General features: G+C 65.7%; 210 protein-coding genes, 3 pseudogenes and 1 riboswitch (2 of these 214 only partly in view). Of the genes and pseudogenes, 101 read left to right on the forward strand and 112 right to left on the reverse strand.

Features of this window, described 5'->3' with window-relative positions:
• The 4 genes from ASC68_RS24115 to ASC68_RS24130 form a co-directional block, all read right to left on the reverse strand.
• Window positions 1-9, reverse strand: the start of a protein-coding gene (locus ASC68_RS24115; RefSeq protein WP_055885285.1) for a GNAT family N-acetyltransferase. 942 nt of this gene lie to the left of the window's left edge; only the first 9 of its 951 coding nucleotides appear in the window; the start codon lies at window positions 7-9; its stop codon lies beyond the left edge, outside the window.
• A gap of 6 nt (window positions 10-15) precedes the next feature.
• Window positions 16-435, reverse strand: a complete 420-nt coding sequence (locus tag ASC68_RS24120) for a SufE family protein (protein ID WP_055885288.1) — start codon at window positions 433-435, stop codon at window positions 16-18.
• A gap of 36 nt (window positions 436-471) precedes the next feature.
• Window positions 472-1,371 carry an alpha/beta fold hydrolase gene (locus tag ASC68_RS24125; RefSeq protein WP_082528437.1) on the reverse strand — a complete coding sequence of 300 codons (900 nt, stop codon included), beginning with the start codon at window positions 1,369-1,371 and terminating at the stop codon, window positions 472-474.
• 132 nt (window positions 1,372-1,503) lie between these two features.
• Window positions 1,504-1,800 carry a hypothetical protein gene (locus ASC68_RS24130; protein WP_055885291.1) on the reverse strand — a complete coding sequence of 99 codons (297 nt, stop codon included), beginning with the start codon at window positions 1,798-1,800 and terminating at the stop codon, window positions 1,504-1,506.
• Window positions 1,801-2,203: 403 nt separating this feature from the next.
• Between ASC68_RS24130 and ASC68_RS24135 the strand changes: the two genes are divergently transcribed.
• Genes ASC68_RS24135 through ASC68_RS24150 form a run of 4 tightly spaced genes read left to right on the forward strand, consistent with a single transcriptional unit; the run spans window position 2,204 to window position 6,391 of the window.
• A complete protein-coding gene (locus tag ASC68_RS24135; protein ID WP_055885293.1) occupies window positions 2,204-4,000 on the forward strand; it encodes an ATP-binding protein in 1,797 nt (598 codons plus the stop codon).
• The gene (locus tag ASC68_RS24140; protein ID WP_197421390.1) at window positions 3,997-5,400 is read left to right on the forward strand and encodes a peptidoglycan-binding domain-containing protein; all 1,404 of its coding nucleotides are present in this window, start codon (window positions 3,997-3,999) and stop codon (window positions 5,398-5,400) included. Before ASC68_RS24135 ends, ASC68_RS24140 begins: the two co-directional genes overlap by 4 nt.
• Window positions 5,401-5,441: 41 nt before the next feature.
• Entirely contained in the window at window positions 5,442-6,026 is a 585-nt protein-coding gene (locus ASC68_RS24145) for a shikimate kinase (protein ID WP_082528440.1), read from the forward strand.
• 32 nt (window positions 6,027-6,058) lie between these two features.
• Window positions 6,059-6,391 carry a DUF1491 family protein gene (locus ASC68_RS24150; protein WP_055885299.1) on the forward strand — a complete coding sequence of 111 codons (333 nt, stop codon included), beginning with the start codon at window positions 6,059-6,061 and terminating at the stop codon, window positions 6,389-6,391.
• Between the two features lie 150 nt (window positions 6,392-6,541).
• On the opposite strand, the gene ASC68_RS24155 is transcribed toward ASC68_RS24150, so the two are convergent.
• Window positions 6,542-7,684, reverse strand: coding sequence for a DUF2336 domain-containing protein (locus tag ASC68_RS24155; protein WP_055885303.1), 1,143 nt, complete (start codon window positions 7,682-7,684; stop codon window positions 6,542-6,544).
• Between the two features lie 353 nt (window positions 7,685-8,037).
• Here ASC68_RS24155 and ASC68_RS24160 point away from each other — a divergent pair, with 353 nt between their 5' ends.
• Window positions 8,038-8,844: a hypothetical protein gene (locus tag ASC68_RS24160; RefSeq protein ID WP_156387441.1), complete on the forward strand. Its 807-nt coding sequence runs from the start codon at window positions 8,038-8,040 to the stop codon at window positions 8,842-8,844.
• Between the two features lie 223 nt (window positions 8,845-9,067).
• Here the strand turns inward: ASC68_RS24160 and ASC68_RS24165 are convergent, their stop codons facing one another.
• The 3 genes from ASC68_RS24165 to ASC68_RS24175 are packed head-to-tail and all read right to left on the reverse strand — an operon-like array spanning window position 9,068 to window position 12,357.
• Complete coding sequence (locus ASC68_RS24165) at window positions 9,068-9,616, reverse strand: hypothetical protein (RefSeq protein ID WP_055885309.1); 549 nt, start codon at window positions 9,614-9,616, stop codon at window positions 9,068-9,070.
• Window positions 9,613-10,191 (reverse strand): DUF1214 domain-containing protein, encoded by a 579-nt coding sequence (locus ASC68_RS24170; RefSeq protein WP_055885313.1) that lies wholly within the window; start codon window positions 10,189-10,191, stop codon window positions 9,613-9,615. The genes ASC68_RS24165 and ASC68_RS24170 overlap by 4 nt, the downstream gene beginning before the upstream one ends.
• 3 nt (window positions 10,192-10,194) lie before the next feature.
• Complete coding sequence (locus ASC68_RS24175) at window positions 10,195-12,357, reverse strand: PBP1A family penicillin-binding protein (protein ID WP_055885316.1); 2,163 nt, start codon at window positions 12,355-12,357, stop codon at window positions 10,195-10,197.
• A gap of 192 nt (window positions 12,358-12,549) precedes the next feature.
• Between ASC68_RS24175 and ASC68_RS24180 the strand changes: the two genes are divergently transcribed.
• Window positions 12,550-13,005, forward strand: coding sequence for a YcgN family cysteine cluster protein (locus ASC68_RS24180; RefSeq protein ID WP_055885318.1), 456 nt, complete (start codon window positions 12,550-12,552; stop codon window positions 13,003-13,005).
• 272 nt (window positions 13,006-13,277) lie between these two features.
• On the opposite strand, the gene ASC68_RS24185 is transcribed toward ASC68_RS24180, so the two are convergent.
• Entirely contained in the window at window positions 13,278-13,778 is a 501-nt protein-coding gene (locus tag ASC68_RS24185; RefSeq protein WP_055885321.1) for a GNAT family N-acetyltransferase, read from the reverse strand.
• 303 nt (window positions 13,779-14,081) lie between these two features.
• Here ASC68_RS24185 and ASC68_RS24190 point away from each other — a divergent pair, with 303 nt between their 5' ends.
• A complete protein-coding gene (locus tag ASC68_RS24190; protein WP_197421391.1) occupies window positions 14,082-16,724 on the forward strand; it encodes an autotransporter outer membrane beta-barrel domain-containing protein in 2,643 nt (880 codons plus the stop codon).
• A gap of 25 nt (window positions 16,725-16,749) precedes the next feature.
• Here ASC68_RS24190 and ASC68_RS24195 read toward each other — a convergent pair whose 3' ends face one another.
• Window positions 16,750-17,613, reverse strand: a complete 864-nt coding sequence (locus ASC68_RS24195) for a LysR substrate-binding domain-containing protein (RefSeq protein WP_055885324.1) — start codon at window positions 17,611-17,613, stop codon at window positions 16,750-16,752.
• 94 nt (window positions 17,614-17,707) lie between these two features.
• On the opposite strand from ASC68_RS24195, the gene ASC68_RS24200 reads away from it, so the two are divergent.
• From ASC68_RS24200 to ASC68_RS24210, 3 genes are all read left to right on the forward strand, one after another.
• Window positions 17,708-18,718, forward strand: coding sequence for a putative sulfate exporter family transporter (locus ASC68_RS24200; protein WP_055885326.1), 1,011 nt, complete (start codon window positions 17,708-17,710; stop codon window positions 18,716-18,718).
• Between the two features lie 163 nt (window positions 18,719-18,881).
• Window positions 18,882-19,610, forward strand: a complete 729-nt coding sequence (locus ASC68_RS24205) for a PIG-L family deacetylase (protein WP_055885328.1) — start codon at window positions 18,882-18,884, stop codon at window positions 19,608-19,610.
• A gap of 232 nt (window positions 19,611-19,842) precedes the next feature.
• A complete protein-coding gene (locus tag ASC68_RS24210; protein ID WP_197421392.1) occupies window positions 19,843-20,220 on the forward strand; it encodes a DUF2147 domain-containing protein in 378 nt (125 codons plus the stop codon).
• A gap of 79 nt (window positions 20,221-20,299) precedes the next feature.
• Here ASC68_RS24210 and ASC68_RS24215 read toward each other — a convergent pair whose 3' ends face one another.
• From ASC68_RS24215 to ASC68_RS24250, 8 genes are all read right to left on the reverse strand, one after another.
• Window positions 20,300-20,680, reverse strand: coding sequence for a RidA family protein (locus ASC68_RS24215; protein ID WP_055885332.1), 381 nt, complete (start codon window positions 20,678-20,680; stop codon window positions 20,300-20,302).
• A 114-nt stretch (window positions 20,681-20,794) separates the two neighbouring features.
• Entirely contained in the window at window positions 20,795-22,900 is a 2,106-nt protein-coding gene (locus ASC68_RS24220) for an autotransporter outer membrane beta-barrel domain-containing protein (RefSeq protein WP_055885334.1), read from the reverse strand.
• A 218-nt stretch (window positions 22,901-23,118) separates the two neighbouring features.
• On the reverse strand, window positions 23,119-24,039 hold the full coding sequence (locus ASC68_RS24225; RefSeq protein WP_082528442.1) for a BadF/BadG/BcrA/BcrD ATPase family protein: 921 nt from the start codon (window positions 24,037-24,039) through the stop codon (window positions 23,119-23,121).
• A 6-nt stretch (window positions 24,040-24,045) separates the two neighbouring features.
• Window positions 24,046-24,882 carry a carbohydrate ABC transporter permease gene (locus ASC68_RS24230; RefSeq protein WP_055885339.1) on the reverse strand — a complete coding sequence of 279 codons (837 nt, stop codon included), beginning with the start codon at window positions 24,880-24,882 and terminating at the stop codon, window positions 24,046-24,048.
• The gene (locus ASC68_RS24235; RefSeq protein WP_055885342.1) at window positions 24,879-25,772 is read right to left on the reverse strand and encodes a sugar ABC transporter permease; all 894 of its coding nucleotides are present in this window, start codon (window positions 25,770-25,772) and stop codon (window positions 24,879-24,881) included. The genes ASC68_RS24230 and ASC68_RS24235 overlap by 4 nt, the downstream gene beginning before the upstream one ends.
• A 75-nt stretch (window positions 25,773-25,847) precedes the next feature.
• Window positions 25,848-27,092, reverse strand: coding sequence for a sugar ABC transporter substrate-binding protein (locus ASC68_RS24240; protein WP_055885345.1), 1,245 nt, complete (start codon window positions 27,090-27,092; stop codon window positions 25,848-25,850).
• Window positions 27,089-28,054: an N-acetylmuramic acid 6-phosphate etherase gene (murQ, locus tag ASC68_RS24245; RefSeq protein WP_055885348.1), complete on the reverse strand. Its 966-nt coding sequence runs from the start codon at window positions 28,052-28,054 to the stop codon at window positions 27,089-27,091. Before murQ ends, ASC68_RS24240 begins: the two co-directional genes overlap by 4 nt.
• 25 nt (window positions 28,055-28,079) lie before the next feature.
• On the reverse strand, window positions 28,080-29,099 hold the full coding sequence (locus ASC68_RS24250) for a Gfo/Idh/MocA family oxidoreductase (protein ID WP_055885350.1): 1,020 nt from the start codon (window positions 29,097-29,099) through the stop codon (window positions 28,080-28,082).
• Between the two features lie 342 nt (window positions 29,100-29,441).
• On the opposite strand from ASC68_RS24250, the gene ASC68_RS24255 reads away from it, so the two are divergent.
• Together ASC68_RS24255 and ASC68_RS24260 are read left to right on the forward strand one after the other, a co-directional pair.
• Window positions 29,442-30,518 (forward strand): GntR family transcriptional regulator, encoded by a 1,077-nt coding sequence (locus ASC68_RS24255; protein ID WP_082528443.1) that lies wholly within the window; start codon window positions 29,442-29,444, stop codon window positions 30,516-30,518.
• A gap of 30 nt (window positions 30,519-30,548) precedes the next feature.
• Window positions 30,549-31,106 (forward strand): GNAT family N-acetyltransferase, encoded by a 558-nt coding sequence (locus ASC68_RS24260; RefSeq protein WP_055885354.1) that lies wholly within the window; start codon window positions 30,549-30,551, stop codon window positions 31,104-31,106.
• Window positions 31,107-31,136: 30 nt separating this feature from the next.
• Here the strand turns inward: ASC68_RS24260 and ASC68_RS24265 are convergent, their stop codons facing one another.
• From ASC68_RS24265 to ASC68_RS24275, 3 genes are all read right to left on the reverse strand, one after another.
• Window positions 31,137-31,712: a TetR/AcrR family transcriptional regulator gene (locus tag ASC68_RS24265; RefSeq protein ID WP_055885356.1), complete on the reverse strand. Its 576-nt coding sequence runs from the start codon at window positions 31,710-31,712 to the stop codon at window positions 31,137-31,139.
• Window positions 31,713-31,780: 68 nt separating this feature from the next.
• Complete coding sequence (locus ASC68_RS24270) at window positions 31,781-32,167, reverse strand: hypothetical protein (RefSeq protein ID WP_055885361.1); 387 nt, start codon at window positions 32,165-32,167, stop codon at window positions 31,781-31,783.
• A 127-nt stretch (window positions 32,168-32,294) separates the two neighbouring features.
• The gene (locus tag ASC68_RS24275) at window positions 32,295-33,701 is read right to left on the reverse strand and encodes an MFS transporter (RefSeq protein ID WP_055885362.1); all 1,407 of its coding nucleotides are present in this window, start codon (window positions 33,699-33,701) and stop codon (window positions 32,295-32,297) included.
• A gap of 127 nt (window positions 33,702-33,828) precedes the next feature.
• Here ASC68_RS24275 and ASC68_RS24280 point away from each other — a divergent pair, with 127 nt between their 5' ends.
• From ASC68_RS24280 to ASC68_RS24290, 3 genes are all read left to right on the forward strand, one after another.
• A complete protein-coding gene (locus tag ASC68_RS24280) occupies window positions 33,829-34,788 on the forward strand; it encodes a LysR family transcriptional regulator (RefSeq protein ID WP_055885365.1) in 960 nt (319 codons plus the stop codon).
• Between the two features lie 175 nt (window positions 34,789-34,963).
• Entirely contained in the window at window positions 34,964-35,356 is a 393-nt protein-coding gene (locus ASC68_RS24285) for a VOC family protein (protein WP_055885368.1), read from the forward strand.
• Window positions 35,357-35,359: 3 nt separating this feature from the next.
• Complete coding sequence (locus ASC68_RS24290) at window positions 35,360-35,770, forward strand: GNAT family N-acetyltransferase (RefSeq protein ID WP_055885371.1); 411 nt, start codon at window positions 35,360-35,362, stop codon at window positions 35,768-35,770.
• Between the two features lie 21 nt (window positions 35,771-35,791).
• Here the strand turns inward: ASC68_RS24290 and ASC68_RS24295 are convergent, their stop codons facing one another.
• Both ASC68_RS24295 and ASC68_RS24300 read right to left on the reverse strand, forming a co-directional pair.
• Window positions 35,792-36,037 (reverse strand): KTSC domain-containing protein, encoded by a 246-nt coding sequence (locus ASC68_RS24295; protein ID WP_055886190.1) that lies wholly within the window; start codon window positions 36,035-36,037, stop codon window positions 35,792-35,794.
• Window positions 36,038-36,100: 63 nt separating this feature from the next.
• Window positions 36,101-36,331, reverse strand: coding sequence for a DUF2442 domain-containing protein (locus ASC68_RS24300; protein ID WP_055885373.1), 231 nt, complete (start codon window positions 36,329-36,331; stop codon window positions 36,101-36,103).
• Window positions 36,332-36,552: 221 nt separating this feature from the next.
• Between ASC68_RS24300 and ASC68_RS24310 the strand changes: the two genes are divergently transcribed.
• From ASC68_RS24310 to ASC68_RS24330, 5 genes are all read left to right on the forward strand, one after another.
• On the forward strand, window positions 36,553-36,840 hold the full coding sequence (locus ASC68_RS24310) for a hypothetical protein (protein WP_055885379.1): 288 nt from the start codon (window positions 36,553-36,555) through the stop codon (window positions 36,838-36,840).
• Between the two features lie 95 nt (window positions 36,841-36,935).
• On the forward strand, window positions 36,936-37,595 hold the full coding sequence (locus tag ASC68_RS24315) for a response regulator transcription factor (protein WP_055885382.1): 660 nt from the start codon (window positions 36,936-36,938) through the stop codon (window positions 37,593-37,595).
• Between the two features lie 95 nt (window positions 37,596-37,690).
• Window positions 37,691-39,109, forward strand: a complete 1,419-nt coding sequence (locus ASC68_RS24320; RefSeq protein WP_055885386.1) for a HAMP domain-containing sensor histidine kinase — start codon at window positions 37,691-37,693, stop codon at window positions 39,107-39,109.
• A 27-nt stretch (window positions 39,110-39,136) separates the two neighbouring features.
• Entirely contained in the window at window positions 39,137-39,625 is a 489-nt protein-coding gene (locus ASC68_RS24325; RefSeq protein WP_055885390.1) for a hypothetical protein, read from the forward strand.
• A 190-nt stretch (window positions 39,626-39,815) separates the two neighbouring features.
• Window positions 39,816-40,952 carry a hypothetical protein gene (locus tag ASC68_RS24330; RefSeq protein ID WP_055885393.1) on the forward strand — a complete coding sequence of 379 codons (1,137 nt, stop codon included), beginning with the start codon at window positions 39,816-39,818 and terminating at the stop codon, window positions 40,950-40,952.
• Window positions 40,953-41,106: 154 nt separating this feature from the next.
• Here the strand turns inward: ASC68_RS24330 and recQ are convergent, their stop codons facing one another.
• The 10 genes from recQ to ASC68_RS24380 all read right to left on the reverse strand — a co-directional run bounded on the left by recQ (window position 41,107) and on the right by ASC68_RS24380 (window position 49,484).
• Entirely contained in the window at window positions 41,107-42,933 is a 1,827-nt protein-coding gene (gene recQ / locus ASC68_RS24335; protein ID WP_055886193.1) for a DNA helicase RecQ, read from the reverse strand.
• 248 nt (window positions 42,934-43,181) lie between these two features.
• Window positions 43,182-43,982, reverse strand: coding sequence for an alpha/beta hydrolase (locus ASC68_RS24340; RefSeq protein WP_055885396.1), 801 nt, complete (start codon window positions 43,980-43,982; stop codon window positions 43,182-43,184).
• Window positions 43,983-44,307: 325 nt separating this feature from the next.
• Window positions 44,308-44,742 carry a YdeI/OmpD-associated family protein gene (locus ASC68_RS24345; RefSeq protein ID WP_055885400.1) on the reverse strand — a complete coding sequence of 145 codons (435 nt, stop codon included), beginning with the start codon at window positions 44,740-44,742 and terminating at the stop codon, window positions 44,308-44,310.
• Window positions 44,739-45,236: an SRPBCC domain-containing protein gene (locus tag ASC68_RS24350; protein ID WP_055885403.1), complete on the reverse strand. Its 498-nt coding sequence runs from the start codon at window positions 45,234-45,236 to the stop codon at window positions 44,739-44,741. The genes ASC68_RS24345 and ASC68_RS24350 overlap by 4 nt, the downstream gene beginning before the upstream one ends.
• A 3-nt stretch (window positions 45,237-45,239) precedes the next feature.
• On the reverse strand, window positions 45,240-45,908 hold the full coding sequence (locus ASC68_RS24355; protein WP_055885407.1) for an SRPBCC domain-containing protein: 669 nt from the start codon (window positions 45,906-45,908) through the stop codon (window positions 45,240-45,242).
• A gap of 28 nt (window positions 45,909-45,936) precedes the next feature.
• The gene (locus tag ASC68_RS24360; RefSeq protein ID WP_055885411.1) at window positions 45,937-46,281 is read right to left on the reverse strand and encodes a metalloregulator ArsR/SmtB family transcription factor; all 345 of its coding nucleotides are present in this window, start codon (window positions 46,279-46,281) and stop codon (window positions 45,937-45,939) included.
• Between the two features lie 15 nt (window positions 46,282-46,296).
• Window positions 46,297-47,106, reverse strand: a complete 810-nt coding sequence (locus tag ASC68_RS24365) for an alpha/beta hydrolase (RefSeq protein ID WP_055885416.1) — start codon at window positions 47,104-47,106, stop codon at window positions 46,297-46,299.
• A 5-nt stretch (window positions 47,107-47,111) separates the two neighbouring features.
• On the reverse strand, window positions 47,112-47,660 hold the full coding sequence (locus tag ASC68_RS24370) for an SRPBCC domain-containing protein (RefSeq protein ID WP_055885419.1): 549 nt from the start codon (window positions 47,658-47,660) through the stop codon (window positions 47,112-47,114).
• 80 nt (window positions 47,661-47,740) lie between these two features.
• The gene (locus ASC68_RS24375) at window positions 47,741-48,331 is read right to left on the reverse strand and encodes a hypothetical protein (protein ID WP_055885422.1); all 591 of its coding nucleotides are present in this window, start codon (window positions 48,329-48,331) and stop codon (window positions 47,741-47,743) included.
• Window positions 48,324-49,484 carry a hypothetical protein gene (locus ASC68_RS24380; protein ID WP_055885427.1) on the reverse strand — a complete coding sequence of 387 codons (1,161 nt, stop codon included), beginning with the start codon at window positions 49,482-49,484 and terminating at the stop codon, window positions 48,324-48,326. Before ASC68_RS24380 ends, ASC68_RS24375 begins: the two co-directional genes overlap by 8 nt.
• 158 nt (window positions 49,485-49,642) lie before the next feature.
• Between ASC68_RS24380 and ASC68_RS24385 the strand changes: the two genes are divergently transcribed.
• The 9 genes from ASC68_RS24385 to ASC68_RS24415 all read left to right on the forward strand — a co-directional run bounded on the left by ASC68_RS24385 (window position 49,643) and on the right by ASC68_RS24415 (window position 58,724).
• Complete coding sequence (locus tag ASC68_RS24385; protein WP_055885431.1) at window positions 49,643-51,238, forward strand: glucan biosynthesis protein G; 1,596 nt, start codon at window positions 49,643-49,645, stop codon at window positions 51,236-51,238.
• Window positions 51,235-51,378 carry a hypothetical protein gene (locus ASC68_RS28825; RefSeq protein ID WP_156384757.1) on the forward strand — a complete coding sequence of 48 codons (144 nt, stop codon included), beginning with the start codon at window positions 51,235-51,237 and terminating at the stop codon, window positions 51,376-51,378. Before ASC68_RS24385 ends, ASC68_RS28825 begins: the two co-directional genes overlap by 4 nt.
• A gap of 99 nt (window positions 51,379-51,477) precedes the next feature.
• Window positions 51,478-53,220, forward strand: coding sequence for a glucans biosynthesis glucosyltransferase MdoH (mdoH, locus tag ASC68_RS24390; protein WP_055885434.1), 1,743 nt, complete (start codon window positions 51,478-51,480; stop codon window positions 53,218-53,220).
• Window positions 53,213-54,436, forward strand: a complete 1,224-nt coding sequence (locus tag ASC68_RS24395) for an OpgC domain-containing protein (protein ID WP_197421394.1) — start codon at window positions 53,213-53,215, stop codon at window positions 54,434-54,436. The genes mdoH and ASC68_RS24395 overlap by 8 nt, the downstream gene beginning before the upstream one ends.
• Window positions 54,437-54,693: 257 nt before the next feature.
• Window positions 54,694-55,578 carry a trypsin-like peptidase domain-containing protein gene (locus ASC68_RS24400; protein WP_197421395.1) on the forward strand — a complete coding sequence of 295 codons (885 nt, stop codon included), beginning with the start codon at window positions 54,694-54,696 and terminating at the stop codon, window positions 55,576-55,578.
• A gap of 84 nt (window positions 55,579-55,662) precedes the next feature.
• Window positions 55,663-56,511 (forward strand): AAA family ATPase, encoded by an 849-nt coding sequence (locus ASC68_RS24405; protein ID WP_248310595.1) that lies wholly within the window; start codon window positions 55,663-55,665, stop codon window positions 56,509-56,511.
• Entirely contained in the window at window positions 56,453-56,680 is a 228-nt protein-coding gene (locus ASC68_RS29045) for a hypothetical protein (protein ID WP_248310596.1), read from the forward strand. Before ASC68_RS24405 ends, ASC68_RS29045 begins: the two co-directional genes overlap by 59 nt.
• Window positions 56,655-57,587: a DUF58 domain-containing protein gene (locus tag ASC68_RS24410; RefSeq protein ID WP_055885440.1), complete on the forward strand. Its 933-nt coding sequence runs from the start codon at window positions 56,655-56,657 to the stop codon at window positions 57,585-57,587. The genes ASC68_RS29045 and ASC68_RS24410 overlap by 26 nt, the downstream gene beginning before the upstream one ends.
• 48 nt (window positions 57,588-57,635) lie before the next feature.
• Complete coding sequence (locus tag ASC68_RS24415) at window positions 57,636-58,724, forward strand: VWA domain-containing protein (protein WP_055885443.1); 1,089 nt, start codon at window positions 57,636-57,638, stop codon at window positions 58,722-58,724.
• Between the two features lie 105 nt (window positions 58,725-58,829).
• On the opposite strand, the gene ASC68_RS24420 is transcribed toward ASC68_RS24415, so the two are convergent.
• The 12 genes from ASC68_RS24420 to dctP are packed head-to-tail and all read right to left on the reverse strand — an operon-like array spanning window position 58,830 to window position 68,269.
• Window positions 58,830-59,876 (reverse strand): 3-carboxy-cis,cis-muconate cycloisomerase, encoded by a 1,047-nt coding sequence (locus ASC68_RS24420; protein ID WP_055885448.1) that lies wholly within the window; start codon window positions 59,874-59,876, stop codon window positions 58,830-58,832.
• The gene (pcaF, locus tag ASC68_RS24425; protein ID WP_055885450.1) at window positions 59,876-61,081 is read right to left on the reverse strand and encodes a 3-oxoadipyl-CoA thiolase; all 1,206 of its coding nucleotides are present in this window, start codon (window positions 61,079-61,081) and stop codon (window positions 59,876-59,878) included. The genes ASC68_RS24420 and pcaF overlap by 1 nt, the downstream gene beginning before the upstream one ends.
• A 1-nt stretch (window position 61,082) precedes the next feature.
• A complete protein-coding gene (locus ASC68_RS24430) occupies window positions 61,083-61,751 on the reverse strand; it encodes a 3-oxoacid CoA-transferase subunit B (protein ID WP_055885453.1) in 669 nt (222 codons plus the stop codon).
• Window positions 61,748-62,470 carry a 3-oxoacid CoA-transferase subunit A gene (locus ASC68_RS24435; protein WP_055885457.1) on the reverse strand — a complete coding sequence of 241 codons (723 nt, stop codon included), beginning with the start codon at window positions 62,468-62,470 and terminating at the stop codon, window positions 61,748-61,750. Before ASC68_RS24435 ends, ASC68_RS24430 begins: the two co-directional genes overlap by 4 nt.
• A gap of 10 nt (window positions 62,471-62,480) precedes the next feature.
• Entirely contained in the window at window positions 62,481-63,062 is a 582-nt protein-coding gene (gene pcaG / locus ASC68_RS24440; protein WP_055885460.1) for a protocatechuate 3,4-dioxygenase subunit alpha, read from the reverse strand.
• Complete coding sequence (gene pcaH / locus ASC68_RS24445; protein WP_055885464.1) at window positions 63,062-63,808, reverse strand: protocatechuate 3,4-dioxygenase subunit beta; 747 nt, start codon at window positions 63,806-63,808, stop codon at window positions 63,062-63,064. The genes pcaG and pcaH overlap by 1 nt, the downstream gene beginning before the upstream one ends.
• The gene (pcaC, locus tag ASC68_RS24450; RefSeq protein ID WP_055885467.1) at window positions 63,805-64,176 is read right to left on the reverse strand and encodes a 4-carboxymuconolactone decarboxylase; all 372 of its coding nucleotides are present in this window, start codon (window positions 64,174-64,176) and stop codon (window positions 63,805-63,807) included. Before pcaC ends, pcaH begins: the two co-directional genes overlap by 4 nt.
• The gene (gene pcaD, locus ASC68_RS24455; RefSeq protein ID WP_055885471.1) at window positions 64,169-64,963 is read right to left on the reverse strand and encodes a 3-oxoadipate enol-lactonase; all 795 of its coding nucleotides are present in this window, start codon (window positions 64,961-64,963) and stop codon (window positions 64,169-64,171) included. The genes pcaC and pcaD overlap by 8 nt, the downstream gene beginning before the upstream one ends.
• Before the next feature lies 1 nt (window position 64,964).
• Window positions 64,965-65,396 (reverse strand): type II 3-dehydroquinate dehydratase, encoded by a 432-nt coding sequence (locus ASC68_RS24460; protein ID WP_055885474.1) that lies wholly within the window; start codon window positions 65,394-65,396, stop codon window positions 64,965-64,967.
• Window positions 65,393-66,703, reverse strand: coding sequence for a TRAP transporter large permease (locus ASC68_RS24465; protein ID WP_055885478.1), 1,311 nt, complete (start codon window positions 66,701-66,703; stop codon window positions 65,393-65,395). Before ASC68_RS24465 ends, ASC68_RS24460 begins: the two co-directional genes overlap by 4 nt.
• A 4-nt stretch (window positions 66,704-66,707) precedes the next feature.
• Window positions 66,708-67,223: a TRAP transporter small permease subunit gene (locus ASC68_RS24470; protein ID WP_055885482.1), complete on the reverse strand. Its 516-nt coding sequence runs from the start codon at window positions 67,221-67,223 to the stop codon at window positions 66,708-66,710.
• A gap of 56 nt (window positions 67,224-67,279) precedes the next feature.
• On the reverse strand, window positions 67,280-68,269 hold the full coding sequence (gene dctP, locus ASC68_RS24475) for a TRAP transporter substrate-binding protein DctP (RefSeq protein ID WP_055885485.1): 990 nt from the start codon (window positions 68,267-68,269) through the stop codon (window positions 67,280-67,282).
• Window positions 68,270-68,540: 271 nt separating this feature from the next.
• On the opposite strand from dctP, the gene ASC68_RS24480 reads away from it, so the two are divergent.
• Window positions 68,541-69,212 carry an FCD domain-containing protein gene (locus tag ASC68_RS24480; RefSeq protein WP_055885489.1) on the forward strand — a complete coding sequence of 224 codons (672 nt, stop codon included), beginning with the start codon at window positions 68,541-68,543 and terminating at the stop codon, window positions 69,210-69,212.
• Between the two features lie 13 nt (window positions 69,213-69,225).
• Here the strand turns inward: ASC68_RS24480 and ASC68_RS24485 are convergent, their stop codons facing one another.
• Window positions 69,226-70,101 (reverse strand): shikimate dehydrogenase, encoded by an 876-nt coding sequence (locus ASC68_RS24485; RefSeq protein ID WP_055886200.1) that lies wholly within the window; start codon window positions 70,099-70,101, stop codon window positions 69,226-69,228.
• A 207-nt stretch (window positions 70,102-70,308) separates the two neighbouring features.
• On the opposite strand from ASC68_RS24485, the gene ASC68_RS24490 reads away from it, so the two are divergent.
• The 15 genes from ASC68_RS24490 to ASC68_RS24555 all read left to right on the forward strand — a co-directional run bounded on the left by ASC68_RS24490 (window position 70,309) and on the right by ASC68_RS24555 (window position 84,832).
• Window positions 70,309-70,986 carry a TetR family transcriptional regulator gene (locus tag ASC68_RS24490; RefSeq protein ID WP_055885493.1) on the forward strand — a complete coding sequence of 226 codons (678 nt, stop codon included), beginning with the start codon at window positions 70,309-70,311 and terminating at the stop codon, window positions 70,984-70,986.
• Between the two features lie 81 nt (window positions 70,987-71,067).
• Window positions 71,068-72,954: a sugar phosphate isomerase/epimerase and 4-hydroxyphenylpyruvate domain-containing protein gene (locus tag ASC68_RS24495; protein ID WP_055885496.1), complete on the forward strand. Its 1,887-nt coding sequence runs from the start codon at window positions 71,068-71,070 to the stop codon at window positions 72,952-72,954.
• 233 nt (window positions 72,955-73,187) lie between these two features.
• Window positions 73,188-73,355: a hemin uptake protein HemP gene (locus ASC68_RS28490; protein ID WP_082528445.1), complete on the forward strand. Its 168-nt coding sequence runs from the start codon at window positions 73,188-73,190 to the stop codon at window positions 73,353-73,355.
• 8 nt (window positions 73,356-73,363) lie between these two features.
• Entirely contained in the window at window positions 73,364-73,789 is a 426-nt protein-coding gene (locus ASC68_RS24500; protein WP_055885499.1) for a hypothetical protein, read from the forward strand.
• Window positions 73,789-74,505, forward strand: coding sequence for a protein TolQ (gene tolQ / locus ASC68_RS24505; protein ID WP_055885502.1), 717 nt, complete (start codon window positions 73,789-73,791; stop codon window positions 74,503-74,505). Before ASC68_RS24500 ends, tolQ begins: the two co-directional genes overlap by 1 nt.
• Window positions 74,505-74,939, forward strand: coding sequence for a biopolymer transporter ExbD (locus ASC68_RS24510; RefSeq protein ID WP_055885505.1), 435 nt, complete (start codon window positions 74,505-74,507; stop codon window positions 74,937-74,939). Before tolQ ends, ASC68_RS24510 begins: the two co-directional genes overlap by 1 nt.
• A 1-nt stretch (window position 74,940) precedes the next feature.
• A complete protein-coding gene (locus ASC68_RS24515) occupies window positions 74,941-76,083 on the forward strand; it encodes a TonB family protein (RefSeq protein ID WP_055885508.1) in 1,143 nt (380 codons plus the stop codon).
• Between the two features lie 5 nt (window positions 76,084-76,088).
• Window positions 76,089-76,889 carry a DUF2470 domain-containing protein gene (locus tag ASC68_RS24520; RefSeq protein WP_349236251.1) on the forward strand — a complete coding sequence of 267 codons (801 nt, stop codon included), beginning with the start codon at window positions 76,089-76,091 and terminating at the stop codon, window positions 76,887-76,889.
• Complete coding sequence (locus tag ASC68_RS24525) at window positions 76,886-77,401, forward strand: invasion associated locus B family protein (protein WP_055885515.1); 516 nt, start codon at window positions 76,886-76,888, stop codon at window positions 77,399-77,401. The genes ASC68_RS24520 and ASC68_RS24525 overlap by 4 nt, the downstream gene beginning before the upstream one ends.
• A 165-nt stretch (window positions 77,402-77,566) precedes the next feature.
• Window positions 77,567-79,870 carry a TonB-dependent hemoglobin/transferrin/lactoferrin family receptor gene (locus ASC68_RS24530; RefSeq protein ID WP_055885518.1) on the forward strand — a complete coding sequence of 768 codons (2,304 nt, stop codon included), beginning with the start codon at window positions 77,567-77,569 and terminating at the stop codon, window positions 79,868-79,870.
• 69 nt (window positions 79,871-79,939) lie between these two features.
• On the forward strand, window positions 79,940-81,649 hold the full coding sequence (locus ASC68_RS24535; protein WP_055885523.1) for an SbmA/BacA-like family transporter: 1,710 nt from the start codon (window positions 79,940-79,942) through the stop codon (window positions 81,647-81,649).
• Between the two features lie 11 nt (window positions 81,650-81,660).
• Window positions 81,661-82,365 (forward strand): hypothetical protein, encoded by a 705-nt coding sequence (locus ASC68_RS24540; protein ID WP_055885526.1) that lies wholly within the window; start codon window positions 81,661-81,663, stop codon window positions 82,363-82,365.
• Window positions 82,366-82,594: 229 nt separating this feature from the next.
• Complete coding sequence (locus tag ASC68_RS24545) at window positions 82,595-83,374, forward strand: SDR family NAD(P)-dependent oxidoreductase (RefSeq protein ID WP_055885529.1); 780 nt, start codon at window positions 82,595-82,597, stop codon at window positions 83,372-83,374.
• An 8-nt stretch (window positions 83,375-83,382) separates the two neighbouring features.
• Window positions 83,383-83,955 (forward strand): SDR family oxidoreductase, encoded by a 573-nt coding sequence (locus ASC68_RS24550; RefSeq protein WP_055885532.1) that lies wholly within the window; start codon window positions 83,383-83,385, stop codon window positions 83,953-83,955.
• Complete coding sequence (locus ASC68_RS24555; protein ID WP_055885535.1) at window positions 83,939-84,832, forward strand: aldose 1-epimerase; 894 nt, start codon at window positions 83,939-83,941, stop codon at window positions 84,830-84,832. The genes ASC68_RS24550 and ASC68_RS24555 overlap by 17 nt, the downstream gene beginning before the upstream one ends.
• A gap of 43 nt (window positions 84,833-84,875) precedes the next feature.
• Here the strand turns inward: ASC68_RS24555 and ASC68_RS24560 are convergent, their stop codons facing one another.
• From ASC68_RS24560 to ASC68_RS24570, 3 genes are all read right to left on the reverse strand, one after another.
• A complete protein-coding gene (locus ASC68_RS24560) occupies window positions 84,876-86,411 on the reverse strand; it encodes a sugar ABC transporter ATP-binding protein (RefSeq protein WP_055885538.1) in 1,536 nt (511 codons plus the stop codon).
• A gap of 83 nt (window positions 86,412-86,494) precedes the next feature.
• A complete protein-coding gene (locus ASC68_RS24565) occupies window positions 86,495-87,466 on the reverse strand; it encodes a sugar ABC transporter substrate-binding protein (RefSeq protein ID WP_055885541.1) in 972 nt (323 codons plus the stop codon).
• 62 nt (window positions 87,467-87,528) lie between these two features.
• A complete protein-coding gene (locus ASC68_RS24570) occupies window positions 87,529-88,590 on the reverse strand; it encodes an ABC transporter permease (protein ID WP_055885545.1) in 1,062 nt (353 codons plus the stop codon).
• Between the two features lie 252 nt (window positions 88,591-88,842).
• Here ASC68_RS24570 and ASC68_RS24575 point away from each other — a divergent pair, with 252 nt between their 5' ends.
• Entirely contained in the window at window positions 88,843-89,877 is a 1,035-nt protein-coding gene (locus tag ASC68_RS24575) for a LacI family DNA-binding transcriptional regulator (protein ID WP_055885548.1), read from the forward strand.
• A 135-nt stretch (window positions 89,878-90,012) separates the two neighbouring features.
• On the opposite strand, the gene ASC68_RS24580 is transcribed toward ASC68_RS24575, so the two are convergent.
• From ASC68_RS24580 to ASC68_RS24595, 4 genes are all read right to left on the reverse strand, one after another.
• Complete coding sequence (locus tag ASC68_RS24580) at window positions 90,013-91,197, reverse strand: mandelate racemase/muconate lactonizing enzyme family protein (protein ID WP_055885551.1); 1,185 nt, start codon at window positions 91,195-91,197, stop codon at window positions 90,013-90,015.
• Between the two features lie 163 nt (window positions 91,198-91,360).
• Window positions 91,361-92,347, reverse strand: coding sequence for a transketolase C-terminal domain-containing protein (locus ASC68_RS24585; protein ID WP_055885556.1), 987 nt, complete (start codon window positions 92,345-92,347; stop codon window positions 91,361-91,363).
• Window positions 92,344-93,192 carry a transketolase gene (locus tag ASC68_RS24590; protein WP_055885558.1) on the reverse strand — a complete coding sequence of 283 codons (849 nt, stop codon included), beginning with the start codon at window positions 93,190-93,192 and terminating at the stop codon, window positions 92,344-92,346. The genes ASC68_RS24585 and ASC68_RS24590 overlap by 4 nt, the downstream gene beginning before the upstream one ends.
• Window positions 93,193-93,196: 4 nt before the next feature.
• The gene (locus tag ASC68_RS24595; protein WP_055885561.1) at window positions 93,197-93,994 is read right to left on the reverse strand and encodes an SDR family oxidoreductase; all 798 of its coding nucleotides are present in this window, start codon (window positions 93,992-93,994) and stop codon (window positions 93,197-93,199) included.
• 84 nt (window positions 93,995-94,078) lie between these two features.
• Here ASC68_RS24595 and ASC68_RS24600 point away from each other — a divergent pair, with 84 nt between their 5' ends.
• Complete coding sequence (locus tag ASC68_RS24600) at window positions 94,079-95,305, forward strand: mandelate racemase/muconate lactonizing enzyme family protein (protein ID WP_055885563.1); 1,227 nt, start codon at window positions 94,079-94,081, stop codon at window positions 95,303-95,305.
• Between the two features lie 135 nt (window positions 95,306-95,440).
• Here ASC68_RS24600 and ASC68_RS24605 read toward each other — a convergent pair whose 3' ends face one another.
• The gene (locus ASC68_RS24605; protein ID WP_055885565.1) at window positions 95,441-96,202 is read right to left on the reverse strand and encodes an aldolase/citrate lyase family protein; all 762 of its coding nucleotides are present in this window, start codon (window positions 96,200-96,202) and stop codon (window positions 95,441-95,443) included.
• Between the two features lie 242 nt (window positions 96,203-96,444).
• Here ASC68_RS24605 and ASC68_RS24610 point away from each other — a divergent pair.
• The 9 genes and pseudogenes from ASC68_RS24610 to ASC68_RS24645 form a co-directional block, all read left to right on the forward strand.
• A pseudogene (locus ASC68_RS24610) lies at window positions 96,445-98,352 on the forward strand (thiamine pyrophosphate-dependent enzyme); the annotation flags it as partial.
• 186 nt (window positions 98,353-98,538) lie between these two features.
• Window positions 98,539-98,757 carry a lipoyl domain-containing protein gene (locus tag ASC68_RS29455; protein ID WP_349236252.1) on the forward strand — a complete coding sequence of 73 codons (219 nt, stop codon included), beginning with the start codon at window positions 98,539-98,541 and terminating at the stop codon, window positions 98,755-98,757.
• Window positions 98,758-98,788: 31 nt separating this feature from the next.
• A complete protein-coding gene (locus ASC68_RS24615; protein ID WP_055885572.1) occupies window positions 98,789-99,802 on the forward strand; it encodes a C-terminal binding protein in 1,014 nt (337 codons plus the stop codon).
• The gene (locus tag ASC68_RS24620; protein ID WP_055885574.1) at window positions 99,802-100,488 is read left to right on the forward strand and encodes an E3 binding domain-containing protein; all 687 of its coding nucleotides are present in this window, start codon (window positions 99,802-99,804) and stop codon (window positions 100,486-100,488) included. The genes ASC68_RS24615 and ASC68_RS24620 overlap by 1 nt, the downstream gene beginning before the upstream one ends.
• Window positions 100,489-100,742: 254 nt before the next feature.
• Window positions 100,743-101,513, forward strand: coding sequence for a GntR family transcriptional regulator (locus ASC68_RS24625; RefSeq protein WP_055885577.1), 771 nt, complete (start codon window positions 100,743-100,745; stop codon window positions 101,511-101,513).
• Between the two features lie 288 nt (window positions 101,514-101,801).
• The gene (locus tag ASC68_RS24630) at window positions 101,802-103,124 is read left to right on the forward strand and encodes an extracellular solute-binding protein (RefSeq protein ID WP_055885580.1); all 1,323 of its coding nucleotides are present in this window, start codon (window positions 101,802-101,804) and stop codon (window positions 103,122-103,124) included.
• Window positions 103,125-103,232: 108 nt separating this feature from the next.
• Window positions 103,233-104,174 carry a sugar ABC transporter permease gene (locus tag ASC68_RS24635; protein WP_197421397.1) on the forward strand — a complete coding sequence of 314 codons (942 nt, stop codon included), beginning with the start codon at window positions 103,233-103,235 and terminating at the stop codon, window positions 104,172-104,174.
• A 1-nt stretch (window position 104,175) separates the two neighbouring features.
• Window positions 104,176-105,036: a carbohydrate ABC transporter permease gene (locus tag ASC68_RS24640; RefSeq protein WP_055885589.1), complete on the forward strand. Its 861-nt coding sequence runs from the start codon at window positions 104,176-104,178 to the stop codon at window positions 105,034-105,036.
• 8 nt (window positions 105,037-105,044) lie between these two features.
• Entirely contained in the window at window positions 105,045-105,929 is an 885-nt protein-coding gene (locus tag ASC68_RS24645; protein WP_055885594.1) for an SMP-30/gluconolactonase/LRE family protein, read from the forward strand.
• Between the two features lie 179 nt (window positions 105,930-106,108).
• Here the strand turns inward: ASC68_RS24645 and ASC68_RS24650 are convergent, their stop codons facing one another.
• From ASC68_RS24650 to ASC68_RS24660, 3 genes are all read right to left on the reverse strand, one after another.
• Entirely contained in the window at window positions 106,109-106,798 is a 690-nt protein-coding gene (locus tag ASC68_RS24650) for an amino acid ABC transporter permease (protein WP_055885597.1), read from the reverse strand.
• Between the two features lies 1 nt (window position 106,799).
• A complete protein-coding gene (locus ASC68_RS24655; protein ID WP_055885601.1) occupies window positions 106,800-107,465 on the reverse strand; it encodes an amino acid ABC transporter permease in 666 nt (221 codons plus the stop codon).
• 78 nt (window positions 107,466-107,543) lie between these two features.
• The gene (locus tag ASC68_RS24660) at window positions 107,544-108,344 is read right to left on the reverse strand and encodes a transporter substrate-binding domain-containing protein (protein ID WP_055885605.1); all 801 of its coding nucleotides are present in this window, start codon (window positions 108,342-108,344) and stop codon (window positions 107,544-107,546) included.
• Window positions 108,345-108,632: 288 nt separating this feature from the next.
• On the opposite strand from ASC68_RS24660, the gene ASC68_RS24665 reads away from it, so the two are divergent.
• Entirely contained in the window at window positions 108,633-108,959 is a 327-nt protein-coding gene (locus ASC68_RS24665) for an NIPSNAP family protein (protein WP_055885610.1), read from the forward strand.
• A gap of 152 nt (window positions 108,960-109,111) precedes the next feature.
• Here the strand turns inward: ASC68_RS24665 and ASC68_RS24670 are convergent, their stop codons facing one another.
• The 4 genes from ASC68_RS24670 to ASC68_RS24685 form a co-directional block, all read right to left on the reverse strand.
• Entirely contained in the window at window positions 109,112-110,428 is a 1,317-nt protein-coding gene (locus ASC68_RS24670) for an alpha-glucosidase/alpha-galactosidase (RefSeq protein ID WP_055885613.1), read from the reverse strand.
• Window positions 110,429-110,492: 64 nt separating this feature from the next.
• Window positions 110,493-111,368, reverse strand: coding sequence for a carbohydrate ABC transporter permease (locus ASC68_RS24675; protein ID WP_055885617.1), 876 nt, complete (start codon window positions 111,366-111,368; stop codon window positions 110,493-110,495).
• Window positions 111,365-112,255: a sugar ABC transporter permease gene (locus ASC68_RS24680; RefSeq protein WP_055885620.1), complete on the reverse strand. Its 891-nt coding sequence runs from the start codon at window positions 112,253-112,255 to the stop codon at window positions 111,365-111,367. Before ASC68_RS24680 ends, ASC68_RS24675 begins: the two co-directional genes overlap by 4 nt.
• Before the next feature lie 144 nt (window positions 112,256-112,399).
• The gene (locus ASC68_RS24685; RefSeq protein ID WP_055885623.1) at window positions 112,400-113,653 is read right to left on the reverse strand and encodes a sugar ABC transporter substrate-binding protein; all 1,254 of its coding nucleotides are present in this window, start codon (window positions 113,651-113,653) and stop codon (window positions 112,400-112,402) included.
• 175 nt (window positions 113,654-113,828) lie between these two features.
• Here ASC68_RS24685 and ASC68_RS24690 point away from each other — a divergent pair, with 175 nt between their 5' ends.
• The 3 genes from ASC68_RS24690 to ASC68_RS24700 all read left to right on the forward strand — a co-directional run bounded on the left by ASC68_RS24690 (window position 113,829) and on the right by ASC68_RS24700 (window position 116,921).
• Entirely contained in the window at window positions 113,829-114,752 is a 924-nt protein-coding gene (locus ASC68_RS24690; RefSeq protein ID WP_055885626.1) for a helix-turn-helix domain-containing protein, read from the forward strand.
• Window positions 114,753-114,854: 102 nt separating this feature from the next.
• Window positions 114,855-115,991, forward strand: coding sequence for an alpha-D-ribose 1-methylphosphonate 5-triphosphate diphosphatase (locus ASC68_RS24695; protein WP_055885629.1), 1,137 nt, complete (start codon window positions 114,855-114,857; stop codon window positions 115,989-115,991).
• 126 nt (window positions 115,992-116,117) lie between these two features.
• Window positions 116,118-116,921: an alpha/beta hydrolase gene (locus tag ASC68_RS24700; RefSeq protein WP_055885632.1), complete on the forward strand. Its 804-nt coding sequence runs from the start codon at window positions 116,118-116,120 to the stop codon at window positions 116,919-116,921.
• Window positions 116,922-117,220: 299 nt separating this feature from the next.
• Here ASC68_RS24700 and ASC68_RS24705 read toward each other — a convergent pair whose 3' ends face one another.
• Window positions 117,221-118,264, reverse strand: a complete 1,044-nt coding sequence (locus tag ASC68_RS24705) for a LacI family transcriptional regulator (RefSeq protein ID WP_055885637.1) — start codon at window positions 118,262-118,264, stop codon at window positions 117,221-117,223.
• Window positions 118,265-118,546: 282 nt separating this feature from the next.
• Between ASC68_RS24705 and ASC68_RS24710 the strand changes: the two genes are divergently transcribed.
• The 9 genes from ASC68_RS24710 to ASC68_RS24750 all read left to right on the forward strand — a co-directional run bounded on the left by ASC68_RS24710 (window position 118,547) and on the right by ASC68_RS24750 (window position 131,496).
• A complete protein-coding gene (locus ASC68_RS24710) occupies window positions 118,547-119,860 on the forward strand; it encodes an extracellular solute-binding protein (protein WP_082528452.1) in 1,314 nt (437 codons plus the stop codon).
• 109 nt (window positions 119,861-119,969) lie between these two features.
• Entirely contained in the window at window positions 119,970-120,860 is an 891-nt protein-coding gene (locus tag ASC68_RS24715; RefSeq protein ID WP_082528453.1) for a sugar ABC transporter permease, read from the forward strand.
• A complete protein-coding gene (locus ASC68_RS24720; RefSeq protein WP_055885646.1) occupies window positions 120,860-121,672 on the forward strand; it encodes a carbohydrate ABC transporter permease in 813 nt (270 codons plus the stop codon). The genes ASC68_RS24715 and ASC68_RS24720 overlap by 1 nt, the downstream gene beginning before the upstream one ends.
• A 5-nt stretch (window positions 121,673-121,677) precedes the next feature.
• Window positions 121,678-124,860, forward strand: a complete 3,183-nt coding sequence (locus ASC68_RS24725; protein ID WP_055885649.1) for a glycoside hydrolase family 38 C-terminal domain-containing protein — start codon at window positions 121,678-121,680, stop codon at window positions 124,858-124,860.
• 636 nt (window positions 124,861-125,496) lie between these two features.
• Window positions 125,497-126,804, forward strand: coding sequence for an extracellular solute-binding protein (locus ASC68_RS24730; RefSeq protein ID WP_055885652.1), 1,308 nt, complete (start codon window positions 125,497-125,499; stop codon window positions 126,802-126,804).
• An 83-nt stretch (window positions 126,805-126,887) separates the two neighbouring features.
• Window positions 126,888-127,793: a sugar ABC transporter permease gene (locus ASC68_RS24735; protein WP_055885658.1), complete on the forward strand. Its 906-nt coding sequence runs from the start codon at window positions 126,888-126,890 to the stop codon at window positions 127,791-127,793.
• Complete coding sequence (locus ASC68_RS24740; RefSeq protein WP_055885662.1) at window positions 127,790-128,629, forward strand: carbohydrate ABC transporter permease; 840 nt, start codon at window positions 127,790-127,792, stop codon at window positions 128,627-128,629. Before ASC68_RS24735 ends, ASC68_RS24740 begins: the two co-directional genes overlap by 4 nt.
• A gap of 18 nt (window positions 128,630-128,647) precedes the next feature.
• Window positions 128,648-130,396 carry a glycoside hydrolase family 36 protein gene (locus ASC68_RS24745; RefSeq protein WP_055885664.1) on the forward strand — a complete coding sequence of 583 codons (1,749 nt, stop codon included), beginning with the start codon at window positions 128,648-128,650 and terminating at the stop codon, window positions 130,394-130,396.
• Window positions 130,397-130,410: 14 nt separating this feature from the next.
• On the forward strand, window positions 130,411-131,496 hold the full coding sequence (locus ASC68_RS24750; protein ID WP_197421398.1) for a LacI family DNA-binding transcriptional regulator: 1,086 nt from the start codon (window positions 130,411-130,413) through the stop codon (window positions 131,494-131,496).
• 498 nt (window positions 131,497-131,994) lie between these two features.
• Here ASC68_RS24750 and ASC68_RS24755 read toward each other — a convergent pair whose 3' ends face one another.
• Together ASC68_RS24755 and ASC68_RS24760 are read right to left on the reverse strand one after the other, a co-directional pair.
• Window positions 131,995-133,314 (reverse strand): mandelate racemase/muconate lactonizing enzyme family protein, encoded by a 1,320-nt coding sequence (locus ASC68_RS24755; protein ID WP_055885668.1) that lies wholly within the window; start codon window positions 133,312-133,314, stop codon window positions 131,995-131,997.
• An 81-nt stretch (window positions 133,315-133,395) separates the two neighbouring features.
• Window positions 133,396-134,319 carry a dihydrodipicolinate synthase family protein gene (locus ASC68_RS24760; protein WP_055885671.1) on the reverse strand — a complete coding sequence of 308 codons (924 nt, stop codon included), beginning with the start codon at window positions 134,317-134,319 and terminating at the stop codon, window positions 133,396-133,398.
• Between the two features lie 139 nt (window positions 134,320-134,458).
• On the opposite strand from ASC68_RS24760, the gene ASC68_RS24765 reads away from it, so the two are divergent.
• The 3 genes from ASC68_RS24765 to ASC68_RS24775 all read left to right on the forward strand — a co-directional run bounded on the left by ASC68_RS24765 (window position 134,459) and on the right by ASC68_RS24775 (window position 137,226).
• Window positions 134,459-135,157, forward strand: a complete 699-nt coding sequence (locus ASC68_RS24765) for a GntR family transcriptional regulator (RefSeq protein ID WP_055885674.1) — start codon at window positions 134,459-134,461, stop codon at window positions 135,155-135,157.
• Window positions 135,158-135,318: 161 nt separating this feature from the next.
• The gene (locus ASC68_RS24770; protein WP_055885677.1) at window positions 135,319-136,116 is read left to right on the forward strand and encodes a FadR/GntR family transcriptional regulator; all 798 of its coding nucleotides are present in this window, start codon (window positions 135,319-135,321) and stop codon (window positions 136,114-136,116) included.
• A 21-nt stretch (window positions 136,117-136,137) separates the two neighbouring features.
• Window positions 136,138-137,226, forward strand: coding sequence for a glycoside hydrolase family 88 protein (locus ASC68_RS24775; RefSeq protein WP_055885681.1), 1,089 nt, complete (start codon window positions 136,138-136,140; stop codon window positions 137,224-137,226).
• 158 nt (window positions 137,227-137,384) lie between these two features.
• On the opposite strand, the gene ASC68_RS24780 is transcribed toward ASC68_RS24775, so the two are convergent.
• Window positions 137,385-138,284, reverse strand: a complete 900-nt coding sequence (locus tag ASC68_RS24780) for an SMP-30/gluconolactonase/LRE family protein (RefSeq protein ID WP_055885686.1) — start codon at window positions 138,282-138,284, stop codon at window positions 137,385-137,387.
• Between the two features lie 12 nt (window positions 138,285-138,296).
• Complete coding sequence (locus tag ASC68_RS24785) at window positions 138,297-139,070, reverse strand: SDR family oxidoreductase (protein ID WP_055885690.1); 774 nt, start codon at window positions 139,068-139,070, stop codon at window positions 138,297-138,299.
• 151 nt (window positions 139,071-139,221) lie between these two features.
• Between ASC68_RS24785 and ASC68_RS24790 the strand changes: the two genes are divergently transcribed.
• The 8 genes from ASC68_RS24790 to ASC68_RS24825 all read left to right on the forward strand — a co-directional run bounded on the left by ASC68_RS24790 (window position 139,222) and on the right by ASC68_RS24825 (window position 147,648).
• The gene (locus tag ASC68_RS24790) at window positions 139,222-140,202 is read left to right on the forward strand and encodes a substrate-binding domain-containing protein (RefSeq protein WP_055885694.1); all 981 of its coding nucleotides are present in this window, start codon (window positions 139,222-139,224) and stop codon (window positions 140,200-140,202) included.
• Window positions 140,203-140,267: 65 nt separating this feature from the next.
• The gene (locus ASC68_RS24795) at window positions 140,268-141,767 is read left to right on the forward strand and encodes a sugar ABC transporter ATP-binding protein (protein WP_055885699.1); all 1,500 of its coding nucleotides are present in this window, start codon (window positions 140,268-140,270) and stop codon (window positions 141,765-141,767) included.
• Window positions 141,768-141,782: 15 nt separating this feature from the next.
• Window positions 141,783-142,838 (forward strand): ABC transporter permease, encoded by a 1,056-nt coding sequence (locus tag ASC68_RS24800; protein WP_055885702.1) that lies wholly within the window; start codon window positions 141,783-141,785, stop codon window positions 142,836-142,838.
• A 2-nt stretch (window positions 142,839-142,840) separates the two neighbouring features.
• The gene (locus tag ASC68_RS24805) at window positions 142,841-143,722 is read left to right on the forward strand and encodes a hypothetical protein (RefSeq protein ID WP_055885704.1); all 882 of its coding nucleotides are present in this window, start codon (window positions 142,841-142,843) and stop codon (window positions 143,720-143,722) included.
• A 15-nt stretch (window positions 143,723-143,737) separates the two neighbouring features.
• Entirely contained in the window at window positions 143,738-144,526 is a 789-nt protein-coding gene (locus ASC68_RS24810; RefSeq protein WP_055885707.1) for an enoyl-CoA hydratase/isomerase family protein, read from the forward strand.
• A gap of 12 nt (window positions 144,527-144,538) precedes the next feature.
• Window positions 144,539-145,780, forward strand: coding sequence for a CaiB/BaiF CoA-transferase family protein (locus ASC68_RS24815; RefSeq protein WP_055885710.1), 1,242 nt, complete (start codon window positions 144,539-144,541; stop codon window positions 145,778-145,780).
• The gene (locus tag ASC68_RS24820) at window positions 145,780-146,547 is read left to right on the forward strand and encodes a glucose 1-dehydrogenase (RefSeq protein ID WP_055885715.1); all 768 of its coding nucleotides are present in this window, start codon (window positions 145,780-145,782) and stop codon (window positions 146,545-146,547) included. The genes ASC68_RS24815 and ASC68_RS24820 overlap by 1 nt, the downstream gene beginning before the upstream one ends.
• A gap of 81 nt (window positions 146,548-146,628) precedes the next feature.
• Window positions 146,629-147,648, forward strand: coding sequence for a hypothetical protein (locus tag ASC68_RS24825; protein ID WP_055885719.1), 1,020 nt, complete (start codon window positions 146,629-146,631; stop codon window positions 147,646-147,648).
• Between the two features lie 234 nt (window positions 147,649-147,882).
• Here ASC68_RS24825 and ASC68_RS24830 read toward each other — a convergent pair whose 3' ends face one another.
• From ASC68_RS24830 to ASC68_RS24840, 3 genes are read right to left on the reverse strand one after another with little or no spacing between them, the layout of a single operon-like run.
• Complete coding sequence (locus tag ASC68_RS24830; protein WP_055885720.1) at window positions 147,883-150,519, reverse strand: glycoside hydrolase family 38 C-terminal domain-containing protein; 2,637 nt, start codon at window positions 150,517-150,519, stop codon at window positions 147,883-147,885.
• A gap of 25 nt (window positions 150,520-150,544) precedes the next feature.
• A complete protein-coding gene (locus tag ASC68_RS24835) occupies window positions 150,545-153,160 on the reverse strand; it encodes a hypothetical protein (protein WP_055885725.1) in 2,616 nt (871 codons plus the stop codon).
• A gap of 36 nt (window positions 153,161-153,196) precedes the next feature.
• Window positions 153,197-154,288: a lactonase family protein gene (locus ASC68_RS24840; RefSeq protein WP_055885729.1), complete on the reverse strand. Its 1,092-nt coding sequence runs from the start codon at window positions 154,286-154,288 to the stop codon at window positions 153,197-153,199.
• Window positions 154,289-154,514: 226 nt separating this feature from the next.
• Here ASC68_RS24840 and ASC68_RS24845 point away from each other — a divergent pair, with 226 nt between their 5' ends.
• The 6 genes from ASC68_RS24845 to ASC68_RS24870 all read left to right on the forward strand — a co-directional run bounded on the left by ASC68_RS24845 (window position 154,515) and on the right by ASC68_RS24870 (window position 160,770).
• Window positions 154,515-155,738 carry an enolase C-terminal domain-like protein gene (locus ASC68_RS24845; protein ID WP_055885732.1) on the forward strand — a complete coding sequence of 408 codons (1,224 nt, stop codon included), beginning with the start codon at window positions 154,515-154,517 and terminating at the stop codon, window positions 155,736-155,738.
• Window positions 155,739-155,746: 8 nt separating this feature from the next.
• Entirely contained in the window at window positions 155,747-156,835 is a 1,089-nt protein-coding gene (gene ugpC, locus ASC68_RS24850; RefSeq protein ID WP_055885737.1) for a sn-glycerol-3-phosphate ABC transporter ATP-binding protein UgpC, read from the forward strand.
• Window positions 156,836-156,868: 33 nt separating this feature from the next.
• The gene (locus ASC68_RS24855) at window positions 156,869-158,107 is read left to right on the forward strand and encodes an extracellular solute-binding protein (protein ID WP_055885740.1); all 1,239 of its coding nucleotides are present in this window, start codon (window positions 156,869-156,871) and stop codon (window positions 158,105-158,107) included.
• 63 nt (window positions 158,108-158,170) lie between these two features.
• Window positions 158,171-159,115: a sugar ABC transporter permease gene (locus ASC68_RS24860; protein ID WP_055885744.1), complete on the forward strand. Its 945-nt coding sequence runs from the start codon at window positions 158,171-158,173 to the stop codon at window positions 159,113-159,115.
• Window positions 159,116-159,122: 7 nt separating this feature from the next.
• Window positions 159,123-160,010, forward strand: a complete 888-nt coding sequence (locus ASC68_RS24865) for a carbohydrate ABC transporter permease (protein ID WP_055885749.1) — start codon at window positions 159,123-159,125, stop codon at window positions 160,008-160,010.
• A 13-nt stretch (window positions 160,011-160,023) separates the two neighbouring features.
• Window positions 160,024-160,770 (forward strand): GntR family transcriptional regulator, encoded by a 747-nt coding sequence (locus ASC68_RS24870; protein WP_055885752.1) that lies wholly within the window; start codon window positions 160,024-160,026, stop codon window positions 160,768-160,770.
• 206 nt (window positions 160,771-160,976) lie between these two features.
• Here ASC68_RS24870 and ASC68_RS24875 read toward each other — a convergent pair whose 3' ends face one another.
• From ASC68_RS24875 to ASC68_RS24895, 5 genes are all read right to left on the reverse strand, one after another.
• Window positions 160,977-162,314, reverse strand: coding sequence for a GH1 family beta-glucosidase (locus tag ASC68_RS24875; RefSeq protein WP_055885755.1), 1,338 nt, complete (start codon window positions 162,312-162,314; stop codon window positions 160,977-160,979).
• 170 nt (window positions 162,315-162,484) lie between these two features.
• Entirely contained in the window at window positions 162,485-163,789 is a 1,305-nt protein-coding gene (locus ASC68_RS24880) for a sugar ABC transporter substrate-binding protein (protein WP_055885758.1), read from the reverse strand.
• A 74-nt stretch (window positions 163,790-163,863) separates the two neighbouring features.
• On the reverse strand, window positions 163,864-164,742 hold the full coding sequence (locus ASC68_RS24885) for a carbohydrate ABC transporter permease (RefSeq protein WP_055885763.1): 879 nt from the start codon (window positions 164,740-164,742) through the stop codon (window positions 163,864-163,866).
• Complete coding sequence (locus ASC68_RS24890; protein WP_055885766.1) at window positions 164,742-165,650, reverse strand: sugar ABC transporter permease; 909 nt, start codon at window positions 165,648-165,650, stop codon at window positions 164,742-164,744. The genes ASC68_RS24885 and ASC68_RS24890 overlap by 1 nt, the downstream gene beginning before the upstream one ends.
• A 265-nt stretch (window positions 165,651-165,915) precedes the next feature.
• On the reverse strand, window positions 165,916-168,012 hold the full coding sequence (locus tag ASC68_RS24895; RefSeq protein WP_055885769.1) for a beta-galactosidase: 2,097 nt from the start codon (window positions 168,010-168,012) through the stop codon (window positions 165,916-165,918).
• Window positions 168,013-168,208: 196 nt separating this feature from the next.
• On the opposite strand from ASC68_RS24895, the gene ASC68_RS24900 reads away from it, so the two are divergent.
• Window positions 168,209-169,228 (forward strand): LacI family DNA-binding transcriptional regulator, encoded by a 1,020-nt coding sequence (locus ASC68_RS24900; RefSeq protein ID WP_055885773.1) that lies wholly within the window; start codon window positions 168,209-168,211, stop codon window positions 169,226-169,228.
• A gap of 12 nt (window positions 169,229-169,240) precedes the next feature.
• Here the strand turns inward: ASC68_RS24900 and ASC68_RS24905 are convergent, their stop codons facing one another.
• The 5 genes from ASC68_RS24905 to ASC68_RS24925 form a co-directional block, all read right to left on the reverse strand.
• Window positions 169,241-170,422: an FAD-dependent monooxygenase gene (locus ASC68_RS24905; RefSeq protein ID WP_055885777.1), complete on the reverse strand. Its 1,182-nt coding sequence runs from the start codon at window positions 170,420-170,422 to the stop codon at window positions 169,241-169,243.
• Window positions 170,412-171,122 (reverse strand): methyltransferase, encoded by a 711-nt coding sequence (locus ASC68_RS24910; protein WP_248310603.1) that lies wholly within the window; start codon window positions 171,120-171,122, stop codon window positions 170,412-170,414. Before ASC68_RS24910 ends, ASC68_RS24905 begins: the two co-directional genes overlap by 11 nt.
• Window positions 171,123-171,138: 16 nt before the next feature.
• On the reverse strand, window positions 171,139-172,221 hold the full coding sequence (locus tag ASC68_RS24915) for a type III polyketide synthase (protein ID WP_055885783.1): 1,083 nt from the start codon (window positions 172,219-172,221) through the stop codon (window positions 171,139-171,141).
• Between the two features lie 164 nt (window positions 172,222-172,385).
• Window positions 172,386-172,829, reverse strand: coding sequence for a riboflavin kinase (locus tag ASC68_RS24920; protein ID WP_055885787.1), 444 nt, complete (start codon window positions 172,827-172,829; stop codon window positions 172,386-172,388).
• Window positions 172,807-173,295, reverse strand: coding sequence for a flavin reductase family protein (locus ASC68_RS24925; RefSeq protein ID WP_197421401.1), 489 nt, complete (start codon window positions 173,293-173,295; stop codon window positions 172,807-172,809). The genes ASC68_RS24920 and ASC68_RS24925 overlap by 23 nt, the downstream gene beginning before the upstream one ends.
• A gap of 98 nt (window positions 173,296-173,393) precedes the next feature.
• On the opposite strand from ASC68_RS24925, the gene ASC68_RS24930 reads away from it, so the two are divergent.
• A complete protein-coding gene (locus ASC68_RS24930; RefSeq protein WP_055885790.1) occupies window positions 173,394-173,999 on the forward strand; it encodes a PadR family transcriptional regulator in 606 nt (201 codons plus the stop codon).
• Between the two features lie 23 nt (window positions 174,000-174,022).
• Here ASC68_RS24930 and ASC68_RS24935 read toward each other — a convergent pair whose 3' ends face one another.
• The 19 genes from ASC68_RS24935 to ASC68_RS25025 form a co-directional block, all read right to left on the reverse strand.
• Window positions 174,023-175,372 carry an NtaA/DmoA family FMN-dependent monooxygenase gene (locus ASC68_RS24935; RefSeq protein WP_055885794.1) on the reverse strand — a complete coding sequence of 450 codons (1,350 nt, stop codon included), beginning with the start codon at window positions 175,370-175,372 and terminating at the stop codon, window positions 174,023-174,025.
• A 40-nt stretch (window positions 175,373-175,412) separates the two neighbouring features.
• The gene (locus ASC68_RS24940) at window positions 175,413-176,228 is read right to left on the reverse strand and encodes an ABC transporter permease (RefSeq protein ID WP_197421402.1); all 816 of its coding nucleotides are present in this window, start codon (window positions 176,226-176,228) and stop codon (window positions 175,413-175,415) included.
• On the reverse strand, window positions 176,221-177,051 hold the full coding sequence (locus tag ASC68_RS24945; RefSeq protein ID WP_055886216.1) for an ABC transporter ATP-binding protein: 831 nt from the start codon (window positions 177,049-177,051) through the stop codon (window positions 176,221-176,223). Before ASC68_RS24945 ends, ASC68_RS24940 begins: the two co-directional genes overlap by 8 nt.
• A gap of 8 nt (window positions 177,052-177,059) precedes the next feature.
• Window positions 177,060-178,172 (reverse strand): ABC transporter substrate-binding protein, encoded by a 1,113-nt coding sequence (locus tag ASC68_RS24950; protein ID WP_197421403.1) that lies wholly within the window; start codon window positions 178,170-178,172, stop codon window positions 177,060-177,062.
• 527 nt (window positions 178,173-178,699) lie between these two features.
• A complete protein-coding gene (locus ASC68_RS24955) occupies window positions 178,700-179,470 on the reverse strand; it encodes an ABC transporter ATP-binding protein (RefSeq protein WP_055885800.1) in 771 nt (256 codons plus the stop codon).
• Window positions 179,467-180,498, reverse strand: coding sequence for an iron ABC transporter permease (locus ASC68_RS24960; protein WP_055885804.1), 1,032 nt, complete (start codon window positions 180,496-180,498; stop codon window positions 179,467-179,469). The genes ASC68_RS24955 and ASC68_RS24960 overlap by 4 nt, the downstream gene beginning before the upstream one ends.
• Window positions 180,495-181,481: an iron ABC transporter permease gene (locus ASC68_RS24965; RefSeq protein ID WP_055885807.1), complete on the reverse strand. Its 987-nt coding sequence runs from the start codon at window positions 181,479-181,481 to the stop codon at window positions 180,495-180,497. Before ASC68_RS24965 ends, ASC68_RS24960 begins: the two co-directional genes overlap by 4 nt.
• Window positions 181,482-181,483: 2 nt before the next feature.
• Window positions 181,484-182,407 (reverse strand): Fe(3+) dicitrate ABC transporter substrate-binding protein, encoded by a 924-nt coding sequence (locus ASC68_RS24970; protein ID WP_055885809.1) that lies wholly within the window; start codon window positions 182,405-182,407, stop codon window positions 181,484-181,486.
• 291 nt (window positions 182,408-182,698) lie between these two features.
• On the reverse strand, window positions 182,699-184,285 hold the full coding sequence (locus tag ASC68_RS24975; RefSeq protein WP_055885811.1) for a peptide ABC transporter substrate-binding protein: 1,587 nt from the start codon (window positions 184,283-184,285) through the stop codon (window positions 182,699-182,701).
• Between the two features lie 58 nt (window positions 184,286-184,343).
• Complete coding sequence (locus ASC68_RS24980) at window positions 184,344-185,345, reverse strand: ABC transporter ATP-binding protein (protein WP_055885814.1); 1,002 nt, start codon at window positions 185,343-185,345, stop codon at window positions 184,344-184,346.
• Window positions 185,342-186,358: an ABC transporter ATP-binding protein gene (locus ASC68_RS24985; protein ID WP_055885815.1), complete on the reverse strand. Its 1,017-nt coding sequence runs from the start codon at window positions 186,356-186,358 to the stop codon at window positions 185,342-185,344. The genes ASC68_RS24980 and ASC68_RS24985 overlap by 4 nt, the downstream gene beginning before the upstream one ends.
• On the reverse strand, window positions 186,355-187,542 hold the full coding sequence (locus tag ASC68_RS24990; RefSeq protein ID WP_197421404.1) for an ABC transporter permease: 1,188 nt from the start codon (window positions 187,540-187,542) through the stop codon (window positions 186,355-186,357). Before ASC68_RS24990 ends, ASC68_RS24985 begins: the two co-directional genes overlap by 4 nt.
• Window positions 187,543-187,550: 8 nt before the next feature.
• Window positions 187,551-188,480, reverse strand: coding sequence for an ABC transporter permease (locus ASC68_RS24995; protein ID WP_156384759.1), 930 nt, complete (start codon window positions 188,478-188,480; stop codon window positions 187,551-187,553).
• A 91-nt stretch (window positions 188,481-188,571) separates the two neighbouring features.
• The gene (locus ASC68_RS25000) at window positions 188,572-189,066 is read right to left on the reverse strand and encodes a hypothetical protein (protein ID WP_055885819.1); all 495 of its coding nucleotides are present in this window, start codon (window positions 189,064-189,066) and stop codon (window positions 188,572-188,574) included.
• A gap of 125 nt (window positions 189,067-189,191) precedes the next feature.
• Window positions 189,192-189,968, reverse strand: a complete 777-nt coding sequence (locus ASC68_RS25005) for an ABC transporter ATP-binding protein (protein WP_082528459.1) — start codon at window positions 189,966-189,968, stop codon at window positions 189,192-189,194.
• Window positions 189,968-190,756: an ABC transporter ATP-binding protein gene (locus ASC68_RS25010; protein ID WP_055885820.1), complete on the reverse strand. Its 789-nt coding sequence runs from the start codon at window positions 190,754-190,756 to the stop codon at window positions 189,968-189,970. Before ASC68_RS25010 ends, ASC68_RS25005 begins: the two co-directional genes overlap by 1 nt.
• Window positions 190,757-190,763: 7 nt before the next feature.
• Window positions 190,764-191,906, reverse strand: a complete 1,143-nt coding sequence (locus tag ASC68_RS25015; RefSeq protein ID WP_055885826.1) for a branched-chain amino acid ABC transporter permease — start codon at window positions 191,904-191,906, stop codon at window positions 190,764-190,766.
• 2 nt (window positions 191,907-191,908) lie between these two features.
• A complete protein-coding gene (locus ASC68_RS25020; RefSeq protein WP_055885830.1) occupies window positions 191,909-192,937 on the reverse strand; it encodes a branched-chain amino acid ABC transporter permease in 1,029 nt (342 codons plus the stop codon).
• Between the two features lie 72 nt (window positions 192,938-193,009).
• Complete coding sequence (locus ASC68_RS25025; protein ID WP_055885834.1) at window positions 193,010-194,359, reverse strand: substrate-binding protein; 1,350 nt, start codon at window positions 194,357-194,359, stop codon at window positions 193,010-193,012.
• Between the two features lie 180 nt (window positions 194,360-194,539).
• Between ASC68_RS25025 and ASC68_RS25030 the strand changes: the two genes are divergently transcribed.
• The 12 genes and pseudogenes from ASC68_RS25030 to ASC68_RS25080 all read left to right on the forward strand — a co-directional run bounded on the left by ASC68_RS25030 (window position 194,540) and on the right by ASC68_RS25080 (window position 209,194).
• Window positions 194,540-196,162: a helix-turn-helix transcriptional regulator gene (locus ASC68_RS25030; protein ID WP_055885839.1), complete on the forward strand. Its 1,623-nt coding sequence runs from the start codon at window positions 194,540-194,542 to the stop codon at window positions 196,160-196,162.
• A 52-nt stretch (window positions 196,163-196,214) separates the two neighbouring features.
• Window positions 196,215-196,598, forward strand: a complete 384-nt coding sequence (locus ASC68_RS25035) for a response regulator (protein ID WP_055885841.1) — start codon at window positions 196,215-196,217, stop codon at window positions 196,596-196,598.
• A 4-nt stretch (window positions 196,599-196,602) separates the two neighbouring features.
• Complete coding sequence (locus tag ASC68_RS25040) at window positions 196,603-196,836, forward strand: hypothetical protein (protein ID WP_055885845.1); 234 nt, start codon at window positions 196,603-196,605, stop codon at window positions 196,834-196,836.
• A complete protein-coding gene (locus ASC68_RS25045; protein WP_055885848.1) occupies window positions 196,836-199,511 on the forward strand; it encodes a sensor histidine kinase in 2,676 nt (891 codons plus the stop codon). The genes ASC68_RS25040 and ASC68_RS25045 overlap by 1 nt, the downstream gene beginning before the upstream one ends.
• A gap of 89 nt (window positions 199,512-199,600) precedes the next feature.
• A complete protein-coding gene (locus ASC68_RS25050) occupies window positions 199,601-200,557 on the forward strand; it encodes a sugar-binding transcriptional regulator (protein ID WP_055885852.1) in 957 nt (318 codons plus the stop codon).
• Window positions 200,558-200,888: 331 nt separating this feature from the next.
• Entirely contained in the window at window positions 200,889-202,196 is a 1,308-nt protein-coding gene (locus tag ASC68_RS25055; protein ID WP_055885855.1) for a sugar ABC transporter substrate-binding protein, read from the forward strand.
• A gap of 254 nt (window positions 202,197-202,450) precedes the next feature.
• Complete coding sequence (locus ASC68_RS25060) at window positions 202,451-203,323, forward strand: sugar ABC transporter permease (protein ID WP_055885859.1); 873 nt, start codon at window positions 202,451-202,453, stop codon at window positions 203,321-203,323.
• 196 nt (window positions 203,324-203,519) lie between these two features.
• Complete coding sequence (locus tag ASC68_RS25065; protein ID WP_055885863.1) at window positions 203,520-204,344, forward strand: carbohydrate ABC transporter permease; 825 nt, start codon at window positions 203,520-203,522, stop codon at window positions 204,342-204,344.
• A 10-nt stretch (window positions 204,345-204,354) separates the two neighbouring features.
• Window positions 204,355-205,356: an ABC transporter ATP-binding protein gene (locus ASC68_RS25070; RefSeq protein WP_055885866.1), complete on the forward strand. Its 1,002-nt coding sequence runs from the start codon at window positions 204,355-204,357 to the stop codon at window positions 205,354-205,356.
• A gap of 18 nt (window positions 205,357-205,374) precedes the next feature.
• Window positions 205,375-206,853: a mannitol dehydrogenase family protein gene (locus tag ASC68_RS25075; protein ID WP_055885871.1), complete on the forward strand. Its 1,479-nt coding sequence runs from the start codon at window positions 205,375-205,377 to the stop codon at window positions 206,851-206,853.
• Between the two features lie 64 nt (window positions 206,854-206,917).
• Window positions 206,918-207,541, forward strand: a pseudogene (locus ASC68_RS29250) (HAD family hydrolase); the annotation flags it as partial.
• 66 nt (window positions 207,542-207,607) lie between these two features.
• Complete coding sequence (locus tag ASC68_RS25080) at window positions 207,608-209,194, forward strand: FGGY-family carbohydrate kinase (protein ID WP_055886232.1); 1,587 nt, start codon at window positions 207,608-207,610, stop codon at window positions 209,192-209,194.
• Between the two features lie 460 nt (window positions 209,195-209,654).
• On the opposite strand, the gene ASC68_RS25085 is transcribed toward ASC68_RS25080, so the two are convergent.
• The 6 genes from ASC68_RS25085 to ASC68_RS29460 all read right to left on the reverse strand — a co-directional run bounded on the left by ASC68_RS25085 (window position 209,655) and on the right by ASC68_RS29460 (window position 214,943).
• Window positions 209,655-210,497 (reverse strand): GNAT family N-acetyltransferase, encoded by an 843-nt coding sequence (locus ASC68_RS25085; protein WP_055885876.1) that lies wholly within the window; start codon window positions 210,495-210,497, stop codon window positions 209,655-209,657.
• The gene (locus ASC68_RS29410) at window positions 210,494-210,625 is read right to left on the reverse strand and encodes a hypothetical protein (protein WP_282569973.1); all 132 of its coding nucleotides are present in this window, start codon (window positions 210,623-210,625) and stop codon (window positions 210,494-210,496) included. The genes ASC68_RS25085 and ASC68_RS29410 overlap by 4 nt, the downstream gene beginning before the upstream one ends.
• Window positions 210,626-211,447, reverse strand: a complete 822-nt coding sequence (locus ASC68_RS25090; RefSeq protein ID WP_055885878.1) for an ABC transporter permease — start codon at window positions 211,445-211,447, stop codon at window positions 210,626-210,628.
• A gap of 1 nt (window position 211,448) precedes the next feature.
• Window positions 211,449-212,363, reverse strand: a complete 915-nt coding sequence (locus ASC68_RS25095) for an ABC transporter permease (RefSeq protein WP_055885881.1) — start codon at window positions 212,361-212,363, stop codon at window positions 211,449-211,451.
• Window positions 212,364-212,534: 171 nt separating this feature from the next.
• Window positions 212,535-213,830 (reverse strand): PotD/PotF family extracellular solute-binding protein, encoded by a 1,296-nt coding sequence (locus tag ASC68_RS25100; RefSeq protein WP_055885885.1) that lies wholly within the window; start codon window positions 213,828-213,830, stop codon window positions 212,535-212,537.
• 27 nt (window positions 213,831-213,857) lie between these two features.
• Window positions 213,858-214,943, reverse strand: coding sequence for an ABC transporter ATP-binding protein (locus tag ASC68_RS29460; protein WP_055885888.1), 1,086 nt, complete (start codon window positions 214,941-214,943; stop codon window positions 213,858-213,860).
• A 265-nt stretch (window positions 214,944-215,208) separates the two neighbouring features.
• Here ASC68_RS29460 and ASC68_RS25110 point away from each other — a divergent pair, with 265 nt between their 5' ends.
• The gene (locus tag ASC68_RS25110) at window positions 215,209-215,943 is read left to right on the forward strand and encodes a GntR family transcriptional regulator (RefSeq protein ID WP_055885892.1); all 735 of its coding nucleotides are present in this window, start codon (window positions 215,209-215,211) and stop codon (window positions 215,941-215,943) included.
• Between the two features lie 358 nt (window positions 215,944-216,301).
• Here ASC68_RS25110 and ASC68_RS25115 read toward each other — a convergent pair.
• The 8 genes and pseudogenes from ASC68_RS25115 to ASC68_RS25150 all read right to left on the reverse strand — a co-directional run.
• Window positions 216,302-216,691: pseudogene (locus tag ASC68_RS25115) on the reverse strand (hypothetical protein); the annotation flags it as partial.
• A gap of 29 nt (window positions 216,692-216,720) precedes the next feature.
• Window positions 216,721-220,254 carry an urea carboxylase gene (uca, locus tag ASC68_RS25120; protein WP_055885898.1) on the reverse strand — a complete coding sequence of 1,178 codons (3,534 nt, stop codon included), beginning with the start codon at window positions 220,252-220,254 and terminating at the stop codon, window positions 216,721-216,723.
• Complete coding sequence (locus ASC68_RS25125) at window positions 220,254-220,874, reverse strand: urea amidolyase associated protein UAAP2 (RefSeq protein WP_055885901.1); 621 nt, start codon at window positions 220,872-220,874, stop codon at window positions 220,254-220,256. Before ASC68_RS25125 ends, uca begins: the two co-directional genes overlap by 1 nt.
• Window position 220,875: 1 nt before the next feature.
• The gene (locus ASC68_RS25130; protein ID WP_055885904.1) at window positions 220,876-221,691 is read right to left on the reverse strand and encodes an urea amidolyase associated protein UAAP1; all 816 of its coding nucleotides are present in this window, start codon (window positions 221,689-221,691) and stop codon (window positions 220,876-220,878) included.
• Window positions 221,688-222,524: an ABC transporter ATP-binding protein gene (locus ASC68_RS25135; RefSeq protein WP_055885908.1), complete on the reverse strand. Its 837-nt coding sequence runs from the start codon at window positions 222,522-222,524 to the stop codon at window positions 221,688-221,690. Before ASC68_RS25135 ends, ASC68_RS25130 begins: the two co-directional genes overlap by 4 nt.
• Window positions 222,521-223,339 carry an ABC transporter permease gene (locus ASC68_RS25140; RefSeq protein WP_055885911.1) on the reverse strand — a complete coding sequence of 273 codons (819 nt, stop codon included), beginning with the start codon at window positions 223,337-223,339 and terminating at the stop codon, window positions 222,521-222,523. Before ASC68_RS25140 ends, ASC68_RS25135 begins: the two co-directional genes overlap by 4 nt.
• 91 nt (window positions 223,340-223,430) lie before the next feature.
• The gene (locus ASC68_RS25145; protein ID WP_055885914.1) at window positions 223,431-224,498 is read right to left on the reverse strand and encodes a putative urea ABC transporter substrate-binding protein; all 1,068 of its coding nucleotides are present in this window, start codon (window positions 224,496-224,498) and stop codon (window positions 223,431-223,433) included.
• A 75-nt stretch (window positions 224,499-224,573) separates the two neighbouring features.
• Window positions 224,574-224,686: riboswitch (guanidine-I (ykkC/yxkD leader) on the reverse strand.
• Between the two features lie 152 nt (window positions 224,687-224,838).
• Window positions 224,839-225,734, reverse strand: partial view of an urea carboxylase-associated family protein gene (locus ASC68_RS25150; protein ID WP_055885915.1) — the 3' portion only. The gene runs 28 nt beyond the window's last position; only the last 896 of its 924 coding nucleotides appear in the window; its start codon lies beyond the right edge, outside the window; the stop codon is at window positions 224,839-224,841.

The raw sequence follows: 225,734 nt of genomic DNA on the forward strand, positions 1-225,734 counted from the left end.
CTCTGGCATAGTGTCTCAGGCCGCCGTCAGCGACCGCGCTTCGCTGCGCATCCGGTTGACCATGGCGACGAGGCCGTTGGAGCGCTGCGTGGTGAGGTGCTCGCGCAGCCCCAGTTCGTCGAAGATGGCGATGGCGTCGGTTTCGGCGATCTCGCGGGCCGGGCGGCCGGAATAGAGCGCGATCAGCACGGCGACGAGGCCGCGCACGATCATCGCATCGGATTCGCCGCGGTATCCGAGGTGAGCGCCATTGTGATTGGAGACCAGCCAGACCTGCGAGGTGCAGCCATGCACCTTGTTCTCAGCGTTCTTCTCGCTCTCGGCGAGCGGCGGCAGCGCCTGCCCAAGCTCGATGATGTAGCGATAGCGGTCTTCCCAGTCGTCAAGGAAGCTGAGGTTTTCGGCGATCTCGGCAAAGGCGGCAGGATGAGTCATGTCCGATAGATAGGCGATTAGCGGCCGAGATTGAAGCTATGCCGCGGCAAAGAAGTCCGCGAGCGCAGCAGCGGTGGCGGCCGGATGCTCCTCGGGAAAGAAGTGGCCGCCGGGTACCGCCCGGCCTGCCACCTGGTCGGCCCAGCGGCGCCAGATGCCGAGCGGTCCGCCATCGGGCTCGTACCACTCGGCCAGGGCGCCCGATTGGCTCCACAGCGCCAGCAGTGGCGCGCCGATGCGGCGGCCTGCCTGCCGGTCGGCGCGGTCGTGTTCACGGTCGATGCCAGCGGCGGCGCGGTACTCCTCTGCGATCGCATGGATGTGGTCGGGCGCGCTGAGCGCGGCGATGTAGGCATCGCGGATGTCGGTGCCGAAACTTGACGGCGGGCTGCCCCAGCCGGAGAGGGCAGCGTCGATGATTGCGGCGGGATCAGCGGCAATGAGGCGTTCGGGGAGTGGCGCCGGCTGGGCGAGCAGCGACCAGGGCCAGAAGGCCAGGGCAAAGCGGGCGTCCGCTGCCTCCCAGGTATCGAGCGTCGGGACGATATCGAGGACGGCCAGCCGTTCGATACGGTCGGGATGGTCGAGCGCCATGCGGTAGGCGACGCGGCCGCCGCGGTCGTGTCCGGCGACAGAGAAGGACTGGTAGCCGATGTCGCTCATCAAACTGACCAGCGCGGCCGCCATGGCTCGCTTGCTGTACGGCGCATGGGCTCGGTCGGTCGGCGGGCAGCCGCTCTGGCCGTAACCGGGAAGGTCGGGGCAGATCAGGGTGAAGCGAGCAGCTAGCCGCGGAGCGATATCGCGCCACATCAGATGCGTCTCAGGGAAGCCGTGCAGCAGCAGCACCGGCGGACCGGCGCCGAGACGACGCGCGACGATATCGAATGGAGCGGCGCCGAGGCGGAGCGTCTCGGCCTCTGCGAAAAAAGCCATGGCGGCAGAACTCTCAAGCGCCGCCTATGGTTTCCCGCCAACAAAGAGAGAGCCGCAGTGCGGGGCAGCGCACTGCGGCTCGGCCAGGGATCGCTGCTGGAGTAGCGTCGGGGAAATGACGCAACCCCTGGCTCAACCCATCCGATCCGGTCGCGGTCGGGGGAGCGGGACCGGGATGTTCGACGTCATTTGCATGGGTGTGTCGACGGACGGGAGCTTGCTGCCGGCGAGCATCGTGAGCGCGGCCTTGCTGCCGGCGCATTCGAGGGTGCTGCAGTCGCTGGCGAGAACCTGAGAGACGATCACCTGCTGGCCGGCCTTGAGCGCCTCGGCCGAAGCATCGCTGGCGGTCTTGCCCAGGTCGAAGTCCTTCGGCGCGATGATGAGGAACATCACCGTCAGCCAGAATGCAGACCTCAACACGAACATCGTCGCCTCTTCCCGTACCGGCAGTCCACCTGCCTTTGTGTGGTGAGAAGGCTAGGCGGGGCGGCTTAAGTCCGGTTTCGAGATTTCGATAAAATTGTAGGCAAATGCCGCCAATCGCATCGCTGCCGGTAGCCCGGACGCTCCACCCGAATCCATCGGCGACAGGGCAGTCAAGCTGTAACCGCCGGCCCGTCGGAAGCCCGCGGTCGGCGCAACGAACTGTTTACGCTAACCCCAGAAAGCCCCTGCGCAACGCCATGGATCGGGTGCGCAACCGCCTCGCGGGCTCTTCCCCTTAAACCCGCATTAGGCGTTCGGGTGGAAGCTCCGGACAACAAGAAAATGGGCGGCGGGGCGGTTGGTTAGAGTTATGCGTAGCCTCTGGACATGGTTGAGCGATGCGATGCGTCGCGCTTGGCGCACCGAGCCGGTGCGGGGCGCGGGTGGGCGTCCTGAAGCCTTGCGCCGACAGGCCATTGCCACCAATGCCAGGCTCATCCTGATCCTCAGCCTGATCGGCATGCCGGCGGCGCTCTATGCGCTGACCCAATCCATGCTGCTCCCCTTTGTCCTCGCGACCATCGGTGTCGCAGCGGGCGTCCTCAGCATCGCGCTCTGCCAGCGCGGCCAGTATGAGCGCGCCGCCGCGGGGCAGGTCTACGCCACGTTGCTCGGCGGCGCACTGCTGACCGTCGCCGATCCCGTGCTTGCCGATTTCGGTCTCGCCGTGGCGGTGCTCGGCCCGGTGCATGCCTCGCTCCTGACCCGCACACCGGCCAAGAAGCGCGCCTGGGCCATCCTCGTTGCCGTGGTGGCGCTGGGGGTGCTGGCGAGCTTCAGCATCTTTGTCTGGCCGGAGCCGTTCCACACCAGCACGAGGCTGATCGGCGGCCTGGTGTTCACCATCACGGCCGTGATGGTCGCCTACTCGGCCAACCGCCTGAACACCGTGTTCGAGGTCTACGAGAAGGCGCAGATCAACGCCTACCGTCATCTGATCGAGCACGTGCAGGACGCGGTGATGCGCTTTGCCAGCGACGGCACGGTGCTGTTCACCTCGCGCTCGGCGGAAAAGCTGTTCGGCTGCCGCCGCTTCGAGCTCAGCGGCAACGGACTGGTCGAGCGCATCCATGTGATGGATCGGCCGACCTACCTCACCGCCTTCGCCGAGGCCAACCAGGACGGTCGCACCCGCCGCGTCGAGATTCGCATGCGCCGCGACGAGCCGGGCCCGTCGGCCGCCGCGCCGCGCTATGTCTGGGTCGAGGCTTCGCTTTCCCCGGTCGTCGATGCCGATATGCCAGGGGCCCGCAACGAGGTCGTCGTGCTGCTGCGCGACGTCACTGAGCGGCATGACTACATGAACGAGCTGCAGCGTGCCCGTAAGCTTGCCGAGGAGGCCTCGAGCGCCAAGTCGCGCTTCCTCGCCACCATCGGGCACGAGCTGCGCACCCCGCTCAACGCCATTGTCGGCTTTTCCGAAATGATGACCTCGGGCGTCGTCGGCGAGCTCAGCCCGCAGCACAAGGAATACGCCACGCTGATCCAGCAGAGCGGCCATCACCTGATCGACGTGGTGAAGATGCTGCTCGATATGAGCCGGCTGGAAGCGGGCAAGTTCGAGCTCACCACCGAGGCGATTGCGCCCGAATCGCTGGTCGAGCCCTGCCTGAAGATGGTCGACGCCATGGCGCGCGACAAATCGGTGCGGCTGATGACCGATATTCCGCGCAGCCTGCCGATGCTGATCGCCGATGAACGCGCCTGTCGCCAGATTCTGATCAACCTGCTGTCGAACGCGGTGAAATTCTCCAACGAGCACTCGGTGGTGACGCTCGCCATGAAGCGGCAGGGCCGCCATCTCGCCATCTCGGTGGCCGACCACGGCATCGGCATGGGCGAGGAATCGGTCAGCCGAATCGGCGAGCCGTTCTTCCAGGCACAGGATGGGCTCGCGCGCCGCTACGAGGGCACGGGCCTCGGTCTTTCGATCGTCAAGGGACTGGTCGAGCTGCATGAGGGAACCCTGCATGCCAGCTCGTCTCCGGGAGAGGGGACAGTGATGACTGTTCTGCTGCCGATAAACGGTCCGGAAACCAAGGTGGAGGAAACTGCTGCCGTTACCCCGCTTCATCGGGATCCGGTCCAGCAGCAAATGCCCACCACATGGCACGACGACGAAAGAAAAAGAGCCCTATGACGGCAGCAACTCTTGCGCACCTGCCTTTGCAGGTCGGCAGCGTCGCTATGGCCCACGCGGGCCGCGCAGCGCTCTGGGTCATTGCGCGCTACATGCGCTCCCCCCTTACCAATTCCGCCATCGCCGCTCTGGTGGTGACGTCGGCCATGGCCGGCTCGAACGCGCTCTATGGCCAGCGCCATGAACACCCGTCGCCGCTGTTCGATGCAGGGATCGAATCAACGGCCGAGCTCGCCGACGTCGAACTGGTGATTCCCAAAACCCGGCCCAAGAGCTTCGTGCTGAGCGCGCCCGCCAAGGTGCAGCGCCAGGTGGTCGCGGCTGCCGCCCCGCTCGACACGCAGGGCGGACCGATCGGCAACAAGGAAGTGTTCGAAGTGCAGCGCAAGCTTGAGCGGCTGCAGCTCTTCACCGGCACGGTCGATGGCTATTACGGCCCGCAGACCGCCCGGGCGCTGAAGAAGTTCGAGGAGCAGCGCGGGCTGAAGCCGACCGGCGAGCTGACGCGCGACATCATCGAGCTGGTGCTGGCCGCGCCGCTGTCGACGCCTGCGCCGCAGCCTGTGGCCCCGGCGCCTGCGCCTGCAGTCGAGCAGAAGCCCGCGGCGGCGGTGACCCTGCCCAAGGTCGAGATCGCACCAGTCGCAGCCGAGCTGCCCAAGGCTGAACAGCTCAGGGCGGAGCAGCCCAAGCCTGAACAACAGAGGACCGACGCGGTGAAGCCGCAGTCGCTGGCGGTGATGGAGCAGCCCAAGCCGCTCGTTGCCGATATTGAGACCGGCTCGATCGCCCCGGCAAAGCAGGCGACCGGCAGCACGCTTTTGGGCCGGCCCGTGCCGAAATCGCCTGAGGCAGCGCTTGAGATGGCTGCAGAAACCGCCGGCGACGCCATCAGCACCATCGTCAACGGCGTGCAGTCGATGAGCATGACGACGGCGCCCAAGGTGCTGCCCAGAAAGCCAGTGGCGCAGCAGCAGTTCGCTGCGGAGTCGAACACGCTGAGCACTGCCGAGGCGGCCCCCGCCGTGGCCCTCGTGCCCAAGGCGGCGGCGGCGCGAACCGAACTCGCTGCCCTGCCGGACAAGCCGCAGGTCGGCGTGCCCTTGAAGATCGAAGAACCCGCGCCGCCGGCGCCGGGCGAGACGATCGCGGTGCTCGACACCGAAGCGACGCCCGAACAGCTGATGGCGCCGTTCTCGGTGACCGACCCGGTGATCGTCGCCAAGGTGCAGCGCGGGCTGGGGAGCCTCGGGTTCCTGCATGGCCCGGCCGATGGCGTTGCTGGCGAGGCGACCGCCAAGGCGATCCGCAACTTCGAGGTCTACTTCAACTACAAGGTGACCGGTCGGATCTCCCCCGAGCTGCTCGACCTCTTGGTCGACAACGGCGCGGCGATCTAGCACCCCATTGCGCCAGCCGGCCGCTCGCGGTCGGATGGCGTATGGATGCAGGGGTGATTCACACCGAGATCAGGCGACGCTGGCGACCGGGCGAGCGGCTCATGCTGCTCGGGCCTGGCGGCGTCGGCAAGTCGACGCTGGGCCGGGCGCTGGCTGCAACCCTCGGTTGGCCGCTGATCGATCTCGATCTCGAGTTCTGCGAACGGATCGAGGTGATTGGCCCGTTCATCGCCGCGCAGGGCTATGAGCGCTACCGGGCCGAAAATCTCGCGCTGGCCGAGCGGCTGGCGCGCGAGGCAACCCCATCGACCGTCTTCGTCACATCGTCGGGTTTCCTCGTGGCGGCGTCGGGCACCGAGGATCGCCGCCGTGCCGACCGGCTGGTGGCCACCGGTTATGGCGTCACGCTCCTGCCTTCGCTAGAGGTCAACCTCGCGACCTCGGTCGTGGTGGAGCGGCAGCTGACGCGCGGCTTTGGCTTTGAGCGGCAGAGCGAGGACAGGAAGTTCCGCCAGCGTTTCGCGATCTACCGCGAGACCGGAGACATGCTGATCGCGGCCACGGCCTCGCCGGAACGGATCGCTGCAGCGGTCATCGACGGCTTGGGCCTCACGGCAGCAGCCTAGCCAGGCGCCGGGTTTTCCGGCACAGGTGGCGGATGTTTCGCACTGACCTCTGGGTTTCGGCGTTCGTGCGCCGGCATAACGATATCGGCCACCTCTGCGTGGTGTCGCGCCGCGGCGATCCGATCGCCGGGCAGATCTTCGTCGAGGTCGATCACCTCAACGGCGAGGTGTCGCTCTATACCCCGGCGCCGGCGACCAGCCTTGGCGACAACCCCGAGGACCGGGTGTTCCAGCTGCGCTTCGACCATGTCGAACCGGACAAGGTGCGCGAGCGGATCGAGAGGGAACACGATTTCGACCCCGACCTGTGGGTGGTGTCGCTGGAGCTGCGGAAGGGTGAATTGGGGCTGGAGGTGGCGGGGTAGGGTGCAGTGTCGTCCCTGGGCTATCCCGGAGGCACGGTGTCATCCCCGCGAAAGCGGGGATCTCCGTTTGGGAGCCATCGCAAAACGGAGGTTCCCGCTTTCGCGGAAATGACCCGGTGCGAGTGGCTGCAGCAACTCCGCCGACAGGACTTAGCTCGCTCGCGCCCCGATCCGGGCCAGCGCCTCGATCGCCTGGTCGACCACCGGGTTGCGCTCGCGGGTCTGCGGCGGCGGGATGCGGCGGCGTTCGATCTCGAACGGCTTATATTCCGGCTTGGTCATGTCGAGCAGGTTTACCTCGCCGCGCCAGGCGCTCATCAGGAACGCCGTGGCGTCGACGCTGACCGTTTCGAACAGCTTTGAAAACTGCGCCAGCGCCTTGGACCGATCCTCGTCGTGCGAGGTGGCGTGGATCAGCACCTTGAGCCCGTCCTGCGCATCGCAGCCGAAGGCGCGCAGCACCACGAACAGCGCCGCCCCGGAGGTGTCGTGGGCGATCTGCCCGCAACGGACCTCGTCGAGCCCGGTGATCTGATGCAGCAGCTTGGTGACTTCCGGCCGGCGGTTCTCGGAGAACAGCTTCATCAGCGCCCGGGTGAGCTCGCCGGTGGCGACCGACAACTGCTCGAGCGTGCGCTTGATCGGCGCGGCGGGGGTCTGGCGCTGCGAAAACGCGTTGATCACTTTCACCCGATCGGTCTCGCCCAGATCGAAGAAGGCGGGCGCCAGCAAAGCCGCGTCGAAATCCTCGCGCGCGGCAAGCGACCAGGCGACCTGGTGATCCATCTGCGCCGAGCGGGCGAGGGCGCTGAGATAGGGGCCGCGCGGCACGATCGCCGTATTAGTGGCGATGGCGCGATAGACCTTGCGGCTGTTCATCTGGAACAGCCGGCCCAGCACACCGTTGGAGAGATCTGCCCGGCGGGCGAGGGCAGCGCCGAGGGTGACGTCATTCGACGAGATCACCTTGAGCATGGTGCTCTCGGACAGCCTGGGCGCCGAAACCAGGAAATCCGGCAGGTCGTCGCCGAGGTGGCGCACCACCAGTTGCTCGAGCTCGGGAGACAGGTCCTCGGAGCGGCCGAGCGTCGCCGCGGCCTTGGCGCGAGCGGCGGGGGCCGCAGCCGGGAACAGGCGCTGGGCGAGCGCCGCAAACTGTTCCATTTCGGCACCGGTCGGCCGCCCGCGACGCGCAAAGGCATCGCATGCCGCGCACAGCAGCGTGTTCGTTCGATCGACGCCGCCCGTCTCGATGAGGAGCTGGAACGTCTCGTAAGGCTGGAAACCGATCATATTTTGCCCTGAAAGGCCCCAGGATTCGGGCCTCAACCACAGGTCTGACTATTTCAGGGAAATCGTTAGCGAACTGTTAACCTTGACGAACTCTTAATGGCTTTCATCGGGTCCCTGCGTCGTTCCCGATTTGCCGCTGGAAATGGGTCCCCGGCAAATATCGCCCGCCCGCCCGGAGGCAAGGTTGGGAAAGCTGGTTCAACTACCAAAGCGTGGACGCACGAGAACGCGCGCCCAATCGGCGGGCACGGGCGAAGTCCTGCTGTTCACCGGGGTCCGTTATGAGCGGGGCGGGGGCTCCTCTCCAATGCCGGACAAGCCGGTGGGAACAGCCTCGGGCGGCAAGCGCCGCCGTGGCTGATATGGGTATGGTTCGGGCGCTGGGGCTGGCGCTGCTGCTCTGCGCCTCGCCGGCGGGCGCGCATGAGCTCGGCGATTTCGGCCGGGTGAAACCCGGCGTGCTCAATGACAAGATCATTCCCGAAACCGACCGGCTGATGCGGCGGCTGGGCAACCAGCCGGTATCGGATTTCAACATCACCGACCAGGAACGCGAGATGCACGACCGGGTGTACCGGTTCCTCATCGCGCGCCATGCCAGGGATTGGGCCTTCGACTACGAGCAGGTGATCTTCGTTGCCGGCGTGTTCAGCGCGCGACCGGACAAGTTCGACCTCTACTACCGCTGGCTCACCCACGAGCCCTACGCCTCGTCGCGCGTGCGCTTCAACACTATTGCCGACGATGTGGGGGCGGACCTCCTGACCCTGCCGACCACCTTCAAGGCGATCTGCGCGGTGATCGAGATCGACCGGCAGCGCGCCGTCGCAGCTGCCGAACTCGATGACATCGAGCCGGCGATGCTCAAGCAGATGCGGCTGCGCAAGGCCGAGAACGACCTCTACATCGGCCGCTTCATTGCGGCGCTCGGCTACCGCTACGGCTCCTACAGCTACGCGCTCGACCACTTCCTCGTCGAAACGCCGCATGGCGAAGCCGTCGAAGTCGACGAGCGGCTGAGCCGCCTCGCCATCTGGGTCGACCGCGCCGAGGCGCTGGATTTCTGCGGCGATGGCTGGAACGACGGCAACGGTGGCGACGGCGCCATCCCCGGTCGCGTGCTGATGGACGCTCCCAGTGAGGGCGAATACCGGAAGTAGGGGGCGCCCATCGAGCTCATCCGCGAAGCGCTAGATCACATCACAGATGAATTGAACCACTACCGTTGCCCCACCCACGATGTCATCCCAGCGAAAGCTGGGACCCATCTATCCGCTGGCTCGGGCTGCGAGTTGGGTCCCAGCTTTCGCTGGGATGACAGCCGGTGGGAGACAACAATCAAGCCCCATCAGCTTCTGCAATGCAGTCCAACCGAAAAGCTCTCTACGTGGCGATGGTGCCGCACTTGAGGCCGGCGAGCGCCTTCTCGTAGCGGGCGCGCATTTCCGGGTGCGGCGGGGCGAGGCGGACGACGACGAACAGGTCGTCTTCCTTGGCCTCGACGATCAAGAGGCCCTCCGCGATATCGAGCTTCTGCTCTGCGAGGAGCCGTGTCTGCCCCGGGTTAAAGATGCCGAGGTCGAGCGCGGTGCCGATGCCGTCGCGATTGGTGGTCGAATAGACCACCGTGCCGGCGCGGCTGTAGACGGCGACCGACCAGAAAGATTGCGGCAGCGTACCGGTGACCGAGGCGGGGCCGTTACGCAGATCGATGCGGCACACCGCATAGGCAAGTTCGGGGTCGAGCCGCAGCGGGTTGGGCTGGCTCGCCGTGGCGGCCGACAGCACGGTGGGGCCCGGGCCGGCGCCGGCGGCAGCGACATGGTCCCAGGCGGACGTGGCTGAGAGTGCCGGCAGGCTGAGGATCACCGCGATGTGGATGATGCCGCCCAGCACCACGCCGCCAAGCAGCCAGAGCAGGGTGCGGATCATGCGCAGGCCTCGCGGATGATCGAGGGCAGGGCGGCGACATCGGCGCCCACGCCCGACAGGCTCGAGGTGTCGTAGAGCGTCAGCACCAGGTCGAAGGCGCCGTCGCCGGTGATTTCGAGCCAGTTCTGCGGGGCCAGGGTTTTCGACACATAGAGCTCGACCGAGCCGTCGCCGGCCCGGCTGAGCCGCGCACTGTGGAAATCTGTGGGGCCATCGGCGCGGGTGATCGGAGCCCCATCGCCGGGGGCCACCGGCACCAGGGTCCAGAAGCGGGCGGCGGGTGTCGTGCCGTCGATGCGATAGCGGCAGGCGCGGTCGAGGCGGCGGTTGTCGCTGTCGGTAGTGGCGATGAACTGGATGCCCTCGCTGGCGCCGAGCTCGAGCGCACCCGAACGGGCGATGAAGGCGCGGGTATAGGGGTCGGGCGCCGGCACGCCGACATCACGCCACGCCGACCACGGGCCGATCTCGATGGCGCCGAACAGCCGGCCATCGCTCAGCGCGTACCAGCTGAGGCCGAAGCCGACCAGCAGTGCAACCAGCAGCATGCTGCCGAGGTGAACGAGAAAGCGCAAGGGTTACAGCGCCTTGGCCGGAGCGGGGGAAGTAATGGCGAGCGCCGCCTGGTTGCTGGCGCCGCCCAGCGCGTTGCGCAGGCGCTCGGCAACCTCCAGCAGCTTGTCCGCCGCGCCGGGCTTCAATCCCGGAGGGCGCTCGACGGTCGGGGCGACCGGCTGGCCTTCCTCGGCATTGGCGATGACGAACGGCGCCGGCGCGAAATCCACGCCCTCCACGGGTTTGATCTCGATATTGGTGTGGGCGTAGGCCATGAACTTTTGCCAGGCGGTGGTGGGCAGGGTGCCTCCGGTCAGGTTCTTGGTCGGCCGGTAGTCGTCATTGCCGAACCACACCGCGGCGACATAGTTGCCGGTGAAGCCGCAGAACCACGCGTCGCGATATGATGACGTGGTGCCGGTCTTGCCGACCGAGGGTACGCCTTCGATCAGCGCGCGGCGGCCGGTGCCGCTCTCGACCACGGCGCGCATCATCCGGTTCATGTATTTGACCGTCTGCTCGCTGACCACGCGCTCCTGCTGCGGCTCGGAATCCGCGTCATAGATCGGATCGCCCGACAGCGTCGTGATGCGGGTGATGCCATAGGCCGGGGTCTTGTAGCCATGGTTGGCGAACACTGCATAGGACGACGCCATGTCGATGACGCTGACCGAGGCGGCGCCCAGCGCCAGCGAGCGGGTCACCGGAAAGTCGTTCTGCAGTCCGATCTTGTGGGCGAAGTCGGCGATCGGCTGGCGGCCGGTCTTGATCGACAGGTTCACCGGCACGGTGTTGATCGACTGCTGAAACGCCGAGATCAGGCTGATGCGGCCGACCGAATTGCCCGAATAGTTGCGCGGGCACCAGTTGCCGATGCACTGGGTGGCGCCCGAGACCACGGTGTCCGGGTCATATTCCGGGATCAGCTCGAAGGCGGTGGCATAGTCGAAGAGCTTGAACGCCGAGCCGGGCTGCCGGTTGGGGACGATCGATCGGTTGAACTGGCTCTTGCCGTAATCCATGCCGCCGACCATGGCGCGGATCGGTCCTGTCGGCTCCAGCACCACCATGGCGGCCTGGCTGACATTGAACGCCTCGCCCTGCTCGCGCACCACCGAGGTGACGGCATCCTCGGCATAGGACTGCAGCACCGGATCGATGGTCGAGCGCACGACGAACGTGTTCGAGGTGCTGCCCGAGGTCTCGATGATCTTCTTGGCTTCCTCGAAGGCGTAATCGAGGAAGTAGTTCGGTGAGTTGGCCTCGGCCGAGCGATCGATCGGCACGGCCGGGTTACGGCGCGCCGCGGTCACCTGCCCCTCGGTGAGGAAACCGGCATCGACGAGGTTCGACAGCACCAGGTTGGCGCGGCCGCGCGCCGCCGCCAGATCGACATGCGGCGCGTACTTGGTCGGCGCCTTGAACAGCCCGGCCAGCATCGCCGCTTCGGCGAGGTTCACATCGGTGACCTTCTTGCCGAAATAGAACTCGGCTGCCGCCGCAGCGCCGAAATTGCCGCCGCCCATATAGGCGCGGTCGAAATAGAGCTTGAGGATCTCGTCCTTCGTATAGTGCCACTCGAGCCAAACCGACAGGAACGCTTCCTTGATCTTGCGCTCGAGGGTGCGCTCGGACGAGAGGAACAGGTTCTTGGCCAGCTGCTGGGTGATCGAGGAGCCGCCCTGCGTCGAGTTCTCGCCCTGCGCGTTCGACACCAGCGCGCGCAACGTGCCGACCACGTCGATGCCCCAGTGCTCGTAGAAGCGCCGGTCCTCGGTGGCGAGCGTCGCCTTGATCAGGTAGTCGGGCAGCTTGTCGAGCGGGTAGGAATCGTCGGACCGGATGCCGCGCCGGCCGATCTCGTTGCCGTAGCGATCGAGGAAGGTGACGGCGAAATCCTCGGCCTTGTTGAAGCGGCCGGTGACCGTGGCATCGAACGCCGGCAATGCCAGCGCGGTGACCAGCACCATGCCGATGGCAAGGAAGCTGAAGCCGTCCGAGAGGATCTCGACGAACAAGCGCTTGATGCCGGAAACGCGGAAACGCGAGAAGAAATCCTCGACCCGGGTGTAGCCGCGCCCCAGCGATTGGCCGAACTCATAGAGCGCCGAGTCGAGCCAGGCGTCGGCCGCCAGCATGCGGGTTTTCTTGCGCCGCTTCTCTTTGTGGTAGAACGGATCTTGCACCGAACACTCCGCGGCGTGCCAACAGCGCCCCTATGGTCTTGAATCTCCCCAATTTGGGGCGCATTGGCAAGGCAGTCGCTCGAATATGATCAGCGGACAGTTTGCGCAAGCGCAGTTGCTTTGCGTAGCGGGACCCAAACGGAAGAGTCCACGGCTTTTCCCGGGTCCCGTTCAGCCGTCACAGGAACCTGAATGGCCTTCTGGGAAGAAAAGACGCTCGAGGAAATGACTGACGTGGAGTGGGAATCGCTCTGCGACGGCTGCGGGCGCTGCTGCCTGATGAAGCTCGAGGACGAGGATACCGGCGACATCTACGTCTCGGACGTGCGCTGCCAGCTGCTCGACGGCGAAAGCTGCAAATGCTCGGACTATCCCAACCGGCTGAAGCTGGTGCCCGACTGCATCAAGCTGACGCCGGAGAACGTCCGCACCATCGAGTGGATCCCGAGGACCTGTGCCTATCGCCGCATCGCCGAAGGCAAGGGCCTCGCCTGGTGGCACCCGCTGGTCTCGGGTGACCCCGAAACCGTCATGGCTGTCGGCGTCTCGGTCCGCGGCCGCACCGTGCCCGAGCAATCGGTAAAGCCCGGAGAGTGGGAAGAGCATGTGGCGGATTGGCCGAACTGGGAGCCGCCGGAGGAGATCTAAATGATCTCACGATTGGGCTGCACCGGCGAAACTGATGGGCTCGGCCTTTGAGCCCCGGCTGTCATCCTGGCGAAAGCTCACGTGCGCTAAGTTACCGGATTTCCCGCCCTGATGCGGGGGCCATCGGCGAACCTGTCACCAGAAGGCGCCCCAAACTCGGTGTAACCGGGGTGAGCGCGGTGGTCTGCTCGACCTCGGCGCGTCCCGACTCTCCACCGGCCGGGATTCGCAGGGATGGCCCCGCAGGTAGCTCAACTCACCTGTGAAGAGATCTAGAGCTGCTTGGTCAGCCACAGCAGCAGCTCGTCGTCGATCGGGAAGGTTGCGCCCGGCACGACCGGGGCGTGGCGGTAGGTGATGCCGTGGCCGTCCGGTCTGTAGCCGAGGCGGGTATAGAGCCGTTGCGCCGGGCCGTAGTCGGCGTAAAGGCCGACGCCGAGGCCGGTCACATGGTGGCCGCGCTGGCGCGCCAGGTATTCCAGGGCGGCGATCAGGCTGGTGGCGACACCCTTGCCGCGGTGCTGCGCCTGCGTTGCGAGGTCGTGGACTTCGGGAATGTTGGCGGCGGCGAAGCCTGGGTAGCCCGAGCGCCACAGCAGGCTGCCATAGCCAACCACCTGCGCGCCGAGCACCGCCACCAGTGTGGTGCGCTGCCCCGTCTCGATCTGGGCGAGCACGCCCAGCCAGTGCTCCTCGCGCCGGTTCCAGCCGTTGCCGCCGTCCTGAGCGATGATCGACGCCGCGCGGGTCGGTGTGAGGGGAAGGATGTTCATGCTGTGCCGAAGCTAGCCCATGACAGGCGCACTCGAAAGCAGCCGTCCTCACCTCCAGGCACACGCTCTGCACCGCGCGGTGGCGGATCGAGAACTGATCGGCGGCGTTTCCATGCGCTCCCAACTTGCCGTTGTTTGATCAGTCAAAGCTTTCGTTGCAGATCCGCGGCGGGTGCAGCGTCGTCGCAAAGCTTTCTTAATTATGACAGTGCTTTAGCTCGAAAGCTGTGCTTGTCTAAGCTTCGGGCTCGCGGCAGTTTGAGTCGACACTTTACGTCATATCTTATGGATTTTGAGGGCGGCATGTCTGTTGGGGCAACCGGGCGCGGCTACGCTGATCGCGGCTGGAACCTTGGCAGGGCGAGGCTGCTATCGGGCGTTGGCTTGGCAGCGCTGGCGCTGGCGGCCCTGTGGGCGGGTCCCGCGGCGGCCCAGAGCTGGACGGGAACCACCAGCGACGACTGGACGGTCGGGAGCAACTGGTCCGGAGGAACGGTGCCAGTTGCCGGCACTGTCAACATTGATCCGACTTCGCCAAGCCCGACTGTCCTCGGTAAGAACGGTCCCGCTGTCGGCACGACGGGTTCCCTGACGGTCGGCAATACGCCTGGCAGGTTCGGCAATCTGACAATCCAGAACGGCAGCACGCTGACAAGCACTGGCGCCGAGCACCACATCGCCGACGGCAATGGGACCAATGGCACAATCACGGTCACCGGAGCCGGATCGCAGTGGATCGTGTCCGGTGCCCAGATTGAAGTCGGCGCCGGCGGCGAGGGTGTTCTCAACATTGAGAACGGCGGTAAGGTCGTCGCTCAATCGGGAGTCACTTTCGGGAGCTTTACGAATGGCGACGGCACGATCAACATCAGTGGCGGGAGCACGCTCGAGACCAATAGACTTTCACGTGCCTCTTCCGGCACCGGTCAGGTCAATTTCGACAACGGCATTCTGCGAGCACGGGCCGACAACAACTTCTTCATCTCCGGATTTTCGCCAGGCACGCTCAATATTGCGGCAGGCGGCCTGACCGTCGACACCCAGGCCTTTGAGGTGCGTGCGGGCTCCGGTTTTTCCGGCATCGGCGGGCTAACCAAGACCGGTGCGGGCATCCTCGATGTCCGGGCCGTCAATAGCTATGCCGGGGAGACCGTGCTCCAGGCAGGCACGCTCGAACTGGTGGGCAATGGCTCGATCGCCGCCTCAAGTCGGGTGGTGGTGAACGGAATTTTTGACATTTCCGGTGTCAGTGCGGCCGGTACCAGCATCCAGAGCCTCGCCGGCAGCGGCGTCGTCACGCGCAACGCCAAGAGCCTGACGATCACAGATGCGAAGAACGATGTGTTCTCCGGCATCATCTCGGGCAGCGGCACACTGACCCTCACTGGCGGCACGCAGACGCTGTCGGGCGCCAATACCTATACCGGCGCTACCAGCGTGAACGGCGGCACGCTGCGGGCCGGGGCCGCCAACATCTTCGGCACGACATCGGCCTTCAACGTCGCCTCCGGCGGCACGTTCGACCTTGCCGGCTTCAACCAGACCCTCGTTTCGCTCAACAATGCCGGGATCGTTCGCCTGGGCGGTGCTGGTCCTGGCACCAAACTCACGGTGACCGGCAACTATGTCGGCAACGACGGTACCGTCTATCTCAATACGGCGCTTGGCTACGACAATACCTCGGCCACCGATCAGCTCGTCGTCAACGGCTCCACCTCGGGCAACTCGTCGCTGGTTATCACCAATGTCGGCGGCGCCGGCGCACAGACAGGCAATGCAGGCATCAAGGTCGTCGATGTTCTCGGCGCATCGAACGGCACCTTCTCGCTGCTCGGCGACTATGTGTTCGAGGGCGACCAGGCGGTGGTTGGCGGGGCCTATGCCTACCGGCTGTACCAGGGCACCCAGACCACAGCCGACGGCGATTGGTACCTGCGCTCCGAAATCATCGACGCCGGCCCGCTCTATGCGCCGACCGTGCCGCTCTACGAGAACTATGCCAACGCGCTGCAGGCGTTCAACGAACTGGGCACCCTGCAGCAGCGCGTCGGTGGCCGGCAATGGCTGAATGGCGGGGAGGGCAGCACCGATGGCGCGCTGGCGCCCAACGCCATCTGGGCCCGCATGGATGCGTCGCAGGGGCATTTCGAGCCCGGTGTCTCGACCACCGGCGCCAGCTATGACGTGACCACCTGGCGGCTGCAGGCTGGGCTCGATGGCGTGCTGCACCAGGGTGAGGCCGGCACGCTGGTCGCCGGGGTGAACGCGCAGTTTGGCACCGTCAGCTCGGATATCACCTCGATCTATGGCGCGGGCTCGGTCAACGCCCTGGGTTTTGGCGTCGGCGGCACACTCACCTGGTACGGCGCGGGCGGGCTCTATGTCGACGGCCAGGCGCAACTGATCGGTTATTCGACCGATATCGTCTCCGACGACACCGGCGCCACGCTGGTCGAGGGCAACGATGCCTTCGGCTACGGGCTCAGCCTCGAGGCCGGCCAGAAGATCGGGCTCAACGACAACTGGTCGCTGACGCCGCAGGCCCAGCTCAGCTATTCGGCCGTGCGCTTCAGCGATTTCACCGACCAGTATGACGGCACGGTCTCGCTCGACGATGGCGGCGACACCCTGGTGGGCCGGCTCGGGCTTTCCGCCGACTACGAGAGCGAATGGCAGGACGCGGCCGGCGAGACCAAGCAGACCCACCTCTACGGCATCGGCAATCTCTATTACGATTTCCTCGACGGCTCGACGGTCGATGTCTCCGGCACCAAATTCGCCTCGCAGAACCAGGGGGTGTGGGGCGGTGTCGGTGTCGGCGGTTCGCTGAGCTGGGCCGACGAGCAGTACAGCGTCTTCGGCGAAGCGCTGGTGCGCGGCAGCCTCGACGATTTCGGCAATAACAACGCGATCGGCGCCAAGGTCGGGTTCAACGGCAGGTGGTAAGGGCGCTCAACGGCGCCCACCCACCTCATTCGCGATCCGGCTCCCGGCACAGCGCTTCGAATCGTGCCGCAGCGGCCGAGAGGCGGCGTTCGCGGTGGCGGAGGATCGAGAACTGCCGGGGTGGCAGCTCGATATCGAGCACCTGCAGCTCGCCGCTTCTGACAAACGGGGCGACCACCATCTCGGAGAGGGCGGCGGCGCAACTGCCCGAGCGGACAGCGCTGAGCACGGCCTCGTTGGTGGGCAACACCAGGGCAACCTGCAGTTCGGCCGGATCATAGCCGGCGGCGCGCAGCCCGGCTTCGAACACTGCCCGCGTGCCTGAGCCGCGCTCCCGCATGATCCAACTGAGGTCGCTGAGTGTCGTGCGAGCACCTGCTGTCGCAACCACCACCAGCCGGTCTCGCACCACCGGCGTGCTGGCCAGCACCGGCTCGTCGATACTGCCTTCGACGAGGCCGAGTTCCGCTCGTCCGTCGACCACGGCCGCAGCGACGGCGCTGGTATTGCCGACCTCGAAATTGATTGTGACGCCGGGGTATTGCCGCTGGAAGGCCAAGAGGCGCGGCGGCAGCCAGTAGTTGGCGACGGTCTGGCTGGCCAGCACGTCGAGGATACCAGTCCTGAGGCTGCCCAGTTCGCTGAGCACGGATTCGGTGTTGCGCACCTGCGCCAGGGTGAGCCGCGCCTCGGCCAGCAGCACGCGCCCCTCACGGGTGAGCTCGATCCGCCGCCCGACGCGATCGAACAGGCGCACATCGTAATAGGCCTCGAGCGACTTGATCGCCGCGCTCGCCGCCGACGGCGAGAGGCCGACGGCATTGGCGCCCTGCGTCAGGTGCTCGCGTTCGGCGACGGCGATGAATATCGAGAGCTGCTCCAGCGTCATCGTGCGATCCAGCAGAATGAAACATGCATTTCTATGTCATTATTCAGAATGATCGCAATGCCTATGCTGTCCGCGACTTGGTCTGGAGCATGCTGTGCTAGCGAGGCGGAAAATCGTGGCTGTCCTGCCTGGGCTGGGACTGGCCCTGGGCGTGACGGCAGTGGCCCTGGGCGCGGAGGCGCTGCAGGAGCGGTTGCTGGGCGCGCGCTGCGTTGATGGCCTGGTCATCGCCATCCTCGCCGGCACGCTGATCCATACACTGATGGGCCTCGCGCCACGCTTCGTCGCCGGCGTACAGTTTGCCTCGAAGACCATCCTGGAAATCGCCGTCGTACTGCTGGGTGGCACGATCAGCGCAGCTGCCCTGGCGCAGTCGGGCATCGAACTGATCGCCGCGGTGGCGGTGGTGGTGCTGCTGGCACTGACCACCAGCTACCTGGTCGGCCGTTGGCTCGGGCTGGACGAGCGGCTGGCGACGCTGGTCGCCTGTGGCAATTCGATCTGCGGCAACTCGGCGATCATGGCGACGGCGCCGGTGATCGAGGCGCCGGCCGAGGACGTCGCCGCCTCTATCGCCTTCACCGCGGCGCTGGGTATCGTGGTGGTGCTGCTGCTGCCGCTGGCATTCGGCGCGCTCGGGCTGACGCAGTGGCAATACGGCGTGGTTGCCGGCCTCAGCGTCTACGCGGTGCCGCAGGTGCTCGCTGCGACCGGGCCGGTGGGCGTGATGAGCACGCAGGTCGGCACCCTGGTGAAGCTCATGCGGGTGCTGATGCTGGGGCCGGTTGTGCTGTTCGTCGGGTTGCGCCACGGGCGGAAGGGGGCGGTGCGACCGTCCTTCTCACTGCTGCTGCCCTGGTTCATCACCGGCTTCCTGCTGATGATGGCGGCCCGCTCGCTCGGGCTTTTGCCGGAGGCGACGTTGCAGCCGCTGCAGGCGGCCTCGTCGCAGCTGACTTTGGTCTCCATGGCAGCCCTCGGCCTGTCGGTCGACCTGCGCAGCGTGCTGTCGTCGGGCGGCCGGGTGCTGGCCGCCGGCTTCATCTCGATCCTGGTGCTGTTGGGCCTCGCGCTGGCCACAGCGTTGATGCTGCAGGCCGGCTAGCCGGCCGGGGACTCGATTGGCACGACCGACGCAATCTCCCGCCGGCACACCCATCAGCAGGCGCGGCGTCATTGCAGCACACATCGGGTTCATATACGGGCTACCAGCAGAGCCGCCGGCGCCCCAGGCGAAGATTACTGTCCGTCTGGCAAAGGACAATCGAATGGCAATGTCTTGGGCCCCAAACGGCAATATTTACCTTTCTCCGCATCATGACGACATTGCCTTCTCGCTTGGCGCGCGGATTGCGGCGGAGCCTGGTGGCCGGCTGGTGAACCTCTTCACACGCAGCGGTTATGTCGCCGGCGCGCCGCTCGCCTTGCCCCCGGATGTCGCGACGATCGAGCGGGTCACCACGCTGCGGGTCGCCGAGGACATGGCGTTTGCCGAGCGCTTTCGGTTGGAGCGGATCGATCTGGGGCTGGAGGATGCGCCAGTGCACGGCCGTTCGCCGTGGGACCTGGATGGACTGGCTGACGACATCGTGCAGGTGCGGGCGCCGCTGGCCGAGCTGTTGCGGGAGACTGAAGGCGCCCGGGTGTTCTGCCCCGCGGCGATCGGCGGGCATGTGAACCACCTGGCCGTACGGGCGGTGGTGATCGAGCTGCTGCCGGAGCTGGAGCGGCGTGCCGAGGTGCTGTTCTATGAGGACCTGCCTTATGCCAGCTCGAGCCGGGCGCGGCGGCATTGGCTGCCGGATTTCAGGGCAGCATTGGGCGTCCGGCGACTGCGGCGACGCACCTCGGCAGCGGGACCCGAGAAGCTGGCGGCGGTGAACCTCTACCCTAGCCAGCATACCAGCACGGTGATCTCGTTGCGGCAGTTCTCGCCGAGGACACTGTGGCCGATCGGGCCGCATGAGGCGGTCTGGCGGGCGTTCACGACTTCGTGATCGGAACTTTATCCCCGCCTTGCCGTTCCGCCAAGGCGAGATTGTGGCAGCGCGGCTGCTCGCAGACTCCTGACGCGTAAAGCAAGTCAGCATCGCTGCCATTTCAGGGCCCGTGCCTCGCCGCAAAGATGAACGGCAGATGAACGGAGCCTTTATTCAAGATTCAGCCAAAGTTCCCCTTTATCCGGCCAACCAACCGAACCGACCCGAAATTTTCCGGAGACGCATGACCATGCACCTCGCGACCAAACTTGCCGCCGCCGTGTTCGCCACCCTCTGTGCCGCGGCCCCCCTATACGCTATCGCTGCCGATCCGACCGGCACCTGGCAGGCCGATGACGGCAAGAGCCGTTACAAGATCACCGAGTGCGGCAGCGGCGCCCTGTGCGCGCGCCTGATCTGGCTGCGCGACAAGGATGATGTGAACCGGCAATACCTGAACCAGGTCATCGTGCAGGGCACTCAGTCCTCCGACAACAAATGGACCGGCACGGTCAAGAACGCCGGCGACGTCTATTCCGGCACGATGATCATGACCGGCAGTGACAGCCTGAAGGTCAATGGCTGCCAGGGCGTCTTCTGCCAGACCGTCAGACTTAGCCGCGTTTGAGGCGCTGCTTGAAATAGGCAGCCTTCAAGAACTGCCGTACTTGAAACCCGCGCCTCCGCCGGCGCGGGTTTTTTGTTGCCTACGCCTCTGCGATCATGGCGATCGAGATCTTGAGGCCAGGCACCCGAACCGGCAGCTTGGCGCCCTGCCGCGCCGGCGGATCAGCCGGAAACCACTTCAGCCACTCCTCATTCATCCCGGCGAAGTCGTCCTCCTCGGCGAGGATGACGGTCGCGCTCACCGCCTTGTCGAGGCTCGTGCCCGCGGCCGCGAGGATGGCGCTGATGTTGCGCAGCGCCTGGGCGGTCTGTTCCCCGATGGTTTCGCCCACGATCTTGCCGGTCTCAGGCGAATAGGGGGCAGTGCCGGAAACGAACACCAGCCCGGCGCTCTTTACCGCATGGCTGAAATAGGGGGATGGCTTGGGCAGGTGTTCAGAAGAAACGATGGTGCGCGGCATCCGCTTGGCCTCCAGCCGTGATCTCGGACGCGGATAGCGAGCGCGCCGTGAACCGTGGCTGAACGGCTGAGGAGCAGCCCGCCGAACCGTGTCGGCGGGCTCTCGTGCTTCTGGCTAGAGCTTGCCCCGGATCCCGGCGGTGACGCCGAGGCTGTAGCTGTCGCCGAGATGGTTGAGGCTGCTGCCGAGATTGGCCTCGCCATAGAGCGACAGCGCGTCGCCGGCCCAGTTGACCGAGCCGCCGAGCCCGATGCTGCCCCACAGCGGGTCGACCTTGCTGCTCAACGTGTCGCCACCGACGCTGGTCGACGTGCCCTGAAGGAACTCATAGGTCAGGTTGGCGATACCGTAGAGGCGGGTGCTCCCCGTCTCGCCGGCCGCGTCCTGCCACTCGCTCTCGTGGTCGACCGAGAGGCCGAGGCGGCCGAGCAGGCTGTCGCCGCTCTGGAGCGCTACGGTCGAGCCGTAAGAGACGAACTCGTTGAAATCCACCGCGGAATAGGCGAGCTGTGCCTGCGGCGTCACCGACCAGTTGTCGCCGAGCGCCACCTCCTGGCCGGCCTCGAGGCTGAGCGCGTAGCCGAACCCGGCATTGCCGGAGACGATGGTAGTGCCGAGGGTCTCCGAGTCCAGCGTGCTGTCGAACCAGGTGAGCTTGCCCTGGCCATCGAGATAGAAGCCCTCGTCGCCGTACCAGGTGAGCGTGGCGCCGAGGCCATAGCCGTTGCTCGCCACGCTGCCGCGGCCCGAGGCCGAGCTAATATCGGCGGAGATGATGCCGAACTGCGCATTGACGCCTGCGACCAGCGTTCCCGCGTCGGACTGGCTGAGCACGCCATCGAAGCCTGCCTGCAACTGCCAGGTGGTGACGTCGTAGCCGGCGCCGGTGCTCGAATCCGGCGCAATCGAGACACGGCCGGCTTCGATGCGGCCCCAGAGCCCGTTGCCATCGGACATGGTGCGGTTGCCGATGCGCTGCAGGAGGCTCTCGGTGGTGTTGAAGGCCTGCAGCGCTGCGCCGACATAGGCTTCGATGACAGGGGCGGCCGGCTGGAACACCGGCCCGTCGTCGATAATGTTGCGCAGGTGCCAGTCGCCATCGTCAACGTCCTGGTAGAGGCCGTAGAGATAAGCGCCGCCGATCACCGCCTGCTCGCCGTTGTGGACGATGTCGCCGCTGAGGTTGAAGGTGCCGGCAGAGGTGCCGCCAACCTCGATGATCCTGATGCCGGTGGTGGTCACACCGCCGACGCCACCGATATTGGTCACCTTGACGTCGGTCGTGCCGCTGGTGTTGCCGTTGACGACGAGACGGCCGGTCACGGAATTGTCGTCGCCGAGGGCGGTCTGGATCTCCAGCAGTCTGCCGGTGCCGATATGATCGCCGGTGAGGACAAGGGTGCTGTTGATGCCGATCCGGGTATCGCCGGCATAGGTGCCGGCACCGGTAAGAGTAAGCGTGCCGGGATTCGCACCGCTGTTCATCACGCTGAGATCGCCTGCGCCGCCGAATCCAACGGCGCTGATCGCGAAACCGTTGGTGTCCACGGTCAAGCCGCCCGCCGCGATGGTGAGTTCGTTGACGGCCAATGTGCCGGTGAAGGTGGCAGTGTTCGCCAGCGCGCGAAGCGTCGCATTATCGAACGTGAACAGAGCGCCGCCAGCGCCTTTGGTCAGGCCGGTCGTTTCCAGCACGCTGCCGCCGTTTACGTTGACCGATCCAGTGCCAGCAGCATTGAAGCCGAGGCGCACGCCGCTCAAGGCAGTCACGGTGCCACCGGACCAGATGTTGAGCGTACCCGAACCGGTGCCCCCTACAGTCAGTTGCCCGCTGGTTGTCCAGTGCGAGCCGCTTCCGGTCACGGCGACGGCCGCAAGGCTTCCATTTGCCGCGCCTATCGCCGCAGTCGAGCTGGAGAGCGTGCTGCCGTTCTTGACGGTTAGCGAGCCGCTCCCGTTGAGGATGACACCGTTGGTGGCACCAGACACCGCACCGCTGTCACCCAGCGCTGTAGGGCTGGCGATGGTCGTACCATCGCTGCTGTCCGGAACGCCGTTGGTCCAGTTCGATGCGTCTGTCCAGTCGGTGCTGGTCGCTCCGGTCCAGACCGTCTGCGCCGCGGCCGGCGCTGCAACAAGCATCACGATCATGCCGACCGAGGTGGCAGCCAGCGCCCTCTTGGTGGTCGCAGCCGAGAGGCAACTCAGATGGCGTAGCAAAACGTCTCGCTGCTCCGATGCAGCGCCTCTATCAATGATCACATCATTCCTCGTTAGTTGACGAGCGGCCTCGCCGGTGGTCTGCCCCACGTATCGCCAAGCTTAGGCGCGATAAATCGCTCAATCTGGGCAATGACTTATTCGCAATGACGACAACGTTAGCTCATGCTGGCCGCCTTGAAAATGACGTTATTGATCACAGTTTCGACGACTTTCGACTAAGCTTGCAGGGCGACGCCCAGCGTGTTGGTTTGTAGCCGCGCTGCAGCCAGTGCAGCGTCAGTGCGGCGGACGTGAACTGTCTCCGCGGCAAGCATCCGGACGACCTGCTCTCTCACGACCAGATGCAGGTCGAGCACCCGGCCCACCAGCGCAACCGGGAGGCTGCCCGCGCGCCCGACAAGTGCGGTGGCGAGGCGAGCCAGCTCGGTGCCGGCGGCCCGCAGGATCGCCGCCGCCGCCGCATCGCCGTGGGTGGCGGCGCGAGCCACGGCAACAGAAAGCGTGCCAATGCGGCCGCGGTCGCCGCCATAGACGTACTGGCGTACATCATCCCAACTGTTGCCGCCGATGGCGCCAAGCAACTCCTCGGCCAGCACCGAGTCGGCGCCGAATGAAGCGTGGCGGTCGTACCCGCGGAAGATGTGATCGAGGGCCCTGAGTGCAATCCACGCGCCTGAGCCGGCATCGTCGATCAGGATGCCCCTCCCACCGACGCGGATTCTCGATCCATCCGCCGCAATGTGGAGCCCGAACGAGCCGGTCCCGGCAGACACCAGGTGCCCCTCGCCCGGCGCGAACTGCTCAAGATAGGCGAGCGTCATGTCGTCGACTGCGAGGACACTCGTATGCGCAAGCGCCAGCGGCTGCGCCAGCACCGCCTTGACCTCGTCGGCAGCGCCGGGTCCAAACCCGGTCAGGCCGGCAATGACTCGTTCGGCGACCAGGCCCTGTTGCGCCAAGGCCTGGGCGGCGAGATGGGCGGCAGCGGATAGGCGGTCGCGTTCGAGCGGGTCGAACACGCGGCCCGATGCCCCGCCTGTTTCACCGCGAGCCACCACCGCGCCGGAGGGGTCGCACGCGACCCAACGGCTAGCCGTCCCGCCGATGTCCAAGCCAAGCCGAACCGGGATGCCCACGAGCCCCTAGCCCTTGACGGCGCCGGCCGACAGCCCGGCCACCAGGTAACGCTGTACCACCAGGAAGAAGGCCAGTGCGGGCAGGGCGAAGATCACTGCAGCCGCCATCATCTGACTCCAGTCGAGCGTATACTCGCCGCGGAACGAGGTGAGGCCCACCGACAGCACCCACTGGTCCTGCGAGGCGATCAGCGTGCGGGCGAGGAAGAACTCGTCCCAGCCCGAGATGAACGACATCGCGACCACCACGACCAGGCCGGGCAGTGATAGCGGCAGGATCACCCGATAGAAGGCGCCCAACTGCGAGCAGCCGTCGATCATCGCCTGCTGCTCGATTTCGACCGGGATCTGATCGAAGAAGCCTTTCAGCAGCCAGATGGCAAGCGGCAGGACGAAGGCGGTGTCGGCGATCGCCAGACCGACAAGGCTGTTGTAGAGCCCGATCTGCTGGAAGATCACGAACAGCGGCACGACGATCAGCGCGGCGGGTAGCAGTTGCGAGAACAGGATGATGACGGTGAACACCGAAGTGGTCCTGGTCTTGAAGCGTGACAGCGCATAGGCCGCATTGATGGCGATGATGCTCGAGAACAGCGAGGTGCTGCCGGCAACGATCAGGGTGTTCAAGAGCCAACGGCCGATGTCGCGCTCCTCGAAGATGGTCCAGTAGGAGTCGAGGCTGAACCCGCTCGGGATCAGGTTGGGCGGCCAGGTGAAGATGCTGTCGGTTTCGACCGAGGAGACGAACATCCAGTAGTAGGGAAAGAACACGATGGCTGCGAAGACCAGCGTCAGGGCAAACCAGAATGCGTTGAGGATCGACTTCTTGCGCGCCGGGGTCATTTGGCCTGGTTGCTCCGCATGATGCTCCAGAAATAGACGAGGCTGAAGGCCAGGAGGATCAGCAGCAGCACGGTGCCGACGGCGGCAGCGTAGCCGACGCGCTGGTACTCGAAGGCGGTATTGTAAGTGAGAACGGACAGCGTTTCGGTCGAACGGGCGGGGCCGCCGCGGGTCATCGCATAGATCATGGTGACGCGCCGGAACGAGTTGAGGATCAGCAGCAGGATCAGGATGACGTTCACTGACCTGAGGCCGGGAAGCGTCACATGCACGAAGCGCGTCCACGCCCCGGCGCCGTCCATCTTGGCGGCTTCGTACTGCTCCTCGGGAATGGTCTGCAGGCCGGCCAGGAGGATCAGCATGGCCAGGGGGAACTGTTGCCAGGCAGTTAGTACGACGAGCGCAGGCAGGGCGAGGTGCGATTGCGACAACCAGGCCTGCGGCTGCTCGATGACCCCGATCATCACCAGCAGGTAGTTGCCGACGCCGAACTGCGGGTCGAGCATCCAGGCAAAGATCAGGACCGCGACAACCTCCGGGATCGCCCAAGGCAGGATGAAGATCGTTCGGATGAAGCCACGGCCCTTGAAGTCGCGGTTGAGCAGCAGCGCGAAGCCAAGGCCCAGGGCATAGGTGCAGATGACCGAGGCGGCGCCGTAGATTGCCGTCACCCTGAGCGAATTCCAGAAATATTCGTCCTGGAACAGGGCATTGAAGTTGGCGAGGCCAATGAACTTGCCCGCGGAGTAGTTGAGGATCCGAGTGTTGAAGAAGCTCAGGGCGACGCCCTGCACGATCGGCCAGATCAGGATCACGGCCAGCAGGATCGCCACCGGCCCAAGCAGCCAGATCGGTAGCCAGTTGATGCGTTGCGTCATAGGTCTCGGCATTGGCGTTCTTCATATTGGATCGAGGGGCGTTTCGGGGCGGCCTGCGCCACCCCGAAACACGGGGGTTGGACGTTGCTAGAGTGTCGCTTTCCAGTTCTCCAGCTTGCCCTGCAGGCCGTTGAGCCCGTCCTCCACCGAGGTCTTGCCCGAATAGATTTCAGACAGGGCGTCGACCACCATCTGACGGAACTCGGCAGCCTGGATCAGGTAGCCCGGAGGGGCGTAGCCAATGCCGCCCGGATACTGGGCCGCGATGTCGGCCATCTTGCCGACCCAGGCGTTCTTGGCGAGGAACTCGGGGCTGGCCTGCACCTTGGTGCCGGGGATCTGCAGCAGGTCCTCGAGCCAGTGACGCTGCGCGTCTTCGCTGAGATAGGCGGTCAGTAGCTTGCAGGCCGTTTCGGGGTTGGGCGACTTGGCCGGGATCACGTAGAAGGCGCCACCGGTGATCGCCGCGTGGGTCGGCGTCGGCACCACCTCGAAGTCGATATCGGCCATCATTTCGGGTTTCTGGCTCTGCACCTGAGTCATCAGCCAGGGGCCTTCGAACATGATTGCGACCTTGCCGTCGAGGAACAGATCCCGCGCCTGGATCACCCCGAGGCCGACCGGAGCGAGTTGCTCATCCATGAAGCGCTTGATCCAGCCGATTGCCTCGACGTTCCTTGGGTCATTGGCCGTGATGGTGCCATCGGGCTGCGACCAGTCCGAACCAAAGCCGAGCACCCACTGCATCGAGTTGATGTAGACGTGCAGCGGCGCGGCCATGTCGTTGCCGAAGGCATAGCCATAGGCGCCGGTCTTCTCCTTGACCGCTTTGGCTGCGGCGTAGAGCTCTTCCACGGTCTTGGGCATCTCGGTGATGCCTGCATCGGCCAGCAGCTTCTTGTTCACCACTACCGACCAGGGGCTCATGGTGAGCGGCACGCCATAGGTCTTGCCGTCGACCTGGGCAAAGCTCACCGAGGGCAACAGGCGGTCACCGAAGCCGCCGTCGGCGATGCACTGGTCGAGTGGCGCGAGCGTACCGGCGTCGATCATCGGCGGGAGCATGGAGGTGAAGGCGGTCATCAGGTCGGGAACCGCGCCGCCGGCGATTTGGGTGGTGACGACCTTCTCGAAATCGGCAGACGGGATCTGGGTTGGGGTGACCTTGATGCCTTCGGCGGCCTCGAACTGGGCGGTGTTGGTCTTGAACCAGACGCCCACATTGCCCTCTTCCCACATCCAACTGGGCACGCTGAGGGTCTGCGCCTCGGCGGCGCCTATGCACAGGCTCAACATCACGGTTGCTGCCGCGGATAACAGAATGCGCTTCATTTGCTAGTCTCCCTTGCTTGTAGTGATTGGGGCCCCCGCCCCGCATCAATGCCCGCGTCCAAAGCGACGCGGAGAATTCCCCCGGCATCCACCAGTCGTGCCTTGGCCTCAGCGGTGGGGAGGCCTGACAACCGGACGAAGATCGCGAGCTTGGTGTCATGCCCGGCATCAACCAGAGCCTCGCCGGCCTCGGCGATCGAGCACCCGGTGGCCTGCGCCACGATGCGCACCGCACGAGCCCGCAGCTTCTCGTTGCTGGCCCTGAGGTCGACCATGAGGTTGCCGAAGGCCTTGCCCATCTGCACCATGCTGGCGGTGGTCAGCATGTTGAGGATCAGCTTCTGCGCCGTACCCGACTTCAGCCGGGTCGAACCGGCCAGAACTTCCGGCCCCACCTCGGGGGCGATCGAGATATCCGCCTCGTGTGTCATCGGCGAGCCGGGGTTGCAGGTGACTGCGATGGCCGTCGCCCCGAGGCTCCGCGCATAGCGCAGGGCTGAGGCGGCATAGGGTGTGCGGCCCGAGGCGGCGAGCCCCACCAGCACGTCCTTGCAGCTGAGCGTGATGCGCTGCAAGTCGGCCACGGCGGCGGCTTCGTCGTCTTCGGCCCCTTCGACCGCGTGACGCAGGGCATGGTCGCCGCCGGCGATCAGCCCCACCACCATCGATGCGTCGACACCGAAGGTGGGCGGGCATTCGGATGCATCCAGCACGCCAAGCCGGCCGCTGGTGCCGGCGCCGGCGTAGACCAGCCTGCCACCCTCGCCAAAGGCGGTAACGATACGCTCGACCGCCACCGCGACCTCGGGCAGGACCTTGGCGACCGCAACCGCAACGGTGCGGTCCTCGTCGTTCATCGCCTGCACCAGCTCAATGGCGCTCATGCGGTCGAGACGGTCGGTGCGGGGGTTGCGCGCCTCCGACACCAGGCCATCCAGCTCCGACAGTAGCCTCGGTTCCACCTTGCTTTCCTCCCGCGACACCGTTCTAGACCGACAGCTGCACCGGCTGGCCGAGGCGAGCCGCCTCGATCAGGGCGCTGATGATCCTGGTGTTGGCGAGGCCATCCTCGCCAGTTGCCAGTACGGGCTTGTCGTGCAGCACCGCCTCGACGAAGTGCACCACGGCGTCGAGCACGAAGCCGGTCAGATGCGGCCCGAACGGGGGTACCAGCATGTCCGGGAAGGAGCCCTTTTCGCTGGTATAGAGTTCCATGGTGCGGTTGTGCGACCCGTCGATATTGATGGCGCCCTTGCTGCCGAGTAACTCGAGCTTGAGGTCTTTTACCGTGTTGTAGGTACGCGGCAGGATCCAGGCGTGTTCGAACACGGCGACCGTGCCCTTTGCATACTCCACAGTGGCGACATGGAAGTCAGGCGCATCGACGCCCAAGTCCTTGAGTACCCCGTCGCGCGAGACGACATAGGCGCGCACCGGCTTGTCATCGAGAATCCAGCCGACGACGTCGATCATGTGGCTGCCCAGGAACCACAGGGCCGACGAATTGCTCGACCACTTCAGCATGTCCTGCGGCACGGCGACGGTGTTGCTCAAACGCGCGTAGACGTAGGACGGCTTGCCGATATCGCCGCGCGCCAGGGCGTCGCGTGCCGCCACCATCGGGGGGTTGGCCCGGTTGTGGAAATCGACCATCAGCTTGACGCCGGCCTTGCGGGCGGCCGCGATCATCGCCTCGGCGTCCTCGATGGTCGTGGCCAGCGGCTTTTCGACCAGGATGTGCTTGCCGGCTTCGACCGCGGCGAGGGTGGCGGCGCGGTGGGCGTGATCGGGCGTGGCGATCGAGACGGCCACCACCTCGGGATCGGCGAGCACCTCGTTGATATCAGTGGTGTACTTGCCGGCGCCATAGGTCTCAGCGATGCGCTTGGCGCGAGCCTCGTCGAGGTCGCAGACGTACTTGAAGTCCACCAGCGGATGGCGGCTGTACGCCTGAGCGTGCCTCTCTCCAAACAACCCGGCACCAACCAGGGCAAAACCGTTCTTCATAGTTTCCTCGTTTCGACATTCAGCGGCGCTTTTGGGTCGCCGGGGACTTCACTTCCAGAATTCGATATGATACCGGTATTATATCGCGGTATCAGGCGCAGAGCGAACAGTTGCGGCAGAAAGTATCGATCTCCGGAGGCTGGTTGCGTCGCTCCATCTCGCGCGGGATGGCGCGACTTGCCTGCGGCTGCGGGATTCCTCGGGAAACTTCATGCGCCCCACCCGGCGTTGCGTATTCCGTGCTATCCGCGGGGGAACTGGTGACCTCGTACTCGGTCATTCCTCCCTCGCGGTCTGATTGTGGTATGATACATGTCTTACAAAACTCGTCAATAGAGCGTCATGGATAAGACCGGTACTCTTGTTGGTCTGCTATTGGAGCGGATCGAAAGCGGCGAATACCCGGCCGGCGAAGCTGTGCCCTCTGAGCGACAGCTCGGTGAAGAACTCGGCCTGTCGCGTACGACGATCCGCCGCGCCATCGACGACCTGGTGCAACGGGGGCGGTTGCAGCGCCAGCCGGGGCGCGGGACTTACGTTACCGGCGGCAGCGCGCCCGCCGAGGCGGTAGCCGGCGCCCAGCGCATCGTTTCGGTGATCATTCCGACATTCTCGAACCCGTATTACGGCGAGATGGTCAACGGCATCGAGAAGGAAGCCCGGCGCTACAATCTGCGCGTCATGGTAGGGCAGTCCGAATACTCGACTGCCAGCGAGAGCTTGCAGGTCGGCCAATCTGCCGCCGACCCGACGGTGTGCGGTGCGCTGGTTGTGCCCAACTCGGTCGAGCAGTCTTCGAGCGGCGTGCAGCAGTTCATCGCTGCGGGCAAACCGCTCGTCTATATCGGCCGCTGGCCCAGGGGAGTGAACTGCGACGGGGTCTGTGTCGACTACCGTATAGCCGCCCACCAGGCGGTCGAGCACCTGATCGGGCTGGGTCACCAGCGGATCGCCTATGTGGAGGGCCTGCCGCACCTGCCGGGGTTCTCGCCGTACGACGGCTACGCCGACGTATTGCGAGAGCATAAGGTTGCTATCAAGCCGGAGCTGGTGCGGTCTTACGATCTGCCATCGGAGGCCGCGGGCCAGCAGTCCGTAGCCGATCTGGTCTCGCGTGGAGCGGAGTTCACGGCGATCTTTGCCCGCAACGACGTGACCGCGATGGGAGTGATTCAGGGCCTCCGCCAAGCGGGACTGCGCGTGCCCCAGGACGTTTCGGTCGTTTCGATCGCCAATAGCCTGTGGTCGCGTTCGCTCGACCCACCGCTGACCAGTGTTAACCCACACCCGGGTGCTGTCGGGCAGCTTGCCATGCGCATGCTGTGCGATCGGCTGGAAGGCACCTATACCGGGCCGGCGATCCGCACGACCGTGACGCCCGATTTGATCGTTCGGGCGTCGACAGCTGAACCGTCATAGTTGGCTGGCGAAGCAGGATAGAGGATCGACATGGCAGCGATCAGCATCGTCCCGTTCACCGATCTCAGCTCGTCGCAGCGGGAAACCGCCGCCGAGATCCTGGTCGCGGCGCTGGCGCATGTGCCGGCCGCCTGGAAGACGCTGGACGAGGCGCGCGAGGAGATCGAGAAGCTGATTGCCGACCCGGAATGGGCTGGCCTCGCGGCGGTGGAGGGCGATGCGGTTTGCGGCTGGGTCGGCGCGATCGCCAGCTATTCACACGCTTCGGAGCTTCATCCGCTGGTCGTCGCGACTGATCGGCAGGGGCAGGGGATTGGCAGCCAACTGATCGTCGCCATCGAAGACCGGGTCCGCGCCACCGGCGCGCTGACGTTGTTCCTCGGCAGCGACGACGATTTCGGCGGTACCACGGCGTTCGGCGCCGATCTCTATGCCGATACACCTGCCATGCTGCGCGAGCTGGCCGCCACACCGGGCGGCAAGCACCCGCTCGAGTTCTACCGAAAATGCGGGTTTCGGGTGATTGGGTTTATCCCGGACGCCAACGGCCTCGGAAAGCCCGACATCTGGCTGGGGAAGCGCCTGTAGGACCGGACTCGTCGTCGTGAGGCGGTCCCCTCACCTCGGTTGCAGCGACGCCAGATAGAACTCCAGCATCACTGCAAGTGGCGCAGGGTTACGTTTCAGGCGGCTGCGCAGAGCCGCGCCTTCCCAGCAGTTGACCAGCAGCTCGGCGAGCTCGCGCGTGTCGCTGTCGGGAGCAATGCTGCCATCGGCCTTGGCGGCGTCGAGGCAGAGCTGCAGGCGATCGGCGATCGAGGAGAAGCACCACTCGATCTTCTGCCGGAAGGTGTCGCTGACTCCGGAGAGCTCCTGACCAAGGCCGCCCATCAGGCAACCGAGATAGCCCTCGCGCTCGTAGGAATTCTCGACGTTGCGGAAGAACGTCCGTATGCGGTCGAGCGGCGCAAGCGCCGCGTCGTGGACACAGCTGTCGAGCACGGCATGCACATCGGCGACATAGGCATCGACGACCTGGAGGGCGAAATCCTCCTTGTCGGCGAAGTGGTGATAGAATGACCCTTTGGGCACGGAGGCGGCATCGAGCACCGCCTGAATACCGAGGCTGTTGTAGCCCTGCTGCAGCAACTGCTGCAGCCCGACATCGATCATCCTTCGCTTGGTGGAATGCATGATCTGCGATGACCGCGTTCGATTCACGCGGTCACCCTGCGCGCTCGCCTGCCAATATCCAAGTGCTCTCAGCCCGAGGTCCGGGCGATCATGTGGTCGATCACCTGACTATGCTCGTGCTCGGGGCTGAACATGATGATGCTGGCGTCGCAATCGACCCGCACATTGTGGCCAGGCGGCCAGTAGAACAGGTCGTTCTCCTCGACGGTTTCCTCGTTGCCATCAGCATCGGTGGTGGTGAGCCGGCCGCGCAGCACATAGCCCCAGTGCGGGCATTGGCAGAGGTTGCCATCGAGGCCCTCGAACAGTGGTGCGGTGTCGACCCCGGCGCTGAGCGTGAAATGCTCGCCGCTGATCCGGCCATAGCCGCTGACATCGCCGAAGCCGCGCCGCTGCCGGATGATCGCGCCCGGCAGTTCCAGCCGGATTTCGACGTCGCCTTTCGAAACGTGCATCCTCTCCTCCGTTAGACCGAGTGGTCTAGACTGACTGGTCTAATTGTGAGATCCCACGGAGTCAATCGGCTGGAGTGGCGAGGCCGAAAATGTGATCGGGGAGGCGTTGATGCCTCCCCGATGGTCCTTATTCCGCCGCCTGCGGTACGGCGCTGGGGACGCGGCTGGTCGCCGACCGCGGCCCCACTGCTGCGATCAGCGTGGTGACCACTGCCAGCGCCGCAACGAACGCTCCACCGGCAATGTAGGGCTCCCAGCTGAAGCCCGGCGCTGCCGTGAAGATGGCGGAGACCGCCGCGAGGACAATGCCGCCGCCGATCTGGAACGAGGCGAACAAGAGCCCCGAGGCAAGGCCCGACTTGTCGTCTTCGACGTCGGCGAGGGCCGCGACCTGCACCGAGGGGTAGGTGGCGGCGTAGCCGAGGCCGAGGAACAGCTGGGTGATGATGACCAGGGCGATCGGATCGAACCGCCCGATGGCCAGCACCCAGAAGACGTAGCCCACCGCCTGCAGCGCCACGCCGATGGCCATCACCTTGGTCGTGCCGTTGCGTTGTGCCACGCCGGCGAGGCGCGGGGCGAGGAACATCACGCAGGCGCCGCCGAGTGCGAAGCTGAAGCCGGTAGCGAAGGCCGACCAGCCATAGACATGCTGGTAGTAGAGCGTCGCGAGGAACTGGAAGCCGACATAGACCCCCTGGAACAGCGCGGCGACGATGTTGGCGTGGCTGAGCTTACGCCGCTTGAAGATCGACAGCGGCACCATCGGATCGTGATGGCGGGCCTCGACGACAAGGAAGATGACGATCAGCGCGATGGACGCGGCCAGCGGTCCCCAGGTGAGCGGGGCGGTAAAGCCGGCGGCCGAGGCGTTGGTGACGCCGAACACGAACAGCAACAGGCCCGGCGTGATGGTGATGGCGCCGGCCCAGTCGAACGAGGCGCGTGACTTGCCGCTAGCCTTATCAGGCGGCAGCACGAACGGCGCGATGAGCAGGACGAGGATGGCGACCGGCGCCGCCATCACCAGCGTGGCGCGCCAGGTGAAGACGGTGACCGCGCCACCCAGCACCATGCCGAGCACGAACCCGGCAGCCCCGGTGGAGGCGAAGAGGCCAAGCGCCTTGGCCCGGGCCTGGCCCTCACCGAACACGCTGAGCAACAGGGCGAGCGCCGCTGGCGCAGTGAAGGCGGCCGCAATGCCCTTGATCAACCGGGCGGCGATCAGGGTCGGACCAGAGTCGACGAAGGCGCCGGCGATCGAGGCGGCGGCGAAGATGCCGAGCGCCCAGAGGAAGACGCGACGGTGGCCGAAGATATCGGCGACCCGGCCGCCCAGCAGCAGGAAGCCGCCATAGCCCAGCACATAGGCGCTCACTGCCCATTGCAGCACATTGGGCTCGAGCCCGAGTTCGGCCTGGATGGCGGGCAGGGCGACGCCGATGGTGGAAACGTCCATGGCGTCGAGGAAGTTGGCGGCGCAGAGCAGGAACAGAGCCAGCCCGGCGACACCTCCGATCTTGGTAGAGGTCATCGAAATTATCCCTTTCGCAATGCCGCCGTCGCGTGAGGGAGGAGCGCCGGCCGGCAGAGGGAGCGGAAACTGACGAGCTGCCATCCATATTGCAAATTGATAGTGATCATGCGAGGTATCACTGGCAATGATGAATGATACCGCCCTCCGCAAGATCGATCTGAACCTGCTGCTGGCCTTTTCGGTGCTGATGCAGGAGCGCAATGTTAGCCGCGCCGCCGAGCGGCTGCTGCTGGGTCAGCCCGGCCTCTCGGCGGCGCTGAAGCGGCTGCGCGAGGCGCTGGACGACGAGCTGTTCGTGCGGGTGGGGCGTGGCTTGCAGCCCACCCCGCGGGCCCTCGATATCGCTCCGGCGATCGAGGACGCGCTGGGCTCGATCGAGCGGGCCATCCGCATGCCGGATGCGTTCGACCCGCTCAGCTATGAGGGCACTTTCCGCATCGGCATGTGCGACAACCTCGAAACCGCGTTCTTCGGGCCGCTGGCGGCGCGGATCCGCCGCGAGGCGCCCAGGGCGAAGCTGGTTTCGGTGGCTTCTCACACCCACCACCCGGGCCAGCAGCTCGATGATGGCGATTTCGATCTCTCGGTCTCGGTGCACCCCGAGCCGGCCTCGTGGCATGTGCGCCAGCCGCTGTTCCACCAGAGTTCGGTTTCCATCTATGATCCCGATCAATTGAAGCTGACGGCACCCCTCACCTTGGCCGATTTCACCCGCGAGGCGCATATCGCGGTCTCCTTCGAGGGCGACATGGCGGGCGATGTCGATGCGGCGTTGAAGAAGGTTGGGCGGACCCGCTCGGTGGTGGCGACAGTGCCACGGTTTTCGGCCCTGCCGACGGCGCTCAGCGCCATGCCGGCGATCGCCACCATCCCCGAATCGATCGCCCGCTGCATGGCATCGCTGCATGGCCTCGCCATCTCAAAACCGCCAGTGGAGCTCGAGGCCTCGCCGGTGTCGCTGCTCTATCGCCGGGTCGACCGGGCCGACGGCCGCGCCCAGTGGTTCCGCCGGGTGTTCGTCGAGGTGGCGCGCGAAGCGCTGAAAACCAGCGGCTGCAGCTGCGATATTGCGGTGGCGGCTTGAGGCTGACCGTGCGTAGGCTGGTGGGCCGGCGAGGGCTGCCCCCCACCCCTGTCCCCTCCCCGCAAGGGGGAGGGAGACGCTAGTCTCGATATCAGTGTGGGGGTCTCCCTCCCCCTGGCGGGGAGGGGACAGGGGTGGGGGGCCACACGCACCGGATGCAATGGAGGCAAACAGTATGACCGACACCGTCCGCGAACTGCGCCTGGTGATCACCGTCGACGATTTCGAAGAGGCGCTGGCGTTCTGGCGGGACAGCATGGGGCTGAAGGAGCAGATCTCGGTCGGTGACGATGACGGGCATGTGGCGATCCTCGGCGCCGGGATCGCGACGCTCGAGATCAGCGACAAGAAGCATGCCGAGTTCATCGACAAGATCGAGGTCGGCCGAACCGTCGGCGGGCAGTTCCGCGTGGCGCTGCGCTTCGACGACGTGCCCGCGGCCACCGACCGGCTGGCGGCGGCGGGAGCCAAGGTATTGGGGACGCCACGGCCGACGCCCTTCCGCTCCACCAACTCGCGGCTCGAGGCGCCCGATGGCGTGCAACTGACCTTGTTCGATGCGGAGTGAAGCGTGAGCGACTACCAACTGATTGAGCGGATCCCGACCATTGAGGAATATCGCGAGCTGCGCCGGCTGTCGGGGCTGAGCGGCAAATCCGAGGAGGCAGCGGCACGCGGTCTGCCCAACACCATCCATGCGGTGGTGATCGAGCACGCCGGCGAGACCATCGGCATGGGCCGGGTGATCGGCGACGGCGGCACCGCCTACCAGGTGACCGACATCGCCGTGCTGGAAGCGCATCGCGGCAAGGGGCTGGGCAAGCAGATCGTCGCGGCTTTGGTCGATTGGCTCAAGGCCAACGCGCCGCCGACCGCCTATGTCAGCCTCATCGCCGACGGCCCGGCCAAGGCGCTCTACGCCCAGTACGGCTTTGCCGAAACGGCGCCAAAATCCGTCGGCATGTACCTGTGGGTGAAGTGAAGCGGTCGCGGTCCTCGCACCTCAGCGGGCGGCGACATGCGGCTGCAACCGGGGGCGCGGCTCCGCCCGGTCCGATTGGGTGAACGGATAGCTGTCGCGGATATGGGCGTTGAAATACCGCCCCTTCGATGGCGAGAGCCGGAGTGCGTCGTACTCGACCGCGGGGACTTCGAAATAGTCGTAACGGCGGCCCGAGGGGCGGAACCAGACCGAGAGCGTCTGGGTCTCCGGGTCGTAAGCCATGTCGGCGATCACGGTGGATGGCATGTGGAATTCCTCCATGCCCCTCACAACGCGCCGCACGACCGTCCGTTGCCCAGTTGGCGGGGGCTATTCCAGCTCCGCCACCGAAATATCGACGTCGAGGTCGGGCCAGCGCAGGCCCGTGCCGCCCTCGGTGAAGCGCCAGTTGAGGCGGGCGGCGGGCGGACCGTCGCGGAGGCGGGGATAGCGGGTGAGCGGAGCGATCAGCTCGCGCCCGTCCTCGAGTTTGACTTCAAGCGTAGCGGTGCCGAAGCGGACGTCGATGGCCCGGGAGCCGGTCTTGGTCGTCGTGCTCATTGGTCCTCCTCCTCAGAGCATCCAAGGCGCTGTCCGGCAGGATTGGAGCCTCCCGCCTTGAAAGCGCAACAGATCAAGGCCAGCCTAGCTGCGTTCCGGCGAGTGGAGAAGGTGCGAACTGCGGCTGTCCCGTCCATCGCCAGCGCCATGTCGGCGCCATCGTGATTCCCTTCCGGTCCCTGTTCATCCCACATTCAGCCATCTTCCCGCATAACCCTCCGATGAAACAGAAACTGACATTGGCGGCCGGCGTATTGACGCTGGGGCTGGCGTTCGGTGTTGCCGCTCCCGCGGTGGCGCAGGAATGCCTGTCGAAGCGCGAGATCCAGCAGATGATCGACAATGGCGAGCTGGTGCAGCTGTCGCAGGCGATTGCGCAGTCGGGCGTCGACGGCAAGATCATCAGTTCGCAGGCGCGCGTCTGCATGGTTGGCGGCCAGTGGGAATGGCAGGTCAACGTGATGGACGAATATGGCGAAAGCAAACCTGTGAGCTTGCCCGCTCAGTGAAGCCTCACATAAAATCAACGTCGGACACTTCTCGCGCGTAGGGCCGGCCGTTGCCGGGCGCGGGAGTTGTCGTGGCGGCAATAGGGGACTTTTCGATGCGCATTCTCGTCGTGGAAGACGACACTAATCTCAACCGGCAGCTGAAGGATGCGCTGACGGAAGGCGGCTACGTTGTCGACGTGGCGTTCGACGGCGAGGAAGGCCATTTCCTCGGCGACACCGAACCCTACGACGCCGTAGTGCTCGATATCGGCCTGCCGCAGATGGATGGCCTTTCGGTGCTCGAGGAATGGCGCCGTGCCGGCAAGAAGATGCCGGTGCTGCTGCTGACCGCGCGTGACCGCTGGAGCGACAAGGTGCAGGGCATCGACGCCGGCGCCGACGATTACGTCGCCAAGCCCTTCCACATGGAAGAAGTGCTGGCCCGCGTTCGCGCGCTGGTGCGCCGGGCCGCCGGGCAGGCCTCCAACGAGATCAGCGCCGGCTCGGTGCGGCTCGACGTCAAGGCCGGCAAGGTGACGGTGGACGGGCACTCGGTGAAGCTGACCAGCCACGAACTGCGGCTCCTCAGTTACCTGATGCACCACAAGGGCAAGGTGATCTCGCGCACTGAGCTGACCGAGCACCTCTATGACCAGGATTTCGATCGCGATTCCAACACCATCGAGGTGTTCGTCGGGCGGCTGCGCAAGAAATTGCCGGACGATTGCATCCAGACGGTGCGCGGGCTGGGCTACCAGATCGCCGAGGACTGACACCATTCGTAGCGGGAGAGCACCGGCGGACTATCGGCCCGAGTGCCTTCTCCCGTTGTGGAAGAAGGCGCGACTGAAAGCTCGGGGGCAGGGTGGTGACTGACGCGCCGGTGCAGCCCGTATCGCAGCGCAAGGGGTCGATTGCCGCCTCGCTGTTCCTGTTGTCGGCCGGCTGGCTGATCGTAGCCTTGGTGGCGACGGCGTTCCTGCTCACCGAGCTCTATTCGCGGGCGCTCGACAACAGCCTGGTCGAGACGCTGGAGTTCCACGTCGAGACGCTGACCGACCTCAGCCTCCTCTCCGACACGCCGAAATCGGACCAGATCAAGGTCGCCGATCCGCGCTTCGACCGCACCGGCTCCGGCTGGTACTGGGCGATCCGCGACGAGACGGGCGAACTGCTCAACTTCTCCAACTCCTATGTCGGCATGGTGCTGGGGCCGCTGCCGGGGCCGTTCGACGCGACCAACTCGAAGTCGGCGGTGCTGACCGACCCGTTCAACATCAAGATCCGGGTGATCGAGCGGGCCGTGACGGTGAACGGCATGCCGCTCCACATCATGGTCACCGGCTCGCTCGACGAAATCCTGTCGCTGGTCGACGAATTCCGCGGCCAGACGCTGATCGTGCTCGGCGCGGTGGCGATCATGCTGGCGGTGATGTCGACCATCGTGGCGCGGCTGGCGCTGCGGCCGATCGGGCGACTGCGGCGCGAGGTGGAGCAGGTGCGCGAGGGCGATGCGGCCTCGCTCACCGGCGCCTACCCGGCCGAACTGGCGCCGCTCTCCGAAGAAATCAACGAACTGCTGCGCTCCAACGCGCAGATCGTCGAGCGGGCCCGCAATCAGGTGGGCAACCTGGCGCATGGGCTGAAGACGCCGATCGCCGTGCTGCGCAACGAGGCCAACGCCGACAAGAAGAACGGCCTCGCCAAGGTGGTGGCTACCGAAACCGAGAAGATGAGCCAGCTGGTCAGCACGTATCTCGATCGGGCCCGGCTGGCGGCGCGCTCGACCGTGGTGGGCAAGAAAGCCGACGCAACGCATGTCATGCTGCGGCTGACCCGGGTGATGCAGAAACTCAACCCGCAGGTGACCATCGCCATGGTGCGCCCCGACGCCTCGCTGCCCTGGTTCCGCGGCGATGAGGGCGATCTCGAGGAGATGGCCGGCAACCTGCTCGACAATGCCTGCAAATGGGCAAAGTCCTCGATCGGCGTCACCGTGGTGGCTGAGCGCAGCGGCGGCGCTGCGAACCTCCTGATCAAGATCGACGACGACGGACCGGGTCTGACTGAGGAGGAAGCGACCAAAGTGTTGCGCCGCGGTGTCAGGCTGGACGAGAAGACCCCCGGCTCGGGGCTGGGCTTGGATATCGTCAAGGAACTGGTTGACGTCTACGGCGGCTCCCTGCAATTGAAGCGCTCAGTGCTGGGGGGCCTCCTGGCAGAATTGCGGCTTCCGGCCGCAAAGGTTGCGGGTTTCCGCACTTTTGCCTCAATACGTAAGGAATAAGGGCCCCGGCCACCCCTCGAGACCGACATGCAGCAGATCGTCCGCGCCGTTCCCCTCTTCGCCATGCTCCTGCTTGCCGGTTGCAGCATGGGCCCCTCGACGTCCGACGTCGCCCTGGGGCCGACGCTGCCGCAGCCGAACTCGACGCTGGGGACGCAGCCAACGATTACGCCGGCTTCGCTGCCGGCGCCGGGCGCGATTCAGTCTGCCAACACCACGATGAACGACGTGAGCGCTTTCCTCGACCCATCAGTGCTTGGCCAGCTCTCAGCCAAGGACAAGTCGGAAGCCGCGAGCGCCCAGTTCAACGCCCTGACCTTTGGTCGCCCCGGCGCGCCGCGCGCCTGGACCGGCGACAAGGGCACATCCGGCAACGTAACCGTCGGGCCCTATGTCCGTGTCAACAACATCGACTGCCGCGATTTCACCCACACCGTGACCATCGGTGGCGCGCCGCACGCTCGCAAGGGCACGGCCTGCCGCGAGGTCGACGGCACCTGGAGCGTCGCCGGCTGAGGTCGGCGCGGTCGCTGCATGCATCGTCGCCTGACAGCGATGTGATCGGCAGCGGGCTTTCGGATAGTCTTTTGTTTACCGTCGCGCGCTAGGTTCGAGGACTATCCTCGGACCCTGATGCCCGCCGGTTTTCATGCCCAATACTGCCACTCGTCTTTCATCGTCTGAGACTGCTCGGTCGCAGCGGGCCGTGCGGCCGTTCTTCGGGCTGATCGATGCGGTGATCGTTCCCGGTACGGCCGGTTTCGATTTCGACGGCGGCATCGCCGAAGCGCATGCGCGGGGCATCTGGACCTGGATGGTGCGCGATGTGGCGCCCGACCTGATCGACCCCAATGCGGCCGATGATGACCAGGCGGCGCGCCAGGCGCTCGATCCCCTCGTGCCCGAACTGCTGCAACGCGCCCGCGCCGCCATCTCGGCGGTCGGCACCCCTGACGCGGAGCGCCGGATCCAGCTGCAGATGGGCGGCGATGACGCCTTTCGCCGCGTCGGCGTGGTGCTCAATGCGCTGAAATGCCGAAGCCTGCTCGACAAGGCCCAGGCCTTTGGCCGGGCCGCCAACGGCATGACCGACGAGATGGCGCTGGGCGTGGCGCTGCAGTCGATGCCGCTCAACGATCATGCCGTCTCGGCGCTGCTGTTCCAGGCGGCGATGGGGCAGGTGAGCCACCCCGGCCGGATGATGGCGGCGGCGATTCGGCTGGCCGGCTCCGCCACCGAGGCATCGATGCAGCGCGCCGGCTTCGCGCCGCTGATCGAGGCGATGCTGTCGCATGCGCAGGCCCAGATCCCGGCGCTCGACCAGCACGGCGCCTTTGCCGATATCGATCTGACCTGCCGCGCCATCGACCGCTTCCATCGCTTGATGCGGGCGGTGACCGGCTATGTGGAACTCGGTCGGCTGACCCGCTGGTCGACGGCGGTCGCCGCATTGACCAAAACCGTGTCGGAGCTGGTCGAACCGAAGCTGCGCGACGTGTCGCCGAACGTGAACCTGGCGCTGCGCCGCCATTCCGGCCAGGACCGGCTCGATGGCGACCAGGTGCTGGCGGCGCTCAATGGCTGCTACGTGCTGGCGACGATCCGCGATTGCCGCGATTCGCTGGCGCTCAACGCCATGTTCGACCAGACCTGGACCCAGGTGGGTCAGGCGCTGGAAATGCACGTGCAGCGCAACCTCGAGCTGTTTCGGCAGAACCCGGGCGACCGGGTGATCGGCGCCCGGCTCGATGCCGCCATCAAGATGGCCGAACTGCGCTTCAACCCCGATTATGCCGACGTACTGCGCCGGGCGCGGGAAACGGCTGAGAAGCGGGCGAGCTGAGGCAAGCGGAAGCTAGCGCCGCCGGTGCGCGCTGACTCCCACCCCTGTCCCCTCCCCGCAAGGGGGAGGGAGACCAAAACACCGGCGTCAGTGGGAGCGTCTCCCTCCCCCTTGCGGGGAGGGGACAGGGGTGGGGGTCAGGCCGCACCGGACCCTATGCCGGCCCCGCTGCCCGCAGCACCGCCAGGAACTCCGCCCCATAGCGCTTGAGCTTGCTCTCCCCGATGCCATTGATGGTGCCGAGCTCGGCCATGGTCTGTGGCCGTTCCAGCGCCATGGCGCGAAGGGTGGTATCGTGGAAGACCACGTAGGGCGGGACGCCCTGCGACTTGGCGAGGGCGGCGCGTTCGGAGCGCAAAGCTTCGAACAGCGATTGCGCGGCCGGCGGCAACTGGACGGCGTTCTGCAGCGCGCGGCGGGTCTCGGTGGCCTTGCGCGGACGGTCGCGGCGCAGGGTGATCTTGCGCTCGCCCTTGAACACTTCGCGCGAGCCCTCGCCGAGGTGCAGGGCGCCGAATGAATGGTCGACAGTGATCAGACCCATGGCGGTGAGCTGACGGATGACCGATTGCCAGGAGCGCTGGTCGAGATCCTTGCCCTGCCCGAACACCGGCTGGTCCTGGTGGCTGAACTGGGTGACCTTGTCGGTCACCTTGCCCAGGAGCACGTCGACGATGTGCCCGGCGCCGAAGCGCTGGCCGGTGCGGTAGACGCAGGCCAGCGCCTTGATGGCAGCGTCGGAGCCATCCCAGGTTTCAACCGGCACGAGACAGGTGTCGCAGTTGTTGCAGTTGCCGGGGTGCGGCTCGCCGAAATGCGCGAGGATAGCCTTGCGGCGGCATTCCGGGGTTTCGCAGACGGCGAGCAGCGCCGTGAGCTTCAGCCGCTCGACGCGCTTCACCTCATCGGGGGCGCTGCCCTCGTCGATCATGCGGCGGCGCTGCGCCACGTCGGCCATGCCGTAGCACATCCAGGCCTCGGCCGGCAGGCCGTCGCGTCCGGCGCGGCCGGTCTCCTGGTAATAGGCCTCGATGGACGACGGCAGGTCCATGTGGGCGACGTAACGGACGTCCGGCTTGTCGATGCCCATGCCGAAGGCGACGGTGGCGACGAGGCAGAGCGACTCTTCCTTGAGGAAGGCATCCTGGTTGGCGGCCCGGTCGCGGGCGTTCATGCCGGCATGATAGGCGAGCGCACGGATCCCCTGCTTGTTCAGCCATTCGGTGGTCGCGTCGACCTTGGCGCGGCTCAGGCAATAGACGATGCCGGAATTGCCGGTGTGGCGGGCGAGGAAGCTTTTCAACTGCGCCCGGGCATTGTCGCGCTCGACGATCGCGTAGCTGATATTGGGCCGGTCGAAGCTGGTGGTGAAGATGCGCGCGTCGCTGAGGCCGAGCCGCTCGACGATATCGTCGCGGGTGGTGGGGTCGGCAGTAGCGGTGAGTGCGATGCGCGGCACCCCGGGATAGTCGGCGGCGATCGAGGCGAGCTCGCGATACTCGGGGCGGAAATCGTGGCCCCACTGGCTGACGCAATGCGCCTCATCGATGGCGATGAGCGAGATCTCGACGCCCTGCATCATCGACTTGAAGCCGGGGAGCACCAGGCGCTCCGGCGCAACGTAGAGCAGGTCGAGCTTGCCGGATTTGAGATCGCGGAGGGTGCGTGAGGAGTCTTCGGACGAAACCGAGGAGTTGAGCGTTGCAGCGTTGACGCCGGCCTGCTTCAGCGCCTCGACCTGATCGCGCATCAGGGCGATGAGCGGCGAGACGACGATGCCGACGCCCTTCCGGGCCAGCGCCGGAACCTGAAAGCACATCGACTTGCCGGCGCCGGTCGGGAACAACACCACCGCGTCGCCGCCGCCAGTGACGTGGCGGACAACATCCTCCTGCTGGCCGCGAAAACTCTGGTGCCCGAAGACGGTGCGCAGGATTTCGGCGGGGTCGCGAGCTGGCGTGTCGAAGAGCGACTCAAGCATGGCGGCATAGAGCCAAGCGCCGGGGTGCGGGGTCAAGGGTGTTGAATGCCGCGCTTGCGGCGCACCCCCTCCGAGCTGCGCTAGTTCGCTATCGCTCACAAGCTTCGCTTGCCTCCCCCATCAAGGGGGAGGTGGGGGCCGGCGAGTGGGCGGGGATGGTGCCTCACTCACCGGCGGGCACCTCCCCCTTGATGGGGGAGGCTGGGAGGGGGTGGGGCCGACCCGTCGATCTGGCCCACCCTGTACCGTTACTTCGCGTCGATGAACGCCAGCGCCGTCTCGACCAGCTTGGGCGAGTTCATCATGGTGTAGTGGGTGACGCCGGGGAGGATGGCGAGGCGGTTCTGGTTCATGCCGGAGCCATCCCACAGCGCATCCTGCAGGCCGCCGCCGAGCAGCTCGAAGAACTTCGCGACATGGCTGGTGCGGACCGCATCCCAATCACCATAGACCAGCTGGGTTGGCACCTTGAGGTTGGGGACATCGGCCGAGAAGTCGTAGTCCTTGCCCATATATTGCATCTGGTCGAGCAGCTTGGGGAAGTTCACCTCGGGGTCCGGGTTCACCGCGGCGAAGCCCTGGTAAAGCGGCGAGGGCTTCAGCATCTCAAACTGGCTGGCGTTGAGGCCACGCATGCCCTGCTGGTTGTAATCGTGCCAGCCGGAGAAGGCGAAGGGGGCCGAGGCGATGACCAGCTTGTTGATCAGCTCGGGATGCGCCAGCGCCAGACGCAGGCCGATGGTGCCGCCCATCGAATAGCCGACGACGTCGACCTTCTCGAGCCCCAGCGATTTGATCACTTCGGCGACGTCGCCAGCCATGTTGTCGAAGCTCATCGGCCGGTCGAGCGGGCCGGTGTGGCCGTGGCCCTGGGCTTCGACGGCGATCACCTGGTGGGAGGCGGCGAGGCCGGAGAGCACCGGGCCGAACGCGTCGATGGTCATCAGGCCGCCATGCAGCAGGACGAGCGGCGCGCCCTCGCCATAGGTGGCGTAGTAGACCTTGCCGCCGGTGACGGGGACATAGCCGGACGTGGTTGCGGTGAGCATGGGAGCAGTTCCTTCTTGAGCAGTTGCAGTGAGGACCGGCAGGGCGGAAGCAAAGCCGGTGAGAATGGCGAGGGCAAGGACGGTACGACGTAACATGGGAAGTCTCCGTGGGTTGGCAGGCGTTTGGGTATGGCTTCGCCGATGCCCGCGATTGCGAGCTGGCTCGACTGATGGTTCTGTGGTTCCTCCCCTCACCCGTCCCGGCTTCGCCGGTCCACCCTCTCCCCGACGGGGAGAGGAACAGAGGCGGTCACACGGCACTCTCCGGATTCTTCTCCCCGTCGGGGAGAAGGTGGCGCGTAGCGCCGGATGAGGGGTCTTCTTGCTAAGTGGTCAGCATTTCGATGGCCTTCTGCACGCGGCGGAGGCGGGTTTCGGGGGCTTTGGCGCCTTCGATGGCGGTGACGTGGGCCTTCTTGTGGCTGGGGGCGAGCTTGGTCCAGGCCGCCAGCGCGACGGGATCGGCATCGAGGGCGGCCTGCAGGTCGCCCGGGGCCTCGACGACGCGAGGCTTATCATCGAGGGTCAGTTCGACCTCGTGCGTCTCGTTGCCTTTGACCCCGGTGATGCCGCGGATCTCGGCGCTGACGCCGACCAGCAGGTGTTCACCCATGGTGGCCACTTTGCTGCGCCAGGTGTGGCCGGCGAGGCTGACGACGACCAGCGGGTTCTTGCCGCCATTGAGCGCATCGCGCACCTGAGGCGGCACGATGATGCCGGTATTGTTGCCGGACAAGAGGATGGTGGTCACGAACTTCATCTCGTTGCTCCAGTCGTGAGGTGGGCGGCGAGCTTGTCGAAGCTCTCCAGCACACCTTCGCGGAAGCCGCGGCGGACGACGGCGTCCTTGTTGGCGGCGGTATCGAAATAGGCGTCGAGCGTCAGGCGGGTGCGGCCGTTGCCGAGGTCGGTGAGGGTAATGACCCGCAGAAAGCTCGGCGGCGGGTTGTTACCGAAGGCTTCCGCCTCGAGCTGGCGGTTGCGGTAGACGATGCGCTCGGGCGGGCTCACCTCGATGAACTCGCTATCGGCCGGGTAGTCCTTGCCGTCCGGGCCGCGCATCACGTGATACCAGCGGCCGCCGGGGCGAAGGTCGAGCTCCACCACCGGGTTGGTGAAGCCCTTCGGACCCCACCACTGGCTCAGGTGGTACGGATCGGCGAACATCATCCAGACCAGGTCGCGCGGGGCATCGAATTCGCGCTCGATCTCGAGGCGACGGTCGCTGGGGATGCTGGTGGGGTCGGAGAGCATGGTTCAGGCTTCTTGAGTGAGGTCGGCGAGCAGTTGGTCCATGATGGCGAAGCCGTGGCGCATGCCCTTCTCCATCCCGGAGGCGACCATGCCGTCGCGATCGGCAACGCTGTCGTAGTTCGAGACTGACCGGTAGTGCGTGACGGCGCCGTCTTCCTCGAAGGTGTGAGTCTCGACCAGGGTCTTGCCGATGAACATGTTCTCCATGCCAAAGGTCCAGACGAACTTCTCGGGCTCGTTCACCTCGCGGTACTCGCCGATGAAGATGTAGACCTTGTCGCCATCGTGGGACTCGATGCGCCACTTGCCGCCGGGGCGGACATCGAGCGCGGTGATGATGGCCTTCTGGCCTTCATTGCCCCACCAGCGGGCCACGTGTTCAGGCTGGGTCATGACCTTCCACACCAGGGCGCGTGGGGCGGCGAAAGTGCGGGTGGCGATGACGATGGGTTCGTTCGCCGGGGCTTCGATCTTCAGGTCGTCGAGCGGCATTTTCAGCTCCTTGAGTTGCTTGAGGTAGGCGTCGAGGCGATCGAGGCTTTCGGCCCAATACCGCCAGTAAAGTACGAACCAGTGTTCCGTTCCGGCGCTTTGCCCTTGCCGTTGGCGCAAGGCTTCGCCGTCGCGCTGTCGGCGGTAGTCCGAGAGCGCTATGACCTTGGGTCGCTGCATTGGGTTTCAGCCCAAGCGGGCTACCGGATCAGTTCCGGGAGCCGCCGGGGTCTCCCTTCTGCAGTTCGGCCAGGTAATCGCCGAGGCGATCGAGGCTCTCGTCCCAGAAGCGGCGGTAGTTCTCGACCCAGTCCGCGACCTCGGCCATCGGGGCGGCCTCGAGCCGGCACGGACGCCATTGGGCTTCCTTGCCGCGGGAGATCAGCCCGGCCTTCTCGAGCACCTTGAGGTGCTTGGAGACGGCGGCCATCGACATGTCGTAGGGCTCGGCCAGTTCGCTGACCGTGGCCTCGCCGAGCGCCAGCCGGGCCAGGATGCCGCGACGGGTGGGGTCGGCGAGGGCAGAAAGCGTGGTGGACAGGTGGTCGGTCATTTCGGTCTCTTGGGGTCAGGCAGCGGCGCGCGCGGTATCGGCGCCGGAGAAGAAGTCGATCAGCACGGGAGCGACGAGCTCGGCCGCCGCGTCGTGGCTCTGGCCCGGCAGCGAAGCGAAGCGGGCGCCGGGGATAGTTTCGCGGGCGAGGCGGACCGGTTCCTTGAGCTGCTTGAAGGTCTTGTCGCCGCTCATGATGATGGTCGGGACGCGGATCGAGCGGGCCGCCTCGGTGGGGAAACCGTAGCCTTCCATCACCGCGGTATCGTGCGGCAGGCTGAGGGCATTGTGCAGCATCGCCTTCCAGTGCGGGTTGAGCCGCATCATCGGCATCATGATCGAGGGCATGCCGATCATCTTGACCATGAAGTACTTGGCGAGGTCGGGCCGGCGGTTCTCGGCGGCGAGACGCTCGACTTCGACCTGGTAGCCACGCGGCATCGGCCTGCCGCCGGGGACATCGGTGAAGGGCGGCTCGAAGATGGCGAGCCGATCGACCGGCAGGCCGCGGGCGGCGGCGAACAGTGCGATCGCACCACCGGACGAGGTGCCGTAGAGACTGGCCGAGCCGCCGGCGATGTCGATCAGCGCGGCGAGGTCCTCGTACTCGCGGTCGGGCGAATAATCGGTCGAGACATCGCTGTCGCCGCGGCTGCGCCGATCATAGTTGTAGACGGTGAAGTGCGGGGCGAGCAGCGGCGCCAGCTTGGGCATCGGGCCCATGTTGCGGCCGCACCAGGCGCCGTCGATCAGGATGACGGCCGGGCCGGAGCCGCGCACGTCGTAGGCGATTTTCGTGCCGTCGCGAGAGGTGAAGGTGTTCATGGCGGTTACTCCTGCTGGAACGCCGCGGTGGCGCTGAGGGTGAAGAGGTAGAGGTCGAGCTTGTCGCTGCCCTCGCTGACGGTGGTGGCGAAGCCCTGCTTGACGGCCTGGTCGCGGGCGAGCAGCGAGGTGAAGCGGACGGTGACATGGACGCTGGTGAGGCGGCCCGTCTGGGTGAGGGTCAGCTCGGTGACCATCTCGGCGGGCGGCAGCTCGTCGCCGAAGCGGTAGCCCTCGGGGGCATCGCGCCAGACCAGCCGCTCGACCGGTGAAATCTCAAGGTAGGCGCTGGTATAGCCGTACTCGTGGCCGGCGCCGAAGCGCATCACCTGGCGCCAGGCGCCGCCGACGCGCAGGTCGACCTCGCTCACCGGATTGGTGGCGCCTTTCGGGCCCCAGAAATGCACCAGGTGGCGCGGCTCGGTGTAGCAGCGCCAGACCAGGCTGCGCGGTGCCTCGAAGCTGCGGGCGATGAGGATGACAGGATCGTTCGCCGGCGTGGTGACGGCGGAGGTCTTGGTCGGCGCAGTGCCGGTGAGTTCGACGCAGTCCATTGCTCAACCCTCAAGTTGATAACTTACTGGTTGAATACACCTCGCAATGATGGTTGTCAACCGATCGGTTAAGGAAAGTTTCAGGCGGGGAGAAGCGCCGCGGACAGCAGCTTGATCGAGCGCAGGCGGTTGTCCGGATCGGTCGGGCCCATCTGCACTGCATCGGGGAAGCGCAGCTCGAGCTCGAGCTTGCCATCGGCAGGCGCTGGGAGCGGCAGTGAGAACTGCTGCGGGGTGGGCGCATTGAGCGAGACGGTATCGAGCAGCGTGCCGTCGGCAACGATCTCGACGCGCTGCGGGACAGTCGCGCCCCCTTTCTGGATCGCGACCATCGATAGCTGCAGGGTCAGCGCCGTGGCGGGCTCGGCATAGGCGAAGCGCAAGCGGGCGCTGGTGCCGACGGCATGGTTGCCGTCGCCGGTCGGACCCTCAAGACCGCAGACCCGGATCAGCTTGGCGGCGTCCTTGTCCTCAGGGGTGAAGCGGACGGTCGTGCCAAGGGTGTAGCTGCCACTGACCGGCTGGTTGAGGCAGGTGGTCGTCTTGTCGAGGTAGTAGGCGCGGTAGTCGGGCGGCACGTTGGGGTGCAGCATGAGCCAGACCACGCCGAGTTCGAACAGCGCGACGAGACCGACGAGGATGTAGGCGGCGAGGCGAAGCGGATTAGACAAGGCTCAGATACCCCGTCAGCCAGCCGATGGTGGTGAAATAGCCGCCGGCGAGCAGGCCGAGCAGCGCCACGGCGAAGAGCCAGCGGCGGCTGGCCAGGAGTTCGGTGAGCATCAGCGGCATCGGCGCCAGCGCCGCGGTGAAGCGGAGCACCGAAGCCATGCCGGCGAACAGCGGCAGGGTCAGGCAGATCAGCGAATAGACCGCCATGCCGTAGCGCTTTCGCACCAGCAGCACGATCGACAGCGCATAGCCGACCAGCACCGCTACGGCGAGCTGCTGCGGCGGCGTCGGCATCCACCCTTCTCGCGGGAAGCTGGTGAGGGCGTTCCAGACGAACACCAACGGGTTGCCCGTCGGACGGGACCAGGCGCGTTGCACATGGCTGAAGGCCAGGGCGTCGCCGATGTGGAAGTGGAGGTAGGCCATGTAGGCGAAGAGGCCGAGCGGCGCGATGAACAGCGCCAGCAGCTGCTCGGGACGCTTCAGCACGGCCGGGATGAAATCGCGCCAGCTGCCGCCATTGGCGCGGTGGGCCTGCCAGATCGCGATCAGGATGGCGAAGACGATGAACACCCCGACGATACGGGTGGCCGAGAGCAGTGCGGCGAACAGGCCGGCCAGCAGGAACTGCTTGTTCTGCAGCGCCGCGAAGACGCAGAGGCTGAGGAACAGGAACAGCACCTCGGTATAGAAGGTGGTGAGCCAGATCGAGAACGGGCCGGCCAGGAGGAAGGCCGAGAACAGCGTGTAGGCGCGCAGGTCCTTGCCGAGCAGCGGCCAGGCGACGCGGGCCGAGGCGACACACAGAAGGATCGAGAGGCCGGTGGCAGCGACGATGGTCTGCAGGCCCGTCAGCGTGCGGACGATGGCGACGAGGATTGGGTAGAGCGGGAAGAAGGCCCAGTTGCCGGCGTTGATCATTGTCGGCACCGGGAACGGATCGTAGCCGGTCTGCGACAGCTTCACGTACCAGGAGCAATCCCACCGGCACATGCCCTGCGCGAAATTGGCGATCGAGGCATCCGGGACAGTGGCGGCAAAGGCCAGGTAGCGGATGGCGAGCCCGGCAATGGCCAGAGCCAGCGGGATCAGGATCAGGACGACGCCAAGCGGCAGGGTTCGTGGGGGACGCAGTGCGACAGCGTCGCTCATTGATGCATTCCGGGTGCGGAAACGGCCAGAACTCGTAACGCATTGCGGCGAAATCATATCCATTCCGCCGGTGCATAGCTCCTATGCGACAACTTTCGGCGCTCAACGGCGTTGCGGAATTCGTGTTTGGTATCCCGATCCCTCCATAGCGATAGTGCATGTTTTCTGTTTCTCACCATCGGCTCGATCGGCGAGCCTTTCTCCGGGCTGCTGCCGCAATGGCGGCGCTCCTCTCCACCACCTCCCTCACCCGTGTCGCCTTCGCTCAGGAGAGCGAGACGGAAGCGTTTGACTATGACGTGCTGACCGAGCGGATGCGCTTAATGGCGGCGGAGCCGTTCAACCCGGCCGTGCCGGAATTGCCCAAGCTGTTCGCCGGCCTCGACTATGACGGCTACCGCAAGATCCAGTTCGACGCGCAGCACGCGCGCTGGCTCGACAACAATTCGGGCTTCCAAGTGCACGCCTTCCCGATGGGCTGGCTGTTCAAGGAGCCGGTGGGGGTGTTCGAGGTGGTCGACGGCCAGGCATCGCCGTTCGGCTTCTCCAACGCCGATTTCATGTTCTACGACCAGGCGATGGGCCAGGAAGCGGCGGCCGAGGCGTTCCCCGGGATCGCCGGCGTGCGCATCAATTACCCCGTCAACGTTGCCGACAAGATGGACGAGCTGGTCTCGTTCCTCGGCTCGAGCTACTTCCGGGCGCTGGGGCGGAACAACATCTACGGCCTCAGCGCCCGCGGCCTCGCGATCAACTCGTGGCAAGCGGGACCGGAAGAGTTCCCACGCTTTTCGGCGTTCTGGCTGGAGCGCCCGAGCGAGGGCAAGCCGCTGGTCGCCTATGCGAGCCTCGAGGGCCCGAGCGTCACCGGCGCCTATCGCTTTGAAATCACTCCGGCGAGCGACAGCGCGCAGGAGACGGCGATCGACATCACGGCGCGGCTGTTCTTCCGCGCCGATATCGGCGAGATCGGCATCGCGCCGCTCACCTCGATGTTCCTGTTCGCCGAGACCAACCGCTCGAGCTTCGACGACTACCGGCCGCAGGTGCATGACAGCAACGGGCTGATCGTCGAACGCGATGGCGGCGAGGTGTTCTGGCGGCCGCTCAACAATACGCCGCAACTGGGCAACTCGTACCTGTGGGAGAACAACCCGCGGGCCTTCGGGCTGTACCAGCGCGATCGCAGTTTCGAGACCTACCAGGATGCCGGCGCCCATTACGAGCGGCGGCCGTCGGCTCGGGTCGAGCCGGTCGGCGACTGGGGCCAGGGCAATGTGCGGCTGATCGAGGCGCCGTCGCGGCTCGAGGCCGAGGACAATATCGTGGCGTTCTGGGTGCCGTCCGAGCCGATCAAGGCCGGCGACGCACGCGAGTTCCGCTACCGGCTGATCTGGGGCGACCTGTTGCCCAAGGACGATGCGCCGCTGGCGCATGTGGTGGAAACTAGGGCCGGCCAGGGCGGCGTGTCGGGCGTTGCCAATGACGCGAAGCTCAGAAAGTTCGTCATCGACTTCGCCGGCGGCGAACTGACGGCCATGCCGACCGAGGCCAAGCTCGATGTCGTCGCGACGGCAAGTTCGGGCGAGATCACTTCGACGGCGCTGTCGAAGGTCGACGCCAACGGCGTGTGGCGGCTGGCGCTCGATGTGATGATCGAGGGCAGCGAGCCGGTCGAGCTCAAGGCCAATATCGTCAGCACCGGCCGGACGATCAGCGAAACCTGGCTCTATCAGTGGAGGGCACTGGCATGAAGCACGACCGTTCCGACGTTTTCTCGGGCGCGCTTCCCGATGCTCCGCTGGCCATGCCCAAACAGGTGCTGGAGCGGCGGCGCAGCTCACTGTTGCTGACGTTGCGGGCCGCCTTCGCCGCCGCGTTGCCGCGGTTCTGACGGTTTTGACTTGTCGCGCGTTCGAGCCGGAAAAGTCTCACAACTTTTCCTGAACGCGCTCCAGGAGCCTCACCCATGCCGACCACAGGGCCCCGATAGATGGCGAAAGCCCACCTGACCCGAGCCCTGGCTCTGGGCGCAGCAGCGCTCTTGAGCCTTGGCGGCGGCTGGCTGTACATGCGCTTCATCGGCAATGACGGCACCAGCCCGCTCGACGTGCTGCGCACGACGCTGTTCACGCTGGTCGGATTCTGGCTGGTGTGGGGTGGTGTTGCCGGGGTGCTGGGGATCCTCGCGCCACCCAGGCGGGTTACGGGCAGCGCCGGACGACCGCTCGGCATGACGGCGATCCTGATGCCGGTCTACAACGAGGATGCGGCGGCAAGCTTTTCGCGCGTCGCAGCGATGAACCGCAGCATCGTCAACCTGGGGCTCGCCGACCGCTTCCATTTCGCCATCCTGTCGGACAGCAACCGAGAGGAAGTGGCCGCAGAGGAGATCGTCTGGTTCGAGCAGCTGCTGAGTGAACCGATGGCCGAAGGCCGGGTGTTCTATCGCCGGCGCGAGCGGAATATCGGCAAGAAGGCCGGCAATATCGAAGATTTCATCTCGCGCTCGGGCGGTGCCTACGACTATGCGCTGATCCTCGATGCCGACAGCCTGATGGATGGCGCGACGATCGCCGCGATGGCCAGGCGCATGGATGACGATCCGCGGCTCGGATTGCTGCAGACGGTGCCCGAGGTGATCCACGCCCATAGCCTGTTCGGCCGGGTGATGCAGTTCTCGGCGGCCTATCTCTCCCCCTATTTCGCCCGCGGCACGGCGCTGATGCAGGGCGAGGAAGGGCCATACTGGGGCCACAACGCCATCGTGCGGGTGCCGGCCTTCGCCGCGAGCTGCGGGTTGCCGGTGCTGTCGGGCAAGCCGCCGCATGGCGGGCACATCCTCAGCCACGACTATGTCGAGGCGGCGCTGTTGTCGCGCGCCGGCTGGAAGGTCGAGGTCGACCCGTATCTGGGCGGTTCCTATGAGGAGGGCCCGGAAAACCTGATCGAGTATGCCAAGCGCGACCGGCGTTGGTGCCAGGGCAACCTGCAGCACCGGCGGGTGCTGGGCGCGCCGGACCTGAAAGTCTGGAGCCGCTTCACCTTCATCCAGGGCATCATGGCCTATGCCGCCTCGCCACTGTGGCTCGCGCTCATGGCGGCCAGCATTCTCGCGGCGGCGCTGCCGAGCAAATACTGGTGGCGCGACAATGAGACCGGCATCTGGGTGCTGGCCGTCGCGGTTGGCGTGGCGCTGCTGTTGCCGAAATTCCTGATCCTCGTGCGCTCGACGCTGGGCGGTCGCAACCGTGGCTTCGGCGGAACGATCCGGGCGGCGCTGTCGGTGGTCGCCGAGATCGTCATCTCGACGCTCCTGGCGCCGATCATGCTGTGCTTCCAGAGCAAGGCGGTGATCGAGATCCTGTTCGGGCTCGACGGCGGCTGGCCGGCGACCAATCGCGACGAAGGCCGGGTGAGCCTTTCGACGGCGTTCGCGGCGAGCTGGTGGGTGATGGTGGCGGGCGCCGCGGTGCTGGCAATCTCGACCGCCTTCGCCAGCGACCTGGTGCCCTGGCTGCTGCCGGTGGCGCTGCCGGCGATCGGCGCGCCGCTGTTGATCGCGGCCACCTCGCACGGCATCGCCAGCGGGCGGAAGCCGATCCTCTTCACCACCACCAGCGAGAGCGCCCCCGCGCCGATCATTGTCGAGCAGCAGCGGATCTTCCTCAGTTGGACGCAGCCGGGCCCTGCCCTCGCCGAGCCCATTGCCGGAACGGCCACCGTCCATGCCTGAGACCCTCGCCACGCTGAAGCGCGCTCCGCTCATGGAGCGCCTCAAGGCCTTTGCCGGCTTCGCCGTGACCGACGAGCGGGCGACACCGCGCGCTGGGCGCGATGCGCGGCTCGACATGTTCCGCGGGCTGGCGCTGGTGATGATCTTCATCAACCACGTGCCGGGGACCTTTTACGAGACCCTGACCAGCCGGAATTTCGGTTTCTCGGATGCCGCCGAGGCGTTCGTGTTCATGTCGGGGCTCGCCGCCGGCCTCGCCTATTCCGGACGTTTCGTCAGCGGCCCGCTGTGGCCGGCGATCGCCAAGGTGTGGGCGCGGGCGCGGCAGCTCTATTTCGTGCACCTGAGCATCACCATGATCGCGCTTGCCATTTTCGCCGGCGCGGCGTGGTGGTTCGGGCTCGACGAGGTGCTGGAAAAGAACAACATCGCGCCGATCTTCGGCTTCCCGCTGCAGACGATGATCGGGCTGCCGCTGCTGACGCACCAGCTGGGCTATCTCAACATCCTGCCGCTTTACATGACGCTGCTGCTGGCGACGCCGCTGGTGATTGCACTGGGCTTGCGCTGGCCGGTGCAGACGATGCTCGGCTCGATCCTCGTCTGGGCGGTTGCCGGCCAGTTCCGGCTCAACCTGCCGAACTTCCCGACGCAGGGCGGCTGGTTCTTCAATCCGTTCTCCTGGCAGATCCTGTTCGTCATCGGCCTGCTGTCGGGCATGGCGATGAAGCAGGGGCGGCGGTTTGTGCCGAAAAGCCCGGTGCTGTTCGGGTTGGCCGCAGCGTTCCTGTTATTCGTGCTGCTGTGGGTGAAGGTTCCGCCGCTCGGCGATCTCGGCCGGCAGGGGCTTAGTTTGCTCAGCAAGCTCGGGCTGCCGTTCTACGTCACCTGGTTCGACAAGACCTTCCTCGCCCTGCCCCGACTGCTGCATGCGCTGGCGCTGTTCTATGTCGTCGCCTCGCTTGGCGTGATGTACCGGATCGCCGAGTCGCCGCTCATGACGCCGCTGCGGCTGATGGGGCGGCAGGGGCTGGCGGTATTTGCGACAGGGACGGTGCTGAGCCTGTTGCTGCAGGCGGTAAAGACCGGCGTCGGGGGCGGCCTGCTGCTCGATACGCTGCTGCTCGGCAGCGGCCTGCTGCTCCTGGTCGGGCTCGCCTATGTGCTGACGCGCACACAGGAAATGACGCGCGCCGCGACCCGCCCGGCGGGTTGACACAACTCTCACATTTCAGAGAGCGGCCACAGCTGATGCAACCTTGCGCCTTGCTGCATGGCTACGGCTGGGACTAGCCTGCTGATCGAGGGAGGGGATGGCCTGTACTCGAGCGCGGGAGCGTTTTGGTGACCCGACGGCGACCACTCTATAGCCGGTCACAGAGGCCGCGGAACACGGCCGGTTCCGCTTGGGTGGCGCGCGACGGTGTCAGTCCGGTCTATCTCGATGATCCCCAAGAGACTACCCAACCGACATTGCGGTTTCGTGTCAGTCAGTGGTGGAGTGCGCTCTACCAGCGGCACCAGGGCCCGGTGCTGGTGGGCGCCGGAGCGCTGGTGACGCTTGCGCTGATCGGCGCCTATGATCTCGTCGCCCCCGACCCGCAGCGGATCAGCGACTGGCAGTTCATGACCGCGGTCAACAAGGTGGTGGACGAGCGGCCGCGCGGACCCTCGATCGAGTCGGTAGCCTATGCGACGGTGATCAAGTCGGTGGTGCGGGTCGACGGCTACGAAGACAGCACCGACGACCCGTCGGTCGCCAAGCCCGAGGGCCAGGCCGAGATCCCTGCCGAAGGCAAGGTGGAAGAGGATTTCCACGAACGGTTCACGGCGGTCGGCACCGGCGTCGTCATCGACGACCAGGGCACCATCCTCACCAACCTCCATGTGGCGGGGGCTGCCAAGAAGCTGCGGGTACAGTTCTGGGATGGCAGCGAATCCGAGGCGATGATCATCGGGGCACGGCCGGAGAGCGACCTGGCGATCATCCGGCCGCTGAACCTGCCCGACGAACTCGAGCCCGCGACGCTGGCGACCAGCGCCGGCCTCAACCCGGGCGACGAGGTGGTGGCAGTCGGCTTCCCGTTCGGCATCGGCCCGTCGGCTTCGGCCGGCGTCGTGTCGGGGCTCGGGCGGGCGCTGGCTGAGAACGGCGAGCCCAAGCTGCAGAACCTCATTCAGTTCGATGCGGCGGCCAACCCGGGTAACTCGGGCGGACCGCTGGTCAATGGCGACGGCGAGGTGGTGGGGATCGTCACCGCCATTCTCAACCCATCCGGACTTCGCACTTTTGCCGGCATCGGCTTTGCCGTGCCGATCGAAAACGCCGCCGCGGCGGCAGGAGAAAACCCGCTCTAGTTCAGTTGTTTTTTGTCGCGCGGTCGAACCGCAAAAGTCTGCAACTTTTGCTGACCACGCTCCACCCGAACCCCGACGGAGAAAATGGTCGACACATCGAAAGACTCCGGCACCGCCGCCGCTTCACTGATGGAGCAGGTGCTGTACGAGGTGAAGAAAGTCGTGGTCGGGCAGGACCATTTCCTCGAACGGGTGCTGGTGGCGCTGCTCGCCAAGGGGCACCTGCTGGTCGAAGGCGTGCCGGGGCTGGCCAAGACGCTGACCGTCAACACGCTGGCCGACGTGATCCAGGGCAAGTTCAAGCGGGTGCAGTTCACCCCCGACCTGGTGCCGTCGGATCTGGTCGGCACCCGCATCTACAACCAGAAGACTGGCGACTTCTCGACCACGCTGGGCCCGGTATTCTGCAACCTGTTGCTGGCCGACGAAATCAACCGCGCCCCCGCCAAGGTGCAGAGCGCCCTGCTAGAGGTGATGCAGGAGCGCCAGGTCACTATCGCCGGCGAGACACACAAGGTGCCCAACCCGTTCGTCGTCATGGCGACACAAAACCCGATCGAGACCGAGGGCACCTATCCGCTGCCCGAGGCGCAGGTCGACCGGTTCATGATGAAGGTCCTCGTCGGCTATCCGAGCGAAGAGGAGGAATTCGTCATCGTCTCGCGCGTCACCGGCCTCATGCAGGCGGTGACGAGTGGCGACCACCGAGCAACTGGTGGCCCTGCAGGCCAAGTGCCACAGCCTGTTCGTCGACCCCTCGCTGATCCAGTTCGCGGTCAAGGTGGTGAGCGCCACCCGCAACCCGGCGGCGGCCGGGCTCGGCGACATGCAACGCTTCCTGACCTATGGCGCGAGCCCGCGCGCCTCGATCAACATGATCGAAGCGGGGCGGGCGCTGGCGTTCCTGCGTGGCCGCGAATACGTGCTGCCTGAGGACGTGCTCGATGTCACCCCGGACGTGCTGCGGCACAGGATCGTCCTCTCCTACGAGGCGATCTCGGAATCGATCACGCCCGACCAGATCATCGGCCAGGTCCTCAAGGCCATTCCCGCTCCCGAAAAACCCCTGGAGGCGCATGTCCGCATCGCCGCAGCAGGCTGAAAAGCTCCTCGGTCGCCTCGAGTGGACAGTGATCCGCAAACTCGACGGGTTGCTGCAGGGGGATTATCGCACGCTGTTCCGCGGCTTCGGGCTCGATTTCGCCGACCTGCGCGAATACCAGACCTATGACGACGTCCGGCATATCGACTGGAACGTCACGGCGCGCACCCAGGTGCCGCATGTCAGGATCTACAACGAGGACCGCGACGTCACCGCCTGGTTCCTGCTCGACCTCAGCCCATCGGTGGATTTCGGCTCCGACCAGGTGACCAAGCGACAGATGCTCACCGAGTTCGCGGCGGTGCTGACGCGGCTGTTGACCCGGCAGGGCAACAAGGTTGGGGCGATCCTGTTCAACGGGCAATCGGACTATGTGATCCCGCCGCACACAGGTCGGCGGCATGTGCTGCACCTGATCGACAAGGTGCTGGCCAACCCGCGGCTGCTGCGCTCGCCCGAAACCGATCTCAACGCCTTTATCGGCCGGGCGATGTCGGTGATGCGGCGGCGCTCGATTGTCTTCGTGGTCTCCGATTTTATCTCGCAGCCGGGCTGGGAGCGCGGGCTGTTCCGGTTGAGCCAGCGGCATGAGGCGGTGGCGGTGCGGCTGCTCGATCCGCTCGACATGGCGCTGCCCGATGTCGGCATGCTGCTGTTCCAGGATGCGGAAACCGGCGAGCAACTGTTCGTTGACACGGTGGACAAGGGGTTCCGCCGGCGCTTCGTCGCCGCGGCGGCCGCCAATGAGGAGGCCCAGATGGAAGCCTTCGCGGCGGCGGGGCTCGACGTGCTGGAACTTTCGACTTCGGACGACCTGGTCGATGCGGTGCTGCGCTTTTCACATATGCGCAAGGTGCAGTCGCGGCTGGGTGGTGGTGGCAATCTGCCCGCGATGGCGGGCGCCTAGGCCCCGACCCCATGGCGGGGGTGGGACGGTTTTGACGGTGGTGACGCGATGACCTTCATCTGGATGGACATGCTCTGGCTGCTGCTCCTGGTGCCGCTGCTGATCGGCGCCTATGTCTGGATGCTGCGGCGCCGGAAGAGGGCGGCGTTGCGCTACGCCAACCTCGCCATCGTCAAGCAGGCGATGGGCAAGGGCGTCGGCTGGCGCCGGCATGTGCCCCCTCTGCTGCTGCTGGCAGCGCTCACGGTGCTGATCGTTGCCGTGGCCCGGCCGGCCGCGGTGGTGGAGCTGGCTTCGTCGCGGGCGACAGTGATCCTCTCGATGGATGTGTCGGGCTCGATGCGGGCCCGCGACGTCGAGCCATCGCGCATCGTCGCGGCGCAGGAGGCGGCCAAGGAGTTCATCCGCAAGCAGCCCGCCGACGTGCAGGTCGGCATCGTTGCCTTTGCCTCGGCGGCGGTGCTGGTGCAGGCGCCGACCATCGACCGCGAGGCGCTGTACCAGGCGATCAACAGTTTTGATCTGAGGCGGGGCACCGCGGTGGGCTCCGGGGTGCTGGTGGCGCTGGCCACCATCTTCCCCGACCAGAACTTTGACCTCGACGGCAGCGGCAACCAGCGCGACCAGTTGGGGCTGCCGAGCTTCGGCGGCGAACGCTTCGGCGCGACCAGCGGCGCCGACGGGCTGCTGAGCGGGACAGCGACGGAGCCGCCGGCCAAGCATATGCCGGTCGAACCCGGCTCGTACGAAAGCGCGGTGGTGATCCTCCTCACTGACGGCGCAACCACCACGGGCCCTGACCCGGTCGCCGCCGGCCGGCTGGCCGGCGACTATGGGGTCAAGGTGTTCACCGTGGGCTTCGGCTCGGCCTCGGGCGACGTGGTGGATTTCGGCGGCCGCTCGATGCGAGCGCAGCTCGATGCGACGACGCTGCAAGCAATCGCCGACGCCACGGAGGGCGAGTATTACGAGGCGACCAGCGCCTCCGACCTCGCCGGGGTCTACGACTCGCTCTCCACCCGGCTGATCAGCGAGAAGAAACTGACCGAGATCGCCTTCGTCTTCGCCGGGGTTGGCGCGCTGCTGGCCATGGCCGCCGCGGCGCTGTCGATGCTGTGGTTCGGGCGGATCGCCTGAGGCACGGCAGCGCTGCCAGCGGCCCACCAGACTGGGTGTCATCGCAGCGAAGGCAACTGGGCCGGCGCTCTAATCGGTAGACGTCACCGCCCCGGCCGTGCCGGACTATGGGGCCGCCTCTCCAAAGCCGACAACCTCCTGTAACAGCGCAGACGCCAGCCTCAGGCTGGCGCCGGTGCTGACGAGCAGGGCCGGCAGGGTTAGCCATTCCAGGGTCCAGGCGGCGCCAGACCGTTCGTTCTCGTGCAGCATCGCGTGGGTGAGCGTGCCGGAGAGACCGGCGGTGTGGTGCGCCAGCGCCACCAGCAATTCGGCCTTCACTGGATTGTTCTTGTGCGACATCGCTGACGACGTACCGCCCGCAGCGAGGGTTACCGCGCCGACCTCGCTCTGCGCCATCAGCGCGAGGTCAGTGCCGATCTTTCCCAGCGTTCCAGCGAGCATTGCTACCCGCGCGCCGAGGCCGATCAGCCGATCTCGCACCGTGTGCCAGCACGGTGCGGCGCCGAGGTCGAGGCGGCTTGCCAGCGCTTCGGCAACGCGGTCGCCCTGCCCCTCAAAGCTGGATCGATTGCCGATCGGACCGCCGAGCTGGACAACGAGCAGATCCGGGGACAGTGCGGCAAGTGTCGCCCGGTGCCGCGCCAACGCCTCGTCCCAACTGCGGAGCTTGTCGGCTACGGTGAACGGCAACGCGGCCTGCATCCGCGTGTGCGCCATCACGGCGGTGGCACCGTGTTGCTCGACGAGGCTTGCGAGTTGCATCCTAACTGTGTCGATACGGCTTTGCAGCACCGGCAGAATATCCCGGAGCTGCAGCACGAGGGCAGTGTCGATCGCGTCCTGGCTGGTCGCGCCCCAATGCAACGCTGGCCGGCTTGACGCCGGGAGGGCGGCGCGAAGCTGTGACAGCAGCGCCGGCACCACCACGCCATCCCGCGCCATTCCCGCCAGCAGCCCGGGCCAGTCGGGGACGAACTGCTCCACAGCCAGCGCGATCTCCTGGGCCGCAACCTCATCGATCAGGCCGGCCTCCGCCTCAGACTGCGCCAAGGCAACCTCGAAGCGCAGGATTGCCGTGAGCTGCACCTCGTCCGACAGCAGCGCCTCGAGCTCCGGATCGCCCGCCAATGCCCCGAGCAGCCGAGACATCAGACTGACCCAAGGGCCATGGCGATGCCCTGTCCGACACCGATGCACATGGTCGCAAGGGCCAGCTTGCCGCCGCTCAGCGACAGCTCGAGCGCGGCAGTGCCAGTGAGACGGGCGCCGGACATCCCGAGCGGGTGTCCCAGGGCGATGGCGCCGCCGTTCGGATTGACGTGCGGGGCGTCCTCGGCAATCCCCAGTTCACGCAGCACGGCGATGCCCTGGCTGGCAAACGCCTCGTTGAGTTCGATGATGTCGAAATCCTGCGGCGTGAGGCCGAGCCGAGCGCAAAGCCGCCGGGTCGCCGGGGCGGGACCGACGCCCATAATGCGCGGTGGCACGCCGGCGGCGCAGCCGCCGAGCACCCGGGCAATCGGAGTGAGGCCGTACCTCGTCGCAGCTGCCTCGGACGCGATGATCAGCGCAGCGGCGCCATCGTTGACACCGGAGGCGTTGCCGGCGGTGATGGTGCCGCCCTCGCGGAACAGCGTCGGCAGTCGAGCCAAAGCCTCGAGCGTGGTATCGGCGCGCGGGTGCTCGTCGCTGTCTACGAGCAGCGGGTCGCCCTTGCGCCTGATGATGCTGACCGGCACGATTTCCCTCGCCAACCGTCCGTTGCCCTGGGCCGCGACCGCCCGCTGCTGGCTGCGCAGCGCGAAGGCGTCCTGGTCGGCGCGGCTGACGCCGAAAGCTTCGGCGACGTTCTCGGCGGTTTCGGGCATCGAATCGACGCCGTACTGCGCCTCGAGCACCGGGTTGATGAAGCGCCAGCCCAGCGTGGTGTCGTAAATCTCGGCATGGCGCGAAAACGCGCTCTCGGCCTTGGGCAAAACGAACGGCGCGCGGCTCATCGACTCGACGCCACCGGCGATGATGAGTTCAGCCTCGCCGGCCTTGATGGCGCGGGCGGCGGTGATGACCGCGTCCATGCCAGAACCGCAAAGCCGGTTGATGGTGGTGCCGGAAATCCCGACCGGCAGGCCGGCCAGCAGCAATGCCATGCGAGCGACATTGCGATTGTCCTCGCCGGCCTGGTTGGCGCAGCCGAAGATCACGTCGTCCACAGCGTCCCAGTCCACGCCGGTATGTTCCGCGAGCAGTGCCTTGAGCGCCACGGCACCCAGGTCGTCGGGCCGGACGGAGGCGAGGGCGCCGCCAAAGCGGCCGATCGGGGTGCGGCGGAAGGCGCAAATGAAGGCTTCGGCCATCTCACAGCTCCGGGGTGACGAGGTCGCCGACATTGGCGGTAACAAGCAGTTCGGCGCCGGTCACCGCCTGTAACTCGTCGATGCTCATCCCGGCCAGCTTCTCGCGCAATACGAAACGCCCAGCTTCGATGTCGATGACGGCAAGGCTGCTATAGACCCGCGTCACGCAGCCGACGCCGGTCAGCGGCAGACTGCAGCGCTTGACCAGCTTGGGCCGGCCATCCTTGGTGACATGGTCAGTGATCACCGCCACGCGCTTGGCTCCATGCACCAAGTCCATCGCGCCACCGACCGCCGGCACTCCCTTCGGGCCGGTCGACCAGTTGGCGAGATCGCCGTTCTCGGCCACCTCGTAGGTACCGAGGATGGCCACGTCGAGATGGCCGCCGCGCACCATGGCAAAGCTATCGGCGTGGTGGAAGAAGGCGGCGCCCGGCCGCAGCGTCACAGCCTTCTTGCCGGCATTGATCAGGTCCCAGTCTTCCTCGCCCTCGGCCGGGCTCTCGCCGAAGTTGAGGATGCCGTTCTCGGTGTGGAAAATCGCCTGCCGGCCCGGCGGCTGGAACTTCGCCACCATTTCGGGAAAGCCGATGCCGAGATTGACATAGGCGCCGTCCTCGATGTCCTGCGCTGCCCGCCAGGCGATCTGGGCGTTGGAAAGCTTGCTCATTGGTAGGCTGCTCCGACGCGGATCAGCGCCTCTTCCTGTTGCGGGGCGGGAACGACGACCACCCGCGTGACGAAGATGCCGGGGGTGATCACCTGCTCGGGGTCGATTTCGCCGGGCGCCACCACCTCGCTTGCCTGGACGATGGTGAGCCTCGCCGCTGCCGCCATCAGGGGCGAGAAGTTCCGCGCCGCCTTGCGGTAGGTGAGGTTGCCCATGGTGTCGGCACGCTCGGCCTTGAGCAGCGCCGCGTCGGCCTTCAGCCAGCGCTCCTCGACATACATCCGACCCTCGAACTCGGCAGTCGGCTTGCCTGCTGCGAGGTCGGTGCCGAAACTGGTCGGGGTATAGAACGCCGGAATGCCGGCGCCACCGGCCCGGATGCGCTCGGCCAGCGTGCCCTGCGGCACCAGCTCCAGGGCGATCTCGCCGGCCAGATACTTCTCGGTGAAGGCGCGCGGGTCGGACGAACGCGGAAACGAGCAGACCATCTTGCTGACCATCCCGGCATCGATCATTGCGGCGATGCCGATGCGGCCATTGCCGGCATTGTTGTTGATGAGCGTGAGGTTGCCGGGCCTGCCGGTCGCCTTGAAGCGGTCGATCAGGGCGTGGATCAGCTCGATCGGCGCCCCGGCCCCGCCGAAGCCGCCGATCATCAGCGTCATGCCATCGTCAATGCCGGCGATGGCCGCGGCGAGATCGGGAACCGTCTTGTCCATGGCAAAAGTCCTAGAAGTCGAAGAACACCGTCTCACCCTCGCCCTGCAGACGAATGGCAAGATCATAGCGGGCTCGGCCGTCGACCTCCGATCGCCTGGCGATCAGCGTTTGGCGCCGGCGCGGGTCCATGATGCGGCTGAGCACCGGGTCAACCGCATTGGCGGCTGTCTCATCGTCGAAATAGAGCCGCGTCTGCAGCGCCATATTGATGCCGCGCGCTACGATCCACAACGAGACATGTGGCGCCATCGGCTGGCCGTCGGGACCGATGACCCGACCGGGCTTCACCGTATCAAACGCGAACGCCCCTGCCCCGTCGCAAGCGGCGCGCCCCCAGCCCTGCCGATGCACGCCGTCGCTGTCGGCCTGCCAGAGTTCGACGACCGCATCACCGAGCGGCGCACCGGACCCGTCATGGATCGACGCGGCAATGGTGACGCGCGGACCATCACCGGCGGCGATCGGTCCCGAGCCGAGGTCGGGCCGGTTCGGGCCACCTATCCCCTCGAGGCTGGGCGTCATCCCGATGTGCACATAGGGGCCGGCCGTCTGCGACGGGCTCTCCTTGAGCGGCGGCAGCCGGTTGAGCATTAGTTGCCCTCCATCCGGTTCTCAAACAGCGTGGAGCGGCGCCCTCGCAGCACGATGTCGAAGCGGTAGGCCAGGGCGTCCATCGGCGTGGTGTTGTACCGGTCCAACCGGGCGATCAACTGCTCCACCGCAACGCGATCCGGGATCGCCAGCGCAATCGGATCCTGCCAGATCATCGGGTCGCCCTCGAAATACATCTGGGTGATCAGCCGCTGCGCGTAGGCGTGGCCGAACACCGAGAAATGGATATGTGCCGGCCGCCAGTCATTGCCGCCATTCGGCCATGGGTAGGCGCCCGGCTTGATGGTGCGGAAGTGATAGTAGCCGTCATCGTCGGTGATGGCGCGGCCGCAGCCGCCGAAATTGGGGTCGAGCGCCGCGACATAGCCCTCGCGCTTATGCCGGTAGCGGCCGCCGGCATTGGCCTGCCAGAATTCCACCAGCGTGCCGCGCACCGGCCGGGCGTTCTCGTCAAGCACCTGGCCGTAGACGATCAGGCGCTGCCCGATCGCCTCACCCCCGTCCTGGCTGAAATTGCGGATCAGATCATTGTCGAGCGGCTGGATGATGCCGTGCCCGAAGGTCGGGCCGGTGAGTTCGGATTTCGTTTGCCCCAGCGCCAGCAGCGCCTGTCTGGGCGCCCGCAGTGTCGTGCTCTTGTAGCCCGGGGTGTCCGCTGGTGGATGCCAGGCGCGGTCGCGCTGGTAGAGCTGACCTTCGTCACCATAAGGCGGGACGATGCTCATGGCCGCGTCTCCAGTTCTCGCTTGGCGATGCGAAACGCCCGGTTGGCGGCCGGCACCCCCGCATATGCCGCCACGTGCAGGAGCGCCTCCTTGATGTCATCGGGCGTCGCGCCGGTGTTGGCGGTGGCGCGCACGTGCATCGCCACCTCCTCGTCGTGGCCGAGCGCGGCGAGCAGCGCGATGGTGACCAGCGAGCGCTCGCGCTTCGTCAGCCCCGGGCGCGCCCACACCGAGCCCCAGGCGCCCTCGGTGATGAAGGCCTGGAAATCGGCATCGAACGGCGTCTTCGCCGCTTCGGCACGGTCCACATGGGCGTCGCCGAGCACGGCGCGGCGGGTCTGCATGCCGATGTCGAACGGATCAGGCATGGCCGACCTCCAGGAGATAGTCACGGATGAGCCCAGCCACGCGCTGCGGCTGGTCGATACACGGCAGGTGGCCGGCATCTTCGATGGCCGCAAAGTGCACGGCGCACAGACGCTCCGCCATGGCGCGCACCAGTTCGACCGGGGTCGACTGGTCGGCAGCGCCGGCGAGTACCAGTGTCGGCTGCTTAATATCGCCGATCTCGGCGGTGAGGTCGGCATCGCGCAGCGCGGCGCAGGTGCCGAGATAGCCCGCTTTGGGCGTGCGGAGCAGCAGGTTGCGCCAGCCTTCTATCTCGGCCGCGCGGCCGGCGCGCAGCGCGTCGGGGAACCAGCGCTGCATCACGCTATCGGCGATTGCGTCGAGTCCGTCGGCCTCGACCGCCGCAATACGACCCGACCACAGGGCCGCGTCGCCGATCTTCGTCGCCGTGTCGCAAAGGACAAGGCCGGTGATCCGCCGGGGATGATCGAGGGCGAAACGCTGGGCGATCAACCCGCCGACGGAAATACCGACCAGCGCGAAGCGGTCGATCTCCAATGTGTCGACCAGTTCGCGCAAATCGGCGGCGAGTTCGGCGATACTGTAGGGACCGGGCGGTACGCTCGACAGGCCGTGCCCCCGCTTGTCGTAGTTGACCAGCCGGTAGTCCGGCGCCAACTCGTCGACCACCGCATCCCAGATGCGGATGTCGGTACCGAGCGAGTTGCAGAAGACGATCGGCAGGCCGCGCGGCTGGCCGCTGAGCCGATAGTGGACGGTGCCGAAGCTGGCAGCGGCGAAGGCCATCTCAGGCCGCCAGCCGCGCCAACAACGCCTTCACCGCAATGGGGTATCCGGCTGCCCCGAACCCGGCCATCACCGAGGTCGCGACCATCGATACATAGGAGCGGTGATAGATCGGCTCCCGCCGATGGATGTTGGAGATGTGGAGCTCGATGATCGGACCATCGAACTGCTTCAGCGCATCGAGCAGCGCCAGCGAGGTGAAGGTGAAGGCCGCCGGGTTGATGATGATCCCTGCCCCTTCGTCGATCGCCTCATGCACCAGCTCGATCAGCGTCTCTTCGCTGTTGGTCTGGTGGAAGGCGACCGGCGTCGCCCCCGCTGCCTCGCGGCACATCGCCTCCACCTCCGCCAGCGTGGTCGTGCCGTAGATTTCCGGCTCGCGTTTTCCCAGCCGGTTGAGGTTGGGACCGTTGAGGACATAGATCGGCTTCATGGCGTGATACTCGGGGAGACGTAACCGAACAGCTTGGGCAGCCACAGCACCGTGTCGGGCACGAAGGTGAAAACGAACAGCGCGATGATCAGGCCGACGAGGAACGGCGCCACATCGGCGACCAGCGCCCGCATCGGCGTATTGGCGATACGCGTCATGATGAACAGCAGCAGCCCATAGGGTGGTGTGATCAGCCCGAGCATGATGTTGACCACCACGACGACGCCGAAATGCACCATGTCGATGCCGAGCGCCTGCGCCGTGGGGATCAACACCGGGACGATAACGAGGAGGATCGTCGTCCCCTCGAGCACGCAGCCGATCAACAGCAGCAGGATGTTGACGGCGATGAGGAACATCACCGGGTCGAGATCCCAGGCCAGCAGCGTGGCGCTGATGGTGCGCGGGATGTTCTCGATAGTGACCACGTAATTGAAGACCAGCGCGCCGGCGATCAGCATGCCGATCGAGGCTGTGGTCTTGGCGCTGGTCAGTACCGAGTTGTAGAGGTCCGGCAGTTTGACCGCCCGATAGATGAACACCGAGACGATCAGGGCATAGAAGGCAGCGACGGCTGCCGCCTCGGTCGGCGTGGTGACGCCGCCATAAATGCCAAACATCAGCACTGCCGGCATCAGCAGCACCGGCAGCGCCTGCCAGGTCATGCGCGGCAACTGCCGCAGCGGCACCGGCTCCTCGACCGGGAAGTTCCTGATACGGGCAGTGATGGCGACCTGCAGCATCATGACGCCGGCCATCAGCAGCCCGGGCAACACGCCGCCGAGGAACAGGTAGCCGATCGAGGTGTCGGCAACGAGCGCATAGAGCACCATGGGAATGGAGGGCGGGATGATCGGCCCGATAACCGCGGTGACGGCGGTGAGCGCCGCGGCGTAGCTGGGCGTGTACTTGCCGTCCTTGGTCATCATGTACTGCATCATCTTGCCGGAACCGGCAGCGTCGGCGATGGCCGAACCGGACATGCCGGCGAAGACAATGGACTGCAGGACATTCACCTGCGCCAGCCCGCCGCGGAAGCGCCCGACGACAGCATTGCACCAGTTGAGCAGACGCGTCGACAGACTGCCGGAGTTCATGATCTCGGCCGCGAGGATGAACAGCGGCACCGCCAGCATGATGTAGTTGGTGTACATGCCGTTGAGCAGCTGCTCGGCGGCGATGCCCATGTCCTGGCCGCGCATCAGCAGGTAGAGGATCGAGCCGGTGATCATCGACACGCCCATGGGCAGGCCCATGAAGGCCAGCACGGTGATGAGGCCGAGCGAAAGGGCGAAGGCGAGCGACATCGGCTCAGATCCCGGACTTGATTTTGGTGACGTCGATCGCCTCGCCCGGCCGGCCCCAGATCGCCTGGTAGCCCAGCCAGAGCTGGCGCACGATCATGGCGATCGCGAACAGGCCGTAGATCGAATAGAGCCAGTCGAACCGGATCTTGAGGTAGGCGGTTTTTTCCACCTTCATGAAGCCGATGTAGTCGAGCACCGCCGGCAGCGAGATGGCAAAGAAGAACACCACCGTCACCGCGCAGATCACCACCATGGCACGACGGGTGCGCTCGCTGACCGTCGAATAGAGCAGATCGAAGCGGATCTCCTCATAGTCCCGCACCACGAAAGCGGTACCGAACAGCACCAGCCACACCCACATGATGACGCTGATCTCGTGGGTCCAGCCGATGGGGAAATTCAGCAGGTAGCGGAAGATAATCTGCACGATGAAGACGACGAACATCGTCGCCAGCATTGCTGCGAGCAGGTTCTCCGCGCGGGCATGCAGCCAGGCGCCGATCCGCGTGAGTGAGGCCATCTGCCGCTCCGGACAAAAGGATGGGCAGCGCCACGAGGCGCCGCCCATGTAAAGCACTAGAGCGCGTTGATCTTGTCGAGCGCCCCTTCGGGCCAGCTCTTGGCGAGCTCGGACTCCAGGTAGAGCTTCTGCGCATTGGCGCGGAAGGCGTCGACGTCGGGCGTGTGGATCTTGAGGCCGTCGGTCTCGAACTTCTTCAAGAGCTCTGCCTCGCGCTCGACGTGCTTGGCCTGGCTGAAATCGATCGCCGCCGTGGCTGCCGCCTGCAGGGCATCCTGGTCGGCCGGCGCCAGCTTGTCCCAGGCCGCCTTCGAAATGACCAGCAGGTCGTAGCCGACGAGGTGGGAGGTGAGGACGATCTGCTTCATCACCTCGTAGAACTTCATGTTCTCGACATTGGGCAGCGGATTGTCCTGCCCGTCGATCGCCCCGGTCTGCAGGCCCGTATAGACCTCGGCATAGGCCATCGGCGTCGGATTGGCGCCCAGCGCCGTGCCGAGGAACTGCCAGGCATCGCCACCCGGCATGCGCAGCTTCACGCCGGCCATGTCGGCGGGGGTCTGGATTTCCTTGTCGATGCGCAGGCCTACCTGGCGAATGCCGAAATAGGTCGGTCCGAGGATGCGAATACCGAGCTGGTCTTCGGCCATCTTCTTGAACTCGGCACCCAACTCGCTGTCGAAGAACTTGCGCAGGTGCTCGGCGTCGCGGAACAGGTAGCCTGAGGTCAGCAGCGACCAGGCCGGGATCTGGTTGGAGACGTCCTGCGGCGCGATATTGCCCATTTCTAGGTTGCCGCGCTGCAGCGCTACCAGCTCGGTGCCCTGCTTGAACAGGTTGCCGCCGTAATAGGGCTCGAGCGTCGAGAACCCAGCCACGCCCTCGCCGAACTGCTTCATCATCTCGGCGCGGATATCCTGCTCCGAGAACACTGCCGAAAAGCGCAGCACCGGCTTGTCCTGTGCCAGCACCGGTGTCATCGCGCTGACTGCCAGAAGCGCTACGGCGCCGAACAGGGTTGCTCGCCGTTGAATACGGAACGTCATGTCCATCCTCCACTTGGGAACCTGTCGGCCCCGCTACCCGCGTCGCGGGCAATCCCTCGATCAACCCGCCTGAACGGGCACTCCCTCGCCTTCAGGATCTTGTTGTCCATCCAGCTTCAGTCACTTTGTACGAAATGGTTCGTACATGTCAATCGACGGCATTGCCTGTCGACCGCTCGCCATCCGGCTGGACACTGAACCTACGTCTTGTCATTCGTCAATATCCATTTTATCGGATGATCGTGGTATTATCCGATATCAAGAGGTGGGCATGGACGACGCGGTTGCGGTGGACAGCATTGGCGAGATGACCTTCCGGACCATCCGGAGCGACATCATCCATGGCGTGCTCCGCCCGGGCGACAAGCTGACGCTCGACCGGCTAAGGCAGCACTACGAAGTCAGCGTCGGCACGCTGCGCGAAGTGCTGACGCGGCTCGCCAGCGAAGCTTTCGTCGTTGCCGAGGGCCAGAAGGGCTTTGCCGTCGCGCCGGCCTCCGAAGCCGACCTGCGTGAACTGGGTGCCCTGCGCCTGCTGCTCGAGGAGCATGCCCTGGCGCTCTCGCTCGCCACTGGCGATCTCGAATGGGAGGGCCGTGTCGTTGCGGCGCACCACAAGCTGGCGGCCATCGAAAAGCGGCTGCTCGCCGGCGAGAGCAACCGCACCCCCGAGTGGATCCGCTACGATCGCAGCTTCCACGAGTCGCTGATCTCAGCCTGCGGCTCACGCTCACTGATGGCGATGCACACCTCGGTGTTCGATCGCTTCGTGCGCTACCACATGCTGGCCGGCAGCTTCCGCGGCAAGCCGGTCGCCGACGATCATCTCGCTTTGCTCGAAGCCGCCCTCGCCCGCGACGGCAAGACCGCGCAGAGGCTGCTCGACGCGCACGTGAACAAGGGCATCGAGCACGTGGTCCGGAGCGGCGCGATCGGCCGGTAGATCACCTCGACGATCAGGCCGGGGCGCGGAAATGCGCCATCATCGCTGCGCGGTCGGGCGCCACCCCCGTGAACAGCTCGAAGGCTTTCACCGCCTGGTAGACCGCCATGCCGGTACCGCCCAGGGTGCGGCAGCCCAGCCGGCGCGCCGCCTGCAGCAGCGCCGTATCGGCCGGGAAGTAGATGATCTCGGCGACCCAGTGCGAGGCACGCAGCAGTTCGCCTGGAAACGCCAGCCCCGGGTACTTGGCCATTCCCACCGGCGTGGTGTTGACCACTCCGCTAGCGCCCGCAAGCGCCAGCGCCGGATCGTCCGTTGCGTCGACCTCAGCGCCGAAGCGCTCGCTCAGCCGTTCGGCGAGGCCCCTGGCGCGACCGAGCTCGGTTTCGCACAGCGTCAATTTGTGCCCGCCCAGCGACAGCAACGCGTGCCCCACCGCCGCGCCGGCGCCCCCTGCCCCGAACTGCACAATGGCCTCCATCGACGCTCCAGCGAGCCCCTCGCGAAAACTCTCGGCAAAGCCCCAGCTGTCGGTGTTATGGCCAGTGCGGCGGCCGGCCTCGAGCACCACGGTGTTCACCGCCCCGATCGCCGCGGCCTCCGGGGCAAGGTCGTCGAGCTGCGGCAGCACGGCCTGCTTGAACGGGTGGGTGACGTTGAGGCCGGCAAAGCCCAGCGCCTCGGCCAGCTCGATCATCGCCCCGAGGTCATGATCGGCCAGACCGAGCGTGTCGAAGTCTATCAGCACATAGTTGTAGCCGACGCCGAGGCGGCGGCCCTCGAGCTCGTGCATGCGTGGCGTCTTCGAGGCTTGGATACCGCGTCCCAGCAGCCCGACGACGAATTGGCGACCACCCGCTGATTGTGCCTTGCGGCGCGTCGCGACCAGGTCGCCCAGCTGCCTCCGGGCCTCGTCGACAACGGCTGAAATCACGTTCGTCTCCACCAGCCGCCCGGGGCGCCGCCCGGATCGGACGTCACACCCTTGTCATTCGGCCCGCCCCACCGATAATGGTCTGGCTACGTACGCGCAGTGATGTACGAACTGGTTAGTTTAGTCAATCTCTCCGTCGGGAGGGACGGAGGAACGGCTTACATGGCGCCCAAGGCCGCAAAACCCGAGGCTCAGAGCGGGGTCCGCACCCAGGACCCTGAGGGGACGCGGCACAACATCATCGAAGTCGCCTCGGAGGAGTTCGCCCTCAACGGCCTGTCGGGCGCCCGAATCGACGAGATCGCGGCGCGCACCCGGTCGTCCAAGCGGATGATCTACTATTACTTCGCCGACAAGGAAGGCCTCTACCTGGCCGTGCTGGAGAACGCCTATCGCAAGGTCCGCGAGGGCGAGGCCAAGCTCGACATTGGCGGGCTCTCGCCGCTCGATGCGCTGCGCCGGCTGGTGGAATTCACCTTCGAACATCACCACAAGCATGAAGATTTCATCCGCATGGTGATGATCGAGAACATCCACCACGCCGAGTACCTGGAGAAATCCAAGGTCATCCGGCAGCTCAACGTCACCGCCATCGGCACCATCGAGACGCTCTATGAGCGTGGCGTGGCGGAAGGGCTGTTCCGCCCCGGGCTCGACCCGATCGAACTGCACTGGCAGATCAGCGCCCTGTGCTTCTTCAACGTGTCCAACCGGGCGACGTTCTCCAAGCTCTTCGGCCGCGACCTGAGCGCACCCAAGGCCCAGGCCGCATTGAAGCGCAACGCGGTCGACATGGTGCTGCGCTACATCGTTCGGCCGGAGAAGCTGCCCACCGAGTAGGGGCCGCCAGCGGCAACTTGACCGCAGCCCGATCAGCCTCTACCGATTATGTACGAACTAGTTCGTTTATTGGAGGAGACGATGCGGACCTCGATTGCCACGGTCTCGATCAGTGGCGAGCTCCCCGACAAGCTGGCTGCCATCGCGGCTGCCGGCTTTGACGGGGTCGAGATCTTCGAGAACGACTTCCTCGCCTTCGACGGCAGCCCGGCAGACGTCGGCCGGATGGTGCGCGACCACGGCCTCGAGATCAGCCTGTTCCAGCCGTTCCGCGACTTCGAGGGTATGCCGCCATCGCACCGGCAACGCACCTTCGATCGCGCCGAGCGCAAGTTCGACGTCATGCAGGAGCTCGGAACGGACCTGCTGCTTGTCTGCTCCAATGTCTCTACCCTGGCGCTGGGCGGCATCGACCGGGCGGCCGACGACTTTCGTGAGCTGGGGGAACGTGCCGGCATGCGTGGGCTGCGCGTCGGCTATGAGGCGCTGGCCTGGGGCAAGCACATCAACGACCACCGCGATGCCTGGGAAATCGTGCGGCGAGCCGACCGTCCCAATATCGGCCTCGTGCTCGACAGCTTCCACAGCCTGTCCCGCCGCATCGAGATCAACTCGATCCGCTCGATCCCCAGGGAGAAGCTGTTCATCGTTCAACTGGCCGATGCGCCGCAGATCGACATGGACCTGCTGTACTGGAGCCGCCACTTCCGCAACATGCCCGGCGAAGGGGACCTGCCGGTGGCCGAGTTCACCGCGGCAGTGGTCGATACCGGCTATGACGGCTACTTCTCGCTGGAGATTTTCAACGATCAGTTTCGCGGCGGGTCTGCGCGATCCATCGCCGCAGACGGCCACCGATCACTGATTTACCTCGGCGATCGAGTGCGCCGCTCGACCGGGTCGGAGACGTTGCAGCTCGAGCCGATTCCCGACCGCATCGAGGTCAAGGGCGTGGCTTTCGTCGAGTTTTCAGCCGATGCGACCGATGCCCTCAACCTTGGCGCACTACTGACCACGCTGGGCTTCACGAGGATCGCCGAGCACCGCTCTAAGCGGGTAACCCTCTACCAGCAGGGCGAGATCCGGATCGTCATAAACACCGAGGGTTCCGGCTATGCGCACACCGCCTTCAAGTTGCAAGGAACGTCGGCCTATGCACTGGCCCTCATCGTCGACGACGCCAGCGCTGCCATGGCACGGGCGCTTGCCCTGGGCGCCGAGCAATTCCAGCAAGCCGTGGCACCAGATGAACTCGAGATCCCCGCCATCCGCGGCATCGGCGGAAGCCTGCTCTATCTCGTCGATGGCGCCAGCAAGCTAGGCCGGTTTCAGCAGATCGATTTCGAACCAGCCGGTCTCGATTTCGAGGAACTGCCGCGACCAGCCGGCCTCAACAGCATCGACCACCTGGCGCAAACCGTTCCCTATGACCAGATGCCGACCTGGCTGCTGTTCTACAGCTCGATCTTTCTGGCCGACAAAACTCCGATGGTAGATATCGTCGACCCTTCGGGGGTCGTCCGCAGCCAGGTGATCGAGAATAGCTCGGGGGCGCTTCGCATCACTATGAACGGCGCCGAGAACAGTGCGACCCTCGCCGGCCACTTCCTCGCCGACAAACTCGGTTCGGCCGTCCAGCACATCGCCTTTGCAACGAGCGACATCTTCGCCAGCGCCGCCGCGCTCGACAGCAACGGCTTCCGCTCGCTGCAGATCTCGCCGAACTACTACGACGACGTGGAAGCCCGCTTCGGCCTCGAGCCGGAGTTCACCGGCCGGCTGCGCAAGCACAACATCCTCTACGACCGTGATGAGTGGGGCGAGTACCTGCAGCTCTACAGCACCACCTTCGGCCAGGGCTTTTTCTTCGAAGTGGTGGAGCGCCGTGGCTACCGCGGCTACGGCGCCGCCAATGCCATCTTCCGGATCGCCGCGCTGAAGAAGGCTATCCGCCGGCTTGCCGGCTAGGGGGTCATCGCGCCCGTTCGCGCTGATTGTACTTTCGAGTGCCAGACTGGCGCAGTCGGGAAACCTCCCACGCGCCGGCGGGGAGACCCGACCGCTATGGCCCGCGCCCCCTCCCAATGACCGGCGACATTGTGGCGCTTGCGTGTCGATGTAATTCTGATAATCACACTCATGTTTTGAACAGACGGCAGGCGGTCGGGGTGACCAGGGTGCGACTTGAGGATTTAGAGGACATGACGGCGCTGCCGGAGGCGACGGCCAAGACCGATGCGCAGGTCGGCGTGCCGAGCTTCACCACCGAGGAATTGTTCGGCGGCGCCACCGAGATCGGCATCGCGCACCAGGGCCTCACCTACCGGCTGCGGATCACGCGGCAGGGCAAACTCGTCCTCAACAAATAGGAGCGCCCATGCGCCTCACCCATGCATTGCTGCTGGCGACGCTGTGCGCCACGCCGACCCTGGCGCAGGACGCCCCGGCGGCTCCCGGCCTGGCGCTCGAACTCAACGCGCTGACATCAAGCGAAACCGGCTGTCGCGTCACCTTCCTCGCCACCAATAGGCTCGGCACCGAGCTCACCCGCTCGGTCTTCGAAATTGCGCTGTTCGGCGCCGGCGGCAGTATCGAGCGGCTGGTGTCGCTGGATTTCAAGGCGATGCCCGAGGGCAAGACCCGGGTGCTGCAGTTCGATATCGGCGAGCTCGGATGCGACAAGGTGAGCCGGGTGCTGATCAATGACGTGGTGGCCTGCGAGGGCACGGGGCTCGACCCCAAAGTTTGCCTCGCCGGCCTCAGCACCGTGTCGCGCCTCGACGGCGTGGAGTTCGGCATCTGATGGAAACGGTGATCGAAGCGGTGGAGCCGGTTGCGGCGGCGCACGACATGTCGATGTTCGCGCTGTTCATGCAGGCGGATTGGGTAGTGAAGTCGGTGATGCTGGGGCTGCTGTTCGCCTCAATCGCCTGCTGGGCGGTGATCTTCGCCAAGGCCGCCGCCTATGCCCGCGCCAGACGCGAAATGAAGGCATTCGACAAGATCTTCGCTTCGGGCGAGCCGCTGAGCCAGATCTACGCGCGGCTGAAGGATGGCCCGCGCACCGGGCTCGGCGCGCTGTTCGCGGCGGCAATGGAAGAATGGAACGGCAGCCATGCCGAGAACGCCGCCAATTCGGGCGGCCTGCAGGCGCGGCTCCGCATCGTGCTCGATACCACCGTGGCGGCCGAGAGCGAAAAGCTCGATCGCAGCCTGTCGCTGCTGGCGACAGTGGGGAGTGCAGCGCCATTCGTCGGGCTGTTCGGCACGGTGTGGGGCATCATGAATGCCTTCACTTCGATCGCCGCGGCGAAATCCACCAGCCTCGCCGTGGTGGCGCCCGGCATCGCCGAGGCGCTGTTCGCCACGGCGCTCGGGCTGCTCGCCGCCATTCCGGCGGTGATTGCCTACAACAAGCTCAGCGGCGACGCCGGGCGGCTGATCGGCCGGCTCGAGGCGTTCGCCGACCGGGTTTCGGTGCTGCTGTCGCGGCAGCTCGATGCGCGAGGCAACGCCTGATGAGCATGTCGCTGCAGAGTGCCCGTGGGAAGCGCGGCCGCCGAGGGGCGATCAGCGAGATCAACATGACGCCGCTGGTGGACGTGATGCTGGTGCTGCTGATCGTCTTCATGGTGACGGCGCCGCTGCTGACCTCGGGTGTACCGATCGACCTGCCGCAGACCAACGCGCCGGAAATGAAGGTCGAGGGGACGAAGCCGCTCACCATCTCGGTGACGCCGGAAGGCCAGGTCTATCTCGGCGAAGACGAAGTCTCGCTCGAGACGCTGCTGAGTTCAGTGGCGGCAGCTGCGGGCGACGCCGGCACGCAGCAACGGCTCTACATCCGGGGCGATGCGACCGCCGATTACGGCCTGATCATGCAGGTGATGGGCGACCTCAGTCGCGCCGGCTATGCCCGCATCGGGCTGATCACCCAGCAGCGCGAACCATAAGATGAAGAAGGCCGCCCTCGCCTCTGCCAGCATCCATATCGGCCTGATCGCCGGGGCGTTCGTGTTCCTGAACCTCGAACCTTCGATCGACGAAACGGCGGCGGAATCGGTGGCGGTCGAGATCATCTCGGTCGACACGGCGACGAGCAATCCGACCGAGGAAATCAGCGAAGCGACGGAGACGCTGGTCTCGGCCGGCGCCGAGGTCGAGGCAGAAGAAGTACCGGAGACTGCCGACGCCGAAATGGTCGAGGTGGTGGAGGCCGAACCGGCCAAGGCGGTCGAAGCCGTGGCGGCGCGGGTCGAGGTCGCCGAGATCACGCCGGTCGAGAGTGAAGAGATTGCTTCGGCCGAGGTGCTGACTGCGGCGGCGGATCCGATCGCGCCGGTCGAAGCAGCGATGCCGCAGATGGTGGATGCGGCGGCGACGGTGGTGGCCGACAGCGTGGCGCCGTCGCAGTCCGATCCGCTCGAAGAGGCGCGCACCGCGACCATAGCTCAGCTGACACCGGAGCCGGCGATGCAGCAGATCCCACCGGCACTGGTGCAGCCGGTGGAGGTGGTGAAGCCGCTGGAGACGGCAAGCCTCGCACCGGTGGTCGAAGACGAGCTGCAGGTGGCGCCGATCCCCAAGCCGCGCATCGTGCGGAAGGCGGTCGAGGCGAAGGCCGAGCCGGCGAAGGAACCGCCCAAGGACCAGCCGGCCGAAAAGCCGAAGCAGGCGAAAAAACCGGCCGAGAAAAAGCCGGAGAAGAAGAAGCCGTCGCAGCAGGCCAGCCTCGGCAATGGCGGCGCGGCCGAGGCCGATACCGCGGCAAAGAAATCCGGCGGTGGCGCCGGCAAGAAGAATGACGGCGGCAGCGCGGCGGAGAGCAAGTACCCCGGCCTGGTGCAGGCCAAGGTCACCCGCGCCGCCAAGTACCCTTCGAAGGCGCGCGGCGACGCCGGCGAAGCTTTGGTGAGCTTTACCGTCGGCGCCAGTGGTACAGTGACGAAAGTCGCGCTCGCCCGCAGTTCGGGAAACGATGCGCTCGACAACGCCGCGCTGGCGGCCGTCGACCGCGCCGCGCCCTTTCCCCCGATTCCCGAGGCAGCGGGACGATCGAGCTGGTCGTTCACCGTGCCGGTCTATTTCAAGAAGTGAGTTCGATGATGACCGAAGACAAGAAGAAGGACGTGCTGCTCGAGACCACCGCCGAGGCGGTGCGCGAGGCCAAGACGCTGATCCGCTCGGCGCGCTCGGGCTCGATCGCGACGATCGAGCCGGGGACCGGCTGGCCGATCGCCACCCGCGTCGGGGTCTCGACCGATTATGACGGCGCGCCGATCATCCTCGTCTCGAAGCTGGCCGCCCATACCGGCGCCCTGCTCGCTGATCCCCGCTGCTCGCTGCTGATCGGTTATCCCGGTAGGGGCGACCCGCTGGCGCATGCCCGCGTCACCATCGCCGCAGAAGCGCGCGAAGTGGAGCGCGACAGCGAGGAGCACCAGCGGCTCGATACGCGCTACCTGATCCACCAGCAGAAGGCCAAGCTCTACTCGGGCCTCGGCGATTTCCGCTACTTCCGTCTGGAGCCGAAGAGCGCCTCGTACAATGGCGGGTTCGGTCGCGCCTATGCCCTGACCCGCGACAACCTCCTCAACGCCAACCCGGCCAATCCGGAGCTGGCAGCGAGCGAAGCGGATGCCATCGAGCACATGAACGACGACCACGGCGAGGCCGTGGGGCTTTATGCCGAGCACTTTGCCAAGGCGGCGCCCGGCAAATGGCGGCTGATCGGCGTCGATGCCGAAGGCATGGACCTCGCCGACGGCGACGACATCCGCCGCATCTGGTTCGAGAGCGAGCTGACCTCGTCCAAGGACATGCACATGACGCTGGTGAAGATGGCCGGCGAAGCCCGCCGGGCGCTCAACCGGCCGCTGAAGGACGCGAGGGTCGCGTCGTGAGGGCCCTGATCTCCGCCGCGCTGCTGCTGATGGCATCACCGGCACTGGCACAGCAGGCGAGCCTGCCGGGCGGCGCCTCGGCGCTCAACGAAGCGCATGGCAGTTGGACGGTGAACTGCGCGCTGGTCGAAGCCGGCAAGGACTGCGCCTTCTCACAGACCGCCGGCAACCCGCAGACCGGCAGCGCGCTGGTGGCGGTCGAACTGGCGGCGCCGACCGGCAACAAGGCCGAGGGCATGCTGCTGACGGCGTTCGGGCTCAGGCTCGATGCCGGGGTGCAGCTCGGCATCGACGGCCAGCAGTTGGGGCAGGCCCGGCCGTTCCTCACCTGCGTGCAGACCGGCTGCCTGGTGCCGCTCGATTTCGACGAGGTGGCGCTCAGCGCCATGAAGGTCGGCACGGTGCTCGAAGTCACCGGCGTCAAGGTCGACGATGGTCAGCCGGTGACGGTGACACTGTCACTCGCCGGCTTCACTGCCGCCTACAACCGCACGGCGGAACTGGCGCAGTAGCGTTTAATCTTGACTCAGATACTCATCTTTCATAGAGCGTGAACATCGGTCCATTTAGACCGTGGAACAGCCAGCCAAGCGGCGTGCGGCGCGCCGACAGCCAGCCAACAATTTCGGTTTCTTTTGGGGGCAGGCATGTCTTATCGGCCGCTTGTCGCGCGTGCGTTGGCACGCGCGAATATCTCACCTTGGCATCTCATCGGCATCAGCGTGGTGGCGCTGCTCTGCGCGGTTCCGCAGCCGGTCGCGGCGCAGGAACTGACCAATGCGCAGACCACCATCCTCAAGCGCATCACGGTCACGGCGACCCGCTCCGCGAAAAGCGTGCTGGACGTTCCCGCGACGGTCACGGTCATCGACAACGAGACCCTGAAGAAGCGGATGGTCCGAGACATCCAGGACCTGGTCCGGCTCGAGCCGGGCGTACAGGTTGATCGCTCGTCCTCCGCCACTCAGCCGTGGGCGCAACTGGGCGGCTTCACCATCCGTGGCGTCAGCGGCAACCGGGTCAAGATGCAGGTGGACGGTTCGCGCACCATCGAGAGCATCATCGACGGCGGCCGCGACGTGATCGATCCGTGGAACATGAAGCAGGTCGAAATCGTCAAGGGCCCGGCCGGCGTGCTTTGGGGTGCGGATGCGCTCGGCGGTGTGGTGTCGTTCCAGACGCTCGATCCCGAAGACCTGCTCTATGACAGCGACAAACCCTGGGCCGTCGAGGTGAAGACCGCCTATGACAGCTACGACCGGAGCTTCCGCCAGCAGATCAACGCCGCATACGATTTCGGTAACGGCTTGCAGGTTTTGGGGTCGCTCGGCCATGTGTCGTCGCACGAGGCTACCCTGTCGAACGCGCGCGCGGATGGCGGCATCTGGGGCTGCGCCCGCGCCCCCAAGTGGTCATGCGACAAGTTCTTCCCGACCGATGCCGAGGCCTACAATGCCATGGCGAAGGCGGTGTGGACGCCCAATGACGAGCATCGCGTCGAAGTTACTGCGGAGTTCAACAACCGCCAGACCGATGTCGAGCAGGTGGATACGTCGGCCAATGCCGTCACTGGCGTGCCGGCTACCTCCAGCCAGTACATCTCGCTGCAGTATACGCGCTCGGTGATCGTCGAACGTCCGCGCTTTGCCATCGAACACGAGTGGCAGGTCGGCGCCGATTGGCTCGACAGCGTCAAGTGGAACCTCAGCTATTCGCCGCAGCGTCGCGGCACCGACAGCTTCAGGCGCCAATACTATGCCCTTGCCTTGCCCCGCACGGTCGAGACCCATTCGGTCCGCGACTACGGCGAAGCCTTCCTCGAGGCTGAAATCCAGGCGATGTCCAGCTTCGATGTGGGCGGAACCAGCCATTCGCTGACCTATGGCTTCCAGGGCGACATCGCGAACACGTACTACGATGACTACACCGACACCGTTACCAAATATGTCGGGCCCCCTCCCACCAGCAGCAGCTCGCACGCCACCTATAGCGGCTTCAGCTTCCCGGATGTCGAGACGGTTCGCGCCGACCTCTACATCCAGGACGAAATCAGGCTGTTTGACGAGAAGCTGACGATCACGCCGGGCTTGCGCTACGCCACCTATTCGATCGACCCGACCAAGGGCAAAGCGCCCCCATATCTGCCCGGCTTCAAGCCTGAGAAGATCGACTCGCAGACGCTGATCAAGAGCCTGTCGGCCAAGTACCAGTTCACCGACGCCGTCTCGGCCTACGTTGCCTACAACGAAGGCTACAAGATGCCGACCAGCCAGCAGCTGTTCGTCTCGAGCCTCGATCCCTTCTCCGGCGGCGAAGTGATCCCGAACCCGAACCTGCGCCCGGAGACAGTGAGGAGCTACGAGGTCGGCGTGCGCGGCGAGTTCGAGAAGGGTTGGCTGAGCGCCACCGCATTCCACTCAGACTATACCGACTTCATCGAGCGTCTGCAGGAGGTCGCGCCAAATACAGACGTCTACACCTCGATTAACCTGTCCAAGGTGAAGCTGTCGGGCATCGAGCTTGCGGGAGAACTCGAGGTCTACGAGAACCTGTTCTTCAACGCGGCCGTTACCTACCAGTATGGTCGCCAGCAGACGTCGCCCACCGCAGCGGAGAACTGGTACGAGCGGGCGACACCACTGACGGCAGTGTTGGGCCTGCGCTACGAACTGCCCGAGAACAACCTCGAGTTCGAGGTATTCGGCACCTTTGCCGATGGTGTGCAGCACCGGAACGACCCGAACGCCTTCAAGCCGGGCGGTTACGCGATCTTCGATGCTTTCACCACCTGGAAGCCGACCGAGGACATCGAGATTACCGCCGGCATCCAGAACCTCTTCGACACCCGATACTTCCCCAACACCATCGCCAGCTACAACATGCCGGGTTTCCCGGGTGGCACCAACGCCAGCAACGCTCCTCCGGAGCTGCAGACGGGTCCGGGCCGCACCTTCAAGGTCGGCGCATCGGTGAAGTTCTAACCACACCCACTCCGCGGGAGGGCCTCGTCCATGGCTCTCCCGCTTTTTTGTTCTCCGGAGATCCTCGTCATGATCCGCGTGCTTGGCCAGTTCTGGCGCCTTCTGGGGCTCTGCATCAGCGGGCGCGGCGGCAAGCTCGGGCTGGCACTGTTCGTCGCCGTGGTGGCGCTGAAGCTGCTGGGCGTCTATGCGACGCTGAGGATCATCTCCTGGACCAAGGATTTTTACTCGGCGCTGGAGGCGGTGGACGCCAAGGCGGCGCTGACGCAGATCGGCATTTTCGGCATCATCGTGCTGCTGAACTCGATCCGTGAGCTCAGCTCGCAATACCTCAACAAGCTGGTGCTGATCCGCTGGCGCAGGTCGCTGACCGAGGCGGTGCGCGACCGCTGGCTGCGCGGCAAGGCCTATTGGCGGATGGCCGACGGCAGCGCGGTGGACAACCCCGACCAGCGCATCGCCGATGACTGCCGGCTGTTCGTCAGCGGTGTGCTGTCGGAAGCGCTCGATCTCATCACCAATATCGTCGCCATCTTCTCCTATGTGGCGCTGCTCTGGCAGCTGTCGTCGTTCCCGCTGTCGCTCAACTTCATCGGGCTCGATTTCGAGATCCCGCGCTACATGCTGGTCGCCGCCTTCGTCTATGTGGCGCTCTGCTCGCTCCTGACCCACGTGCTCGGCAGCCCGCTCAAGAACCTCTATGTCGAGCAGCAGCGGCGCGAGGCGGACTTCCGCTTCGCGCTGGCCCGCATGCGCTCCAATGTCGACGAAATCGCACTGCTCAATGGCGAGGCCGCCGAGCGCCGCACGCTCGACCAGCGCTTTGGCGGGATCATGAGGAACTGGCGCCAGCTGATCAACCGCGAGCTGATCCTCAGTTGCTTCACCCACCCCTACAACCACACCGTGCTGCGCATCCCGCTGTTCGTGGCGCTACCTGCGTTCCTCGCCGGCAGCGTCAATTTCGGCGGGTTGATGGAGGTGAGCAGCGCCTTCTCGAGCGTCGTCACTACGCTCTCCTGGTTCATCTTCTCCTATAAGGACCTCGCCGATCTCGTCGCTGCCTCGTCGCGTCTCGACGGCTTCCTGCGCTCGACGGAAGGCAATGCCGGACCGGCACCGGTGATGCAGCCGGGAAATGGACCGCTGCGCATCTCGGGGCTCAATCTGACGCTGCAGGATGGCCGGGCGCTGCTGGGCGTCGACAACCTCACCGTCAATCGCGGCGAAGCAGTGTGGCTGGCCGGTGCTTCGGGGCTGGGCAAGACCACGCTGGTCAAGGCGGTCGCCGGGCTCTGGCCACATGCCAATGGCCGGATCGAGACGCCGCAGGGCAGCATGCTGTTCCTGCCACAGCGCACCTATGTGCCGATCGGCGACATCATGGATGCGGTGGCCTATCCGGCGACCGCCGAGGCGTTCCTGCCGGAGGCCCGCCAGGCGGCGCTCGAAGCCGTCGGCCTCGGCGATCGGCTGAACGTGACGCTCGGCACCGGCGAGACCGGCACGGGCGGCCTGTCGGGTGGCGAGCTGCAGCGGCTGGCGCTGGCGCGGCTGCTGCTCCATCGGCCGGATTTCGCCTTCCTCGATGAAGCGACCAGCGCGCTCGACGTCGCCGCCGAGACCGATCTCTTGGCACTGCTGCGTCGCGAACTGCCCGACAGCGCTTTCATCCTCGTCGCCCATCGGAAGCCCCAGGGCCTCGGCACGCTCACCACCGTGGAACTGGGCGCCGCTCCGGCTGCTCCGGCCACGCCTCTCGAACCCATACTTGCCTAAGGAATTTTCAAATGCTCGACAAACCGGCTTCCCTGCCTCGTGCCCGCCTCGATGCCAGCGCCCGGGATGTGCTCGCTACCCTCCCCGCCATCGGCAGGCTGATGGTGACGGCGCGGCACCTCGGCGCCACGCATGAGCGGATCGGCGCGGTCGAGAGCGTCAGCTTCGAGGACGGCTGGGCGGTGATCGGCGGGGCCGAGCACGAGAGCCGGATCGAACTGGCGAGTGTCGCCGAAATCATCGTCGACCGCACCAGCGTGATGAAGGACAAGGCCTATCCGCGCATCGACCTCAACCGCGCCGATGGCAGCTATATCTGCGGCATTGTCGGGTTCGACGGGATCGAGCCGTTCGACGCGGCGGTAGCGCCGCTCGGCATCGGCACGGCGATCGAAGCCAAGCCCGACACGCCCCCGGGCGAGCGCATCGAGGCGAGCGAGACCGACCCCGGCCGGCTGCCGCTCGAGGATGCGCAGGCGGCGCGAGCGCAGGTGGTGATCGGCTTCAGGCGCCCCGGCTTCCAGCAGTTCTGGCGCGGCACCATCGAGACGGTGAAGTCGGCAATGGGCTTCATCAACGTGATGCGCTCGGATTTCCACCTGCACCTCAAGGCGGGCGCGGTGGCCGAGTGGCACCGCGACTCGGTGACGGGCGAGCGCGAGGCATTCAATGCCGACGGCGAACCACTGGGCCTGACGCTGCTCAGGGCGAACTGAGGGGTGCTCCCCTCCCCCTTGAGGGGAGGGGCGGGGGTGGGGGTGGTGAGGCGGCCTCGGTGCTGACTGCACCACCCCTCCCTCAATCCCTCCCCTCAAGGGGGAGGGAAGCGACGACTGAGGGGCTGGTGTCATAAGGCAAGAGCGCACCCCCTTAGCCCAAAGCGCAATTGCCGCTTTGGGCAAGATATTATAATAGCATTGGTGCGGGGCTGGAGGAGTCGTGCCAATGCAGGTGGAGTTGAACGGGCGGGTGGCCCTGGTCACCGGCGCGGCGGGGGCGATCGGCCGCGCCATCGCGCGGCGGCTAAGCGATAACGGCGCCAGCGTGGTGGTCGCCGACATCAACCGGGAAGGGGCCGAGGCGTACGCCGCTACCCTGCCCGGCGCGATGGCGGCGGTGATCGATATCTCCAGCCGGGATTCCGCCGAGGCGGGCGTGGCGGAAACGATCGCCCGCTATGGCCGGATCGACATCCTGGTCAACAATGCCGGGATCAACAGCTTCGTCCATCGGGTGAATATCGACAGCTTTCCGCTCGAGGAGTGGGAGCGCATCACCCGCGTCGACCTCGACGGGCTCTACCTGATGAGCCATGCGGCGCTGCAACCGATGGTGCAGCAGGGCGAAGGCGGGCGGATCATCAACATTGCCTCGGTGGTGGGGCTGGCGGCGATGCGGCTGCAGAGCCCCTACGTTGCGGCCAAGGCCGGCATCATCCACATGACCCGCTCGATGGCGCTGGAACTGGGGCCGCAGGGCATCCTCACCAATGCCATCGCGCCGGGCTCGATTATGACCGAGGGAACGCGCTCGCTGTTCTATGGCGCCGATGGCAAGTTCGCCGGACGCACCGCCGAGTTCATGCAGCATTTGCCGCTCGGACGCCCCGGCACCCCCGAGGAAATCGCCGAGGCGGTGCTGTTTCTGAGCTCACCCGGTGCCGGCTACATCAACGGCCAGGTACTGGCGGTCGATGGCGGCTGGACCGCCGGCTACATGATGTGAGGCCGGACATGCGGATCGAACTCCAGAACACATTCGTTGAGTTGCGGGGTGAGCAGAACCCGGTTGCCATTGCGGTGCTCGATGCGCTGAGGAGCAATGGCGCAACGATTGGCGCGGTGGCGCCGGTGCCGGATATCCTGATCGTGTCGCTGCCGCTGCTGCCGGTTGCCGGGTCCGATCCGGCGGCGCAGCTGCAGTCGGCAAGGGCCACCGGCGAGGCGATGTTCGCGCGTGGCAGTGGGCGCGTGCTGTTTCTCGTTTCTGCCGCGGCGGGGATGCCGATGCGGCGGCATGCCGAATTCTCGGTGGCAATGGCCGGGGTGCTGGCGACGGTGCGCACCATGGCGATGCAACTGGGGCCGAAGGTGCTGGTCAACGCGCTGGGCGTCGGCGCGATCGGCGAACCGCTGCTGGCTGGCGATGCGGCGATGCTCGGGCATGCGTCGGTGAAGCGGCCGGGATCGGTGGCCGAAGTTGCCGATACGGCGCTGTTCTTCTGCGACCCGCTCAACAGCTACACCACGGGTCAGATGCTGTCGGTCGACGGGGGATGGAGTACCGGCTATGGCCGCAATTTCTGAGCATCTCGAACTCAGGACCGGGGCGCTGGCAATCGATCTCGCACCGGCGATCGGCGGCAGCATTGCGCGTTTTCGGATCGACGGCATCGATGTGATGCGGCCGCTCTCGGACGCCAACCGCAGCGCCGGCAACGTGCTGGGTATCGCGTCCTTTCCGATGATCCCGTTCGCCAACCGGATCGGCGGCAATGCCTTCACGTTCGAAGGGCGGCGCTATGGCTTTGCCACGAACAACCCGCCGGAAATCTACCACGTGCACGGCACTGCCTGGCATCGGCCATGGACGGCGGAGCAGACCGGACCGGGCAGCGCGGTGCTGACGCTGGAGGTGGCCGACCCGTCGTCCTATTCGTACCGCGCCGAGCAGCGGTTCACGCTCACCGATACCGGGCTCGAACTGGTGACGCGGGTGACCAATTCAGGCGAACGCCGGATGCCGTTCGGCTTCGGGCATCACCCCTGGTTCGACCGGGATGCGGATACGAGGCTGCAGTTCGGGGCCACCAGCTTCCATCTCAACGAGCCCGAGGGAATGATCGGGCAGCGGGTGTCGCTGCCGCCCGAGGTGTCTTTCAACACGGCCGCGCCGCTGCCGATCTACTGGCGCTGCAGCGACTATGGCGGCTGGGATGGCAGCGCGACGCTGCGCTTTCCGGGCCGCGGCGCCGGGATCACCATGAAGGGCGATACACCCTACAAGCATGTGATGTTCTACGCCGATCCGGCGTTGAACGTGTTCTGCGTCGAACCGCAGACCAATGCGTCGGGGGCATTCAACCGGCCGGATGGGTTCGGCGATCCGGAGGATGGGGTGATCGTGCTGGGGCCTGGCGAGAGCACCGTGGGGACGTTGCGGTTCGAGCCGTTTCGGATTTGACATTGCTGGCGTCGGTGCGGGCTGACCCCCACCGGATAATCAGCTAGGACGCCGCCCGCACCGTCTCCGCCTGCGCCGCCGCCACCGCGCGCAGCACGCGATCTTCACCGCCTTCGCCGCGCTTGAACGTGTCGACAATGCGGCCATCGGCGATGGTGAGGCAGCGGTCGCAGAGGCCGAGCACTTCTTCGAGCTCCGACGAGACGACGACCAGCGCTACGCCCTTGTTGGCGAGCTCGACGACGAGCCGGTAGATCTCCTGCCGGGTCGCCGCATCGACACCCTTGGTCGGCTCATCGAGCAGCAGCACTTTTGGGGCGCGCATCAGCACCCGGGCGAATAGCAGCTTCTGCTGGTTGCCGCCCGAGAGATGCGCCACCGAGGCCTGCGGCGACGACGCCTTGACGTTGAGCTGGCGCATCGCCTCGAGGATGGCGCTCCGCTCCCGATCGCCGCGAACCATGCCGCGGGCCGAGAGCGGGTCGAGATTGCCGATGGTGATGTTGGCGCCGACGGGCAGGTTGAACAGCAGGCCATCGCGCTTTCGATCCTCGGTGAGCAGCGCAATGCCGGCGTCGCGTGCATCGCGCGGCGAGCGGATGGCGATGGCTTGCCCATCGACTTTCACCGTGCCCTCGGCGGGGACGCGGCCAAAGATGCCGTGGAGGATCTCGCTGCGGCCCGAGCCGAGCAGCCCGGCAAGGCCGACGATCTCACCCGCGGCCACCGAGAAGCTGACATCGCGCGCGCCGTAGATGGCCCCGGGCTTGCCGGCGACGCTCAAGTGCTCGACTGCCAGCATGGGGCGCGCGCCGACCGGCGCCTCGTGCGGGGGGAACAGCTTTTGCAGCCGCTGGCCCGACATGGCGAAGATGAAGCGGTCTTCCTCGAATTCCTCGCGCCCCAGCTCGGCGGCAACGCGTCCATCGCGCAGCACGGTGGCGCGGTCGCAGACGGCGAGCACCTCGGGCAGCCGATGGGTGATGTAGATCATGGTGACGCCCTGCCGTTTCAAACGGCGCAGCACCTCGAGCAGTGCGTCGACCTCGGTGCCCGAGAGCGATGCGGTCGGCTCATCGAGCATCAGCACGCGCGGTTTCAGCGCCAGGGCGCGGGCGATCATCACCAGATGGCGCTGGGCCGAGGTCAGCGAGGCGACGATGGCCTTCGGGTCGATCGTGAGGCCGAGATCATCGAGAATGGCGCGGGTACGATCCTCGAGTTTGTGTCGGTAGATCAGCACGCCTTCACCCAGCCCGGTATGGCCAGCGAAGACGTTCTCGGCCACCGAGAGCTGCTCCAGCACCTCGATTTCCTGCGGCACGTAGCCGACGCCGGCGGCGCGCGCTGCGGCCGGCGAGGCAAAGCTCACCGGCTGACCAGCGAGGGTGATCTCGCCAGTATAGGAGCCAGCCGGATGGACGCCGTTGAGGATCTTCACCAGCGTCGACTTGCCGGCGCCGTTCTGGCCGAGCAGCGCATGGATTTCACCGGCCAGCACGTTGAAATCGACGCCACGCAGCGCCTGCACGCCGGCGAACGCCTTGACGATGCCGCGGGCGGAAAAGATCGGGTCCATGGGTGCTGCCTCCGCGACAAATCAAGAAAGGAAGAACCGCGCCGACCCCCGGGTCAGGGGAGGCCGGCACGGTGGGAGCCGGTTTACTGGCCGGCGCTTTCGAGCATGGCGTAATAGGGGTCGAGATCGGTCGCGGTGATGACCTTGGAGGGCAAGACGTTCATGTAGGTGACCGTTTCACCCTTGGCCAAAGCACCCAGCAGTTCGGCAACCTTGGCGCTTTCCTCATAGAGCGGTTGCGCCACGATGCCGTAGGCGGCGCCGGACTTCACCAGGTCGAGATTCTGCCGGATGTAGTCCATGCCGATGATCACCACGTCGCGGCCGGCCTTGCGGGCCGCGCCCGACCAGGTCTGGATCGAGTTGCCGGTGGTGCCGAAGGCGGCGTTGACGTCCGGGTTGCCCTGGAGAATGGCGATGGCCTTGCCCTCGGCAGCAGAGGGCTCGAAACCTTCCATCTGGGTCTCGAGCACTTTGATGTCCGGGTACTTTTCCGCAATGGTCTTGCGGAAGGCATCGGACATGGCGTTTTCGGTATCGTTCGAGGCGCCCTGAGTGAGGGCGACGGTGCCCTTGCCGCCGAGCTTGTCGCCGATGGCGATGGCGGCATTGGTGCCGGCAGCGGCGATATCCTGCGCGGCGGCGGCCTTCAGCCCATCGACCGTGCCCTCGGGCGGCAGCACGTGCCAGGTGACGACCGGCAGGCCCTCCTTGGCGAGCTTGGTGATGTACGAATAGATCGCCGGATCGGGGCCGTAGACGCCGACGGCGTTGAACTTGGTGCGCGACAGGGCCGCTTCGGCGAGCGGCAGAGTGGCCGGGATATCCCAGTTGGTGGCAGAGGGGTCGCCCACCACTTCGCAGGTGTAGCCGAGCTCCTTGCACTTATCGAGGAAGCCCGCCTGCATCAGCCGATGCACGGGATGATCCTTCATCGCCTGCACCCAGAGCAGGTTGACCTCCTGGGCATAGCCGGCGCCGACGGTGCCGAAGCTCGCAACCAGCGCCGCGGCGCCGAGCAAGCCTTTCACCAGTGTCCTCTTCGAGATGTTCATGGTTCCTCTCCTCCATTGGCCCGCGGGTTGCCGCGTGGCGTGAACGGTTGCGCAGACGCCCCTCAGGCGCCCGATGTCTTGCTGTCGGATTTCTTTCTTGCTGCGGTCTTGGCGCCGGCGCCGACGGTGAAGTAGCGGCGGCGCAGGATATCGAGGCCTACCGCCAGCACCATGATCACGCCCACCGCGATCTGCTGCCAGTTGGAGTTGACGCCGATGACCACGAGGCCGGACTGCACCACCTTGAGCATCAGGATGCCGACCACGCCGCCGGCAATGGTGCCGGCGCCGCCGAACAGGCTGACGCCGCCAACCACCACGCCGGCGATGACGATGAGCTCCCAGCCCGAGCCGATCGAGGTGGTGCCGGATTGCAAGTCCGCCATGACGAACATGCCGGCCACGGCCGAGAGCGCGCCGACGGTGATGAAGGCACCGATCTTATAGATGGTGGTGTTGATGCCGACGAGGCGCGCCACTTCGGGGTTGCCGCCGGTGGCATAGAGGTTGCGGCCGAGCACGGTGCGGCGCAGCACGAAATCGGCGACGATGGCGGCGACGATGAAAAAGGCGAAGCTCCAGCCCAGCCCGAAGGCAAAGGTGCTCATGCCGAAATCGGACACTTCCTTGGGCAGCGGGTAGACCGGATAGCCGCCGGTGACGAGCTGGATCAGCCCCTGCCCGATGAACAGCATGCCCAGCGTCTGGATGAAGGCCGGTATCCTGAATTTTACGACGATGATGCCGTTGATGAGCCCGATAAGGGCCCCGACGCCCATGCCACCGAGAATGGCCAGCGGCACCGGCCAGGCGAGCGCCGTCATCAGCTGCGCGGCGATCACCGCGGAGACGCCGGCGACGGAGCCGACCGACAGGTCGAACTCGCCGGCCACCAGGAGGATGGTCTGGCCGATGGCGATGATGCCGACGAACGACACGACGTTGAGGATGGCGCGGATGTTGCGCTCGGACAGGAAGGCCGGCTGCATGAAATAGAAGAACGCCACCAGCAGCAGCAGCGCCGCGATCACCCCCACCTCGCCGATGGCGATGAAGGAGATCAGCCGGTTGCGCAACGAAGACGTGGTTGGTTGCTCGGTCGTGGCGGGCGCCGCGCTGTTCATGCTTTTCCTCCCTGAGCGGCGGCGCTGTTGCGGAGTGATCCGGTCAGCGCTTCGCCATGCCCTCATCAGCTATTATACTATTATAAGTGTCAAGACCTCTCGTGCACTGGTCTGACCAGTTATCCGGCGAGCCACGATCTGCATCGATGGTACCGGAACCATTCGATGACGTCAAAGGAAATGGTACCGGAACCAATGCTGGCGCGAAGCGCTTGTGACGACTATGATTCCGCGCGTTTTCGGGAGTAGCGCATGGCCAGGTCGGAAGACGGCGGCGACAAGAAGCCGCTGGAGCGGTTGGGGGTGCGCGAGATCGCCAAGCGGGTCGGTGTCGCGCCGATGACCGTGTCGCGCGTACTCTCGAACCCCGACATGGTCGCCCCGGCGACCCGCGCCAAGGTGCTGGAAGCCATCGAAGCGGCCGGTTTCGTGCCCAACCGCCTGGCCTCGAGCATGAAGGGCAATGGCCGGATCATCGGCACGGTGGTACCGCCACTGATCAACTCGGGCATTGCCGAGCAGGTGCAGGGCATGTCGGACGAGTGCCAGCTGGGCGGCTACTCGATGCTGCTGGTGCAGGGCGAGTTCACCACCGAAGCCGAGGAAGCCTCGATCCGCACCCTGCTTGGCTGGCGGCCGGCGGGGATGATCCTGCAGAGCTTCGTGCAGAGCGAAGTGGCGCGGCAGCTATTGGTGTCGAGCGGCGCGCCGGTGGTGGAGATCTCCGAGATCAAGGGGCGCCAGCCGATCGACATGGTGGTGGGCGTGTCGAACTTCGAGACCGCCTATGCCATGACCATGCATCTCGCCGCCAAGGGCTATAAGCGCATCGGGTTCGTCTCGACCCCGATCCACGGCAATGACCGACTGCAGCAGCGGCGCACCGGCTACCACGCGGCGCTCACCGAACTCGGGATCGAGAACCACGCGTCACTGGAAGTGGAAGTGCCGATCACCGCCGCCGGCGGCGCCGAGGCACTGGTGACGCTGACCGGGCGGCACGCCGATATCGACGCGATCTTCTTTTCCTCCGACACGCTGGCGATCGGCGCGGTGCAGGAATGCCACCGCCGTGGCTGGGCGATTCCCGGTCGGATCGGCATTGCCGGCTATGGCGACATGGACCTGGCGGCGCAGCTCTATCCGCCGCTGACCACGGTGAAGGTCAACCGCTACGAGATGGGCCGGCGCGCCGTGCGGCAACTGCTCGACCGGCTGGGCGGCAAGCAGAAGCTGGCGACGATCACCAGTTTGGGCTTTGAGATTGTCGATCGGGAGAGCGCTTAGCGGGGTCTGCCCCTCACCCTAACCCTCTCCCCTCCGCAGGGGAGAGGGGACGTACTTTGCACTGCCGGTGCCACATCGCCCCCTCTCCCTCTGGGGAGAGGGTCGGGGGTGAGGGGCTGTCGTTCAAAAACACCCCTACCGCTTAGCCTTAGCCTTGTTCTGCGCGTCGGTGCCCAGCCGCTGTTCCCAGCCCTCAGTGTGCACATTGAGATAGGCATGCGGATCGTAGGGGTGCTGCTTGATGGCGTCGATGTTGAGGTCGATGCCGAGGCCCGGCGCGTCGGGCAATGACAGGTGGCCGTTCTTCGGATCGATGCTTGGCCGCCAGGTGACGAGGTCGAAGGTCCAGGCGTCGTTGAAGGCGTCGAAATGCTCCTGGATCAGGAAGTTCGGCACCGCGGCCGCCAGTTGCAGGCAGACCGCCGTCGCCACCGGGCCGCCGCTCTGGTGCGGCGCGATGTGGCTGCCATGCGCCAGCGCCAGGTTGGCGACCTGCATGGACGGGCCGATGCCGCCCAGCGACATCGGCTCGGGCTGGAAGATGTTGACGCCACCGCCGGCGGCGAGCGCGTAGAACTGGCCGACCGTGTCGAACATTTCGCCGGTCGCCACCGGAATCGGCGAGCGATGCGCCACCTCGTGCACCGTCTCCTGCCGATCCCGCGAGGTCGGCTCCTCCCACCAGTAGATATCGAGGTCGGCGAAGCGCTCGGCCGCCTTGATCGCCGCGATCTCGGTGAAGCGGGCATGCACGTCGATGAGGATGCGGGTATCGGCGGGCAACTCGTCACGCAGCTTGCGGCAGATATCGTAGCTGAGCTCCAGTTCCTCGCGGGAGATGAAGCCCTGCGCGGTGCCGAAGGGGTCGAGCTTGAACGCCTTGAAGCCCTTGGCGAGCACGGCTTTCGCCGCCTCGAGGAAGTGCTCGGGGGTCCGTTCGGTGCGATACCAGCCATTGGCGTAGCCAAGCACGCTGTCACGCACCTGGCCGCCGAGCAGCTGGTGGATCGGCACGCCGAGGCTCTTCCCCAGAATATCCCAGCAGGCAACTTCGACCGCCGCCATCACGGTGCGATGGATATGGCCGCCATCGAGCGACACGCTGTCGAGCATGCGCTTCCACAGCGCGCTGATGCGGCGCGGGTCCTGGCCGATGGCGAGGTGCTTCAGCTCATGCACCCCGGCCTCGGTGGTGGCGATGAAGCCGTTCAGCGTGCCTTCGCCGATGCCGTAAATGCCAGCGTCGGTGTGCACCTTGACGAACAGCCAGTTCTTCCAGCCGGCACCGACGGTGAAGGTTTCGATCTCGGTGATTTTCATGTGCTTTTCCTCCCCTCGGCGCGGGGGCTCCACCCCACCCTTGATCCCTCCCCATCATGGGGAGGGAGAGACGACTGCGAGTCCGGACCCCTGCCCCATCAGTCAGATCTCCCTCCCCCTTGTGGGGAGGGATCAAGGGTGGGGGTGGCCGCAAACTCGATCGCTATTGCAGCCCCACTATCCTCTCAACCACCGCCTCGACCGTCAGCCCATACTTTTGCTGCAGGGTCGGGACGGCGCCGCATTCGATATAACGGTCGGGCAGCCCGATGCGGGTGACCTTCCTCACTATCCCGGCATCGAACAAGGTCTCAACCACCAGGCTGGCGAGGCCGCCGACGATCACATGGTTCTCGGCGGTGACCACCTGCCCCACCGAGGCGGCGAACGCGGCGACCGTCTCCGCATCAAACGGCTTGATGGTCGGAACGTGGAGGACCGCGACGGAGATGCCGCGCTTTTCCAGCAGCGCCGCGGCATCGATGGCGCGCTCGCTCATCATGCCGGTCGAGATGATGCCGACATCCTTGCCGTCACGCAGCTGCCGCGCCTTGCCGATCTCGAACTTGTAGCCGGGCTCGAGCACCACCGGCACGGCGCCGCGCAACAGGCGCATGTAGACCGGCCCCCGATGGTCGGACATCGCCACCGTGGCAGCGTCGATCTCGGTGGCGTCCATCGGATCGATGATGGTGAGCCCGGGGATCATCCGCATCAGCGCCAGATCCTCGATGGCCTGGTGCGTGCCGCCATAGCCGGTGGTCAGCCCGGGCAGGCCGGCGATGATCTTCACATCGAGATTGGAGTGGGCCAGCGCGATGGCGACGAAATCGAAAGCGCGACGGCTGGCGAACACGCCATAGGTGGTGGCGAAGGCCTGCTTGCCGGTGCGGGCGAGCCCGGCCGCCACCGCGACGAGGTTCTGTTCGGCCATGCCGACATTGAAGAAGCGGTCCGGATGCGCGTCGCGAAACGGGTGGATATCGGTGTATTTGCCGAGATCGGCGGTGAGCCCGACAATGTTCGGCCGCTGCTGCCCGAGGCGGGCCAACGCCTTGCCGAATGGCGCATCGACCGATTGGCGGCCACCGCCGGCGGCTTCGTTCTCCCCCATTGCCAGCGTGCGGCCGGCTTCCATGGCCCGGCTCATCGCCCGGCTCCCACGCTGTGCTCGAACTCGTCGATGATCGCATCCCACTGGCCGACATCGACGCGGAAGAAATGCGACTTCTCGCTCTGCTCGATGCGCCGGACGCCTTTGCCGGGCAGCGTGCGGAGCACGATGGCCTTGGGTTTGCCGTTGCGCTGGCGCGCCTTGGCGAGCGTTGCGACCACGGCATCCATGTCGTTGCCGTCGATCTCAAAAGTCTCCCAGCCGAAACTCCGCCATTTGTCGGCCACCGGCTCCATGTCGAGCACCACCGGGCCATCGGCCTGGATGCCGTTGCAATCGACCAGCGCCACCAGCCCATCGAGCCGGAAATGACTGGCGGACATGGCGGCTTCCCAGGTCGAACCCTCCTGCAGTTCGCCATCGGAGAGTTCTACGAAGACGCGGGCCTCCGAACGATCGAGCCGCAGCCCGAGCGCCTGCCCGACCCCCTGCCCCAGGCCATGGCCGAGCGAGCCGCCGATCACTTCGACGCCGGGTGTCGTATCGAGCGTCGACATCTCGAGCCGGCTGTTATCGGCGCCATAGGTGACGAGCTCATCGACCGGGATAATGCCGGCTTCGGCGAGGGCGGCCCAGAGCGCGATCGAGTAGTGCCCGGTCGACAGCAGGAAGCGATCGCGGTCGGCCCAGCCGAGATTCTCGGGGTCGTAGCGCAGCTCGTGGAAATAGAGCGCGGTGAGCGCATCGGCGATGCCGAGGCCCTGGCCGATATAGCCGGCGCCCTGACCACGGGCCATGGTCAGCATGTGGCGGCGCAGCTGTGTGGCGCGCGCCTTGAGCGCGGCGATATCGGCCTCAGCCGGAGGCGAGTTGCGGGTCATCAGATCAATCCTTGTCGAGGCCGCCGGACATGTTGAGCCGCTCGGCGGTCATGTAAGGCGGTGAATCGAGGCAGAGCCACACCACCGACTCCGCCACCTCGGCGATCTCGGCGCGACGGCCCAGCGGCACGCGGCGGGTGCGCTCGTCGAGGAAGGCCTGCAGGTCGTTGCTTCGGCCGTTGACGCGGGCCAGCTCGACTTCGGTCGAGCGCTGCATCTCGGTATCCATCATGCCGGGCGCCAGCGAGTTTACCAGCACGCCATAGGGGGCCAGCGCCACGGCGAGGGCGCGGGTGATCGAATCCACCCCGGCCTTGCTGGCGGTGTAGGCGGTGTAGTCGGGCAGCGCCATGCGCGAGCCCGGCGAAGTGATGTTGACGATGCGGCCGGCGCGCTGCTCGCGCATCACCCGCCCGGCGGCCTTCGAGGCCATGGCGAGCGCCGTGACGTTGAGCGCCAGGGTGCGGGTCCAGGATCTGTAGCTCGACTCGAGGAAGGGCTCGATGACGCCGTAGCCGGCATTGTTGACGAGGATGTCGATGCCGCCCCAGCGCGCCACCACCTTGTCGACGGCTGCTTCGGGCGCCCCCTCGAGGGTGAAATCACCGACAATCTCGAGCACCTGACCGCCGACGGCTTCGACCTGGCGTGCCGTTTCGGCGGTGCCGGCGGCATTGATATCGGCAATCCCCACGGCGCAGCCGCGCATCGCCAGCTGGATCGCAACTTCACGCCCCAGCCCGCCGGCGGCGCCGGTGACCAGCGCACGTTTCAGGAATGCCTCGTTCGTATTCGCGGCCAAGACGGCGTCCTCCCCTCGGACATCTTGACGCGACTGATACCGGTACCATAAATTGAAGTCAACGGACTTGCCGAAGGGGATTCAATGAAAGTCACCGCGTTGGAGACACTGACGATCGCCGAGTTCCCGTTCCTCTGCTGGCTCAGGGTGCATACCGACGTGGGGATCGTCGGGACCGGCGAGACCTTCTGGGCGCCGGGACCGGTGGCGAGCTACATCCATGACAATGTGGCGCCCTACCTGATCGGCAAGGACCCAAGGGATATCGAGCTGCACGACCGGACGCTGGGGAGCGTCTATGTCGGGGCGCGCGATTCCGGCGCCGAAGTGCGCGGCAACTCGGCGGTGAACATCGCGCTGTGGGATATTTATGGCCAGGCGCTGGGCGAGCCTCTGTGGCGGCTATTGGGCGGGCGGACGCACCAGACGGTGCCGATCTACAATACCTGCGCCGGCTACAGGCATGTGCGTGCCAGCAAGAAGAACTCGCTGTTCGAGCGCACCGAGGACTGGTCGCTGCAGGCAGGCGACTCGAACGATGGGCCGTATGAGGACCTGCTGGCCTGGCGGTTCGATGCAGGGAAGCTGGCGAAGAGCCTCCTCTCCGAGGGTATCGGAGCGATGAAGATCTGGCCGTTCGACATCGCCGCCGAGGCCTCGAACGGCACCCGCATCTCGCTCAGCGACCTCGACACGGCGCTGGAGCCGTTCAAGCGGATCCGCGACGCGGTCGGGCGCGACATGGAAATCATGGTCGAGCTGCACGGCCTCTGGACCCTGCCCCCGGCGCTCCGTATCGCCGAGGCGCTGAAGCCCTATGATGTGGCGTGGCTGGAAGAGCCGATCCGCTACAACGAGCTCGATGCGATGGCCGAGCTGGCGCGGCACACCTCGACGCCGATCGCGGCGAGCGAACGACTGGCCTCGCGGCAGATGTTCAAGCAGCTGATCGACAAGCGCGCCGCCTCGGTGATCATGATCGACCTCGCCTGGTGCGGCGGGCTCTCCGAAGCCCGCAAGATCGCCAACATGGCGGAAGCGAGCGAGCTGCCGGTGACGCTGCACGACTGCACGGGACCGATCGTTTATGCGGCGAGCTGCGCGCTGTCGGCGACGCTGCCGAACGCCATCTACCAGGAGGCGGTGCGAGCCTATTTCACCGGCTGGTACACCGAGATCGTCGCCGACCTGCCACCGGTGACGGCGGGCCGGGTAGCGCCGCTCGATGGCGCCGGGCTGGGGATGCGGCTGCGGGAGGAATTGTTCACGCGGCCGGATGCGACGGTGCGGCGTACGGGGGCTGCCGGCTGAGCGTGGGGCCCCACCCCACCCTTAATCCCTCCCCATCGAGGGGAGGGAGAGACGACTGATAGTTCAGCGGACTCGATCGGCCTCCCTCCCCCTTGTGGGGAGGGAATGAGGGTGGGGGTGCCCCACGCGCCGAACTCAGGGTTGGCGCAACTCCCCCACCGCCGCCTTCAACCCCCTGAGCACCAGTGCGGTATCGACCCCTGCCCCCACCAGCGGCACGCCGCGAGCGATCCAGCGGCGGGCGGCTTCGGCGGTGCCGGCGAAGATGCCGGTGGTGACGCCGGCGGCTTTGCAGGCATCGATCACCTGCTCGATCGTCGCGACGACCTTGGGGTGGCCCATTTCGCCCGGCACGCCGAGGGCGTGCGACAGGTCGAGGGGGCCGAGAAAGATGCCATCGAGGGTGGGGAGCTTGAGGATCTCCGGCAATGCGGCGACGCCGCCGGCGCCTTCGACCATCAGCAGTACGGCGACATCGCGGTTGGCCTCAGTGAACCACTCGGCGCGGCCGGAATAGTCGGCGCCGCGGACGAAGGAGTTGGCGCCGCGATTGCCATCGGGGGCGAAGCGGGCAGCGCGCACGGCGCGCTCGGCTTCGGTGAGCGAGCCGATCTGCGGCACGATCACCCCGGCAGCGCCGGCATCGAGCGCAGCACCGATTTCGGTCGGTTCGCTGCTGCGCACCCGCACCAGCGGATAGATGCCGCGCGCCATGGCAGCGAGGATCAGCGGACCGAGCGCTTCGCTGCCATGCGCGCCGTGTTCGAGATCGAGGATGATGCCGTCATAACCGGCGAGCGCCACCAGTTCGACCAGCTCCACCGACGGGATGATCGAGAACGGCGCCAGCAGCGGCGCCGCGGTTTTGAGGCGCGCACGAAGCGGCAATAACGGCATGACAAACCTCCCTCATTCGCCCCTTTCCTAGCCCGCGCGGCCGGCCGAGGCGACAGGAACTTTCCGCCTAGACATTATGCTATTATAATCTATGCTCGATTGTGAGGATGCGAACAGTACCCGGAATCGGGACGACGCAGGGAGGCTCAGCGGTGGCGATTTCGGCGATGCGCAAAGGCGCACAGCAGACTGGCGCGGGCAATCTGCCCGACAAGCAGGTGCTGATGGGCCTGTTCGAGCAGATGGTGCTGCTGCGCAAGTTCGAGAGCGTCGCGCAGGTGGCCTGCCGCAAAGGCGAAACCCCGGGGTTCCTGCATCTCTATATCGGCCAGGAAGCGACCGGCGTCGGCGTCTGCGCGCATCTGCGCCGGTCCGACTGGGTCACCTCTACACATCGCGGACACGGGCACGCGCTGGCCAAGGGCGCCGACCCCAGGCGGGTGATGGCGGAGCTGTTCGGCAAGGCCGATGGCATCTGCGGCGGCCGCGGCGGCACCATGCATCTCTACGATCGCTCGGTCGGGCTGTTCGGTACCAACGGCATTGTCGGGGCCGGCATCGGCCACGCCGTCGGCATCGGCATGAGCGCCCGGGCGCAGGGCCGCGACGATATCGGCGTGGCGTTTTTCGGCGACGGCGCGGCCAACCATGGGGCGTTCCACGAGGGGCTGAACTTCGCGGCGGTCAACCACGCGCCGGCGATCTTTGTGTGCGAGAACAACCTCTACGCCACAGCGACGCCGCTCAAATCCATCACCCTCAACCCCGAGATCGCTACGAAGGCCGACAGCTACGGCATGCCGGGCGTCGCGGTGGACGGGAACGACGTCTTCGCGGTGTGGCTGGCGATGCAGGAAGCCACCGAGCGCGCGCGCTCCGGCAAGGGGCCGACGCTGATCGAGGCCAAGACCTATCGCACCGTCGGGCACCATGAAGGCGACCCGGTGATCGGCACCTACCGCACGCAGGAAGAGGTCGACGCCTGGATCAAGCGCGATCCGATCGACATGTTCCGCAAGCGCCTGGTCGAGGATTACGGCATTGCCGATGCCGACGATCTTGCCGATATCGAAAGCCATATCGACAAGGTGGTGCAGGAGGCGCTGGAGTTCGCGCGCAACTCGCCGGAGCCCGATCCGGCGACAGTGCGGCGGCATGTCTATGCCAACCCGATCAACCCGCCCGAAGCGCTCAAGGCACGGCCGGCCGGCGAGACGCGGGTGCAGGGCTGGCTCGAAGCGGTGCGCGACGGCATTGCCGAGGAAATGCGGGCCAACTCGGCCATTCTCTATTTCGGCGAAGGCACCGGCGAGCGCGGCGGCAGCTTCGCCCATACCAAGAACCTCTGGCACGAGTTCGGGGCCGAGCGGCTGGTCGATACGCCGATCTCCGAGCAGGGCTTCACCGCTGCGGCAGTCGGCGCTTCGGCGACCGGCACCCGCACCGTGTCGGACCTGATGTTCGCCGACTTCGCCTTCGAAACCACCGGGCAGATTTTCCTCCAGGCGGCCAAACTCCGCTACATGAGCAATGGCGAAATGAGCGCCCCGATGGTGGTGCGCGCCGGCGCCGGAGCACTGCGCAGCTCCGGCCCGCATCACTCGGGCATGTACCATCCGCTGTTCGCCCATATGCCGGGCCTGATCGTCTGCGTGCCGTCCAACCCGGCCGACGCCAAGGGCTTGATGAAGACGGCGCTGCGCGGCGGCGATCCGGTGATCATGCTGGAGCCCAAGGCGCTGTTTGCCTCGAAGGGCCCGGTGCCGGTGGGCGAGGATCACTATGTGCCGTTCGGCTCGGCCCGTATCGCCCGCTCCGGCACGGACATCACCATCGTCGCGGCCGGCCAGATGGTGGCGCGGGCGCTGGAGGCAGCCGACCTCCTCGCGGCGCAGGGCACCGACGTGGAAGTGGTCGACCTTCGCACCATCATGCCGCTTGACGTGAACACCATTGTCGAGAGCGTCAAGAAGACCCACCGCCTGCTGGTGGTGGACGAGGCGTGGGCGATGTGCGGCATGGGCGGCGAGATCGCCCAGACGATCAACGAGCTGGCTTATGACGAGCTCGACGGCCCGGTTGGGCGACTGCACACCGCGCCGGTATCGCACCCGTTTGCGCCCGTACTGGAGCGCGCCATGCTGGTCGACGCCGCCAAAATCATGGACGGGGTGCGCAACATCATCGCCGGCAAGGCGCCGGTGCCGGACCATTGGCACACCACCGGCATCGTCGCCGAGGCGGCAACTGCGGCTCCAACCCCGGCCCCGGCCGCAGCACCGGCGCCCGCCGCGGCTCCGGCCCCCGCGGCCAAATCCGACGACGAGCCGATCAACATGCCGTTCGGCGACCTCACAGTGTCCGAGGGCACGCTGGTCAAATGGCTGAAGGCGGTCGGCGATGCTGTGAAGGAAGGCGACGTGGTCGCCGAGATCGAAACCGACAAGGCGGTGGTGGAGATCGAAGCGCCGGCTTCGGGTACACTGAGCGCCATCGACCAGCCGGTCGGTGCGGTCGTGCCGATGGGCGGCCGCATCGGCGGCATTCGGAAATAATCAGCGACTGCCGAGGGCAGCGGAGGAAGCGATGAAGATTCTGTGCGTCAACTGGCAGGCTGCCGACGATGCCGAGCTGGAACGCCAGCACTACCCGGATGTCGAGTTCATTCTCGCCCGCTCGACGGCAGATGTCGCGGCGGTGCTCGACCCCGAGGTAGCCAAGACCGTCGATGCGGTGATCAACCATTCGCCGACGCTGAACGTACCGCTGCCGCCGACGGCGTTCCCCAATGCCAAGATCGCGGTGCGCTCTGGCGTCGGCTTCGACAATATCGACACGGCCGGCTGGGGCGCCCGCAACATTCCGGCCTGCAACGTGCCCGATTATGGCACCACCGAGGTGGCCGACCACGCCATCGCGCTGATGCTGGCGCTGACCCGCGGCACCTATAGCTACCCGGCCGAGATCGCCGTCGACGGGCTCGAGGGCTGGCATTTCTCCAAGGCGCCGCTGATCCGGCGGCACAAGAACGCGACGTTCGGCGTCATCGGGCTCGGCCGCATCGGGCTTGCCGCGGCACGGCGCGCCGCCGCTTTTGACATGAAGGTGGTGTTCTACGATCCGCATCTGTTGTCGGGCGTCGACCTCTCGACCGGCTATGAGCGGGTGCATTCGCTCAACGAACTGATGGCCAGGGCCGACGTGGTGTCGGTGCATGCGCCGCTCAGCACCGAAACGCGTGGGCTGCTCGGGACCGAGGCGTTTGCCGCGGCCAAACCCGGGCTGATCGTCATCAATACGGCGCGCGGCCCGATCATCGACGTCACGGCACTGGAAGCCGCGATGCGCCAGGGGACCGTGGTGGGCGCCGGGCTCGACGTGCTGCCGAATGAGCCGGGGGATCTCGACCACCCGCTGATCAAGGCCTGGCGCGCCAATGAGCCGTGGATCAAGGACCGGTTGATCGTCACGCCGCACGCGGCGTTCTACAGCCCGGCCTCGATGATCGACCTGCGGCTCAAATCGATCGAAGTGATCCACGCCTACCTGACCGAGGGCCGGCTCACCAACTGCGTCAACCGCGAATACCTGAAGCGCTGATGGCCGCCACCGCACTCCAGCCCCGCCGCGCCGCCTCACCCTATGCCCGCCGGCTGGCGCGGGAGCGCGGCCTCACGCTGGAGGTGCTGACGGGCAGCGGACCGAATGGCCGGATCGTCGCTGCGGATGTTGCGGCCTACACCGCCCGCCCCCTTGCCCCGGTGGCAGCCAGCGGTCCGCAGGCGTCGGCGCTCGGCACGACGATCCAGCTGGCAACGCTCTTGCAGTTGCTGGCCGGTTTCGCCGACGCCGATACGCCGTTCACACTCGAGGACGTAGTGCTGCGGGCGGCCGGATGTGCGCTGGACGATGTGCCGGAGAGCCATAGTCTCGCCGGAGCGCCGGTGGCGCTGGAACAGCAGGTCGGGCAACTGGTGTTCGCCGATATCCGCGGGGGTTCGCTCGGGCCGTTGCGGGCGCGACGGCTTGCGGCGGTCGAGGCCGGTGGCGACCAGTCGGAGGAGCCGGCGGCGCTGTCGCTGAAGCTGCTGGCGGCCTCCGATATCCGCCCGGTGGTGATGCCGCTGAAGCCCGGGCGCAACATGCGGCTGGTGCTGGCGGCGGGTCCGGCGGCGGGGGAATGCCTGTTGTCGTTCGACGCGGCCGCAGTCAGCGAGGATGCGGCGACGGAGTTCCTGACGCGGTTCAAGGCGTATCTGGAGTTGCCGCTGCGGTTGTTGGCTTAGCGAGTTCGGTGGATAGGTACCAAACCATCCCCACCCACCGCGTGTCATCCCAGCGAAAGCTGGGACCCAACTCGAAGGCGGCGCAGGTGGATGGATGGGTCCCAGCTTTCGCTGGGATGACACCGAGTTTTGGGTAAGCGCCGGGTGTCACCTCAGCTGCCCCCCACATAGACGGGGACGACGTGAACGCGCCGGTTCGCTGCAACGAGTTCGTGCTATTATCATAGCCACACCTATGGGGCATGGCTGAGTACATGGACGACCTGAACGCGACGATTGATCTGTTGCCGAAGCGCGCGCTGGCGCGGGCCCAGGGGCCGCTGTACCGGCAGCTCGCGGATATCCTGCGCGAGCCGATCACTTCGGGCGCCTTTCCGGTCGGCGGCGAGTTACCCAAGGAAGCCATGATCGCCGAGCGGTTCGGGGTCAGCCTGATCACGGTGCGCCAGGCACTGCGCGACCTCGAGGCCGACGGGCTGATCAAGAAGCGGTCGGCGAAACCCGCGGTGGTCACCTCGGCCGCACCGCCGGTGACGCTGAGCTGGACGTTCAAGAACTTCGCCGACATGGCGGCCTTCACCAAGGACGCGTCGCTGAAGATCAAATCGTACAAGAAGGAAAGCTCGCCACTGTTGCAACGGCATTTCGGGCTCAGCAAGGATGAGCAGGGTTATTGCCTGCGCTCGATCCTTGGCGTCGGCAAGCAGAAGAAGGCGCAGATCACCACCTACTTCCCGCCCGATATCGGCTCGCAGTTGAAGAAGGAAGATTTCAACGACGTGCTGATCTTCCGCGCGGTGCAGCGCCGGCTCAACATCCGCATGGCGGTGGCGCATTGCACCATTCGCGCCGAGATCGCTGACGCGGTGGTCGCGGCGGACCTGGGGGTGGCGGAGGGCTCGGCGATCCTCGCGGTGGAGATGATGTACCAGTCGTCGGACCAGCGGAACGTCGAGTTCTCGATCGCCCGGCATCCGGCCGAGATGTTCTCGATCACTTACGACGCGCCGAACGACCTCGCCTGACCGGCCGTCGAAAAGTCTGATGCGCCAGCCAGCATCGGCATGGACAGCATTATAGAATTATAATAGCATCATAGCTGTTGGATGAGTTGTTTCCGCTCGTCCGGCCGGAGCGCGACAGTTGAGGAGCTGCCGCGTCACGAGGGGAAGCCTGAACACATCGTTTCTGTCGCTGGTGGCCATCGCCGCCGGTGAACGGATAGTGATGCTTGATACCGGTATCAACGTGGTCGGACCTGGCGCAGAGATGGCGAATGACCGTCGCGCCGGGCTCCATGAGGAGGAACAAACATGAACAAGCCAGGCAACGGCCTGTTGCTCCCGCGCTCGATGAGCATGGGGCGCCGTGACTTCCTGAAGCGGACCGCAGCGGCAGGGTTCGCTGCGGCCCTGGCGACGCCAGCGCTCGCCCAGAATGCGAAGATCAAGATCCCGCTGGTATCGTGGATGTGGAACGAACCGGGCCGCGGCGACGCCTGGCGGGCGATCCTCGCGAAGTTTCACGCCGAACAGAGCGATGTCTTCATCGAGGAAGCCGGCGCGCCGTTCAACGAATTCACCAACAACATGCTGATCCAGTCCCAGTCCGGGAAGATCAACGGCGCCCTGTTCCACACCACCCCCGACCTGGTGGTGCGTCTGCTGCGCGGCGGACACCTGGAGCCCTTGCAGGATATCGTCGACAAGCTCGGCATCGGCGACAAGCTGAGCGCTGCACATGACCACCTGCGCATCGATGGCAAGGTGCACGGGCTCGACATCGTCACGGTGAAGTTCGGCCTGCTCTACAACTCGGCCATGTTCGAGAAGGCCGGACTCGGGGCGCCAGCCTCGGTCGAGGAATGGGTGGAGACATCGACCGCGCTGACCAAGTCGCCGGACCAGTTCGGCATTTACTCGCCCCACCTGATGAGCGAGCCAGGCGACTTCTGGTTCATCCTGCAGCAATGGGCGGTGATGTTCGACGGCGTCTGGGCAGATGGGCGGAAGCCGCTGGTCAACACGGCTCCGGTGATCGAGGGGCTGAAGCTCTTCAAGACCATGTACGACAAGGCGATGCCGAAGGGCACCGACACGGCAACCGCCAACCAGATGTACGCCAATGGCCGCATCGGGCAGCAGTTGATCGTCTCGGCCGCGGTCAACATCTGGTCGAGCTCCGGGCCGGACATCTATCCGTCGTTGCGCAGCGTGGTGCCGCCCGGCCCCAGCGGCAAGGCGATCACCCGCATCCATCCGATCTGCGTCAACGCCAACGCCTCGGACGACGAGAAGGCCGCCGCCAAGGGCTTTGTCGAGTGGCTGTACAAGCCCGAGAACTATCAGGAACTGATGGAACGGTGCCTCGATGTGGTGCCGCCCTATCCGGAGGCGATCCGCCAGGAATACCTCGACAAGCAGTTCTGGGCCGAGGGCTACCTCGCGGGCAAGGCGATCACGCCGCTCGAGATCATGGGCGACTACATCTTCTTCAACCAGGAGTTCGGCAACGTCGTCATGGACAAGTTCTCCGAAGTGCTGGTCGCGGACCGGCCGGTCGAGGACGCCATGGCCGATGCCCAGCAGGAGCTGGAGAAGGCATCCGAGCGGCTGTTCGAAGGCTTCACCCTGTAACGGCTGAACCGAGCGTGTCGGGGGCGTTCCACGGGAGCCGCCCCCGACGGTGTCTGGGGCGAGATGCTGCACGCGCCCCTTATGTCGACCTCCGGGAATATCGAGCGCATGTTTCAATCAGCGACTGCAGAGGCGGTGGAAGAACGCGCGAGGCAACGGCGTGGGTGGAGCCGACACCACTCCCTGCCCTACACACTGGTCTTCCTGATCGTCGCCTATCTCGGCGTCTTCATCCTGTTCCCGATCGCCCAGCAGTTCCTGACCAGCTTTTCCAACAACGTGGTCGGCGTCGACAAGGTCACCTGGGTGGGCCTGCGCAACTACGAACGCCTGTTCGAGGACGAAGACTTCTGGTTCGCCGTCCAGGTCACCTTCACCTACATGGCCTTCGTGGTCGTTGGAGCGGTGTCGCTGGGGCTGCTCGCCGCTTTGTTGCTGAACCGCAAGTTCCGCGGCCGCAACCTGGCGCGGAGCGCCATCGCGGTCCCCTGGGCCTTCCCGGAAATCTCGGCCGTTCTGGTCTTCCTGTGGATGTGCAATCCGACCTTCGGGGTGATGAACGTCTTCGCCCGGCTCATTCCCGGCATCGAAAACAACCTGAACTGGCTGTCCGACCCCAAGCTGGCGATGCCGTTGGTTATTGCGCTGTCGATCTGGAAGGCGTTTCCGTTCACCTTCCTGGTGATCCTCGCGGCGCTGCAGGCCATCCCGCGCGAGACCTACGAAGCAGCAGAGGTCGACGGCGCCAACCCGTTGCAGGTGCTCCGCCACATCACCATCCCCGAGATCACCCCGACCCTGCTGCTGATGGCAGTGCTGATGTCGATCTTCTCGTTCAAGCAGTTCACGCTGATCTGGCTGACCACCGGCGGCGGCCCGTATGGCGGCATTACCGAAACGCTGGTGCTGCGCATCTACCAGACGGCCTTCCGGTTCTTCGACCTGGCCTATGGCGCCACCCTGGGAGTCTCGGGCTTCGTCATCGTTCTCGGGCTCACCCTGCTGTTCGTCTATGCCCAGCAGCGGCAAGACCGTGCGAGGAGGCGCTGAGATGGCGGCATCCTCGACTGCTGCGGTCCACAAGCTGCGCCGGCTTGGTAAGGGGGTGGCGTTCTACGCCCTCATCCTCGGCTTCTGCGCCGCAGTGCTGTTCCCGGTCTACTGGATGATCGTCAATTCGATCCAGCCGCTGAGCCACGGCATGCAGTTTCCGCCGCCACTGATCCCCAAGGAGATCAGCTTCCTGCCGTTCATCACGCTGTTCGAGAACTTCCCGGTGGCGCGCTGGCTGGTGAACTCGCTGCTCCTGGCGGGGATGACGACGCTGATTGTCCTGGCGCTGGCGGTCTTGGGCTCGTTTGCCATGACTTTCCTCAGGTGGCGCGGCAAGGCGGCCTTCGGCTTGCTGCTGCTGATGACCCAGATGCTGCCCGAGGCGCTGGTGGTCATTCCGGTTTACGCGATGTACCGCAACCTCGGTCTGTCGGACAGCCTGCCGGCCCTGTCGCTGGTGGACGCGGCGTTCATCCTGCCGATCTGCATCTGGATCCTGAAGAACTCCTTCGACTCCATCGCCGAGGAAATCTATGAAGCCGCCCTGATCGACGGCTGCTCGCCGCTCGGGGCGCTGGTCCGCACGCTCTTGCCCTTGTCCGCGCCAGGGCTGGTGGCGATCAGCGTGGTGTCGTTCTTCTATGCCTGGAACGAATACCTGTTCGCGGTCACGCTGGTCACCTCACCCGACATCCGGCCGGTGGCCGTGGGCCTCGCCTCACTCAAGGTGATGCTCGATACGCCGATCGACCGCGTGCTGGCGGCGGCGCTGTTCTTTTCCATCTTCCCGGTCATCTTCTACCTGCTGATCCAGCGCTACATCGTCGCCGGGCTCAGCGCCGGGGCAGTCAAAGGGTAACCATTTACATGACCTGGGACATCACCTGCGTCGTCGACGCCAAGGCCGAGCTCGGCGAAGGCACCATCTGGGACCCCAAGGCGGGGGTACTGTGGTGGATCGACATCTGGAGCAAGCTGATCCACCGCTACAACCCGAAAACCGGCGAAGACGACACCTGGGAAGCGCCGGAATATCTTGGCTGCATCGGGCTCAGGCAGAAAGGCGGACTGGTCGTCACCATGGTGTCGGGCTTCTATTTCTTCGACCCTAAGAGCGGAGCGTTCGAAGCGATCGTCGATCCCGAAGCACACCTCGCCGATACCCGCTTCAACGATGGCAAACCGGATCGGCAGGGACGCTTCTGGTCGGGCTCGATGTTCGAGGCGCCGGGCAAGCCCGTGCAGTTCATCGGTTCGCTGTACCGGATGGACAAGGATCTCTCGGTGCACCGGATGATCGAAGGGGTCGGCTGCTGCAATGGCCTCGCCTGGAGCCCCGACAGCAAGACCATGTATTTCTCCGACAGCCACACGACGATCGTCCGCGCCTATGATTTCGATCCGGTCACGGGCGACATCGAGAACCAGCGCACCTTCATCGACCTCAACGGCAGCGGCGGCATCGCCGACGGCGCCACGGTCGACGCCGATGGCTGCTACTGGGTGACCATCCCGGTGACCAGCAAGGTCAACCAGTACGACCCGCAGGGCAAACTGATGCAGTCGATCGTGTTGCCGACGGACCTCCCCACCTGTTGTGAGTTCGGCGGCGAGAACCTCGACATTCTCTATGTCACCACCGCGGTGCTGAAGCGGCCGGCCGAGCATTTCGTCGGCCAGAGCAATCCGGGCGGGCTGTTCGCCATCGATGTGGGGACCAAGGGGTTGATGCTGCCGGCGTTTGGAGGGTGAGACTCATCCTTGGAAGGGAGAGCTGCCCGGGGTCTCGGCAGTGCGCTTCCGCCACCACCGGGTGTCATCCCAGCGAAAGCTGGGACCCAACTCGCAGCTGGCGCAAGCGGTGAAATGGGTCCCTGCTTCGCAGGGATGACATCGAGTACGTGGGCACGGACTGTGCTCCCGCAAACGCCTCAACTCGCCAGCAACAGCGGCTTCTTCGTTTTCACCTGCAGCCCCTGCCCGACTTTGCGCTCGAGGTAGCCGGCATAGAGCGACAGCGGCCAGCACAGCATGAAGTAGATCAGCGACACCGTGCCGAACACCAGCACCGGCTGGAAGGTGACGGTGTTCACCTGTGTTGCGGCGCGGGCCAGTTCGGTGAGGCCGATCAACGAGGCGACAGAGGTGGTCTTCACGATCTGCACCATGAAGCCGACGGTGGGCGGCAGCATCAGCCGTATTGCCTGCGGCAGGATCACCAGCCGGAGCGTCGGCAGGAAACGGAAGCCGAGGGCGGTCGAGGCTTCCCACTGCCCCTTGGGCACCGCATCGATCGACCCGCGAAAAATCTCGCCGAAAAAGGCGCCGCCATTGAGCGAGAAGGTGATGGCGGCGGCCGCCCAGGGGTCGGGCCGGAAGCCGAGCAGCGACGAGCCGTAATAGGCCATGAACAGCTGGATGAGGATGGGCGTGCCCATGAAGAACTGGATGTAGCCGGCCGCCAGCCAGCGCAGCGGCGGCAAGGGCGCGACACGGAACGCCGCGACGACAAGGCCGATTACCCCGCCCCCGGCGAAGGCGATGAGCGCCAGGAGGATGGTCCAGCGCGTCGCCATGATCAGGAACATCAGCTCGTTGGGGCCGAAATCGCGGAGGCTCATTTCAGCTCTTCCAACGGAACAAGAGGCGCCCGATGCCGGCGAAGATCAGGCTCGCGGCCTGCACCAGGACGAAATAGATCACCGCGATGACGATATAGACCTCGAAGCTGCGGAAGGTCTCCATCACCAGGTTGTTGGCGATGGCGGTGAGCTCCTCGGCGGCGATGGCGCCGACGATCGAGGTGCCCATCAGTTGCAGGATGAACTGCGCCGAGAGCGCCGGATAGACGGCGCGCACCGCCGGCACCAGGACGACATGGCGGATGATGCGATAGCTGCTGAGGCCCAGCGACTTGGCCGCCTCGATCTGGCCTGATGGCACCGACTGCACGCCGGCGCGGAGGATTTCGGTGGCGTAAGCGCCGAGGTGGATCGAGAGCGCCAGGATCGCCGCGGTGCCGCTCGAAAATTTCAGCCCGATCAGCGGCAGCGTGAAGAAGACGAAATAGAGCTGGATCAACAGCGGCGTGTTGCGGATCAGCTCGACATATGCGGCGATCGGCCAGGACACCCAGCGCGGGCCGAAACTGCGGCCGATGGCGCCGAGTATGCCGATGATGGTACCGCAGAGGATCGACAGCACGGCGAGCTGGACCGTCTGCCCGACGCCGACGAGCAGCCGGTCGAGATGGATGAGGACCGGTCCGAACTGCAGGGCCGTTTGCATGCGCGTCCTGTCGAAGTCGGTGAAGTGGCGGGGCCGCTGTCTGGGCCCCGCCCGCGGAGTTCAGGATCGATGATGCGATCAGAAGACCGGCAGGGCCGGCAGCGGCTGGTTGCGGTACTTCATCGACAGCGCTTCGAGCACACCATCGGTCTTCTGGGTAAACAGCCAGGTGTTGATCCACTGGCGCAGGTTGTCGTTACCCTTGGCGACGCCAATGCCGAAGTAAAAGGTCTTCAAAATGTACTTCTGCTCGAAGTCATCGCCGTTCTGCGCCTTCTTCAGGTAGATCTCGCCGTAATCGCCGCCACCCATGGCGTCGATCTGGCCGGAGACCATGGCCTGAAGCAGCGACGAGTAATCGTCGAAGCGCAGGATTTCGATGCCCGGGTTGGCTTCGGCGGCCGCGGTCAACAGGCCATCTTCACCGGTGCCGCGGGTCAGGCCCACCTTCTTGCCGACGAGATCGGCGTGGCTCTTGATCGCCGTGCTCTTGGGGGCGATCACCACTGCCGACTGGCCGGCATAGGGGATCGAATAGTCGATCTGGATGGCGCGGGCCGGGGTGATCGAGAAGATCGAGATCACCACATCGACCTGCTTGGTGAGCAGCGACGGAATGCGGCCCGGTGAAGTGACGGTGACGAACTCGACCGGCACGCCCAGCGCCTCGCCCATCTTGGTGGCGACTTCGATGTCGAAGCCGGTCGGCTTCAGTTCGGCATCGAGAAAGCCGTAGGGCGGTGTAGTGGTGTCCACCGCGACGATCAGCTTGCCGCGTGCGATGATCTCGTCGACGGTCTGCGCCAAGGCAGCCGCCGGCAGCATGGCGACCAGCCCTAATACGAGCCCGGCTACCACCCGCTTCAATCGATTTGGCATGTGTTCCCTCCCAGATGCCCAAAATGCGCCAAGTCATCCCCCGTCGTCCGGTGGCGCAGGGCCGCCGACGGCGATAGTCACGTGTCCCGACGATCGATATCGAGCCCTCTGCTCCGCCCCTCAGCGAAGCATCCTCCGACGGACTTGGTCCGTTTCTTATAATGGTATGCTATTATAATCTTTAGTGAACGTCTATGCTGCTAATGGCGGGGCCGGAGTGTTTGTCAATCACCCCCGCAGTAGGCTAATTGCGGCGGGCGCGAGAAACAGGCGCCGAGGGACAAGAGCATGATCTACGAGTTGCGCATCTATACCTGCCTGCCCGGCAAGCTGCCCGACCTGCAGCGCCGGTTCGAAGACCACACGCTTGGTATCTGGAAGCGGCACGGCATTGAGCAGGCCGGGTTCTGGACCACGGTGATCGGCAACTCGATCAACGACCTCACCTATATGGTGCGCTGGAACTCGATGGCAGAACGCGAGACCAAATGGGCGGCATTCCTCGCCGACCCGGACTGGCAGGCGGCACGCAAGGCGTCAGAGGCGAACGGACCGCTGCTGGGCAATGTGTCGAGCCAGTTCCTGACGCCGACGAGCTATTCGAGCGTGAAGTAGTAGACTGCGAGGCCGGTGGGAGCTGCCCCCCACCCTTGATCCCTCCCCGCAAGGGGGAGGGAGACGCAAACTGAGATGGCCGTGAGAGGGTCTCCCTCCCCCTTGCGGGGAGGGATCAAGGGTGGGGGTCAGCCCGCACCGGCCCTGCGAGTTCACCGATAAGCCGGCAGCCAGTTGCCGTGCGCTTCGATCAGCCGGTCGACCAGGCTCCAGATCTCGTCGAGCGACAGCTCGGCCGCGGTGTGCGGGTCGAGCATGGCGGCGTGGTAGATGTGCTCGCGCTTGCCGGTCACCGCCGCCGCGACCGTCTGGCGCTGCACGTTGATCGAGAGCTGCATGATCGAGGCCAGGTGATCGGGGATGCGGCCGATGCGGGTGGGCTGGATGCCATTGCGATCGACATGGCAGGGCACTTCCACCACCGCATCGTCGGGCAGGTTCTCGATCAGCCCGCGATTGGGGACGTTGCCGTAGATCAGCCCGGGCTCGCCGGTGGTGAGTGAGCGGATGATGCCGGCGGCATACTCGTTGGATTGTTCGACCTCGAGCGGTGCATCGCCTTCGAGGTCGCGGCGCAGCTGGTGCCAGTCGGCGATCTGCTCCTCGCAGCGGTAGAGATATTCGCGGATGCGCAGGTTGTACTGGTCCAGCAGGTCCGGCCGGCCGCGCTTCAGGAACCACGAGTTGTATTCGGAGAAGTGGACGCTCGACTCGGTGACGAAGTGGCCGACCCGCTTCAACAGGTCGAAGCGCACCCGGTCGTCGTCGGGGATCGGGCCATGCTGGGCGATGGCCTTCAGACGCGGATAGAGGTCCTCGAAGGCGCCATCGGGCAGCACCTTGCCGAACTTCAGGTAGAAGGCGACGTGGTTGATGCCGGCACAGAGATAGCTGAGGTCGGCGGGGTTCTCGCCCAGGAGCTCCGCCAGCTGGTGCGAGGTTTCCTGTACCGAGTGGCAGAGGCCGACGGTCTTGATGTGCGGGAACTGCTGCTTGATGGCCCAGCAGTTGATGGCCATCGGGTTGACGTACTGCAGGAGCGTTGCGTCCGGGCACACCTCCTCCATGTCGCGGCAGATGTCGAACAGCACCGGAATGGTGCGGAGGCCGCGGAAGATGCCGCCGATGCCGAGCGTGTCGCCGATGGTCTGGTTGAGCCCAAAACTGTCGGGCACCTCGAAATCGGTGACGGTCGCCGGCTTGTAGCCACCCACCTGCATCATCAGGATGACGAAATCGGCATCCTGCAACGCGGCGCGCCGGTCCATCGTGGCCTCCACCTTGAGGTTGGTGAGCCCCAGGGTCTGGCCGATGCGGTTGGCGACGACATAGGATGTGGAGAGCCGGGTTTCGTCGATATCGAACAGACTGATGGTGGCGTTCTGGAGCGCTGGATTGGAGAGCACGTCGCCGAGGATCGACTGGGCGAAGACGGTGCTGCCGGCGCCGATGAGACAGATTTTGAGCATGAGTTTTTCCTTCATCGCTAAGCGATGTTGAGGGGGTGGCTGGTTGGAGGCTGCGGGTCAGGGGTTACTTGATGCCGGTCGCGGCGAACCCCTGGATGAACTGCTTCTGGGCGAAGAAGAACGCCACGATGATCGGGGCGATCGAGATGATCACGGCGGCCATCATCAGCGCCCATTGCGCACGATAGAGCCGCTGGAACAGCGCCAGCCCGACCGGCAAGGTGGTCTTTTCGAGGTCGGACGGCAGGTAGATCAGCGCGCTGAACAGGTCGTTCCACGAACTCATGAAGGCGAAGATGGCCAGGGCGGCCAGCGCGGGCTTCGCCAGCGGCAGGTAGATCGAGAAGTAGATCCGGAACAGGCTGGCGCCATCGAGCCGGGCCGCTTCGAGCAGCTCGAGCGGGATGGTGCGGAAATACTGGCGCAGCAGGAACACGCCGAAGGCGCCGCCGAGGAAGCTCGGCAGATAGAGCGGCACGTCGGTGCCGTAGAGCCCGAAGGTTTTGAAGATGATGAACTGCGGGATCACCGTCATCTGGTAGGGCACCATCAGCGTTGCCAGCAGCACGAGGAAGAGCAAGTCCCGGCCTTTGAAGCGGACGATGGCGAAGACGAAGGCGCCCATCGAGCAGGTGACCACCTGGCCGATAGTCGAGAGCGCCGCGATGCGCAACGAATTCCAGACCAAATGCTGGAACTCCATCAGCTCCCAGGCCTTGCCGAAATTCTCGAAGGTGATCTGGCGCGGGATCAGGTCGCGGGTGAACTGGTCGGCCGCTGGCTTCAGCGCCGTCGACACCATCCAGACGAACGGCGCGACCATCAGCACCCCGCCAGCGATCAGCACGAGATAGAACCAGAGGTTCTCGCGCAGGTGCTTGGCGAGGAAAGCCGTGGTCGGCAGCTCGGTGGCCGGGGCAGAGGCGGTGACGGCGCTCATCCCTGTTGCCCCCAGCGCTTGTTGAGCCGCGAATAGATCAGCGTCAGGCTCAAGACGATCACCGCCAGCACCACCGACTGGGCCGACGCGTTGCCCATGCGGAAGTAGTTGAAGCCCTCGCGGTAGATGTTGAACACCAGCATGGGCAGGCTCGAGCCGCCATTGCCGGTCTGGGTGAGGATGTAGACGTAATCGAAGGCCTGGAAGGCGTGGATGGTGCAGAGCACGGCCTGAAAGAAGATCGAGGGCAGCAGCATCGGTATGGTGACGGCGAGGAACTGCTGGAAGCGGCTGGCGCCATCGATGGTCGCGGCTTCGTAGACATCGCGCGGGATGGCCTGCAAGCCGCCGAGGAAGATGATCATCCCCTCGCCGATGGCGCCCCAGACATTGACGATCACGACCGAATAGAGCGCCATGTCGGAGCCGAGCCAATGCACCGGATCGCCGCCGAACGTGGTGATGATGGCGTTCAGGACGCCCTTGTCCTTGGAGTAGATCCAGGTCCAGACGAGGCCCACCGCGGTGGGCGAAGTGACCACCGGGATGAAGTAGATCAGCCGGAACAGGCTGACGCCGCGAATGCGCTGGTTGAGCAGCACCGCCACCACCAGCGAGATCGAGAGCGTCGCTGGCACATAGATGGCGGAGAACAACGCGGTATTGCCCAACGCCTTAAGGAAATTGCGGTTCTCGGGTAGCGCCAGGTAGTTGTCGAAACCGACCCACTTGGCCGGACTCAAGAGGTCCCATTGGAACAGGCTGATGCCGATGGTGGCGGCGATCGAGCCGAAGGCGCCGAGCGCCAGCCCCAGCAAGGTCGGCAGCAGCAGCACGATCACCCAGAAGCGCTCGGCGCCGCGCGGCGATACTCCGATCTGCGACATCTCAGCTGCCCTCGCCCTGCCCATCAGCATCGTGAGACTTGATCTTGTCGCGCTTTCGAACCGGAAAAGTCTGCAACTTTTCCTGAAAGCGCTTGGCCCGGGCGGCCGGCAAGCCGGTGGAGGTCGCCCGGGTCCCCTGGCGGGTTACTGGTTGTTGGCGAGCGCCGCGTCGGCGTTCGGCACGATCTCGGCGAGCGCGTCGTCGATGCTCATCTCGCCGGTCCAGACCAGCGCCAGCGTATCGCCGACAGCGGCCGACCATTCCTCATAGCCGCGGAAGCTCGGCTTGGTGTGGGCGTAGGCCAGCGCATCGAGGAATACCTTGTGGGTGCCGCGCGCCTTCTGCTCGAGGAACACCGGGCTGTTGGCGACCTTGTCGATGACCGGGATGGCGAAGCCGAGTTCGGTGAGCTTCGACTGCCCCTTCTCGCTGATGACGAACTGCACGAATTTCCAGGCCGCATCCGGATTGGGTGTCGTGGCGCTGACGACAATGCCGGCGCTGTTGACCAGCGTGGCGCGACCGGCCGGGCCCTTGGGGAACGGCGCCACGTCCCACTCGAAGGCGAGCTCGGAATAGGCCGGAACCACCCAGTGGCCGGAGAAGGTCATTGCCGCAACGCCGGCAAGAAAGCCATCGCTGCCATAGCTTTCGAGGTCTTCCTGGCTCATCACCGAGCCATCGTTCAGGCGGAAATCGGCGAGGAATTTCCAGGCGTCGGTCGCCGGGGCGTCACCGAGCGTGGTCTTCTTGAAATCCGTGCTGATCGGCGCGCCGCCATAGCTGTAGACCACCGGGCCCCACATCGGCTCCATGTCCCACAGCTCAGTGCCAAGCCCCCACTGGTCGGTCTGGCCGTCGCCATCCTTGTCGATGGTCAGCTTCTTGGCAGCGGCGCGGAGGTCGTCGAGGGTCCAGCTGTCATCGGGATAGGCCACGCCGGCGGCGTCGAACATCGCCTTGTTGTAGAACAGCACGATGGTCTGGAAATCGCGCGGCAGCCCGAAGGTGCCGGCGCTCAGTTGGTAGGCGGCGAGCGGGCCGGGATAGACGCCATTGAGCGTCTCCGGGGCCGCCGCGAGATAGGGCGAGAGATCGAGCAGGCTGCCGCGCGACTGCCAATCGGGGTAAAGCGGCGCATCCATGGCGAAGACGTCGGGCGGGTTGCCGCCCACGGTGGTTACCCGCAGCTTGTCCCAGTAGCTGTCCCAATCGGAGACCTCGACCTTCACCTTGATATCGGGGTTGGCAGCCTCGAATTCGGCGACGATCGCCTCCCACACGGCGATCTCCGGCGGATCGCCCCACATCATATAAGTGAGGTTGGTCTCGGCGAAGCTCGCCGTTGCCGACAGTGCCAGCGCGGTGAATGCGGTGGCCGAAAGCAATGCCTTCATAGGTGCAACCCTCCATCTGATCCCTGTTGCCGGAGAGCGCTTTCCCTCTCGCCATCCGGCCGTGGAACCCACTGTCTGGCAAAGCGGACGCGTAATCTTCCGGAATTTCGGTGTTATTCTTCCGGAAAAGTAGCGACTATGAGGGTTGTCGTTGCCGGCATCAGGGAGGGACGCCATGCCAAACGCACTGCGCACCACTCCCAGCGACGTGCCGATGTCCGACAATAACGAAGAGATCCTGCGGCACGAGTTCTGCGTCGAGACGCATCTCGCCGACGCTATGCCCGAGAGCCACTGGCACGACCATATCGAGCTCAACTACCTGTGGTCGGGGCAGCTCACCTACCTGATCAACGGACGCCGGCTGGTGCTGAATGCCGGAGAGCTGGCGATCTTCTGGGCGGCGACGCCGCACCAGGTGGTGGCGGTGGAGGAGCAGCAGCGGTTCAGCTGCGCCTATATGCCGTTATCGTTCTTCCTCAGCCTGCCGCTCGAGCCCGGCTTCCGCCAGGCCATCCTCGATGGCGAGGTGTTCTACAGCCACGAGCATGACGAGGGCGACCGGCACATGTTCGCGCGCTGGACGCGCGAGTGGCAGGATGCCGACACGGCACAGCGGCACATCCTCGAGGAGGAGGTGCGGCTGAGGGTACGGCGCCTCTCCTGGTCGCAATCGATCGCCCGGGCGGGAGGACGCGCCCCGGCCCCAGCCATGTCGCCCTCGGGCCACCGGGCGGTGGCAATGGCGGAGCGGATGACGCGCTTCATCCACGACCATCTCGATACGCCGGTGAGCGTGCGCGACGTGGTGGCGGCATCGGGGCTGCATGCCACCAATGCCGGGGCGGCGTTCCAGAAGGTGCTGGGCATGTCGATCGGCGAGTATATCCGCCGGCATCGGCTGCAGCACGCGATGCGGCTCCTGGTCGATACCGACATGGAGATCGCCGAGGTGGCGTTCGAGTGCGGCTACACCTCGCTGGCCCGACTCTATGATGCGTTCCAGAAACGGCTGGGCAAGACGCCCCGGCATTACCGGCTGGAATTCCATGAGGGGCGCAGTGCTGCGAAACGGGAAACGGCACGGCTCGTTCTTTGACGTCAATTCGTCATGGACATGTCATATCACGCCTCGGTTTCGCCCTCCCCGGGCGCGGTGAGTCTCCCGCCCGCGCCGCCCGCCACATCGGAATCAACGCCCGTGAACACCACCTTCAGGAATGCCCGCCTCGTCTTGCCGGACGCTGTGATCGAGGGAGAGCTCGGCATCGCCGATGGCCAGATCAGTGCCGTGGGCGAGGCGAGCGGCGGCGCCGAGATCGATCTCGAAGGCGACCTGCTGCTGCCGGGGCTGATCGACCTCCATACCGACAATATGGAGCACCACTTCCAGCCGCGGCCGGGGGTGCGCTGGCCATCGACCCTCTCGGCGGTCCTCGCGCATGACTGGCAGATGCTGGGCGGCGGTGTCACCACGGTGCTCGATGCCCTGTCGCTGGGCGATTATGACAGCGGCGGCGCGCGCACGGCGATGCTCGATGCGGCGATCACCGGGCTGACCGAAGCGCGCGACGCCGGGCTGGTGAAAGCCAACCACTACCTGCATTTCCGCTGCGAGCTGTCGGATCCGGCACTGCTGGGGATCGTCGAGCGCCATATCGACAATCCGGCGCTGCGCCTGCTCAGCGTGATGGATCACACGCCGGGGCAACGGCAGTGGCACAATACCCAGCTCTATCGCGAATTCCGGCGCAAGAAGAACTCGCAGGTGTGGACCGACGAGGAGTTCGACGCCTATCTCGCCGACCGCCGCGCCGACCAGACCACCTATGTGGTGCCCGGACGCGCGGCGATCGGGGCGCTGGGCCGGGCGCGCAACCTCCGCATCGCCAGCCATGACGACACTTCCATTGCCGATGTCGAGGAATCCTACGCCGACGGCATCGCGATCAGCGAGTTTCCGACCACGCTGGTGGCGGCGCAGCGGGCGCGTGAACTCAAGATGCAGATCGTCATGGGGGCGCCCAATGTGGTGCTCGGCCGCTCGCATTCAGGCAATGCCAGCGCCACCAGCCTTGCCGATGCCGGGCTGCTCGACCTCCTCACCTCGGACTATGTGCCGGCGAGCCTGCTGCATGCGCCGTTCATCCTCGCTGGGCGCGGCATGCCGCTCCACGAGGCGATCGCCAAGGTCACCGCCAACGCCGCCGATGCCATCGGCATGGCCGATCGCGGCCGGCTGGCGCCGGGCCTCAGGGCGGATCTGCTACGGGTGCGGCTGGTCGGCGATCAGCCGGTGATCCGCGGCATCTGGGTCGGCGGAAAACAGCTGGCCTGAGCTTCCGGAAAGTCGCAGACTTTTCCAGTCCGAAAGCGGGACCGAATTAGTGACTCCTGAATGTCGAATGGCTCCGAGCTCGCTCGACCAGTTGCGTTGCCAACCGGAAACGAGCAAGCAGGGACCATGACGTTCAGCGATGACGAACTGAAGCATTTCGAGGATGTGGGGGCGGAGCTGCCATCGGGCGGCGTATCGGCCTATGTCGAAAATGACGGGGCGCAGATCTGGCACGCCAGTTTCGGCGCCGGCCCGGCGGTGATCCTGCTGCATGGCGGGCTTGGACATGCCGGCAACTGGCAGCACCAGGTGCAGCCGCTGGTCGATGCCGGCCACCAGGTGGTGGTGGTCGACAGCCGCGGCCATGGCCACAGCTCGCGGGACGGCCGCCCCTACAGCTACGAGCTGATGGCGACCGACGTCTTTGCGGTGATGGACGCGCTGGGGCTGAAGCGTGCGGCAATCGTCGGCTGGAGCGACGGGGCGGTGATCGGCCTGATCATGGCCGACAAGGCGCCGGAGCGGGTCAGCGGGCTGTTCTACTTCGCCTGCAACGTCGATGACAGCGGCACCTACCCGTTCGAGATGACACCAGTGATCGGCCGTTGTTTCAACCGGCACGTAAAGGACTATGGGCGGCTCTCAGCGACGCCCGACGCGTTCCAGGCATTTGCCGATGCGGTTGGGCTGATGCAGCGGACCCAGCCGAACTACAGTGCGGCGCAGTTGGAGGGAATTCGGGTACCGGTGACGGTTGCCCAGAGCGAGAAGGAAGAGTTCATCCGGCCGGAACATGCGGCGTATCTGGCGCGGACGATTCCGGGGGCGGAGCTGGTGCTGCTGCCTGTGGTGAGCCATTTCGCCCCGCTGCAGCGGCCGGAGGTGTTCAACGCGCAAGTGCTGAGGTTTCTGGGTCGCGTTGGCGCCTAGACCACGCGCTCACAGTTTTCGCTTCCCTCCCCCTTGAGGGGAGGGATTGAGGGAGGGGGTGGTGCGGTGATCACCGATGGACCCGCACCCCCAACCCCTCCCCACAAGGGAGAGGGGAGCAGCAAGTCAGCGCTATGGGCTGAGATGGCTCCATAAACTCGATGTCATCCCAGCGAAAGCTGGGACCCATTTCACCGCCCGCGCCAGCCGATAGTTGGGTCCCAGCTTTCGCTGGGATGACACCCGGTGGGGGTGGAGAGTTGGTGGGTATCGGTCGAGGCTGGTGAGGAAGGCAACCCTCAGCTCCGCCAGTGCGCCACCGGTTCGCTCAGGGTCTGCAGCGATTCCGCCGCCTCGCCGTCGATGCGCCGCAACAGCAGGCGGGTGAGTTCCAGCCCCGCGGCGTAGACGTCTTCCTCGATGGTATCGACGTTGGGGAAGACGGTCGACAGGATGTCCGAGGTCTGCTTGCAGATGAAGCGGATGTCGCGGCCGAGCAGGACGCCGCCATCCTCGAGGCCGCAGAGCATCGAGATGGCGCGGGTTTCGCTGTCGCAGATGATGCCGTCGGGCCGATCCGGCTTGTCGGCGAGATCGCGGCCGAACTGGCGCATCTCGGCCGAGGCGGGGCGGATGCCATCCTGCACCACGACGCGCCCGGTGATGCCGCGGCGGGCCACGGTGCGCTCGAAGGTGCGGACGATGTTGTGGTAGTTGTTGGTGGTGCCGTCGCCGACTGAAATCAGGATATCGCGCGCCCCGGTATCGGCCAGCCGCTCCACCGCCAGTTCGGCAAACGCCTCGGAATGGAAATCGTGGAAGGCGTGCGGCGTGAAGAACTCGGTGCGGCCGTGGCTGACGAACGGGAAATCGTGATCCATCATCAACTGCACCCGGCGGTCGCGCGCTCCGGTATGGGTGATGATGACGCCGTCGGCGGTGCGGTTCTCGAGGATATAGCGCACCGTTTCGACTGAGCGGCTGCGGTCGAACTCGGGCATCACCGTCAAGTGGTAGCGGGTACCGCCGATGGCATCGCCGATGCCGCGGATCATGTGGCGTGAGAAGTCGATGGCTTCGTCCGAGCCATCGAGCACCAGGGCGATGACGTTGGTCTTGCCGGTCCGCAGGCGCACCCCGGCGCGGTCCGGCACATAGCCGACCTGCGCTGCCGCTTCAGCCACCTTCTGGCGAGTTTCTTCCTTCAACGACGCGCCGCCACGCAGCGACAGCGACACCGTCGACAGGCTCAACCCGGTCAGTTCCGAGATGGTCTTCAGCGTTGCCCGCTTGCCCGACGGCTTGCGGATGCCCCTGCTGGCTTCTGGCCTGAACTTCGTCATCGTCGCTTCTTGGACCCCGCCTCCTCATACACCGGCCACCGGGTGGCGGGAACTGCAGAAAATTGCATCGATGCAAACGATGCAGACGACGAACCAACCGTCTAATCAGCGTCTATCACATTGAATTTGCTATGAAAACTCAACATGACGTACGTCACTCGAAGAATTCTGCACCAATCATTGCAACGTTGCAATAAATGCGCTTAGCTCTCCGCGCACTCAGGAGGTGCCGCGCAGCCCACGCATGAGGGTTGCGACGCCAAACCCTTGGAGGAGGAATTCATGCTTAAACGGACTCTCTTGGCGTCTGCGGCGGCGCTGGCGCTGCTGGCAGCCACTGCCCCCGCACAGGCGGTGAGCATCATGTACGCCGAGTGGCTGGCCTCTCTGGTCGAGCCCGGTATCGCCAACTACGAAGCCGCGACCGGCGAAAAGGTCGAGGCGATCAAGCTGCCGGGTGCCGCTTACGACCAGCGCACCTCGCTCGATCTGGCTGCGGGCACCGCCGCCGATGTGATCCAGCTCGACTCGTTCATGGTCTCCGAGTTCGCCTCGTCCGGCTATCTCGAGCCCCTGACTGAGTCGGCCAAAGGCTGGGACCAGTACAAGTATTACATGCCTGGCCTCTTGGACGTCGCGTCCTATGACGGCGCGGTCTATGCGCTGCCGACCGACACCGACGTGCGCATGCTGTGGTACGATAAATCCAACTTCGAGAAGGCCGGCATCACCGTGCCGTGGGAGCCCAAGAGCTGGGCCGACGTGCTCGACGCTGCACAAAAACTCAAGGACGCGGGCGTGCAGTATCCATTCCAGCTGCCGGCCGGCATCAAGCAGGGCGAAGGCGCCACCATGCAGGGCTTCTACATGGCGCTGCTCGGCGCCGATGTGCCCGAGGGGGATCGCAACCGCCTGCTCAACCGCGAGACCGGTCAGTGGATCGGTGACAGCCCGGCGATCCGCAAGACGCTCGAACTCTACCGCAAGGTCTACCATGACATCGGCCAGCCGGCCGACCTTAACTACGCAGCCGATCCTGGCGCCGCGGTCCGCGAGGCGCTGGCCAACGACCAGCTCGGCATTCTCGCTTCCGGCTCGTGGGAAGATGCGTGCCTGTGGGATTGCAACGGCGTGAACCTGCCGAGCCGCGAAGAGCGCGACGCGATGGTGGGCTGGACACCGTGGCCGGGCTCGGGCGATCCGGGCAACAAGGCGACCACCAACATCTCGGGCGGCTGGACCATCGCGGTGAACTCCAAGGCCGCCGACAAGGCCAAGGCGTTCCAGCTGCTCACCACCATCTTCGACGTCGGTAACTTCAAGGACTGGACCATCAAGAACCACCGGATGGGCGTCCGCACCGACATCTCGGAGTCGCCCGAGTACATGGCCGATGCCTACCTCGCCAAGGCGACGTCGCTCGCAGCCGACACCACCGGCCGCGACACCATCCCAGGCTACCAGACCGTTTCGGCGCTGGTGCAGACGATGACGACGGAAATCCTCGACGGCGCCAGCGTCGAGGACACCGTGAAGAACTACCACGATGCGCTCGTCGACGAGTTCGGCGCGGAGAAGGTCATCACGTACGAATAAGCGGATCCTCCCGACGCGGCGGCGCCCCCCACTGGGGTGCCGCCGTGACGGTTGATGTCGGCCCTGCCGGCGCGGGTCCAGTTTCGTCCTCTATTCGAACGAGCCGTCCATGAGACACCAGGCCAACCCCTGGATCACCAGCAACCTATGGTTGCTCAGTGCCGCAATGCTGCCGGCGATCATTCTGGTCGGTGCGCTGCTCTTCTTCACCGGCTGGGCCGTCACCTTCAGTTTCACCGACCTCGGCCTCACCGGCCGCAAGGCTGTCGAGTGGTCCTGGGTGGGCCTCGAGAACTACGAGCGGCTGTTCACTCGCAAGGGCTTTCTCGAGTCGCTCTGGACCACGGTGATCTTCGTCTTCTTCTCGGCGATTGTCGGCCAGTCGGTGCTCGGCTTCCTGCTCGCAGCGACCCTGCGCGGCACCGTCTCCACTACCCGCAGCGTCGTCGAAATCTGCATCATGCTCGGCTGGCTGCTGCCCGACATCGTCGCGGCCTTTCTGTGGTCCGCCACTACGTCGCAGACCGGGCTGATCAATTCGCTGTTCGTCGTGCCGTTCGGCCTCAAGCCGATCAACTTCATCAACGATTTCGCCCTGCCGGTCGTCACGCTCGCCAATATCTGGAAAGGCACGGCCTGGAGTTACCTGCTGTTCGTCGCGGCGCTCGACTCAGTGCCGAGGGAGATCATCGAGGCAGCCAAGATCGACGGCGCGACCCGCTGGCAGCGCGCCTGGTTGGTGGTGCTGCCGATCATCCGGCCGCACATCGCCACGAACCTGTTATTCATCACCATCTGGACCTTCACCTACTTCCCGCTGATCTTCGCGATGACGGGCGGCGGGCCGGGCCGGCAGACGGAAACGCTGGCGCTGTTCCTCTACAACCAGAGTTTTGCCCGCGGCAATCTCGGCTTCGGCAGCGCCATCTCGGTGGCCATGCTGCTGATCGTCGGCGCCCTTTCCACCGTCTATCTACGCATGCTGCGGGAGCCCAAGTAATGGAACGCACGACGCTCTCGCGACCGATGGCGATCGCGCTCGCCTTCATGGCGGTGATCTGGGTCAGCCCGTTCGCCTGGCTGTTCAGCAATGCCTTCGACACTGCCGCGACCGGGCGGCTGGTCTGGCCGCAGAACTTCGGCATAGGGAACTTCACCGGCGCCATCGGTGGCGATGCGGGGCGAATGTTCCTCAACTCACTGCTGATCGCCGCAGGAACGGCAACCATCAGCGTGGTTGTCGGCGCCGCCGCCGCCTACCCGTTGTCGCGGCTCAGGATGCCAGGCAAGAACGCCTTGCTCTGGACGCTGGTGCTGCTGCGCATGCTGCCGTCGGTCGGCGTGCTGGTGCCGCTCTATTTCGCCGCCCAGCGATCGGGGCTGTTGAACCAGTTCGGCGTCATGCTGGCGCTGAGCTGCCTCAACCTGCCGTTCACGCTGCTGCTGCTCAAGAACTTCTTCGACACGGTGCCGATCGAGCTCGAAGAGGCGGCTTATGTCGATGGCGCGTCGCTCTGGCAGATCGTTACCGGCATCGTGCTGCCGATGTCGCGGGCCGGCCTGGCAGTGGTCTGGTTCTTCAGCTTCACCGGCGCCTGGAACGAGTTCCTCTTGCCGCTGATCTTTTCGCGCGTCGAGGCGGCCTTCCCGATGTCGGTGGGCCTTTACGGCGCGTTCGGGCGGATGGGGGCCATCGACTACGGGTTCCTCGCCGCCTTCTCCATCATTTATGCGGCGCCGGCGGTCGGCGTGTACTTCCTGCTGCGGCGGAACATGAACACCGGGTTCGCCGGTGTCGGGGTCAAAGGATAGCCTCAATGAACACTCTCGCGACCAAGCTCGGTCTCCTCGACGATGACATCAAGCAGGAGGAGAAGCTCTTTCGCCTCTGCGCCGACCTCAAGGCCAAGATCCTGACCCCGATCGAGGGTGACTTCGCCTGGCGCTACACCGAGGCCGAGCTCGACGCGGAGGCCGCGCTCAAGGCGGATATCCGCAGCTGGCAGCCCTTTACCGACAAGACGGTGTGGGCGAAGAAGCAGGGGCACACCTGGTTCGCGGCAGAGGTCACCGTGCCGCCGGCGGCCAAGGGCAAGACCTTCGTGTTGCGCTTTTCCTCGCAGTGGCAGGACCGGCCGGGCACCACCGATCCGCAGTGCCTCGCCTATCTCGACGGCCACGTGGCGCAGGCGATCGATGGCAATCACACCGAGCTGGTGATTGCGCATGACGCAAAACCCGGAACCAGGCGCGCGCTGCTGGTCAACGCCTTCACCTTCTTCGACCGGCCGCTGGTCGGCTTCAAGGTCGAACTGCTGGTGCGGCACGAGCGGGCGGAGAAGCTCTATTTCGACCTGTTGACCCCGCTCGAAGTCGCGACCCGGCTGACCCAGATCGATGGCCGCCGCCATGCCATCATGAACCTGGTCGAGCAGTCGCTGCGGGCGCTCGACCGGCGTGGCGGGGTGACGCCGGAATTCGAGGCTTCGCTCGGTGCAGCCGAGAAGATCGCCAAAAAGATCTACGAGCTGGTCGATACCGAGGTGCAGCCGACGGTTTCGGCGGTGGGACATACCCATCTCGACGTCGGCTGGCTGTGGCGGGTGATGCATACCCGGGACAAGACCGGCCGCAGCTTTGCGACGGTGCTGGCGCTGATGGCCGAGTACCCGCAATTCGTCTTCATGTACAACCAGTCGGTGCTGTTCGACTTCTTGAAGAAGGACTACCCGGAGATCTGGGCCGGCGTGGTCGAACGGGTGAAATCCGGGCAGTTCGAGATCGAAGGCGCTATGTGGGTGGAGCCCGATGCCAATATCGTCTCGGGCGAATCCATGGTGCGCCAGATCATGCGCGGCCGCCGCTTCCACCTCGAGCATTTCGGCGTGGTGCCCAAGACCGTGTGGCTGCCCGACACGTTCGGCTATTCGGCCAACATGCCGCAGATTCTCGAGCGCTCGGGGCTCGAGTATTTCATCACCTCAAAACTCAGCTGGAACGATACCGACCGGCACCCCTATGACACGTTCTTCTGGCGCGGCATCGACGGCACCAAAACCAAGGCGCAGCTGATCACGGCGCAGAAGTTCGACAGCGAGCGGATCTTCACCACCTACAATTCCGATCTCTCGGTGTCCGAGGTGATGGGGGCCTGGAAGCGCTATGAGCCGAAGTCGGTGAACGACGAGGTGCTGGTCTGTTACGGCTATGGCGACGGCGGCGGCGGGCCGACCCGCGCCATGATCGAGCGCGGCACAAGGCTCGAACGCGGCATCCCCGGCGCGCCGAAGGTGAAGCTCGAAGGCATCGGGCCGTTCCTCAAGCGGCTCAGCAAGCGCATGGACGAGAACGCCATGCGCTTCCCGACCTGGAACGGCGAACTCTATCTGCAATACCACCGCGGCACGCTGACCAATGTGGCGAAGAACAAGGCCAATAACCGCCGCGCCGAGCGCGTGCTGCGTGAGCTCGAGTTCCTCAGCGCCATGGCGATGCGAACCGGGGCGCCCTACCCCAGCGAAAAGCTCAACGAGTTCTGGGAGCTGGTGCTGATCAACCAGTTCCACGACATCCTGCCCGGCACCTCGATCGCCGAAGTCTATGTCGACAGCGATGCCGAATATGCCGGACTGTTCTCGACGCTGGCGTCGGGCAACGGGCCGTGGCACAGCGCGGCGAAGGCCATTGCGCCTACGGCCAAGGGCGGGTTGCAGCTGTTCAACTTCACCGGGCACAAGCGCGACAAGGCGCTGGTCCGCGTCGCGGGCGCATCCGAAGGCTCGGCACTGAGCCAGGGCGGTGCAGCCCTGCCGCTGCAGAAGCTGGTTGGTGCCGATGGCAGCGTGACGCTGGCGGCGCCGGCCGACTTGCCGGCGCTCGGCTGGGCCTCAGCCTCGCTGGTAGCCGGCAGCGCTGCGCCGAGATCGAGCCTCTCGGCTTCGGCCAAGCAGCTCGAGAATGAGCTGATCCGGGTCAGCTTCGACAAGCATGGCGAAATCACCTCGGTGGTCGACAAGCAGCATAGCCGTGAGCTGATCGCCAAGGGCGAGACGGCGAACCGGCTCGTCGCCTACGAGGACAAGCCGCTCAACTGGGATGCCTGGGATATCGACCGCTATTTCGAGGAGCAGTTCTGGAGGCTCTCAGAAGGCAAGGCGAAGATCGAGGTGGTGGAGACCGGTCCCTATCGCGCGGCGCTCCGCATCGAGCGGCAGTATCTCAACTCGAAGGTGGTACAGGTGGTCTCACTGGAAGCCGGCGCCCGGCAGGTGGAATTCGACACTTTCGTCGACTGGCAGGAGCGCCAGACCGTGCTGAAGGCGGAATTCCCGTTCGACCTCAACATTTCCGAGATCCGCTCGGAGATCCAGTTCGGCCATGTGAAGCGCGCCACGCACCGCAATACCAGCTGGGACCGGGCCCGGTTCGAGGCCAGCATGCATCGCTGGGTGGATATCAGCGAGCCGGATTTCGGCGCCGCGCTGCTCAACGACAGCAAGTATGGCTATGACGCGGTGGAACAGCTGGTGCGCATCACGCTGCTACGCGGCGCCACCTTCCCCGACCCGGCATCGGACCGCGGCGAGCACCGCATCAAATATGCGCTCTTGGTGCATGACGGGGTCAGCGACCTCTCAGACGTGCCGGTGGCGGCCGAGCGGTTCAACAACCCGGTGGCGGTGATCGGCGATGTCTCAGCACAGGCCTCCGCGCCCGCGGAAAGCACGAGCTTCTCCTTCGCCTCGGTCGACAAGCCGAACGTTACGCTGGAGACGGTGAAGAAGGCCGAAAAGAGTGATGCGCTGGTGCTGCGGGTGTTCGAGCACGCCAATGCCCGCGCCACCGCCACGATCAGTTTCGGCGTGCCGGTGAAATCGGCGAGGCTGGTCAACCTGATGGAAGAAGGCGGCGAGCCGATCGCACTCAACGGCAACAGCGTGACGCTACAGCTCAGGCCGTTCGAGATCGCGACGCTGCTGCTGGACGTAGACGCCAGCTGATCCCGGATATCTTCGCGGATTCTCGCTCCCCCTTGAGGGGAGGGGTTGGGGGTGGGGGTCCATCGGTGATCACAGGACCACCCCCTCCCTCAATCCCTCCCCTCAAGGGCAGGGCTATCGCATATGGCGGCGATGGGCAGCTCTTGCCTTCTCCCCTTGTGGGAGAAGGTGCCCGAAGGGCGGATGAGGGGTCCGCGCAACGAAGTGTAGCGCTCATCCGGCCTTCGGCCACCTTCTCCCACAAGGGGAGAAGGCCATCCAACTACTGTCAGTGCTCCATATGCGATAGCCCTGCCTCAAGGGGGAGGGAGGCGATCACATCGTCACTCAGCTGGTGAGCCCGACCACTGAGCCGGCACCGCCAAATGATACCCTAACTTACTTCCCACGTTTCATGCGGCCGCCTCCCACCCGGAGGCGGCCGCTGTCGTTCGTGCAACCTCCAGCCAGCGTTGTCCAGATTTCTGCAAATTTGCAATGAACTATTGCAAGACTGATTTTCGGCTGCTAGCGTTCGGCACGATCCGATCCCGGCAGCACGGTGAAATCAGCCAGCGAAGTCTGGTGGCCAGTTGCAGGGGGCGATCGGGACCGAGGAATCCTGAGGAGGAAAAACTGGACAACACGGTAGGACGTTTGTTTGCGGCAACCGGGCGCCTGGCGCGGCTTGCCCTTGCCACCACGGCGCTCGCCACACTGGCGACGGCCGCTCCGGCCGAGGAGCTGACCGGCACCATCACGGTGTGGAGCTGGACCGCTCCCGCCGATGGGCTGGAAGCGGCGGTTGCCGGCTTCAACAAGCTGCACCCGGGCGTGACGGTGAAGGTGGAAGACGTCGGCAACCCAGCGATCTGGGACAAGATCACCGCCGGCATGGCGGCGGGCGGCGCCGGCCTCGCCGACGTGCTCAACATCGGCATCGACTATATCGGCAATTACATCGAGACCTTCCCGACCGGGCTCGTCAACCTGAGCGAGGTCGGCGCCGACGACCTTGCAGCGCAGTTCCCCTCAGGCATGTGGGCCAGCGGCTCGTCAGCCGATGGCGGGGTCTACGGTATCCCCTACGAGGTCAACACCTCTGGCTTCTTCTATAGGAAGGACCTGTTCGACCAGGCGGGCGTGGACATCAACACGATCGCCACCTGGGATGACCTGCTGGAGGCCGGCAAGAAGATCAAGGAGGCGACCGGTGCGCCGCTGATCTCGATGGACAAGGCAGCGACCGTCGCCGACTCCGCCGGGCTGTGGCAGCTGCTGACCAACCTGCAGGGCAGTTTCTACTTCAACGCTGCCGGCGAGATCACCATGAACGGGCCGGCTGGCCTCCGCTCACTCGAGTGGATCAAAAAGGCCAATGATGCCGGTGTCGTCGCCGATATCCCGGGCGGCTGGGACAACTTCATGCTGCAGATCAAGGGGCAGACCAATGTCGCGGTGATCCCGGCGGCCTCCTGGGCGGCCGGGGTGTTCGAGAACGAAGCTCCTGACATGGCCGGCAAGTGGGGCCTGAGGCTCCCGCCGGCGGTCGAGGCCGGCGGGCTGACCGCCGCGATCTCGGGCGGTACTTACCTCTCTGTAGCGGGCACCAGCCCGAACAAGCAGGCGGCCTGGGAGTTCGTCAAATATGCGATGGGTACGCTCGAGGGCCAGCAGGCGACCTACGCGGGCGGCGGCATGTTCCCCGGCTTCAAGCCGATGCTGGAGAGCGACGGCTTCGTCAAGAAGAGCGCCTATTTCGATGCCGAGGTGAACAAGTTCTTCATCGATGAGCTCGGCCAGAACACCCCGACGGTGAACTACACCACCGATTATGCCCGGGCGCTCAAGGCCTATACCGATGCCCAGACCCAGGTGCTGCTGAGCGGCGCCGACCCCAAGACCGTGCTCGATGAGGCCGCCGCGCTGGTTGCCGGCCAGACCGGCCGGACCATCGCCAACTGATACGCTCCGCCTGAGCGTTACGGCGGCAGGATTATGGACTTTCCTCCCGGTCCTGCCGCCACCCTTCCCTTCCGGTGAACCAGATGACGTCGTCCAAGCTGCAGCCGGCCACGCGCCGGCGCTGGCGAGGCTCCTCGCCGCGCCTCACGCCCTACCTGTTCCTGTTGCCCATGCTGGTGCTGTTCGCCGGCTTCAAGGTCTACCCGTACCTCTATGCGGCCTGGCTGAGCCTCACCAAGATCATCAAGGGCCAGACGACCTTCGTCGGGCTCGGCAACTACGGGCGGCTTGCCACCGATCCGATCTTCTACAAGGCGCTCAGCAACACGCTGATCATCCTCATCACCCAGGTGCCGCTGATGCTGGGGCTGGCGCTGCTGCTGGCCGTGGCCTTCAACTCGGCGCTGCTCAAATTCCGTGCCTTCTGGCGCACCGCCTATTTCGTGCCGATCGTCATGGGGCTGGTGGCCTACGGCATCCTGTTCTCGACGCTGCTCAACAGCCACCACGGGCTGGTGAACTTCCTGCTCGAGGCCGTTGGGTTGCCGCGGGTGCCGTGGCTGGCCGACCCGGTGTGGGCCAAGGTGTCGATCATCATCGCGCTGACCTGGCATTACACAGGCAACAGCGCGGTGATCTACCTGGCGCAGCTGCAGTCGATCCCGGGGGAGCTCTACGAGGCGGCCGAGATCGATGGCGCCACGGCGTGGCAGCGCTTCTGGCACATCACCCTGCCCGGGCTGCGTCCTGCCATCACCCTCACCGTGGTGCTCTCGACCATCGGCACGCTGCAGCTCTTCGACGAGCCCTACGTGCTGACCAATGGCGGGCCCAACAACGCCACGCTGACCATCGGCATGTACCTGTACCAGAACGGCTTCAAGTACTTCGACTTCGGCTACGCCTCGGCCATCGGCTACGTGCTGACCGGCATTATCGGGGTGATTGCGCTCATCCAGTTCCGGTTCCTCAGGGAGAAACAGGCATGAGAACCGACCGCAGCCCTCAGACGCGCGCCGCGAGCCTCGCCGTCAGCATCGTCATCGCCATTGGCGGCCTGCTGATGCTGGCGCCGTTCTACTGGCTGATCGTCGCCAGCACGCACCGCACCAGCGACATCTTCTCCAACCCGCCGAACCTCGTGCCCGGCGACCAGCTGTGGGTCAACCTCACGAACCTGTTCGTCGGCGAGGGTTTTGGCCAGGCAGTGCTCAACTCCACCCTGGTGGCGACGATCTATGCGTTGCTGGGCGGGCTCGTCTGCACGGCGGCCGGCTATGCCTTCGCCAAGTTCCGCTTCCCCGGACAAGGGGCGCTGTTCGGCATCGTGCTGGTGATCCTGGCGCTGCCCTCGCAGGTGACGCTGGTGCCGCTGTTCCAGATCATGGTGCAGCTCAACTGGCTCAACACCTACCAGGCGCTGATCCTGCCCAACCTGGCGCTGCCCTTCGGCATCTTCCTGATGCGCCAGACCATGCAGTCGGTACCGGATGAACTGATCCAGGCGGCGCGGGTCGATGGCGCCGGTGAGTTCCGGATCTTTGCGCAGATCGTCCTGCCGACGATGCGGCCGGCCCTGGCGGCGCTGGGCATCTTCCTGTTCCTCGCGCAGTGGAACGACTTCGTCTACCCGCTGATCGTGCTCAGGACCTCGGACGCCTACACGGTGCCGGTGGCGCTCGCCTCGCTGCAGGGCCTCAGCGACACCGACTATGGCCAACTGCTGGCCGGCACCATGGTGTCGGTGCTGCCGGTGCTCGGGGTGTTCCTGTTCCTGCAACGTCATTTCGTCGCCGGCATCCTCGCCGGCGCGGTCAAGCAATAGCATTAGGAGACTGGCACCGTGCTGCTGGAAGACTACGCATCCGTCATGGCCCCTGCCGTCACCGGCATCCCCGGCGTCGAGGTGACAATCGGCACTGGCTGCCGGGTGATCGGCAAACAGAGCCTCGGCGAGCTCGAGATCACCACGATCGAGACCGATGGCGAACTGATCCGGGTGTCGCTCGAAGTGCCGCTCGGCGATATCGAGGGCTATTGGTACCCCAACGCTTCCATGCGGGCGCTGCCGGCCGACTGGAGCGGGCGAGACAAGACCAGCATCATTTCCTCGAGCCCGCTCGGCTGTGTCTATGACCGGCACTGCAAGGCCATCCTCGCCTTCTGCTTCGACCAGCAGATCGAGGAGAGCCAGTTGCGCTTCGGCGTCTCGGAAGAACACAAGAGCTTCGTCATCTATTACGAGCACGACCCCAAGGGACCGCGCACCATCCGGCTCGCCACGGCACGGGCCGGGCTCGATCATGCGGAGGCGGTCGGGCTGCTGCGCGACTGGCTGCGCGACGATATCGGTGAGCCCTTGCCGGTGCCCTTCGCCGGGACCGTGCCGGTCTACTGCACCTGGTATGCCTATGCGCAGAACATCGATGCCGAAAAGATCGAGCGCGACGCGGCCCTGGCCACTGCCCTCGGTTGCAAGGCGGTGATCATCGACGACGGCTGGCAGAAGCTGGCCACCGGCCGTTGGTATGCCGGGTGCGGCGACTGGATGGCCGACCCGCAAAAGTTCCCCGATATGCGCGGGCATATCGACAGGCTGCACGGGCTTGGCCTGTCGGTGATCCTCTGGGTGGCGCCGCTGCTCCTGGGCGAGAAGAGCGATGCCTATGCCCGGCTGAAGCCGTTTGCGCCCTACCACAATGCCGACGGCTGGCGCGCCTCGGCGCTCGATCCCAGGTACCGCGAGGTGCGGGAGCACTTCGTCGCAACCTGCATCCGCTTGATCCGCGACTATGGTGTCGACGGGCTGAAGATCGATTTCCTCGACGGCGTCGTCGCCTATCAGGGGACGCCGACCGGCGGCGATATCCCCGATGTGGGGCAGGCGCTGCATGCCACGTTGCAGCAGCTCAAGACGGAGTTGAAGGCGGCCGGGCTCGACGAGGCGCTGATCGAGTTCCGGCAGGCCTATGTCGGGCCGGCCACCGCGCCTTACGCCAACCTGCTGCGGGTCGGCGACTGCCCGGTCGATGCCAACCAGAACCGTCGCGCCACCGTCAATATGCGGATGATCGCGGCCGGCCAGGTGATCCATTCGGACCCGACCGTGTGGGACCACCGCGCCGGCGCGGAGCCGGCGGCGCGGCAGTTGCTCAACGCCTATTTCAGCGTGCCGCAGGTCTCCATGGACCTGTCGAGCCTGCCAGCAGTGCAGCGCGACGCGGTGCAGGCGGTGCTGCAGAACTGGATGGAAGACCGCGAGACGGTGCTGTTCGGTGAGGTGAGCGCCGGGCTGCCGTCCGAGGGATATCCGGTGGTACAGGCGCGGCACCAGGGTCGGCTGGTGGTCGGGGTGTATCAGCCGCTGGTGGTCGAGATCGACCTCGACGGCGTCACCGAGTTGCGGCTGCTCAACGCGACTTCCCACGAGCGGATCGTTGTGCGATGGACCGGCAAGTCTCGACGGCTGAGCGGCATCGCTCACTCCGCCCGCGGCGATGTCGGCATGCCGCTCGAAGTGGACACTGAGGGGCTTACCGAACTCAGCATTCCGGTGTCTGGTATTGCGACGCTCAGTGTCTTGAACGAGTAGCCACAGGGGAGCCAGTGGACAGGTCCGACGACAGCAATGGGCCGCGCAGCCAACGTGGCCGCAGCAGCGGCACCGAGGGTGCGGCGCACCGGCCACGCCCCCGTTCGCCGGCCGCCAATATAGGGCTTGCCGCGGTCGCCGAACTCGCCGGGGTCAGCGAAGCGACAGTCAGCCGGGTGCTCAACCGCAAGTATGGCGTATCGACCGCAACACGCGAGGCAGTCGAAGCGGCCCTGCGCAAGGCGGGCTATGAGCGGCAGCTGAAGGGTGAGCTGGTGCTGCTGCTGGTGCCCGGTGTTGCTGAATCGATCTTCGCCGACCTCTGCGAGGCGATCGAGAACGAGATCGCGCCTTATGGCTTACGCGCGGTGATCTGCCCCGGCACGCAGCGCGAGCGCGACTATGTCGAGGCGATGATCGATGCCGGCATCGCCGCGGTGGTGTTCCTGTCGTCGAGCAATACGGTGCGCAATGCCGATCCGGTGGCACGGCAGCTGCTGCAATCGCGCGGCATCCCGTTCATCTGCGTCAATGGCGGCTTCCCCGATACACCCTCGCCGGTGTTTTCGACCGACGACTGGCGCGCCGCCGAAATGGCGGTGGCGCATCTCTACGACCTCGGGCATCGCCGAATCGGCATGTGCGCCGGGCCGGTGGGCAACACCCCGGCCGATCGCCGCGTCGAGGGGTTCGTCCAGGCGATGGACCGGCGTGAGCTGCCCAATTCCGAGGATTTCGTGGTGCGGCAGTACTACAATGTCGAGGGTGGCCGGCACGCGGCGGAGGAACTGCTGCAGATGGGCGTGACGGCGATCGTGGCGTCGAGCGACGACATGGCGCTGGGGGCGATGCGCGCCATCCAACGCGCTGGGCTTCGGATCCCCGGCGACATCTCGGTGATCGGCTACAACGATTCCTACATGCTGGATTTCACCGACCCGCCGCTGACCGCGGTGCGGCAGCCGGTCGAGCGCATTGCCGAGAACACCACCCGCGCCATCGTGGCGCTGACCGCGAACCGTTCGCTGCCGCTGGCCGAAGTGCTGATCGATCCGGAATTCCGGCTGCGCGGTTCGACCGCGCCGGTGACGACGAAGTAACCCCGGAAATTAGAGAGGCCCAGACTAGGAGGTGGAACTCCAGCTGGGCCTCAGTCATCGGGCGGCGAAGCCCGACAACGGGGTTCACATAGACCCATGAGACCGATGAGTCCAGCAGCGATTGGTGCGGCAATGCGCCGGGGCGGGCAGTCGGCGCGCCCTCTCCCGCTTGCGGGGGAGGGGGACCAGCCGAAAGGCTGGTGGAAGGGGGGGCCGCAGACACTGAGCCTGCCCCGTCCGCCCACCNCTCCCGCTTGCGGGGGAGGGGGGACCACGCGAAAGCGTGGTGGGAGGGGGGTGCCCACGCACTGATGGTAGGCGGTGAGCTACGCACTGACGGTGGGCGGTGCCCCACGCTCCAATGGTGGGCGGACGGGGCAGGCTCAGTGTCTGCGGCCCCCCCTTCCACCAGCCTTTCGGCTGGTCCCCCTCCCCCGCAAGCGGGAGAGGGCGCGCCGACTTCGCGGGCCGGCTCACTTGATGGGACCGTCCAGTAGCCTACTCAGGCCAGCGATCGTCCGGGCGCCAGAAGCCGAGTTTGGGGGTGTTCCACTCGTCGGTGGGGAGGAACATCGTGCCGGGAGTGCGGAGGTTCGCTTCGATCGCCTCGAGGTTGAGGTCGATGCCGAGGCCCGGCTTGTCGGGCACGGTGACGTAGCCGTCGGCCATGTAGTTGGGCTCGAGGCCGGTGACGAGGCTCTCCCAGAACGGCAGGTCGAGGCCGTGATGCTCGCAGGCGAGGAAGCTCGAGATCGCGGCGGCAGTGTGGATATTGGCCATGAAGCCGATGGGCGAGCCGGCGCAGTGCAGCGCCGTCGGGATGCCCTCTTCTTCGGCGTCGTCGGAAATGCGCTTGGTTTCCATCAGGCCGCCCGAGGTGAGCAGGTCCGGGTGGACGATGTCGAAGGCGCGGGTGCGGATCGCCTCGCGGAAACCATCACGCAGATAGAGATCCTCGCCGGCGGCGATCGGGGTCAGCAGCGCATCGGCGATCTTCTTGTGGCCCGGTATGTCGAAGCGCGACACCGGGTCTTCCATCCAGGCGAGATCGAACTTTTCGAGCGCCTTGCCGAGGCGGATGACCTCATCGGAGGTGAGATAGCCTTCGCCGAAGTGATCGACGCAGATCTGCACGTTGGGGCCGACGGCCTGGCGGACTTCGCCGACGACATGCGCGGCGCGTTCGATGGTGGCATCGGTGAGCTTGACGCCGCGGCCATGCATCGGTGCCTTGAACGGCCGGCCCTCCTCGTAGGCGAAGTCGTATTTGGCGTCGTTGCCGATCAGCGGGCTGTCACCGGTCTCGAACAACGACGGCCTCAAATCGAACTTGATCCAGGTGAGGCCCCGGTCACGACGGCCGAGCACCGCGGCAACGAAGTCCTCAGGGGTCGGATCGTCGGGGGTCGGGGTGTCGCCGTAGAGGCGGACCTTGTCGCGATGCTTGCCGCCGAGCAACTGGTAGCACGGCACACCATAGACCTTGCCGATCAGGTCCATCAGCGCGATCTCGATGCCCGAGACACCACCGCCTTCGCGGCCCCAATTGCCGAAGCGCTTGATGGTGCGGAAGATCATGTCGACGTTGCAGGGGTTCTGCCCGACCAGCATCGACTTGAACTGCAACGCGTTGCTGGCATGGCCGGCGTCGCGCACTTCGCCAAGGCCATAGACGCCCTGGTTAGTGTCGATCCTCAGGATCGGATAATCGTAATTGGCTGCCACCACGGCGAGCCGCATGTCGGTGATGCGAAGTTCGGACGGGTTGGAGTGGGTGGTTATGGCGTTTTCAATCCGCCCCAGCTGCTTGTCGGTCATCTTGCTTCTCTAGGTTATCGTTTATTTTGGTCGCGCTTTCGAACCGGAAAAGTCTGCAACTTTTCCTGAAAACGCTCCGTTTCAGCGGCGGTGCGTATAGGCGGGGAGCATCAGGTCGGCGAGGTCGTCCATGATGGCGGCGGCCTCGGCGCGGGCGGCAGCGTCGAGCGCGCGGAAGCCGGATTGGCGGACCGCAGCGCTGGGGATGACGCCGCGCTGCTTCAGCACCTCCTTCATCAGCGGCATGCCGTAATTGCTCTCCATATCGAGCAGCGGCAGCAGGCGCTGGAAGATGTTGCGGGCGCGCCTGTCGTCCCCGGCTTCGATGGCGTTCCACAGCGCCACGTGCACGTCGGCGATTTCGCAGGCCGGCATGGTGCCGGAGACGCCGTGACGGACTTCCTCCATCAGCGTCTTGCCGGCCTTGCCGCCCATCACGCCCTCGAGCTTGTCGCCGCAGAGCCGGATGATCTCGCCGACGGTCTGGGCCGGGTAACCCGACTCTTCCTTGACGAAGCGAGCGGTGGGGATCTCGCTCACCAGCTCGGCGATGAGGCCGGCGCTCAGCGGCGAGGCGCCCTGCCCCGAGACGTTCTGGATCACCAAGGGCAGCGTGGTGGCGGCGCCGATGGCCTTGTAGTGCGCCTTGATATCGGCCGGGCTCGAGGGATGCAGCGTCGGCGGCAGCGACATCACCGCGTCGGCGCCGATCGTCTCGGCATGGCGGGCGAACTCGACGGCGAGGTGGTAGTGCGGCGCCGACACAGCGACGATCACCGGCACCTTTCCCTTGGCCTTACCGACGACGATCTCGGCGGCGCGCCGGCGTTCGGCTTCGCTGAGATAGAAGCCTTCGCTGGCCAGCGCGTTGGCGACGACGCCATGGACGCCTGCGGCAAGACAGAAATCGAGCGTGCGCTCGAGGGCCGCCTCATCCAGCCGGAAGTCGTCGGTGAACGGCGTCGTGACGATCACGAAGATGCCGCGGTAGTCGTTGCGATCCATGGGTATTGCCTTGTGTTTTGGATCAGGCGGCGATGCGCGGCCCATCGGGAATGCGCTGGACCTCCCCGTCCTGCGCAACGTATAGGACGATGCAAGATCGTATCAAATGTGTCAACATCGTATACGATGTGAGGTTGCCATGCTCCAGGACAGTTCCGCCCCCCGCAAGCGCCGCGGCGATTCCGACCCCAAGACCGAGACCAGCTACCAGCGGGTCACCAATCTGCTGCGCAGCGAAATCCTCGCCGGCGATATCCCCCTCGGTGGTCGGCTGACCATGACGGCGATTGCCGACCGCTTCGGCGTCAGCGTGCAGCCGGTGCGCGAGGCGTTGCAGCAGCTCGAGGGCGAGGGGCTGGTGGAGATGATCCCCAATCACGGGGCGCGGGTTCGCCAGCTCGACCGCAACCGGCTGGTCCACTCCAGCGAGATCGGCGAGGCGCTTGAATGCTACCTCGCCCGGCAGTTCGCCGAGGAGGCGTCGCTGTCGTCGCTGCGCCAGCTCGAAGCCTTGCAGGTCGAACACGATGCAGCGATCGAGGCGATGGACTGGGCCCGCATCGACGCCGGCAATCGCGTCTTCCACCGCTTCATCAACACGCATGGCGGCAATCTCGAAGCGGCCGATCTCATCGCGCGTTATTATGGCCTCAGCGAAGGCCTGATGAACAAGCACGGTCGCGACAAGGCGTTCGCCGAGCGGGTGCGCGCCGAACACCACGCGCTGCTCGAAGCGTTCCGCCGCCGCGATCCGGAGGCCGCCGCCCGGATCAACGCGGAACACGTCCGCGGCACCGTAGCCGCGGTGCTCGCGGCCTTCGAGACGACCCAGCGCTGAACGGCGGATAGTTGGGGGCAATGCTCACTTGGGTACCTCCCCCACATGCACCCTTGTCATCTCTCCGAGACTTTGTATGATAAACAGACATTCTTGCAAGCCCTCGTACAAGCGGGAGCACGGACTCGTGGTCCGGGGCGGCCAAAAGGACGGAGCAGTTCATGTCGGTAGTTTCGCGTCAGCCGGGCGGCACACGGGGCAACAGCCTCGGCGGCCTCATGCAGGTGCGCGGCATATTGGGGGGCATCGTCGCCGATCTCGGGCGGCGGGTGGTGGCGGGAGAATGGAAATCCGGCGAGACCCTGCCCACCGAGGCGGAACTGATGGCCGAGCTCCAGGTGGGCCGGTCGGTGGTCCGCGAGGCGATGCGCATCCTCAATGCCAAGGGCCTGGTGCGCAGCCGGCAGATGGAGGGCACGACAGTGATGCCGCGCGCCAACTGGCGGCTGCTCGACCCCGACCTGATCCAGTGGCGGATCGAAGCTGCCGACAAGAAGACGCTGCTGAAGGACCTGTTGCAGGTGCGCCTGGCGCTCGAGCCCGGCGTGGTCTGGATCGCCACCGCCACCGGATCGGACGAAGCCAAGGCGCGCATCCATGCCGCCTGGAAGGCCAAGACCGATGTCCTCACCGAGTCGTCGTCCCCGCAGGAACAACGCGACCATTTCATCACTCACGATCTCGAATTTCATCGCGCGTTCCTCGCAGCGGTTGGTTCGGAGATCCTCGAGCAGCTCTTTTCGGTGATCGAAGCGGCCCTGTCGCTGATGATCGACGGGCAGATGCAGGCGAGGGGTTCGACGACCACCCTGGTGGGGATGGAGGAGACCAACCAACTGCATCAGGACGTCTATGACGCCTTCGCCGCCGGGGATGCCGACAAGGCCGAGCGGGCGATGCGCTACCTGATCCAGCGCGCCATTATCGACGCCAACGAGGGCTTCGCGCTCAGCGAGTGACGGGCCCCGCAAAGGGACGACATGACAGAGCCGACAGGGGAGCAACGCCAGCTGTTCAAGCGGGTGGCGGAGCGGCTGCAACAACACGATTTCAAGGGCTGGTTCTACGGCGACTCGGTGGGTTTTGAAGGCCTGATCGCTGCCGGCGACATGCTCGGGGTAAAAACCTGGCAGGATTTCTCGCAAGGCTTCTTCCGCGCCTGGGCCACCCGCATGGAGCCGTTCCAGCTCGACGACAACACCGCGCCCGGCCACGCCATGTGCGAGATCGTCAGGCGCACCGACGACCAGGTGCTGTTCGCGGCGGTCAAGAAGCTTGCCGAACACCTCTATGCGCGCCGCCGCGTGCGCGGCGTCAGCATCACCTTCGAGGATACGCTGCGCGCCCTGCGCCAGCCCTATGGCGGGGTGCTCCTCTCAGCCGCGGACCAGCAGTTCATGCAGGACCCGGGTGCCGGCATCTGGCTCGACTGCATGCATTTCGATCCGCCGTTCTACGCGCATCTGGCAGCGATCGGCGGCGGCGGCGAGTGGTCGCAGCGCGCGGTCGACGAAATCCTCGGCTATTGCGACCTGCTGTTTGACCCCGAACTCGGCACCTACAACCACTACTGGCTGGAAAAGACCGAGCGCTCCTATATCCGCGGCTGGGGTCGCGGCCAGGGCTGGGCGCTGCTCGGGCTGCTCGACGTGGTCGAGCATGCCAGCGAGAGCTCTGGGAATTACGACGAAGTGGTGTGCCGCACGCAGAACCTGGCGCTGGCGATGCGCGACTGGCAGCTCGATGACGGCAACTGGTGGGCCATGGTGCACGAGCCGGCTTCCGGCCCGGAGTCGTCAACCGCCGCCTTCATGTCATGCGCGCTCTACCGGGGTATTCGGTTGGGCATTCTGCCGGCGGACGAGTTCCGGGCCGCGGCGGACAAGGCCTATGATGCGATGGTCAAGAACCTCGACGCCGAGGGTAACCTCCAGGGTGTCTCAGCGGCGGTCTATGCGGCGCTGGTGCAGCAGCATTACTGGCACGTGCCGCGCGGCTACATCGTGCCGTGGGGCCAGGGGCCGGTGCTGACCGCGGCATTGGCGCGGGTCAGGGTGGATGAGCGGTAGGCTGCTGGCAGACGGCCCCCTCCCATCCTCCCCCAAAAAGGGGGAGGTGCCGCACCGAGTGCCTGGCACTACCTAGCCACAAACTCGACTCTTCACCTTCCCCTTTATGGGGGAGGCCGGGAGGGGGCCGTCTCTATCAGTCGACTAGCCGTCCACCCTCACCCAAACTCCGGCGCCGCCATCCCCTTCACCCCGGGCCGGCAGACCAGCACGTTGCCCGACTCGGGCGCTGCCGCCAGCTCGGCCTCGGTCGCGCCATAGCTCGCCGTGGTGATGTACAAATCGCTGAGGTCCGGCCCCCCGAACGCGCAACTGGTGGGCTTGGCCACCGGCACCTCCAGCACCAGGTCGACGTCGCCGCGCGGCGTGAAGCGCACGACACAGCCGCCGTCCCAGCGGGCGTTCCACAGGCACCCTTCGGCATCGACGGTGGAGCCGTCCGGCACGCCGCGATCGAACCTGGCAAAGGGGCGCTTGTTGCTGATCACGCCGTCATCGAGGTCGAAATCATAGGCCGAGATTATCCCCGAGGCGGTGTCACAGAAGTACATGGTGCGGTTATCCGGGCTCCAGCACACGGTGTTGGAGATCCAGATACCGGTGTCGTGGGCGGTGAGCGTCAGGTCCGGATCGAGCCGGTAGAGGGTCCCCGCCGCTTCGAGCAGATCCATCCCGCCACCATTGGGCTGCAGGTTGTTCTGCATGGTGCCGAACCAGAAGCGGCCTTTCGCGTCGGTGCCGCCGTCGTTGGAGCGATTGTAAGGTTTGGCCGGGTCGGGATCGAGCAGGTGGGTCAGTTGCTTCGTGGTGAAATCGAAGCTCGAGATGCCGCTATGGGTGGCGACGATCAGCCCGCTGCCGTCGCGTCTGGCTCGGACGCTCATCACCATCTGCGGCATGGCGTAAGTGTCGCTCTTGCCGCTGGCCGGATCGTAGCAATGGAGCTTTGCCGGTTGCGGCACATCCACCCACCAGAGCTTTTGCCGCCGCGCATCCCAGAAGGCGCCCTCCCCCAGGAGGTCATGGCTTTCGACGGCAGTTGAAACCGAAATGGACACGAACGTTCCCCTCTATTCGTACATGCGGATGGTGACGCCGCCATCGATCACGATGTTGGCGCCGACAATGAAACGAGCCTCGTCGGAGGCGAGCATGGCAGCCACTGCCGCCACTTCGTCGGGCCGTCCGAGCCGCCCGACGGGCTGCTTCGCCTCGACCTTGCGGCGGGCATCGGGGTCCGGGTTCTCGGCGAACATCCGCTGGTTCAGCGGCGTATCGATATAGCCGGGCGAGATGGCGTTCACGGTGATGCCACGGTCGGCATATTCGAGCGCCAGCGACCGGGTCAGCCCCAGGAGGCCATGTTTGGCGATCGGATAGGGGAAGGTGTTGCGGATGATCTGGAACGAGTGGTTCGAGGCGATGTTGACGATGGCGCCGCTGCCCCGCGCCAGCATCGCCGGCAGCACGGCGCGGCAGCAGAACCAGGCGCCGTCGAGATCGACCGACATGCAGCGGGCCCAGTCGGCATCGGTGATCCCGAGCGGATCGCCGAACACCGCGATGCCGGCATTGTTCACGAGGATATCAGGGGCGCCGAGGGTCGCGGTGGTCTCCGCTACCATGGCCTCGACGCTGCTGGTATCGGCGACATCGCAGTGGATGTATCGCGCCCCTGTACCGGTCTCCGCCCGCAGCGCCGCAGCCGTCGCCTCGCCCAGCGCCGAGCTGATTTCGGCGACGGCCACATGCGCGCCTTCGGCTGCGAAACGGCGGGCAATGGCCTCGCCGATACCCTGACCGGCACCGGTGACAATGGCGACCCTGTCGCGCAAACGCTCCAAAACGATCCTCCCCAACTCGTCCACACCCGTCATTAGTGGGGCGCGTTGACTTTGTCAGATAAACAGATAAACATCCCAGTCGTCAACGGAGACCATCCCAATCAAAGGGCGGGCCCGTTCCGAGGATTTCACATCGGTCAGGGAGGACCAAATGACCAAAACGTCTCGCATGCTGGGGCATGCGATGCTGGCTGCCGGCATGTTCGGCATGGCTTTGAGCGGCGCTGCGCTGGCGCAGGAGAAGCTGATCGTCGGCATCTACAAGTCGGGGACGCAGCAATACTTCATCGATGAGGCCGCGGGCTTCACCAAGGCGGCGGAAGCGGCCGGCTACACCGCCAAGATCATCAATGTCGAACTCGACGCCAACCTCGCGATCAACGCCATCACCGATGCGATCGCCTCTGGCGCCAAAGGCATCGGCATCACCGCGCCGGACCAGGCGATCGGGCCGGCGGTGACCAAGGCTGCCGCCGATGCCGGCGTGCTGCTGGTCGCCACCGACGACTCGCTGAAAGACGGCGCCGGCAACGCGGTCCCCTATGTCGGCTTCGACGGCAAGGACATGGGCACCAAGGTCGGTGTCGCCGCCGGCGGGCTGCTGAAGGGTGCGGGCTGGCTCGAGGCCGGCAATTACGGCATCCTGTCGGTCGAAGTGCAGACCCTGTCGGTCTGCAACGACCGCACCAACGCCTCGCGCGATGAAGTGACCAAGGCCGGCGCCGATGCCGCCAGGATCTTCCCGGTGGCCTATGACGGCACCACCAATTCATCCCTCGAAGCCGCCGGCCCGGTGATCACCGCGCATCCGGATGTCGAGAAATGGGTGGTGTTCGCCTGCAACGACGAGGGCGCGCTGGGCGCCGTCAACGCACTGGCCAATGCCGGCTTCTCGCCCGACAACATCATCGCAGTGGGGCTGGGCGCCTACGAAGCCTGCCGGCCCTGGGCAGCGGGCCAGCCGTCGGGCTTCAAGGCGGCGCTTTATATCAGCGGCGTCGACGTGGGCGAAGCTGCAGCCAACGCGCTGATCAACGCCATCGAGAAGGGCGAGCCGCTGCCGCCGAACACGGTTGCCGCGACCTCGATCGTCGACCCGACCAACTACAAGGATGCGATGCCCTGCACCTGATGCAGCGCTGAACGCTCGGGCGGGCCACCTTGGTCCGCCCCCTTCCCCCACTGGTATCTCTCGTGATGACCGATACACCTGTTCTTGACATCCGCGGCGTCGGCAAGGCGTTTCCCAATGTCCGCGCCCTCAGCAATCTCAGCTTCGACGTCCGGCGCGGTGAGGTGATGGCGTTTGTCGGCGAGAACGGCGCCGGCAAATCCACCCTGCTCAAGATTCTCTCCGGCGATTACCGGCTCGACGAAGGCACCGTGCTGCTCGATGGGCAGGAAGTCAGCCATGCCAACCCACTGGCGGCGCGGCGCGCCGGCTTCCGCCTGGTGCGCCAGGAGCCCGAGATCGTCCCGCATGTCAGCGCGGCCGAGAATATCTTCGTCGGCGAGTTGCCGCAGCGCGGCGGGGTCGTCGACTTCAAGCAGTTGCGCGCCGAGGCCAAGGCGTTGCTGGTCGAATGCGGCTTCGACGGCCTGCTCGACCTCGACGCCCAGGGCGACAGCTTTTCACCGGCGCAGCGCCATATCGTCGAAATCGCCCGGGCGCTGAAGCCCGGCGTCAAGGTGATCGCCTTCGACGAGCCGACTTCCTCGCTCACCGCCGACGAGACCGAGCGGCTGTTCGCGCTGATCCGCAAGCTCAGAGCGCGCGGCCTCGCGGTGATCTACGTCACCCACCGCCTGCATGAGGTGATGGCGATCTCCGATCGTATCGTGATTCTGCGCGATGGGCGGCTGATCGGGGTCAAGGAAACCACGGCGACGACGCCGGACGACGTGGTGCGGATGATGGTCGGGCGTGACCTCTCCTATGGCTTCTCGCGCGCCGAGACGACGCGCGACGAGGTGGTGCTGGAGGTGCGCGGCCTCAAGAGCCGCTGGCACCGCGACATCAGTTTTCAGATCCGCGCCGGCGAGATTCTCGGCTTTGCCGGACTGGTCGGCGCAGGGCGGACCGAGCTCGCCAAGGTGATCTTCGGCGAGTACCACCGCAGCGCCGGCGAGATCCGCATTGCCGGCAAGCCCGCCCATATCCGCTCGCCCTCCGACGCCATCCGCGCCTCGATCGGCTTTGCGCCGGAAGACCGCAAGGGCGAGGGACTGATCCTTGTCCGCTCGGTGATGGAGAACGCCTCGATGGCGGTGTTCTCGTCGCTCGCCCGCTGGGGCGTGCTGCGCAACCGGATAATGGTCGAGACGGTCGAGCCGCTGATCAAGAGCCTCGAGATCAAGACGCCTTCGCTCGAGCAGGAAGTCGGCAAGCTCTCGGGGGGCAACCAGCAGAAGGTGGTGCTGGCCCGCTGGCTCGCCGCCAAGCCGAAGGTGCTGATCCTCGATGAGCCGACGCGCGCCGTCGATGTCGGGGCCAAGGCCGAAATCTACCGGCTGATCGACAGCCTCGCCCAATCCGGTATCGCCATCATGCTGATCTCGTCGGAAATGCCGGAGCTGCTGGCGCTCGCCGACCGCATCGTCGTCATGCATGGCGGCACAATTTCCACGCCGATCGAGAAGCACGACGCTTCCGAAGAGGTGATCCTCAACCACGCGCTCGGCCAGCGCGCCGCCTAAGCACCAGAGGGCGTAATGACCAACATGACCAACTCTTCCATCCAGCCGACCAGCAGCAGCAACCCGCTGAAAGCGACCACCCGCTTCGTCGGCGCCGAGAACCTGTCGCTGATCATCGCGCTGGTGCTGCTGGTGGCCCTGATCGCCTCACAGACGCCGTTCTTCTTTGCACCGCGCAATCTGATGAATATCGGCATGAACCTGAGCGTCGTCGGACTGCTCGGGGTTGGGATGACCATCGTCATCGTCTCGGGTGCGCTCGATATCTCGGTGGGCTCGATCGCCGGCGTCGCCTCGGTGGTCTCGGCCATGCTGGTGACCTATGTGGGCACGGTGCTGGGCGGTGTGGCAATGGGCGTCCTGGCCGGCGCCATCCTCGGCGTCGTCAACGCGGCGATCATCACCTACCTGAGGGTCAACGCAGTGGTCGCGACCCTTGCGACGCTCTCGGCCTATCGCGGACTGGCGTTCCTCATCGCCCCGGAAGGCCGGCCGATCGGCGTGCTGGACCAGAATTTCGCCTGGCTCGGTTCCGGCCGCATCCTCGAAGGCGGCGGCTTTCCAGGCGTTCCGGTGTCGCTGATCCTCCTCATCATCATCGCCGCCATCGGCCACTTCGTGATGAGCTCGACGGTGTTCGGCCGCTCGGTTTATTCGATGGGCGGTAACCCGGCGGCGGCGCGACTTGCCGGCATCAACCTCAACCGGATGAAGTTCTATATCTTCACCATTTCCGGTGCGCTGGCGGGTCTTGCCGGTGTGCTGGTGACGGCGCGTACCAGCTCGGGCCAGCCGGCCTCGGGCACGCAGGGGCTGGAGCTCGAAGCGATCACCGCGGTGTTTCTCGGTGGCGCCATTCTTGCCGGCGGCAAGGGCACCATTGTCGGCACCATGCTGGCCGTGGTGCTGCTGGCGACGCTGTCGAACGGCATGAACCTGTTGGGCATCCCGACCTTCTACCAACTGGTCGCCAAGGGCTTCCTGCTGGTGGTGGCCGTGGCGATCGGACAGTGGCGCATGGCGCGGGCCGAAAAGGCCCAGGCGCGTGCTGCCGCCGCGACAGGGAGCTGAGGATGAGCACAGTCCTCCTCGAAAACGACCGGATGCGCGTGGTGGTGGAGGCGGGTTACGGCGCTCGCGTCACCAGCCTCTTCGACAAGCTCGGTGGGCGCGAGTGGATCGCGCAAGGGCGGCCGAGTCCGAATACCGGCGAGGACGCCGACTATGGCGCGGGCGAGGCGGTCGGCTGGGACGAGTGCTTCCCCACAGTCACGCCGTGGGACGCCAGCCACACCGCGTGGGGGCGGAAGCTGCGGGACCATGGCGACCTGTGGGGCCGGCCGTTCACGGTGGAGGAACAGACGCCGACGGCGCTGCGCCTCAGCTATGCCGACCCGCAGTTCCGCTTCAGCCGCGAACTGCGGCTCGACGGGGCGTCGCTGATCGCGCGTTACCGGGTGGAAAACCGCGCCGACACATCGCTGCCCTATCTCTGGGCCCTGCACGGCCTGCTCGCTGTCACCGACGCCGACAGCATCGAACTGCCTGAGGTCGAGACGGTATCAGCCACTTACCTGTCGCTCGGCGACACGTTCCTCAGCGTGCCTGAGCTCGCCTGGTCGAAGCCGAATGGCGTGCTGCCGTTCACGCTCGACAAGGTGCAGCCGGCATCCTCGATCTTTGCCGGCAAGTTCTACGCCGGCGTGCCGAGCCGCACCGCCCGGGTCGGGCATGCCGGGCAATGGCTGGAACTGGCTTGGGACAGCGCGATCGACCAGCTCGGCGTCTGGCTGACCTATGGCGGCTGGCCGGGCCCCGGCGGCCACCACGAGATCGCGCTCGAGCCCACCAATGCCGCCGCCGATACGCTCGGCGAAGCCATCGACGCCGGCGCCAAGCCGCTCGCCCCAGGCGAGCGGCGCGACTGGCGCGTCACCCTCTCCCTCACATCCTAATCACCGGACCCCGAGATGACCGAAGAACCGCACATCCTCTACAGCGTCGAAAACGGCGTCGCGCATATGCAGATGAACCGGCCGAAAAAGCTCAACGCCATCACGGCGGCGATGGGCGGCGAGTTCGTGCGCATCTGCCGCGAGGTCGACTATCGCGACGACATCAAGGTGCTGGTGATTTCCGGCGCCGGCGAGCGCTCGTTCTCGGCCGGCAGCGATGTCGGGGCGCTCGACGACCTGGGCGAACCGTGGGAACAGCGCAACCGCGCCGAGTATGACCGCGACTATATCGCGCCGCTGCTGAAACTGCGGAAGCCGGCGATTGCAGCGATCGACGGCTATTGCCTCGGCGGCGGGCTGGAAGTGGCGATGAGCTGCGATATCCGCGTCGCCACCGAGCGCTCGAGCTTCGGGGCGCCGGAAGTGCGGCGCGGCTGGCATGCCGGCTCGGGCAATACCTCGATCCTGCCGCGGCTGATCGGCTATGGCAATGCGGCGCGCTGGGTGCTGACCGGCGACATCTTCCCCGCCGCCGAGGCGCATCGCGTCGGCTTCGTGCAGGATCTGGTCAGCGTCGAAGAGCTGTGGCCGCGCGTCCATGCCATTGCCGACCGGCTGGCGAAGAACCCGCCGATCGCCGTGCAGTCAGCCAAGAACATCATCAAGCAGAGCCAGGGCACCTCGATCATGCAGGGGCTGGCCTGGGAGAATGACGGCTACACCCTGTGCATGGGCACCGAAGATGCGGCCGAGGGCATCAAGGCCTTCGCTGAAAAGCGCGACCCCGTGTTTCGCGGGCGCTGAGAGACCACTGACATGAACGACCACGCTCCCCTCAATCGCGGCCCGCTCACCGGCCTCAAGGTGCTCGACCTCACCATCGCGCTGGCCGGCCCGATGTGCACGCAGCGCATGGGCGAAATGGGGGCCGACATCATCAAGGTGGAAGCCCCCGGTGGCGGCGACTTCTCGCGTTACTCGACCATGGCGGGGATCACCAAGTTCGGCGACGCCACCACTTTCATCACGCTCAACCGCAACAAGCGCTCGCTGATCCTCGACCTCAAGTCGGATGCCGGGCGCGAGGTGCTGTACCGCATGGTGAAGGATGCTGACGTGCTGGTGCAGAACTTCCGACCGCGCGTCGCCAGCAAGCTTGGTATCGACTTCGCGACGCTCAGCGCCATCAACCCGCGGCTCGTCTATGGCTCGATCAGCGGCTATGGCGAGGACGGGCCGATGAAGGATCGGCCGGGCCAGGACCTCTTGGTGCAGAGCTTTACCGGCCTCACCATGAATGCCGGCCGGGCCTCCGGCCCGCCGCACCCCTCGCCGCTCTACATGGTCGACGTCTCGGCCTCGCACCTCCTCACCGAGGGGGTGCTGGCGGCGCTGGTGGCGCGCGGCAGCACCGGGCGCGGGCAGGAGATCAAGGTTTCGATGGTCTCGGCGATCATGGAGATGCAGATCCAGGAGCTCACCTCCTACATGTCGACCGAGGCCCCACCGACCCGTTCGGCGAGCCCGCAGGTATCGATCTGGATGGAGCCGCCCTACGGTATTTATGCCTGCACTGACGGCCACCTAGCGCTGGCGCAGGTCGACCTCAACGTGCTCGCCGAGGTGATCGGCGTGCCCTCGCTGAAGACGCTCAAGACGTCGCGCCCGAAGCAGACCGACAGCGCGGCGCTGATGCAGTGGCGCGACGACATCTACGATGCGGTGGCGGCAAAGCTCGCGACCGATACGGTGGCGCACTGGGATGAGCTGCTCACCGAGCACGGGCTCTGGTGCGGCGTCGTCAACAATTACGAGCGGTTCCTCAGCCACCCGCAGACGCAGCGTTATCTCACCACCATGACCCACTCCAGCGGCGGCGAGTATCGCACCGTGGCGCCGGCGATCCGCTTTTCGGAGCAGCCGGCCCCCGAACTGCGCGGGTCGCCGCGCTATGGCGAGCACAGCCGCGAAGTACTGCTCGGCGCTGGCCTGTCGGTGGCCGAAGTGGATAAGCTGATTGCCGACCGCGTCGCGGTGACCGAGGTGGAGAAGGCGTGATGGCTGGGCGGCTCGACGGCGAACATGTGCTGGTCACCGGCGGCAGCCGGGGGATCGGCGCCGCCATCGTCGAGAAGGCGCTGACCGAGGGCGCGCGGGTATCGATCGTCGATATCGAAGAGCAGGCGGGGAAGGCCTTCGCCGCCTCGCTCGGCGCCGACGATCAGGTGTATTTCGGCCGCGGCGATATCCGGATGGCCGACGAAATCAAGGCGTTCCACACAGCGGCGGTGGCCAGGCTCGGGCCGGTGACCGGGCTGGTCAACAATGCCGGACGCAACTCCAACGCCGATCCCGTGACGATGACCGAGGCGCAGTGGGATGATGTGTTCTCGGTCGACCTGAAATCGGCGTGGCTCTGCGCCCGCGAGGTGCTGCCGGCAATGCTCGCGGTGCAGCGCGGCAGTATCGTCAACATCGCTTCGGTGCATGCGGACCACACCTTTCGGGGCTACTTCCCCTATGCCGCGGCGAAATCCGGACTGGTGGGGCTGACGCGCTCGCTGGCGCTGGAGGTGGGACCGCAGCAGATCCGGGTGAATGCGCTGTCGCCGGGCTGGACCGAGACCCGGCTGGTGGCCGAGTACTTCGCGACGCAGCCTGCCGCCATGCGCCAGCAGGTGCTCGACGTGCACCCGATGGGCCGCATCGCGACACCGATGGAAATCGCCAACTGCGCGGTGTTCCTGCTGTCTGATGAGGCGAGCTTCGTCACCGGCGCCAACTGGCGCGTCGATGGCGGCATGGGGGCGCGGTTCGCCGGCTAAGCGGCTCGAAAACCTCGCTTCTTCTGTTGTCGCTCGCGGCCCGATGGGCCACTGTCAGGCCAATAGAACAAGGGAGTGACGATGACCGAACTGGGTGAAACGCGGTCACTGGTCTGGGCGCATGGCGTGGTCAGCGTCGAGAGCCTGGGTGGGATGATCGGGCCGACGCTATTCGTGTTGCCCGATGGCCGGCAGGTGGCGCCGTTCCAGGTGGCGCCGTGGGCGAACGAGCCCGGCGGCGAAGCGTTGCCCGGCATCCTCAAACGGCTGCGTGGCGAGTGGCCTTGCGTGCCGTTCGGGGTAGACGGGGACCGCCCGGCGAACAACGACTGGCCGGGATCGACGGCCCGCCCGACGGTCGACACCGACCCGCATGGCTTCAGCTCCAACCATGACTGGCAGTTCGAGGCCGCGGCTGATGGCAGCATCGGGCTGAGCATTGCCTATCCCGAGACGCATCCGATCAAGGCCCTGCACCGCCGCGTCACGCCGGACCCGCAGACGACGGCGCTCGACTTCGAACTCGTGATCGAGGTGCGAGCCGACTGCACCTTGCCGCTGGGCCTCCATCCCTCGTTCCGGCTGCCGACCAAGGTCGGGGCCATGCGTATCGAAGTCGGTGACGAGATCACCGGCGCCACCTTCCCCGGACCGGTCGATGACACCTCGATCTTCGAACAGGGCCGGTTCCAAACGCCGTGGCGCGATGTGGTGCTGAAGGACGGGACGCGGCTCGATGTTGCCCGGGTGCCGCTGGCGCAGGCGACCGAGGAAATCCTGCAGCTGCTCGACATGCCGGGGACGGCGTCGCTGTGGAACAGCGCCGAGGGCTACCGGGTACGGCTGAGCTGGAACAAGGAGCACTATCCGAGCGCGCTGCTCTGGATGTCGAACCGCGGCCGGCAGATGGCGCCGTGGAACGGCCGGCATTTGGCGCTGGGGTTCGAGCCGATCTGCTCGGCCTTCGATCTGGGGCCGCAGGTGTCGGCGGCCGACAATCCGTTCTCAAGGCGAGGCACGAAGACGGCGCGGCGGTTCAGCGCGGGCGAGCGGTTCATAACGCGGTATCGGATTGCGGTGGAGGCGGCGGACCTGGTTTAGGGCCGGGTCGCCCCTCGCCCACCGGCCCCCACCTCCCCCTTGATGGGGGAGGCAAGCGAAGCTTGTCGCTTCAGCGACTTAGCGAAGCTCGGAGGGGGTGGTGCCGCACGAGCGATCTGGGTGTGAACAACCACCGCGATGCCGGAGCTTGGGGCGCCCCCCTCCCAACCTCCCCCACAAGGGGGGAGGTGCCGTTCGGCGCGTGGGGGACGATACAGCCAAACAGGCCGACCCTCACCCCTCCGGCGAAAACCGCACCAGCACCGTCCGGATCGCCCGCGGCTGCACCTCCACCGTAAGTGCCTTGCCGTTGAGCTCCAGCGCCGCACCCGGATGCTCGGTCGGGTCGGCACTGCGAGCCGCGGCCGGGTTGCCGGTGAAGGTGACGGTCTGGCTCGCCGGCTTGGCCGAGAGGTTCTGCAGGCGCAGCGCCACCCAGCCGCTGTCCTCGCCGGGTTTGGCAGTCACGAGCACCGGTGATGTCTCGTCGGTGCCGAAGAAGCTGTCGCTCAGCTTGCCCGTCGGCTTGATGTCGCGCATTGCCACCGGCGGGGTCGCGACTTCGGCGGCGAACTTCGCCGCGGCGGCTGCATCGGCCGGACCTTCATGCGTGATGAGGCGATAGCGCAGCGGGATGCGGCCGGATTGCGCCGACTTGAAGTTCACCAGCCAGTGGTTGTTGAGCGCCCAGCTCATGATGGTCGGGCTTTCGGGCTCGAGCGTGCGGTTCCACTTGCCGGTGGTGATGCCACCCAGATGCACCAGCGGTGCGTCGAGCGGCACGACGGTGACGCCGCGTTGCTTGTCGCTGACATCGACCCAGCGTCCCACCGGGTACCAGTCCTTGGCGGCGCCATCGAGCTGGTCGGCGTTGGGCACGGCCGGGATGCCGTTGAGATCGAGCAAGAAATCCGGCTTGCCGAGGTTGAACGGGAAGGCGACGAATACCGCCTCGGCATCGGCGTGCTCGAGCTTATCGATGCTCCAGTCGACGACGACGCATTTTGTATCGGCGTCGAGCGCATAGACGACCGTTGCAGCAGAGACGCCCGGGGCTTCGATGTGGACAGTGATCGAGGCGCGGCCTTCGAAGAGCTTGGCCGCATCGAGCGTTACCCGGGTGGCGGTTTCGCGCTTCCAGGGCGTGTCCGTGTGGCCGGTGAAGAATTCCGGCTTGTCGAAGCTGATATCGGCGATGGCCAGCCGATCGTCGGGGGAATCGACGGTCTCGTAGACGTACTCGCCCGGGCCCCAGCCCTGGTACTTGCCGGCGAAATCGTGGCCCTGCGCCTTGTCGAACAGCTCGGCAATGGCGCCGGTCTTGCCGTCGATGCGGATGCGGTAGTGCCGATTCTCGATGGTATCGCCATTGGCCTTGAGGTCGCCGGCGGGGACGCCCGTTTTGAGATCGAGGAAGGCATAGCCCATCGGCGGGATGGTGCCGGCAACGCGGCGGATCTCCGGATAGGGACGCGGGCCGCCCCAGGTGCTGCGGCGGTTGAAGAAGGTGTCGAGCATGCCGACCGGCGCGGCGCCGCCGCGTGGCTCGGGTTCCTCGACGATCACCTGGCGCTCCCAGGGCAGCGTGTTGAACACCAGCACTTCGTCGATGCCCGAGGCCTTGAAGGCTTCCTTGGGATCGAGGTTGCCGAGGTTGAAGATGCCTTCCGGACCCTTCGTACCGAGCGGCGCCGCCAGCGCAGTGGCGGCCTTGGCGACGGTGCTGTGGCCTTCCATCGCGGCGGTGTAGGCGAAACCGGCCTTGCGGTTCCACTGCGCCTGGCTGAACAGCGAGTGCGGCGCTTCCACCGACGAGTAGGCGCCCCAGGTATGCTCGTCGAACAGCGTCATCGACTCGTAGATGTTGGCCGCGCTCTGGGCGTTCCAGTCGCCCTGCCCCTTGCTGCGGCGCCAGGCTTCGAGCGCTTCGCCGATGCCGACGATCTCGTGCGCAGCGCGGTTGACGCCGACCTCGAAGGCCGAAGAGCCGACCCCGTCGGCCCAGTGATCGGTCCAGTCGCCGCGCTGTGTGCCGATAACCTTGGCGTACTTGTCTTCGAGCAGCCGGCCGAAATCGGTGACGGTGATGAACTCCATCCGGACGTTCTTGCGCTCGTCGTTCCAGCGGCGGACGAAATCCGGCATGCGGGCATCGGGCGGACCGTTATCGACGCGCACCGGATGGGTGGATTCGCAGTAGAGGAAATCGAACGGATAGCTCGCGTCGTTCTCGAGCTCGTCGATCCAGCGCGGCAGCAGCCGATCGACCAGATCCCAGTTGCCGAGCCCGGCCTGGCTGCGGCCGAAAAGGTAGTGGTAGCCATTCCAGGCCAGCACCTTTTTGCCGCTTGGGCCTTCCCAGCGGAAGGCGCCGGGGAACGGTTTTGGGCGAGCGCCGCGGATCGGGTTGATGGCGGCAGTGTAGAACTTGATGCCGAGCTCGGCCAAGAGGTCGGCATAGAGCCAGCTGACGCCATTGACGTCGTCCTGCATGGCGGCCTCGACATGGAAGCCGAACTCGTCGCGCAACGCCCGCAGCGGGTAGAGCGAACGGTGCATCTGCTCGACATTGAGCAGCGGCGTCATGTTGTACTGCATGCCGGCAATATCGATACGGCCCTGCTCGTGCCAGTGGCGGAAGCGGGCCACTTCGGCGGGGCTCGCCTGCCGGAGGTAACGGAGGAACGGCCCGGTGGTCTCGACGGTCCAGCGATACTGCGCTTCGGCCGGATAGCGATCGGTAGCCTCGATCAGATCGAGCGCCTGGCCGACGAACTCGCCGTGCTGGCGCAAGGCCAGCTCCTGATAATCGGTGAAGCCGATATCGGTGTGGGCATGGTTGCAGATGTAGATCGTCTTGATCTTGCTCACGGGGTTTCTCCTCCAGAGAGTCGACTTAGCTCAGGGCGATGCGGGTCCAGGCGCGCGGCGCGATGGTGAAGGCGACCGCGCCACCGGTTACCGGCAGGGCTTCGCCGGCGCCACCCGAGAGCAGCGTGCGGCTGGCCTTGCCGGGCTTGAAACTGCCGGCCCCGACCTTTGCCTGCACTTCGACATCACCGGGGTTGAGCACGGTGATCGCGACCCCATTGCCGTCGGCCTCGAGCCGCGTCAGCAGCGCGGTGCCGAGGTCGAGCGTCAGCAAGCTCGCCGCCGTGCTGCGGACCGCCCCGCGTTCGGCGTAGACATGAGTCGCCAGCGGCTGGGCATAGCTCAGCGCCGCCTGGGCCGAGGCGCCGAGCTCACGACGCGGCGCCGGCACCAGGGTGAAGCGGTACTTGGTCTGGCCACCCTGGTCGGCCTGAAAATTGGTGCTCCAGTAGTTGTTGGTGAGCCAGGCAACCAGCGTCGGGCGTTCGCGGGTGACGCGGCCATCCGGATCGCCGAAGCGGCCGAACGTGTAACCGCCCACCTGCCAGAGCGGCGCATCCGGGCAGGCGACCGTCACCTCGGACTTGGCATCGCCGATGCGGATGAAACGCTGCGCGGTGATGTAGTGGCGGCTGGCATAGGGCAGTTGCTCGTCGTCGAGCTTGGCGACGGCGCCGCCAGTCTCGTAATGCGCGTCCCAGCCCGCGGCGAGCGCCGTCGGCATGGGCAGGTAGATGGCGTGCGGTTCGACGATCGGTTGCTTCTTGACCGTGGCCTCGACATGCAGCACCGGTTCGTCGCCGACGAGGCGGTAGAGCACGTCGACCTTGTCGCCATTGGGCAGCTCGAAGCTCTGGACGATGCGGGCATTGCCGCGCTCGACCGCCTCGCTGCTGCCGACCAGCTTGCCGTCGAAGCGCTCGGCCTGCCACTCGCGGTGCCAGGCGAGGTGCCAATCAGGCGACTCGAGATCGGGCTGGCCGAACATATCGGTGCGGATGCCGGAGGCGACGCGCTCCAGCACCGGCACACCAAACTTCAGGTGCTCGGTCGCGGCGCCGGCATATTCGGTGTCGTCGAGCTTGAGCGAGGTCAGCCCGCCGGCAGCATCGAAAGTGACCACGAGGCGGCCGTTGGAGAGCACGCCATCCCTGGCCGAGAGCTTGCCATTGGGCATCACGGCGGCCTTGGCGGCCGGGATGGTGATGTAGCTCAGCGAGGGGATCTCGATCGGCGCGGTGTAATAGGCGCCATGCTCGGGCAGGTCGGAGGTCACCACGTCCTGGCGCTGGATGCGGTGCGACGAGGGGCCGGTGGGGACCAGATCCTCGAGCCCGAAGCCGCGCTTGGGGTCGGGCGCATCGGTCATCGGCGGCAGGTAAGGCAGCCGCACCGACTGCTTCACCGCAAAGCCGTGCGGGTTGTAGACCAGCAGTGTCGGCTCGTCGCCGCCGGCCTCGATGCCGAGGCGTTCGAGGCCGTCGCGGCGCAGCATGCGGGCGACGCTGGCGCCTTCAGCAACAGTCGCGAGCTTCAGCAGTTGCTGGGTGCGGGTTTCGGGCGAGTATGGCTGGGTGATCGAGCGGTCGGCGCCCCAAGTGTGCTCGGCATAGAGCGCGAGGCCCTTGCGGGCGACATCGTGCAGCATGGCGCGACGGCGCGGCGCCTCGGCTGGATGCCAGGCGTCGAGGCCGGTCGCGGCATCGAGATCGCGCTGGCCGCGCATCGCCTGCGCGGTTTCGTGCGCCGTGGAGCCGGCGCCGAAATTCCACCAGTCGGTCCAGTCGCCGCGCAGCGTCTGCATCGTTTCGGCCGGCTGCTGACGGACACGGTCGAAGAACTCGCTGATCGTCCCGAGCCTGAGCTTGATGCCGCCGGTCGAGGCGTTGCCTTCATTGAAGTTGCGGATGAAATCGGGCAGCGCCGCCTGCGGCGAGCCGTTGTCGTGGTAGCGGACATTGGTGATCTGCATCATCAGGAAGGGGTGCGGATAGCCGGTCGCCTCCCACTTCCTGGCCCAGCGCGGCACGCGGATCCGGGCCTCTTCCATGTTGGTCGGGATCTGCAGGCTGCGATCCGAGGTCACGCCGTAGATGAAGCCATTATAGGCGGTGATGCTGCGGCCGCCCGGCGCCTGCCAGTTGAAGGCGCGCGGCCAGGGTTTCAGCGCATGCCCATAGTGCTCGTTGATGGCCATCGAGATGCCGGTGATGCCGTGATCGAGCAGCGCATCGACCACGCCCCAGGGCAGGCCGTTGACGTCGGTGTTCATCGCCGAGCGCACCGGGATGCCAAGGTCGCGGAAGAATTTCAGCGGCTTCAGCACATCGAGGACCATTGAATGGTCCATCAGCGGGGTCATGTGCCAACCCATGCCAGCGACTTCGATCTGCCCGCGTTTCACTGCGGTGAGGAAGCGGTCGCGGTCGGCATTCCCGGCGTGCACCCACCAATCCATGGTTCCGCCAGTGACCTCGCAGGTCCAGCGGAATTTTGCGTCATCGGGATAGTCGGCCGTGCGCTCGGCGATATCGAGCGCCTCGTCGATGAAGCGGCGGTGCAGCTCCATCACCACCGGCTGCGGATGGGTGTAGCCGATGTCGGTATGGCTGTGATGGACGAAGAGGATTTCGTTGATCATGGGTGGCTCTGATGAACGGGGTGAAGAGGGAGCCGCCTAGAAGGCGGCGAGTTTGATCGACATCGGCGTGCCGACATCGAAATGCTGCAGGGGTTCGGACAGGGTGCCGGTGGCGTGATCGACGGCGAAGACCGTCAGCCGATCGGAATCCTGGTTGGCGACGACGAGGTGCCGGCCCGAGGGTGAGAAGGCGAGGTCACGCGGGGTCGTGCCGCCGCTCGGCCGGCGGCCGGTCTGGGTGAGCTTGCCGGTGGCGTCGTCGATGCGGAGCGCCAGGATGTCGTTGCAGACGCGCAAGCCGACGAACAGGTGCCGGCCATCGGCGCTGAGCACGATGCCTGATGGCTGGACGATGCCGCCATCGAGCGAGGGGATAGTGAAGGCGTCGCGCTGGGTCAGCGCGCCGGTTGCCGGGTCGACGGCGAGGCTGACCACGGTGGGGATCAGCTCACTGACCATGAAGATGGCGCTGCCATCGGCCGAGAACACCAGGTGGCGCGGGCCGAGACCGGGCGGCAGCGTAAAATCGCGAGACGGCTCGGGGCTCAAACTGCCGTCGGCGCCGAGCCGGTAAGCGACGAGTTGGTCGATGCCAAGGTCGGCGACATAGACGATGTCGCCTGAGGGAGCGGGCAGCACGCAGTGGGCATGCGCCGTGGTCTGGCGCGCCGCGTTGGGACCGCTGCCGCTGTGGCGGACACTTGCCACCGCAGCGCCGAGCGAGCCGTCGCTGGCGATGGGAAAGACGCTGAGCGCCGCGTCGGGCCAGCCCTCGGGGTTGGCGCCATTGTAGTTGGCGACCAGCAGGAATTTTCCGTCGGTCGAGAGGCTGGCGTGGCAGGCCTCGTTGCCGCGCGTCGGCTGGCGGTTGATCAGTCGTAGTCCACCCGGCTCCACGGCGTAGGCGGCAATGGCGCTTTGCTGGGTGCCGGTGATCTCGCAAGTCGAATAGAGCCGGCCACGCGCCGCGTCGGTCACCAGCCAGGCGGTGTCGTCGACGCCGCCGACCAGATCCACTGCACTCAGCCGGCCGGTTTCGAAGCTCAACCGGGAAATGCCTGCGCCATTGGCCGCGCCGTATTGCGGCATGGCACGCGTCAGGCTCCCGGTGAATGCGTAAATCGGCACGACGTCCCTCCCGCTTTCCCCGTCATTGCCCCCTCGCGCCCGATCGACGCTTGCCAAGCCCGTTCGTTTGGAACAGGATCGAGGGCAATTGACACAACTAGTATGGTAGACCTACAACGTCTTGGCAAGGGCGGACGACGCCGACGCGGGATGCGACAAAAGCAGCACCCGAATCGATCAGCGAACCACCGCCCTGCCCGTTCGAAACGCCGAAAGCTGCACCCGAATGAAGATTGTCGACATCAAGGCCACCACCGTCGCCGTGCCGCTCGAGGCGCCGCTGCGGCATGCGTCGGGCGCCCATTGGGGGCGGTTCGTGCGCACCATCGTCGAGGTAGTGACGGACGAAGGGATTTCCGGCTGGGGTGAGCTCGGCGGCGGCGGCGAGAGCGCCGAAGCGGCGGTCAAAGGCCTGCTGCCCTACCTGAAGGGGCATGACCCGCTGCAGCTCGAGCAGCTGCGCTGGAAGATCATGAACCCGGTGGCGAGCCTCTACAATTCACGCATGCAGCTGCATGCGGCACTGGAAATGGCCTGCATGGACGTGGCCGGCAAGGCGCTGGGCATCCGCGCCTGCGACCTGATAGGCGGGGCGCTGCGCGAGTCGATCCCGTTCGCGAGCTATCTGTTCTACCGCTACGGCAACGAAGAGCAGGGGTTTGGCGACGAGTTCTCGGCCGACGCGCTGGTGGCCGAAGCCAAGCGGCAGAAGCAGTTGCATGGCTTCAAATCGCACAAGCTGAAGGGCGGCGTGTTCGCTCCAGAGCACGACGTCGAAGTGTTCTCGGCGATTGCCGAGGCGCTGCCCGGCGACCGCTTCCGGCTCGACCCCAATTCGGTGTGGTCGGTGGAAGAGTCGATCTGGGTGGCCAACCAGATCGGCCATATCCGCAACGACTATTTCGAGGATCCGTGCTTCGGGCTCGAGGGGATGCGGCGGTTGCGCGATCGGATTTCCATTCCCACCGCCACCAACACCGTGGTGGTGAATTTCGAGCAGCTCGCCGCCTGCATCAAGCATGACGCAGTGGATGTGATCCTCCTCGACACGACGTTCTGGGGCGGCTTGCGGCAGGCCTACAAGGCCGGCCAGGTGCTGGAGACCTTCCAGTTCGGCGCCAGCGTCCATTCCTCAGGCGAGCTCGGCATCCAGCTTGCCTCGATGCTGCATCTCGGCGCGGCGCTGCCCAACATGAGCTTTGCCGCCGACGCGCATTACCATCACCTGCTCGACGACATCATCGTCGGCGGCAAGCTCAAATATGTCGACGGCGAGATCGCGCTGCCCAAGGGGCCGGGGCTCGGCGTCGAGGTCGACCGCGAAAAGCTCGCCCAATACGCCGCCTATTACCGCGAGGTCGGCGGCTACACCTATGACCGCGATCCGCAGCGTCCGGACTGGTACTCGATCCAGCCCGAGATGCGCTACGCCGACCCAGCCGGACGATAAGAGGCGCCATGGCAACCGTTACCCTCCGGGACATCATCAAGATCTACGGCGAGTTCGTCGCCATCAAGGGTGTTGACCTCGACATTGAGGACGGCACTTTCGTGGTGCTGGTCGGGCCCTCCGGCTGCGGCAAATCGACGATACTGCGGATGATCGCCGGGCTCGAGACGATCTCCCATGGCGAGCTGAGGATCGACGGCAAGCTGGTCAACGACCTGCCGTCACGCGACCGCGGCATCTCGATGGTGTTCCAGTCCTACGCGCTCTACCCGCACATGAGCGTGAGCGACAATCTCGGCTTCGGGCTTCGCATCAGCGGGGTGCCAAAGGACGAGATCGCCCGGCGCCGCGGCGAGGCGGCGAAGATGCTGGGGCTCGACCCCTATATGGATCGCCGGCCGAGCCAGCTGTCCGGCGGGCAGCGGCAGCGCGTCGCCATCGGCCGCGCCATGGTGCGCGAGCCCAAGGTGTTCCTGTTCGACGAACCGCTTTCCAACCTCGACGCCAAGCTGCGCAACCAGACCCGTATCGAGATCAAGCGGCTGCAGCGCCAGCTCGGCGCCACCGTGGTGTTCGTCACCCACGACCAGGTCGAAGCGATGACGCTGGCCGACAAGATCGTCGTGCTGAACGACGGCCGCGTCGCGCAGATCGGCACGCCGCTCGAGGTGTTCGAACGCCCGGCCAACATGTTCGTTGCCGGCTTCATGGGCGCACCCTCGATGAACATGCTGAAGGCCGAGGTCGGGCCGGGCAATACCATACGTGCAGCGGGACTCGACATCCCGGTGCCGGCGGACCGCTTCACCCTGCCGGCAGCGGGTACGGCGGTGACGCTGGGCATCAGGCCCGAGGATATCGTGCCGGAAGGGCACGGCACGCGACCGGAGCTGGGCGCCAATTTCAGCGCCGAAGTGAGTTTCGCCGAGATGCTCGGCAACGAAAGCCTGCTGTTTGCCGAGCTCGGCGGGACCGAGATCGTCGCACGCATGCAGCACCCACGCGCCCTTGAGCCCAACCAGCAGGTGCGGTTCCGCATCGACGGCGCGCGCGTCCACGTCTTCGACAACGAAAGCCAGAATTCGCTGCTCCGCTAAGGCGCAGCGGGAACAACGACAAGGGAGAGAGACATGTCGTTACTAAGGACTTTTACAGCAGCGGGCCTTGCCGCCGTACTGTCGGCGGGCACCGCGTATGCTCAGGATCTGATCCTCAACTCGGACAAGACCGAGTGGAATCCGGGCATCACCGCGATGATGGACGCCGCCGGCACCGCCGCGGGCGTCAAGGTCACGGTGCAGGACATCACCCCGACCGACAAGTATCAGGCCTATATGCAGACCTCGATCGCCGGCAACAATGCCCCGGCGTTCTTCACCTGGTGGAACGGCCAGCAGCTGAGCGACCTGGTGGCGACGGGCATTCCCGCCGACCTCAGCGCCAACTGGGATGCCGCCATCGCCAATGGCGACTATTCCGAAGCGCAACGCGAACTGGTCAGCGTCGACGGCAAGCCCTACGGCGTGCTGCTGAACGTCGCCAACTGGGTGGTGTTCTACAATACTGCGGCCTTCGAGAAGGCCGGCATCGCCGCCCCTCCCACCACCTGGGAAGAGCTGATGGCCGACGCCGACAAGCTGAAGGCGGCGGGCTACACCCCGTTCAACGGCCCGACCTCGGGCGGCTGGATGCCGTTCATCTGGTTCAGCCAGTTGGTGCTGGGCGGCGATCCGGACGCCTTTGTCGGGCTGACCGACGGCACCGTCCCCTATGACGGCCCGGCCGTGCAGAACGCCTTCAAGGTGTGGGGCGAGATGTATGCCAAGGGCTACTTCACCGACCCGCGCGAGCAGGACGACCAGAAGTTCTTCGTCGATGGCACGGCCGCCATGTATCTGATCGGCGACTGGCACTCGGGCTCGTTCGCCGAAGCCGGGATGGAGCCGGGCAAGGACTTCAAGACCTTCCTGATGCCGTCGCTGTCGCCGGATGTGCAGCAGTCGGTGATCGTCGAAGCCTCGCCGATCGTCGTCTCGAAGGCAGCGCTCGATGCCAACCCCGAACTCGCCAAGGCCGTGCAGTCGATGATGGGCGTCGATGCCTCGAACGCGCTCGGTACCAAGATCCAGGTCTACAACGGCAACCTCAAGGCTGCCGCGCCGAACGCCACCATCCAGGCCAACAAGGACATGGTGGCAGCCGCCAAGCCGCGGGCGCTGGTGCGCTGGTGGGAAGCCGTGCCGTCGCAGATCCAGGGTGACCTGGTCGCGGCCATGGGCGCCTTCATGTTCAACCCGACCCCCGAACAGGCGGCCGAGTCGATGAAGACCATGCAGACCATCAACGCCGACTACTGGGCCAGCAAGTAAGCAGGTTCCTCCCAGCCGGTCGCGCTTTCGGGCGCGGCCGGTCCTTCGATTGGAGCGTCTCGGATGATTGCCACCGCCTCGGCCCTGCTCTCGCCGCAAGTGTTGAAGGAAGCGCGCCAGCGCGAGCGGCGGGTCGCCTGGCAGCAGACCCGCATCGCCTGGCTGTTCATCGCCCCGGCGGTGCTCATGGTGACGCTGTTCCTGCTGACGCCGGTGGTGTTCAACGTCATCCTGAGCTTCACCAAGTGGCAGAAGTTTACCGGGCTCGACCAGTTCGCCGGCTTCAATAATTACGCGCGGCTGTTCCGCCTGCCGTACTTTTCGGAAGCGCTGGCCAATACCGCGGTCTGGGTGGTCGGCGCCGTGGTGTTCCCGCTGGCGGTTGGCCTCGGGCTGGCGCTGCTGCTCAGGAACATCCCGTTCCAGGAAACCTTCAAGAGCCTGTTCTTCCTGCCGCGCGTGCTGGCGCCGACGGCGGTTGCCGCCATCTGGTACTATGTCTACGCGCCGCGCGGGGTGCTCAATTCGGCTGTTTCGGGCATCACCGGCACGCCGTTCGATTTCGGCTGGCTGTACGATCCGGCGACCATCACCGGCTCGGTGATCGTCACCTTCGTCTGGCAGACCGTCGGCATCACCATGGTGCTGCTGCTGCTCGGGCTCGCCGCCATTCCCAAGGACCCGATCGAAGCAGCGCGGGTCGATGGCGCATCGAACTTCCAGATTTTCCGCCACATCGTCTGGCCGCTACTGCTGCCGACGGTGCTGGTGGTGACCATTCTCAACGTTGCCGCGGGCTTCACCACCTTCGACCTGCTCTGGGTGATGGCGACCTCATTCCCCGGCAAGCGTACGCTCTCGCTCGCGGTCTACATGTATTACGAGAGCTTCTCCAACGGCGCCTGGGCCTATGGCTCGGCCGTCGCCGTGGTGCTGGGCGCCATGGTGATCACCGTCAGCGCGCTGCTCGCCGTGGTGCAGGCGCGCGTTAGCAAGAACATCCGGTAGGCAGATCATGGCAGTCGACATCACCGACAAGGCGTTTATCTCGGGCCTGATCGCCAAGGAAAAGCGCACGCAGCGCCAGGGCGGCCGCTGGCTGGTGCTCCCGATCCTGGCGCTCACCATCGCCTACCTGACGCCGCTCTATTACCTGTTCGTCACCATCTTCAAAACCTCCGAGGAATACGCCAAGAAGGGTGTGCTGGAGCTGCCGGACGGCCTCGCGCCGCTCGCCAACAACGTGGTGCAGGCCTGGACCATCGCCAACCTCGGACAGGCGGCGATGAACTCGTTCAGCTACGCACTGGTCGGCGCGGTGCTGTCGGTGTCGTTTGCCGCGGCGGCGGCCTACGGGATGACCCGGCTGCACCTGCTCGGGTCGAACGGCTGGTTCATGCTGATCTTCACCGGCACGCTGTTCCCGTTCCAGATGTACCTGGTACCGCTGCTGTTCGGTTATCAGCGGCTCGGACTGGTCAACACCTGGTTCGGCATGCTGCTGGTCTATGTGGCGATCTGCATTCCGTTCCCGCTGCTGGTGCTCAGGAACTCGTTCTCGGCGATCACCCGCGAGGTCGACGAGGCGGCGCGGATCGAGGGCGCCAGCGAATGGCGGGTGTTCACCTCGATGATCGTGCCCAATGCGATGGGCCCGCTGATCGCGCTGTTCCTGCTGCAATTCACCTTCATCTGGAACGACCTGCTGTTCTCCTCGATCCTCGCCAACGGCATCGAGGTGCGCTCGATCATGGTGGCGCTGCAATCGCTGCAGGGCACCTATTCGACGCTCGGGCCCAATGTGGTGATTACCGCGACGCTGATTTCGAGTATCCCGACGGTCTTGCTGTTCATCGCCCTGCGGAAGTACTTCATGGCAGGATTGCAGCTGGGGACCAAATGACGGCAGAACGACCATGAAAGCCCCCAAGGGGATATCGGCGACGGAGTTCGGAAGCGAAGCCAGCTACGGCACGCGGCAGGATGGCGGCTCGATGGCCAGCCAGGTCTATGACCGGCTGATGCAGCAGATCCTCGATATGCAGCTGCCGCCGTTCCAGGAACTCTCCGAGGCGCGGCTCGCCGCCGAGTTCGGGGTCAGCCGCACGCCGGTGCGCGAGGCCTTCGCCAGGCTGGCACGGCGCGGGCTGGTGGAAATCCTGCCGCAGCGCGGCACCATCGTTTCGCCGCTCAGCGAGAACCTGATCGCCAAATCGCGATTCATCCGCGAGGCGCTGGAGCGCCCGCTCGCCCGGCTTGCCGCCGAGCGGCTGACGCCGGAAATCGCGGCGCTCCTCAAGCGCGAGATCGTCCTGGAGCAGACCTTTGCCGGGCTTGGCGACGACCAGGACTTTCTGCAGTCGGATGACCGGTTCCACTCCCTGATTGCCAAGGCAGCCGGATTCGAGACGATCTGGGACGATGTGCGCGAAGCCAAGTTCCACATGGACCGCATCCGCCGGCTGTCGCTGCTCAGCCAGGAGCACATGTATTTTATCGTCGGTGAGCACGAGGAAATCCTGGCGCGGCTGCAGGCGCACGACGCCAAAGGCGCCGACGAAAGCATGACCGTGCACCTCGCCTCGGTGATGCACGAACTCGACGTGATCCGCTCGGCGCATCCGGAGTATTTCGTGCGCGAGGCGGCTGGGGTGGAGCAGTAGGTCGGGGTTCGAACCCGATGATAGGCCGGTGCGGGAAGAGCACCCCCACCCCTGTCCCCTCCCCGCAAGGGGGAGGGAGACGCTCTCACCGGCGTCAGTGTTTTGGTCTCCTCCCCCCTTGCGGGGGGAGGGACAGGGTGGGGGGTAGTCTTCCCACACCAAGCTATCCACGCGCGTGACGCCGTCTCCCCAATGCGGTGAGCCCCCTAAACCCCGCGCCGCTTGATCACATCGCGGTACCACAGCGCCGAGGCCTTGGGCGTGCGCTGCATGGTGTCGAGGTCGACGTGGACGATGCCGAATTTCTGGGTGTAGGCGGCGGCCCATTCGTAGTTGTCGAGCAGTGACCAGAGGTAGTAGCCGCGCACATCGGCGCCTTCGTCGATTGCCTTGGCGATCCACTCGAGGAAGGCCCCGACATAGGCGATGCGCTCATCGTCCTGTAGCGGATCGGCCAAGGTCTTGCCGTCGGAGACGCCGTTCTCGGTAATGAAGATCGGGCGGTCGAAGCCATAGTCGGTCTTGACCATCTGGATCGCGTCGTAGACGGCCTTGGGGTAGAACTCCATACCGTTATCGAGGAAGTTGCCGCCCGGGTGCCACTCGTCGGCGACCCACCATTTCGGGTTGTAGTGCTCGGCGCTGACCACGACGCGCGAGTAGACGTTGAGCCCGACATAGTCGATCGGCGTGGCGATCAGCTCGAGGTCGCCGGCCTCGAGCTCAGGCATGGTGCCCTCGGCGGTCAGCCGCTGGGTGAGACGCTCGCTGTAGCCGCCGCCGAGCAACGGGTCGAGAAAGAAGCGGAAGCCGCTATCCTCGTCCTGTTCGGCTAGAGCCTTGTCCTCGGGCTTGTCGGTCGCCGGATGGCGCTGCCAGATATCGAGGACGATGCCGATCTCGCCCGGGCTGCCGGCAGCGCGGAACGCTTCGACGCCGCGGCCATGCGCCAGCAGGGCATGGTGCATCGCCTGGCGCGCCGCCTTCTCGTCGGTGCGGCCGGGGGCGAAAGCGCCCATGCCGTAGCCGACCCAGATGGATATCGGCTCGTTGAGCGTCGCCCAGCGACGGACGCGATCGCCGTAGCTGTCGAACACCAGCGCCGCATAGTCGCCGAACCAGCCGACGACGTCGCGCGTCACCCAGCCGCCCCGACCCTCGAGCGCCTGCGGCAGGTCCCAGTGATAGAGCGTGACATTGGGGGCGATGCCCTGCTCCAGCAACTCATCGATCAGCCGTGAATAGAAATCGACGCCGGCCTGGTTCACCCGGCCAGTCCCCTCGGGCATCAGCCGCGACCAGCTGAGCGAGAAGCGGTAGCTCTCGATGCCGAGCTCGCGCATCAGGGCGACATCCTCGCGGTAGCGCCGATAGTGCTCGACGCCGCGATTGCCGGAGACATCGCCTGCCACCTTGCCGGGGGTCTGGGTGAACGTGTCCCAGATCGAGGGGCCCTTGCCGTCCTCGTTCCAGGCGCCCTCGATCTGGTAGGCGCTGGTGGCGACGCCAAAGGTGAAGTCCTTGGGCAGCAGAATTTTTGGCAAAGCAGAACCGTCCTGTGAAACGGGAGGGGAAAGACTGAACTGATGTGAGTGGGAGAGAACCGCGACGCCGGTGCGCGCGGACCCCCACCCCTGTCCCCTCCCCGCAAGGGGACGCGGTAGCGCCCTGAGGGGAGGGAGACGATGGAGCGGAAGCCCCCGTGTGTGCGGGCTTACTTCGCCGTGACAGTAAAACCTTGCTCGGTGGCGTAGTCGGCGATGCGCTTCTGCCAGGCGGCAAAACCTTCGGCGATGCTGGTCTTGCCCGAGATGGCCTGGCCGACGGTGTCCTTGTAGACGCTGCCGACATAAGGCTGGAACGGCAGCCAGCTCCAGCCGACCACCGAGTTCTTGGCCGACTCGGCGAAGATCTGGCGCGCCTTCTGGCCGCCGAGATAGGCGATCTCCTCATCGAGGAAGGCCGGGTCTTCCCAGGCAGCATTGGTGGTGGGCAGCAGGCCCTGGTCGTTCTTCAGCGAGGTGACGCCTTCCGGGCTGCTGTTCATCCACAGCGCGAACTCGACCGCCGCTTGTTTGTTGACGCTCTGCTCGAGGATCACCGTGCCGGAGCCGCCGAACTGGCTGGTGCCGACATCGCCCTCGTTCCACACCGGCTGCGGCGCGACCCGCCACAGGCCTTCGTTCTGCGGCAGCACCCCGGTGAGCGCCTGGAGGCCCCAGGCCCCGACCACCCAGGTGGCCATCTGGCCGGCGCCCAACTGCTTGAACCAGGCATCCGAACCCATGACGGATTCGATCGTCAGCCCCTTGGCGTTGAGATCGGTCCAGTAGTCGGCCCACTGCCTGGCCTTGTCGGAGTTGAAATCGAGCGTCACGTTGGTGCCGCCCTCAAGGGTCCACGGCGCGGCACCGAGCTGCCACAGCCCCATATAGGCGGCGTCGACCAAAGCCGGATCGATGAAGGTGATGAAGTGCTCGGGGTTCTTGGAGTGGATCGCTTCGCCGGCGGCGGCGAACTCGGCCCAGGTGCGCGGCACCGCGACGCCGGCTTCATCGAATACGTCCTTCCTATAATACATCACGCCCGGACCAAAATCCTGCGGGATGCCGTAGATGCCGCCATTGATGTCGACCAGCCCGACCACGCCGGGCAGGAACAGCTCGCGCACGCTCTCGCCGCCATGCTTGGTGACATCGGCGAGCGCGCCGGTGAGAGCGAAGTTGGGGATCGCGTCATACGTCATGTGGGCGACGTCGGGGCCGCCGGAGCCGGCGTCCACGGCGTTCTGGATCTTGGTGTACTGGTCGGCGCCGACACCGACATTTTCCACCTTCACCTTGATGTTGGGGTGACCAGCCTCGAACAGGTCGACGGTCTTCTGGATGTCGGGCAGCCAGGTCCAGAAGGTAATCTGCACCGGCTCCTGGGCGTTGGCGGCGCCGGCGAACAGGGCCGCTGCCGCGATCCCGGCGGCGAGGGCAGCCCGGACGAGGCTGCCGGTCTTCAATCCGATCATAACGACTTCTCCCTTTGTCATTGTTGTCGTCGTTGGCGCCCCGCGCCGGATGGCGCGGGGGATTGGAAGCGCGCTCATTGCTTGACCCCGCCGGCGGCGATGCCGGACTGCCAATGGCGCTGCAGGAACAGGAAGGCGACGATCAGCGGCAGCACCGCGAGGAGCGAGCCGGTGATCACCAGCGGATAGAGCGGCTGCGATAGATTGACGCCGCCGGCATTGGCGAGCTTGTTCCACAGGCTCAACCCCACGGTGAGCGGGAACTTGTCGGACTGGTTGAGGACGATCAGCGGCAGGAAATAGTTGTTCCACGTGGCGACCAGCTGGAACAACAGCACGGTGACGAAGCCGGGCGCCAGCAGCGGCAGTGCAATGGTCCAGAAGATCCGCGCCTCGCCCGCCCCGTCGATGCGGGCGGCCTCGATCATCGAGTCCGGCACCGCGTCCTGGGCGTAGACCAGCATCAGGAACAGCCCGAAGGGGCTGGCCAGCGCCGGGATGATCACCGCCAGCTCGGTGTTGATCAGGCCCCACTGGCTGAACAGCATGTAGGTGGGGACAGCGAGCGCCGTACCCGGCACGGCGCTTGCGCCGAGCACCGCCATCAGCACGCCGCGGCGGCCGTGGAAATCGAACTTCGCCAGCGCGTAGCCGCCCATCGCGGCGATCACCGCGGCGCCGCCGGCCCCGACTACGGCGTAAAGAACGGTGTTGCCGAACCAGCGCAGGAAAATGCCGTCCTGGAAGGCGAAGAGGCTCTGGATATTGTCGAACAGCGCAAAGCTCGGCGCGAAGGCGAGGCCGAAGGTGGCGAACAGATCGACATTGGACTTGGTGGCGTTCACCAGCAGCCAGCAGAGCGGCAGCATGAAATAGGCGAGCAGCATCCACATGACGATGCTCAGCACCACGGACTTGCGCGGCTTGAGGCCGGTGTTCTCGCTCGTCGCCATCAGATCAGCCGATCCCGGCGGGCGATGCCGAGCTGCACGACATAGGCAATGGCGACGGTGAAGCCGCCGAGGATCACCGCGATCGCCGCAGCGTAGTTGGTCTGGCTGCCGGTGAAGGCCAGGTTGTAGGCATAGAGGTTGGGCGTCCAGTTGGTGGTGATGACGCTGGGCCGCAGGGCCTGCAGGATGCTCGGCTCGTTGAAGAGCTGCAGGCTGCCGATCACTGAGAAGATCAGCGCCAGGGTCAGTGCGGGACGGAGCGCCGGCAGCTTGATCGAGAAGGCCTTGCGCCACTCGCCAGCGCCATCGATATCGGCGGCCTCGTAGACCTCGGTCGGTACGGCGCGCAAAGCGGCGTAAAAGATCAGCATGTTGTAGCCGACGAACGACCAGGTCACGACGTTGCCGACGCTGCCCAGCATCAGGCCGGGGCCGAGAAAATCCGGCGCCGTCGCGCCGAAAAAGCCGAACACCTGGCCGGCGAGGCCGAACTGGCCGCCGAAGATGTAGCCCCACATCAGCGCCGCAACCACCGCCGGCACGGCATAGGGGAGGAACAGCCCGATGCGGACGATACGGCTGCCGGCGAGGCGGCCACTGTCGATCGCCAGCGCCACGAACATGGCGACCGCCAGCATGATCGGCACCTGCAGGAAGAAGAACAGCAGCACCCGCAGCACGCCGTCATGCAGCAGCGCATCGCCGAAGGCGCGCGCATAATTGCCGAGCCCGACGAACACCGTGCCGCCGACCATCTGTTTGCGGAAGAAGCTGATGACGATGGCGTAGCCGAGCGGGATCACCACGCTAATCGCGAACACCGCGATGAACGGCGCGAGGAAGAGATAGGCGGTGACCGAAGCGCGCGCCTTGGCCTTGGGGCGGTGGAGGGTGGTGGGGGCGGTCATGGCCCGAACACCCTGGCGTTGGCCTGTCGCCGACTGCCGGCAGACGGCCCCCTCCCTCGCCATTCGAGCGTAGCTCTCATGGCCTTCTCGCCTAAAATCGCTCCACCGGAGCGATTTTCCCTGCGGGACGGCTCGAAGTCCCCCATGAAGGGGGAGGTGAAGAGTCGAGGCTGTGGCTTGATCGTGCCCAATACTCGATGCGGCACCTCCCCCTTCATGGGGGAGGATGGGAGGGGGCCGTCTCTCTCGGCTTTCGCGTGAAGGATCATCGCCCTGCCCCGCGTTCGCGCAGCACGCGCACGTCCCAGGGCCCGAGGTCTAACACCTCGACCGGCGCGCCGCTTAGCACGTCCTCAACCGGCATCGGCGGGGTGATCGACCGAGCTTCCCAGCCAAAGTTGTGGACGAACCACAGCCGCTCGCCGGCAGCGTTGCTGGCGCCATGGACGGTCAACGCGCCGGGGACGAGTTGATCGGCCCAGGGATGATCCGGCGCCAGCCATCGCGCCAGCGACTCGGCGAGGTCGAGGCCGGGGAAGCTGCCGAGATAAGTGACGCGCCCGGCGCCGTGCCGGTGCGTGGTGGCGGCAGGCCAGCGGCCGAAATGCGGATGCTGATAGCTGGCGAGCACCGTTGCACCATCGGGGATCAGGCCTTCGACAAGGCCTTCGGCGGCGCCCGAGATGTCGCCGCTGACGGCGACCGGCTGCACCAGGTTGCTGAACTCGTCGTACCAGGCGCCGGCGGCGGCAGCGAGGCCGGCCGGCTGCCGGTCGAGTTTCGGCCGGCCGATCTCGTCGGCATAGCCGGTGCGGATACCGAGGACGAGATGACCGCCCGCCGCGGCATAGGCGGTCAAATTGGCGATCAGCGCGTCGGAGGCGAGATAGAGCGCCGGCACCACGAGCACCGGCAGTTCGGCCGCGAGTATCGTGGGGTCGGTGATCTCGAAATCGGCAGCGTGCATCACCCGGACCTGATGGCCGGCGCGGTTCAGCCCGCCATAGAAGCGATAGACGATGCGCTCATAGGCGGCGCGATCCGGCGGCCCCTGTTTTTCGGGCTTGGCGCCCGGGTCCTGCATCGGCGGGTGGTATTCGAAGGCCCAGCGGGTAGGCATCGAGAACAACAGCCCGGTCGTCGCGTCGGGCACGATGCCTTCGACCGCCTGCCCTGCCTGCTGGATCTCGCGGCCAAGCGCTGCAACCTGCTCGTAGACCCGGCCGGGCACGAAGCTATGCGGCAGCACGCCACCCCAGAATGTCTCCCAGGAGCCGTGCATGGTGTGCCAGTGCCAATATTCGACAGCGCGGGCGCCGCGGGCGATCATCGCCCAGGCGACCTGCCGCCACTGGCCATCGAAGGCGGGATAGTTGAACCACGGGAAACCGACACTGGTGGCATTGGTCTCGGTGACCATGAAGCGCTGCTGGCCGATGGCCCAGGTGCGATCGGAAATGAAGAACGGCGCCCAGCTGCCGGACGGCGGGAAGGCGTAGTCGCCGACGATGTCGGGACCGAGCTGGTCCTGGGTGGCGAGGTACTGGTTGGAGGCGATGACGTCACCGGTGGCGCCGATGGCACGGTCATCGACCGCAGGCCGCATCGGGTCGATGCAGGTGGTGATGAACTGGTCGGGCGTGGCGTATTCGCGAACGATCGCCGTCTGCCAGGCGATGTACTCGGTGGTCAGTTCAGCCTGATAGCGGCGCCAGGCCAGATCGTATTGCGGCACGTGGTTGCCGTCTGGCACCCATAGCTCGTCGATATCGTTCAGCCGGTGCGCCCAATGGGTGAGGTTCCAGGCCTGGTTGATGGCCTCGACGCCGTTGTACTTTTCGAGCAGCCAGCGCTTGAAGCCGGAGAAGACATGGGGGTTGTGCGGCACCTGCTGGCCGGGCTCGTTGTCGACCTGAAAGCCGACCACCGAGGGGTGCGCGGCATAGCGGCCGACCACGGCGCGGATGATGCGCTCGGCATAGCGGCGGAACACCGGATGCGAGCAATCGGTCTCCTGCCGGGCACCCCACGGCACACGCACGCCGGTCTTCTGTTCCGCCGCGATCTCCGGGTGCTTGAGCATCAGCCAGGGCGGCACGGCGTAGGTCGGGGTGCCGAGCACCACCGAGATGCCATGCGCGTGGGCGCCGTCGAGCACCGGCTGCAGCCACTCGAGCTCGAACTCGCCTTCGCGCGGTTCCCAGGTGCTCCACACCGACTCGCCGACGCGGATCAGGTTGAAGCCGGCTTCCCGCATCAGGCGGAAATCCTCGGCCAGGCGCTCGACCGGCTGGTACTCCGGGTAATAGGCGGCGCCAAACAGGATGCGGTCCCCGATCCGGAGCCCTGACTTCGATTCCACGCCTCACTCCCTCGTGGAGACGCGGTTGGTCGCGCCATTGGGGCAAATTGTTTGCGCAAACAATTCTGATGTCAATACGACTCGCGGACGATCGCGATAAGGACAGTCATCATGTCGTTTCCGCTGGTGATGCTGGATGTCCGGCTTGCGTCAGCATGGCGGCGTGCATATTGTTTGCGATAACGAAAGGCAGCCGATGGCACGACCGGACAGCAAGGCGCGCGCGCCGACAATGATGGATGTGGCGCGGCTGGCGCGAGTCTCACCGCAGACGGTGTCGCGGGTGCTGAACGACTACGCCTTCATCAAGGCCGACACGCGGCAGCGGGTGCTGCAGGCGATCGACAGCCTCGACTACCGGCCCAATATCGCGGCGCGGACCCTCGCCACCAGCCGGTCGCGCACCATCGGCGTGGTGGCTACCGATTACCTGAGCTTCGGGCCAGCCAGCGCGCTGTGGGCAGTCGAGCAGGCGGCCCGGGAAGCGGGTTACGCGGTGTCGATCGTCAGCCTGCCCGAGTCCAACTACCGCACCATTTCGGACGCACTGCAGCGGCTCGCCAGCCAGGCGGTCGAGGGCATCGTAATGATTGCGCCGCAGGACGTCTCGGCCAGCGCGGCGTTCATGTCGTTCGACAATGTGCCCGTGGTGACGCTCAGCTCGGTCGATACCGGCGAGCACACCTCGATCATGACCGACTCGGTGGAAGGCTCGCGCCTTGCTACCCGGCACCTGATCGAACTCGGACACACCGCGATCGCGCATGTCGCCGGCCCTGCGGGGTTCACAGTCTCGGACTCGCGCATCCATGGCTGGCGCAAGGCGTTGGGCGAAGCGGGCCTCGTGGCGGTCGAGCCGGTGGTGGGGGACTGGTCGGCGGCGAGCGGCTATCGCGCCGGCCTCGAAATCGCTGCCAATCGCGAGTTCACCGCAGCCTACGTCGCCAATGACCGGATGGCGCAGGGGGTACTGCTGGCACTGCACGAGAGCGGTCGGCGGGTCCCCGAGGCGTTCAGCGTGGTCGGCTTCGACGACGTGCCGGAAGCCGCCTATTTCATCCCGCCGCTCACCACCATGCGGCAGGATTTCGCCGCGCTGGGCCGGCGCTGCATCGAGGCGGTGCTGGTCCGCATCAACGGCGAGCCGCCGCTGGAGGCGGACCCGTTGCTGCCGGTGCTGGTGGTGCGCGCCAGCACGGCGCGAGCGCCTGGCTGAGCGGTTGCCTGATCAGCCGATGCCGGGGACCGGCGAAACCTTGCCGCTGAGCCGCGCGCCGACGAACAGGCTCGCCGGGAAGGCGCTGACGAAGCGGTGCATCAGGCCGGCGGTGAGCGGGCGGGTGGCGAGGCCGGCCAGCACCGACGCAGTGAGGATGCGCAGCGGAAACTGTTTGTGCCAGGCGGCCGCGTAGCGCTGCCCGGCGAGTTCCCGCCCGGCCCTGCTCCACTCGGCGACGCGCGCCAGTTCTGATGCCAGCAGCCAGCCCGATTGCAGCGCCATGGAAATGCCTTCGGCAATGATCGGGTGGGATTCGCCGGCGACGTTGCCGACGCTGAAGGTGTCATGCGCATAGCAGTCGCGAATACCGGGCCAGATCGGACCGGCGGCCAGCCATCCCCCATCGAGCGTGGCGTCCCGCAGGACCTCGGCGACGCTCGGGCAGGCTGCTGTGATGTGCCGGAACACTGCTTCGCCTGCCGGCAAGCCACGCTGTGCCGCCCGGATGGCATCGAGCCGGTCGCGGCGAATGCAGCACGAGAGCGACATGCGGCCCTGGTCGGCCCAGACCATGCCGCCATAGCCGCCGGGAAAGACCAGCAGCGGCATCAAATCGGGCGGCAGCGCGGAGCCGCGAAAATGCGCCTTGAAGCCTAGGAAATCCGACGGGAGGTGCTGCCGCCTCGGCTGGCTCGAGAGCCCGCCTGCCTCCCACGAGCCATGGGCGACAATAAGCACCGGCGCCAACAGGGCGCGCCGTTCCCCGGAGCGCTCGATGCTGACGGCCATATCGTCGCCGTCGCGAACCGCGGCGGTGGCCTGCCAGGGCTGCAGCAGCGTGGCCCCGGCCGCCGCCGCCGCCTCGAGCAGCAGCAGGTCGAGCACGTCGCGACCGAGCGCACGGCCGAAGGCGTCGGTTTGGCCGCGCGGCATCCGGGCTTCGATGCTCGGTCCGGCGGCGAACAGGGCAAGACGGCGGATCTCGGGGCCGGCGAGAGCGCGCGCCCGGGCGCCGACACCCAGCCGGTCGAGCAATGCCAGGTTCACCGGGGAGATGAACTCGCCGCATACCTTGTTGCGCGGAAATGCGCTCTTTTCGACAAGAGCGACAGCGCGCCCCTGGGAGGCCAGGGCGATAGCGGCGGAGGCCCCGGACGGACCACCGCCGATGATGACCGCGTCATATCTCATCGTGCAGCACCGGAGGCGTGGAGCGCGCGGAGAAGACATGGGTGAACAGCCCGACCGTCCCCTCCCGAGCCGTCATCGCCTGGCCACCGGGCCACAATCGAGAGAGCTCCTGCCCGGCAAAACCGGCGCGGACACTGGCGGCCGCATCGTGCAGTGTCACGGCGTTGGCGCCGATGGCGCGCAGCAGCCCGGTCGCGGTGAGTGCGGCAGCGTTCCGGCTCGGCTCGGTTGCAACGAACACCGGCGCGAGCCGCGATGCGGCCGCCAGCAACCGCGTCAGCCCGGCCTCGGCAAAGTGATGCAGGAACAGATTGGCGGTGACGAGATCGAACCCGGTGCTCGGGGACTGTTCCATCCACACGAGCGCATCGGCGGTCACCGTTTCGGCCTGCCAGCCCAGATCGGCGAACGCGCCCAACCGCCGGGACGGCACCAGGTCCTGCTGGTCGAGCAGCACGATCTCGCCGCCCGGCCAGTGCCGCCGCATGCGTTTCAGCACCGCGAGCATGAAGCCGCCGTCGCCGCAGCCGATCTCGAGGATGCGCCGCGGCGGCCGCTGCAGGTCACGCCGCAGGCGCCTGCACATGATCGCCGCCTGAAACATGATAGCGTTGATCCGGGCCAGGTCGCGGCGCGACCCGATCGCCTCGGGATCGCTCGCCGGCAGTTGATCGAGCAGTTCCGGCGACAAGCGGCGCACCGGCATCCCGGCCATTTCAGGCGGCGTCGGCGGTATGGAACATGAAGGTCTCGGCGGTGAGGCCGGGACCGAAGGCCATGCCACAGCCGATCTGGTCGGCCTGTCGATGGGCCAGCATGTCGGCAAGCACGAACATCACCGTCGCCGAGGACATATTGCCGTTCAAGCGCAGCACCTCACGCGATGGGCGCAAAGCCTCGCCGTCGAGGCCCAGCGACCGCTCGACCGCATCCAGCACGGACTTGCCGCCCGGGTGGACGGCCCAGAGGTCGACATTGTTGAGCCCCCGATTGCCCAGAATGTCGGTGATGCGGGTGCTCAGCGTGTCGTGGATGGCGGCGGGCACCTGGCCGGACAACACCATATCGAAGCCGTCATTGCGCACCGTCCAGGTCATCAACTCGCGGCTGTCGGGGGCAACGACGGCGCGGAAACTGTCGAGCGCGATGCCGGTGGGCTCGGCCGTGACCAGCGCCGCAGCGGCCCCGTCGCCCCAAAGGATGAAGGTCAGCAGCCGTTCGATATCGGTGGTCTCTTTCAGGTGCAGGGTGCAGAGCTCGACATTGACCGCCAGCACCCGCGCCTCAGGATCCGAACGCACGATGTGATGGGCGAGCTTCAGGGCATTGACTGCCGCATAGCATCCCATGAATCCGACGATGGTTCGCTCCACCGAGGGCGACAGGCCGCAGCGCTCGATGATCTCGAGGTCGATCCCGGGCGAGGCGAGGCCGGTGCAGGTGGTGACGATGAGGTGGGTGATCCGGGCGGCATCAGGCCCGAGCTCCAGCCGGTCCACCGCCTTTTGCGCCAGCACCGGGGCGGCTTGGGCGAAGAGGTCCATCCGGGTAGCGGTCGAGGGAAAGTTGCCACGGGTGAACCGGCCGGCGCCATCGACCGCCGGGCCGTTGGGGTCGTCGGCGGAGGGGAAGCAGCAGTAGCGGTGCTCAATGCCGCTTCGTTCTGCCATCCGGGTGAACACCGCCTGGCGCCTGGGGTCGTCGGCAAGCTGGGAGGCGGCGAAGCCGATGGAGAAACGGTGCACATCGTAATCCGGCACCGCGACAGCGATCTTGTTCACATAGGCCTTGGCAGACATGATGGCTCCTCGGTTGAGACCCAAGGGAGCGGAGAGCACTGTTCCCTGGGCACTCAGGGTCAACACTTGCCGTGGTGGTTTATTCCATCAAACCGACACCAAGGCGTGGCGGCGGCAGTCCCTGGGCCCGTCGCGGCACGAGTGCCGCCGCAGGTCTTCAGCCCCTATCCCTGCCCTGGCGGGAGCCGGCCAGGCACCCGGTCCACCAGCAGGTGCCGCGACTGCCGGACATCGCTTTCCATCTGGGCGATCAGCGCGTCGACACTGGCAAAACGGCGCATGTTGCGCAGGCGGTGCAGCAGGCGAAGCTCGGCGCCGAGGCCGTAAAGCAGTTCGTCGAGATCGTGGATATGGGCTTCGACGCGGATCGAGGCGATATCGGGAAAAGTCGGGTTGGCGCCGACGCTGACGGTGGCGCCATAGAGCGTGTCGCGATGCGAGAACCGCGCGACGCTGCAATAGACGCCCTCGGGCGGGAACCGGCTGCCCGGGGCCAGCGCAATGTTGGCGGTGGGGAAGCCGAGGGCGCGACCGCGCTTCTCGCCGTGAACGACGTTGCCGCTGATGATCAGCTCGGCGCCCGGATCAGGAAGCGTTGGAAAGGGCAAGATACTGGCTCTGGTGGAAGACCAGCGGCGGGATGTGCGGGAAGAGGCTGGTCTCGCGCACTTCGAGCAGGATGATCTCGTGGTCGCCGCCCTCGAGCCGATTGCTGATGGCGCAATCGAGCCAGAGCGCCGCGCCCCTGACGAACAGCGCGCCATCGGGGGTCGCCTCGAACTCGACGCCCTGGAAGCGATCGCCGTTGCGCGACGACAGCTGGCGCGAGAGCCGCTCCTGGCTCGCGCCCAGCACACTGAGGCCGATGCGCGGCAGGCGGTCGAGCCGCGGCCAGGTGGCGGACTGGCGCGCCACGCAGACCGAGACCAAAGGCGGATCGAGCGACACCGAACTGAACGAGTTCACCGCCATGCCGACGGGCGCCGCGCCATCCATGCCGCACATTGCGACGACACCGGTCGGGAACATCGAGAAGGCCCTTCTCAGGGCCAGCGTCGCCTCACCTGCCTGCACCGCGATTTCCTCCCATATAGTCAAGTTTGAATAATTGGACTGAAGCTAGTCAATTTGTTAGAGGGAGACAAGCGCCTTCCCCGGTTTCAGGAGCCAGCATGTCGAACATTACCCGCCTGGTGGTGCTGGGTGCCGTGCGCCAGTTCGAGCCGGTGCATGGCTATTTCCTGCGCCGCGAGCTGATGACGTGGCATGTCGACGAGTGGGCCAATATCCAGCCCGGCTCGATCTACAACGCACTCAAATCGCTGAAGCAGGACGGCTACATCCAGGAGAACGGCACCGAAGCCGCCGGCAAGCGGCCGGAGCGGACGATCTACCAGACCACTCCGAATGGCGTGGTCGAGCTGATGCGGCTGTTGCGCCAGACGCTGTGGACGGTCGAGACCTTCGACACCAAGCCGGTGATGGCGCTGACCTCGTTCATGTTCCTGCTCAGCCGCGCCGAAGTTGTGGCGGCGCTGAAGGTCAGGATCGCCGAGATCGACGCCAAGGTAGCGAGCAACGGCTTTGATATCAGCGACGTGGCCAAGTCGAGCACCACGCCGGCCTATGTGCGCGAGATCTTCGAACTCTCCTCGTTGCGGCTGAGGGCCGAGCAGGAATGGGCCCGCGGCCTCTACGACCGCATCCTCAGCGGTGCCTATACGTTTGCCGACGAGATCCCCGCCGGCACGCAGCCGACGGCAGGCCGGGACAGCTAAGTCACGGCCCGCCGCAGCGGCCATCACTGCAGCTGGCGGTGGCTGGCGCCGGGATGATCGGGGCTGAGGATCGGGCTTTCGGTGCCCACCAGCCGTTCGCGCAGGCTTTCGCCCTCGTAGTCCGACGCCGCCACGCCCCGGGCGCGGAGCACCGGCATGACCTGTTCAACGAAATCGAGGGTGGACGTCGGCTGGATCAGCGGGGTGAAGAGGAAGCCGTCGAGGTCGGCGCCTTCGGCCATCTCGCACATGATGTCGGCGATCTGCTCGGGTGTCCCGACGAAGGGGTTGGTGCGTACGCCATGGGCATGCCAATCCTTCAGCACGTCGCCGACGGTCTTGTCGCCGAAGCGGGCGACCTGGGTCTGCGACAGCTCGGTGTGAAGCGCGCTCATCTTGGTTGCGGGATCGTAAGACGACAGGTCGAGGCCGGTGAACCAGGCATAGGAGGCGACGGCGACATCCGGGGTCTGGGCGTCGAGGATGGCCTGGTGCTTTGCGCGCGCCTCGGCTTCGGTCGGCGCGACGACGCAGGAGAAGGCGCTCATCAGCTTGATCGAGTTGGGGTCGCGGCCATTGGCCTCCGCCTCGTCACGGATGGCCTTCACCTGCCCGGCGAGCTTTTCGATCGAACCACCGCCGAGGAAAATGCACTCGCCATGCTTGCCGCCGAACTGCTTGCCGCGGTCGGACGAGCCGGCCTGGAACAGCACCGGGGTGCCCTGCGGCGAGTAGGCGGTGTTGCCGAAACCATGCGAGCGGAAATACGGGCCGTCATGGGCGATGCGGTGCACCTTGGCCGGGTCGGCATAACGACCCTGCTTGTTGCGCTCGAGCGCATCGCGTTCCCAGGCGCCTTCGAACAGCTTGTAGACGAGGCTCATGAAGTCGTCGGCCATGTTGTAGCGCTCGTCATGCGCCACCATCGGCACGCCGAAGGCGGCGACGGCGGTCTCGGCGGTGCCGGTGGTGACGACGTTCCAGCCAATGCGGCCATTCGACAGGTGGTCGAGGGTCTGCATGCGCCGGGCAAAGGCATAGGGCTGCTCGAGCAAAGTCGAGCCGGTCATGACGATCCCCAGCTTCTCGGTGGCGCCGATCAGCGCCGCGCCGACAATGGCAGGGTCGAGCCGCGGCAGGTCGAGGCCCTCGGTGGTGCTGATGTCGGGGCGCGTACCCTTGACGTCGGCCCAGCCCCAGGCATCGGCGAGGAACAGGAAATCGAGCTTCGCATCTTCGCAGATGCGGGCGATCTTCACCCAGTAATCGAGCCGGTCGAAATTGTGCCGTTCGCTGTCGGGATGCCGCCAGGTGGACGTGCCGGAGTCGTTGGTCTGGGCGTTTTCAAACAGCCCAAAGCGTAGCTTCTTCATAGCAATGTCTTTCGTCAGAGTTGGGTCCGGATCGGGCGCCTCAGCGCCCGATGACGTCCTCGTCGCTCCACCACAGGAGGCGTTTGCGGAGCAGGGCCAGCAGCGACACGAGAAGTACGCCGAGCAGGCAGAGCAGGGCGATACTCGCCCAGGTCACGGGCAGGTTGGCCTGGGCGGCGGCGATGGTCACCAGCGAACCCAGCCCTGCCTGCTGGCCGGCGGCCACGAATTCGGCCACCGCTGCGCCGACCACCGCCAGTGGCATGGCGATGCGAAGGCCGGCGAAGACGAAGGGCATGCAGCCGGGGAGCCGGAGATCGCGGAAGATCTCCCAGCGGCTGGCATGCAGGGTCTTGAACACGTCGAGCGCCTTCTGGTCGACATCCCTGAGGCCGGCCAGCGAGTTGACCAGCATGGGGAAAAACACCACGAGGCCGGTGACGATGTACTTGGGCAGCATGCCGAAGCCGAAGGCGACGACCAGCGCCGGGGCGATGGCGACGACCGGCGTCACCATGATCACCACGATCAGCGGCATCACCGCCTTCTCGACGATCGGCAACTCGCTCATCGCCACGGCGAGGAGGAAGCCGCAGATGATACCGGCGCCGGCGCCGATAACCACCTCCTGGCAGGTGACGAGGAGGTTGGCCCAGTACATCCCGGGGTCGCTGGCGAGGCTGTTGCCGATCGCGTCGAGCGTTGGCAGCACATAGGGATTGTTGATCGCCACCAGCTGCCAGAGCACGGCGACGATGACGAAAGTCAGCGCCGGCGGGCCCCAGTCGAAAACGATGCGGGCCATGTTGAAACCGGATGAATTGCGCCGCGGCGCGGTTGCGACAGCGTCAGACACGGGCAGCCTCCATCACCTTGCGCAGGGCAGAGCGGACATAGCCTTCGAGGTCGCGGAAGGCGTCGGTGGCGTAGAGCGCCTCGTTGCGCGGCCGCGGCAGGTCGACATCGATGATCTCGGCAATGCGGCCGGGATGCGAGGCCATCAGCACGATACGATCGGACAGGATGATCGCCTCGGGCACCGAGTGGGTGACGAACAGCACCGACTTGCGGTTGGACTGCCAGAAATCGAGCAGGCCCATGCGCTGCTGGTCGCGGTTCATCTCGTCGAGCGCCGAGAACGGCTCGTCCATCAACAGGATCTCGGGATCGAAGACGAAGGCGCGCGCGATGGCAGCGCGCTGCTGCATGCCCCCCGAGAGCTGGGCCGGGTAACGGTCGAGCGCATGGCCGAGCCCGAAGCTCTGCAGAATCTCCCGGGGATCACGCAGTTTCCGCCCGGCATTGGCGCCGGGGTTGATGCTGATCGGCAGGCTGACATTGTCGAGAATGGTGCGCCAGGGCAGCAGTGCGGGAGACTGCGGGACGAGGCCGATGGCCTTGTCCTTCGCCGCCTCGCGCACCGATTTGCCGTTGATCGAAACGCTGCCGCCATTGGCTTCGGAGAGCCCGGCGACCAGCTTGAGCAGAGTGGACTTGCCGCAGCCGCTCGGCCCGATCAGCGAGACGAACTCGCCTTTTTTGATCGATAGCGACACGCCGTTGAGCACCGTCACCCGGGACTCGTCGCCACCAAAACTCTTGGTCACGTTGGAGACCTCTACCCCGATATCATCGGGGTAGGGGGCCGGCGCGCTCTGGAGATGAGAGACTGCAGGCATCGTCGCGATCACTTCTTTTCCGGCCAGATCAGCTTCCCGTCGGCATAGAGCGCGGCGACGAGGTCAGGATCCATCATGTCGGCGAGCGGCGGCGGGTTCTTCAGGCCACCGAAGCTCTGCACCATCTGGTACTCGCTCTCCCACTCGGCGATGGTCTGGACGCCCGGCGCGCCATACTGGCTGGTGCGCACCCACTCGGACTCGACGCCCCAGGTGCGGGCCTGCTGATCCCTTGGGAAGGCCGAACCCTGGTTGTTGTCAGCCGCGAGCTGGCTGATCATGTCGACGCATTTGTCTTCCTCGGTGAGGCAGAACTCGAGCGCCTTGAGGCTCGCCCGCATGAAATCGGCCACCACCTCGCGGTGCTCAGCGAGGAACTTCGAGTTCACTTCCATGACGTTGTAGGTGCCCTGGAGGCCGAGATCGGCGGGCAGGAACTGGTTGAAGGGCAGACCCATGGCCTTCAGCGTCTGCGGCTGGTTCGAGGCATAGCCGACGATGGCATCGACCTGGCCGCGAGTGACCACGGTGGGGTCGTAGTTGGTCATCTTGATCAGCTCGACCTTCGAGATATCGACGCCGGCGGCATCGAGCATCGCCGCGGCGATCGGGGTGATGTTGATGAAATAGCCGAGGCGCTTGCCTTCGAGATCCTTGAGGCTTTTCACCGCTTCATTGGTAAAGATCGAGAACGGCGAGGTGCTGCCATAGGTGGCGACGGCGGTGAGGTTGCGGCTGTTGGCGGCCGCCAGCATCACGTCGGACGCCGAGCCGAGCGCGGTGAACTGCGCCTGCCCCGAGGACACCAGCAGCTGGCCGTTGCCGCCCGCCGCGTTGATATCGACGGTGAGACAGAGCGCATCGAAATAGCCGAGCTCCTTGGCGAGGAACACATCGACCTGGCCGGCGCTGGCCGAATAGCCGTAGCCCGAGATGTAGGTGATGGTGCCGGCAGCCTGGTTGCGCGCGCACTCGTCGGCGCTGATCAGCACATGATCCGGCAGCTCGCCGGCAGCCTGCGCCGCGGTAGCGCCAAAGCCGCCGATGGTCAGCGCCAGGGTTGCCGAGCTCAGCAGCAGGCGAGCGTGCATCCGCCCTGCCCGATTGGTTACGTGAGACAAAGAGTCCTCCCAAAGTCACGTCCGTTACCTCCAACGGACGCACATTCGTAACCAATCAAATTTGACTATGCAAACTTTTTGATTTTGGGATGGGGATAAGCGGGGGTGGGGATGGGAAATGAGGTGCTGGTGGAGGTGGTTAGGTGGACCGGTTGGCTAGCCGCTATCGCTGGTGCGGGCTGACCCCCACCCTTGTCCCCTGCCCCTTGCGGGCAGGGCTATCGCATATGACGGCGCTGGGCACCTCTTGCCTTCTCCCCTTGTGGGAGAAGGTGCCCGAAGGGCGGATGAGGGGTCCGCGCAACGAAGCGATGAGTACGCGGAGAGAACCCCTCATCCGGCCTTCGGCCACCTTCTCCCACAAGGGGAGAAGGCCATCCAACTACTGTCAGCGCCACATATGCGATAGCCCTGCTAAACAAGGGGAGGGAGACCAAAACACCGGCCTATCAGTAAGCGTCTCCCTCCCCATGTTTAGGGGGAGGGATCAAGGGTGGGGGTCAGCCCGCACCGGCCATCCAGTCGGACTACCGCGGCGTAACCACCGGGGTGCCCGAAACGGGATCCGCGTAGACCTCGCAGTCGAGCCCGTAGACGTTGCGGATCAGCTCGGGCGTGACAACGTCCGTCGGCTTGCCCTCGGCGACGATCCGCCCTTCGTGCATCACCACCAGGCGGTCGCCATAGCGGGCGGCCTGGGCGATGTCGTGGAGGACGACGATGCTGGTCCGCCCTGCCCCATGCAGCTGGCGCACCAGGTCGAGGGTTTCCACCTGGTGCTTGATATCGAGGAAGGTCGTCGGCTCGTCGAGCATGACGTAAGGCGTGTCCTGCGCCAGCGCCATGGCGATGAAAGCCCGCTGCCGCTGCCCGCCGGAGAGCTCGGCCACCGGCTTGAAGCGCAACTCGGCGAGCCCGGTGGCGGCGATGGCCTGGTCGACCAGCTCGATATCCCGGGGCGAGCGGAGACCGAGCAGCGACTGATGCGGGGCGCGGCCGTAGCCCACCAGTTGCTCGACGGTGATCGCCGTCGGCACGACCGGGCTCTGCGGCAGGTAGGCAATGGTGCGTGCGACGCGCTTGGGATGATTGCGCAGCACGTCGAGCTCATCGGCATGGATGGTGCCGGTGCGCGGCTTCAGCAGCCGGCCGATGGTCTTGAGCAAGGTGGATTTGCCGCAGCCGTTGGGGCCGATCAGGATGGTGACCTCGCCGGTGGCGATGGTCAGGTCGATGTTCTCGACGATGGCGCGGTCGCGGCCATAACCGGCGGTGACGCCCTTGACCAGGATGCTCATGAGTCCTGCTCCGAAGTCGTCGTCAGCATGATGTAGATGAAGAACGGCGCGCCGATCAGCGCGGCGAGGATGCCGGCCGAGACCTCGATCGGCGGGGCGATGGCGCGGCCGATGCCATCGGCCAGCACCACCAGCAGCATGCCGACCAGCGCCGCCACCGGCAGCATCAGCCGGTGCGAGCCGCCGACCAGCCGGCGGGCAATATGCGGCGCCATCAAGCCGATAAAGCCCATGACCCCGACCACGGCGACGGAAACGCTGGCGAGGAGCGTGGCGACGAGCAGCAGCAGCAGGCGCTGGCGCGGCACGTTGAGCCCGATCCCGGTGGCGGTGGCCTCGCCGAGTGCAATCAGGTCGAGCCGGTAGGAGAGCAGCAACGCCACCGCGCTCAGCACGACGAGCGGCAGCCAGCTGACCGCGACATGGGCCCAGGTACGACCCCAGAGCGAGCCGGTGAGCCAGATCATCGGGGCCGAGCTTTCGCTGTCATTGGAGACGATCAGCAGGTAATCGACGCCGGCCTCGAAGACGAAGCCGACGGCGACGCCGATCAGCGCCAGGTGGATGGCCGAGAGGTTGCGATAATGCGCCACCACCATGACGAAGGCGGCGGCCACGAGGCCGCCGATACAGGCGGCGAGCGGCATCCAGACCTGCGGGATGTCGGGGAACACCAGCACCAGCACCAGCGCGAACAGCGCAGCGCCGGAGTTGATGCCGATGATGTTGGGGCTGGCTAAGGGGTTACGGATCACCGCCTGGATGATGGCGCCCGACAGCGCCAGCGCGGCGCCCGCCAGCAGCGCCAGCACCATGCGCGGCAGGCGCGACTTCATGATGATGTAGGTCTGCTGCTCGCCATCGAGGTTGAACAGCGTGTTGATGATGGTCTGGGTCGGGATCGGCACCGCGCCGACGCTGAGGCTCCAGAGCGCGGTGGCAATGACCAGCACGATCAGCGCGGCGATCAGGACGAGGCCGCGAAGCGTGCTGCGAGGTCTCGCGGAAGCGTGCACCACGGTGCTCATGCCATGTGCCTCGCGCGGAGCGTGGCATAGAGGAAATACGGCGCGCCGATCAGCGCGCAGATCACGCCGAGCGGGGTTTCGTAAGGAAAGCGCACCAGCTTCGACACCACGTCGGCTGCCAGCACCAGCCCTGCCCCGCCCAGCGCCACCGCCGGCACCAGCAGCCGATGGTTGGAGCCGAACCACAGACGGCATAGATGCGGGATCACCAGCCCGACGAACATCACCGGCCCGGCCGCGGCGACGCTCGCCCCGGTGAGCACAGCGGCGAGCATGGCGCCGATGAAGCGCATGCGGCGCGGATCGACGCCCAACCCCTGCGAGGCGCCATCGCCGAGCGCCAGGATGTTGAAGCTGTGCGCCATGAAGGTGCTGACGGTCAGTCCGCCAGCGGCCCAGAACACCAATGGCAGCGCCTGGTCGAAACGAGCGGCGGAGATATCGGCCGAAGTCCAGCTGAGGACGAGCCGGGAGAGGTTGTCCTCGAGGGTGAAGGTAAAGCGCACGAAGGCGAAGCTGAAGGCGCCCACGGTGACGCCGGCGAGGATCAGCCGCATCGAGTCGAGCCGGCCGCCTAAGCCGCCGGCGATGCCGAAGGTGACGGCGCCGGCCACCACTGCGCCGATGATCGCCATGGTGTCGAGATTGCCGATCACCAGCGCCGGGAACACCAGCGCCAGCGCCACCCCGAGGGCCGCGCCCTGGTTGATGCCGAGCACCGATTCCGAGGCCAGCGGGTTGCGCGTCACCGCCTGCAGCGCCAGCCCGGCGAGCCCCAGGTTGATACCGATCAGCCCGGCGATCAGGGTGCGCGGCAGCCTGAGGTCGACCACCGCCGAACGCGCGAGGCTGCCGTCATCGACGAACAGCAGCTGCAGCACGTTGCCGATACCGACATCGCTGCGCTGCCCAATGGTCAACGACAGCAGTGCTGCGATGAGCACTGCTGCCGCAAGGAGCGCAAAACGGATGGCGACGGGCAAGCTTATTTCTTGAGGTTCTTGACGATCTCGACGAGGTTGGCGCCGCTGACTTCCGAAGCGATGACGCCGCGCAGGCGCGACCACTCGTGGGCGTTCACGTCGAACAGGTTGCCGGTCTTGACCGCTTCGACATTGTCGTAGAGCGGCTGGCCGACCCAGCTGTCGGTGAGGCCGGGATCGGCATATTTGCCGCGGATGATCACCTGCGGGTTGATCTCGGATAGCTGCTCCAGCGAGGTCTTGACGATGGCTTCCTCGTAGGTGTGCCCGTCCGGCGTCGGCATGTTGTTCTTGAAGCCGAACCAGCTGAGCAGCGAGCCGTTATAGCTCACCGGCGAGTGGAGGAAGATGCCTTCGCCATTGTCGACGATGAACTGCGCCGACCAGGCGGAGACATCGCCGATGGCGGCCTTGAAGCCCTCCATCTTCGTCGTGTGCTCGGCCAGCCGCGCCTCCATTTCCGCATCCTTGCCAACCGCATGGGCGATGGTTTTGGCGGCCTCGAGCGCCACCTGGTAGGTGCCGGTGAGGCTGTCGAAGGCGATGGTCGGGGCGATCTCGCTGAGTGCGCCGTAGATCGCTTCGTGCCGGCTGGTATCGGCGATGATCAGGTCGGGCTGCAGCGAGGCGATAACCTCGAGGCTCGGCGACTTACGGGTGCCGACCGATTTCCAGTCGTCGCCGATAACAGCGGTATAGGCAGGCACGATCGACTCTCGCGTGTCGTCGTCGGCGATGCCGACCGGCGCGACGCCCACCGCAGCGAGGCTGTCGACGAAACTGTATTCGAGCACGACGATGCGCTTAGGCGCATCCGGCACCTCGGTGGTGCCGAGGTCGTGCTTGATTTCGACGGCCTGCGCCAGGGGCGCGACGGCCAGCATGATGGCGCCGGCAAGAACGGCGAGAATGGCTCGGTTGAACATGGACGACCCCGGGGCTGATTGGCGGCATGTTCTCTGGCCGAAAACATGATTTGTCAAATCATGTTTGATTGGCGCGAACACGGAGTTCGTGGGACCTTCCCCTCACCCTGACCCTCTCCCCAGAGGGGAGAGGGGACGCACTTCGCACCGGCAGCGCCACATCGCCCCCTCTCCCCTCTGGGGAGAGGGTCGGGGTGAGGGGCAGAGCACCAAGAGTCACAATCTGACGTGCACAAACAAAAACCCGGCCTCTCGCGAGACCGGGGGTGGTAGCAAGCAGCGGCAGTGCGCTTACTTCTCGATGGTGACCGCGTCGAAATACGGCACGTTCAGCGGCGAGCGCCAGAAGCCTTTCACGTAGGGCTTCATCATCATGTACTGGTTGCGGTGATACTGCGGCAGGATCACTGCATCGTTCATGATCAGCGCCTCGGCGGCGCGCATGTCGGCCAGCGACTGCTTTTCGTCATTGGTCGACTTGGCGTCGGCGATCAACTTGTCGTAGTCGGCGTTCGACCAGTTGGCGAGGTTGTTGGCGCTGCCGGTGACGAAGTTGTCGAGGAAGGTCATCGGGTGCGGGTAGTCGGCGCCCCAGCCCATCTGGGCGATCTGGTACTCGACCTTCTGCACCTCGGGGTAGAACACCTGCCACTCCGACGCCTGGATTTTGACGTCGATGTTGAGGTTCTTCTTCCACATCTGCTGGATGGCTTCGAGGAGCTTTTCGATCGGCGGCGACGAGTAGGTGACGAACACCGTGTCGGGGAAGCCGGCGCCATCCGGATAACCGGCCTCGGCAAGCAAAGCCTTGGCGGCATCGACTTCGGCGGTCGGGGCGAGGCCGAAGCTGTCCGAGCCGTCACGGAAGTCTTCACCGGCAACGTTCATTCCGGGCGGGACCAATGCCATGGCCGGGATATCGGCCGACTGCAGCACGAACTCGACGATCTCCTCGCGGTCGATCGCCATCGACAGCGCCTTGCGGACGCGGACGTCGTCGAGCGGCTTCTGGTGCGGGTTGAAGAAGGCGTAGGTGGTGCCGAGCGCCGGCACGACGAGGAAGCCATTATTGTCTTCCGAGGCGAGGCGCGGGATTTCCGGCGCAGGCACCGCCTCGACGCCATCGACATCGCCGGCCTCATAGGCGGCGAGCGCCGTCGCGGGATCGGGGATCAGGCGGAAGGTCAGCTTGTCGAGGCTGACATTGGCGGCGTTGTAATATTCCGGGTTCTTCTCGAGGACGATGGATTCACCAAAGTTCATCGCGGTGACGCGGAACGGGCCGGTGCCGATATAGCTGGCTGGCTTGCGGGTCCAGCCTTCGGGATCGGCGGCAACGATATCCTCGCGCACCGGATAGAAGGTGGAAAAGCCGAGCAGCTGCAGCATGTAGGGCACGCGCTGCTTCAGGGTGAAGGTGAGCGTGTGGTCGTCGGTGGCCGAGATCGCCACGTTGTCCTTGCTTTGGTCGGCGTAGAACTCTTCGGCGCCGGCGATGCCGTAGAGCATCTGGCTGTTCTTGGCGCCCGAGGCCGGGGTCAGGACGCGCTTCCAGGCATAGACGAAATCACCTGCGGTCACGGGCTTGCCATCCGACCACTTGGCGTCAGCGCGCAGCTTGAAGGTGTAGGTGAGGCCATCATCGCTGATGGTCCAGCTCTCGGCCAGAGCCGGCACCACGGCGCCATCCGAGGCGTATTTCACCAGGCCCTCGAAGGCGTTGCCGATGATCGGCGTGGCAAAGGTCTCGGCAGTGGTGCCCGGATCGTAGGCGGCGGATTCGTTGTTGACCACGTAGGTCAGCTCGCCGGCGGCCCAGACCGGACCGACCGAGGCCAGCAGAGCCGCGGCAACCAGCGGCAGCAATCGCTTCAGCATAAGTTTCTCTCCTGTTTTGCGGGCCGTTGTCCGGCCCTGTTGAAAGTCAAAAAACGGTTCAGGCGGCGACCGCCTGGCCGGCCATCACCTCGGCCGCATAGTGGCAGGCGGCGAGGTGACCGCCGCCGACATCGCTGAGCGGCGGCTCGACGCGAGCGCAGAGTTCGGTGGCAAAGGGGCAGCGGGTGCGGAAGCGGCAACCGGATGGGATATCGATCGGGCTTGGGATCTCGCCGCGCATCGGCTCCACGTCGCGGCGCGCCTCGGGGTCGGCCACCGGGATCGAGGCCAGCAGCGCCTGGGTGTAGGGGTGGGCCGGGGCGCGATAGAGCGTGTCGTTGGAGGCGAGCTCGACGATCTTGCCCAGATACATCACCCCGATGCGGTCGGAGATGTGGCGCACCATCGACAGGTCGTGGGTGATGAACAGGTAGGTGAGGCCCAACTCCGCCTGCAGGTCCTCGAGCATGTTGACCACCTGGGCCTGGATCGACACATCGAGCGCCGAGATCGGCTCGTCGCAGATCACCAGTTCGGGGTTGAGCGCGATGGCGCGGGCGATGCCGATGCGCTGGCGCTGGCCGCCGGAGAATTCGTGCGGGAAGCGATGGGCGTGGTCGGCGTTGAGGCCGACCCGCGCCAACAGCTCGGCGACCCGCTGCGCCCGCGAGGCAGCAGTGCCGATGTCGGCGATTTCCAGCGGCTCGGCGATCAGGCTCTGGACCGTCATGCGGCCGTTGAGCGAAGCATAGGGATCCTGAAAGATCATCTGCATGCGCCGCCGATACGGCACCAGCTGCCGCTCGGGCAGATCGGCGATATCAACGCCATCGAACAGCATCTGGCCGGAGGTCGGCTGGAACAGCCGGATCAGGGTGCGCGCCAGGGTGGATTTGCCGCAGCCGCTTTCGCCCACCAGCCCGAGCGTCTCGCCCCGGCGGATCTCGAGGTCGACGCCGTCGACCGCCTTCAGCAGTGGCCGGTTGCGGCCGAGCAGATCGCCCGGCAGCGAGAAGTGCTTGGTGAGGTTCTTGAGTTCGACCAGCGGGGTATCGGTCATGCGGGAACGAGCTCGGCGGTGATGCCGGCGACACGCGGCGCTTGGGGGTGGTGCAGCCAGCAGCGGGCGCGATGCGCCGGACCAGCATCATAGAGCGGCGGCAGCGCGGCGTTGCACTGCGCCATGGCGTGCGGACAGCGCGGCGCAAACGGGCAGCCTTTGGGGGGGCGCAGCATATCGGGGGGCGAACCGGGGATCGGGGTCAGCCGGTGGTGGGTGTCGTCGCGGAGATCAGGGATCGAGGCGAGGAGACCCTGCGTATAGGGATGCGATGGGCGGGCGAACAGCTCGCGCACTGGCCCCTCTTCCATCACCATGCCGCCATACATCACCAGCACCCGGTCGGCGGTTTCGGCGATGACGCCGAGATCGTGGGTGATGAGGATCACCGCCATGCCGAGCCGGCCCTGCAGCTCCTTGAGCAGCGCCAGGATCTGGCGCTGGATGGTGACGTCGAGAGCCGTGGTTGGTTCGTCGGCGATCAGGAGTTTCGGATCACAGGCGAGCGCGATGGCGATCATCACCCGCTGCCGCATGCCGCCGGAGAACTCGTGCGGATAGGACTTCAGGCGCTTGGCCGCTGAGGGGATGCGGACCAGTTCGAACAGCTCGATGGCGCGGGCACGCGCCGCGGCGCGACTGACCTTGCGATGCCTGAGGATGGTCTCGATCACCTGCTCGCCGACGGTGAGCGTCGGGTTCAGTGAGGTCATCGGATCCTGGAAGATCATCGAGATGTCGTTGCCGCGCAGGGCGCTCAGCTCGTCCTCATCGAGGGTCAGCAGGTCACGGCCCTCGAACAGCGCGCTGCCGTCGATGACGCGACCGCTGCTGCGGAGGAGGCCCATCAGGCTCATGCAGGTGATCGACTTGCCCGAGCCGGACTCGCCGACAATGCCGAGGATCTCCCCGGCGCGGAGCTCGAACGAGACGCCGCGGACCGCCTTCACCTCACCGCGCGAGGTGAAGAAGCTGGTCGAGAGGTTGCTGACCGAAAGCAAGGGCGTGCTCATGTGCGCAACCGTGGATCAAGGGCATCGCGCAGGCCGTCGCCGAGGAAGTTGAAGGCGAACATGGTGAGGCTGATGGCGGCGGCCGGGAAGAACAGCTGATAGGGATAGGCGCGCAGCGTCTCCACCGCCTCGGAGGTCAGCGTGCCCCAGCTGGCTTCCGGCGGGGTCACGCCGAGCCCGATGAAGCTCATGAAGCTCTCGATGAAGATGGCGCTCGGGATCAGCATGGTGAGCGTCACAAGGATCGGGCCGACCGAGTTTGGCAGCAGGTGCCGGACCAGAATGCGCGGCGTCGAGGCGCCCATGGTGCGGGCAGCAGCGACGTAATCCTGCTGCTTCAGGGTCAGGATCTGGCCGCGCACGATGCGCGCCATATCGACCCAGTAGACCGAGCCGATGGCCAAGACCACCGACAGGAAGCCGGAGTTGAACACCACCATGATCAGGATGACGTAGAGGGTCAGCGGGATGGTCGAGATCACCTCGACGATGCGCATCATGATGGTGTCGGCCTTGCCACCGAGATAGCCGGCGAGACCGCCGTAGAATACGCCGATGAAGAAGTTCACCAGCGTGGCGACGAAGGCCACGGTCAGCGAGATGCGGGCGCCATAGAGCTGGCGGGCCAGCACGTCGCGGCCGAGCTGGTCGGTGCCCAGCAGGTTGCTCATGTTCCACTGCCAGCCGCTGGGGGCGAGCGCCGTGCCATCGGCAAAGCTCAGCTGCTGCTTGGCGGTATCGAGCACCACCTCCCGATCGCCGAACTTGAACTGCTGCTGCTTCTTGATCAGGTCTTTCTTGGCCGGCCGGAGCAGCCCGGCAACTTCGCCTGATGGCGTCACCTCGTAGAGGTTGAGGTTGCCCGAGTTGAAAAAGAAGCGCGTCGTCGCGCCGGCGCTGTCGGTGACCTCGTAAGTCTGGAACAGCGGCGGCACGTTGGAGAGTTTGAGGTTTTGCTCGAAATAAGTGTGCCGCGACAGCATCGGCCCGAAGATCGCGGCGAGCACCAGGAGGATAATGAAGCCGAGCCCCAGCATGGCCGGCTTATTGGCCCAGAGGCGCTTCCGCACATCCTGCCAGAAGGTGAGGCTGGGTGCGGCAATGTATTCCGCAGCGGCGCCGTCGCGCGTCGCCGGGGCCCACATTTCAGGCGCGATCTCAATGGCGACCGTTTGGTCGGTCATTCGGTCGGTCATTTGGCGTCGGCCCGGTATTTGATGCGCGGGTCGAGCACGAGGTAGAGCATGTCGACGATGAAGATCATCACCATCAGCACGGCGGCATAAAAGATGGTGATGCCCATGATGGCGGTGTAGTCGCGGTTGGTGATCGACAAGACGAAATGCCGGCCGATGCCGGGCAGCGCGAAGATCTGCTCGATGACGAAGGAGCCGGTGAGGAGGTTGGCGACCACCGGGCCGAGCACCGTCACCACCGGGATCAGCGAATTGCGCAAGCCATGCTTGAACAGCACGGTGCCGCGCTTCAGCCCCTTGGCCTTGGCGGTCATCATGTAGTCCTGCTGCAGCGTCTCGAGCAGGCTCGAGCGGGCCAGCCGGGCGATGAACGAAATCCAGAACCCCGACAGCGCAAACACCGGCAGGAAGTAGCCGCGCCAGTCATCGAGCCCGAAGGTCGGTACCCAGCCGAGCCGCAAGGCGAAGACATAGAGCGCCACGGTGGCGATGACATAGGAGGGAACGGCGACGCCGATGGTGGCGATCACCATCACCAGCGTATCGGGCCAGCGATTGCGGTTGAGCGCCGCGACGATGCCAAGCGGCACGCCGAGCGCCACCACGCAGATCAGCGCCAGGGCGCCGGTCTTCATGGTGACCGGCAGGCCCTCGGCGATGATCTCATTGACGCTCATCCCGGCATATTTGAACGACGGGCCGAGATCGAGGCTCAGCACACCCCGGAGGTAATTGAGGTATTGCAGCCAGAGCGGATCATCGAGGTGATATTTGGCGTTGAGCGCCGCCTGGATCTCGGGCTGCAGCATCTTTTCGGAGGTGAACGGGCCTCCGGGCACGGCATGCATGAGAAAGAAGGTCAGCGTGATGATGGCGAACAAGGTCACCAGCATCAGCAACAGGCGCTGCACAACATAGGCCGTCACTTGGACAGGCCCGCTTGGCCCCGGACTCGCAAAACTTTAGCCCCACTATAATCGGGACATATCAGCACCTTGGCGGCGCCGGCGCAACTGGTCAGATGGTGAAGCGGCTGCGCAGGATCAGGAAACAGGCAGCGGCAGGGACGACGAGGGCACGGGCGGCTTCGACCTTTTCGGCCGGATAGGCGCCCTCGACCTCGAGCAGGTTGACGCTCCCCAGCATTTCGCCGCCGGCGACCACCGGGATGTTGATGGCCGAGCCGCAGCCGAGTGAGCGGATCAGCGTCAGGTCGGGAAAATCCTGCTCCATCGCCTTGACCGAGTTGGCCGAGTAGATGAAGCGCTCGGTGCGCATCTTCTCATAGGTGTCGTCGAAGACGATCGGCTTGGTGCCGAGCACCGGATAGGCCACCTCGTCGCTCGAATAGACCCGTCGCACATAGCCGCCGGCCGGGTTGTCGGCGGTCATGGTGAAAAGCTTCACCCCGACCAGCGCCTCGGCCAGCCGATGCAGCGCCAGCCCGACATCGCGCTCGGTCTTGTAGGTAGCGAGCGCTTCGGCAAAGACGTCATGCGGCGACTGGTGCAAGGCTGGGTCTCCCGGGAAGGCGTTGAACGCCCTTCTCAAATCAGACTCGGGTCGGAAAGGGAACCGGGGTGCGGCAGGAACGCACTCGCTTACACGCCGCTCACCAACTCGATGCGGGCGGCCCGTCAGATTGCCAGATATTCGCGCCTCAACGCTTCGTCGGCGAGCACATCTCTGGCAAGGCCGGTGAAGGCGACTTCGCCGGTGTCGAGGATCACCGCGCGATCGGCGAGGCGGAGCGCGGCGACGGCGTTCTGCTCGACGATGATGGTGGTGATGCCGAGCGCCTTGATCTCGTTGAGGATGCGTTCGATCTCCTCGACGATGACGGGGGCGAGCCCTTCATAGGGCTCATCGAGCAGCAACAGCTTCAGGTTGCGGGCCAGCGCCCGGGCGATGGCCAGCATCTGCTGCTCGCCGCCTGACAGGGTCACGCCTTCCTGGCGGCGGCGCTCGGCGAGCCGGGGGAAATGCGAGTAGATGCGCTCGAGCTCCCAGCCGCGTCCGGGGGCGACCTGGGCGATGGTGAGGTTCTCCTCGACCGTCAGGCCCTGGATGATGCGGCGATCCTCCGGCACCAGCTGAATGCCGGCGCGCGCCGCTTCGAAGGACTTCATTTTGTGGATCGGCTGGCCGTCGAGCCAGATCTCGCCCGCCTGCAGGGCCGGGTTGTCGACCCGGGCGATGGTGCGCAGCGTCGAGGTCTTGCCGGCGCCGTTGCGGCCGAGCAGCGCGAGAATTTCGCCATGCCGGATGTCGAAGCTGACGCCCTGCACGATGTAGCTCTCACCGTAATAGGCGTGGATGTCCTTGGCGGCAAAGAACGGGCCGTCATGCGGCACGACGCGCTCGGCGCTGCGGGCGGTGGTGCTGAGATCAGTGTCCATGGCGATCGCGCTCATCAGTGCACCGCCTCGAGCCGGTGGGCGCCGCCGAGATAGGCCTCCTGCACCTTGATATTGCCACGCACCTCATCGGGCAGCCCCTCGGCAATGATCCTGCCGCCCGACAGGACGGAGATCTTGTCGGCCAAGGAGAACACGACATGCATGTCGTGTTCAATGATCACCTTGGTCATGCCGCGCGCCTTGATCTTCTGTAAGAGGTCGATGGTGGTGTTGGTGTCGTGCCGCGACATGCCGGCGGTCGGCTCGTCGAGCAGCAGCAGGCGCGGATGCTGGATCAGGCACATGGCCAGTTCCATGCGCCGCTTGTCGCCGCGGCTCAGCGCCCCGGCATGGGAAAGCCGGCGATCGGCCAGGCCAACATCCTCGAGGATCGCCTCGGCTTCGTCGCGCAGCGCCGCTTCGCGCTCGACGCTGCGCAGCACATTGACGCGGAAGGCGCCATCGCGCTTGGCGAAGGCCGGCACCATGACGTTCTGCAACACCGTCAGATCGGGGAAAATCTCGGGGGTCTGGAACACCCGGGCGACGCCGAGCTGGTTGATCTGGTGCGGCTTCTTGCCGGTCAGCACCTGGCCGTCGAACACCACCGCCCCGCTGGTCGGCGCCAGCCGCCCGATGATGACGTTGAGCAGCGTGGATTTGCCGGCGCCGTTCGGCCCGATAATGGCGTGGGTCTGGCCCTCTTCGACCTCGAGGTCGATGTCGGACAAAGCATGCAGCCCGCCGAAGTTCTTGCTGACGTCATCGACATGCAGGACGACATTGCGTTCGGTGGTTGTCATCTTGGCGCTACTCCGCCGGCTGGACGCGCATGGCGCCGGCTTTGGGTGGGTTGCCTCGGCGGAACAGCGCGCCGATGCGGCGTACGCCCTCCATGATGCCGCCGGGCAGGAACACCACGACCAGGACGAACAGCAGTCCCAGCGTCAGCTGCCAGCCTTCGCCGACGAACTTGCTTGATATGGCGACGATGGTGTCGTGCAGCGGGGCGGGAATGAAGTCGAAGAAGCGGCTCAGGATGCCCTCGTTGAAGGACGAGAAGATGTTCTCGAAATACTTGATCAGCCAGGCGCCCATCACCGGCCCGATCAGCGTGCCGACGCCGCCGAGGATGGTCATCAGCACCACCTCGCCGGAGGCCGTCCACTGCATGCGTTCGGCGCCGGCCAAAGGATCGGTGACTGCCAGCAGCGCCCCGGCGAGCCCGGCATACATGCCCGAGATGACGAAGGCGGTGAGCGCGTAGGGACGGGTGTTGAAGCCGGTATAGCTCATCCGCATCTGGTTGGATTTGATGCCGCGCAGCATCATGCCGAAGGGCGAGGCGAAGACCTTCTGGGCAAAGAAGAAGGCGATGAGCAGCACCGCGGCGCAGAAATAGAAGCCGCTGAGCCCGCTCAGCGTCACGCCGAACAGGCTTGCCGTCGGCAGCCCGGCGCCGCGAGTGGTGAAGGCGAGGTCGATGAGGCGCGGATCCTGCAGCGTCAGTTGCAGCGAGGTCTCGCCATTGGTGATCGGGGTCAGCACCGAATAGGCGAGATTGTAGCTCATCTGGGCGAAGGCCAGCGTCAGGATCGAGAAATAGATCCCCGACCGCCGGAGGCTCAGGAAGCCGATGACCAGCGCGAACAGCCCGGAAATCAGCACCGCGAGGAGCAGCGCCGGCAGCGCGTCCATGGTCAGGAGCTTGAACGACCACACGGCGGTATAGGAGCCGACCCCGAGGAAGGCGGCATGGCCGAAGCTCAGGTAACCGGTGAGCCCGAACAGGATGTTGAAGCCGATGGCGAAGATCGCGTAGATCGCGAATTTCTGCATCAGGCCCGGATAGTTGGCGCCGAACGGCGCCGTCCATACCGGCATGGTGACGACCACCAGGGCGAAGAGCGCGAGGATCAGCGCGTCGCGGCGGGAGAGCTGGAACAGCGCCATGGTCAGTTCTCCATCATGCCGCGGCGGCCGAACAGCCCGCGCGGCCGGACGAGGAGGATCACCACTGCCGTCAGGTAGATGATGATCTGGTCGATGCCGGGCAGGATCGACTTGATCTGGTTCATCGAGGCAAAACTCTGGAGGATCCCGAGCAGGAACCCGGCGGCCACGGCGCCCGGCAGCGAGCCCATGCCGCCGACCACCACGACGACGAAGCTCAGCACCAGGAAATCCATGCCCTGGTGATAGTTGGGCGGCAGCAGCGGCGTGTACATCACGCCGGCGAGGCCGGCGACCACCGCGGCAAGCCCGAACATGATGGTGAAGCGGCGGTCGATATTGATGCCGAGCAGCCCCACCGTCTCGCGGTCGGCCATGCCGGCCCGCACCACCATGCCGAATGTGGTGAAGCGCAGGAAGCCGAACACCGCGGCGATGACGCCGGCCGAGAACAGGAAATACACCAGCCGCCACAGCGGATAGGTCAGCGCGCCCGGCGCGAGGCCGATCAGCGCCCCCACATCGGCGGCGCCGCGCAGCGCGGTGGGCATGGCCTGGCTGATCGGGTTGGGCCCGAAGATTGCCTTGACGATCTCCTGCAGCACGATGGCGAGGCCGAAGGTCACGAGGATCTGTTCGGCGTGCGGGCGCTTGTAGAAATGCTTGATCAGCCCGCGTTCCATGACGATGCCGATGACCAGCATCACCGGGATGGCGAGGAGGATCGAGAGCGGCACCGACCAGTCGATCAGCACCGCCCCCCAATCGCCGAACCAGGTCTGGGCCAGCGGCGTGCGCACTTCGAGCGCGGTGCCCCAGGCCGTGGTCTGGGTGGGGTCGATGGTGACGGTTTCAAGGGTGATCAGGTAGCGGAAGGTGACGGCGCAGAAGGCGCCGAGCATGAACAGCGCGCCATGCGCGAAATTGACGACGCCGAGGGTGCCGAACACCAGGGTCAGCCCGAGCGCGATCAGCGCGTAGGCGCCGCCCTTGTCGAGGCCGTTGAGAAGTTGCGCGAGTATGGCGTCCATGGTCCGCTGCCCTGTTGGTGCCAGAGTAGCCGCTCCGGCTGGATCGCAGCCGGAGCGGGCCTCAGGTGTCGGTCAGCAGGCGACCGCGGTATCGGGACCGAGCTCGCCGCCGAAGATCGCCGGGTCGTAGGTGACGCTTTCCTTGGAGGCGGTGGCGACCACTTCGAGCAGGTCGAACGGGTTGGCCGGCGCTTCCTTGCCCTTCACCACATAGACTTCCTTGAAGCACTGGTGGTCTGTGGCGCGGTAGCTGGTCGGACCATTCCCCATGCCGTCGAACTCGAAGCCCTCGAGGGACTTGATGACCTCTGGCGGATAGAAAGTGCCGGCGCGTTCGCAGGCATCGGCATAGAGCAGCGCCTGGACGTAGGAGGTGTGGGCGGCCTGGCTCGGCGGCTGGCCGAACTTGGCGCCGAACGACTTGGTGAAGGCCTTGCTGGCGTCGTCGGGCAGCTGCCAATCCCAGTTCGAGGTGCCGTAAATGCCCTTCATGGCATCGCCGGCGCCCTTGGCCATCAGGTCGGAGACCAGTGGCACGACAATCTCGAACTGCTTGCCGTTGGCCTGCTTGTCCTTCATGCCGAACTGCACCGCCTGGGTGAGCGAGTTCACCATGTCGAAGCCGTAATGGTTGAGGATCAGCACGTCGGCGCCGGAGTTGAGCACCGGCGTCAGGTACTGGCTGAAATCGCCGGCGCCCACCGGGGTGCGAACCGGCGCCAGGGTCTTCCAGCCGAGCGCCTCGGTGGCGTTCTTCATCGACTCTTCCTGGGTCCAGCCCCAGGTGTAGTCGGCGGTCAGGTGGTAGGCGACGCGATCCTTGCCGTAGGCATCGCCGAGCACTGGCCCCAGTGCGATGCCCGACTGATAGGCGTTGAAGAAGTGACGGAAGCCGTAGCGCTTCTTGTCCTTGCCGGTGGTGTCGTTGGAGTGGGTGAGCGCCGCCATGAAGATGACGCCCTTTTCCTGGCAGAGCCCCTGCACGGCGATCGCCACTGCCGAGGAGGAACCACCGGTGATCATCACCGCGCCATCGCGCTCGATCATGCGGCGCGCCGAGTCGCGGGCCGCATCGGCCTTGGTCTGGTCGTCGCCGGTGACGCCCACCACCTTCTTGCCGAGGATGCCGTTGCCCTTCAAAGTCTTCGACGAGAAGAACGGGATCAGGCCGCCATCGCCGCCGCCATTGAGGTGCTCGACGGCAAGCTCGTAAGCGCGCTGCTCGTCGGCGCCCTCATCGGCATAGGCGCCGGTCAGCGGCATGTTGAAGCCGATGGTGACAGTGTCACCGGTCGGTGCGTTGCAGAATTCCTGGGCATAGGCGCCCCGGGTGAAAATCAGCGGCGAGACACCGGTCGCCAGAATGCCGGCAAGGCCGCCCTTCAGCACGCCACGGCGGCTGAAGTTCCCAGAATTGGTCATTAGCTCCTCCTCATGCGCGGCGGGGCACGGTGCATTGCCATGCGCCTCACAGCGATGCGCCACTATCCGGCGACCTGCAAAGCTGCGCAACAGGTGACTGATATTGCTCAGCAATTCTGTAAATCATTGGCCTTGCCTGACTGCATATGTGTCAATAGATTGACAATCCAGGGGGGATGAATGCGCGCGCCGATCGGCCTCAAGATCAGTTCACGTCGCCGGGCCCTGGGCGTGTCGCAGGCTGCGCTCGCCCGTCGGGCCGGGATTTCCGCGAGCTACCTCAACCTGATCGAGCGCAACAAGCGCCATGTCGGCGGCTCGCTGCTGATCCGCCTCGCCGAAGAGCTGGGGGTGGAACTCAGCGAACTCAGCGGCGATGCCGAGCACCGGCTGATTGCTGAACTCGACGAAGCTTTCGCCGATCCGGTGCTCGAGGGCATCGACATGCCGGCTTCGCGTGATCTGGTGGCGCAGCAGCCGGCCGCTGCGCGCGCTATCGCCCGCCTCCGCCGCGCCTATCTCGGCGCCACCGCCAATGCGGACAGCTATGCCGACCGGCTGCGGACCGATCCGCTGCTGGCGCAATTGCTGCACCGCATCCTTTCCGGCATCACCGCCGTCCGCTCCACCGCCGAAATTCTCGAGGATGTCACCGATCTCGAGGAGGGCGAGCGCAACCGGTTCGTTGCGACCATCACACGCGAGACGCGCGGGCTCACCGACGTGGCGCGCAGCCTGATCGGCCAGTTCGAGATCGATGCCCGGGGCCGGCGCACGCTGTCGCCGATCCGCGAACTCGACGACCTGATCTTCGAGCGCGACAATTACTTCCCTGGGCTCGAGGCCGTCGCCGCCGAGTTGCGGGCCGAGATAGAAGCCAGCGGCCCGTTCGGCGAAGCGGCGCTTTCCGCCTGCCTCGCAACAAAGTTCGGCGTCAGCATTGCCCGCAGCGCCGGTCGGGAGGTGGATGCTGCGGGTTTCCCCGGCCAGTATCACTTCAACTCCAATACCCGCACCATGTGGTTCCAGGCGAGCGCCGGCGCCGCCACCCGGCAGTTCCAGCTCACCCGGCTTTACGCCGAACTCAGCGCCGCCGACGCCATCGAACGTGAAGTCGACACCCCGCAACTGTCGACTGCCACGGCGCGGCGGCTCGGCTATCGGGCGCTCAGCTCTTACCTCGCAGGCGCCATGGTGTTTCCCTATGCGCAGTTTCTCGCCGATGCCGAGGCGCAGCGCTATGACATCGAGACGCTGCGCCAGCTCTATACCGCGAGCTTCGAGCAGGTGGCGCATCGCCTGGTTTCGTTGCGCAAACCGGGCGAGCCCGGACTGCCGTTCGGGTTCCTGCGCTCCGATGCGGCGGGGCGATTGACCAAGCATTTTCCCCTGCCCGGCCTGCCGCTGCCAAGCGCCGGGCACGCCTGCCCGCGCTGGGTGATCTACGGCGCGTTCCGTACGCCGCGGACGCTGGCCCGGCAGATCGCGCAGTTCGCCGACGGCTCGCGCTACCTGTTCATTGCCAGCGCGCAGCCGCGGCAGGGCGCCGGCTATGCCGACCACGCCATTCCGACCTCGGTGATGCTCGCCTGCGATGTGCTGCATGCCGATCGCACGGTTTACGGCGCCGGCCTCGATCTCGGCGACAGCAGCGCCGACGTACCGGTCGGGCCGAGCTGCCGGCTCTGCCCGCGGCGCGATTGCGCCGACCGGCAGGAAGAAGCCTTCACCACCGCCGGCGAGCCTGCCGCCATTCGGGCGCCGCTGGTGCCCCGGCGTTTCGACATTGGCGAGCCGGACTAGTTATGCCTAAGTAGGCCAAGCCTGATTGGGAGGTCGGGCAGGAGGGGGAGATTTGGCTGTCGATGTTCTCATCGCCGAGGATGAGCCGAGCATTCTGAGATCGCTCGACTTTATCCTCCGCCGCGCCGGCTGGTCGATCGAAGCGGTCACCGACGGCGACGCCGCGCTCAGCGCGGTGCGCCGCAGCATGCCCAAAGTGCTGGTCCTCGACGTGATGCTACCCAAGCGCTCGGGCTTCGATGTGCTGAAGCAGATCCGCGCCGATGACGCCTTGCGGCAGTTACCGGTGCTGATCCTCACCGCCAAGGGGCAGGCACAGGATCGCCGCACCGCCGAGGAGCTCGGCGCCGACCGGTTCGTCACCAAGCCCTATGCCAATGCCGAGGTGGTCGGGGCGGTGCGCGAACTGATGGGCCTCGCTCCGGCGGTGGAATAGACCGATGGAGCGCCGGAAGCTCGAAAGCGCGGCGCTGTTCCTCAGCCTCCTGGGTGTTTTGCTGATCCTGCCGCCACTCGCCGTGGTATTTCAGCTCGAGCGGCGCCTGTTCGGCGTGCCGTTCGAGGTGATCTACCTGTTCGTCTGCTGGCTGGGGCTGATCGCCGCTGCCTTCTGGCTCGGCCGCCGTCTGCCGCGCGAAGCCGAGGCCGAACCACCAGCCGAGGGCGAGGACTGATGCTGACGCCGGACGTGGTCATCGCCGTCGCTATCGGTTACGTCGGCCTCCTCTTCCTCATCGCCTATGTCAGCGACCGGCAGGCGCGTAACCACAAGGCGGCGTTCCTGCGCTCGCCCTTCATCTACACGCTCGCCATCTCGGTCTATTGCACCAGCTGGACCTTTTACGGCGCCGTCGGCTCGGCAGCGCGCAACGGGCTCGAATATCTCGCCATCTATCTCGGGCCGACGCTGGTGTTCATCGGCTGGTGGTTCGTGCTCCGCCGGCTGGTGCGGATCAGCCACAAGCAGCGCATCACCTCGATCGCTGACCTGTTATCGGCGCGGTTCGGCAAGTCGAGCCGGCTGGCGGTGCTGATCACCGTGATCGCGGTGATCGGCATCGCGCCCTATATCGCGCTGCAGCTCAAGGCCGTCACCTCGTCGCTGCAGGCCATTGCCGGGGTCGGCGAGTTTCCCGGCCGGACGCTGCGCGGCATTGACGAAGTCGGCCTGGCGCTGGCGGTGGCGGCCGGCATGGCGCTGTTCACGATCCTCTTCGGCACGCGCAACGTCGATGCCAAGGAGCAGCATCACGGCGTCGTCGCCGCCATCGCCTTCGAAGCGATCGTCAAGCTGGCGGCGCTGCTGGCGATCGGCATCTTCGTCATCTATGCGGGCGGCGGGCTCGAAGCGATCTTCTCGCGCGCCGAAGCGGCCGGGATCGACATCTACTCGACCGGCAATTTCGACGACCGCTGGGTGGCGATGAACGTGCTTTCGGCGGCGGCGATCCTCTGCCTGCCGCGGCAGTTCCAGATCACCGTGGTCGAGAACTCCAACGAAAATCACCTGCGCACTGCCGGCTGGGCCTTTCCGGCCTACCTGCTGCTGATGAGCCTGTTCACCCTGCCGATCGCGCTGTTCGGGCTGACCTCGATGCCGGCGGGCGCCAACCCGGACATGTTCGTTCTCACCCTGCCGCTGTCGGCCGGACAGGAGGGCCTGGCGCTGTTCAGCTTTATCGGCGGCTTCTCGTCGGCGACCTCGATGATCATCGTCGAGTCGATTGCGCTGTCGATCATGGTCTCCAACCACATCGTCATGCCGATCGTGCTGCGGGTGACCCAGGGGCATGGCGTTGCCAGCGCGCGCGGCGTCAGCCGCCTGCTGCTCAATTCCCGGCGCTTCTCGATCGCGCTGATCCTGCTGCTCGGGTTTCTGTATTTCTACCTGACGCGCGATTCCGACGCGCTGGCGCCGATCGGGCTGATCTCGTTCTGCGGCGTGGCGCAGTTCCTCCCCGCCATCATCGCGGCCCTGTTCTGGCGCGAGGCCTCGCTCAAGGCCGCGACATCAGCGGTAGCCGTCGGTTTCGTGGTCTGGGCCTGGTCGAGCTTCATGCCGTCGTTCCAGAGTTCGTCGCCGCTGGTGGCTCAGATCATGGCCGAAGGGCCGTGGGGGCTCACCTGGCTGCGGCCCGAGGCGCTGTTCGGCGTCGAGGATATCGACCCGCTGGTCAACGTGGTGTTCTGGAGCCTCTTGCTCAACACCGCGACGCTGGTGGTCGTTTCGCTCTTCACCTCGCAATCGGCGCTGGAACGGGTGCAGGCGGCGCTGTTTGCCGATCTGTTCCGCCGCCCGGGCACCGGCGCGCCGGCGGTGATCCGCGGCTCGGCGACGGTCGAGGATCTCTATTTCGTCGCCGAGCGGGTGCTTGGTTCGCCGCGCGCCAAGGCGCTGTTCGAGGGGGTGGCTGGCGCGCCGCCGCCGCAGTTCATCGACCGGCTGGAGCGCGAGCTCGCCGGCTCGATCGGCGCCGCTTCGGCGCATGTGATGCTCAGCAAGGTGGTGTCGGGCGACGCGGTATCGCTCGAGGAAGTGTTCGAGATGGCCGGTGAGACCCGGCAGGTGATCGAATATTCGCAGGAGCTGGAGCGCACCTCCGCCGAGCTCCGCTCGACGGCGCAGAAACTGGAGGAAGCCAACACGCAGTTGCGCGCCATCGACACCGAGAAGGACGAGTTCCTGAGCCAGGTCAGCCATGAGGTGCGCACCCCGATGACCTCGATCCGCTCGTTCTCGGAGATCCTGCTCGAGGAACAAAAGCTGACCGCCGACGAGCGGCAACGCTTCGTCAAGACCATCCATCAGGAGAGCCTCAGGCTCACCAAGCTGCTCGACGACATCCTGGGGATGAGCGCGCTAGATCACGGCGAGCATGGCTGGGACAACACACCGATCGAGGCCGAGCGCTCGATCGATCGCGCCATTGAAGTCTGCTCGGCGCTGGCGCGGCAGCGCCGCATGCAGCTGACCGTTGGCAGCCGCGCGCCGAGCGCGGTGATCTCGGGCGAACCCGACCGGCTCTGCCAGGTGCTGATCAACCTCGTGTCCAACGCCATCAAATACAATGATGCGGCCGAGCCGATGGTCGAAGTCCGCTCGCGGACGGGACGTGGGCGCTACCTGATCGAAGTTGCCGATAACGGCCCCGGCATCCCCAAAGCCGAGCGTAAACTGATCTTCGAAAAGTTCGCGCGTGGGCAATCGGGCGGCGTCACCGCGCCTGCCGGGGCCGGCCTCGGCCTCGCCATTTCGCGCCAGCTGATCGAGCGGATGAACGGCAAGCTGGAACTGCTGCCAGGCACCGGCCAGGGCGCCTGCTTCCGCATCACCCTGCCCCTGCTGTAGAAGCAGGTTTGCCAGGCGGCGGGGGCGATTTGGGCTTGCGATTATTCGCCCGCTCGATGAGTATCCGCCCAATCGGAGGGCAAAGTTTCATGGCTCGTCAGGACACAGCAGTTACGCGTCTCGACGATGCGGCCAGGGCCGGATGGCTCTACTACGTCGCCGGCAACAATCAGGAGCAGATCGCCAAAAAGCTCGGCGTGTCGCGCCAGACGGCGCAGCGGCTGGTGTCGCTGTCGGTGAGCGAGGGGCTGGTGCGGGTGCGGCTGGACCATCCGATCGGGCGCTGCATGGAATTGGCCGAGCAGCTGCAGAAGCGCTACGCGCTCGATTTCGCCGAGGTGGTGCCGACCGATCCAGAGGCGCCCGGGGCGATCCATGGCGTGGCGATCGCCGCCGCGGCGCTGATCGAGCGCTGGCTCAGGAGCGACAAGCCGACGGTGATGGCGATCGGCACCGGACGGACGCTGAAAGCCGCGATCGAGCAACTGACACCGATGGAGGCGCCGCAGCACAAGATCGTGTCGCTGACCGGCTCGATCGCCCCCGACGGCTCGGCCGCCTTCTACAACGTGATCTTCAACATCGCCGAGGCGGTGAAGGCGCGCAGCTTCCCCATGCCGCTGCCGGTCATCGCGTCGTCGGCGGCCGAGCGTGACATGCTGCTGAGCCAGCCGATGATCCGCGAAACCCATGCCCTTGCACAGCAGGCCAATGTCACCTTCGTTGGCATCGGCGACCTCGGACCCGAGGCGCCGCTGGTGGTGGATGGCTTCATTTCGGCAGCCGAACTGAAGCTCTTGCAGAAGGCCGGGGCGGTCGGTGAGATCGTCGGTTGGGCCTTCGACGCGCAGGGCAAATTCATCAGCGGCCTGACCAATGACCGCGTCGCCTCGGCGCCATTGCCGTCGCGGGAGAGCTCGATGGTGGTGGCAACGGCCGTCGGCGAGCGCAAGGTCCCAGGCATCCGGGCCGCCCTGACCCGTCGGCTGGTCAATGGCCTGATCACCGACGAGCAGACCGCTGAGGCGATTCTCGCGGCTGATTAGGTCGCTTTCTGCTGCACCAGCGGGGCTAGTTGGCCTCGGCCTTGGCCTACCCACCGGATGTCATCGCAGCGAAAGCTGGGACCCATCCATACGCTGGCACGGGCTGAGAGTTGGGTCTCAGCTTTCGCTGGGATGACATCGTGGGTGGGGTTGGCATCGGCGAAACGCCCCAACGGTTCTGCCGTTTCCCAACAGCGAAAAACGAACCTGAGCGGGATGCCGAACGCATCACCCTCCGGATTCCCGCGTTTTCCACCCGCTTGACATCATACTAAAGTTTGTGAGTAATTGCTCAACGGCGAGACAAATGCTCGCCTATGGGAGGACATTGATGAAACTGCTTCCGCTTTTCTCGAGCGCGCTGGTGCTTGCGCTCGGCTCGACGGCCTATGCCCAGACCACCCTCACCATCGCCACCGTGAACAATGGCGATATGGTTCGCATGCAGGGGCTGACCGACGATTTCACCGCCAAGAACCCGGATATCCAGCTGCAGTGGGTGACGCTCGAGGAGAATATCCTGCGCGAGCGCGTCACCACCGATATCGCTACCAAGGGCGGCCAGTTCGACGTGATGACCATCGGCACCTACGAAGTGCCGATCTGGGCCAAGAACAGCTGGCTGTTGCCGCTCGACAATCTCGGCGATGCCTATGATGTCGACGATCTGCTGCCGGCCATCCGGGGCGGGCTCAGCGCCGACGGCAAGCTCTACGCCGCGCCGTTCTATGGCGAGTCGAGCTTCATCATGTATCGCAAGGACCTGATGGAGAAGGCCGGGCTGACCATGCCGGATGCCCCGACCTGGGACTTCGTCGCCGACGCCGCCCGCAAAATGACCGACCGCGCCGCCGAGATTAACGGCATTTGCCTGCGCGGTAAGGCCGGCTGGGGCGAGAACATGGCGTTCCTCACCGCGATGTCGAATTCGTTCGGCGCACGCTGGTTCGACGAAGCCTGGAAGCCGCAGTTCGACCAGCCGGAATGGAAGAACACGCTGCAGTTCTATGTCGATCTGATGAAGGATGCCGGCCCGGTCGGCGCCTCCTCGAACGGCTTCAACGAAAACCTGACGCTGTTCCAGCAGGGCAAGTGCGGCATGTGGATCGACGCCACCGTCGCCGCCTCGTTCGTCACCAACGCCAAGGAATCGACGGTGGCCGACAAGGTCGGTTTCGCTCTCGCCCCCGACACCGGGCTCGGCAAGCGCGGTAACTGGCTCTGGGCCTGGTCGCTCGCCATCCCGGCCGGCTCGCAGAAGGCCGACGCGGCGCAGAAGTTCATCTCCTGGGCAACCAGCAAGGACTACCTCGCACTGGTCGCCGCCAAGGAAGGCTGGGCCAACGTTCCGCCGGGCACCCGCACCTCGCTCTATACCAACGCCGACTACCAGGCCGCGGCGCCCTTCGCCAAGATGACGCTCGACTCGATCAACGCGGCGGACCCGACCAATCCGGCGGTGAAGCCGGTGCCCTATACCGGCGTGCAGTTCGTCGCCATCCCCGAGTTCGCCGGCATGGCGACCACGGTCGGCCAGCTGTTCTCGGCCGCACTTGCCGGCTCTACCAGCGTCGATGACGCGCTGGCCCAGGCACAACAGAGCGTCGACCGCGAGATGAAGGCGGCCGGCTACTACTGAGGTCTCTCCTCCCGAGCGACTGCCCGGCGGCCACGCTGCCGGGCTTCTTCGGATCAGGGCTGCGGTCACCGCGGCTCCACCCACGCGCAGCGTCATACCGGCGAAGGCCGGTAACTATCCTGAAATACTTGCTCTCGCTGTGGACGCCGAGAGAATTCAGGACAGGCCCCGGCCGTCGCCGGGGTGACCTGGTGCGGGGAGTAGATTGCGCAAGACTGCCGGTGGGGACCGGCGCATTTTGGGGGAACGGCATCATGGCCACCAAGCAGTCACATCGCCTCGCCCGCTGGATGATGGCGCCTTCGGTCTTTGTGCTGCTGATCTGGATGATCGTGCCGCTGGCCCTGACCATCTGGTTCGCCTTCCAGCGCTACCGGCTCACCAACCCCAACATCAAGGGTTTCGCCGGTTTCGCGAACTTCGAGTTCTTCGTCACCGACCCGGCCTTCTGGCCGGCCATCATCAACACGCTGCTGATCGTGGTCGGCGTGCTGGTGATCACCGTGGGTCTCGGTATCCTCCTCGCCTTGCTGCTCGACCAGCCGATCTGGGGCCAGGGCATCGTCCGTATCCTGATGATCTCGCCCTTCTTCGTCATGCCGCCGGTGGCGGCGGTGGTCTGGAAGCACGAGCTGATGAACCCGACCTGGGGCGTATTCGCCGCGGTCTCACGGTTTTTCGGGCAGGAGCCGGTCAACTGGCTCGGCAATTACCCGCTGCTGTCGATCATCGCCATCGTCGCCTGGCAGTGGCTGCCGTTCGCGACACTGATCCTCCTGACGGCGATGCAATCGCTGAGCGAGGAACAGAAGGAGGCGGCCGAAATGGACGGCGCCAATGTGTTCCGGCGCTTCTGGTACATCATCCTGCCGCACCTGGCGCGGGCGATCACCGTGGTGATCCTGATCCAGACGATCTACCTGCTCGGCGTCTATGCCGAGATCCAGATCACCACCGGCGGCGGCCCGGGCTTTGCCAGCACCAACCTGCCGTTCCTGATCTACAACACGGGCGTGTTGGGCGGAAACATCGGCGCCGGCGCGGCGGGCGGATTGGTGGCCGTGGTGCTCGCCAACATCGTCGCGATCTTCCTGATGCGGGCGGTGGGGAGGAATTTGGATGCGTGAGGGATCCCGACCGACCATGGATGTGCCAGTCGTCTCCCTCCCCCTTTGCGGGGAGGGATCAAGGGTGGGGGGCGCCCCTCGCTCGGAGCCTGCTGCCACCCCCACCCCAGCTCCGCTAAGTCGCTACGCGACCAGCTTCGCTACCCTCCCCGCAAGGGGGAGGGAGACCAGCCGCAACCAACGAGTGGAGGCATAAATGGCCCGCGCCGTATCCACGCGCCGCAAGCTCACCATGACGGTTCTCGTCTGGCTGGTGGCGCTGATCGTCTTCTTTCCGATCCTCTACACCATCATCACCAGCCTCAAGACCGAGGGCGAAGCCGCGGCGGGGTTCTCGATGATCCCGTCCTTCACCTTCGAAAGTTATGCGGCGGTGCTCGACCAGCAGGATTACTTCCGGCCGTTCTTCAACTCGGTGGTGATCTCGATCGGTTCCACCATCGTGGCACTGCTGATCGCGGTGCCGGCGGCCTGGGCGATGGCGTTCACGCCGACCCCGAAAACCCGTGACGTGCTGATGTGGATGCTCTCGACCAAGATGATGCCGGCAGCAGGCGTCCTGGTGCCGATGTACCTGATTTTCCTCAATACCGGGCTGCTCGACACGCTGCTGGGCCTCACCATCATCCTGACGCTGGTGAACCTGCCGATCGTGGTGTGGATGCTCTACACCTACTTCAAGGAAATCCCGGTCGATATCCTCGAGGCGGCGCGCATGGATGGCGCGACGCTGGGCAAGGAATTGGTCTATGTGCTGCTGCCGATGGCGGTGCCGGGCATCGCGTCGACGCTGCTGCTCAACGTCATCCTCGCCTGGAACGAGGCGTTCTGGACCCTTCGTCTCTCTACCGACGATGCGGCGCCGCTGACCGCCTTCATTGCATCCTTCTCTTCGCCGCAAGGCCAATTCCTCGCCAAGCTTTCCGCCGCGTCGGTGCTGGCGATCCTGCCGATTTTGCTGCTGGGCTGGTTCAGCCAGAAGCAGCTGGTGCGCGGTCTCACCTTCGGCGCCGTGAAATAGGGGATTTCAGATGGGCTCCATCACACTCGAACACGTCAACAAGACCTTCGGTGGCCATCCGGTCATCCCCGATGTTTCGCTCGAAATCGAGGACGGCGAGTTCGTCGTCTTCGTCGGGCCCTCGGGGTGCGGCAAGTCGACTCTCCTCCGACTGATCGCCGGCCTCGAGGACACGACCTCCGGCGCGATCAAGCTCGACGGCGTCGACGTGACCGACAAGGGTCCGGCGCATCGCGGCCTCGCCATGGTGTTCCAGTCCTACGCGCTCTACCCGCACATGACGGTGCGCCAGAACATCGCCTTTCCGCTGAAGATGGCCAATATCGACAAGGCGATCGCCGAGCAGAAGGTGGCGGATGCGGCGCGGGTGCTGAACCTCACCGACTACCTTGATCGAAAGCCCCGGGCCTTGTCCGGCGGGCAGCGTCAGCGCGTTGCTATCGGCCGCGCCATTGTGCGCCAGCCCAAGGCGTTCCTGTTCGACGAGCCGCTGTCGAACCTCGATGCGGCGCTGCGCGTCAACATGCGCATCGAGATCACCGAACTGCACCAGCAGCTGAAGACCACCATGGTCTATGTGACGCATGACCAGGTTGAAGCCATGACCATGGCCAACCGTATCGTGGTGCTGAACGCCGGGCGGGTCGAGCAGTTCGGCACGCCGCTCGAACTCTACAAGAGCCCGGCCAACCGGTTCGTCGCCGGCTTTATCGGCTCGCCCAAAATGAACTTTCTCGAGGGCGCCGCGGCCGGCAAGTACCAGGCCGAGGCGATCGGCGTCAGGCCCGAGCATGTGCGCATCTCGCGCGATGCGGGGGAGTGGCAGGGCAAGGTCGGCGTCGCCGAGCACCTCGGCTCCGACACCTTCCTCCACGTCCATGTCGATGGCGTGGGCCTCCAGACGGTGCGCACCGGCGGCGAGAACGACTATCATCCCGGCGAACAGGTATGGCTCTCGCCCGAGCCGGGCCGTATCTATCGCTTCGACCGCGCCGGCCAAGCGCTCCGTTGACCACCCAGGAATAGACCCATGCCGCTAGAACTCTCCGCCGAAGACCTGCCGGAGATCGCTGCCGTCGCCAGCGTGCCCCGCTACCAGCGCGGCTCGCTGACGCCGGGCATCGTGCATTTCGGCGTCGGCAATTTTCATCGCGCCCACCAGGCGGTGTATCTCGACAGCCTGTTCAACCTGGGGCTCGACCACGACTGGGCCCTGGTCGGCGCGGGCGTGCGGGCCAACGACGCCGAGATGCGAGAGAAGCTCCTGGGGCAGGATTACCTCACCACCGTGGTGGAGCAGGAAGCCGGCGGAACGAGCGCCCGCGTCACCGGCGCGATGATCGACTTCCTGCCGGTCGGAGACCTCGCCGCGATCAGCGAAACGCTGGCCGACCCGAAAGTCCGGATCGTCTCGCTGACCGTCACCGAGGGCGGCTACTATATCGATCCGGCCTCGCAGCGGTTCGACGCCAACCACCCCGATATCGTCGCCGACAGCGTCAACCCGGAGGCACCGAAGACGGTGTTCGGGCTGATCCTCTTCGGCCTGCAGCTGCGTCGGGAGCGCGGCATCCAGCCGTTTACGGTGATGAGCTGCGACAATATCCCGGGTAATGGCCACGTCACTGAGAATGCCGTGGCAGGGCTCGCCGAGCTGATCAGCCCGGAGCTCGCCAGCTGGGTGCGCGCGGCGGTGGCCTTCCCCAACGGCATGGTCGATCGGATCACCCCGGCAACGGGACAGCGCGAGCGCGATGCGCTCGAGGCCGATTTCGGCATTGTCGATGCCTGGCCGGTGTTCTGCGAAGAGTTCAAGCAGTGGGTGCTGGAAGATCACTTCCCGGCCGGCCGCCCGGCGCTCGAGCAGGTCGGGGTGCAGTTCGTCGCTGATGTGGCGCCCTACGAGCACATGAAGATCCGCATTCTCAATGGCGGGCACGCCACCATCGCCTACCCGGCCGGATTGCTCGACATCCATTTCGTGCATGAGGCAATGGAGCATCCGCTGGTTCGGGCCTTCCTCGAAAAGGTCGAGCGCGAGGAGATCGTACCGGTGGTGCCGCCAGTGCCCGACACCGATCTCGGCGACTATTACAAGCTGATCGAGCGGCGATTTTCCAACCCGAAGATCGGCGACACCATCCAGCGGCTCTGCCTTGATGGCTCGAACCGGCAGCCCAAATTCATCCTGCCATCGGCGGCGGATCGGTTGGCGGCGGGACAGTCGGTGACCGGGCTGGCGCTGGTCTCGGCGCTCTGGGCCCGCTACTGCTACGGCGAAAGCGACAGCGGCAAGCCGATCCCACCGAACGACCCGAACTGGGAGCGGCTGACGGCGCTGGCCACCGAGGCCAAAATCGATCCGGTGGCATGGCTGTCGATGGGCGACATTTTTGGGCCGCTCGCCACCAACCCGACTTATGTCGCGGCCTTCACCACGGCGCTGTCGAGCCTCTGGTCACGCGGCACCAAAGCGACGCTCGAAGCTTATCTCGGCGGGACCCTTTAGCCCCAAGCAGACCAAACTTGCCGAAGCGGATGTCGCCCGGCTACCGATAAGCCGGGAGGGCAGCATGGCGCCGATCAAGCTCGTCATTTTCGACTGCGACGGCGTGCTGGTGGACAGCGAGCCGCTGGCCATGCGGGTGCTGCTCGAGCTGATCGCCGAGCAGGGCATCGCCATCGAACGCGAAGTGGCGTTCCGCTCGTATCTCGGGCGCAGCCTCGCCTCGATCTCCGAGAGCCTGAACCAGAGCCATGGCGCCCACCTCAGCGCTGCCGCGCTCAGCGGCATGCGCGACCGGCTCTATGCGCTGTACCGCCGCGAGCTGAAGCCGACCGGCTGGATCGGCGAGGTGGTGGCGGGGCTCGCGCTACCGTTCTGCGTCGCCTCATCGAGCCAGCCGGAGCGGATCCGGCTGAGCCTCGAGCTCACCGGCCTCCTGCCCCGCTTCGAGGGCCATATCTACTCGGCCAGCATGGTCAGGAACGGCAAGCCGGCGCCCGACCTGTTCCTCCACGCAGCGCGTGAGATGGGCGTCGCGCCGGAACACTGCCTCGTTATCGAGGACTCGCCGGCCGGTATCCTCGCGGCGCAGGCGGCCGGCATGCGGGTCTTCGCCTATGTCGGCGGCAGCCATATCGAGCCAAGCGGCCTCCGGCCCGAGATCGAGGCGCTGGCCCCCGATGCGATCATCGAGGACATGCGGTCGCTGCCCGGGCTCCTGGAACTCCACGCAGCGCGCGAAACTGGCGAGGCGGCGATGCTGGTTGCCGTGGATGTGGGGACGGCGAGCGCGCGGGCCGGTCTCGTCACGCCGTCGGGGCGCCTGGTCAGTCGGGCGGAACACCCGTTGGAGCTGAACCGGGTCGGTTCGGACATCGCCGAATACGATTCCGAGCAGATCTGGGATGCGGTCGCCGACGCGGTGCGCACGGCGATGCGGCTGGCGGGCGTCGCGGCGCACGAGGCGGTGGGGATCAGTTTCGATGCGACCTGCTCGCTGGTGGTGCGCGACCGCGATGGTGCTCCCCTGCCGGTCAGCCCGGGCGGCGCCTCGCGCTGGGACACCATTGCCTGGTTCGATCACCGGGCGCAGGCGGAAGCCGAGGCATGCACGGCAAGCGGCCATCGGGTGCTCGATTTCATCGGCGGCACGATGTCGCCGGAGATGGAAGTGCCCAAGCTGATGTGGCTGAAGCGCCATGCGCCTCAGAGCTGGGCTCGGGCCGGCCAGATGTTCGACCTCGTCGATTTCCTGACCTGGAAGGCCTCGGGCTCGAACGCGCGCTCGGAGTGCACGCTCACCTGCAAATGGACCTATCTCACGCATGAAAGCCCGAGTTGGCAGCGGGATTTTCTGGCTGCCATGGGTCTCGCTGACCTGTTCGAGCGCGCCGCGCTGCCCGAGACGGCGAGCCGGATCGGCCAGTCGTTGGGGCCGATGACGGCCATTGCTGCGGCGAAGCTTGGCCTCACCAGCCGCTGTGTGGTCGGCGTCGGCCTGATCGATGCCCATGCCGGCGCGCTCGGGGCGTTGGCGAGTTATGCCAAGGATCCTGCCAACCTCCACCGGCACATGGCGCTGATCGCCGGCACGTCGAGCTGCGTCATGGCGCTGTCCGACCAGCCGATGCCGACGGCCGGCGTCTGGGGGCCCTATCACAACGCGGTGCTTCCTGGCGCCTGGCTCAACGAAGCCGGCCAATCGGCGACCGGCGCCCTGCTCGACCACGTACTGCGGACGCATGCGGCGGGGGGCGACCCGACCCCCGAGCTGCATCACCGGGTGATCGCGCGGGTGACCGAGTTGCGGGCCAGCGAGGGCCCCGACCTGGCGCCACAGCTCAATGTGCTGCCGGATTTTCACGGCAATCGCTCGCCGCTGGCCGACCCGCGCGCCCTGGGGGTGATTTCCGGCCTGTCGCTCGACAGCGACTTCGACAGCCTTTGCCGCCTCTACTGGCGCACCGCGGTAGCGATCGCCGTGCAGGTCCGGCACATCCTCGATACCCTCACCGTGCGCGGCTACGGCATCGAGACGCTTCACGTCACCGGCGGACACAGCCACAACCCATTGCTGATGGAACTCTACGCCGACGCGGCGCGCTGCACCGTGGTGGTTTCGACGGCGGAGGATCCAACCCTGCTCGGTGTCGCCATTGTGGCGGCCACCGCAGCGGGCCTACATGCCGATCTGCCCGCCGCCGCTGCAGCAATGGCGCAGCCCAGCACGGAACTCTCGCCCCACCCGGAAGCGCGCACTGGTCTTGAGCGCGACTATCGCATCCAGCTCGCTATGCAGCGCCATCGCGCCGAGCTTGTCGCGTTGGGGATCGCTGGAACCTGATACGTCAAACAACGAGCCGGCCAGCCTGATCAGATACGATCAGGCTGGCCGGCAGGAACGAAGACGGGGCCACGGGCCTTGCCGGAACCCATCAGCATGGCCACCGCACCGTGGCCGAGCCGTCCAGCTTCGTGGTTGAGAAGTTGATGCGGTACTCGGCGTCACCGGTTGCCCGGTAGATCTCGGATCGGTGGGAGCCTTGAAATTGATGCGATTGTTACCGGCACCAAGGTGAATGTCGTCGATCCCGTCAGAGCGAATCCCGGAGATCGCGACGCGCTTTGGGGGGACACAGGTCAGACTCGCACAGCGCCACCGCGCCAGCCTGTCTCGTTGGCAGCAGCGGGCCAAAGTCGCCGCAACCAACCTCCGGTACTGACGGCGCCCGCTGGGACTCCAGGCGGGCCTACCAAGGAACAGCGGGGAGCAGCGAGGCCGGCACCAGTTCACGCCGTTGGTCTCAGCCGAGCTCCAGGGTCGTGATGCCGAATATCTCGTGGAGCATGAGCGCCGGCGCTGCGCCCAGATACATGCGGGCGGTTTCGAAGGCGGGGGTGAGGCCGAGGCGGCGGGCCATCGCGGCGGAGGCGCGATTGGGCTCGGGGATGTCGATGAAGATCATGTCGGTGGCTGCGGGGGTCACCAGCGTCGCCAGCAAGGTCTCGGCGATCGCCGGGGTATCGGCGAAGAGCGGGCCGATCTTCCAGCCGTCGACGCAACGGCGGATGGTGCCGAAGCCGCGCAGCGTGCCGTCTTCGAAATAGCCCTCGGTCTGACGTGACGGCGACGGGGCGAGCCAGGCTTTGAGGAAGCGCTCGCGGTCGGCGGCGACATGCTTATTGTCATAGGCCAGGACGGCGTCCATGTCGGTGACCTCGATCGGCCGGACGAAGGAGCGGGTCGTCACCAGGCCGCGAAGCGAGCCGCCCCAGCGCACGGTCTTGTGAGCGAAGGCGAAGCCCGATTTGCGATAGTTGTCCTGCTGCGCCACGACGCCATCGAGACCGATGGTGCGGCCGGCGGCACTGGCGATGCCGGCGTCCCAGATGGCCTTGCCGTAGCCTTTGCCGCGGTGTGCCGGGTGGACGATGTAGAGGCCGAGGAAGGCGAAATCCGATCCGTACTTGACGACCGAAATGCAGCCGATGCGAACCGTGCCCAGCCAGCCCATCAGGAAGCCGCCGGGATCCTGCGCGTAGAAGGCGCCGGCATCGTCGAGCCCCGGGTTCCAGCCTTCGTCGCGGGCCCAGCCGAGCGCCACGTCGAGGTCGCTCAAGGTCATCGGTCGGATGGTCAGGTTCATGCCGCCAGCGTAAGCGCGAACCGCCTCGATGGCGACCTGCCCGAGCTCAGCGCCACCAACCTTTCGCCGAGTTTGACTGCAGCGGCGACACCATCGATCGCCGGCAGGTTGAGGAGCAACAGCCGCATCTAGGCCCGCGCCCGCTGCCGCCTGATGAGCAGGATGATCCCCAGCGTCACGAGGATCACGGCGAAGGAGAACAGCGTCGTCACCGTTCCCAGGGCGTAAAGCACCGGCGTCGTGACATTGGTGGTCATGCCGTAGATCTCGAGCGGCAGCGTGTTGAACGTGCCGGCGGTCATCAGTGTGCGGGCGAACTCGTCGTAGGACAGGCTGAAGCCGAACAGGCCGACGCCGATCAGGCTGGGGGCGATCATCGGCAGCAGCACGTGGCGGAAGGTCTGCCACGGTGAGGCGCCAAGGTCGCGCGCGGCCTCCTCGTAGGACGGCGAGAAGCGATTGAAGACGGCGAACATGATCAGCACGCCGAAGGGCAGCGTCCAGGTCAGGTGCGCGCCGAAGCCCGAGGTCCACCAGGCGGGGCGGAAGCCGATCTGCTGGAACAGCACACCGATGCCGAGGCTGACGATGATCGAGGGAACGACGAGGCTGGCGATGGTCAGGTAAAAGAGCGGCGTGCCGCCGAGAAACCTGCGGCGAAAGGCGAGCCCCGCGAGCAGCGCGACGAGGACGGTCGAGACCATGACCATCAGCCCGAGCAGCAGCGAACGGCTGAAGCTGGCGCCGAAATCGCCGACCGCCTGCTTTTCGAACAGATTGCCGAACCAGTGCACCGAAACGCCGTTGAGCGGGAAGGTGAGACCGCCGTTGGGCCCCTGGAACGAGAGGATGAAGATCGCCGACATCGGACCGTAAAGGAACAGCACGAAGAGCGCGAAGAAGGCGGCGAGGATATAAAAGCTGAACGGGCGTTTCTCGCGCTGCTGCATCTCAGAGCTCCTTGCGGATGTCGACGATACGCAGGATGCCCCCGACCAGCAGCAGCACCAGGACGAGCAGCACGACGGCGTTGGCCGCGGCGGCGGGATATTGCAGCAGGGACATCTGGTTCTTCATCATCAGCGCCACGGAAGCGCTTTGTCCGCCGCTCATCACCTGCACGGTGGAGAAATCCGCCATCACCAGGGTCACCACGAAGATGGTGCCGATCGCCATGCCGGGCTTGGCCAGCGGCAGGATGACGTTCCACATGATCTGCCACGCACTGGCCCCGGCGTCGCGCGCCGCCTCGATCAGCGAGCGGTCGATGCGCATCAGCGTGTTGAAGATCGGGGTGACCATGAAGAGCGTGAACAGGTGCACCATGGCCAGCACCACGGCGAAATCGGAATAGAGCAGCCATTCGATCGGCTGCGAGATGACCCCCATCTCGACCAGCGTCGAATTGACGAGGCCATTGCGGCCCAGCACCGGAATCCACGAGATCATGCGGATGATGTTGGAGGTGAGGAACGGCACGGTGCAGACGAGGAACAGCACCATCTGCATGGTCGCCGACCTGACGTGGAAGGCGAGAAAATAGGCGACCCAGAAGCCGATGAAGAGCGTCAGCGCCCAGACGATGGCCGCGAATTTCAGCGTATTGAGATAGGTCTTCCAGGTGACCCAGGAGCCGAGCGTCTCGACATAGTTGGTGAAGACGAAGCCCGGATACATCCGGGCAAAATCGTAGTCCCAGAAACTGACGAAGACGAGCAGCAGGATCGGCAGCAGCAGGAAGAACCCGAGGATCAGCCAGAGCGGGATCGACTGGAGGTACGAGGCGAGCCGGCCGAAGGAGAGCGGCGTTTTGCGCGTCTTCGGCTTGCTGGTCGGCACGGCGATGGATTGATCGGCGACGGCCATTTTGGCTCCCGGCTATCAGTCAGGTCACCCTCCCCCTTGCGGGGAGGGATGGGGTGGGGGGCGCAGCACGCTCGGTGCAAGCATCTCCCCCCGCCCTAGTTTCGCTACGGACCTGTCGGTCCCAGCTGCACTACCCTCCCCGCGAGGGGGAGGGTGGCGGTCGGTGGCTCATCAGGCCGCGATGAACTCGTTCCAGCGCGTGACCATGTAGCGGTCCTCATCCATCACCGAGTTCCAGCAGGCGACGTGGCCCATGCGCTCGAGGAAGGAACCGCCGTCGCGCACGGCGCCGGCCTTTTCCATCACCGCGCCATCGGGCGACAGGATGTCGCCGACTGCTGCCTTGCCTTCGATCCAGAAGCCCCATTCGTCTTCCGACATGTACTCCTTGGCGGTGTCCATGGCCGCCGAGTAGTAGCCCTGGCGGTTGAGGTAACCACCGACCCAGCCCGAGGTGTACCAGTTGATGTACTCGTAGGCCGCGTCGAGCTGGGCGCCCGAGAGATGTGCGGCAAGGCCGAGGCCGCCGCCCCAAGAACGATAGCCTTCCTTGAGCGGCTGGTACTTGCAGGCGATGCCCTTGGAGCGCACGGCGGCGACGGCCGGCGACCACATGGACTGGATCACCACTTCGCCCGACGCCATCAGGTTGACGCTCTCGTCGAAGCTCTTCCAGAAGGCGCGGAACTGGCCATCCTGCTTGGCCTTGATCAAGAAATCGATGGTCGCATCGATCTCCGCCTTGGTCATGTTGCCCTTGTCGGCATATTTGATGTTGCCCATCGCCTCCATGATCATGGCCGCATCCATGATGCCGATCGAGGGGATGTTGAGGATCGAGGTCTTGCCCTTGAAGGCGGGGTCCATGATGTCGGCCCAGGTGGTGATCTCGCGGCCGACGAGGTCAGGGCGGATGCCCAGCGTGTCGGCGTTGTAGATGGTCGGGACCATGGTGAAAAAGCCGGTCTCCGCCTTGGCGAATTCCTTGGAATCCGGTGCATCGACATAGCCGACGGTGTGCGGCGCGGTGCCCTGGGCGATGACACTGTCGGGCGTCAGCTTGCCGGTTTTGAACAGCGGCACGATCTTGTCGTAGTATTTGAGCTTGGTCACATCCATCGGCTGGATCACGCCGGTCGGGTAGACCTTCTTGAGGATCCAGTATTCGATATCGGCGATGTCGTAGCTGTCGGGCTGGGTGACGGCGCGCTGCGCGGCCGCATCGGAATCGGTCGCGGTCATTTCGAGCGTGATGCCCAGGTCCGCTTTGCACTTTTCGGCGATGGCGTTGAGGTTCGACACACCGGTGCCGAACTGGCGCAGGGTGATCGGGTTCTGCGCCCAGACCGTCGGGAAACCACCCAGGGCGCCGGCGCCCGCGGCAGCGCCGGCCAGCGCGGCCGCTCCCTTGAGCATGCTGCGTCGCGAAATCATGGCCGCCTTGGCTGTCTTGCTGGATTCAGTCATAGCCTAAAACCCCTGTTGCTGATGGCTTTACGAATTGGGGCGGCCGAGGATGATCGCATCCTCGGCATCCCAATAGAGTGGCACCGCGTCTCCGACGGCGACCGGCTTCGAAAAGAAGCTCTTGTCGTCGACGATGGCGGTGAAATCCTCGATGCCGGCGCCGTCGACCGAGAGCTTCACCGAGGCGCCGCGATACTCGATGTTGGAGACGATGCCGGTGAAGCCGAGCCCTTCGGCAGGAGTCGTCCCGACGCGCACATGATCGGTGCGGATGCCGACATCGACGGGTGAGCCAACGGCGAGCGGCGCCCCCGAGGCAGCAAAGCTGCTGCCGCCCGGCACCTCGACGCTGACGACGCCATCGGCGACCGATCGGGCGCTGCCGGTGACGACGTTGTGATCCCCCATGAAGCGGGCGACGAAGGCAGTTGCGGGCCGCTCGAACACCTCGCGCGGCGCCGCCGCCTGCTCGACCCGGCCGTTGTTCATCACCACGATGAGGTCAGCCAGCGCCATGGCCTCTTCCTGGCTGTGGGTGACATGGACGAAGGTGATGCCCAGCCGCGTCTGCAGCTTCTTGAGCTCGGCGCGCATGCGGATCTTGAGGAACGGATCGAGCGCCGAGAGCGGCTCGTCGAGCAACAGCACCTCGGGATCGGTGATCAGGGCACGGGCCAGCGCCACGCGCTGCTGCTGGCCGCCGGAAAGCTGGGCCGGCCGCCGCGAAGCGTAGCCATCCATCTGCATCAGCTTGAGCAGCTCGAGCGCCTTGGCCTGTCGCGGCGCCTTCTCGATGCCCTTCATCTTGAGGCTGAAGGCAACGTTGTCGATCAGGTCGAGATGCGGAAACAGCGCGTAGGACTGGAACATCATCGCCGTGCCGCGCCTGGCCGGCGGCAGGTCGGTGACATTGGTGGACGACAGGATGATATCGCCGTCGGTCGCCGCCTCATGTCCTGCAACCATGCGCAAGGTCGAGGTCTTGCCGCAGCCCGATGGTCCGAGCAGGCAGCAATAGGTGCCGGCCGGCACTTTGAGATCGATCGAATCTACCGCAAGCGCATCGCCGTAGCGCTTGGTCAGCTTCACAACTTCCAGGTCGCCCTGCGCCATGCACCGCCCCGTAGGCCACCTCTTGGCCGTCGGGTAAGCAACTGCAAGAGCTGTGCCAGCGCGCGGCGCCCCAGGTATCGCGCCCTAGGCCATTGAAATCACGCGATGGTTCAGGGACGAGTGGTCCCTCGCCGTGTCTGCATCATTTCTTCTCAATGCCTAAAATATAGGCGAGTGCATTCGATATTGGCAGACTTTGTATACGAAACGCCGATAGCGGTGTGTCCAGTTCTCGGCTAGATTCGACTGGGTTCGGGAGTTCGGCATGCTCGAAAGCGACGAGATCGATGAGAGTGAGGGTCGCCCCGCGGTGCGGCGCTCCGCGCTCTATATCGGTTTGCGCAATGGCATCCTCGGGCACGGCATCGACCCCGGCACCAAGTTGCCCGAGGACGAGCTGGGCGCGATCTATTCGGTAAGTCGCACCGTGGTCCGCGCGGCGCTGCAGGCGCTGGCGCATGACCGGCTGGTGCGGCTCGAACCCAATCGGGGCGCCTTCGTCGCCAAGCCGACGCGCACCGAAGCCCGCGAAGTGTTCGAGGCGCGAGCGCTGGTCGAGCCCAAGGTTGCCGCGCTCGCGGCAGGGATCGCGACGCATGCCGACGTCGAGCGGCTGCACCGGCACCTCGAGGAGGAGCACAAGGCCGTGCGCGCCGGCAAGGATGGCGAGGCGGTAATGCTCTCGGCGCAGTTCCACGTCGCCATCGCCGAAATCGCCGGTCAGTCGATCTTCACCGAAATGGTGCGCGATCTCTGCTCGCGTTCATCACTGATCATCTCGCTCTACTGGCGGCGGCGCGACACGATCTGCGAAAGTCACGCCCATCATGCGCTGGTCGATGCCATCGCCAAGCGCAGCGCGCTGGATGCGTCGGAACTGATGACCAGCCACCTGGTGGACCTGCTCTCCGGGCTCGACCTGTCGGAGCGCCAAAGCTCGGGCAAAAAACTGGCAGATATCCTTACGGGGCGGTCGCCGGCGCGAGGATCCGCGCCCTAGAGACTTCTCCGTGACGGCACAGGGACATCGGATATGGACAGGCACCGGGCTCGCAGTGGTCCTCCACCGCGCAGCGGGGGAGGGGAACCAGCGAAGCTGGTGGAGGGGGCGGCCCAAAAAACCGGCGCTTCCTGCCGCCCCCTCCACCGCCTTCGGCGGTCCCCCTCCCCCGTTTCACGGTGGAGGAGCACCGAGAGCCCGGTGTGCGTAAGGCATATGCGATAGCCCCGGGGAGAGCACAGGGACAGGGATGGCTATCTCGTCGTTGGGAGTTTGCCTGGCTGGACAATAGCTTTGCGGGCGGCGAGACCGTCGCAGAGGCGGTGCAGAAGCCACTGCGCGGCCCGGATGAGCGCCTTCATCGTGCGCGCTCCGCCAGAAATGCGCGCCAACCACCGAAGCGGGTGATCTCCTCTGCCTCGGCTACCGCATGGGACTCGCACAGAAAGCCCGAAACCGCCGTGCCGTCATCGAGGGAAATCTTGCCGATACCGAGCGGCGCGGGGATCCTGGCGACGAAGCGGCCGAACGCGTCGGATGGCAGGGACCACACCTCGACCTCGAGACCGGGTCCATCAAAGCCTGGTTCGCGCACCATCCCCGGCTTGGGCGGGGTGGTGTTGGGGAGGGCGAACAGCCGGTAATCGGGGGCCGTGCGACAGCGCTTGAGCAGGTGTCCGCCCGAGGAGGTGAGTTCCGTATTGAGCGGCAGGCCGGTGAGGTGGGCACCTACGACCACGATGGGGAGCGGGCTCTCAGCTTGGTTTTCGGGCATGTTCAGATCTCCTCTAGGACGATGATGACATCGCCGGTCTTGATGTTGCGCCCCGGGCCGGCGCGGACGTCGCGGACAGCGCCGGCGGCGTGAGCGGTGACGGTGATTTCCATCTTCATGGACTCGATGATGGCGACCGGCTGGCCGGCCTCGACATGGGCGCCGGTCTCGACCAGGATCTTCCAGATATTGCCGGGGACCGAGCTTGCGACGCCGAAGTGGCCGGACGGCATTTCGGCGGTATCGGAAGCACTTGCGTCCTCCTCCGCCACGAAGCTGTCGAGACCCTCGTCCTTCCAGCGCTGGCGCTCGGCTTCGAACGCCGTCTGCTGCGTGTGCTTGAAGGCCGCGATGCTGCCGGCGTTGCGCGCGAGCTCGGCGGCATAGTCGGCGTACGAGAGGCTGGTCTCCTCGACGCGGATCGGATAGCCGCCGTGCGGGAAGGCCGCGCGGGCTTCCGTCAGTTCGTCATGGCTGACCGGGAAGAAGCGAATCTGGTCAAAAAAGTCGAGCAGCCACGGGGATCTGGCAAAGGCCGGCGTCTTCCGCCAGGTGTTCCAGACCTGGATGGTGCGGCCGAACAGCTGGTAGCCGCCCGGGCCTTCCATGCCGTAGATGCACATGTAGGCGCCGCCAATGCCGACGGCGTTCTCCGGGGTCCAGGTGCGGGCCGGGTTGTACTTGGTGGTGACGAGCCGGTGACGCGGGTCCATCGGGGTCGCCACGGGCGCACCGAGATAAACATCGCCGAGACCGAGCACGAGATAGCTGGCATCGAAGATGGTTTTCCTCACCGCCGCGAGGTCGGGCAAGCCGTTGATGCGGCGTATGAACTCAATGTTGTCCGGACACCACGGGGCATTCGGGCGGACCAGCTCCTGATATTTCCGCATCGCCAGTTGCGCCTCCGGGTCGTTCCAACTGAGCGGCAGGTGGACGATGCGGGAGGGAACGGTGACCTGCTCCGGGGCGGGGAGGGACTGCTCGATCTCGGACAGCAGGCCGAGGAGGCGGTCGCGGGAGAGGCGGGTCGAGTCGTAGTGGACCTGCAGCGAACGGATACCGGGCGTGAGATCGATGATCCCGTTCCCGGCGCCGAGCCTGCCCTCCCCGTTGACGGCTTCCATCAGCAGATGAACGCGCAGGCGCAAGGCGAGATCGAGCGCCATCGGGCCGTACTCGACCAGGAGGTTGTCGTCACCTTGCCGTCGGTAGACGACCGGCACAGGCCCGTTGTCGGAATACCCCACAATCGCGGAGCCGGCTTCACTTGGCCGATGAACCGCGGGGCCGGCGATCTTGTCATCAGGGCGAGCGACGGGGACAAAGCGGATGGTGTCGCCGGGCTTGAACTGGCCGAGCTTCCACAGTTCGTCACGCGCCATGACGGCCGGGCAGACGAAGCCGCCGAGGCTTGGCCCGTCCGGGCCGAGGATGATCGGCATGTCGCCGGTAAAGTCGATGGCTCCGACGGCGTAGGCGTTGTCGTGGAGGTTGGAGGGATGCAGCCCTGCCTCGCCACCATCCCGGCGCGCCCATTTCGGCGCCGGGCCGATCAGGCGCACGCCGGTGCGGGCCGAGTTGAAATGGACTTCGTAGGCCGTCGAGAACAGCGCCTCGATGTCCTCTTCGAGGAAGAAGTCGGGAGCGCCGTGCGGGCCGTAGAGCACGGCGACGTCCCAGGCGTGCGTCAACACTACCGGATCGTTGGCAGGCCGGGCCACCTGCGGCAGGCCGGCGAGGTGCAGCACCTCGCCGGTGCGCAGGGTGCCGGTCGCATGACCGCCGAACTTGCCGAGCGCGAAGGTGGCGCGCGAGCCGAGCACTTCCGGAGCAGCGAGACCGCCGGAGATCGCGAGATAGGATCGCTGGCCGGGGCCCTCGATCGCGCCGATGCTCAGCACCTGTCCGGCGCCGACGTCGATTGGCTGGTTGTGCGGCAGCGGTGCGCCATCGAGTTTCATCGGCATATGCGCCCCGGCGAGAGCGACGACGGCAGGAGCGTGGAAGCGCAGGGTCGGGCCGGAGACGGTGAGCTCCAGCGCGGCCGTCTCGTCGGCATTGCCGACCAGCCGGTTGGCGTGGCGGAAACTGCGCTCGTCTATCGGCCCCGAAGGCGGCACGCCGACATGCCAGAGGCCAAGCCGGCCGGGCAGTTCCTGCAGCGAGGATTGCGCGCCGGGCGCAATGACTTCGACGACCTCGGGGGTGAAGGCGAAGCTGCGTAGTGCCGTGGTCGCCACCTTGCCGGAGGCGAGGAGGTCGGACGCCGCAACGGCTCGCAGATAATCGAGATTGGTCTCGATGCCGGCGATGCCGGTATCGGCAAGGGCGGCCTGGAGCTTCGCGATGGCGGTGGGGCGATCAGCTGCAGCGACGATGATCTTAGCCAGCATCGGATCGTAGTAACTGGTGACCTCGGTGCCGGTCTCGACCCAGGTGTCGACCCGCGCGTCGCCGAACTTCACCTCGGTCAGGAGGCCCGCGCTGGGCTGGAAGTCGGCGTGCGGAATTTCCGCATAGAGCCGAACTTCCATGGCGGCGCCCCTGGGGGACAGCGGCAGCGGGGGGATCACGTCCTCGCCGGCGGCCTGGCGGATCATCCACTCGACCAGATCGATGCCGAACACGGCTTCGGTGACCGGATGTTCGACCTGCAGCCGGGTGTTGACCTCGAGGAAGTAAAACGCCTCGCGATCGGGATCGTAGATGAACTCGACGGTGCCGGCGGAACGGTAACCGACAGCCCGGCCGAGGTTCACGGCGGCCTCGTGCAGCCGATAGCGGGTCGTGGTGGAGAGCCCGGGCGCCGGCGTCTCCTCGACTACCTTCTGGTTGCGGCGCTGCAGCGAGCAATCGCGTTCACCCAGCGCAATCACCCTACCCTTGCCATCGCCGAACAGCTGGACCTCGACATGGCGGGCATCCGACACGAAGCGTTCGAGATAGACGCGCGCATCGCCAAAGCTGGCGCGGGCGGTGCGCTGCACGCCGTCGAAGGCAGCACGCAACGCTGCGGCGTCGGCGCACAGCGACATACCGATGCCACCACCGCCGGCGGTGGATTTGAGCATGACCGGGTAGCCAATGACATCGGCCGCGGCAATCGCCTCATCGGCAGTGGCGAGAAGCTCCGTGCCGGGAAGGAGCGGCACACCGTTGGCCTTGGCCAGCTCGCGCGCCGTGTGCTTGAGGCCGAACGCTTCGATGTTCTCGGGCGTCGGGCCGATGAAGGTGATGCCCTCGGCTTCGAGGCGGCGGGCAAAGCCGGTGTTCTCCGACAGGAAGCCGTAACCGGGGTGGACGGCTTCAGCCCCGGTTGCCTTGCAGGCGGCGATGACGGCCTCGACATTGAGGTAGCTCTCGGCGGCCGGAGCCGGCCCAAGCCGCACGGCTTGGTCGGCGAGCTGCACCGCCCTGGTGAAGCGGTCGGCGTCGGAATAGACCGCGACCGAAGCGATACCCATGCGCCTCAGCGTGCCAATGATGCGGACCGCGATCTCGCCGCGGTTGGCGATCAGGACTTTAGTGAACATCACTGGGCGTCCCAGATCAGGACCTGGATGGGCGTCGGATTGAAGCCGTTGCAGGGGTTGTTGATCTGCGGGCAGTTGGAGATGACGCAGAGGACGTCCATCTCGGCAATGAGCTCGACGTAATCGCCGGGTCCGCTCAGCCCATCGACGATGGTCATTTCGCCCGAGGGCGAGATCGGCACGTTCATGAAGAAATTGATGTTGGGAACGATGTCCCGCTTGCTCATGCCGTGCCTGGTCACCTCGATGAGGAAGTTGTCGCGGCAAGCGTGCAGGTAGCGGGTGTCGTGACCGAAGCGGACGGTGTTGCTCTCGCATGAGCAGGCGCCGGCCATGGTGTCGTGGCGGCCGCACGTGTCGGCGACCACGGTGAGCATGGTATTGCCCTCGTTGGAGACGAGTTTGGTGCCGACCCCGATATAGGCCGAGCCTTGGGTGCGCAGGGTATCCTGAGCGCTGTAGCGTTCGGCGAAGTCGTCGGCACGATAGAAGATGGTGTCAACGGCCTGCTGGCCCTCGCTGTCGACAATGCGGATGGTCTGGCCCCGCTTGACGATGCCGGACCACGGCGCTTCGGCAGGGATCAGGTGGGACTGGCTGGCGGTATCCTCGGTGCGCATCTCAGGCCTCCGCGCGGGCGTTGTTCTCGAAGCCGCGGACGGCCTCGGCGGTGGACATACGGCAGAGATCATCAGCCGTGACCTCGGTGACATAACGGGTCACCTCGACGGGGTTCGGCGCATAGGCCGGCCCGGGATCGAGCGGGTGCGGACAGTTGGAGAACGCGACAAGCAGGTCCATTTCGGCGCGCAGGTCGACATAATCGTTGCCGTTGAGCAGGCCCGGCTGCCAGGCGAAATGGCCGTCTTCGTCGGAGACGCGGATCGGGGCGAACAGGGTCAGCGCCAGCGGAATGTCACGGCGCGACAGGCCGAGCTTGCCGGCGGCGAGCACGAGATTGTCGCGGGTGTTGCGGGTGGCTGTCCCCGGATATTTCGCAGCGTTGGCGGCGGCGGTGGAGCCGCCGAGGAGCACGTCATGGGCGCCGCCGGACGAGTCCTCGGTGATCGACAGCATCACCCGGCCCATGTCGGAGAACAGCACCCGCCCCTTCTGGGTACGGGTGTCCCACTGCACCTTGACGGTGTCCGGCAGATTGAGCCGCTCGCTGCTATCGTGCGCGCTCCAGCAGACGAGAGCGACCGAGGCGGGACCATGGGGTTGGGCAACGCGCAGCGCTTCGCCCTTGCGCAGCACGGTCGACCAGTACCAGCCAGCGGCGATGGTTTCGGTCGCAACGACGCTGCCCGGCGCGATGGGCGCGGCTGGCACAGCGCTGGCTTCGGGCAATGCCCTGGTGGCGAAGGCGAGACCCTTTTTCTGGTGCTCTTCGTAGCGGGCGCGGTCGGCGGCGATCTGCTCTGGGGTTCGGCTCATGCCGGATCTCCTTGAGGGGATGGCGCCGGGTCGTCCCGGCCAATGCCCACCTCATGGATCGGGTCGTCCCGATCGGGGCTATCGGCAAATGCGTCCGGATCGAGCTGGCCTGCGCGACGCGGCGGCCAGATGTCGATGTCGCGGCTGAGCGAGGCGCCGTAGCGTTCGCGCTCGTCGGGCCGGTTGCGTGGCCGCTCGAAGGCGATGACGCGGGTGCCGAGCGTAAAGGCTTCACGCATGTCGTGGGTGACCATCACCACGGTGAGGTTGGTCTCGTTCCACAGACGTTTCATCAGCACATGGATTTCAGCGCGGATGCCCGGATCGAGCGCGCCGAACGGTTCATCGAGCAGCAGAACGCGCGGCTGCATGATCAGCGCCTGCGCCAAGGCAAGGCGCTGCTGCATGCCGCCCGAGAGCTGGGCCGGGAACTTGGTTTCGCTGCCGGCGAGGCCGACTTCGGCAATGAGTTCCCGGGCCTCCTCAACAGCGGCGCGACGCGCCGGACCAACGAGCCGGGCGCGGAAGCGGGAGGCAGCGAATTCCTTGCCGAGCAGCACATTGCCCAGCACGGTCAGGTGCGGGAACACCGAGTAGCGCTGGAACACCACGCCACGGTCGGGTCCCGGTTCGGGTGACAGCGGCGCGCCATCGAGCGTGATGGTCCCCTGCGTCGGGCGTTCCTCGCCGAGCAGCAGTTTGAGGAAGGTGGTCTTGCCGCAGCCCGAGGGGCCGACGAGCGCGACGAAGGCCCGGTCCTCGATGGTGAGCGAGACCTTCTCGAGGACGATCTGGTCGCCGTATTCCTTCCACACATTGTCGACGACGATCATGACGCCTTCCCCAGGTCGGACCAGGGAAAGACCCGGATGCGGAGCAGATCGAGCAGGACGTTGGTGAGCACGGCCAGCAGCGTGATCCAGATCACGTACGGAAAGATCACGTCCATGGAGAGGTAACGGCGGACCAGGAATATCCGGTAGCCAAGCCCGGAATCCGCCGAGATCGCCTCGGCCGCGATGAGGAACAGCCAGGCCGGGCCGAGCTGCAGGCGGAGGCAGGTGATGAGCCGTGGCAGCACCTGCGGCAGGACCACGCGGATGGCGATCTGCCATGAGTTGCCGCCAAGCGTTTCAGCCTTCACCGTCTGCTCGCGCGGCAGTTCCATGACCTTGAGCGCCAGGTCGCGGATCATGATCGGCGCGACACCGATGACGATGAGGGTGATCTTGCTGGTTTCGCCCAGCCCCATGACGATGAACAGGATCGGCAGCAGCGCCAGCGGCGGCACCATCGAGACGGCGGCGAAGAACGGCGCCAGCAGCGCCCGGGCGTAGGGGAACATGCCCACGATCATGCCGAAAACGAGGGCGATGAGCGTGGAAATGCCCAGCGCCGAGAACAGGCGGCCGAGGCTCGCCCAGGTATCGGACCACAGCAGGTATTCGCCGGTGCGGGGGTCGGGGGCGAAAGCCATGCGATTGACCGCGTCAGCGAGGCTGGTCAGCGCCGGCAGCAGCTTGTCGGAGGGGTTGTCGGCGAGCCGGGCCGCCGAGCCCAGCGCATAGGCCAACAGCAGGGCAGCAAACGGCAGCAGCGCCAGGATCAACTGGTTGGTTCGCGATGGCTTGAGGTTGATGAGACGCATGGAGTGGCTCGGATGATTGAGACGTCACCGACCTCCCCCGCCCCTGAGGGCGAGGGTGCCGAGCGCGGCGAGACGGGTGGGGAGCACAGACTTACAGCGTCCCTGCCGCCGCTTCCTTCATGTAGACGTCGGTGAACCGCAGCTTGACGTTGGCCGGATCCCCCAGCACTTCGCCGCCCGGGAGCTCGATGCCGATGACGTCAGCGGAAGCGGCGCCGGAGCCAAGCAGGCCCTTGTCGAACAGGAAGGCGCGGACCTTGTCCATGGTGGTCTGGAGGTCAGGAGAAGTGACGAAGGTCACGGCTTCGGCGGGCGTCGGGAACAGTTTCGTCGCCGCAAGCTGCGCTTCGAAGCCCTGCTGATCGGTACCGGAGGCCGCGCCCATGGCAGCGCGCGCCGCGGCCCCTTCGGGCGTCTGGGCGGTCATGATGGCCATGGTGTCGTACCAGATGCCGGCCAGCGCCTTGCCGAAATTGGGGTTGTCGGCGAGCACCTGGGTGTTGGCGACCATCATGTCGATGATCTCGCCGGGGATCTGCGCGCTGTCGAACACCTTGTGAGCGCCGGGCAGAGCAGCGATCTCCGAGACCATCGGATTCCAGGTGACCATGGCGCTGACATCAGGGGTCTGGAAGGCGCCGACCATATCGGGGTCGGAGGTATTGACGACATTGACGTCGCGCTCGGTCAGACCGACGCTTTCGAGGGCCCGGGCGAGCAGGTAGTGCGAGACCGAGAACTCGACGAGGTTGACCGGCTGGCCCTTGATGTCGGTCAGCGCGGTCTTGTCCTTGAGGATCACCGCGTCGTTGCCGGCCGAGAAGTCACCGATGATGACGGCGGTGGTGTCGACCCCGCCGGCGGCGGGGATGGAGAGGCCATCCATGTTGGTGAGGGTCACCGCGTCATAGGCGCCGGCCGTATATTGGTTCATCGACTCGACGTAGTCGTTGAACTGCGTGACCTCGATGCTGATGCCGTATTTGTCGGCCCATTTCTTGACGATGCCGTTGTCGGCGGCGTAGCCCCAGGGCATCCAGCCGACATAGATCGACCAAGCAACCTTGAAGTCGTTCTTCTGCTGCGCCTCGGCGCCGGTGCCTGCGGCAGCAACGAGCATCGCGAGGGCGAGGGCGGAAACCAGTCTGGTGAACTTCATGCACAATCCCCTGTTTCGACTTGGGGATCGGCGAAGCGCGTAAAGACCCGCGCTGCCAATCCCTTGGCTTACGAGGTCTCCCGGGCTTTTGTCCCGCCGTGTCCCGGAGGGATGTCTCCCGCTCCGGTGAGTGCTCTCGGACCAGACGCGCCGGAAAAGATGGCGCCGGAACCCTAGCTCCTAACTCTGCATACAACGGAGCAAGGGCCATGCCAGAATCGAATATCGTTATCTGTCAGTGCATTAGTAAGATCGTCCGTCTCCAATCCCGACGCTCGGCGTCGAATGCAGGGCATCGTGCACATAAAGTGGGCGCTGCCACTGTGCTGTGCAGTACCTGCTATTTGGTGATGGCAGGAGCCCCGGCATTGGCTCCGAGGTAGCGCTCCTCCCACCAGGTAAAGAGCAGGTCGCGGAGCGCCGCGCCGTCGTCGTCGCCGTAGAGCGGCAGCCGGGCCGCGTCGAACAGGGCCGCTTCTTCCCCGGTCAGCGTGACCGCAAGTTCCTCGATGCGGATCGGCACGTTGGTGAAGGCCGGCGCGTAGGCGGGGTCGCGGGTGAGTTCGCGGTCCGCCTTGATGTGGGGCTGGCGGAAATCCCTGGGTGTCCGCTGGCTGCGCAGCACCGGCGTCGGCGGGACGGCGGCGAGGTCGGCTTCGGTCGCCTCGAACACGGTGAGGCGGATCGGCTTCAGCGAGAAGTTGGAGGTGCGCATGACGTCGGCGCCGCAGACATTGGGCACGGCGAGCACATCGGTCAGCGCCAGGAGATCGACATGGTCCCCTGCCCGGCTCGACTGCCGGGTGATCGTCGCCCGCCCATCGGCGCCGATCTCGGTGTTCATGAAGAAGTTGAAGCTGTCATGCACGTCGTCCGGGGTCAGGCCGTACTCGCGCTGCGCCTCGGACTGGATGTCGTGGCAGTTGGTGTGATCGTGAAAGCCATAGGCGCTTTCGTAAAGATAAGCCGAGCAGCGCGGGAACAACACGTCGTTGCGTTTGACCGTGTCTTTCAGGATGTAGAGCAGCGCCCGCTCGCGCGGCGGCTGGCTCCACAGGAACGCGCCTTCGGTGGGGTTGAAGCCATGCACGGTGCGGGTACGGCCGCAATGCATGAACTCCTTGTAGTCGTGCAGGTTGAAGGCGTTGAAATCGACGCATTGCCCGCCCTCCACCTGCTCGATGCGCAGGATCTGCCCGGCGAGCAGTTCGATCGCCTTGCCGGTGCCCGGCTGCA

It is taken from the genome of Devosia sp. Root105 (genome assembly GCF_001424865.1).
GTDB lineage: Bacteria > Pseudomonadota > Alphaproteobacteria > Rhizobiales > Devosiaceae > Devosia_A.

What these genes read in the sequence shown, in the direction of transcription:
- ASC68_RS25060 (WP_055885859.1), top strand. Translation starts at nt 202,451, where the DNA reads ATGGCCACCAAGCAGTCACATCGCCTCGCCCGCTGGATGATGGCGCCT.
- ASC68_RS24815 (WP_055885710.1), top strand. Translation starts at nt 144,539, where the DNA reads ATGAACGACCACGCTCCCCTCAATCGCGGCCCGCTCACCGGCCTCAAG.
- ASC68_RS24765 (WP_055885674.1), top strand. Translation starts at nt 134,459, where the DNA reads ATGCTCCAGGACAGTTCCGCCCCCCGCAAGCGCCGCGGCGATTCCGAC.
- ASC68_RS24310 (WP_055885379.1), top strand. Translation starts at nt 36,553, where the DNA reads ATGAAACAGAAACTGACATTGGCGGCCGGCGTATTGACGCTGGGGCTG.
- ASC68_RS25135 (WP_055885908.1), bottom strand. Translation starts at nt 222,524, where the DNA reads ATGATCGTCGTCGACAATGTGTGGAAGGAATACGGCGACCAGATCGTC.
- ASC68_RS28825 (WP_156384757.1), top strand. Translation starts at nt 51,235, where the DNA reads ATGAAGCACGACCGTTCCGACGTTTTCTCGGGCGCGCTTCCCGATGCT.
- ASC68_RS24345 (WP_055885400.1), bottom strand. Translation starts at nt 44,742, where the DNA reads ATGAAGTTCGTGACCACCATCCTCTTGTCCGGCAACAATACCGGCATC.
- ASC68_RS24880 (WP_055885758.1), bottom strand. Translation starts at nt 163,789, where the DNA reads ATGATCGGATTGAAGACCGGCAGCCTCGTCCGGGCTGCCCTCGCCGCC.
- ASC68_RS24340 (WP_055885396.1), bottom strand. Translation starts at nt 43,982, where the DNA reads ATGCTCACCGCAACCACGTCCGGCTATGTCCCCGTCACCGGCGGCAAG.
- ASC68_RS24740 (WP_055885662.1), top strand. Translation starts at nt 127,790, where the DNA reads ATGAGAACCGACCGCAGCCCTCAGACGCGCGCCGCGAGCCTCGCCGTC.
- pcaG (WP_055885460.1), bottom strand. Translation starts at nt 63,062, where the DNA reads ATGCTCAACCGGCTGCCGCCGCTCAAGGAGAGCCCGTCGCAGACGGCC.
- ASC68_RS24970 (WP_055885809.1), bottom strand. Translation starts at nt 182,407, where the DNA reads ATGTTCAACCGAGCCATTCTCGCCGTTCTTGCCGGCGCCATCATGCTG.
- ASC68_RS25145 (WP_055885914.1), bottom strand. Translation starts at nt 224,498, where the DNA reads ATGAAGTTCACCAGACTGGTTTCCGCCCTCGCCCTCGCGATGCTCGTT.
- ASC68_RS24590 (WP_055885558.1), bottom strand. Translation starts at nt 93,192, where the DNA reads ATGACCCGCAACTCGCCTCCGGCTGAGGCCGATATCGCCGCGCTCAAG.
- ASC68_RS24570 (WP_055885545.1), bottom strand. Translation starts at nt 88,590, where the DNA reads ATGAACAGCGCGGCGCCCGCCACGACCGAGCAACCAACCACGTCTTCG.
- ASC68_RS24990 (WP_197421404.1), bottom strand. Translation starts at nt 187,542, where the DNA reads ATGACCGACCAAACGGTCGCCATTGAGATCGCGCCTGAAATGTGGGCC.
- ASC68_RS24365 (WP_055885416.1), bottom strand. Translation starts at nt 47,106, where the DNA reads ATGAACACCTTCACCTCTCGCGACGGCACGAAAATCGCCTACGACGTG.
- ASC68_RS24470 (WP_055885482.1), bottom strand. Translation starts at nt 67,223, where the DNA reads ATGGCCTCACTCACGCGGATCGGCGCCTGGCTGCATGCCCGCGCGGAG.
- ASC68_RS24930 (WP_055885790.1), top strand. Translation starts at nt 173,394, where the DNA reads ATGTCGAACATTACCCGCCTGGTGGTGCTGGGTGCCGTGCGCCAGTTC.
- ASC68_RS24645 (WP_055885594.1), top strand. Translation starts at nt 105,045, where the DNA reads ATGACCTGGGACATCACCTGCGTCGTCGACGCCAAGGCCGAGCTCGGC.
- ASC68_RS24565 (WP_055885541.1), bottom strand. Translation starts at nt 87,466, where the DNA reads ATGAACATCTCGAAGAGGACACTGGTGAAAGGCTTGCTCGGCGCCGCG.
- ASC68_RS24480 (WP_055885489.1), top strand. Translation starts at nt 68,541, where the DNA reads ATGGACGACGCGGTTGCGGTGGACAGCATTGGCGAGATGACCTTCCGG.
- ASC68_RS24510 (WP_055885505.1), top strand. Translation starts at nt 74,505, where the DNA reads ATGAGCATGTCGCTGCAGAGTGCCCGTGGGAAGCGCGGCCGCCGAGGG.
- ASC68_RS25100 (WP_055885885.1), bottom strand. Translation starts at nt 213,830, where the DNA reads ATGACTGAATCCAGCAAGACAGCCAAGGCGGCCATGATTTCGCGACGC.
- ASC68_RS24650 (WP_055885597.1), bottom strand. Translation starts at nt 106,798, where the DNA reads ATGAGCCTCCGCGATTTCGGCCCCAACGAGCTGATGTTCCTGATCATG.
- ASC68_RS24690 (WP_055885626.1), top strand. Translation starts at nt 113,829, where the DNA reads ATGCCAAACGCACTGCGCACCACTCCCAGCGACGTGCCGATGTCCGAC.
- ASC68_RS24825 (WP_055885719.1), top strand. Translation starts at nt 146,629, where the DNA reads ATGACCGAACTGGGTGAAACGCGGTCACTGGTCTGGGCGCATGGCGTG.
- ASC68_RS24240 (WP_055885345.1), bottom strand. Translation starts at nt 27,092, where the DNA reads ATGAAGCGCATTCTGTTATCCGCGGCAGCAACCGTGATGTTGAGCCTG.
- ASC68_RS25140 (WP_055885911.1), bottom strand. Translation starts at nt 223,339, where the DNA reads ATGCGTCTCATCAACCTCAAGCCATCGCGAACCAACCAGTTGATCCTG.
- ASC68_RS24150 (WP_055885299.1), top strand. Translation starts at nt 6,059, where the DNA reads ATGTTTCGCACTGACCTCTGGGTTTCGGCGTTCGTGCGCCGGCATAAC.
- ASC68_RS25090 (WP_055885878.1), bottom strand. Translation starts at nt 211,447, where the DNA reads ATGCAGCAGCGCGAGAAACGCCCGTTCAGCTTTTATATCCTCGCCGCC.
- ASC68_RS25110 (WP_055885892.1), top strand. Translation starts at nt 215,209, where the DNA reads ATGCTCGAAAGCGACGAGATCGATGAGAGTGAGGGTCGCCCCGCGGTG.
- ASC68_RS25005 (WP_082528459.1), bottom strand. Translation starts at nt 189,968, where the DNA reads ATGAGCGCGATCGCCATGGACACTGATCTCAGCACCACCGCCCGCAGC.
- ASC68_RS24545 (WP_055885529.1), top strand. Translation starts at nt 82,595, where the DNA reads ATGCAGGTGGAGTTGAACGGGCGGGTGGCCCTGGTCACCGGCGCGGCG.
- ASC68_RS24355 (WP_055885407.1), bottom strand. Translation starts at nt 45,908, where the DNA reads ATGCAGCGACCCAAGGTCATAGCGCTCTCGGACTACCGCCGACAGCGC.
- ASC68_RS24350 (WP_055885403.1), bottom strand. Translation starts at nt 45,236, where the DNA reads ATGCTCTCCGACCCCACCAGCATCCCCAGCGACCGTCGCCTCGAGATC.
- ASC68_RS24670 (WP_055885613.1), bottom strand. Translation starts at nt 110,428, where the DNA reads ATGCTCAAAATCTGTCTCATCGGCGCCGGCAGCACCGTCTTCGCCCAG.
- ASC68_RS24820 (WP_055885715.1), top strand. Translation starts at nt 145,780, where the DNA reads ATGGCTGGGCGGCTCGACGGCGAACATGTGCTGGTCACCGGCGGCAGC.
- ASC68_RS24705 (WP_055885637.1), bottom strand. Translation starts at nt 118,264, where the DNA reads ATGACGAAGTTCAGGCCAGAAGCCAGCAGGGGCATCCGCAAGCCGTCG.
- ASC68_RS24790 (WP_055885694.1), top strand. Translation starts at nt 139,222, where the DNA reads ATGACCAAAACGTCTCGCATGCTGGGGCATGCGATGCTGGCTGCCGGC.
- ASC68_RS24495 (WP_055885496.1), top strand. Translation starts at nt 71,068, where the DNA reads ATGCGGACCTCGATTGCCACGGTCTCGATCAGTGGCGAGCTCCCCGAC.
- ASC68_RS25065 (WP_055885863.1), top strand. Translation starts at nt 203,520, where the DNA reads ATGGCCCGCGCCGTATCCACGCGCCGCAAGCTCACCATGACGGTTCTC.
- pcaF (WP_055885450.1), bottom strand. Translation starts at nt 61,081, where the DNA reads ATGGCCGAAGCCTTCATTTGCGCCTTCCGCCGCACCCCGATCGGCCGC.
- ASC68_RS24285 (WP_055885368.1), top strand. Translation starts at nt 34,964, where the DNA reads ATGACCGACACCGTCCGCGAACTGCGCCTGGTGATCACCGTCGACGAT.
- ASC68_RS24125 (WP_082528437.1), bottom strand. Translation starts at nt 1,371, where the DNA reads ATGGCTTTTTTCGCAGAGGCCGAGACGCTCCGCCTCGGCGCCGCTCCA.
- ASC68_RS24500 (WP_055885499.1), top strand. Translation starts at nt 73,364, where the DNA reads ATGCGCCTCACCCATGCATTGCTGCTGGCGACGCTGTGCGCCACGCCG.
- ASC68_RS24870 (WP_055885752.1), top strand. Translation starts at nt 160,024, where the DNA reads ATGAAAGCCCCCAAGGGGATATCGGCGACGGAGTTCGGAAGCGAAGCC.
- mdoH (WP_055885434.1), top strand. Translation starts at nt 51,478, where the DNA reads ATGGCGAAAGCCCACCTGACCCGAGCCCTGGCTCTGGGCGCAGCAGCG.
- ASC68_RS24640 (WP_055885589.1), top strand. Translation starts at nt 104,176, where the DNA reads ATGGCGGCATCCTCGACTGCTGCGGTCCACAAGCTGCGCCGGCTTGGT.
- ASC68_RS24860 (WP_055885744.1), top strand. Translation starts at nt 158,171, where the DNA reads ATGATTGCCACCGCCTCGGCCCTGCTCTCGCCGCAAGTGTTGAAGGAA.
- ASC68_RS24810 (WP_055885707.1), top strand. Translation starts at nt 143,738, where the DNA reads ATGACCGAAGAACCGCACATCCTCTACAGCGTCGAAAACGGCGTCGCG.
- ASC68_RS25025 (WP_055885834.1), bottom strand. Translation starts at nt 194,359, where the DNA reads ATGACCAATTCTGGGAACTTCAGCCGCCGTGGCGTGCTGAAGGGCGGC.
- ASC68_RS24230 (WP_055885339.1), bottom strand. Translation starts at nt 24,882, where the DNA reads ATGACCCCGGCGCGCAAGAAGTCGATCCTCAACGCATTCTGGTTTGCC.
- ASC68_RS24755 (WP_055885668.1), bottom strand. Translation starts at nt 133,314, where the DNA reads ATGACCGACAAGCAGCTGGGGCGGATTGAAAACGCCATAACCACCCAC.
- pcaC (WP_055885467.1), bottom strand. Translation starts at nt 64,176, where the DNA reads ATGCCTGATCCGTTCGACATCGGCATGCAGACCCGCCGCGCCGTGCTC.
- ASC68_RS25125 (WP_055885901.1), bottom strand. Translation starts at nt 220,874, where the DNA reads ATGCGCACCGAGGATACCGCCAGCCAGTCCCACCTGATCCCTGCCGAA.
- ASC68_RS24905 (WP_055885777.1), bottom strand. Translation starts at nt 170,422, where the DNA reads ATGAGATATGACGCGGTCATCATCGGCGGTGGTCCGTCCGGGGCCTCC.
- ASC68_RS24415 (WP_055885443.1), top strand. Translation starts at nt 57,636, where the DNA reads ATGACCTTCATCTGGATGGACATGCTCTGGCTGCTGCTCCTGGTGCCG.
- ASC68_RS24215 (WP_055885332.1), bottom strand. Translation starts at nt 20,680, where the DNA reads ATGCCGCGCACCATCGTTTCTTCTGAACACCTGCCCAAGCCATCCCCC.
- ASC68_RS24465 (WP_055885478.1), bottom strand. Translation starts at nt 66,703, where the DNA reads ATGTCGCTCGCCTTCGCCCTTTCGCTCGGCCTCATCACCGTGCTGGCC.
- ASC68_RS24235 (WP_055885342.1), bottom strand. Translation starts at nt 25,772, where the DNA reads ATGCCGAGACCTATGACGCAACGCATCAACTGGCTACCGATCTGGCTG.
- ASC68_RS24520 (WP_349236251.1), top strand. Translation starts at nt 76,089, where the DNA reads ATGATGACCGAAGACAAGAAGAAGGACGTGCTGCTCGAGACCACCGCC.
- ASC68_RS24630 (WP_055885580.1), top strand. Translation starts at nt 101,802, where the DNA reads ATGAACAAGCCAGGCAACGGCCTGTTGCTCCCGCGCTCGATGAGCATG.
- ASC68_RS24760 (WP_055885671.1), bottom strand. Translation starts at nt 134,319, where the DNA reads ATGGATCGCAACGACTACCGCGGCATCTTCGTGATCGTCACGACGCCG.
- ASC68_RS24615 (WP_055885572.1), top strand. Translation starts at nt 98,789, where the DNA reads ATGAAGATTCTGTGCGTCAACTGGCAGGCTGCCGACGATGCCGAGCTG.
- ASC68_RS25040 (WP_055885845.1), top strand. Translation starts at nt 196,603, where the DNA reads ATGGAGCGCCGGAAGCTCGAAAGCGCGGCGCTGTTCCTCAGCCTCCTG.
- ASC68_RS24250 (WP_055885350.1), bottom strand. Translation starts at nt 29,099, where the DNA reads ATGAAGAACGGTTTTGCCCTGGTTGGTGCCGGGTTGTTTGGAGAGAGG.
- ASC68_RS24620 (WP_055885574.1), top strand. Translation starts at nt 99,802, where the DNA reads ATGGCCGCCACCGCACTCCAGCCCCGCCGCGCCGCCTCACCCTATGCC.
- ASC68_RS24265 (WP_055885356.1), bottom strand. Translation starts at nt 31,712, where the DNA reads ATGCATTCCACCAAGCGAAGGATGATCGATGTCGGGCTGCAGCAGTTG.
- ASC68_RS25085 (WP_055885876.1), bottom strand. Translation starts at nt 210,497, where the DNA reads ATGAACCTGACCATCCGACCGATGACCTTGAGCGACCTCGACGTGGCG.
- ASC68_RS24315 (WP_055885382.1), top strand. Translation starts at nt 36,936, where the DNA reads ATGCGCATTCTCGTCGTGGAAGACGACACTAATCTCAACCGGCAGCTG.
- ASC68_RS24120 (WP_055885288.1), bottom strand. Translation starts at nt 435, where the DNA reads ATGACTCATCCTGCCGCCTTTGCCGAGATCGCCGAAAACCTCAGCTTC.
- ASC68_RS25095 (WP_055885881.1), bottom strand. Translation starts at nt 212,363, where the DNA reads ATGGCCGTCGCCGATCAATCCATCGCCGTGCCGACCAGCAAGCCGAAG.
- ASC68_RS24580 (WP_055885551.1), bottom strand. Translation starts at nt 91,197, where the DNA reads ATGAAAATCACCGAGATCGAAACCTTCACCGTCGGTGCCGGCTGGAAG.
- ASC68_RS24535 (WP_055885523.1), top strand. Translation starts at nt 79,940, where the DNA reads ATGATCCGCGTGCTTGGCCAGTTCTGGCGCCTTCTGGGGCTCTGCATC.
- ASC68_RS25130 (WP_055885904.1), bottom strand. Translation starts at nt 221,691, where the DNA reads ATGAGCCGAACCCCAGAGCAGATCGCCGCCGACCGCGCCCGCTACGAA.
- ASC68_RS24360 (WP_055885411.1), bottom strand. Translation starts at nt 46,281, where the DNA reads ATGACCGACCACCTGTCCACCACGCTTTCTGCCCTCGCCGACCCCACC.
- ASC68_RS24560 (WP_055885538.1), bottom strand. Translation starts at nt 86,411, where the DNA reads ATGGACCCGATCTTTTCCGCCCGCGGCATCGTCAAGGCGTTCGCCGGC.
- ASC68_RS29045 (WP_248310596.1), top strand. Translation starts at nt 56,453, where the DNA reads ATGATCGAAGCGGGGCGGGCGCTGGCGTTCCTGCGTGGCCGCGAATAC.
- ASC68_RS25055 (WP_055885855.1), top strand. Translation starts at nt 200,889, where the DNA reads ATGAAACTGCTTCCGCTTTTCTCGAGCGCGCTGGTGCTTGCGCTCGGC.
- ASC68_RS24295 (WP_055886190.1), bottom strand. Translation starts at nt 36,037, where the DNA reads ATGCCATCCACCGTGATCGCCGACATGGCTTACGACCCGGAGACCCAG.
- pcaH (WP_055885464.1), bottom strand. Translation starts at nt 63,808, where the DNA reads ATGAGCATCGTCCCGCCTTATGGTGACGAAGGTCAGCTCTACCAGCGC.
- ASC68_RS24205 (WP_055885328.1), top strand. Translation starts at nt 18,882, where the DNA reads ATGGCAATGTCTTGGGCCCCAAACGGCAATATTTACCTTTCTCCGCAT.
- ASC68_RS24660 (WP_055885605.1), bottom strand. Translation starts at nt 108,344, where the DNA reads ATGCCAAATCGATTGAAGCGGGTGGTAGCCGGGCTCGTATTAGGGCTG.
- ASC68_RS24955 (WP_055885800.1), bottom strand. Translation starts at nt 179,470, where the DNA reads ATGAGCATCCTGGTCAAGGGCGTCACCGCCGGTTATGGCCGCGACCGC.
- ASC68_RS24855 (WP_055885740.1), top strand. Translation starts at nt 156,869, where the DNA reads ATGTCGTTACTAAGGACTTTTACAGCAGCGGGCCTTGCCGCCGTACTG.
- ASC68_RS25030 (WP_055885839.1), top strand. Translation starts at nt 194,540, where the DNA reads ATGCGCGCGCCGATCGGCCTCAAGATCAGTTCACGTCGCCGGGCCCTG.
- ASC68_RS24835 (WP_055885725.1), bottom strand. Translation starts at nt 153,160, where the DNA reads ATGATCAACGAAATCCTCTTCGTCCATCACAGCCATACCGACATCGGC.
- ASC68_RS24490 (WP_055885493.1), top strand. Translation starts at nt 70,309, where the DNA reads ATGGCGCCCAAGGCCGCAAAACCCGAGGCTCAGAGCGGGGTCCGCACC.
- ASC68_RS24185 (WP_055885321.1), bottom strand. Translation starts at nt 13,778, where the DNA reads ATGAACATCCTTCCCCTCACACCGACCCGCGCGGCGTCGATCATCGCT.
- ASC68_RS24700 (WP_055885632.1), top strand. Translation starts at nt 116,118, where the DNA reads ATGACGTTCAGCGATGACGAACTGAAGCATTTCGAGGATGTGGGGGCG.
- ASC68_RS24280 (WP_055885365.1), top strand. Translation starts at nt 33,829, where the DNA reads ATGATGAATGATACCGCCCTCCGCAAGATCGATCTGAACCTGCTGCTG.
- ASC68_RS24725 (WP_055885649.1), top strand. Translation starts at nt 121,678, where the DNA reads ATGAACACTCTCGCGACCAAGCTCGGTCTCCTCGACGATGACATCAAG.
- ASC68_RS24985 (WP_055885815.1), bottom strand. Translation starts at nt 186,358, where the DNA reads ATGAGCACGCCCTTGCTTTCGGTCAGCAACCTCTCGACCAGCTTCTTC.
- ASC68_RS24795 (WP_055885699.1), top strand. Translation starts at nt 140,268, where the DNA reads ATGACCGATACACCTGTTCTTGACATCCGCGGCGTCGGCAAGGCGTTT.
- ASC68_RS24885 (WP_055885763.1), bottom strand. Translation starts at nt 164,742, where the DNA reads ATGGCGACGAGCGAGAACACCGGCCTCAAGCCGCGCAAGTCCGTGGTG.
- ASC68_RS24550 (WP_055885532.1), top strand. Translation starts at nt 83,383, where the DNA reads ATGCGGATCGAACTCCAGAACACATTCGTTGAGTTGCGGGGTGAGCAG.
- ASC68_RS25045 (WP_055885848.1), top strand. Translation starts at nt 196,836, where the DNA reads ATGCTGACGCCGGACGTGGTCATCGCCGTCGCTATCGGTTACGTCGGC.
- ASC68_RS24710 (WP_082528452.1), top strand. Translation starts at nt 118,547, where the DNA reads ATGCTTAAACGGACTCTCTTGGCGTCTGCGGCGGCGCTGGCGCTGCTG.
- ASC68_RS24845 (WP_055885732.1), top strand. Translation starts at nt 154,515, where the DNA reads ATGAAGATTGTCGACATCAAGGCCACCACCGTCGCCGTGCCGCTCGAG.
- ASC68_RS25015 (WP_055885826.1), bottom strand. Translation starts at nt 191,906, where the DNA reads ATGGCGCTGTTCCAGCTCTCCCGCCGCGACGCGCTGATCCTCGCGCTC.
- ASC68_RS24555 (WP_055885535.1), top strand. Translation starts at nt 83,939, where the DNA reads ATGGCCGCAATTTCTGAGCATCTCGAACTCAGGACCGGGGCGCTGGCA.
- ASC68_RS24155 (WP_055885303.1), bottom strand. Translation starts at nt 7,684, where the DNA reads ATGATCGGTTTCCAGCCTTACGAGACGTTCCAGCTCCTCATCGAGACG.
- ASC68_RS25020 (WP_055885830.1), bottom strand. Translation starts at nt 192,937, where the DNA reads ATGGACGCCATACTCGCGCAACTTCTCAACGGCCTCGACAAGGGCGGC.
- ASC68_RS25075 (WP_055885871.1), top strand. Translation starts at nt 205,375, where the DNA reads ATGCCGCTAGAACTCTCCGCCGAAGACCTGCCGGAGATCGCTGCCGTC.
- ASC68_RS24270 (WP_055885361.1), bottom strand. Translation starts at nt 32,167, where the DNA reads ATGCACGTTTCGAAAGGCGACGTCGAAATCCGGCTGGAACTGCCGGGC.
- ASC68_RS24800 (WP_055885702.1), top strand. Translation starts at nt 141,783, where the DNA reads ATGACCAACATGACCAACTCTTCCATCCAGCCGACCAGCAGCAGCAAC.
- ASC68_RS24420 (WP_055885448.1), bottom strand. Translation starts at nt 59,876, where the DNA reads ATGTCTCGGCTGCTCGGGGCATTGGCGGGCGATCCGGAGCTCGAGGCG.
- ASC68_RS25070 (WP_055885866.1), top strand. Translation starts at nt 204,355, where the DNA reads ATGGGCTCCATCACACTCGAACACGTCAACAAGACCTTCGGTGGCCAT.
- ASC68_RS29410 (WP_282569973.1), bottom strand. Translation starts at nt 210,625, where the DNA reads ATGCGGCTGTTGCTCCTCAACCTGCCGGCGATCGATGGTGTCGCCGCT.
- ASC68_RS24900 (WP_055885773.1), top strand. Translation starts at nt 168,209, where the DNA reads ATGGCACGACCGGACAGCAAGGCGCGCGCGCCGACAATGATGGATGTG.
- uca (WP_055885898.1), bottom strand. Translation starts at nt 220,254, where the DNA reads ATGTTCACTAAAGTCCTGATCGCCAACCGCGGCGAGATCGCGGTCCGC.
- ASC68_RS24385 (WP_055885431.1), top strand. Translation starts at nt 49,643, where the DNA reads ATGTTTTCTGTTTCTCACCATCGGCTCGATCGGCGAGCCTTTCTCCGG.
- ASC68_RS24585 (WP_055885556.1), bottom strand. Translation starts at nt 92,347, where the DNA reads ATGAGCCGGGCCATGGAAGCCGGCCGCACGCTGGCAATGGGGGAGAAC.
- ASC68_RS24945 (WP_055886216.1), bottom strand. Translation starts at nt 177,051, where the DNA reads ATGCCTGCAGTCTCTCATCTCCAGAGCGCGCCGGCCCCCTACCCCGAT.
- ASC68_RS24980 (WP_055885814.1), bottom strand. Translation starts at nt 185,345, where the DNA reads ATGACCGATACCCCGCTGGTCGAACTCAAGAACCTCACCAAGCACTTC.
- ASC68_RS24380 (WP_055885427.1), bottom strand. Translation starts at nt 49,484, where the DNA reads ATGAGCGACGCTGTCGCACTGCGTCCCCCACGAACCCTGCCGCTTGGC.
- ASC68_RS24275 (WP_055885362.1), bottom strand. Translation starts at nt 33,701, where the DNA reads ATGACCTCTACCAAGATCGGAGGTGTCGCCGGGCTGGCTCTGTTCCTG.
- ASC68_RS24625 (WP_055885577.1), top strand. Translation starts at nt 100,743, where the DNA reads ATGGACGACCTGAACGCGACGATTGATCTGTTGCCGAAGCGCGCGCTG.
- ASC68_RS24195 (WP_055885324.1), bottom strand. Translation starts at nt 17,613, where the DNA reads ATGACGCTGGAGCAGCTCTCGATATTCATCGCCGTCGCCGAACGCGAG.
- ASC68_RS24635 (WP_197421397.1), top strand. Translation starts at nt 103,233, where the DNA reads ATGTTTCAATCAGCGACTGCAGAGGCGGTGGAAGAACGCGCGAGGCAA.
- ASC68_RS25010 (WP_055885820.1), bottom strand. Translation starts at nt 190,756, where the DNA reads ATGACAACCACCGAACGCAATGTCGTCCTGCATGTCGATGACGTCAGC.
- ASC68_RS24180 (WP_055885318.1), top strand. Translation starts at nt 12,550, where the DNA reads ATGGCCTTCTGGGAAGAAAAGACGCTCGAGGAAATGACTGACGTGGAG.
- ASC68_RS24435 (WP_055885457.1), bottom strand. Translation starts at nt 62,470, where the DNA reads ATGGACAAGACGGTTCCCGATCTCGCCGCGGCCATCGCCGGCATTGAC.
- ASC68_RS24540 (WP_055885526.1), top strand. Translation starts at nt 81,661, where the DNA reads ATGCTCGACAAACCGGCTTCCCTGCCTCGTGCCCGCCTCGATGCCAGC.
- ASC68_RS24665 (WP_055885610.1), top strand. Translation starts at nt 108,633, where the DNA reads ATGATCTACGAGTTGCGCATCTATACCTGCCTGCCCGGCAAGCTGCCC.
- ASC68_RS24605 (WP_055885565.1), bottom strand. Translation starts at nt 96,202, where the DNA reads ATGCCGTTATTGCCGCTTCGTGCGCGCCTCAAAACCGCGGCGCCGCTG.
- recQ (WP_055886193.1), bottom strand. Translation starts at nt 42,933, where the DNA reads ATGCTTGAGTCGCTCTTCGACACGCCAGCTCGCGACCCCGCCGAAATC.
- ASC68_RS24405 (WP_248310595.1), top strand. Translation starts at nt 55,663, where the DNA reads ATGGTCGACACATCGAAAGACTCCGGCACCGCCGCCGCTTCACTGATG.
- ASC68_RS29455 (WP_349236252.1), top strand. Translation starts at nt 98,539, where the DNA reads ATGCCGTTCGGCGACCTCACAGTGTCCGAGGGCACGCTGGTCAAATGG.
- ASC68_RS24685 (WP_055885623.1), bottom strand. Translation starts at nt 113,653, where the DNA reads ATGAAGGCATTGCTTTCGGCCACCGCATTCACCGCGCTGGCACTGTCG.
- ASC68_RS24165 (WP_055885309.1), bottom strand. Translation starts at nt 9,616, where the DNA reads ATGATCCGCACCCTGCTCTGGCTGCTTGGCGGCGTGGTGCTGGGCGGC.
- ASC68_RS24915 (WP_055885783.1), bottom strand. Translation starts at nt 172,221, where the DNA reads ATGTCTGCCAAGGCCTATGTGAACAAGATCGCTGTCGCGGTGCCGGAT.
- ASC68_RS24140 (WP_197421390.1), top strand. Translation starts at nt 3,997, where the DNA reads ATGACGGCAGCAACTCTTGCGCACCTGCCTTTGCAGGTCGGCAGCGTC.
- ASC68_RS24410 (WP_055885440.1), top strand. Translation starts at nt 56,655, where the DNA reads ATGTCCGCATCGCCGCAGCAGGCTGAAAAGCTCCTCGGTCGCCTCGAG.
- ASC68_RS29460 (WP_055885888.1), bottom strand. Translation starts at nt 214,943, where the DNA reads ATGGCGCAGGGCGACCTGGAAGTTGTGAAGCTGACCAAGCGCTACGGC.
- ASC68_RS24575 (WP_055885548.1), top strand. Translation starts at nt 88,843, where the DNA reads ATGGCCAGGTCGGAAGACGGCGGCGACAAGAAGCCGCTGGAGCGGTTG.
- ASC68_RS24680 (WP_055885620.1), bottom strand. Translation starts at nt 112,255, where the DNA reads ATGTCGCAGATCGGAGTATCGCCGCGCGGCGCCGAGCGCTTCTGGGTG.
- ASC68_RS24600 (WP_055885563.1), top strand. Translation starts at nt 94,079, where the DNA reads ATGAAAGTCACCGCGTTGGAGACACTGACGATCGCCGAGTTCCCGTTC.
- pcaD (WP_055885471.1), bottom strand. Translation starts at nt 64,963, where the DNA reads ATGGCCTTCGCCGCTGCCAGCTTCGGCACCGTCCACTATCGGCTCAGC.
- ASC68_RS24300 (WP_055885373.1), bottom strand. Translation starts at nt 36,331, where the DNA reads ATGAGCACGACGACCAAGACCGGCTCCCGGGCCATCGACGTCCGCTTC.
- ASC68_RS25050 (WP_055885852.1), top strand. Translation starts at nt 199,601, where the DNA reads ATGGCTCGTCAGGACACAGCAGTTACGCGTCTCGACGATGCGGCCAGG.
- ASC68_RS24735 (WP_055885658.1), top strand. Translation starts at nt 126,888, where the DNA reads ATGACGTCGTCCAAGCTGCAGCCGGCCACGCGCCGGCGCTGGCGAGGC.
- ASC68_RS24145 (WP_082528440.1), top strand. Translation starts at nt 5,442, where the DNA reads ATGGATGCAGGGGTGATTCACACCGAGATCAGGCGACGCTGGCGACCG.
- ASC68_RS24935 (WP_055885794.1), bottom strand. Translation starts at nt 175,372, where the DNA reads ATGAAGAAGCTACGCTTTGGGCTGTTTGAAAACGCCCAGACCAACGAC.
- ASC68_RS24370 (WP_055885419.1), bottom strand. Translation starts at nt 47,660, where the DNA reads ATGGACTGCGTCGAACTCACCGGCACTGCGCCGACCAAGACCTCCGCC.
- ASC68_RS24430 (WP_055885453.1), bottom strand. Translation starts at nt 61,751, where the DNA reads ATGAGCAAGCTTTCCAACGCCCAGATCGCCTGGCGGGCAGCGCAGGAC.
- ASC68_RS24460 (WP_055885474.1), bottom strand. Translation starts at nt 65,396, where the DNA reads ATGAAGCCGATCTATGTCCTCAACGGTCCCAACCTCAACCGGCTGGGA.
- ASC68_RS24210 (WP_197421392.1), top strand. Translation starts at nt 19,843, where the DNA reads ATGCACCTCGCGACCAAACTTGCCGCCGCCGTGTTCGCCACCCTCTGT.
- ASC68_RS24960 (WP_055885804.1), bottom strand. Translation starts at nt 180,498, where the DNA reads ATGAGCACCGTGGTGCACGCTTCCGCGAGACCTCGCAGCACGCTTCGC.
- dctP (WP_055885485.1), bottom strand. Translation starts at nt 68,269, where the DNA reads ATGACGTTCCGTATTCAACGGCGAGCAACCCTGTTCGGCGCCGTAGCG.
- ASC68_RS24775 (WP_055885681.1), top strand. Translation starts at nt 136,138, where the DNA reads ATGACAGAGCCGACAGGGGAGCAACGCCAGCTGTTCAAGCGGGTGGCG.
- ASC68_RS24260 (WP_055885354.1), top strand. Translation starts at nt 30,549, where the DNA reads ATGGCAGCGATCAGCATCGTCCCGTTCACCGATCTCAGCTCGTCGCAG.
- ASC68_RS24805 (WP_055885704.1), top strand. Translation starts at nt 142,841, where the DNA reads ATGAGCACAGTCCTCCTCGAAAACGACCGGATGCGCGTGGTGGTGGAG.
- ugpC (WP_055885737.1), top strand. Translation starts at nt 155,747, where the DNA reads ATGGCAACCGTTACCCTCCGGGACATCATCAAGATCTACGGCGAGTTC.
- ASC68_RS24255 (WP_082528443.1), top strand. Translation starts at nt 29,442, where the DNA reads ATGGATAAGACCGGTACTCTTGTTGGTCTGCTATTGGAGCGGATCGAA.
- ASC68_RS24135 (WP_055885293.1), top strand. Translation starts at nt 2,204, where the DNA reads ATGCGTCGCGCTTGGCGCACCGAGCCGGTGCGGGGCGCGGGTGGGCGT.
- ASC68_RS28490 (WP_082528445.1), top strand. Translation starts at nt 73,188, where the DNA reads ATGACGGCGCTGCCGGAGGCGACGGCCAAGACCGATGCGCAGGTCGGC.
- ASC68_RS24190 (WP_197421391.1), top strand. Translation starts at nt 14,082, where the DNA reads ATGTCTGTTGGGGCAACCGGGCGCGGCTACGCTGATCGCGGCTGGAAC.
- ASC68_RS24655 (WP_055885601.1), bottom strand. Translation starts at nt 107,465, where the DNA reads ATGCAAACGGCCCTGCAGTTCGGACCGGTCCTCATCCATCTCGACCGG.
- ASC68_RS25080 (WP_055886232.1), top strand. Translation starts at nt 207,608, where the DNA reads ATGCTGGTTGCCGTGGATGTGGGGACGGCGAGCGCGCGGGCCGGTCTC.
- ASC68_RS24715 (WP_082528453.1), top strand. Translation starts at nt 119,970, where the DNA reads ATGAGACACCAGGCCAACCCCTGGATCACCAGCAACCTATGGTTGCTC.
- ASC68_RS24975 (WP_055885811.1), bottom strand. Translation starts at nt 184,285, where the DNA reads ATGCTGAAGCGATTGCTGCCGCTGGTTGCCGCGGCTCTGCTGGCCTCG.
- ASC68_RS24130 (WP_055885291.1), bottom strand. Translation starts at nt 1,800, where the DNA reads ATGTTCGTGTTGAGGTCTGCATTCTGGCTGACGGTGATGTTCCTCATC.
- ASC68_RS24515 (WP_055885508.1), top strand. Translation starts at nt 74,941, where the DNA reads ATGAAGAAGGCCGCCCTCGCCTCTGCCAGCATCCATATCGGCCTGATC.
- ASC68_RS24890 (WP_055885766.1), bottom strand. Translation starts at nt 165,650, where the DNA reads ATGACCGCCCCCACCACCCTCCACCGCCCCAAGGCCAAGGCGCGCGCT.
- ASC68_RS24325 (WP_055885390.1), top strand. Translation starts at nt 39,137, where the DNA reads ATGCAGCAGATCGTCCGCGCCGTTCCCCTCTTCGCCATGCTCCTGCTT.
- tolQ (WP_055885502.1), top strand. Translation starts at nt 73,789, where the DNA reads ATGGAAACGGTGATCGAAGCGGTGGAGCCGGTTGCGGCGGCGCACGAC.
- ASC68_RS24720 (WP_055885646.1), top strand. Translation starts at nt 120,860, where the DNA reads ATGGAACGCACGACGCTCTCGCGACCGATGGCGATCGCGCTCGCCTTC.
- ASC68_RS24395 (WP_197421394.1), top strand. Translation starts at nt 53,213, where the DNA reads ATGCCTGAGACCCTCGCCACGCTGAAGCGCGCTCCGCTCATGGAGCGC.
- ASC68_RS24675 (WP_055885617.1), bottom strand. Translation starts at nt 111,368, where the DNA reads ATGAGCGCCGTCACCGCCTCTGCCCCGGCCACCGAGCTGCCGACCACG.
- ASC68_RS24865 (WP_055885749.1), top strand. Translation starts at nt 159,123, where the DNA reads ATGGCAGTCGACATCACCGACAAGGCGTTTATCTCGGGCCTGATCGCC.
- ASC68_RS24770 (WP_055885677.1), top strand. Translation starts at nt 135,319, where the DNA reads ATGTCGGTAGTTTCGCGTCAGCCGGGCGGCACACGGGGCAACAGCCTC.